At 61.7% G+C, this 175,301-nt stretch carries 171 protein-coding genes, 1 tRNA gene and 7 pseudogenes (1 of these 179 cut by a window edge); 89 read left to right on the top strand and 90 right to left on the bottom strand.

Annotated elements, in window-relative coordinates:
- Window positions 1-192, top strand: a pseudogene (locus tag EV286_RS15620) (glutathione ABC transporter ATP-binding protein GsiA); the annotation flags it as partial.
- Between the two features lie 4 nt (window positions 193-196).
- On the opposite strand, the gene EV286_RS15615 reads toward EV286_RS15620, so the two are convergent.
- Window positions 197-1,432 (bottom strand): LysR family transcriptional regulator, encoded by a 1,236-nt coding sequence (locus EV286_RS15615; RefSeq protein ID WP_132958045.1) that lies wholly within the window; start codon window positions 1,430-1,432, stop codon window positions 197-199.
- 434 nt (window positions 1,433-1,866) lie between these two features.
- On the opposite strand from EV286_RS15615, the gene EV286_RS15610 reads away from it, so the two are divergent.
- From EV286_RS15610 to EV286_RS15585, 6 genes are all read left to right on the top strand, one after another.
- On the top strand, window positions 1,867-2,775 hold the full coding sequence (locus tag EV286_RS15610) for an ABC transporter substrate-binding protein (protein ID WP_132958044.1): 909 nt from the start codon (window positions 1,867-1,869) through the stop codon (window positions 2,773-2,775).
- A gap of 63 nt (window positions 2,776-2,838) precedes the next feature.
- Window positions 2,839-4,005 carry an ABC transporter permease gene (locus EV286_RS15605; RefSeq protein WP_132958043.1) on the top strand — a complete coding sequence of 389 codons (1,167 nt, stop codon included), beginning with the start codon at window positions 2,839-2,841 and terminating at the stop codon, window positions 4,003-4,005.
- On the top strand, window positions 4,002-4,946 hold the full coding sequence (locus EV286_RS15600) for an ABC transporter ATP-binding protein (RefSeq protein ID WP_132958042.1): 945 nt from the start codon (window positions 4,002-4,004) through the stop codon (window positions 4,944-4,946). The genes EV286_RS15605 and EV286_RS15600 overlap by 4 nt, the downstream gene beginning before the upstream one ends.
- Window positions 4,943-5,692, top strand: a complete 750-nt coding sequence (locus EV286_RS15595; protein WP_132958041.1) for an ABC transporter permease — start codon at window positions 4,943-4,945, stop codon at window positions 5,690-5,692. The genes EV286_RS15600 and EV286_RS15595 overlap by 4 nt, the downstream gene beginning before the upstream one ends.
- Before the next feature lie 56 nt (window positions 5,693-5,748).
- On the top strand, window positions 5,749-6,144 hold the full coding sequence (locus EV286_RS15590; protein ID WP_132958040.1) for a VOC family protein: 396 nt from the start codon (window positions 5,749-5,751) through the stop codon (window positions 6,142-6,144).
- Between the two features lie 15 nt (window positions 6,145-6,159).
- Window positions 6,160-8,622, top strand: coding sequence for a glycoside hydrolase family 2 protein (locus EV286_RS15585; protein ID WP_132958039.1), 2,463 nt, complete (start codon window positions 6,160-6,162; stop codon window positions 8,620-8,622).
- Window positions 8,623-8,663: 41 nt separating this feature from the next.
- Here EV286_RS15585 and EV286_RS15580 read toward each other — a convergent pair whose 3' ends face one another.
- Window positions 8,664-9,056 carry a PRC-barrel domain-containing protein gene (locus EV286_RS15580; RefSeq protein WP_132958038.1) on the bottom strand — a complete coding sequence of 131 codons (393 nt, stop codon included), beginning with the start codon at window positions 9,054-9,056 and terminating at the stop codon, window positions 8,664-8,666.
- Window positions 9,057-9,320: 264 nt separating this feature from the next.
- Here EV286_RS15580 and EV286_RS15575 point away from each other — a divergent pair, with 264 nt between their 5' ends.
- The 4 genes from EV286_RS15575 to EV286_RS15560 all read left to right on the top strand — a co-directional run bounded on the left by EV286_RS15575 (window position 9,321) and on the right by EV286_RS15560 (window position 14,304).
- Window positions 9,321-11,018, top strand: coding sequence for a long-chain-fatty-acid--CoA ligase (locus EV286_RS15575; RefSeq protein WP_132958037.1), 1,698 nt, complete (start codon window positions 9,321-9,323; stop codon window positions 11,016-11,018).
- 140 nt (window positions 11,019-11,158) lie between these two features.
- The gene (pgi, locus tag EV286_RS15570) at window positions 11,159-12,784 is read left to right on the top strand and encodes a glucose-6-phosphate isomerase (protein WP_132958036.1); all 1,626 of its coding nucleotides are present in this window, start codon (window positions 11,159-11,161) and stop codon (window positions 12,782-12,784) included.
- A 253-nt stretch (window positions 12,785-13,037) separates the two neighbouring features.
- Window positions 13,038-13,388: a GNAT family N-acetyltransferase gene (locus tag EV286_RS15565; RefSeq protein WP_165932856.1), complete on the top strand. Its 351-nt coding sequence runs from the start codon at window positions 13,038-13,040 to the stop codon at window positions 13,386-13,388.
- 112 nt (window positions 13,389-13,500) lie between these two features.
- Window positions 13,501-14,304: an alpha/beta hydrolase gene (locus EV286_RS15560; RefSeq protein ID WP_132958034.1), complete on the top strand. Its 804-nt coding sequence runs from the start codon at window positions 13,501-13,503 to the stop codon at window positions 14,302-14,304.
- A gap of 3 nt (window positions 14,305-14,307) precedes the next feature.
- On the opposite strand, the gene EV286_RS15555 is transcribed toward EV286_RS15560, so the two are convergent.
- Window positions 14,308-15,234 carry a carbohydrate kinase gene (locus EV286_RS15555; RefSeq protein WP_132958033.1) on the bottom strand — a complete coding sequence of 309 codons (927 nt, stop codon included), beginning with the start codon at window positions 15,232-15,234 and terminating at the stop codon, window positions 14,308-14,310.
- 60 nt (window positions 15,235-15,294) lie between these two features.
- A complete protein-coding gene (locus tag EV286_RS15550; RefSeq protein WP_132958032.1) occupies window positions 15,295-15,990 on the bottom strand; it encodes an orotate phosphoribosyltransferase in 696 nt (231 codons plus the stop codon).
- Window positions 15,991-16,187: 197 nt separating this feature from the next.
- Here EV286_RS15550 and EV286_RS15545 point away from each other — a divergent pair, with 197 nt between their 5' ends.
- A complete protein-coding gene (locus EV286_RS15545) occupies window positions 16,188-17,456 on the top strand; it encodes an MgtC/SapB family protein (RefSeq protein ID WP_132958031.1) in 1,269 nt (422 codons plus the stop codon).
- A 51-nt stretch (window positions 17,457-17,507) separates the two neighbouring features.
- On the opposite strand, the gene EV286_RS15540 is transcribed toward EV286_RS15545, so the two are convergent.
- Entirely contained in the window at window positions 17,508-18,164 is a 657-nt protein-coding gene (locus tag EV286_RS15540; RefSeq protein WP_132958030.1) for a TetR/AcrR family transcriptional regulator, read from the bottom strand.
- A 223-nt stretch (window positions 18,165-18,387) separates the two neighbouring features.
- On the opposite strand from EV286_RS15540, the gene EV286_RS15535 reads away from it, so the two are divergent.
- Window positions 18,388-18,870, top strand: coding sequence for an anthrone oxygenase family protein (locus tag EV286_RS15535; RefSeq protein ID WP_132958029.1), 483 nt, complete (start codon window positions 18,388-18,390; stop codon window positions 18,868-18,870).
- Between the two features lie 33 nt (window positions 18,871-18,903).
- Here EV286_RS15535 and EV286_RS15530 read toward each other — a convergent pair whose 3' ends face one another.
- The 8 genes from EV286_RS15530 to EV286_RS15495 all read right to left on the bottom strand — a co-directional run bounded on the left by EV286_RS15530 (window position 18,904) and on the right by EV286_RS15495 (window position 26,228).
- Window positions 18,904-19,449, bottom strand: a complete 546-nt coding sequence (locus EV286_RS15530; RefSeq protein ID WP_132958028.1) for a glyoxalase superfamily protein — start codon at window positions 19,447-19,449, stop codon at window positions 18,904-18,906.
- 189 nt (window positions 19,450-19,638) lie between these two features.
- Window positions 19,639-20,820 carry a GGDEF domain-containing protein gene (locus EV286_RS15525; RefSeq protein ID WP_132958027.1) on the bottom strand — a complete coding sequence of 394 codons (1,182 nt, stop codon included), beginning with the start codon at window positions 20,818-20,820 and terminating at the stop codon, window positions 19,639-19,641.
- 120 nt (window positions 20,821-20,940) lie between these two features.
- Window positions 20,941-21,981 (bottom strand): dihydroorotase, encoded by a 1,041-nt coding sequence (pyrC, locus tag EV286_RS15520; RefSeq protein ID WP_132958026.1) that lies wholly within the window; start codon window positions 21,979-21,981, stop codon window positions 20,941-20,943.
- A 106-nt stretch (window positions 21,982-22,087) separates the two neighbouring features.
- Complete coding sequence (locus EV286_RS15515) at window positions 22,088-22,435, bottom strand: DUF805 domain-containing protein (protein ID WP_132958025.1); 348 nt, start codon at window positions 22,433-22,435, stop codon at window positions 22,088-22,090.
- Window positions 22,436-22,548: 113 nt separating this feature from the next.
- A complete protein-coding gene (locus EV286_RS15510; RefSeq protein WP_132958024.1) occupies window positions 22,549-23,175 on the bottom strand; it encodes a nucleoside triphosphate hydrolase in 627 nt (208 codons plus the stop codon).
- Window positions 23,172-23,954 (bottom strand): ATP-binding cassette domain-containing protein, encoded by a 783-nt coding sequence (locus EV286_RS15505; protein ID WP_132958023.1) that lies wholly within the window; start codon window positions 23,952-23,954, stop codon window positions 23,172-23,174. The genes EV286_RS15510 and EV286_RS15505 overlap by 4 nt, the downstream gene beginning before the upstream one ends.
- A complete protein-coding gene (locus EV286_RS15500) occupies window positions 23,954-25,036 on the bottom strand; it encodes an ABC transporter permease (RefSeq protein WP_132958022.1) in 1,083 nt (360 codons plus the stop codon). The genes EV286_RS15505 and EV286_RS15500 overlap by 1 nt, the downstream gene beginning before the upstream one ends.
- A gap of 166 nt (window positions 25,037-25,202) precedes the next feature.
- The gene (locus tag EV286_RS15495) at window positions 25,203-26,228 is read right to left on the bottom strand and encodes a sugar ABC transporter substrate-binding protein (protein ID WP_132958021.1); all 1,026 of its coding nucleotides are present in this window, start codon (window positions 26,226-26,228) and stop codon (window positions 25,203-25,205) included.
- Window positions 26,229-26,458: 230 nt separating this feature from the next.
- Between EV286_RS15495 and EV286_RS15490 the strand changes: the two genes are divergently transcribed.
- Together EV286_RS15490 and EV286_RS15485 are read left to right on the top strand one after the other, a co-directional pair.
- Entirely contained in the window at window positions 26,459-27,703 is a 1,245-nt protein-coding gene (locus EV286_RS15490; protein ID WP_132958020.1) for an ROK family transcriptional regulator, read from the top strand.
- On the top strand, window positions 27,687-28,163 hold the full coding sequence (locus EV286_RS15485) for an RbsD/FucU domain-containing protein (protein WP_132958019.1): 477 nt from the start codon (window positions 27,687-27,689) through the stop codon (window positions 28,161-28,163). The genes EV286_RS15490 and EV286_RS15485 overlap by 17 nt, the downstream gene beginning before the upstream one ends.
- 28 nt (window positions 28,164-28,191) lie before the next feature.
- Here the strand turns inward: EV286_RS15485 and EV286_RS15480 are convergent, their stop codons facing one another.
- From EV286_RS15480 to EV286_RS15470, 3 genes are read right to left on the bottom strand one after another with little or no spacing between them, the layout of a single operon-like run.
- Window positions 28,192-29,244, bottom strand: a complete 1,053-nt coding sequence (locus EV286_RS15480) for a 4-hydroxyproline epimerase (protein ID WP_132958018.1) — start codon at window positions 29,242-29,244, stop codon at window positions 28,192-28,194.
- A gap of 14 nt (window positions 29,245-29,258) precedes the next feature.
- Complete coding sequence (locus tag EV286_RS15475; protein WP_132958017.1) at window positions 29,259-29,969, bottom strand: SDR family oxidoreductase; 711 nt, start codon at window positions 29,967-29,969, stop codon at window positions 29,259-29,261.
- 10 nt (window positions 29,970-29,979) lie between these two features.
- Window positions 29,980-31,230 (bottom strand): FAD-dependent oxidoreductase, encoded by a 1,251-nt coding sequence (locus EV286_RS15470; RefSeq protein ID WP_132958016.1) that lies wholly within the window; start codon window positions 31,228-31,230, stop codon window positions 29,980-29,982.
- 472 nt (window positions 31,231-31,702) lie between these two features.
- On the opposite strand from EV286_RS15470, the gene EV286_RS15465 reads away from it, so the two are divergent.
- From EV286_RS15465 to cydX, 6 genes are all read left to right on the top strand, one after another.
- The gene (locus tag EV286_RS15465) at window positions 31,703-32,278 is read left to right on the top strand and encodes a GbsR/MarR family transcriptional regulator (RefSeq protein WP_132958015.1); all 576 of its coding nucleotides are present in this window, start codon (window positions 31,703-31,705) and stop codon (window positions 32,276-32,278) included.
- Window positions 32,279-32,283: 5 nt separating this feature from the next.
- Window positions 32,284-34,074, top strand: coding sequence for a thiol reductant ABC exporter subunit CydD (cydD, locus tag EV286_RS15460; RefSeq protein ID WP_132958014.1), 1,791 nt, complete (start codon window positions 32,284-32,286; stop codon window positions 34,072-34,074).
- On the top strand, window positions 34,071-35,762 hold the full coding sequence (locus EV286_RS15455; RefSeq protein WP_132958013.1) for an ATP-binding cassette domain-containing protein: 1,692 nt from the start codon (window positions 34,071-34,073) through the stop codon (window positions 35,760-35,762). Before cydD ends, EV286_RS15455 begins: the two co-directional genes overlap by 4 nt.
- A gap of 82 nt (window positions 35,763-35,844) precedes the next feature.
- Window positions 35,845-37,428, top strand: a complete 1,584-nt coding sequence (locus EV286_RS15450; protein ID WP_132958012.1) for a cytochrome ubiquinol oxidase subunit I — start codon at window positions 35,845-35,847, stop codon at window positions 37,426-37,428.
- Between the two features lie 6 nt (window positions 37,429-37,434).
- Entirely contained in the window at window positions 37,435-38,592 is a 1,158-nt protein-coding gene (gene cydB, locus EV286_RS15445) for a cytochrome d ubiquinol oxidase subunit II (RefSeq protein WP_132958011.1), read from the top strand.
- Window positions 38,593-38,606: 14 nt separating this feature from the next.
- Window positions 38,607-38,729 (top strand): cytochrome bd-I oxidase subunit CydX, encoded by a 123-nt coding sequence (gene cydX, locus EV286_RS15440; protein ID WP_132958010.1) that lies wholly within the window; start codon window positions 38,607-38,609, stop codon window positions 38,727-38,729.
- A gap of 381 nt (window positions 38,730-39,110) precedes the next feature.
- Here cydX and EV286_RS15435 read toward each other — a convergent pair whose 3' ends face one another.
- The 3 genes from EV286_RS15435 to EV286_RS15425 all read right to left on the bottom strand — a co-directional run bounded on the left by EV286_RS15435 (window position 39,111) and on the right by EV286_RS15425 (window position 41,646).
- Window positions 39,111-39,989, bottom strand: a complete 879-nt coding sequence (locus tag EV286_RS15435) for an aldo/keto reductase (protein ID WP_132958009.1) — start codon at window positions 39,987-39,989, stop codon at window positions 39,111-39,113.
- Window positions 39,990-40,304: 315 nt separating this feature from the next.
- The gene (locus tag EV286_RS15430) at window positions 40,305-40,940 is read right to left on the bottom strand and encodes a TetR family transcriptional regulator (RefSeq protein ID WP_132958008.1); all 636 of its coding nucleotides are present in this window, start codon (window positions 40,938-40,940) and stop codon (window positions 40,305-40,307) included.
- A 37-nt stretch (window positions 40,941-40,977) separates the two neighbouring features.
- A complete protein-coding gene (locus EV286_RS15425) occupies window positions 40,978-41,646 on the bottom strand; it encodes a methyltransferase domain-containing protein (RefSeq protein WP_132958007.1) in 669 nt (222 codons plus the stop codon).
- Between the two features lie 295 nt (window positions 41,647-41,941).
- Between EV286_RS15425 and EV286_RS15420 the strand changes: the two genes are divergently transcribed.
- Together EV286_RS15420 and EV286_RS15415 are read left to right on the top strand one after the other, a co-directional pair.
- Entirely contained in the window at window positions 41,942-42,847 is a 906-nt protein-coding gene (locus EV286_RS15420; RefSeq protein ID WP_165932855.1) for an SDR family NAD(P)-dependent oxidoreductase, read from the top strand.
- 13 nt (window positions 42,848-42,860) lie between these two features.
- Window positions 42,861-43,630, top strand: a pseudogene (locus EV286_RS15415) (SDR family NAD(P)-dependent oxidoreductase).
- Here the strand turns inward: EV286_RS15415 and EV286_RS15410 are convergent.
- On the bottom strand, window positions 43,627-44,556 hold the full coding sequence (locus EV286_RS15410) for a LysR family transcriptional regulator (RefSeq protein WP_132958005.1): 930 nt from the start codon (window positions 44,554-44,556) through the stop codon (window positions 43,627-43,629). The pseudogene EV286_RS15415 and the gene EV286_RS15410 sit on opposite strands and share 4 nt — an antisense overlap.
- A gap of 124 nt (window positions 44,557-44,680) precedes the next feature.
- Here EV286_RS15410 and EV286_RS15405 point away from each other — a divergent pair, with 124 nt between their 5' ends.
- The 3 genes from EV286_RS15405 to EV286_RS15395 are packed head-to-tail and all read left to right on the top strand — an operon-like array spanning window position 44,681 to window position 46,602.
- Window positions 44,681-45,472 carry an SDR family oxidoreductase gene (locus EV286_RS15405; protein ID WP_132958004.1) on the top strand — a complete coding sequence of 264 codons (792 nt, stop codon included), beginning with the start codon at window positions 44,681-44,683 and terminating at the stop codon, window positions 45,470-45,472.
- 23 nt (window positions 45,473-45,495) lie between these two features.
- Window positions 45,496-46,218, top strand: coding sequence for an SDR family oxidoreductase (locus tag EV286_RS15400; RefSeq protein ID WP_281041089.1), 723 nt, complete (start codon window positions 45,496-45,498; stop codon window positions 46,216-46,218).
- A 6-nt stretch (window positions 46,219-46,224) separates the two neighbouring features.
- Window positions 46,225-46,602 carry a glyoxalase gene (locus tag EV286_RS15395; protein ID WP_132958002.1) on the top strand — a complete coding sequence of 126 codons (378 nt, stop codon included), beginning with the start codon at window positions 46,225-46,227 and terminating at the stop codon, window positions 46,600-46,602.
- Window positions 46,603-46,630: 28 nt separating this feature from the next.
- Here the strand turns inward: EV286_RS15395 and EV286_RS15390 are convergent, their stop codons facing one another.
- From EV286_RS15390 to EV286_RS31980, 7 genes and pseudogenes are all read right to left on the bottom strand, one after another.
- Window positions 46,631-47,320 carry a nuclear transport factor 2 family protein gene (locus EV286_RS15390; protein ID WP_132958001.1) on the bottom strand — a complete coding sequence of 230 codons (690 nt, stop codon included), beginning with the start codon at window positions 47,318-47,320 and terminating at the stop codon, window positions 46,631-46,633.
- Window positions 47,321-47,463: 143 nt separating this feature from the next.
- Window positions 47,464-50,316, bottom strand: a complete 2,853-nt coding sequence (locus tag EV286_RS15385; RefSeq protein WP_132958000.1) for a winged helix-turn-helix domain-containing protein — start codon at window positions 50,314-50,316, stop codon at window positions 47,464-47,466.
- A 322-nt stretch (window positions 50,317-50,638) separates the two neighbouring features.
- The gene (locus EV286_RS32495) at window positions 50,639-51,043 is read right to left on the bottom strand and encodes a DUF1214 domain-containing protein (RefSeq protein WP_245500718.1); all 405 of its coding nucleotides are present in this window, start codon (window positions 51,041-51,043) and stop codon (window positions 50,639-50,641) included.
- Window positions 50,950-52,095, bottom strand: coding sequence for a DUF1254 domain-containing protein (locus EV286_RS15380; RefSeq protein ID WP_245500711.1), 1,146 nt, complete (start codon window positions 52,093-52,095; stop codon window positions 50,950-50,952). Before EV286_RS15380 ends, EV286_RS32495 begins: the two co-directional genes overlap by 94 nt.
- A gap of 50 nt (window positions 52,096-52,145) precedes the next feature.
- A pseudogene (locus tag EV286_RS15375) lies at window positions 52,146-52,328 on the bottom strand (DUF1214 domain-containing protein); the annotation flags it as partial.
- 314 nt (window positions 52,329-52,642) lie between these two features.
- On the bottom strand, window positions 52,643-53,026 hold the full coding sequence (locus EV286_RS15370; RefSeq protein ID WP_132957999.1) for a hypothetical protein: 384 nt from the start codon (window positions 53,024-53,026) through the stop codon (window positions 52,643-52,645).
- A gap of 81 nt (window positions 53,027-53,107) precedes the next feature.
- Window positions 53,108-53,266, bottom strand: coding sequence for a hypothetical protein (locus EV286_RS31980; RefSeq protein WP_165932854.1), 159 nt, complete (start codon window positions 53,264-53,266; stop codon window positions 53,108-53,110).
- A gap of 339 nt (window positions 53,267-53,605) precedes the next feature.
- Here EV286_RS31980 and EV286_RS15365 point away from each other — a divergent pair, with 339 nt between their 5' ends.
- A complete protein-coding gene (locus EV286_RS15365; RefSeq protein ID WP_132957998.1) occupies window positions 53,606-53,818 on the top strand; it encodes a hypothetical protein in 213 nt (70 codons plus the stop codon).
- 129 nt (window positions 53,819-53,947) lie between these two features.
- Here EV286_RS15365 and EV286_RS15360 read toward each other — a convergent pair.
- The 3 genes from EV286_RS15360 to EV286_RS15350 form a co-directional block, all read right to left on the bottom strand.
- Window positions 53,948-54,024: transfer RNA gene (locus EV286_RS15360), tRNA-Arg, on the bottom strand.
- A 225-nt stretch (window positions 54,025-54,249) separates the two neighbouring features.
- On the bottom strand, window positions 54,250-55,746 hold the full coding sequence (locus EV286_RS15355) for a HAMP domain-containing sensor histidine kinase (RefSeq protein WP_132957997.1): 1,497 nt from the start codon (window positions 55,744-55,746) through the stop codon (window positions 54,250-54,252).
- A 424-nt stretch (window positions 55,747-56,170) separates the two neighbouring features.
- Window positions 56,171-58,165: a methyl-accepting chemotaxis protein gene (locus EV286_RS15350; RefSeq protein WP_165932853.1), complete on the bottom strand. Its 1,995-nt coding sequence runs from the start codon at window positions 58,163-58,165 to the stop codon at window positions 56,171-56,173.
- Between the two features lie 397 nt (window positions 58,166-58,562).
- Here EV286_RS15350 and rpmH point away from each other — a divergent pair, with 397 nt between their 5' ends.
- From rpmH to yihA, 4 genes are all read left to right on the top strand, one after another.
- The gene (gene rpmH, locus EV286_RS15345) at window positions 58,563-58,697 is read left to right on the top strand and encodes a 50S ribosomal protein L34 (RefSeq protein ID WP_016552555.1); all 135 of its coding nucleotides are present in this window, start codon (window positions 58,563-58,565) and stop codon (window positions 58,695-58,697) included.
- A gap of 33 nt (window positions 58,698-58,730) precedes the next feature.
- Window positions 58,731-59,120, top strand: a complete 390-nt coding sequence (gene rnpA / locus EV286_RS15340; RefSeq protein WP_132957996.1) for a ribonuclease P protein component — start codon at window positions 58,731-58,733, stop codon at window positions 59,118-59,120.
- Window positions 59,120-60,913: a membrane protein insertase YidC gene (yidC, locus tag EV286_RS15335; RefSeq protein WP_132957995.1), complete on the top strand. Its 1,794-nt coding sequence runs from the start codon at window positions 59,120-59,122 to the stop codon at window positions 60,911-60,913. Before rnpA ends, yidC begins: the two co-directional genes overlap by 1 nt.
- 177 nt (window positions 60,914-61,090) lie before the next feature.
- On the top strand, window positions 61,091-61,747 hold the full coding sequence (gene yihA / locus EV286_RS15330; protein WP_132957994.1) for a ribosome biogenesis GTP-binding protein YihA/YsxC: 657 nt from the start codon (window positions 61,091-61,093) through the stop codon (window positions 61,745-61,747).
- A 13-nt stretch (window positions 61,748-61,760) separates the two neighbouring features.
- Here yihA and EV286_RS15325 read toward each other — a convergent pair whose 3' ends face one another.
- Window positions 61,761-62,477, bottom strand: a complete 717-nt coding sequence (locus EV286_RS15325; RefSeq protein WP_132957993.1) for an anti-sigma factor — start codon at window positions 62,475-62,477, stop codon at window positions 61,761-61,763.
- Window positions 62,474-62,663 (bottom strand): annotated as a pseudogene (locus tag EV286_RS15320) (RNA polymerase subunit sigma); the annotation flags it as partial. The gene EV286_RS15325 and the pseudogene EV286_RS15320, both read right to left, overlap by 4 nt.
- Before the next feature lie 185 nt (window positions 62,664-62,848).
- Here EV286_RS15320 and argB point away from each other — a divergent pair.
- On the top strand, window positions 62,849-63,736 hold the full coding sequence (gene argB / locus EV286_RS15315) for an acetylglutamate kinase (protein WP_132957992.1): 888 nt from the start codon (window positions 62,849-62,851) through the stop codon (window positions 63,734-63,736).
- Between the two features lie 6 nt (window positions 63,737-63,742).
- Here argB and EV286_RS15310 read toward each other — a convergent pair whose 3' ends face one another.
- A complete protein-coding gene (locus EV286_RS15310; protein ID WP_132957991.1) occupies window positions 63,743-64,516 on the bottom strand; it encodes an isocitrate lyase/phosphoenolpyruvate mutase family protein in 774 nt (257 codons plus the stop codon).
- 123 nt (window positions 64,517-64,639) lie between these two features.
- Between EV286_RS15310 and EV286_RS15305 the strand changes: the two genes are divergently transcribed.
- Complete coding sequence (locus tag EV286_RS15305; protein ID WP_132957990.1) at window positions 64,640-65,347, top strand: pyrimidine 5'-nucleotidase; 708 nt, start codon at window positions 64,640-64,642, stop codon at window positions 65,345-65,347.
- A 112-nt stretch (window positions 65,348-65,459) separates the two neighbouring features.
- Entirely contained in the window at window positions 65,460-66,059 is a 600-nt protein-coding gene (locus EV286_RS15300) for an EF-hand domain-containing protein (RefSeq protein WP_132958075.1), read from the top strand.
- A 111-nt stretch (window positions 66,060-66,170) separates the two neighbouring features.
- On the opposite strand, the gene EV286_RS15295 is transcribed toward EV286_RS15300, so the two are convergent.
- Window positions 66,171-67,031, bottom strand: coding sequence for an LOG family protein (locus tag EV286_RS15295; RefSeq protein ID WP_132957989.1), 861 nt, complete (start codon window positions 67,029-67,031; stop codon window positions 66,171-66,173).
- 224 nt (window positions 67,032-67,255) lie between these two features.
- On the opposite strand from EV286_RS15295, the gene dapD reads away from it, so the two are divergent.
- The 3 genes from dapD (at window position 67,256) to EV286_RS15280 (ending at window position 70,168) form a co-directional block, all read left to right on the top strand.
- On the top strand, window positions 67,256-68,116 hold the full coding sequence (gene dapD, locus EV286_RS15290; protein ID WP_132957988.1) for a 2,3,4,5-tetrahydropyridine-2,6-dicarboxylate N-succinyltransferase: 861 nt from the start codon (window positions 67,256-67,258) through the stop codon (window positions 68,114-68,116).
- 275 nt (window positions 68,117-68,391) lie between these two features.
- Complete coding sequence (dapE, locus tag EV286_RS15285; protein ID WP_132957987.1) at window positions 68,392-69,585, top strand: succinyl-diaminopimelate desuccinylase; 1,194 nt, start codon at window positions 68,392-68,394, stop codon at window positions 69,583-69,585.
- Entirely contained in the window at window positions 69,572-70,168 is a 597-nt protein-coding gene (locus tag EV286_RS15280; RefSeq protein ID WP_132957986.1) for a hypothetical protein, read from the top strand. The genes dapE and EV286_RS15280 overlap by 14 nt, the downstream gene beginning before the upstream one ends.
- A gap of 25 nt (window positions 70,169-70,193) precedes the next feature.
- Here EV286_RS15280 and truA read toward each other — a convergent pair whose 3' ends face one another.
- The 4 genes from truA to EV286_RS15260 all read right to left on the bottom strand — a co-directional run bounded on the left by truA (window position 70,194) and on the right by EV286_RS15260 (window position 74,145).
- On the bottom strand, window positions 70,194-70,997 hold the full coding sequence (gene truA / locus EV286_RS15275; protein WP_132957985.1) for a tRNA pseudouridine(38-40) synthase TruA: 804 nt from the start codon (window positions 70,995-70,997) through the stop codon (window positions 70,194-70,196).
- Window positions 70,997-71,932 (bottom strand): methionyl-tRNA formyltransferase, encoded by a 936-nt coding sequence (fmt, locus tag EV286_RS15270; RefSeq protein ID WP_132957984.1) that lies wholly within the window; start codon window positions 71,930-71,932, stop codon window positions 70,997-70,999. The genes truA and fmt overlap by 1 nt, the downstream gene beginning before the upstream one ends.
- A 111-nt stretch (window positions 71,933-72,043) precedes the next feature.
- Window positions 72,044-72,559, bottom strand: a complete 516-nt coding sequence (gene def / locus EV286_RS15265) for a peptide deformylase (protein ID WP_132957983.1) — start codon at window positions 72,557-72,559, stop codon at window positions 72,044-72,046.
- An 80-nt stretch (window positions 72,560-72,639) separates the two neighbouring features.
- Window positions 72,640-74,145 carry a globin-coupled sensor protein gene (locus EV286_RS15260; protein ID WP_132957982.1) on the bottom strand — a complete coding sequence of 502 codons (1,506 nt, stop codon included), beginning with the start codon at window positions 74,143-74,145 and terminating at the stop codon, window positions 72,640-72,642.
- A 231-nt stretch (window positions 74,146-74,376) separates the two neighbouring features.
- Here EV286_RS15260 and EV286_RS15255 point away from each other — a divergent pair, with 231 nt between their 5' ends.
- The 3 genes from EV286_RS15255 (at window position 74,377) to EV286_RS15245 (ending at window position 79,123) form a co-directional block, all read left to right on the top strand.
- On the top strand, window positions 74,377-75,603 hold the full coding sequence (locus tag EV286_RS15255; protein ID WP_132957981.1) for a DNA recombination protein RmuC: 1,227 nt from the start codon (window positions 74,377-74,379) through the stop codon (window positions 75,601-75,603).
- Between the two features lie 52 nt (window positions 75,604-75,655).
- Entirely contained in the window at window positions 75,656-76,555 is a 900-nt protein-coding gene (locus EV286_RS15250; RefSeq protein ID WP_132957980.1) for a ribokinase, read from the top strand.
- A gap of 243 nt (window positions 76,556-76,798) precedes the next feature.
- A complete protein-coding gene (locus EV286_RS15245; RefSeq protein WP_132957979.1) occupies window positions 76,799-79,123 on the top strand; it encodes a methyl-accepting chemotaxis protein in 2,325 nt (774 codons plus the stop codon).
- 80 nt (window positions 79,124-79,203) lie between these two features.
- On the opposite strand, the gene EV286_RS15240 is transcribed toward EV286_RS15245, so the two are convergent.
- Window positions 79,204-80,148, bottom strand: coding sequence for a nucleoside hydrolase (locus EV286_RS15240; RefSeq protein ID WP_132957978.1), 945 nt, complete (start codon window positions 80,146-80,148; stop codon window positions 79,204-79,206).
- 231 nt (window positions 80,149-80,379) lie between these two features.
- Between EV286_RS15240 and EV286_RS15235 the strand changes: the two genes are divergently transcribed.
- Entirely contained in the window at window positions 80,380-80,811 is a 432-nt protein-coding gene (locus EV286_RS15235) for an Hsp20 family protein (protein WP_132958074.1), read from the top strand.
- 46 nt (window positions 80,812-80,857) lie between these two features.
- Window positions 80,858-81,115, top strand: a complete 258-nt coding sequence (locus tag EV286_RS15230) for a DUF1150 family protein (protein ID WP_132957977.1) — start codon at window positions 80,858-80,860, stop codon at window positions 81,113-81,115.
- Between the two features lie 22 nt (window positions 81,116-81,137).
- On the opposite strand, the gene EV286_RS15225 is transcribed toward EV286_RS15230, so the two are convergent.
- From EV286_RS15225 to EV286_RS15150, 16 genes are all read right to left on the bottom strand, one after another.
- Window positions 81,138-81,839: a tRNA (guanosine(46)-N(7))-methyltransferase TrmB gene (locus EV286_RS15225; protein ID WP_132957976.1), complete on the bottom strand. Its 702-nt coding sequence runs from the start codon at window positions 81,837-81,839 to the stop codon at window positions 81,138-81,140.
- A complete protein-coding gene (gene metK / locus EV286_RS15220) occupies window positions 81,836-83,089 on the bottom strand; it encodes a methionine adenosyltransferase (RefSeq protein WP_132957975.1) in 1,254 nt (417 codons plus the stop codon). Before metK ends, EV286_RS15225 begins: the two co-directional genes overlap by 4 nt.
- A gap of 176 nt (window positions 83,090-83,265) precedes the next feature.
- Entirely contained in the window at window positions 83,266-83,685 is a 420-nt protein-coding gene (locus tag EV286_RS15215) for a helix-turn-helix domain-containing protein (protein ID WP_132957974.1), read from the bottom strand.
- A gap of 159 nt (window positions 83,686-83,844) precedes the next feature.
- On the bottom strand, window positions 83,845-85,434 hold the full coding sequence (lnt, locus tag EV286_RS15210) for an apolipoprotein N-acyltransferase (protein WP_132957973.1): 1,590 nt from the start codon (window positions 85,432-85,434) through the stop codon (window positions 83,845-83,847).
- A 133-nt stretch (window positions 85,435-85,567) separates the two neighbouring features.
- Window positions 85,568-86,743: a hemolysin family protein gene (locus EV286_RS15205; protein ID WP_132957972.1), complete on the bottom strand. Its 1,176-nt coding sequence runs from the start codon at window positions 86,741-86,743 to the stop codon at window positions 85,568-85,570.
- Window positions 86,744-86,756: 13 nt separating this feature from the next.
- A complete protein-coding gene (gene ybeY / locus EV286_RS15200; RefSeq protein ID WP_132958073.1) occupies window positions 86,757-87,263 on the bottom strand; it encodes an rRNA maturation RNase YbeY in 507 nt (168 codons plus the stop codon).
- Between the two features lie 17 nt (window positions 87,264-87,280).
- Entirely contained in the window at window positions 87,281-88,342 is a 1,062-nt protein-coding gene (locus EV286_RS15195) for a PhoH family protein (protein ID WP_132957971.1), read from the bottom strand.
- A 24-nt stretch (window positions 88,343-88,366) separates the two neighbouring features.
- On the bottom strand, window positions 88,367-89,770 hold the full coding sequence (gene miaB, locus EV286_RS15190) for a tRNA (N6-isopentenyl adenosine(37)-C2)-methylthiotransferase MiaB (RefSeq protein ID WP_132957970.1): 1,404 nt from the start codon (window positions 89,768-89,770) through the stop codon (window positions 88,367-88,369).
- A gap of 58 nt (window positions 89,771-89,828) precedes the next feature.
- Complete coding sequence (locus EV286_RS15185; protein WP_132957969.1) at window positions 89,829-90,626, bottom strand: lysophospholipid acyltransferase family protein; 798 nt, start codon at window positions 90,624-90,626, stop codon at window positions 89,829-89,831.
- Between the two features lie 30 nt (window positions 90,627-90,656).
- Complete coding sequence (locus EV286_RS15180) at window positions 90,657-91,085, bottom strand: Fur family transcriptional regulator (protein ID WP_132957968.1); 429 nt, start codon at window positions 91,083-91,085, stop codon at window positions 90,657-90,659.
- 43 nt (window positions 91,086-91,128) lie between these two features.
- Window positions 91,129-91,623 (bottom strand): N-acetyltransferase, encoded by a 495-nt coding sequence (locus EV286_RS15175; RefSeq protein WP_132957967.1) that lies wholly within the window; start codon window positions 91,621-91,623, stop codon window positions 91,129-91,131.
- A gap of 5 nt (window positions 91,624-91,628) precedes the next feature.
- On the bottom strand, window positions 91,629-92,291 hold the full coding sequence (gene tsaB / locus EV286_RS15170; RefSeq protein WP_132957966.1) for a tRNA (adenosine(37)-N6)-threonylcarbamoyltransferase complex dimerization subunit type 1 TsaB: 663 nt from the start codon (window positions 92,289-92,291) through the stop codon (window positions 91,629-91,631).
- 29 nt (window positions 92,292-92,320) lie between these two features.
- Window positions 92,321-92,887: a NifU family protein gene (locus EV286_RS15165; RefSeq protein WP_132957965.1), complete on the bottom strand. Its 567-nt coding sequence runs from the start codon at window positions 92,885-92,887 to the stop codon at window positions 92,321-92,323.
- 115 nt (window positions 92,888-93,002) lie between these two features.
- Complete coding sequence (locus tag EV286_RS15160) at window positions 93,003-93,494, bottom strand: universal stress protein (RefSeq protein ID WP_132957964.1); 492 nt, start codon at window positions 93,492-93,494, stop codon at window positions 93,003-93,005.
- A gap of 64 nt (window positions 93,495-93,558) precedes the next feature.
- Window positions 93,559-94,623: a tryptophan--tRNA ligase gene (gene trpS / locus EV286_RS15155; protein WP_132957963.1), complete on the bottom strand. Its 1,065-nt coding sequence runs from the start codon at window positions 94,621-94,623 to the stop codon at window positions 93,559-93,561.
- A gap of 144 nt (window positions 94,624-94,767) precedes the next feature.
- Entirely contained in the window at window positions 94,768-95,181 is a 414-nt protein-coding gene (locus EV286_RS15150; protein ID WP_132957962.1) for a VOC family protein, read from the bottom strand.
- A 210-nt stretch (window positions 95,182-95,391) separates the two neighbouring features.
- Between EV286_RS15150 and EV286_RS15145 the strand changes: the two genes are divergently transcribed.
- Window positions 95,392-95,814: a DUF882 domain-containing protein gene (locus EV286_RS15145; protein ID WP_132957961.1), complete on the top strand. Its 423-nt coding sequence runs from the start codon at window positions 95,392-95,394 to the stop codon at window positions 95,812-95,814.
- A 23-nt stretch (window positions 95,815-95,837) separates the two neighbouring features.
- Here the strand turns inward: EV286_RS15145 and murJ are convergent, their stop codons facing one another.
- The 4 genes from murJ to mutS all read right to left on the bottom strand — a co-directional run bounded on the left by murJ (window position 95,838) and on the right by mutS (window position 103,452).
- Window positions 95,838-97,436, bottom strand: a complete 1,599-nt coding sequence (murJ, locus tag EV286_RS15140) for a murein biosynthesis integral membrane protein MurJ (RefSeq protein WP_132957960.1) — start codon at window positions 97,434-97,436, stop codon at window positions 95,838-95,840.
- A complete protein-coding gene (locus tag EV286_RS15135) occupies window positions 97,433-100,336 on the bottom strand; it encodes a [protein-PII] uridylyltransferase (RefSeq protein WP_132957959.1) in 2,904 nt (967 codons plus the stop codon). The genes murJ and EV286_RS15135 overlap by 4 nt, the downstream gene beginning before the upstream one ends.
- A 139-nt stretch (window positions 100,337-100,475) precedes the next feature.
- Window positions 100,476-100,769: a hypothetical protein gene (locus EV286_RS15130; protein ID WP_132957958.1), complete on the bottom strand. Its 294-nt coding sequence runs from the start codon at window positions 100,767-100,769 to the stop codon at window positions 100,476-100,478.
- A gap of 34 nt (window positions 100,770-100,803) precedes the next feature.
- The gene (mutS, locus tag EV286_RS15125; protein ID WP_132958072.1) at window positions 100,804-103,452 is read right to left on the bottom strand and encodes a DNA mismatch repair protein MutS; all 2,649 of its coding nucleotides are present in this window, start codon (window positions 103,450-103,452) and stop codon (window positions 100,804-100,806) included.
- A gap of 195 nt (window positions 103,453-103,647) precedes the next feature.
- Here mutS and EV286_RS15120 point away from each other — a divergent pair, with 195 nt between their 5' ends.
- Window positions 103,648-105,936 (top strand): NADP-dependent malic enzyme, encoded by a 2,289-nt coding sequence (locus EV286_RS15120; RefSeq protein WP_132957957.1) that lies wholly within the window; start codon window positions 103,648-103,650, stop codon window positions 105,934-105,936.
- Window positions 105,937-106,034: 98 nt separating this feature from the next.
- Here the strand turns inward: EV286_RS15120 and EV286_RS15115 are convergent, their stop codons facing one another.
- From EV286_RS15115 to EV286_RS15095, 5 genes are all read right to left on the bottom strand, one after another.
- Complete coding sequence (locus EV286_RS15115; protein ID WP_132957956.1) at window positions 106,035-106,910, bottom strand: GNAT family N-acetyltransferase; 876 nt, start codon at window positions 106,908-106,910, stop codon at window positions 106,035-106,037.
- A 113-nt stretch (window positions 106,911-107,023) separates the two neighbouring features.
- Window positions 107,024-109,339 carry an ATP-binding protein gene (locus EV286_RS15110; RefSeq protein WP_132957955.1) on the bottom strand — a complete coding sequence of 772 codons (2,316 nt, stop codon included), beginning with the start codon at window positions 109,337-109,339 and terminating at the stop codon, window positions 107,024-107,026.
- A gap of 55 nt (window positions 109,340-109,394) precedes the next feature.
- Complete coding sequence (lspA, locus tag EV286_RS15105) at window positions 109,395-109,898, bottom strand: signal peptidase II (protein ID WP_132957954.1); 504 nt, start codon at window positions 109,896-109,898, stop codon at window positions 109,395-109,397.
- Entirely contained in the window at window positions 109,895-110,755 is an 861-nt protein-coding gene (locus tag EV286_RS15100) for an RNA methyltransferase (RefSeq protein WP_132957953.1), read from the bottom strand. The genes lspA and EV286_RS15100 overlap by 4 nt, the downstream gene beginning before the upstream one ends.
- Window positions 110,752-111,891 (bottom strand): class I SAM-dependent rRNA methyltransferase, encoded by a 1,140-nt coding sequence (locus EV286_RS15095; protein WP_132957952.1) that lies wholly within the window; start codon window positions 111,889-111,891, stop codon window positions 110,752-110,754. The genes EV286_RS15100 and EV286_RS15095 overlap by 4 nt, the downstream gene beginning before the upstream one ends.
- Window positions 111,892-112,007: 116 nt before the next feature.
- On the opposite strand from EV286_RS15095, the gene EV286_RS15090 reads away from it, so the two are divergent.
- Both EV286_RS15090 and EV286_RS15085 read left to right on the top strand, forming a co-directional pair.
- Window positions 112,008-112,460, top strand: coding sequence for a carbon monoxide dehydrogenase subunit G (locus EV286_RS15090; RefSeq protein ID WP_132957951.1), 453 nt, complete (start codon window positions 112,008-112,010; stop codon window positions 112,458-112,460).
- Between the two features lie 46 nt (window positions 112,461-112,506).
- Window positions 112,507-112,944: a GNAT family N-acetyltransferase gene (locus EV286_RS15085; protein WP_132957950.1), complete on the top strand. Its 438-nt coding sequence runs from the start codon at window positions 112,507-112,509 to the stop codon at window positions 112,942-112,944.
- A gap of 15 nt (window positions 112,945-112,959) precedes the next feature.
- Here EV286_RS15085 and EV286_RS15080 read toward each other — a convergent pair whose 3' ends face one another.
- From EV286_RS15080 to sppA, 3 genes are all read right to left on the bottom strand, one after another.
- A complete protein-coding gene (locus EV286_RS15080; protein ID WP_132957949.1) occupies window positions 112,960-113,292 on the bottom strand; it encodes a LapA family protein in 333 nt (110 codons plus the stop codon).
- A gap of 117 nt (window positions 113,293-113,409) precedes the next feature.
- A complete protein-coding gene (locus tag EV286_RS15075) occupies window positions 113,410-113,709 on the bottom strand; it encodes an integration host factor subunit beta (protein ID WP_132957948.1) in 300 nt (99 codons plus the stop codon).
- A gap of 27 nt (window positions 113,710-113,736) precedes the next feature.
- Window positions 113,737-114,690 carry a signal peptide peptidase SppA gene (sppA, locus tag EV286_RS15070; RefSeq protein ID WP_132957947.1) on the bottom strand — a complete coding sequence of 318 codons (954 nt, stop codon included), beginning with the start codon at window positions 114,688-114,690 and terminating at the stop codon, window positions 113,737-113,739.
- Window positions 114,691-114,908: 218 nt separating this feature from the next.
- Here sppA and lptC point away from each other — a divergent pair, with 218 nt between their 5' ends.
- The 6 genes from lptC (at window position 114,909) to ptsN (ending at window position 120,074) form a co-directional block, all read left to right on the top strand.
- Window positions 114,909-115,574 carry an LPS export ABC transporter periplasmic protein LptC gene (lptC, locus tag EV286_RS15065; RefSeq protein WP_132957946.1) on the top strand — a complete coding sequence of 222 codons (666 nt, stop codon included), beginning with the start codon at window positions 114,909-114,911 and terminating at the stop codon, window positions 115,572-115,574.
- 14 nt (window positions 115,575-115,588) lie between these two features.
- Window positions 115,589-116,170, top strand: coding sequence for an LptA/OstA family protein (locus tag EV286_RS15060; RefSeq protein ID WP_132957945.1), 582 nt, complete (start codon window positions 115,589-115,591; stop codon window positions 116,168-116,170).
- A 39-nt stretch (window positions 116,171-116,209) separates the two neighbouring features.
- The gene (gene lptB / locus EV286_RS15055; RefSeq protein WP_132957944.1) at window positions 116,210-116,998 is read left to right on the top strand and encodes an LPS export ABC transporter ATP-binding protein; all 789 of its coding nucleotides are present in this window, start codon (window positions 116,210-116,212) and stop codon (window positions 116,996-116,998) included.
- Window positions 116,999-117,155: 157 nt separating this feature from the next.
- Window positions 117,156-118,718: an RNA polymerase factor sigma-54 gene (gene rpoN / locus EV286_RS15050; protein ID WP_132957943.1), complete on the top strand. Its 1,563-nt coding sequence runs from the start codon at window positions 117,156-117,158 to the stop codon at window positions 118,716-118,718.
- A 243-nt stretch (window positions 118,719-118,961) separates the two neighbouring features.
- Window positions 118,962-119,537: a ribosome-associated translation inhibitor RaiA gene (gene raiA, locus EV286_RS15045; RefSeq protein ID WP_132957942.1), complete on the top strand. Its 576-nt coding sequence runs from the start codon at window positions 118,962-118,964 to the stop codon at window positions 119,535-119,537.
- Between the two features lie 72 nt (window positions 119,538-119,609).
- On the top strand, window positions 119,610-120,074 hold the full coding sequence (gene ptsN / locus EV286_RS15040; RefSeq protein ID WP_132957941.1) for a PTS IIA-like nitrogen regulatory protein PtsN: 465 nt from the start codon (window positions 119,610-119,612) through the stop codon (window positions 120,072-120,074).
- Between the two features lie 75 nt (window positions 120,075-120,149).
- On the opposite strand, the gene grpE is transcribed toward ptsN, so the two are convergent.
- Together grpE and hrcA are read right to left on the bottom strand one after the other, a co-directional pair.
- Window positions 120,150-120,788 (bottom strand): nucleotide exchange factor GrpE, encoded by a 639-nt coding sequence (grpE, locus tag EV286_RS15035; RefSeq protein ID WP_132957940.1) that lies wholly within the window; start codon window positions 120,786-120,788, stop codon window positions 120,150-120,152.
- A 150-nt stretch (window positions 120,789-120,938) separates the two neighbouring features.
- Window positions 120,939-122,024 (bottom strand): heat-inducible transcriptional repressor HrcA, encoded by a 1,086-nt coding sequence (gene hrcA, locus EV286_RS15030; protein WP_132957939.1) that lies wholly within the window; start codon window positions 122,022-122,024, stop codon window positions 120,939-120,941.
- 161 nt (window positions 122,025-122,185) lie between these two features.
- Between hrcA and rph the strand changes: the two genes are divergently transcribed.
- Genes rph through hemW form a run of 4 tightly spaced genes read left to right on the top strand, consistent with a single transcriptional unit; the run spans window position 122,186 to window position 125,199 of the window.
- Complete coding sequence (rph, locus tag EV286_RS15025) at window positions 122,186-122,902, top strand: ribonuclease PH (protein WP_132957938.1); 717 nt, start codon at window positions 122,186-122,188, stop codon at window positions 122,900-122,902.
- A 14-nt stretch (window positions 122,903-122,916) separates the two neighbouring features.
- Window positions 122,917-123,357 (top strand): VOC family protein, encoded by a 441-nt coding sequence (locus EV286_RS15020; protein WP_132957937.1) that lies wholly within the window; start codon window positions 122,917-122,919, stop codon window positions 123,355-123,357.
- Window positions 123,344-123,988, top strand: a complete 645-nt coding sequence (rdgB, locus tag EV286_RS15015; protein WP_132957936.1) for an RdgB/HAM1 family non-canonical purine NTP pyrophosphatase — start codon at window positions 123,344-123,346, stop codon at window positions 123,986-123,988. The genes EV286_RS15020 and rdgB overlap by 14 nt, the downstream gene beginning before the upstream one ends.
- Window positions 123,989-124,005: 17 nt before the next feature.
- Entirely contained in the window at window positions 124,006-125,199 is a 1,194-nt protein-coding gene (gene hemW, locus EV286_RS15010; RefSeq protein WP_207909843.1) for a radical SAM family heme chaperone HemW, read from the top strand.
- A gap of 92 nt (window positions 125,200-125,291) precedes the next feature.
- Here hemW and EV286_RS15005 read toward each other — a convergent pair whose 3' ends face one another.
- The 5 genes from EV286_RS15005 to mutM form a co-directional block, all read right to left on the bottom strand.
- Window positions 125,292-126,377 (bottom strand): saccharopine dehydrogenase C-terminal domain-containing protein, encoded by a 1,086-nt coding sequence (locus EV286_RS15005; RefSeq protein WP_132957934.1) that lies wholly within the window; start codon window positions 126,375-126,377, stop codon window positions 125,292-125,294.
- A gap of 134 nt (window positions 126,378-126,511) precedes the next feature.
- On the bottom strand, window positions 126,512-128,056 hold the full coding sequence (gene dnaA / locus EV286_RS15000; protein WP_132957933.1) for a chromosomal replication initiator protein DnaA: 1,545 nt from the start codon (window positions 128,054-128,056) through the stop codon (window positions 126,512-126,514).
- 867 nt (window positions 128,057-128,923) lie between these two features.
- The gene (gene rpsT, locus EV286_RS14995; protein ID WP_132957932.1) at window positions 128,924-129,202 is read right to left on the bottom strand and encodes a 30S ribosomal protein S20; all 279 of its coding nucleotides are present in this window, start codon (window positions 129,200-129,202) and stop codon (window positions 128,924-128,926) included.
- A gap of 200 nt (window positions 129,203-129,402) precedes the next feature.
- Window positions 129,403-130,176 (bottom strand): enoyl-CoA hydratase, encoded by a 774-nt coding sequence (locus tag EV286_RS14990; protein ID WP_132957931.1) that lies wholly within the window; start codon window positions 130,174-130,176, stop codon window positions 129,403-129,405.
- Between the two features lie 28 nt (window positions 130,177-130,204).
- Window positions 130,205-131,095: a bifunctional DNA-formamidopyrimidine glycosylase/DNA-(apurinic or apyrimidinic site) lyase gene (gene mutM / locus EV286_RS14985; protein WP_132957930.1), complete on the bottom strand. Its 891-nt coding sequence runs from the start codon at window positions 131,093-131,095 to the stop codon at window positions 130,205-130,207.
- 181 nt (window positions 131,096-131,276) lie between these two features.
- On the opposite strand from mutM, the gene ubiE reads away from it, so the two are divergent.
- From ubiE to EV286_RS14945, 8 genes and pseudogenes are all read left to right on the top strand, one after another.
- Window positions 131,277-132,053 carry a bifunctional demethylmenaquinone methyltransferase/2-methoxy-6-polyprenyl-1,4-benzoquinol methylase UbiE gene (gene ubiE, locus EV286_RS14980; RefSeq protein ID WP_132957929.1) on the top strand — a complete coding sequence of 259 codons (777 nt, stop codon included), beginning with the start codon at window positions 131,277-131,279 and terminating at the stop codon, window positions 132,051-132,053.
- Window positions 132,054-132,057: 4 nt separating this feature from the next.
- Window positions 132,058-133,632, top strand: coding sequence for a 2-polyprenylphenol 6-hydroxylase (gene ubiB, locus EV286_RS14975; RefSeq protein WP_132957928.1), 1,575 nt, complete (start codon window positions 132,058-132,060; stop codon window positions 133,630-133,632).
- A 130-nt stretch (window positions 133,633-133,762) separates the two neighbouring features.
- Window positions 133,763-135,346: an aromatic amino acid lyase gene (locus EV286_RS14970; RefSeq protein WP_132957927.1), complete on the top strand. Its 1,584-nt coding sequence runs from the start codon at window positions 133,763-133,765 to the stop codon at window positions 135,344-135,346.
- A 33-nt stretch (window positions 135,347-135,379) separates the two neighbouring features.
- Window positions 135,380-136,762, top strand: coding sequence for an amidohydrolase family protein (locus tag EV286_RS14965; protein ID WP_132957926.1), 1,383 nt, complete (start codon window positions 135,380-135,382; stop codon window positions 136,760-136,762).
- Window positions 136,759-138,040, top strand: a pseudogene (locus EV286_RS14960) (Zn-dependent hydrolase). Before EV286_RS14965 ends, EV286_RS14960 begins: the two are co-directional and overlap by 4 nt.
- Complete coding sequence (locus tag EV286_RS14955; RefSeq protein WP_132957924.1) at window positions 138,021-139,118, top strand: DUF917 domain-containing protein; 1,098 nt, start codon at window positions 138,021-138,023, stop codon at window positions 139,116-139,118. Before EV286_RS14960 ends, EV286_RS14955 begins: the two are co-directional and overlap by 20 nt.
- 4 nt (window positions 139,119-139,122) lie before the next feature.
- Window positions 139,123-139,450, top strand: a pseudogene (locus EV286_RS14950) (TfoX/Sxy family protein).
- A gap of 51 nt (window positions 139,451-139,501) precedes the next feature.
- Window positions 139,502-141,163, top strand: coding sequence for a urocanate hydratase (locus EV286_RS14945; protein WP_132957923.1), 1,662 nt, complete (start codon window positions 139,502-139,504; stop codon window positions 141,161-141,163).
- A 13-nt stretch (window positions 141,164-141,176) separates the two neighbouring features.
- Here EV286_RS14945 and EV286_RS14940 read toward each other — a convergent pair whose 3' ends face one another.
- The 3 genes from EV286_RS14940 to EV286_RS14930 are packed head-to-tail and all read right to left on the bottom strand — an operon-like array spanning window position 141,177 to window position 142,391.
- Window positions 141,177-141,578, bottom strand: a complete 402-nt coding sequence (locus EV286_RS14940) for a GFA family protein (protein ID WP_132957922.1) — start codon at window positions 141,576-141,578, stop codon at window positions 141,177-141,179.
- Window positions 141,575-142,057 carry an SRPBCC domain-containing protein gene (locus tag EV286_RS14935; RefSeq protein ID WP_132957921.1) on the bottom strand — a complete coding sequence of 161 codons (483 nt, stop codon included), beginning with the start codon at window positions 142,055-142,057 and terminating at the stop codon, window positions 141,575-141,577. Before EV286_RS14935 ends, EV286_RS14940 begins: the two co-directional genes overlap by 4 nt.
- Entirely contained in the window at window positions 142,047-142,391 is a 345-nt protein-coding gene (locus tag EV286_RS14930; protein ID WP_132957920.1) for a metalloregulator ArsR/SmtB family transcription factor, read from the bottom strand. The genes EV286_RS14935 and EV286_RS14930 overlap by 11 nt, the downstream gene beginning before the upstream one ends.
- 327 nt (window positions 142,392-142,718) lie before the next feature.
- On the opposite strand from EV286_RS14930, the gene EV286_RS14925 reads away from it, so the two are divergent.
- A complete protein-coding gene (locus tag EV286_RS14925; RefSeq protein ID WP_132957919.1) occupies window positions 142,719-143,597 on the top strand; it encodes a DMT family transporter in 879 nt (292 codons plus the stop codon).
- Window positions 143,598-143,646: 49 nt separating this feature from the next.
- Here the strand turns inward: EV286_RS14925 and EV286_RS14920 are convergent, their stop codons facing one another.
- Window positions 143,647-144,546, bottom strand: a complete 900-nt coding sequence (locus EV286_RS14920; RefSeq protein WP_132957918.1) for a LysR family transcriptional regulator — start codon at window positions 144,544-144,546, stop codon at window positions 143,647-143,649.
- Window positions 144,547-144,672: 126 nt separating this feature from the next.
- Here EV286_RS14920 and EV286_RS14915 point away from each other — a divergent pair, with 126 nt between their 5' ends.
- The 3 genes from EV286_RS14915 to coaBC all read left to right on the top strand — a co-directional run bounded on the left by EV286_RS14915 (window position 144,673) and on the right by coaBC (window position 147,677).
- Window positions 144,673-145,437: an SDR family oxidoreductase gene (locus EV286_RS14915; RefSeq protein WP_132957917.1), complete on the top strand. Its 765-nt coding sequence runs from the start codon at window positions 144,673-144,675 to the stop codon at window positions 145,435-145,437.
- Window positions 145,438-145,571: 134 nt separating this feature from the next.
- The gene (locus EV286_RS14910; RefSeq protein ID WP_132957916.1) at window positions 145,572-146,321 is read left to right on the top strand and encodes an SDR family oxidoreductase; all 750 of its coding nucleotides are present in this window, start codon (window positions 145,572-145,574) and stop codon (window positions 146,319-146,321) included.
- A 144-nt stretch (window positions 146,322-146,465) separates the two neighbouring features.
- Entirely contained in the window at window positions 146,466-147,677 is a 1,212-nt protein-coding gene (coaBC, locus tag EV286_RS14905) for a bifunctional phosphopantothenoylcysteine decarboxylase/phosphopantothenate--cysteine ligase CoaBC (protein ID WP_132958071.1), read from the top strand.
- On the opposite strand, the gene EV286_RS14900 is transcribed toward coaBC, so the two are convergent.
- Complete coding sequence (locus EV286_RS14900) at window positions 147,664-148,485, bottom strand: class II glutamine amidotransferase (protein WP_132958070.1); 822 nt, start codon at window positions 148,483-148,485, stop codon at window positions 147,664-147,666. The two genes, coaBC and EV286_RS14900, sit on opposite strands and share 14 nt — an antisense overlap.
- A gap of 59 nt (window positions 148,486-148,544) precedes the next feature.
- On the bottom strand, window positions 148,545-148,727 hold the full coding sequence (locus tag EV286_RS14895) for a hypothetical protein (protein ID WP_132957915.1): 183 nt from the start codon (window positions 148,725-148,727) through the stop codon (window positions 148,545-148,547).
- Window positions 148,728-148,739: 12 nt separating this feature from the next.
- Between EV286_RS14895 and otsB the strand changes: the two genes are divergently transcribed.
- A complete protein-coding gene (otsB, locus tag EV286_RS14890; protein ID WP_132957914.1) occupies window positions 148,740-149,537 on the top strand; it encodes a trehalose-phosphatase in 798 nt (265 codons plus the stop codon).
- Window positions 149,538-149,579: 42 nt separating this feature from the next.
- Complete coding sequence (otsA, locus tag EV286_RS14885; RefSeq protein ID WP_132957913.1) at window positions 149,580-150,956, top strand: alpha,alpha-trehalose-phosphate synthase (UDP-forming); 1,377 nt, start codon at window positions 149,580-149,582, stop codon at window positions 150,954-150,956.
- A gap of 12 nt (window positions 150,957-150,968) precedes the next feature.
- On the opposite strand, the gene EV286_RS14880 is transcribed toward otsA, so the two are convergent.
- On the bottom strand, window positions 150,969-151,469 hold the full coding sequence (locus EV286_RS14880) for a DUF2721 domain-containing protein (protein ID WP_132957912.1): 501 nt from the start codon (window positions 151,467-151,469) through the stop codon (window positions 150,969-150,971).
- A gap of 160 nt (window positions 151,470-151,629) precedes the next feature.
- Window positions 151,630-153,213, bottom strand: coding sequence for a peptide chain release factor 3 (locus EV286_RS14875; RefSeq protein ID WP_132957911.1), 1,584 nt, complete (start codon window positions 153,211-153,213; stop codon window positions 151,630-151,632).
- Between the two features lie 89 nt (window positions 153,214-153,302).
- On the opposite strand from EV286_RS14875, the gene dut reads away from it, so the two are divergent.
- Together dut and EV286_RS14865 are read left to right on the top strand one after the other, a co-directional pair.
- Window positions 153,303-153,773: a dUTP diphosphatase gene (gene dut, locus EV286_RS14870; protein WP_132957910.1), complete on the top strand. Its 471-nt coding sequence runs from the start codon at window positions 153,303-153,305 to the stop codon at window positions 153,771-153,773.
- Window positions 153,770-154,663, top strand: a complete 894-nt coding sequence (locus EV286_RS14865; RefSeq protein WP_132957909.1) for a GNAT family N-acetyltransferase — start codon at window positions 153,770-153,772, stop codon at window positions 154,661-154,663. The genes dut and EV286_RS14865 overlap by 4 nt, the downstream gene beginning before the upstream one ends.
- Before the next feature lie 4 nt (window positions 154,664-154,667).
- On the opposite strand, the gene EV286_RS14860 is transcribed toward EV286_RS14865, so the two are convergent.
- On the bottom strand, window positions 154,668-155,132 hold the full coding sequence (locus EV286_RS14860) for an Lrp/AsnC family transcriptional regulator (protein WP_132957908.1): 465 nt from the start codon (window positions 155,130-155,132) through the stop codon (window positions 154,668-154,670).
- 112 nt (window positions 155,133-155,244) lie between these two features.
- Here EV286_RS14860 and EV286_RS14855 point away from each other — a divergent pair, with 112 nt between their 5' ends.
- The 4 genes from EV286_RS14855 (at window position 155,245) to EV286_RS14840 (ending at window position 158,460) form a co-directional block, all read left to right on the top strand.
- Window positions 155,245-156,147: a DMT family transporter gene (locus EV286_RS14855; protein ID WP_132957907.1), complete on the top strand. Its 903-nt coding sequence runs from the start codon at window positions 155,245-155,247 to the stop codon at window positions 156,145-156,147.
- A gap of 106 nt (window positions 156,148-156,253) precedes the next feature.
- On the top strand, window positions 156,254-156,871 hold the full coding sequence (locus EV286_RS14850; RefSeq protein ID WP_132957906.1) for a LysE family translocator: 618 nt from the start codon (window positions 156,254-156,256) through the stop codon (window positions 156,869-156,871).
- 129 nt (window positions 156,872-157,000) lie between these two features.
- Window positions 157,001-157,969 (top strand): cysteine synthase A, encoded by a 969-nt coding sequence (cysK, locus tag EV286_RS14845; protein WP_132957905.1) that lies wholly within the window; start codon window positions 157,001-157,003, stop codon window positions 157,967-157,969.
- A gap of 74 nt (window positions 157,970-158,043) precedes the next feature.
- Window positions 158,044-158,460, top strand: coding sequence for a VOC family protein (locus EV286_RS14840; RefSeq protein ID WP_132957904.1), 417 nt, complete (start codon window positions 158,044-158,046; stop codon window positions 158,458-158,460).
- Between the two features lie 4 nt (window positions 158,461-158,464).
- Here EV286_RS14840 and EV286_RS14835 read toward each other — a convergent pair.
- Window positions 158,465-159,367 (bottom strand): annotated as a pseudogene (locus EV286_RS14835) (ATP-binding protein); the annotation flags it as partial.
- Between the two features lie 37 nt (window positions 159,368-159,404).
- Between EV286_RS14835 and EV286_RS14830 the strand changes: the two are divergent.
- The 9 genes from EV286_RS14830 (at window position 159,405) to EV286_RS14795 (ending at window position 165,790) form a co-directional block, all read left to right on the top strand.
- Window positions 159,405-161,084, top strand: coding sequence for a recombinase family protein (locus EV286_RS14830; protein ID WP_165932852.1), 1,680 nt, complete (start codon window positions 159,405-159,407; stop codon window positions 161,082-161,084).
- Between the two features lie 412 nt (window positions 161,085-161,496).
- Window positions 161,497-163,221: a hypothetical protein gene (locus EV286_RS14825; protein ID WP_132957902.1), complete on the top strand. Its 1,725-nt coding sequence runs from the start codon at window positions 161,497-161,499 to the stop codon at window positions 163,219-163,221.
- A 429-nt stretch (window positions 163,222-163,650) separates the two neighbouring features.
- Window positions 163,651-163,893: a hypothetical protein gene (locus EV286_RS14820; protein WP_132957901.1), complete on the top strand. Its 243-nt coding sequence runs from the start codon at window positions 163,651-163,653 to the stop codon at window positions 163,891-163,893.
- A 14-nt stretch (window positions 163,894-163,907) separates the two neighbouring features.
- Window positions 163,908-164,075: a hypothetical protein gene (locus EV286_RS31975; RefSeq protein WP_165932851.1), complete on the top strand. Its 168-nt coding sequence runs from the start codon at window positions 163,908-163,910 to the stop codon at window positions 164,073-164,075.
- A 249-nt stretch (window positions 164,076-164,324) separates the two neighbouring features.
- On the top strand, window positions 164,325-164,570 hold the full coding sequence (locus EV286_RS14815) for a hypothetical protein (RefSeq protein ID WP_132957900.1): 246 nt from the start codon (window positions 164,325-164,327) through the stop codon (window positions 164,568-164,570).
- Between the two features lie 58 nt (window positions 164,571-164,628).
- Window positions 164,629-164,853, top strand: coding sequence for a hypothetical protein (locus tag EV286_RS14810; RefSeq protein WP_165932850.1), 225 nt, complete (start codon window positions 164,629-164,631; stop codon window positions 164,851-164,853).
- Between the two features lie 85 nt (window positions 164,854-164,938).
- Window positions 164,939-165,268, top strand: coding sequence for a hypothetical protein (locus EV286_RS14805; protein ID WP_132957898.1), 330 nt, complete (start codon window positions 164,939-164,941; stop codon window positions 165,266-165,268).
- A gap of 4 nt (window positions 165,269-165,272) precedes the next feature.
- Window positions 165,273-165,590 (top strand): hypothetical protein, encoded by a 318-nt coding sequence (locus EV286_RS14800; RefSeq protein ID WP_132957897.1) that lies wholly within the window; start codon window positions 165,273-165,275, stop codon window positions 165,588-165,590.
- Window positions 165,587-165,790 (top strand): hypothetical protein, encoded by a 204-nt coding sequence (locus tag EV286_RS14795; protein ID WP_132957896.1) that lies wholly within the window; start codon window positions 165,587-165,589, stop codon window positions 165,788-165,790. Before EV286_RS14800 ends, EV286_RS14795 begins: the two co-directional genes overlap by 4 nt.
- 9 nt (window positions 165,791-165,799) lie before the next feature.
- Here the strand turns inward: EV286_RS14795 and EV286_RS14790 are convergent, their stop codons facing one another.
- Genes EV286_RS14790 through EV286_RS14770 form a run of 6 tightly spaced genes read right to left on the bottom strand, consistent with a single transcriptional unit; the run spans window position 165,800 to window position 170,492 of the window.
- Window positions 165,800-166,165, bottom strand: a complete 366-nt coding sequence (locus EV286_RS14790) for a putative Ig domain-containing protein (RefSeq protein ID WP_132957895.1) — start codon at window positions 166,163-166,165, stop codon at window positions 165,800-165,802.
- Window positions 166,162-166,539, bottom strand: a complete 378-nt coding sequence (locus EV286_RS14785) for a hypothetical protein (protein WP_132957894.1) — start codon at window positions 166,537-166,539, stop codon at window positions 166,162-166,164. Before EV286_RS14785 ends, EV286_RS14790 begins: the two co-directional genes overlap by 4 nt.
- Entirely contained in the window at window positions 166,536-166,709 is a 174-nt protein-coding gene (locus EV286_RS31970) for a hypothetical protein (RefSeq protein ID WP_165932849.1), read from the bottom strand. Before EV286_RS31970 ends, EV286_RS14785 begins: the two co-directional genes overlap by 4 nt.
- Window positions 166,706-168,676: a DotA/TraY family protein gene (locus EV286_RS14780; RefSeq protein ID WP_132957893.1), complete on the bottom strand. Its 1,971-nt coding sequence runs from the start codon at window positions 168,674-168,676 to the stop codon at window positions 166,706-166,708. Before EV286_RS14780 ends, EV286_RS31970 begins: the two co-directional genes overlap by 4 nt.
- Window positions 168,673-169,338, bottom strand: a complete 666-nt coding sequence (locus EV286_RS14775) for a hypothetical protein (protein ID WP_132957892.1) — start codon at window positions 169,336-169,338, stop codon at window positions 168,673-168,675. Before EV286_RS14775 ends, EV286_RS14780 begins: the two co-directional genes overlap by 4 nt.
- Entirely contained in the window at window positions 169,335-170,492 is a 1,158-nt protein-coding gene (locus EV286_RS14770; RefSeq protein WP_132957891.1) for a plasmid recombination protein, read from the bottom strand. Before EV286_RS14770 ends, EV286_RS14775 begins: the two co-directional genes overlap by 4 nt.
- A gap of 440 nt (window positions 170,493-170,932) precedes the next feature.
- On the opposite strand from EV286_RS14770, the gene EV286_RS14765 reads away from it, so the two are divergent.
- The 4 genes from EV286_RS14765 to EV286_RS14750 all read left to right on the top strand — a co-directional run.
- Window positions 170,933-172,597 carry a class I SAM-dependent DNA methyltransferase gene (locus tag EV286_RS14765; protein WP_245500710.1) on the top strand — a complete coding sequence of 555 codons (1,665 nt, stop codon included), beginning with the start codon at window positions 170,933-170,935 and terminating at the stop codon, window positions 172,595-172,597.
- 226 nt (window positions 172,598-172,823) lie between these two features.
- A complete protein-coding gene (locus tag EV286_RS14760) occupies window positions 172,824-173,870 on the top strand; it encodes a restriction endonuclease subunit S (RefSeq protein ID WP_132957890.1) in 1,047 nt (348 codons plus the stop codon).
- Window positions 173,870-174,565 carry an abortive infection family protein gene (locus tag EV286_RS14755; protein WP_132957889.1) on the top strand — a complete coding sequence of 232 codons (696 nt, stop codon included), beginning with the start codon at window positions 173,870-173,872 and terminating at the stop codon, window positions 174,563-174,565. Before EV286_RS14760 ends, EV286_RS14755 begins: the two co-directional genes overlap by 1 nt.
- A gap of 179 nt (window positions 174,566-174,744) precedes the next feature.
- Window positions 174,745-175,301, top strand: the beginning of a protein-coding gene (locus EV286_RS14750) for a type I restriction endonuclease subunit R (protein ID WP_132957888.1). 2,548 nt of this gene lie beyond the right edge of the window; 557 of the gene's 3,105 nt are visible here — the first part of the coding sequence; the start codon lies at window positions 174,745-174,747; its stop codon lies beyond the right edge, outside the window.

Below are 175,301 nucleotides of genomic sequence, written 5' to 3'. Positions count from 1 at the left end.
GTCTTCGAAAATCCCCAGCATCCCTATACCAAGAAGCTGATGGCCGCCGTCCCCGTCCCCGATCCCGCTCGCCGCGGCATCCGCAGAAACCTCACCGCCGACGAACTCAAGAGCCCCGTCCGGCCCGCAGGCTTCGTCCCAGAGAAACGATCATACCGGCAGATCGAAAACGGCCACTTCGTCATGGCGTGATGGACTAGGGCTGCGCCCCGGCAAGCTTGGGCGATTCTTGCGTCGCCTCATCGCTACCGACAATTTCCCGTACCGCCCTGACGATCAGCTCGCAGGCATCTGCCGACGCCTGGCGGTGATTGTAGGCGACGTGATAGGACATCGCGACAATCTCGCCGAGTTCGACGATCCGGACCCTGCCGGCGATGGGAAGTGCGCTTGCCCGCCCGAGAAACGAGACGTAGCCGTGGTTGGCCACGAGATCGACGATCACGGGCAGGGAATCGGCGGCGGTGATATCGCGGCTTGCGCGCCGCCGGTCCTCGCCGCGTTCGTCGCTATAGGCCATGGCGGCATGGCCGAGCCCGGTCCGTGAGCTTGGCGTGCAGAGCGGATGACTGGCGACGAGGTCCGCAACCGTTTCCTCCCTGCTCGACATGGGCGCAATCGCGACCATGTCGGTGGCAATCAGCTCGCGATGGCGGAAATTGTCGAGGCCAAAGATCGAATCGAGAATGGCGACATCGATGCGGCCGGAAATCAGTGCCTCGCGTAGGTCGTCGGCCGTCATCAGCACCAGCGAGATGGCGTTTCGGTCACCACCGGCATTCCACTGGGCGACGAGCGAGCCGAGACACCGCGCAACCCAGCTTTCCGAGCCGGTGGGGATGATCGAACCTATGCGCAGCGCGCGCGCCGAGCGGCGATAGCGATCGTCCGCCGACGACTTGAGCTCGCGCCATGCCTCGGCGATCGAGGCGAAGATTGCATAGACACGCCTGCCCTCGTCCGTCAGCACCGAGCCTTGCGAGAGGCGCTCGAACAGCTTGCGACCGAGGAAATCCTCCAGGTTGGCAATCTGCAGCGAAAGCTGGGGCTGGCCAAGACGCAGGCGCCTCGCCGCGCGATTGATGCTGCCCTGATCGGCCGTTTCGAGAAACCGCTCGATCGTCGCGATCTTCAAGGGGAAGCGCGCCGCCCAACGGCTGTAGCTTTCGCCATCCATTTCCCCTTCCACCAGCCGTGCCAGTTCCCGCACCGCCTGCAGAATGGGTGCAAGACCCTTTCGAACCTTCGTGCTCGCAAGCAACGTCACCAGTTCGCCCGAGGAGCGCTCGGTCAACTTCACCGCAAGCTCCGATTCGATCCGGCGCATGGCAGCGGAAACGGTCGATGCGGAGAATGAAAGTCGCCGGGCCGTTTCCCGCACCGAACCGAGCGCCATGACCTGATCGGCAATAAACAGAGCCCCAAGCTGCACTTGGCAATTCCCCTTCCCCGTGTCGCCTTCTCAAGCCGCCCACCATATGGCGTGTTCGCCGGAAAAGATATCCCGCGCCACCGCAGGGCATACTACCGTCGCGTCGAATTCGAGAACCGATCGACACGCAGGCCAGAACCCGAAATCAGTATCGGAACAGCTCAAATCATTGAAAGGGAACAAAAACAAACCACGCCGGCCTCTCAAAAGGAAAATTGCTTTCGAGCCTGAGAGGCTCTTTGCGACCATAATCGCGACGCGTCGGGAGATATCGGGAGCCTGCATCGATTTTCGGGCAGCCTACCCTATTTCCGACAGAACGATTGCGGGCGGCCGCTGGTAACAGCGGCATCGCCAGCACGAAGTGCTCCGTTGAGCGGCAGGCAGAGACGGCGCACTCGAAGAGATCAAATGGGGTAATGAAGGGAAGCACCATGTTCAAGCAACTCGCACTCGCCGTTTCAATTGTGGCCTTCGCCGTTGGCGCCGCCAGCGCCAAGGATGTCGTCGTCTCATCGAAGATCGACACGGAAGGCACGCTGCTCGGCAACATCATCCTGCTGGCGTTGGAAGCCAACGGCATCAAGGCGCAGGATCGCGTCGCTCTCGGCGCGACGCCGGTTGTCCGCAAGGCGATCACCGCCGGCGAGATCGACATCTACCCGGAATACACCGGCAATGCCGGCTTCTTCTTCAACAAGGCTGACGACGCGGCTTGGAAGAAGCTCGATGAAGGCCACGCGCTGGCAAAGAAGCTCGACTATGACGCCAACAAGATCGTCTGGCTGGAGGCGGCACCCGCCAACAACACATGGGCACTTGCCGTGCGCCGCGACGTCGCCGAGCCGAACAATCTGAAGACCATGTCCGATTTCGGCAAGTGGGTCGCAGGCGGCGGTCAGGCGAAGCTTGCTGCTTCCTCCGAATTCGTCAATTCCGCCGGTGCGCTGCCCGCCTTCCAGACGACATACGGTTTCCAGCTAAAGCCCGACCAGATGGTCGTGCTTTCCGGCGGCGACACCGCAGCGACGATCAAAGCCGCCGCGGACCAGACGAACGGCGTCAATACCGCGATGGTCTACGGCACGGACGGCGCCATCGACGCGGCTGAACTGGTCGTGATGGAGGACGACAAGGGCGTGCAGCAAGTCTATGCTCCGACGCCGATCGTCCGCGAGGAGATCCTGACGGCCAATCCCAAGATCGAGGAAGTCCTGGCGCCGATCTTCAAGGGATTGACAGCCGACGAGTTGCGCAAGCTCAATGCCCGCATCCAGGTGGATGGTGAGCCGGCAAAGACCGTCGCCCAGTCCTACCTCAAGGAAAAGGGCTTTCTGAAGTAGGGCGACACGGCTCGGCCCTTCGGCGGGCCGGGCCATCCTCTCAGGCAGGAAGGGGAGCAACTGATGGAAGGCGCGCTTGCGATCCGCGTACTGGATCGCCTCGGTATCGTGCTCGTCGTCGCCGGCGCGCTGGCAGCAGGTTTCCTGCCCTTCGTGATCGTCAAGGCAAATCGCATTGCCTCCGGCAAGCCGGCTTTCCTCGTCCAACTCATACATGAGCCGGCCGCCATACTGCTTGCGGTGCTCCTTGTCATTACCGCCGCTGCGGCGCTCCTCGTCAACAGCGCCGGCATTCGGCTCGTCGTCGCAACGATCTGCCTGACGGCGCTGATCGTCGCACTCGGCATCATCTCGACCAATGTCACGCCACCCGGCAGCGCTTCGGCGCGGATCACGCCGGGCGGCGCCTTCTGGGTGCTGCTCTCCGTGCTCGGCCTTCTCATTTCCGATGCACTGGTGAAGCTCAGGCTGACGCCCTGGATGCGGATTGCAGCACTTGCCGCTTACTCGGCACTTCTGGGCGCCTGTCTTTCATCGGGTCTTCTCGACAGCCTCTCGATCATGAAGGAGTTCGAGACGCGTGCCGTGCAATTTCGCACCGAACTCGTCAGCCATCTCATGCTCGCCTTCGGATCGCTCCTCATCGCGATCGTCATCGGCCTGCCCCTCGGCATTTTCTGCTTCCGCGTTCCGCGAATGCGCGGGTTCGTGCTCAAGGGACTGAGCCTCGTCCAGACGATCCCGAGCCTTGCGCTGTTCGGCATCCTGATGCTGCCGCTCGGCTACCTCGCGACCCATGTGCCGCTTGCCGCACAGCTCGGCATCCGCGGCATAGGGGCCGCTCCTGCGCTCATCGCGCTCGTGCTTTACTCACTGCTGCCGATCGTCGCCAACACGGTCGTCGGCCTGCAGGGTGTCGATCCGGCCGTTCGCGATGCCGCCGCGGGCATGGGCCTCACCGATCGCCAGGTCCTCACCGGCATCGATCTGCCGCTTGCCTTTCCGGTGATCCTTACCGGGATTCGGATCGTGCTCGTGCAGGCGATCGGCCTGGTGACGGTCGCTGCCCTCATCGGCGGCGGCGGATTCGGCATCTTCATCTTCCAGGGCCTCGGCCAGACGGCGATGGACCTCGTCCTGCTCGGCGCCGTGCCGACGGTTTTCCTTGCCTTTTCATCGGCCGTCATCCTCGATGCGATCATCGAGAGCATCCAGGGCGAACGCGCATGAACATGATCGAGATCAGGAATGTCACGAAGCGCTACGGGCCTGCGACGGTCGTGGACAGGGTCTCCATGGATGTCGAGAAGGGGACGATCACGGTCATCGTCGGCACTTCCGGTTCGGGTAAATCGACGCTGATGAGGATGATCAACCGGCTGGTCCAGATCACCGAGGGCGAGATTTTCGTGGGCGGGCAGAACATCATGGCCGTTCCCGCCACCGATCTGCGCCGCCGCATCGGCTATGCAATCCAGGGCCACGGCCTCTTTCCGCACCGGTCGGTCGCCCAGAACATCGCGACGGTGCCGCAGCTCCTCGGATGGGATCAGCCTCGGATCAACCGGCGCGTGGAGGAGCTTCTCGGGCTCTTCGAGCTCGATCCTGCAACATTTGCCGGCAAGTATCCGCATCAGCTCTCGGGAGGACAGCAACAGCGCGTCGGGGTGGCGCGGGCGCTCGCCGCCGAGCCCGAGGTGCTGCTAATGGACGAACCCTTCGGGGCGCTCGATCCCGTCATCCGCGGCAAGGCGCAGGACGACCTTCTCGCGATCCAGCGGCAGTTCGGCACGACCATCATCCTCGTCACGCACGACATGGACGAGGCCTTCCATCTCGGTCACCAGATCGCGGTCATGAGCGAGGGACGCGTGCTGCAATGCTCATCGCCCGAAAAGATCCTCACGGAGCCCGCCGACCCCTTCGTCCAGCAGCTGACCGGAACGTCCGACCGTGCGCTGAAGCTGATGTCGTTGTTGCCGCTGAAGGGAAGCATGGAACCGCCGCGGTCGGGTCTCGGCCATTCGCTGGCACAGTCGCTCAATCTCCGCGACGCGCTTGCAGAGATGATCTGGCAGGGGGTGGAGGAGGCAGCCGTCCGCGATGACGGCGGCGCCGAAGTCGGTTCGATCTCCGTGAACCACCTGCTGCAGCTGGGCAGGAGGTCATGAAGCTCCTCGCCGCGAATGGCTTCCGGCTCGCCGCGCTGGCTCTTCTCCTCATCCTGCTCTTCAGGACGGAGTGGCTGGCGCCGCTCTTCATTCCGCTGACCAACAACAACGCGCCACCGATCTACACGCAGAACAGTCTTGCCTCGCTCGCCGCGGGTCATCTCGAGCTCGTTCTCATCTCCATCGCGGCGAGCAGCGTGCTTGCCGTACTGGGAGGCATCTTCGTGACGCGCAGCAGTGGTGCGGAATTCCTTCCGCTGTCGCGCGCCATCGCCAATGCCGGCCAGACCTTCCCACCGGTGGCCGTGCTCGCAATTGCCGTGCCCGCCACCGGCTTCGGCATGGCGCCGACACTGATTGCGCTCTTTCTCTACGGCCTGCTTCCGATATTCGAGAATACCGTCTCCGGCCTGAAGCAGGTGCCGCCGGCCGTGCTCGATGCGGCAGACGGCATGGGCATGAACACACGGCAGCGCCTCATCTCGGTCGAGCTGCCGCTTGCCATGCCGCTCATCCTCGAAGGGTTGAAGGTAGCGACCGTCATCAATATCGGCACTGCGACCATCGGGTCCACAGTGGCGGCGAAGGGGCTTGGCGAGGTCATCATCGCAGGATTGATCTCCGACAACACGGCCTTCATCCTGCAGGGCGGCCTTATCGTCGGGCTGATGGCAGTACTGATCTACGACGTCATGGGCCTGGCCGAAAGCGCGATCACGCGGAAAATGGGCTTGCGCGCCGACTGATTTCGCCTGTAACCAGAACGCGATGATTTCGTCGCGCGGCACGGGAGGAGGCAGCCTTGGCCAAGATGATCCACTCCATGATCCGCGTCCTCGACGAGGGTCGCTCGGTCGAGTTCTATGGCAAGGCATTCGGGCTGGCGATCGCCGATCGCATCGAGTTCGAGACCTTCACTCTCGTCTATCTCAGCAATCCGGAAACCGATTTCGAACTGGAACTGACGGTCAACCAGGGCCGCATCGAGCCCTATGCGCTGGGAAACGCCTACGGCCACCTCGCATTCTCGGTCGATGAACTCGCCACGGAGCACGAGCGCCTCTCTGCCCTTGGACTGTCGCCCGGCGAGATCGGCGAGCTCAATCGCGACGGCAAGCTCTTCGCCCTCTTCTTCTTCCTCACCGATCCAGACGGCTACAAGATCGAAGTGATCCAGCGCCACGGCCGCTTCCAGTAATCGAGACAGTTTCCCATGATCGAAAGAATGCCGCTCAAGAACGGATGGTCACTCATCTGCAACGATACAGCTCGCGTGAAATCCGGATTCCCTGCCGATATCCCCGCGCAGGTGCCGGGCTGCGTGCATCTCGATTTGCTGGAAAACCGCCTGATCCCCGACCCCTATATCGACGTCAACGAGATCACGAGCGATTGGATCGGTCGCACCGACTGGACGTACCGCTGCAGCTTCGAGGCGGCGCCGGATGCCGGCAAAGTTCACGAACTCGTTTTCGACGGCCTCGATACGGTCGCGACGATCGAGCTCAACGGCGAGGAACTCGGGCGCACTTACAACATGCACCGGACGTATCGCTTCGACGTTTCGCAGCGGCTGAGGGCGGGTGCAAACGAACTGGTGGTCCGCTTTCGCTCCGTCTACGAGTACGGCGCGGAGATGGAAGCGCATTACGGCTATCGGCCCAACAACTATCCGGGGCCGGGAAACCTGGTGCGCAAGATGGCCTGCAACTTCGGCTGGGACTGGGGTCCGACGCTGGTGACGGCCGGGATCTGGAAGCCGGCGCGGCTCGAGGTCTGGGATCGTGCCCGGCTTGCCGAGACGCGCGTTTCGGCAACGCTTGCCGGCGGCGATGGCCTCGTCAAGGTCAATGCGCGGCTTGCCCGGGCGGTGACCGGCAGCGCCTGCAGGCTGACGGCCGAGATCGGCGGAGTGACCCGGGCGATCGATATCGCACCGCGTGCGGAGAGTGCCGTCTTCGAGATCCGCGTACCTTCGCCGCAACTGTGGTGGCCGCATCATCTCGGTGCTCAGTCGCTCTATCCCTTGGAAATTCGGCTCACCGACAGCGAGACCGGCGACCTGCTGGACTCGTATTCCAAGGAGATCGGATTTCGTTCGATCAGGCTCGACACTTCGCCGGATTCGCATGGCTCCGCCTTTACCTTCATCGTGAACGAGGTGCCGCTTTTCATCTGCGGTGCGAACTGGATTCCGGACGACTGCTTTCCCTCCCGCGTGACCGCCGAGCGCTACCGGCAGCGTATCGAACAGGCGAAGGACGCCAACATTCACCTGCTGCGCGTCTGGGGCGGCGGGATCTTCGAGCGCGATGAGTTCTACGAGGAATGCGACCGCGCCGGAATGCTTGTCTGGCAGGATTTCCTCTTTGCCTGTGCCGCCTATCCGGAAGAGGAGCCGCTGCGCAGCGAAGTCGAAGCAGAGGTCCGCGACAATGTCGTGCGGCTGATGTCGCATCCTTCGCTCATGGTCTGGAACGGCAACAACGAGAATATCTGGGGCTTCGACGAGTGGGGCTGGAGGCCGATCATCAAGGAAGGCGAGACATGGGGGCTCGGCTACTACCTTGATCTCCTGCCGAAGCTCTGCGCCGAGTTGGACCCGGATCGCCCCTACTATCCCGGCAGCCCCTATTCCGGCTCGATGGACATTGCGCCCAATGCCGACGAGCACGGTTGCAAGCATATCTGGGACGTCTGGAACGATGTCGGCTACGAAGTCTATCGCAACTATATCCCGCGTTTCTGCTCGGAGTTCGGCTGGCAGGCGCCACCGAACTGGGCGACTCTGGAAGAGAGCGTGCACGACGCGCCACTATCGCCGGAGTCGAACGGCGTCTTCCATCACCAGAAGGCGACGCAGGGCAACGAAAAGCTTATCCGAGGCCTTGCCGGGCATTTGCCCGAGCCGGAAACCATGGAGGATTGGCATTTCGCGACGCAGCTCAACCAGGCGCGCGCCATCCGCTTCGGCGTCGAGCACCTGCGCTCGCACCGCGATATCTGCAAGGGCGCCGTCATATGGCAGCTCAACGATTGCTGGCCCGTGACATCCTGGGCCGCGATCGATTCCACCGGCCGGCGAAAGCTGCTCTGGTATGCGCTGAAGGGTGCCTATGATCCGCGACTGCTGACAATCCAGCCGAGAGGAGACGGGCTGGCGGCCGTCGCCGTCAATGAACGGACCCTTTTCTGGCGATCGAAGATCAGCGGCACGCGCATGCGCCTTGATGGAACGGTGCTTGCCGAATTCGAGTTCTGGCGCTTCCACTGCGACCGCCTCGAGGCCCGGGAATTCCCACTCCCCGAAGACATCGCCACGCCCGGCAACGCCGAGGATGAAGTGATCGTCGTCTCAATGCTCGACAAGCGGGCCTTCCACTATTTCGTCGAAGACATCGCGCTGGCGTTGCCGGAATCGCGGTTGTCGATCAAGGTCGAGAGGACCGAGGCCGGATATGCGGTGCACGTGACCGCCGAAGCTTTCCTGAAAGATCTCTGCCTGCTGGCGGATCGGATAAGTCCCGAAGCGGTCGTTGATACTGCGCTGGTAACGCTGCTGCCTGGCGAAAGCCATGTCTTCCTTGTGGAGGCGGCCTCGGTGCCCGACCAGTCGGCAGTACTTGCGGCGTTGTGCTCGGCCAACGATCTCGTCAGCAGAGCGCGCAAAAAATAGAGGCCCCGCAAATGCGGGGCCTCGCCTGCCTCCCTTGAAACTTACATCCAGTAGGGCGGAACGCCGTAGTAGTCGTAGACGCGACGACCATTGTCGTTGAACCAGGTGTCGTCGTCGTCGGCGTAACTTGGCGCGCCCTCGATCTGCTCCTTGGTCAGATCGATGCGATAGCCGTCGAGCTGAGTGTCGTAGTTCAGCTTTTCCCAGGGAAGCGGATAGTGGTCATGACCCATTCCGAGGAATCCGCCGAAGCTCAGCACTGCATAGGCCACCCGGCCGTCGCGCTTTCCGAGGATGAGGCGCTCGATGGAGCCAATATGCTTCGCGTCGGCGCCATAGACCCGCGTACCTTCAACCCGGTCGCTGGCGATCAGAGTCGGCGTATCCTTCACATTCGGGTCGCGGCGAGATAGGTCGGAATCTTCATGCAGCATGGTGCACCTCCTAGGTTTTTTCGTTGGTTTTTTCGTTTTCTTACGCTTTGGAAACGTGCCGCCTCCGCGAATGTTCCCGCTTACTCGCGATTGCGTTTCTCAAGAAGGTCAGCCGGAATCATTGACGTTTACGTCAAAGTTATCTTACTTCCATTCTCGGCTTGAACCATTCGGGCAATGGCCTAAGCTGCCTTGAGAATCGGAAAGCGGAGGACTTTCCGTCGCCGAATGGCGTCAGCATGCGGCACATGGGAGAGAGACTGCATGAACAATGGTTCCGCTTCGCCGGGGGCGCCGGCACGCGAGAAAATCTGGCTTGCCTCCTATCCGGACATTGTCCCGGCCGAGATCCCACCACTGGAATACCGCTCTCTCGTAGAACTCTTCGAGAAGAGCTGCGCGAAATTTGCTGATCGGCTCGCCTTTTCCAGCATGGGCAAGACGATGACCTATCGCGACCTCGAGGAGCAATCCTTCAAGATTGCCGCCTACTTGCAGGGTCTCGGCCTCCAGAAGGGCGATCGTGTTGCGGTGATGATGCCCAACGTCCTGCAGAACCCGATCATCGTCTACGGCATCCTTCGGGCTGGGCTCGTCGTCGTCAACGTCAATCCACTCTACACGCCGCGGGAACTGCTCTTCCAGCTCAACGATTCCGGCGCCAAGACCATCTTCGTCCTGGAGAACTTCGCCCGCACGGTCGAGCAGGTACTTCCGAAAAGCGAGCTCCAGCACGTCGTCGTCACCTCGCTCGGCGAGATGCTGGGACTGAAGGGGCAGGTGGTCAACTTCGTCGTTCGTCGAGTCAAGAAACTGGTGCCGCCATGGTCGATCCCCGGCTACAGGAGCTTCGGACAGGTGCTCAGGGAGGGAAGCCGTGCCCTGTTGCGACCGGTCGCGGTCGAGCTCAACGATATCGCCTTCCTGCAGTATACCGGTGGTACGACTGGCACGGCGAAGGGCGCGATGCTCACGCACTACAACCTCTTGGCAAACCAGCTTCAACTTTCGCTCTGGCTTGCTGCTGCCTATCAGACGAAGAAGCGCCCGGACGTGCTCACCTTCGTCTGCGCCCTGCCGCTCTACCATATCTTCGCCCTCACCGTGAATTCGCTGATGGGCATGTCGCTCGGAGCGCATAACGTCCTGATCGCCAATCCGCGCGACATACCGGGCTTCATCAAGGAACTCGGCCGGCACCCCTTCGACATCTTCCCGGGGCTCAATACGCTCTTCAACGCGCTGATGAACAATCCGGGCCTTGCCAAGCTCGACCTCCACCGCGTTTCGACCCTTGCGGGCGGCATGGCAGTCCAGCGGCCTGTGGCGGAGCGCTGGCAGAAGATGACAGGCACATCGATCACCGAGGGCTACGGCCTTTCCGAGACCTCGCCGGTTGCCAGCGCCAATCGCTTCGACTCGCCGGACTTCACCGGCACGATAGGCCTGCCGATGCCCTCGACCGATTTCGACATCCGCGACGAGGCGGGCAACTCGCTGCCCCTCGGCCAGATCGGTGAAATCTGCATCCGCGGGCCCCAGGTCATGGCCGGCTACTGGCGGAGGCCGGAAGAGACCGCGCAGGTCATGACCCATGACGGCTATTTCCGCTCCGGCGACATGGGCTTCATGGACGAACGAGGATATACGAAGATCGTCGACCGCAAGAAGGACATGATCCTCGTCTCCGGCTTCAACGTCTATCCGAACGAAATCGAGGAAGTGGCGGCGATGCATCCGGGCGTCTTGGAGGCTGCAGCCATCGGCGTTCCCGACGAGTATTCGGGAGAGGCGGTCAAGCTCTTCGTGGTCAAGCGCGACGAAGCCCTGACGGAAGCGGACGTGCGACTGCACTGCGCTACCAACCTTACCAACTACAAGCGACCCAAATTCGTCGAGTTCCGCAACGAATTGCCGAAATCGAACGTCGGCAAGATCCTGCGCCGGGAGCTTCGCGCCTAGGATTTGCGGCCATTGTCGGCACGCAAGTCACGCGGCGTCCGCCGCGTGACATTTCTGTTTTTCACGATGCCGCAACTTGATTTAGGCCACACAAAGCGAATAGTTTCGCCAACCCTCCCCGTCTCCGAAGGAGCCATCTCATGCAAGCCATCGTCGATAAGTTGAAGGCCTCCGCCGCAGCCACGAACGCGACCGATATCCGCGCCGCATTCGCCGCCGACCCCCAACGTTTCTCGCGGTACCACGCGTCACTTGACGATCTGCTGATGGACTATTCCAAGATCGCAGTGAACGATGAGATCCTGGGACTGCTCGCCAAGCTCGCCGAGGAAGCTGGCGTCGAAGCCAAGCGCGAGGAGATGTTCTCGGGCAAGGCGATCAACTTCACGGAAAATCGTGCCGTGCTCCACACCGCGCTGCGCAACCGGTCGAACACGCCGGTCCTGGTCGACGGCAAGGATGTGATGCCCGATGTGAATGCCGTCCTTGCGGCAATGGGCAAGTTTGCGGACGGAATCCGTTCCGGAACGCTGAAGGGCGCGACCGGCAAGAAGATCACCGACGTCGTCAATATCGGGATCGGCGGCTCGGACCTCGGACCGGTGATGGCGACGCTTGCGCTCGCGCCGTTCCATGACGGCCCGCGTGCCCACTTCGTCTCCAACATCGACGGCGCCCATATTGCCGACACGCTGAAGCTGCTGCAGGCTGAAACGACGCTCTTCATCATCGCCTCGAAAACCTTCACGACGGTCGAGACGATGACCAACGCCCAGACGGCACGCGGCTTTATCGCCAAGGCGCTTGGCGAAAACGCCGTGCAGCATCATTTCGCAGCGGTCTCTACCGCGCTCGACAAGGTCGCCGCATTCGGTATCGACAGCGCACGCGTCTTCGGATTCTGGGATTGGGTCGGCGGCCGCTACTCGATCTGGTCGGCGATCGGCCTGCCGCTCATGATGGCGATCGGCCCCGACAACTTTGCCAAGTTCCTCGAGGGCGCCCACGCGATGGACAACCATTTCCGTCAGGCTCCGGTTGCGAAGAACCTGCCCATGCTGCTCGGCCTGATCGGCTTCTATCACCGCAACGTGCTCGGCTATCCGACCCGCGCCATCCTGCCTTACGACCAGCGCCTGTCGCGCTTCCCGGCGTACCTGCAGCAGCTCGACATGGAATCGAACGGCAAGGGTGTGACCGTCGATGGCACGCCGGTCGTCGGCAATTCCGGACCCGTCGTGTGGGGCGAGCCGGGCACCAACGGCCAGCACGCCTTCTACCAGCTCATCCACCAGGGCACGAGCATCATTCCGGCCGAGTTCATGATCGCCGCCAATGCCTTCGAGCCGGAACTGCGCCACCAGCACCAGCTCCTCATGGCGAACGTGCTTGCCCAGTCGGAGGCACTGATGAAGGGCCGCACCTTTGCGGAGGCAAAGAAGCAGCTGACCGACAAGGGCATGGACGAGAAGAAGGCGGACTTCATTGCCCCGCACCGCGTCTTCACCGGCAACCGCCCCTCCATCACCTTCGTCTATGACAAGCTGACGCCTTACGCGCTCGGCCGGCTGATTGCGCTTTACGAGCATCGCGTCTTTGTCGAAGGCGTGCTCTTCCGCATCAACTCCTTCGACCAGTGGGGCGTCGAGCTCGGCAAAGAACTGGCGACAGGCCTGCTGCCGGTCGTCGAAGGCAAGGAGAGCGCTGCGGGCCACGATTCCTCGACGCAGGGGCTGGTTGCCGCGCTGGCCAAGCTGGCGAAGTAGGATCGACCGGGATCAGGAACGCTCCCGTGGCAGCCGCTGCGGGAGTTTCTGTGGCATTCGGTGGCTCCGGAGGAGCCTTGGCCACCAACTGCACCGGTAGTTGAGGCTGGCTTGCTGGCGTCCCGGCATTTGATGGAACATGAAGGTAACAATCCCGAGCTATCACCTCCGGCCATCCGTTGAGGCCGACCATGACGCGATTGCCGAGGTTTGGCACAGCAGCGCCAGCCTGCCGGATGTCGGGCCTCCTGTCATGCCGACGATGAACGAGCTGCGGGAGCGCGTTGATCTCGCGTTTGCCGCGGGGTGGGAGGTGACGGTTGTCGCTCGCGAAAGTCGTGTCATCGGGTTTGTCGCGATCAAGCCGCGCGAAGCCATTCTCGACCAATTATTTATTCGACCCGGGTTCCTCGGCTACGGCATCGGTCAAGCGCTTCTTGGCCACGCCATGAAGGCAATGCCGGAGGGCATCACGCTGTTCACTGCGTCAAGCAACGCAAGGGCTCGTGCCTTTTATGAGAAGGCGGGCCTGATTTTTCTGCGCGACGCTCCACATCCCCGAACAGGCCACCCGGTTACCCACTATGGCTGGGGCGGCCGCTAAAGGGTCAAAGCGGCTTCTGTCGGCGGTTTCTGCCGCATGGTGTTTTTCAGAATCGATGTCGAAAGGCGATGCGGCCGGTCGTCCTTAGGTGGATCGTTTCAGGAGAGGTCGAATGAATGTGGCAGACGACGAACTTGTGGATTTCGAGGCGTACGGAGCAGCGCCCTTGCCGGACGCCGAACGCGAGGGCTTCGTCGATCACGACGGCGCCCGGATCTGGCATGCGAGCTACGGGTCAGGCCCGGCGGTGATCCTGCTGCACGGGGGTCTCGGGAACGCAGGAAACTGGGGCTTTCAGGTGCCGGCACTTGTCGAAGAGGGCTATCAGGTGGTGGTGATCGACAGTCGCGGACACGGCCGCAGCACGCGCGATTCCCGCCCCTTCAAATACCAGCTCTTGGCCTCCGACGTGCTCGCCGTGATGGATCATCTTGGCCTTGCGGAGGCCGCTCTCGTCGGCTGGAGCGACGGCGCCTGCACCGCGCTGATCCTCGCTGACCAGGTGCCGGAGCGCATCTGCGGCGTCTTCTTCTTTGCCTGCAACACGGATCCGAGTGGCGTCCATGAGTTCAAGCCGACGCCGGTGATCGACCGCTGCTTCAGCCGCCACAGGAAGGACTATCAGGCGCTCTCGGCCACACCGGGCGAGTTCGAGGCGTTCGTCGCGGCCGTGACCGTGATGATGCAGAGTGAGCCGAACTACGGCGCCAACGACCTTGCGCGCATCGCGGTGCCGGTTACGGTGGCCATCGGCGAGAACGACGAATTCATCAAGCCGGAGCACGCCGATTATCTGGCACGCACCATTCCCGATGCGGAACTGATCGTGCTGCCGCGTGTCAGCCATTTCGCGCCGCTGCAGCGGCCCGAGCTCTTCAATCGCGAAGTGCTCGGCTTTCTGGATAGGATCGCCTGAGCCTCAAAGACCGATCTCGCGCGCCCAGGGAGGATTTGCGCCGGCGCGGGAAACGGTAACGGCAGCGGCCTTGGCGCCGAGCGTCAGCGCGTTGCGCAGCGCCTTCTCATCGAGCGTGGCTACCTGCGCCTTGGTCAACAGGCCGTCCATCTTCAACGACGCAAGCACGCCCGCGTCGAAGGTATCGCCCGCACCGACCGTGTCGACAACCGTCACGCGCTCGCTCGGAACCGTGACCTTACGCTCCCTCGTATAGCCCTCGGCGCCTTCCGCGCCCTTGGTGATGACGACGAGCTTGGCGCCGTGCTTCAGCCAGTGGGCAGCAAGATCATCATGATTGCCCTCCAGGCCGAACCAGGCCAGGTCTTCGTCCGAGAATTTGAGGATATCCGACTTGGCCGCCATGCGGCTGATGCGGGCCATATGGGCCTGCTTATTCTTGATGAAGCCGGGGCGGATATTCGGATCGAGCGAGATGACGCGCTTCTCATGCTCGCGCAGAAGCAAGGCTTCGTAAGTCTCTCCACAAGGACTGGGAATAAGGCTGATCGCGCCAAAATGCAGTGCCTCGCAATCGTCGCCGAGCGCCGGCAGGTCATCGGTCGTAATCATGCGGCCAGCCGTGCCTTCGTCATAGAAGGCATAGGTCGCCTGGCCGTTGACGAGCTTGACGAAGGCGATCGTCGACGGACGCGCGGTAATGGCGCAGGGGCCATAATCGACATTGCTGGCCTTCAGAGTGTCGAGAAGGATTTCGCCCATCATGTCGTCGGCGATGCCGGTGAAAAAGGCCGTCGGAACACCGAGGCGCCCGAGCGCGATCGCGGTGTTGAAGATCGCGCCGCCGGCATAGGGCGCAAAGCCCTTTTCGCCGAGAGTCGTCTCCCGCGGCAGCATGTCGATCAAGGCCTCGCCACAGCACAGAATCATGAAAACTCCTCCCGATTGCCTATCTTTCATCAACGGATTAAGCGAGCTTTTGTCAAAACGCTAGAGCGAAAGCTCACTCACGCCGCCGTTGCGACCCGACCAGGCGAGCGGCGCATCCAGAAAGGCTTCGACTTCGGCAAGGGTCGTCTCGTCGAAGAGCTTCTGTTCCCTTGCGACTGCAAGAACGTTCCGCCAGGTGGCGATATAATGCAGCTTCACCTTGCCGTTTGCAAAGCGGAGGGCGCCTTCGTCGAAGATGTCGTAGTAGAAGAGCGCAATGCCGTGATCGACGACGCCGCCGGCGGCTCGCACCGCATCGATGAACTGGAACATGCTGCCGCCGGCCGTCGTCAGATCCTCGATGACGAGCACGCGTGAACCCTCCGGCATGTTGCCTTCGATCTGTGCATTGCGGCCGTGGCCCTTCGGCTTCTTGCGAACATAGACCATCGGCAGGCTGAGCCTGTCTGCGAGCAGTGCCGCAAACGGAATGCCGGCCGTCTCTCCGCCGGCAATGCAATCGAACTGTTCGAAGCCGGCATCGCGCATCACAACGCTGGCGGCGAAGTCCATGACCGTAGAGCGGATGCGCGGGAAGGAAAGCAGCTTGCGGCAATCGATATAGACCGGGCTCGCCATGCCCGAGGAGAGTTTATAGGGCTGTGCAGCATTGAAATGCACCGCCTTGATCTCCCAGAGCATCCTCGCCACGAGCTCCGCCATGACGGTGCGGTCGGTGAATGTCGTCTGGATCATCGCTCTCTCCTTTGGCCAAATTTATCGGCCAATAGCAGCAAGTGCGGCAAGTTTCCAGAACACGAGGCGTCCAAAGATCGAGAATGCCCGCAAAAGCGCCGGAGCCGTTTTGCGGGCAACTTCCCCCAAGCCGGATAGGCCTGTTTCTTCAACGATTTCGCCTTGCGCGCCATCCCCACGTGAATATCGTTGCGGACATGGAACATCTCGAAGCCTTCCAGCGTCTTGCTGTCGCACTCGCCATCGGCCTGCTCGTCGGTGTCGAGCGAGGCTGGCGCGAACGCGAGGTGCGGCCCGGCGGCAGGACCGCAGGCTTGCGCACGTTCGGCCTAACGGGCTTTCTCGGCGGCATTGCGGGAACGCTTCATTCCGCGACCGGCCCGTTCCTTCCGGCGACCATCGCCTTCCTGCTCGGCCTCGTCTACATCGCCGGCAAGTGGCAGGAGGCGGAGGAGGACGATGATTACAGCATCACGACCGTGGTAGCAGCACTTGTCGTTTTCTGTCTCGGCGTTCTTGCCGCGGTCGGGGATGTCGTCACCGCGGCGGCGGGCGGGGTCGTGACCACGGCGGTGCTTGCGGCGCGCGACAGGCTGCACGGCTTCCTGAAGGGACTGACCTGGATCGAGTTACGCTCTGCCCTCGTGCTCCTCGCCATGACGGTCATTGCACTTCCCCTTCTGCCCGACAGGGCGCTCGATCCATGGGGCGCGCTTAATCCCTATTCCCTCTGGCTGCTGACGATCACGATCGCAGCGCTTTCCTTTGCCGGCTACATTGCCATCAAGACGTTGGGCACAAGCCACGGCGTGCTCCTGGCAGGCGCGGCCGGAGGGCTGGTATCGTCCACGGCGCTGACGCTGTCCTTTGCACGATATTCGAAGGATGCGCCGCAAGGATCGACCTATCTTGCTGCGGGTGCGGCGATTGCCGGCGCGCTATCCTGCGGCCGCGTCCTCGTCATCGGCACAGCCTTGTCCCCGAGCATGCTTCTGCCGCTCGCGGCGGGGCTGATCCCGGCGATCGTCGGATTTGTGGCCGCAGCGATCCTGTGGGCCCGGCGTGGGGGCTCGGCACAGAATGTTCCTCACGTCCAACTCAAGAATCCGTTCGAGCTGAGCACGGTGATCTCCTTCGCGCTGCTGCTCGGATTGATCAGCCTCATATCCAAGATCGCCATCGACCATGTCGGCGCGTCGGCGCTCTATGCAGTTGCAGCCATTTCAGGCCTTGTCGACGTGGACGCCATCACTCTTTCCACCGCCCGGCTTGCAGGCTCGACGGTCACGATAGCCACTGCGGCGGAGGTCATTCTCATAGCGGTTGCGGTCAATGTGGCGACAAAGGTCGCGCTTGCCTTCACTGCCGGCAGCCGCCCCTATGCCAGTGCCCTCGCAGCTGCGTCCGGCATCGCGATAGGCCTTGGGGCAATCGGCCACTTTGCGCTTCTGAGCATTCTGCCCTGATAATCGCCACCCGCAGTCTCCGCCGCGCTCGGATGCAGGGGCGAGACGTGATCACATGCCCGACAGCCGTTCGATATCCGCGGGCAACATTTTCTTGTAAAGCGCGATTGCGGCCTCGCCCTCTTTCTCATCCAGCGAGATCGCATACCGCACCGCTGCCGCGAGCAACTGCATCACCAGCCGCGAAACCATGACAAGTTCAGCATCCTGCCGATCCGGCGAGAGCCGCTTGAGCGCCGCAAGCAGGGCCTGGGCGTGAAACTCCATATCCTCGGCATCCACCTCGCGCAGAAGCTTGTCCGCCTGCGTGGCGAACCAGATGTCGCGCATGACCGGCTCGCGGCGGAAAAACTCGTAATACTGATCGGCGATGTCGCACAGCGCCTGCCGCAGTCCAGCGGCGTCGGTCACCTTGGCGAGTTCTGCCTGGACGCATGCCCTACCCTGCTCGTTGAAGCGCTCCGCAAGCGTCCGGATGATCGAGGTCTTGTCAGGGAAGTACTGATAGAGCGCACCGAAAGACAGGTCGGCCTTTTCGACTATCTCGCTCATCTTCAGGGCATCACTGCCATTTCTTTCGATAAGCTCCATGGCCACGGCGAGAATTTTCTCGAAGCGGTCGCGGCCCCGTTTCTGGCTGGGAATGCGACGGAGCTGCCCGCCGTTGTCTGCCCGCCGCCTGCGCCGGGGTGACGACTCTCCATCCATGCCAAACCTCCTGCTGTTGACAAACAAAATAAGAGAGTTTATCTCATTTTGCAAATGAGAGAGTTTCTCCTTTTTGATCAGGGAGTTTCGACATGCAAATTCCGGAAATCATTCTCATTGGCGGAGTTGGGACGCGGGGCGCCTCGGACAGGGATGGGCAGTCTGTGCCCGATCGCAGTCGCAACAGCCGCGTAGCGACAGTGAAACTATGGAGGAAATGACCATGGCCTTCGCTCTTCCCGTCATTCTTATCGCGGCTGCCATCGGTAGCGGCTTGATCGCCGGCATGTTCTTTGCCTTCTCGACCTTCGTCATGACGGCATTTGCAAGGATCCCGGCCGAGCAGGGCATCGCCGCGATGAACTCCATCAATGTGACGATCGTCCGCTCGCCCTTCATGCTGCTCTTCGTTCCGACGGCGCTTCTGTGCATCGCCATTTCGGTGATCGCCATAATGGGCTGGCGCGGCAGCGCCAGCGTGTGGATGCTGGCGGGGGCCGCGTCCTACCTGTTCGCCTCGTTCATTTCGACGATCGTCTTCAACGTCCCCTTGAACGATGCGCTGGCGAAGGTCGGCGGCAGCGATCCTGCCGCCGCGCAGCTATGGGCGACCTACCTTAAAGACTGGACCTGGTGGAACCATGTCCGGACCATCGCTTCGCTGATTTCAGCCATCGCCTTCGTGCGGGCACTGATGATCATCTGAGGAAAAGCTGGAGGGTGCACCTCCCGCGTCAGGTCACTTCCGTTCGCAGAAGGCGATGCGGTTGCTGAAGGGATCGATTACCGTCATCTCGAAACCCCAGGGCGCCTCTTCGACGCCCGGCTTCATGTAGCGATAGTCCTTGGCCGCGAGTTCCGCCTGGTAGGCGCGTACGCCCGTCACCCAGACGAAAGCCTTCGCACCGGGGCTTGCGTCGCCAGAGTGCTCGCTGAGATGCATGATCATGCGATCACGCGATACCTGGCAATAGAGGGGAAAGTTGTCTCCGAAGCGATGCTCCCAATCGAGCGTGAAGCCGAGAAAGCCGCAATAGAACTCCATGGCCTTTTCCACGGAGAAGATGCGGAAGATCGGGATCGGCGGCTCGATACTGGGGCGATTGGTGCTGCCGGCTGCGGCCGAGGCCGCCTCGATCCTGGCAGACAGGATATTCCATTCGTCGAAGCCGAACTGGGCGGCGACGATCTCCAGCGCTTCGCTGTGGGAAATAGGCGTATTGCGATCGGCGAAGGCCTGTCTGAGGGCCTTGGCCATAAGCTTCGCGTCGCGAAAATCGCGCATTGGTTCATCCTTCCTCTGGCGACGAACGGCAAGATCAGTGCCCGCTCTGCTGATCCGTTCGCCATCAAAGCCAAGCGGCAAGGATGTGAGGGATGTCGTGTGGATGCATTCACCATTGCGCCCGAGGGCGCCGCGGGTCGGCTGGCCGCATCCGGCCGCCTGCCACATTATGGCAGAGGTCGATGCCGATCAAGATGCGCTTCGCGACGCATCCGAAGCGACGGCATGGAGATAGCTGCCGACTTCGATGCGGTTGCGACCGCCCCTCTTGGCCGCGTAAAGTGCGTTGTCGGCACCGCTCAACATGGCGTCGAAGCTGAGCGGCTGGCCGGACGCGGTGACGACACCAACGCTGACGGTGCATTTCACCACCTTGCCGTCGCAATTCATCTCGCGCGCCTCGAACGAGCTTCGCACGCGTTCGGCGATGATCTCGGCCCTGCCGGGCAGCACGCCGCGCAGGACGAGGGCGAACTCTTCGCCACCGAGGCGGGCAGCAGTATCCACCGTCCTGCAGTTGGCCGAGAGCACGTCGGCGAAGGCCTTCAGCACGCGGTCGCCAACCGCATGACCATATTGGTCGTTGACGGTCTTGAACCGGTCGACGTCGAAGAGGATCACAGCGGTCGAAGCATCGACCGGCCGTTCGCCGTGAAGGTCGAAAAGTGCCCGCCGGTTCAGGAGACCGGTCAGGGGATCGGTTATCGCATCGAGGCGATGGCGCGCAGCCAGCCGCCATTGGTGCAGCGCAAGCGAGAGGGCGCCGATACCGGTCATGCCGGCGATGCAAATGGCGAGGCTCAGATCCTCGGCCCAGTTGTTCGGCGCCGCGCCAAGAACGCGCTTGCCGTTCCAGATGAGGACTGCAGCGCAGATCATGAAGGAAATCGATGTCAGGGTATAAAGCGCGGTGATGCCCATGACCGGCACCGGCGCCTCCTGACGTCCGCGCCAGTATTCACGGGCCGTCTCCAGCAGGAGAATAGCTATCACGAGATTCTCGAAGATGAAGGCAAGCCCGTCAAAGCCAACCAGCATGGGCGGAATCACGATGGCCATTGCCGCAACCATGCGCAGCCCGACCAGCCCACGCGGCAGCCGCCCCGTCCGAAACTGGTACGCCGCACCCCAGATGACCGAAAAGCCGGAGAGGAGCAGCGCAAAATTTGCAAGGCCAATGCCGAGGCCGGGCTCCCCTACATAGAGGCTGTAGACAAAGATGCCGGCGACAACGAGGACGAGACCGAAGGTGCAGGTGAGAAGGAAAGTTTCCGTTCGGCGGGCGAGCCAGCTACCCATGAGCGTGATCGCCAGGCAGGTGGCGGACACACCAAGCGCCAGGAGAAGGGAACTATAATCAAGCGTCTGCATCCATTCTCCACGGCATGAACCGCTCCGCAACGACCTCAAAGGGAGGCTAGCGCGGCAGTCGTATCGAATGTGTTACGTTCCCCGTAAAAATTTATGGAAATTCCAAGCCATTAGCGGCGATCAAATCTCCACGTCCCAATGAAGCGGGAACATCGGATCGAAGACCGTCACGGTCCCCGCCCCTGTCTCGATCTTCGGCGGAAAGGCAACGGCCTCATCCCGCCGCATGAGCGTGATCTTCTCCTCGTTCGGAGCAAGGCCGTACCAGGCCGGGCCGTTCAGCGAGGCGAAGGCCTCCAGGCGATCAAGGCTGCTCTCCTGCTCGAAGACATGGGCAAGGCAACTCATCGTGTTGATCGAGGTGTAGATGCCGGCGCAGCCGCAGGCGCACTCCTTGAGCGGGTCGACGTGCGGCGCCGAATCTGTGCCGAGGAAGAAGCGTGCGTCGCCACTCGTTGCCGCTGCACGCAAGGCGAGGCGATGGTTCTCCCGCTTGGCGACCGGCAGGCAATAGTAATGCGGCCTGATACCGCCTACCAGAATGGCGTTGCGATTAATGATCAGGTGATGCGTGGTGATCGACCCGGCAAGGTTGGCCCTGGCGGACTTGATGTAGTTGACACCGTCTTCGGTCGTCACATGCTCCATCGTCACCTTGAGCTCCGGCAGGCGGCGGCGCAGCGGATCGAGCACGGTCTCGATGAAGACCGCCTCCCGGTCGAAAATATCGACCTCGGGCGTCGTGACCTCGCCATGCACACAAAGCGGCAAGCCGATTTTCGCCATCCGCTCGAGGACGGGCATCGCCTTTTCGATATCGCGGACACCGCCATGCGAATTGGTGGTGGCGCCAGCGGGATAGAGCTTGACGGCCGTGATGAGACCGCTTCGCTTGCCTTCCTCCACATCATCAGGGCTGGTGTGCTCCGTCAGATAGAGCGTCATCAGCGGCTCGAAGCGATCGCCCTTCGGCAGGGCCTTCATGATGCGCTCGCGATAGCCCATCGCGTCCGCCGTCGTGACGACCGGCGGCACAAGATTTGGCATGATGATGGCGCGGGCGAAATGGCGGCTGGTATCGCCGATCACACCTTCGAGCATGGCGCCGTCGCGCAGATGAAGGTGCCAGTCATCGGGGCGACGGATGGTGAGCCTTTGCATCGAAAAATCTCCACTGCGAACGTCATTGCGATCGGCCGGGTGGGATTAGCACTCGAACTCAGGTCATGACAACCGCCCAGGCATCGCCAAGCGCATCATTATAGCGTCAAACCGCGGGACCGAATTGATTTGCTCCGAGCGTCCCCTCCTGGATGTACCAGTAGATCAGGATGACCCAGCCGGCGAGCGGAATGAACCCGATCAGCAGCCACCAGCCGGAGCGATCGATATCGTGAAGCCGGCGGACGGCGACGGCGAGGCCCGGCAGGAAGACGGCCAGTGAATAGACAATCGCCAGCACATCACCATTCGTGAAAGCAGCGTCGATCAAGCCGGCGACGAAAGAAAGAACTATATTGAAAAGCGCGAACCACCAGAATTCGGATCGGGGTGCGCGCCCGCGGAACACGGCATATTTCGAGAAGACGGAGCCAACGGCCTCGGTGAACGTCATGAAATCCCCCCATGAGCGAGTGGCATCACTCGACACATGAGAGTTGCAGCGATTCCCACTCAACCGCAATAGTGGCAGCAAGCCATTCGCTAGCGGCTCGATGACGCCGGGCGTCAGGCAATCTCCAAGGTCACGTCCGCCGGCCGGCGATTGGCCAGGATCAGGCGACCGTTCGGCAGATCGTTGCCATATACCTTGGCGCTCGCTTCGTCTTCGCTGAGCTTGTAGCCGCGCCAGCGCGCCCAGAGCCGCTCCTCGAGCACCTCGATCGGCGGGGCAAGCATGACCGAGTAGTCGAACACGCCTTCCAGCTCCGCCCACTTGCCGAGGCTGAAGAGGAGATAGTTGCCCTCGACGATGATGAAGCGGTGCTCCGGCGAAACGATGCGGGCCGACGCGATCGCAAGCTCCCGAGAACGGTCGAAAACCGGAACCAGGACCTCCTCATTGGCCGCCCGCACGGCTTTTATGATATCGAGGAAAGCACGGACATCGAAGCTTTCCGGAACGCCCTTGCGGGCCAGGAGGCCCTTCTCCACAAGGACGGCGTTGTCCATATGGAAGCCGTCCATCGGAAGGACTTCAGCACTCTCGCCGCAGTCGCGCAGCAGCGCGGCGAGAGCATCGGCCATGGTCGACTTGCCGGAACCGGGTGGCCCCGCGATGGCGATGAGGAAACGCCGCGCATCGCTCGCCCTTCCGATGATCTCGTCGGCTATCTCCCCCAGCGCCGGACTCATGCAGCAACCGGCTCCGAAGGTGCCGCCTTTGCGCCCGTCATGAAGGCGACGGCGTCCGACATCGTATATTCCTTCGGATTGATGACGGTTAGCCGGCGGCCCAGGCGGTGGATGTGGATACGGTCAGCCACCTCGAAGACATGCGGCATATTATGCGAGATCAGCACGATCGGCAGGCCACGTGCCCGCACGTCCAGGATCAGTTCGAGCACGCGTCGGCTTTCCTTGACGCCGAGAGCGGCCGTTGGCTCGTCGAGAATGACAACCTTGGAGCCGAAGGCGGCCGCGCGTGCCACAGCCACGCCTTGGCGCTGGCCACCCGAGAGTGTTTCAACCGCCTGGTTGATATTCTGGATGGTCATCAGCCCCAGTTCGGAGAGTTTCGTGCGGGCGAATTTCTCCATGGCCGTGCGATCGAGGCTGCGGAAGACCGATCCCAAGATGCCAGGCTTGCGAAGCTCTCGACCAAGGAACAGGTTGTCCGCGATCGACAGCGCCGGCGAAAGCGCAAGGTTCTGGTAGACCGTTTCGATGCCGGCCTTGCGCGCCTCAATCGGCGAGCGGAAGTGAATCGGCTGTCCATCGAGGCGGATCTCGCCCTCATCCGGCCTGACGGCACCCGAGAGTGCCTTGATCAGGGATGACTTGCCTGCGCCGTTGTCGCCTATGACCGCCAGGATTTCTCCGGGGTAGAGATCGAAATCGGCGTTGTCCAGGGCCGTGACACGACCGTAGCGCTTAACCAGACCACGCGCCGTGAGAATGGGTTCTTGAGCCATCAGCCTGCTACCTTTCTGATCCACTGGTCGATCGCAACAGCGATGATGATGAGCATGCCGATCAGCAGGTAGGTCCATTGCGGATCGGTGCCGATGAGCCTGAGGCCCAGCGAGAACACGCCGACGATAAGGGCGCCGAAAAGCATGCCGAGAATGGATCCTCGCCCGCCGAAGAGCGAGATGCCGCCGATCACCACTGCGGTGATGGATTCGATGTTTGCAAACTGGCCCGCCGTCGGGGAAACCGAACCGATGCGTCCGATCAGCGCCCAGCCACCGAGCGCGCAGATGAGACCGGAGAGCACATAGACCGCCACGAGCATCCGCTTGACATTGACACCGGCAAGTTCCGCAGCGTCGGGGTCATCACCAACCGCATAGACGTGCCGTCCCCAGGCCGTGCGGTTCAGCACGTACCAGAGCACTGCGACGAGAAGGACCATGGCGATGACGCCGTAGGTGAACACCGCGCCGCCGACGCGGAAAGTCGCACCGAAGAACTGCAGGATGGGGGCGTTCGTCTCGATGTCCTGCGCCCTTATGGTTTCGTTGGCAGAATAGAGGAAATTCCCCGCCAGCACGATTTGCCACATACCGAGCGTTACGATGAACGGCGGCAGCTTCATGCGGGCAACGAGAAACCCGTTGATGTAGCCGCACAGGGCACCAACCGCGAACCCGCAAAGGATCGCCAGCGAGGGTGGCAGGCCATAACGGAACGTGAATTGCCCCATGACAACCGACGACAGCACCATGATGGCGCCAACCGAAAGGTCGATGCCGGCCGTCAGGATGACCAGCGTCTGGGCCGCGCCGATGATACCGGTAATCGCGACCTGCTGGAGAATGAGGGTCAGCGTGAATGCCGAGAAGAACTTGCCTCCGAGAATGAGCCCAAAGACTATCAGCGACATCACCAGAACGATAAGCGGCACCGCGGCAGGGCTCGAATGCAGGAAGTGCTGCAGCTTCTGCAGTGGCGTCTTTTCATGGGTGTCGAACGACGCAACTTGCGTCGAACTGTTTGCCAGGCTCTTCTCGAAATCCTGCCCTGCTTGCGTGGCCGTATTTGGCTCGACCATGGAAACCTCCCGCTTGGCTTTGCTCCAGGGATCGCGCGTCCGTCGCCGACAGGCGCCATCGTTCCCGGAGGCTGAATGTTTGCCGCCCGTTCGAATGCGGGGCGTTTTTAATGAAGGGCGGCCGGGGCCGCCCTTGCTTGCGATTCTTCAAGTCATGCGCGGGACATCAGCCCCAGCACTTGTCCGCGCCGGCTTTCGTATCGATCGACTCGATGCCTGCCGCCGGCTTGTCCGTCACGAGAGAGACGCCCGTGTCGAAGAAGTTCTTGCCTTCGGTCGGCTTCGGCTTCTCGCCCGTGTCGGCAAACTTCTTGATGGCCTCGATGCCGAGGGCAGCCATCTGCAGCGGATACTGCTGCGACGTTGCGCCGATCACACCTTCGGCTACGTTCTTGACACCTGGGCAACCGCCGTCAACCGAGACGATCAGGACGTCCTTTTCGCGGCCGACTGCCTTCAGCGACTCGAAGGCGCCAGCGGCTGCCGGCTCATTGATCGTATAGACGACGTTGAGGGTCGGATCCTTCTGGAGAAGATTCTCCATCGCGGTGCGCCCGCCTTCTTCATTGCCGTTGGTCACATCAAAGCCAACGATGCGCGCATCGTCTTCGTCACCGATCTTGTTGACATCCTTGGTGTCGATGCCAAAGCCGGTCATGAAGCCCTGATTACGCAGGACGCCAACGGTCGGCTGGGACGGGGTCAGGTCAAGGAAGGCAACCTTGGCATCCTTGGCAGCGTCGCCGAGGGTGGCGGCGGCCCACTGGCCGATAAGCTTGCCAGCGAGAAAATTGTCGGTGGCAAAGGTCGAGTCGGCTGCATCGACCGGGTCGAGCGGCGTATCGAGAGCGATGACCAGAATGCCGGCGTCACGCGCCTTCTTGACCACGGGCACGATGCCCTTGGTGTCGGATGCCGTCAAAAGGATGCCCTTGGCACCATCGGCAATGCAGGTTTCGATTGCCGCGACCTGGCTTTCGCTGTCACCGTCAATCTTGCCGGCATAGGACTTCAGCGTCACGCCGAGTTCCTTGGCCTTGGCAGTCGCACCCTCTTTCATCTTGACGAAGAAGGGGTTGGTGTCAGTCTTCGTGATGAGGCATGCCGAGACATCGGCTGCCTGCGCGGGAACGGCGAATACCACGCCAAGCGCAAGCGCGGCGAAAGCCGCCGAGACCACAGATTTCTTCATCTAATCCTCCCAAATATGGATCTGTCCGTTCAATGTCGAGGAAGAGGGAAAGCCGATCCACTCAGTACAGCCTTATGACCCCCCAAAGGTCCGGCCTCGTCCTCCACGAGGTCAATTAAGAGCGGAAACGAATTCCCTTGTCAATAAATAAATCCAATTGAATTATTAATTGGATGTGGCATGCTGCCCAAATATAAGGCATAGGCCAATGTAGAGGGAGGAATCGGCCGATGTCGTCTTCGAGCGATTCGGTTCGCGCCACCGCGCAACCGCAAATTACGGATCCCAGCGGATCCAACCAGATTCGCGTGCGTGCCTATAACGAACGGCTCGTGCTGTCGCTCGTGCGCCGTCATAGTGCCCTTTCCAAGGCGGACATTGCACGACGCACCGGTCTTTCGGCACAGACCGTCTCCGTCATCATGCGGGCATTGGAAAAGGAGGGCCTGCTCTCCCGTGGTGATCCCGTCCGCGGCCGGGTCGGCCAGCCTTCGACGCCGATGCGCCTCAATCCCGACGCGGTCTATTCCTTCGGCGTGAAGATCGGCCGGCGCAGTGCCGACCTGGTGCTCATGGATTTCGTGGGCCGCATCCGCCTGCAGTTGCACCAGACCTATGCCTATCCGCTGCCACAGGAGATCATGGCGTTCATTACCTCGGGGATAAAAAAGATCGAGGCACGCATCGACGAAGAGCAGCTGCGACGCATCGCCGGCATCGGCATCGCCGCACCCTTCGAATTGTGGAACTGGGCCGAGGAGGTCGGCGCACCGCAAGGCGCGATGGACGTATGGCGCGGCTTCGACCTGCAGGCGGAAGTGGCGCTCAGGGTTTCCTATCCGGTCTTTCTGCAGAACGACGCCACGAGCGCCTGCGGCGCCGAACTTGTGTTCGGGGTCGGCCACGGCTACCAGGATTTCGTCTATTTCTTCATCGGCTCGTTCATCGGTGGCGGTATCGTCATCAACGGCTCGATCTTCGTTGGTCGGTCGGGCACGGCTGGCGCCGTCGGCCCCCTCCCGGTGCGCGACAAGGACGGCGAGACGCGCCAGCTCCTGGAGATCGCCTCGATATTCGTGCTCGAGAACATCCTGCGGGAACACGGGTTGGACCCGCAGCCACTGTGGTACTCCGCCGATGACTGGATCGACTTTGGCCCGCCCTTGGAAAAGTGGATCCACGACACCGCAAAGGCCCTGGCGCAGGCCATCGTTGCGGCGGCGTCAATCATCGACTTCTCGGCCGCGGTCATCGACGGCGGCTTTCCGCCCTGGATACGCGAACGGATCGTTACCGCCACGATCAAGGAGGTCTCCGAGCTCGACCTTCAGGGCGTCCTGATGCCGGATATCATCGAGGGAGCAGTCGGCGCCCAGGCCCGGGCGATCGGCGGCGCAAGCCTGCCGATCTTCGCCCGCTATCTCATCGACCAGAATGTACTCTTCAAGGAGATCGAAAATGTTGAAGGGGCTTGATCCGCTGCTCAGTCCCGAGCTCCTGGCAACTCTCAGGGCAATGGGGCACGGCGACGAGATCGCCATCGTCGACGGCAATTATCCCGGCGCCGAGCATGCGCGCCGCCTCATCCGGCTCGACGGCCACCCGCTCATACCGGTTCTCGATGCAGTGCTCAGCGTGCTGCCGATCGACGACTTCGTCCCGGAAGCGATCTTCCGGGCAACAGTCGGGGCAGATCGCGACACGCTCGATGCAGTCCACGAGGAAATGGTCGCCTGCTGCGCCAGGCACGAGCCGGACCAGCGGGTCGTTCCGCTCGTCGGCCAGGATTTTTATGGTCGGGTCAGAGCCGCCTACGCCGTCATCCAGACGAGCGAGCCGCGCCTCTACGCCAACATCATCCTGCGCAAGGGCGTGATCCGCGGGGGCGAGACGATAACGCCCGCCAGCACCGACATCGACCCTTTCCTGATGTGACCGGCCGGCCGCCAGTCCGGATTGCGAGCTAGCGACGCGGCGCGCCGATGTCGCCTGCTGAGGGTCCCCAGACGTCGGTCAGCGCAAATCCGTCCGCCATGGGATCGAAGGGATCGAGCGCAACCTGCGAGAGGCCGAAGGTGAAGCCTCGCCCGGCAATCGTGGGTATGATTGCAGGACGGCCGGCAACCTCGGTCACGGCTTGCAGACCGACCTCGAATTCCGATCCGATGATCGACTTCGACTTGAAGATATCGCCGACCTTGGCAGTGCCGCGCGCATGGCGCGTTGCCAGATTGGCTGAATTGCCGGTGCCGCAGGGCGAGCGATCGACGCGTCCCGGCCACATCGTGGTGCAGGTCCTGACCGTGCCATCGGCTTCGATATCGCGGAACATGACATAGGCGACACCGGAGATTTCCGGGATCTCCGGATGGACGACCGAGATGCTGCGGTTGATCATGTCCTTGAGGACCATGCCGGCCTGCACCAGCGCAGCCGCATTCGCCTTTTCGATCTTCATGCCGATCTGGCCGACATCGACCAGCGCATAGAAGATGCCGCCATAGCAGAGATCGACGCTGATCCTGCCCCAGTCTGGCGTGTCGATCGCCACGTCGAGCTCATGCACGAAGGCCGGAACCATTGTGAGCTTCACCTTCTCGCAGCGCCCGTCGCGGCAGGTCGCAGTCGCCTTGACCAGACCGGCGGCCGTTTCGAGCGTTACGATCGTTTCCGGCTCCTTCATCTCGACGATGCCGGATTCGAGGAGCGCCGTCGTGACACAGATGGAATTCGAGCCGGAGCTTGCATGCGCCTGATCAGGCTGCAGGATGATGAACGCGGCATCGGCATCCGGATGCTTCGGCGGCAGCAGCAGATTGACGGAGCCGATCGGCGCGCCGCGCGGCTCGAGGCACAGGAAGCGACGAAGCTCGTCACCCTTTGGATCGGTGTTCAGCCAGCGAAGTTGGGCCGCGATCGTGTCACCCGGAATTTTCGGCACGCCGCCAATCGCGACGCGGCCGATCTCACCCTCGGCATGGACGTCCAGCAGCTGGATCGTGCGCTTCCATCTCATCTCTCAAACTCCAATCAGACGTGGCGGGTGACGCCGCCATCAACGCGGATGTTCTGCCCGGTAATGTAGCCGGCACCGTCCGATAGCAGGAAGGCCGCGGTCTTGGCGATCTCCTGCATGTGGCCGATGCGCTTCATCGGGATCTTGTCGGCGGTTTCCGGCTTGTGGTTCAGGCTGTCGATATAGCCCGGCAGGATGCAGTTCATGCGGATATTGTCAGCCGCATAGCGATCCGAATAAAGCTTGGTGAAGGCGCCCGCCGCCGCCCGATAGGCGCAGGAAACCGGGAAGACAAGCGACGGCTCATACGCGGCGAAGGTGGTGATATTGACGAAGGCGCCCTTGCCCTGCTTCAGCATGACCGGCGTCACCAGTCGCGCCATGCGGACCACGCTCAGCACCATCATATCGGAACCAAGGGTCCACATCTCGTCGGTGATGTCCAGCAGGTCACCCTTCGGGGGATGACCGGTGTGATTGACGACCGCATCGATGCGGCCATAGGTCTTCATCGTCAGGTCGAAGATCGCCTGGATATCCTCCGCCTTTTCCGCAACACCGCGGGAAGCTACGCCGTCCAGTTCGGCGGCAAGCTTTTCGCAACTTTCCGAAGGCGACATCAGCGCCAGCCGATAGCCCCCCGAGTGAAGTTCACGGGCAATCGCCTCGCCCATGCCGCGGCCGCCGCCGGTGATCAATGCAACGGGTCTGTCGGTGTTGGGCATGGCTTTCCTCCTAGAAGCGGTTGATGCGGAACGGCGTCATGTCGATCGCCGACGTTTCACCCGTCACCATATCGGCGACAAGCTGCGCTGTCGTGGCCGAATAGGTGAGGCCGAGATGGCCGTGGCCGGTCGCGTAGAAGACGCCGGGCACACGGGAAGATGGCGATATCACGGGGATCGTATCCGGAAGAGCCGGCCGATGGCCCATCCAGTCGCTTGCCTCCTCTACCTTGAGGTCGGGCAAAATGCGTTGGGCATGGCGCACGAGCACGCGCGGACGGCGGTAATCAGGCGGAGCGTCCAGACCGGCGAGCTCGACATTGCCGCCAACGCGGATGCCGCCCGCGGTCGGCGTCACCATGAAGGCGCGATGCGGCCAGATGATCGAATAGCCCATCGAAATGCCGGGCCTCATGATCTGCGTGTGATAGCCGCGTTCGGTTTCGAGCGGTATCGGTTCGCCCAGCCTTTCGGCAACGAAACGCGTGCGAACGCCCGCAGCGAGGACTACCGAAGCAGCTTCCAGATGCCGCCCGTCCTCCAGAGCCACGGCAATGCGACCATCGGCCTTGCGTTCGATAGTCCGCACCGAAGCGGAGACGACGTCGGCGCCAAGCGCCTTGGCCGTATCGACCACCTTGAGGACAAGGCGATAAGGATCGCGGATCGACTTGTTGTCGGGCAGCAGGACCGCCTTGGCCACGACCGGCGAAAGCGCCGGTTCAAGATGGCGGGCGGCGGCGCCGCTCAGGACCTGATGCTCGAAGCCATAGCGCCGCATCATCTCGAGATGGCCGCGGTCGCCGGCAAACTCCGCCTCGGTTTCATAGATCGCGAGGCACCCCTCCTCGGTCATCAATTCCGGCGCGCCGATCGTCTGCAGCATGGCCCGGAAATCGACGAGCGCCCGGCCCGAAAGAGCCATGCCGGCATCCTCGATCTCGCGCAGCCGCGACGGGCGCCCGGCCGCGACGAAGCGGAGGAACCAAGGGAGCATCCTTAGCGCATAAGACGGGCGTAGCCAGACCGGGCCTTCCGGATCAAGCAGCCAGCGCGGGATCTTCCGCCAGGTCGAAGGCCCCGACCCCGCCGCGAAATCGAGCGCGATGCTCGCCATGTTGCCGAAGGAGGCGCCCTTGCCCGGCTCGTCCCTGTCGATCAGCGTTACCTGCCGCCCGCGCCGCTGCAACTCGAGGGCAATCGCTGCACCGATGATGCCCGCGCCGACCACGATAGCCGTCTGCCCTGCTTCTTCCCTCATTGCCTTCACCCGTATGCAGCAGAATAGAGCCGAATGCCCGTGCGTCTGTGATATATCAGGCGACATTGGTACGGTAAATCGGTGATGTGTGCAACGGTCGCATCATCGGCCGGCACCGACATCTCGCACGTCGATGGTGACCGATGGGATTTTCTTCCCGAGGTTTGCGGGGTGGCCATCCCTGCCACTTCGCCGCCAACCTTTGCGCCTGGAGTCAGACGACAGGGATGTGTCGACAGCGTCTATCGCCTGCACGTCCTCTTCTCGCCCAAGAAAAGCATTGCCCGGCGCTCGACCTCAACTGCGCTTGATCTGGATCAATGACGTTCGGGTCCGTTCGGCAGACCTTACCAGCAGGTTTCGGCCACGACGCGCGCGAATTGCCGCAGCGGAAGGGCCAACCATTGTCAAAAAGCCGACGGTCGATATTCTGATTTCAGAAATTATTGAAATTACTGAATAGAGAAAAGAGATGAACCTGCCACCTCTCGTCCAAGCCTTCGTGCTGCATTTCGGCGAAATGGGATCCCGTTGGGGTATCAACCGCACCGTCGGCCAGATCTACGCGCTGCTCTATATTTCCGAATCCTCGCTCTGTGCGGAAGAGATAGCCGACTCGCTCGGAATCTCACGCTCTAACGTCTCCATGAGTCTTCGTGAATTGCAGGCCTGGAACCTCGTCATCCTCAAGCACAAGCCAGATGATCGGCGCGACTTCTTCACCACGCCTGATGACGTATGGCAGATCCTGCGGACACTCGCAGAAGAGCGGAAGAAGCGGGAAGTGGATCCAACGCTCTCCGTGCTGAGGGAGATCCTCATGCAGCAGCCGGCAAGCGATGCTGAGCGTCATGCGCAGGCACGCATGGGGGAAATGCACGCGCTGATCGAAAAGCTTACTCACTGGTATGACGACGTAAAACAACTTGAAACAGACCGACTGGCCGCGTTACTCTCGCTCGGCGCGAAAGTAACCAAGCTTCTGGAAGTCAAAGACCGTGTGGTTTCGCTCGGACGAAACCGCTCAGCCCCGGCTAGCAAGAGGTAGCGGCAATGACGGATGCCACTCTCGACGCAGGCGCCGTCCCACGGGACGCTTCCGGTCCTTCGCCGGAATCAGACAGCTATCAACGTACAAAAGCAGAAATTGCCGAGCGGCTGTCGGCAGAGCGCACGTCGCGGCAGCGCGTCAAGAACCCGGCGCTCAGGCGGGCCAGCCTTGTGCAGGCTGCGGCCGCGCTCATCTGGATCCCGCAGGCAGCGCTGCTTGCCCACGCCGTCGGCCTGATTGCCGATGGACAGGGTGCGTCGGCGGTCATTCCGTCAGCCACGGCTGTCCTTCTTCTCGGGCTTGTTCGGGTCTGCACCGACGGCATCGGCGCGCGGATGGCGTTTCGTGCTGCCCGCAGCGAACTTACAAGCTTCCGTCAGAAAGCAGCTCTCGCCCTTGCCGGACGCTCGCCGATCGATGGTAAGCGGCCAGCTTCCGGCCTTGCCGCCAGCGTGATCGCAGAACAGGCAGAGGCGATCGTTCCCTATCTCGCGCGCTTCGAGCCGGCACGGATGAAGTCGACCATCGTGCCTCTCGTGATGCTCTTCTGTATCTTCCCTCTCTCCTGGGTCGCAGCCATCATCCTGCTCGTCGCGGCCCCGCTCATCCCCGTTTTCATGGCGCTGATCGGCTGGCACGCCAAGGCAGCGAGCGAAAAACAGCTCGTCGCCACCGGCAATCTGAATGCCTTCCTTCTCGATCGCCTGCGTGGCCTTGCGACCATTCGCTCGCTGGGTGCGGTCGACCTCACCGCTGCGCGGCTGCGAGCCGATGCAGAATCGTTGCGCGAACGCACGATGACCGTCCTGAAGATCGCCTTCCTGTCCTCGGCGGTGCTCGAGCTCTTTGCCGCGCTCGGCGTTGCTATGATCGCCGTCTATGTCGGCTTCAGCCTGCTCGGTCAGATCGGCATCGGCGCCTGGGGCAGTAAGCTTTCGCTAACGGAAGGACTGTTCATCCTTCTTCTGGCCCCGGCCTTCTTCGAGCCGCTGCGGGAACTGTCGGCCGTCTGGCACGACCGCGCAGCGGGTGTCGCGGCCCTCGAGGAGATCGAGCGGCTTTCCGCGGAAGGCTTGCCATTGCCGGGTGCGGAGATCGAGGCTGCCCCGGCCGCGGCCACAAAGGCCGTCGCACCGTCCGTGCGCATCAACAATCTGCACTTTGCCCATCCTGGGAAGAAGACGCGTCCCGTGTTCGATGGCTTCAGCCTTCACGTGCAGCCAGGCGAGCATATCGCACTTCTTGGCGCGAGCGGTTGCGGCAAGACCACGCTGCTTTCGCTGATTGCCGGGCTTGCTCCGGCCGGCCCTGGGCACATCGCGATAGGCGATTGCGTGCTCACAGAAAGGAATGCAGCAACACTGCGCAGCAAGATGGCCTGGATCGGCCAGCACCCGCATATCTTTGGCGGTTCCATATCCGCAAACATCCGGCTCGGTCGCGTCGACATCGGGGGCACCGAGATTGTCGATGCGCTGAAGCTGGCACGGCTTGAGCATGTTGCCGAAACCTATGGCGCGATGCCCATCGGTGAAGGCGGGAAAGGAATTTCGGGCGGCGAAGCACTGCGGCTTGCGATTGCGCGGGCCGCCGCCGGTGGGACGCCGGGCGTCATCCTCGCAGATGAGCCGACGGCGCATCTGGACGCGCAGACAGCCGAGGACATCACCGAGAGCCTGCTTGCGCTTGCGCATGGGCGCACGCTGATCGTCGCCACACATGATCCACGGCTTGCAGCCCGGATGCAGCGTGTCATCCGGCTCGACGACATACGGATGGAGGCTGCAGAATGAGGCGCCTTGCAAAAGACCTTGGTTCCATCTGTCGCCTGTTCTGGGCGGAAAGCCGCCGCGCGTTGGTGATGGGCGCCTGTCTTTCGGTCGCAACGGTGATCGCAGGCATCGCACTTCTCGGCCTCTCGGGCTGGTTCATCACAGCCACCGCCATTGCCGGGCTCTCATTGGCCACAGCCGCAGTCTTCGACGTCTTCGCGCCATCTGCCGGCATCCGCTTCTTGGCAATCCTGCGGACGGCCGCGCGCTATGGCGAGCGGCTGACGACGCATGATGCAACGCTCCAGGTGCTCGCCGCGCTGCGCGAGCGACTGTTTCGCGGCTGGGCGGAACCTGCCGCCGCACGGAGCCTGCTGCGCCGCCCGGCCAAGCTGCTTTTCCGGCTGACGGCCGACATAGACGCACTCGATTCACTCTATCTGCGTGTCCTCGTTCCCTGCGTGGCCGCCTTGCTTGCCGCCCTCTGTACCAGCCTTGCGCTGGGCCTCATGCATCCGCTGCTCGGAGCGGCGATCGGCGGCATTCTCGTTCTGGCGGGGATCGGCATCCCGCTCGCCGCTGCACGATATGCGGAACGGCCGGCCCGCCGCCGTGCCCATGCCATTGAGGCATTGCGAGCCCGCACTATCGATCTCGTCTCGGGCCAGACCGAGCTTGCCATGACCGGCAGGCTGCACGCGCAGCGCGTCTCCATCGGCACGGCCGATCGCTGCCTTGCCGAGGCGGACGATGCGCTGAACCGCATCGAGGTCGGCGTGAATGCTGCCTTCGCACTTGTGACCGTCCTGCTGCTCACCGCAGCGCTGATCGCGCTTGCGGCACTCAGCGAGGCCGGGACCATCACCGCACCGGTCGCGGCACTCGGCCTGCTCGTTACCTTTGCGGCCGTGGAACCCTTTGCTGCACTGCGCCGCGGCGCGCTGGAACTCGGTCGCACCGCGTTGGCCGCACGGCGCGTCGGTCCGCGGTTGCGGCAGAGCCAACCCGCGCCGGCACCGGCACTGCCGCCCAAGGCGCTCGCTTTTGATCTTGTTCGTGTCGATGCACGCCATGAAGGCGCGGCGCACTGTTGCCTGAGGGACATATCGCTCTCGCTCGCCAAGGGCGAAATCCTTGCCCTCGCCGGCCCGAGCGGCACCGGCAAATCGAGCCTTCTCGCACTCCTCGCCGGCGAGATTTCTCACGAGGCGGGCATGATCGAGACCGTGCCCGCAACGCTTCTGACCCAGAGAACCGAGCTCTTCCAGGACAGCGTGCGCGACAATCTGAGGCTTGCCGATCCGCTCGCCGGCGATGGCCGGCTCCGGGAGGCGCTCGCGGCTGCCGGCCTGCTTGCCGACATTGAAGCACTTCCCCTCGGGTTGGATAGCCGCCTTGGCGAAGGCGGACTCGGGCTTTCCGGAGGGCAGGCACGCCGGCTCGCGCTGGCCCGGTTGCTACTCAGCAATTCGGGGCTCTGGCTTCTCGACGAGCCGACCGACGGCCTAGACGGGACGACCGCGCGTGACGTGGTGAACCGCCTGCTTGCCCAGGCCGAGGGCCGCACGCTCGTCATCGCCACGCACACCCGTCGCGAGGCGGCGATCGCCGACCATCTCGCCATCATGAGCCAGGGCCGCATCATTGCGACGCTCGACCGTGGCGATCCGAAATTCGAAGAGGCGCTCGCCGGCTTGCGGCCGGACTGAGGCAGCGACGAACATGACCGCGGCCGCCCGCAAGGCTGCCCCGGAAGACAGAAAACCCCCGTGGGACCGTGGGAGACTAACTATGGAACTGGATATCGTAGCACTATCGCGCTTCCAATTCGCACTGACTGCACTCTATCACTTTCTATTCGTACCGCTGACGCTCGGCCTTTCCATGTTGCTCGCCATCATGGAAACGACCTATGTCATGACCGGCCGCCAGATCTGGCGGCAGATGACGAAGTTCTGGGGCGTGCTCTTCGGCATCAACTTCGCGATTGGCGTCGCCACCGGCATCGTCATGGAATTCCAGTTCGGCATGAACTGGAGCTACTACAGCTACTATGTCGGCGACATCTTCGGGGCGCCGCTGGCCATCGAGGGGTTGATGGCCTTTTTCCTGGAGGCGACGTTCGTCGGCCTGTTCTTCTTCGGCTGGGACAAGATGTCGAAGGTCGGGCATCTCGTGGCAACATGGTGCGTGGCGCTCGGCTCCAACTTCTCGGCGCTCTGGATCCTGGTCGCGAACGGCTGGATGCAGAACCCGGTCGGCTCGGCGCTCAATCCACAGACGATGCGCATGGAGATCACAAGCTTCTACGATGTGGTCTTCAATCCGGTCGCCCAGGCGAAGTTCGTCCACACGGTCTCGGCCGGCTATGTCTGCGCCTCGATCTTCGTGCTCGGTGTTTCGGCCTGGTACATGCTGAAGGGCCGCCATCTCGAAATCGCCAAGCGCTCCATGACGGTTGCGGCCTCCTTCGGCCTCGCCGCATCGCTGTCCGTCGTCGTGCTGGGTGACGAAAGCGGCTATCTCGCCACCGAAAACCAGAAGATGAAGCTCGCCGCGATCGAGGCGATGTGGAACACCGAGCCGGCGCCAGCCTCCTTCACTGCTTTCGGCTTCCCCGATCAAGAGGCGCGCGAGACGCATTTCGCCGTACACATTCCCTGGGTCATGGGCCTGATCGGCACACGCTCCCTGACGACCCAAATTCCCGGCATCGACCAGCTGGAGCAGCAGGCGGAAACGCGCATCCGCGATGGCATCAAGGCTTACGATGCGTTGATGACGATCCGCGCAGCCCCGACGCCGGATGGAATTGCACCGGCCGTTCGCAGCTCGTTCGAAGACCGCGGCCACCAGCTCGGCTACGCCCTGCTTCTGAAGCGCTACGTCGACGATCCGCGCCAGGCCACCGACGAGCAGATCGCGCAGGCGGCCCGCGACACCATTCCTCATGTACCGACGCTGTTCTGGTCGTTCCGCATCATGGTGGGTCTCGGGATGCTCTTCATCCTCCTGACCGCAACATTCTTCTGGCTCTCGGCACGCCGGCAGCTGGACAGGTACCCTCTCCTTCTCAAGCTTGCCGTCCTTGCCATACCGCTTCCGTGGATTGCCATCGAGGCGGGCTGGATCGTCGCGGAAATCGGCCGCCAGCCCTGGGTCATCGAAGGCGTGCTTCCGACGGCATTGGCGGTGTCGAGCCTCGGTGCAAGCACGGTCCTGCTGACCATCATCGGCTTTGCCGTGCTCTACACGGTACTGATCATCATCGAGATGACGCTGATGATAAGGGCGATCCGCAAGGGGCCGGAGCCTGACGACCATCCCGAGGCCAAGCTCATTTCCGAAACCATCGTTCCCGTCGCAGCGGAGTAATCCATCATGATCCTGCACCAACTCATAGACTACGACATCCTCCGCATGATCTGGTGGCTGCTTCTCGGCGTGCTGCTAATCGGCTTTGCCGTCACCGACGGCTTCGACCTTGGCGTCGGAACGCTGCTTCCCTTCGTCGCCAAGACGGATACGGAACGGCGCGTCGCCATCAACACGATCGGCCCTGTCTGGGAAGGAAACCAGGTCTGGCTTATCCTCGGCGGCGGCGCCATCTTCGCCGCCTGGCCGCCGCTCTATGCGGTTTCCTTCTCGGGCTTCTATCTTGCGATGTTTGCCGTCCTTCTGGGGCTCATTCTTCGGCCGGTGGCATTCAAGTACCGGTCAAAGCGTGACAGCGCGCGCTGGCGCGGCAATTGGGACATTGCGCTGTTCATCGGCAGTTTCGTGCCGTCGCTGATCTTCGGCGTTGCCGTCGGCAATGTGCTGCAGGGCGTGCCCTTCCGCTTCGACCCGGCCGACATGCGCATCTTCTACGAAGGTACGTTCTTCGGCCTGCTCAATCCCTATGCGCTGCTCTGCGGCCTGCTTTCGGTCGCAATGCTGGTCATGCACGGTGCTTCCTGGCTGATTGTGAAGGCAAGCGGCCCGGTTGCTGAACGCGCGAGAAGCTATGGCAGCGTTGCAGCGCTGGCGGTAGTCGTCCTCTTCGCACTCGGCGGGCTCTGGCTCTATTTCGGCGTCGATGGCTACCGCATCACGAGCGAGGTAGCGAAGGGCGGCCCATCCAACCCGCTGCTCAAGACCGTCGACCGCGGAGCCGGCATCTGGTTCGCCAACTACGGCACGCATAGCTGGATGATGATTGCGCCGATCCTCGGCCTTCTCGCACCGGCGGCAGCATTCGTTGCCATGCGGGCAAGGCGCGAGATTGCCACGCTTCTTTTCAGCGAACTGTCGGTCCTCGGTATCATCTCCACAGTCGGGCTCTCGATGTTCCCGTTCATCCTGCCGTCCTCGTTCGATGCACGGTCGAGCCTCACCGTCTGGGACGCATCATCGAGCCATGCCACGCTGTTCATCATGCTGGTGGCGACGGCGATCTTCCTGCCGATCATCCTCGTCTACACGGCCTGGGTCTACAAGGTCCTCTGGGGCAAGGTCGACGATGCGGCAGTCAACGACAAGAGCGGCCACGCCTACTGAGAAAGGAAGCTACGATGTGGTACTTCGCCTGGATCCTCGGCCTGCCGCTGGCAGCTGCCTTCGCCGTCCTCAACGCCATGTGGTATGAGCTGATGGACGACGCCGCCAAGAAGAAGGCTGCGGAAAAACGCCTCTGAGACGGTTGCCCGGTATGCCACACGGCATGCCGGGCATAATTCTGTCCGCACCCAGAAAAGCGCACATACGAAAAGAGCCCGGTGCGGGAGGAGGTGCACCGGGCTCTTAAGCCTGACTGACAACTGGGAGGAGGAGTGTTGCCAGTCCGATGAAAGAGCGCTGGGAGGAGGAGTGCGCTGCTTTCGAGATAATAGATACATAAGGATGCGCCGCCTGAACAGACTCACAGCCGCAATGCAGCAATGCATTGTGCGCAATGCTTCCATTCGACTTGCCTTAAATAGATGAAATTTGAGGCAATTTGCCTATTGCGGAGTCGATCACACCCGTAAGAACGAGCCGCACCTTGGCGGTGCGGCCCGGCAACCTATGTTGAATGGTCATGCACTCCTGAACAGAGCCTTGCCTTCCTTGTCGAGCGCGACGAATTCCTCGTCTGTCAACGCGATGTCGACGGCCGCGACATTTTCCTCGAGATGCTTGACCTTCGAGGTGCCCGGGATCGGAAGCATGACCGGGCTGCGCTTCAGCACCCAGGCAAGTGCGACCTGGCTCGGCGCGGCATCGTACTTCCTGGCAATCGTATCGAGCAGGGAGCCCGGCTTGGCTAGATCGCCGGCGGCAAGCGGGTACCACGGGATGAAACCGATGCCCTTCTCGGTGCAATAGTCGAGGACGTCCTCGCTCGTGCGATCGACGAGATTGTAGCGGTTCTGCACCGTCGCCACCTTGAAGACCTTTGACGCTGCTTCGATATCCGAGACAGAGACCTCGCTCAGACCGGCATGGCGTACGACGCCGTTGTCCTGCAGCCATTTGATGGCATCGAACTGCTCCTTGGCCGGCACCTTGGGATCGATGCGGTGCAACTGCCAGAGATCGATCCTTTCGACGCCGAGGCGCCGCGCGCTCTTCTGCGCCTGCTGGATGAGGTATTCCGCACGGCCGAGGGCAATCCAGCGATCCGGGCCGGTGCGCGTAAAGCCGCCTTTGGTGGCGATTATCGTGTCACCGTATGGATGGAGCGCCTCACGGATGAGTTCCTCGGAGACATCAGGTCCGTAGGAATCGGCCGTATCGACGAAGTTGATGCCGAGCTCGGGCAGGCGCTTCAAGGTCCGAATCGACTCGGCGCGGTCTGCGGGGTCGCCCCATATGCCTGGGCCTGTGATGCGCATCGCGCCGAAACCAAGGCGATGCACGGGAATATCGCCGCCGATCTTGAACGTGCCGGACTTGGATGCATTGTGGGTAGACATGGTCTCTATCTCCATCTTTGGCCCATGAAAAATGACTTGAATTTATGGTGCGCCCTTCGCCGGGCGCGAACTTGGACATATCCATCGCGCAGAGGCTGCTCGGCGCATTATTGCCGCCGCGTAATCCGCGGCTCGTGCCGCTTGGGCCGGAAGCGCCCCTCCCAGGCGCATTGCAGCAGCACAGCTTCGTTAAACCTCCTGACCGGTCAGGATAGCGCCGGTCGGGTGGCTTTATAATCGCGATAATCGTCAATGGGCTTGTTAGCGGAACTGATGAATCGAGCCGATCGCCCATGCGACGCGAGTCTTGAAGCGCTATCTAGGGCTCTTCTGGCCGAAGTCAGCAAGAATACTCCAAAGTTCCTGAAAGATGTCCCTGGCGAAGGCGTCGAGCGGCACGGACGGCTCCTCTTGCCATCGCTCACCGGCGGCACGCATGGCGGCGATGACGACCGCCGCGAGAAGACCCATGCGAAACCTTTCCGCCTCGCCCTCTCCCACGCGCTCCCAAAGCGCCTCCGTCAGCCTGCGTTCGAGCTTGGTGTATTTGAGCTGGTCACGTGCACGCAGCGCCGGAGTCTGGCGAATGAGCTGCCCAAGCGCGAGGTTCTGCGGATCGGCGGCACCCGACACGACCGACGAGATCAGGGCTTCTTCGATCACTTTCGTGATCGGCTCGCCGGCCGGGCGCGCGGCAACGGCCTCGACGAGTTCGTCGGCAAACGAATCCTGCCAGGCGGCCACGACTTCCTCCTTGCTGGGGAAGTAGTCGAAGAAGCTGCGCTTTGAAACATCTGCGGCCTCGGTGATGTCCTCGATCGTGGTACCGTCGAACCCGCGTTCGAGGAACAGCGAGATGGCCGCTTCCTGAATGCGTTCGCGCGTTTGCCGCCGCTTGCGCTCGCGGCGGCCTTCCGTCGGCTTCGGTTGCGTTTCCAGCTTCTCAATCATGATTTTCCGAGATCCGCGGCCGGCCGAAGCTCCGCTCTCACCCTCCCCTGTCGCCGGCAAGCGCGCTGACGTCGATCACCGGCTGCGTGTTACGATATTTCAGGCGATCCGGCGAGAGCACAAGCGACTTGCGTCGCGAAATCCGGTAGACGGCCGCTGGCGGAAGATTGCGCACGGTGCCGCCCACATGAACCGCCTTCAGCCCCAGCCTGTCGAGAATCGGACGCGGCACGGGGCACCGGGGACCATAGGTAAACTGATAGAAAGCGCCGCCCGGCCTCAGATAGGTGAAGGCGCCGGACATGATTCCCGCGACCTTGCGCGGCGACATGGACAGGAGGGGAAGCCCGCTGACGACGGCGCCAACCTCCCGGTCGGCGAACAGCTCTGCCTGGACGAGATGGGCGGCGTCCATCTGAACGACGCGCGCGGTGGGAAAGCGGCTGCGCAAGGCCTCGACAAATTCGGAGCCGAACTCGACGAGCGTGAGGTCGCATTCGCGAACACCCCGGGCAAGCAGGGCCCTCGTGAAGACGCCGGTACCGGGGCCAAGCTCGATGACGGGTCCATGGAGGGCGTCGATATCTTGCGTCATCAGGCGCGCGAGAGAGTCGCTCGACGGCGCGATCGCGGCCACTCGCATCGGGTGGCTGACCCAGGAACGGAAGAACTGCACGAAATCTGAACATGAATTGCTTGCTGTCATCTTCGTAATCCAATCTGGCTGAAATGCGGTTGAATATATGCGCCTAGGAACCCGCTCCAGCATGGCATTTCGAGGGCATATGCCAAGATGTCTGCGCCCATGAAGGCCGGCTCTTCATTCAAGCGACGCCAGCTGTCTCCGTCTTGCAACATCCGTCCGATTCCCATAGCACAAATTCATCGCACGCAAACTCCATTAATTGCATTTTTATTGTTATTGCAAAAATGCATTTAGTGCAATATATGGTTTCGCGACGGCACCGAGCCGTGGATGCGCGGGCAGAGGAATGATTGCGATGTGGACCGAAGCAGATTTGGCCCGACAGGATGGGCGACGGGTTATCGTCACCGGCGGCGTCTCGGGAATCGGCTATCAGGTGGCCCGTGCCATGGGTGCGAAAGGTGCGCAGGTCCTGATCGCCGGCCGTGACCGCGAAAAGGGCGGTGCTACGCTCGCCGATCTGAGGCGCACTGTTCCCAACGGAGACTTCGCCTTTCGCCGGCTCGACCTCGCAGACCTTGCCTCGATCGCAGCGTTTTCGGACAGCGTCTTGCAGGACGGCCACCAGATCAACCTGCTGCTCAACATCGCGGGCGTGATGGCCGTCCGCACGAGGACGCTCACGACCGATGGCTTCGAAATGCACATGGGCACGAATTTCCTCGGCCATTTCGCGCTCACGGGCCGACTCCTGCCTGCCCTCAAGGCTGCCGCAGGCGCTCGCGTCGTCATGGTGAGCGCGCGAGCGGCAAGCTGGTACAAGATCGATCTCTCGGACCTCCAGTGCGCGAGATCCTATGGACCGATGCGCGCCTATGGATTGTCCAAGCTTGCCGGCGTCATGTTCGCCGTCGAGCTCAATCAGCGTACGGCAAGGGCCGGCATCACCAGCATCGCGGTCGATCCCGGCACCGCCAACACCTCCATCCAGCGGCACACGCCCGGCGTGCTTCGATGGTTCGCCAACCGATTGATCGATATCGTCGGCTATCCGCTCGACCGAGTCGCCGACCCGGTGCTCTTTGCCGCCACTGCCGCCGAAGCCCGGCCCGACGCCTATATCGGCCCGACAAGGCTCATCCAGGCGAGCGGTCCGCCCGGCTACATCAAGCTGCCCGAGGCAGCCCGCAACCACGAACTACGCGAAAAGCTCTGGCAGCAGGCCGAAGCCCTGACCGGAGTGCGCTTCAGCTTTTCCTGAAAGGACCAAAAGAATGCCTGGTTGGACACTCAAGGATATACCGTCCCAATCCGAACGCACCGCCGTCATCACGGGTGCCACGAGCGGGATCGGCTACGAAACCGCGCTGGCGCTCGCGGGCGCCGGGGCACGCGTCATCATCGCCTCGCGCAACGAAAGGAAAGGCGCGGAAGTGCTTGCGAGGATCGCGGCGGCGCATCCAACTATCTCGGGCATTTCGCCTTCACCCTGCATCTCTTGCCGAGGGTTCGTGCCGGACGGCTGCCGCGCGTTGTCACCGTCAGCAGCCTCGCCCATCGCTCCGGCCACATCAACTTTGCCGACCTGCAATCGCAGGACCGCTACCGAAGCTGGGGTGCCTACAGCCAATCCAAGCTGGCAACGCTGATGTTCAGCCTCGAGCTCGAACGCCGGGCGCGTTCCGAAGGCTGGAACCTGATGAGCACAGCGGCTCATCCGGGCTATGCCGTCACTGGACTTCAGAGCACCGGTCCTCGAATGGGCCGCCAGGGGCCATCGCTCACGGAACGTTTCGGCAAGCTGTTGCAACCGTTCCTCTCCCATTCGGCTGCGGCTGGCGCGCTGCCGACGCTCTATGCCGCGACTTCGCCGGAGGCTCAGGGCGGAGATCTTTATGGTCCGGATGGCTTCTACGAGCTGAAGGGACCGCCGGCACGCGCCAAGATCGCGCATCGTGCGCTTGACGAGACGGTCTGGCGGCAGCTCTGGGATGTCTCCGAACGACTGACGGGCGTCTCGCTCGCGGCAAGGGCATACGCCTAGTCGCCTTCCGGAAGATGCTGAAGGCGCACGGGCGTTGCAATGGACGTTGCCTGAGCCTTGAGGCGCGCCGCCAGAAAGTCTACGCAGAGCCTGACCCGGGCCGCCGCATGGCGGCTGTGCGGATAGACGGCATGGATGGGCGACGCAGGCAGCGGCAAGGTGGGAAGCACGATCTCCAACCAGCCAGCATCGACATCGTCCTTCACGTCCCAGATCGACTTCATGACCAGGCCGGCGCCCTGCAACGCCCAGGCATGTGCCAGTTCGCCATTTCCCGTCGACAGCGAGCCGCCAATGTGCACCATCGCACCGTCTGCGAAAGTCCAGTGATCGAGGGGCGGATCGCCGAAGACAATGCAGTCATGCTCCAAAAGGTCGGCGACGGTCTGCGGCCTTCCACGCCGATCGAGATAGGCGGGAGCCCCGCAGATGACGCGGACATTCGGTGCGAGCTGGCGCGCGATCAGGCTGGAATCGGCCATCGCTCCGAAACGGATCGCAAGGTCGTAGCCTTCTTCCACGATGTTCACGAGCGTATCGGACGTATCGAGATGGACGTGGAGGGCGGGATGCTGGGTCTGGAACTCCTGCAACAGCGGCGCAAGCCGCCTCCGTCCGAAGGCGAAGGTCGAGGTGACGCGCAGCAGGCCCGCAGCGGCGTGACGCGCGCGCGTCGCCTCCATTTCTGCCTCCTCGATTTCCGCCAGGATGCGGACGCAGCGTGCGTGAAACGCTGCCCCTTCCTCCGTCAAGGAAAGCGTGCGTGTGGTCCGGTTTGCAAGTCTGACGCCCAGGCGCTCCTCGAGCCGCGCAAGCTTGCGGCTCACGACGGCCAGGGAAAGGCGAAGGTTGCGCGCCGCGCCGGACAGGCTGCCGGCCTCGACAACGCGCACAAAGATCAGCATCTCGAAAAGGTTATCGGCCATATTCTTGCTGATATAGCAAGAAACTCTTTTCGTTGAAACCTATTCTCTCTTTCGTCGCGACGACTAAATTTTTCTCCAGAAGGCGATGCGAAGGTCGCAAGCCCCTTTCAAAGGAGTTCGACGCATGGAGCTGCAGCTAAAGGAAAAGATCGCACTTATTACCGGATCGACGGCCGGCATCGGCCTGGAGATCGCGCGCCGGCTCGCCGCCGAAAACGCGTCCGTTTTCATCACGGGTCGCCACCAGGCCAAGCTCGACCGGGCAGTGGAAGATATCCGCCACACGACGGGTGGCAAAGTTCGCGGCATCCTTGCCGATCCTGCAACGGCAGAAGGTGCAGCAGCCCTCGTGAAGGCCGTGCCTTCGGTAGACATTCTCGTCAACAACCTCGGCATCTACGAGATCAAGCAGTTCGTGGACATCAGCGACGATGACTGGATGCGCTATTTCGAAATCAATGTCCTCAGCGGCGTGCGCCTGGCACGCGCCTATCTCCCGGGCATGCTGGAACGGGATGCCGGTCGCATCATCTTCATCTCCAGCGAATCCGCCATCAACACACCAAGCGACATGATCCAATACGGCATGACGAAGACGGCCCAGCTTGCCATCTCGCGAGGTCTTGCCGATCTCACAAAGGGCAGCAGGGTGACGGTCAACACTGTTCTGCCTGGCCCGACACGTTCCGAGGGCATCGTTGATTTCCTGAAAAGCACCTCCAGCGACCCCTCCGCCACACCGGCGGAACTGGAGGCCGAGTTCTTCGCCAAGCACCGTTCCTCCTCGCTGCTGCAGCGGCTGATTTCGCCGGACGAGATCGCCGACCTCGTGGCCTTCGTGGCGAGCCCACTGTCTTCCGCCACGAACGGAGCCGCCTTGCGGGTGGATGGCGGCGTCATACCAACCATCGCCTGAGCGCAACGCGACAATCACAAAGGATCATCAGTATGCAATCACTTGCCAACAAGCGCGTTCTGGTCGTCGGCGGCAGCTCCGGCATAGGGCTGGCAACTGCGATCGCCGCCAGCGAGGCCGGTGCAGCGGTCACCATCGCCTCCCGATCGAGCGAGAAGCTCGAAGCGGCTCGCGCGAAGCTCGGTGCAAATGCCGCTACTGCCGTTCTCGATACGGGTGACGACGCGGCCGTCAGCAGCTTCTTCTCCGGCAACGAGCCGTGGGACCACATCTTGGTCTCGGCATCCCAGACCGCCTCGGGGCCGGTGCGTGCGCTGGCGCTCGCCGACGCCAAGGCCTCGATGGAAAGCAAGTTCTGGGGCGCCTACCGCATCGCCCGGCACGCAAAGTTCGAGGAACGTGGTTCGCTGACCTTCATCTCGGGCTTCCTCGCCGTGCGTCCGTCAGCAAGCTCGGTGCTCCAGGGCGCGATCAACGCAGCGGTCGAAAGTCTTGCGCGCGGCCTTGCGCTGGAACTCGCTCCCGTGCGCGTCAACACGGTCTCGCCGGGGCTGATCGACACGCCGCTTTGGGGCAAGATGTCCGAGGATGCGCGCTCGGCGATGTTTACCCGTGCGAGCGCAAGCCTTCCGGCCCGCACCGTCGGCACACCCGACGACGTGGCCAACGCCGTCATGTTTTTGATGACCACCTCGTTCGCGACCGGCTCCACCGTCAGGGTCGATGGCGGCGGCGCGATAGGCTAGGCCGTTATGCTCGACCATGTCACACTGCGAACGGCAGATCTCGAGGGAACACGCATCTTCCTCGAGACTGTGCTCGACCTGAAGCCCGGCAACCGGCCGGACTTCCCCTTTCCCGGATATTGGCTCTACGCGAATGGCGAGCCCATCGTACACCTTATCCCCGGCGAAGGCGGAGCGGTCGACCGCCGCGGCGAGACGATCGATCACGTTGGCTTCCGCCTTGCGGGCTATCTGCAATACCGGCAGAAGCTCGAAACACTCGGCGTCGCCTATTCCACGATGGACCTGCCCGAGCTCGGGGAGCGCCGCCTCTTTGTGCGGACGCCTACCGGCATTCTCCTCGAGCTGGTCTTCCGCGAGGGCGCCGCGCCGCAGCCCCAATAGCTGTGGCTGCGGCTCTCGCCGGACGAGATCAGACCTGATTGCGCAAGATAAGAAGCTGGACGATCTCGTTGTCGGTCGAGGAAAAATAGAAGGCGAGAACGAAGGGCTCCGGCAGGCCTCGCGCATCGAAATTCCCCTCGACATTGGCGGTCACGACTGTGTGGCCATGATGCTGAACGACATTCGTGACGAACATGGTGAGTTCCGCGCCGATGATGTCCCTTGCGGACCATTCCCCGATCGCCTGCTTGCCCCAATAGTCCCGGAATTGATCGTTGACCATCGAATCTTCGGCAAAGCTCGCCACCAGCGCCTCCAGGTCTGACGAGTTGGTAGCACAGATATAGGCCTCGACACATGCGGGCATCGCCGGCAGGTTGCGACGCTCGACGTGAAGTGAAGCGACTTTTCCTCCGGTCAGGAGGAAGCGACATTCCATTTCAACGGCGCGATTCAGTTCGTTCGATCTGCCGACATCGTGAAAGACAGCGGTCAGCGTCGCGCCATTGTTCTTCTTCGAAACGTCCAGTGGGCGGAGACTGGTTCTCCCGCCCTGCGCGCAGCCCTCAAACCACGACCTGAGATTGTCGCGCACGATCTCCTTGCCTTCGTGCACAACGACGGCATCATCGGCCAGAATTGCCTCTAGCGCGGCAAAATCAGTGCGCTCGACCGCCTGATGGAAAACGGAAATGATGGAAGGTAACTTGACGGCCATGCAATTCTACCCATGAAGAGCGCCATTGCGCGCGACAGTGGTTACTACTATGGCGATTTCTGTCGAGGACGTATGTTATGTGTTGCAAAGAGGTGTTAAGCACCTTGCCTATCTGACCATAGGTTGTCGTTTTCAGATTTTTTTCAGGTTTCGATTGAACCCAAGAGTTGCGCCGCATCCACGAGATCGCGCCTCTCGAAGCCCTCCGTGAAGCGGTCATAGGCGCTTCGAAGGGGAAGGAAAGCGTCAGATGGACCGCCGCGCCGCAGTTGCAGCCGGGCAAGGCTCATTGCCACGCGCAATTCCCAGCCAAGGGCCGATTGCTGGCGTGCGACGGCTAGGGCGTGTTCCAGGATAGAGAGAGCCTCTTCTTCGGCACCCGGACCCAGCGCCTGCAGAAACTCGGCCTTGAGGCGCAGCATTTCCGGCATGTCGACGGATTGCTCCGTCTCGCCGACGATCGCGATCGTCCGGTCGATGACCTCAAGTGCCTGGCGATGCTCGCCCGACTGCGCAAAGCCCTCGGCAAGCGCTATCATCGCCGCCGTCTTGAGCACGTGGTGCCGCTCGGTTTCCATGGCTGTGAGCGCGGTTTTCAGGAGCACCTTCCCGGCCGCGCATTCGCCGCGCCTGACGGCAAGCTCTCCCTTCAATCCAAGCCCGACCGCATGGTATGGGTCGAGGAAATGCCTTTGAGCGTGGGTGATCAACTGCTCGATAACATCCTCGGCAGTCTCCCAATCCGCGTTCCAGAGGAAGACGGCAGCGGTATAGATGTAGCCGATGCAGACCGAGACCGGGTTCTCGAGCGTCGCGGCTTCCTTGATGGTGAAATGTGCCACCTCGGAGGCCCTCTCCGGGAAGCCGCGCAACCAGAGTGTCCGTCCCAGAGCGACGAGCGCACGGATCCGATGATCGAAGCCCAGATGAATGGTATTGATGCGCTGCGACAGGGTGTGCTGGCCGAGCACGCTTTCGCAATGGGCGTGGGCAGCGACCTGATCGCCAAGCAGGTGATAGGCGGTTCCGAGCATCCAGTCGACGATCGTGCCGGCCGCAGGATCGCTGACTCTCAGCGAGACCTCCTTCGCCTGCTTTGCGATCACAAGTGCTTCCCTGAAGTCGCCAAGGCGGATCTGGAATATGTTGAGGCCGCCGAGAAGTCGCAGTTCCTGGTAGGGGTCGTCGAGCGCCTGCGCAAGGGCGAGGCTCTTCGTGAGCGCCGCCTGCGCATTCACGATGTTGCCCTTGGTGAACATGAGCGACACGCCAAAGGAAGCCCGCAGCTCCATCTCGGTTCGCGAGCCGATCTGGGCGGGGCTCAGCGCCGCCAGTGCGCGCTCGGTCCACAAGCTGCACTCGGCCAGCAACGACAGTTCAAGAAAGAGCGCCGCCGCGCCGGCCGCAAGGCGTGCGCCGTTTTCGAGGTCAGCCCCACTCTCGAGGCTCCATCTCAGCGCCGAGCGGATATTGCCGAGATGCTCGGAAAGTGCCGCAAGTGCACCGGAACCCGCAGGCAACAGGGAGGCGGCCACCGCCGCGTCGAGAACATCGCGGAAATAGGCGCAGTGCACGGCCTGGGTGACGGCGGCCTCTTCTGCCTCCACAAGCTTGGCAAAGGCATAGGCGCGCGTCGTGTCCAGCAGCCGGAACCGGGTCGCCGCATCGGAAATCTTCGTCGAGACAAGGGATTTGCTGACGAGGTTGAGAACAATGTCGGTAGTCCGATGCTCATCGATCGCATCGTCGCGGGCGATCGCCTGAGCGGCCTCGAGCGTGAAGGTGCCGACAAACACGGAAAGACGCCTGAGGATCAGCCGCTCCTCCTGCGGAAGAAGGTTGTAGCTCCAATCGAGCATCGCACTCAGGGTCTGGTGGCGCGGCAGCGCGGTGCGGCGTCCCTGAAGCAGCAACCTGAATCTGTTGTCGAGAAGAGAGGCTACGCCCTGCAGGCCGAAGGTTCCCATGCTGCCGGCAGCAAGCTCTATGGCGAGCGCAATGCCATCCAGCTTCTGACAGATGTCGGCAATGACGGGCGCGTTCGCATCCGTCATCTCGAAACGGTTTCCGCTGGCGCTTGCGCGTTCGAGGAGGAGTTGCACGGCGGGAAATGTCATCGCGTGCGCCGCGCTCAGCGTCTCTCCGCGCGGGGGCGCGTCGAGCGGGCCGAGCAGATGAACCTGCTCTCCGTCAACGCGGAGCGCCTCGCGGCTGGTGGCAAGTATATGGATGTCGGAGCAGCCTGCGAACAGCCTCTCGGCCAGCGCCGCAGCCGCTTCGATGACATGCTCGCAACAATCGAGAATGACGAGAATGCGCCGCCCGCGAAGGGCCGTGACGATCGCGAAGACGGGATCTCCGGCATGAACCACAATGCCGAGTGCGGCTGCAACGGAGCTCGCAACGAGATCCGGATCGCTCACCTGGCCGATGTCGACGAAATAGACCTCATCGGCGAAGGCACTCCGAAGCTTGTTGCCGACAGCAATCGCAACCGACGTCTTGCCCATGCCGCCCGGCCCGACGATCGTCACGAAGCGCATTTGATGGACAAGCTCTACGATTTCGGCAACCGTCTTGTCGCGGCCAATCATCCTGGCGAGCACAGGCGGTAAGGTGGAGGCACGGGGCACTTCGGGCGGTGCCGCGGCCGTCGGAGGGGCAGAGGCGGCGCCGGATTTGCCGATCGGAGCCACAAAGCAATAGCCGCGGCCGGGGATGTTCGCGATGAAGCGCTGACCATCTACACCGTCGCCCATCGCCTTGCGCAGGCCCGCGATATGGACGCGAAGCGCGCCCTCATCGACCGTGGTGTCGGGCCAGATCTGATCCACGAGCTCCCTCTTGCTGACGATCTCGCCCGCCTGCCCCACGAGTGCGATCAGGATATCCAGCGCTCGGCTGCCGACGGCGACAGGCACGCCGTCACGTTCAAGGAGACGTTCCGAGATGAAGAGAGTGAACGGGCCGAAGGTCGTTCCGGCAGTCGTGTGCATCGCTACTGGCGCCAGGGCTTCATTGCCGACAGCCGTTCATTCGCTAGGCGGAGGGGTGTCGGCACGACGGAAAACTCAAACCACTTCCATGGAATTCACCCTAAGACAATACGATGCCAGCCGCACAAAGCAAGGAAGACACTCGCTTTAGGGGATTTGTTTTGCCCGGCGCCGTGATTTTCTATCGCAAGGCGCGAAGGCGCCAATTTGTCTGACAATTACGGTTGCATGTGAGTTCACGAGCGATGGAGCATTGGCCCGCAATCGACCCTTGGGATCGGTCCCAAGCACGAAAGGAATTCGCCAGAGCGGATATTGCAGCTCAGTCCATGCGCTGCACCGCGGGCGGCGTCCATGAGCCGTCGATGATCGCGGTCTTCGGCCAGTAGGCGCGCATATAGAGCGAGAAGTCGGCTCCCTTCGGCGCCGGCAGCCAGTTCGCACGCTGCGCCTCCGGCGGCGGATCGGCCTGCACGTAGATCGTAAGCGAGCCGTCGGCGTTGGCGAGGAGCGTCTTGCTCTTGGTGCCGACCGAATATCGATTGAGATCGTTCGGCGCGAAGAAGTGCTCGACGTCATAGAGCGTGAGCGACCAGAAACCGTTCACCGGTGGGGTTTGGTCCTTGGCGAAGGTCACTGTATAGCGGTTGGCGCTGTTGAGCCGCGCGCCCGCAGCGTCGAGGTCCTGATAGAAATACTTGGTTTCGAGCGGCGCGTTGACGAGGATGTTGGACTTGGCGACCGCAGTGCGGGTGAACGTGTCGGTCCCGAAGGCGGCGTTGTTGGAGGTGGTGCTCCAATTATGCGGCAGCCGCAGTCCCCAGTTGCGGAACTGAAGCAGGGGCGCGACCTCGTCGCCTCGTCAATAACGGCCTTCTTGAGCGCCGGATCCATTTTCGTCGCCTCGACGACGGCCAGCATTTGCGCGTAACGCGCTTCTTCGCCGGGCAGCGGCTGCGCATCGGCGAGGACGAGAGGCAGTTGATCTATGAACTTGTCGGGAAACACCCATTTGGTTTCCGCGCCGCCACCCGAGCCTGGCGACGGGAACTTTGGCAGCTTGCTCCAGTCGTGGCGCTTCATCGTTCCGTCAAACTCGGCGAGCGGATACATGTCGATGCCACTGATCGCGCCCTGGGCCGCGCGCTTGTCGTCTGGAGTGTCATCGACGAAGACGCGCGGCGCGACGAAGCCTGTATTGGTCGTCGAGCGAAACACCCGGGTGATGCCCTTTGGGACATTGCCATGCCAGTTTGGTCCGACGAGCAGATAGAAGCCGGGCGTCGTGCCATACATCTTGCCGAGTGAAGCGAAGCTGTCGGTGCGCAGATCAACAATCTGATAGACCCAGAAGCGATCGCCAAAATCCGGAACCTGGATGACGACGGGACTCACATCGAGCCCAAGCGGGCCGCCGCCATAGGCGACGTCCTGGTTCGGGCAAGCGACCGCGCGTTCCGCCGGATCGATATAGTCCGTGAGCATCGCAAGCCGATTGACGGGCGCGAAAGGCAAGATACCGTCCAGTAAGCCCGGCTCCGGCGCCTGACCGAAACCGAGCCGCTTGTTATAGATATTGAGCATCGGCCAAGCCCAGAAATAGGCGTCGCGCGCGACCATGCGGGCGTAAGGCTCGGTGATCTTGACCCGTGCGTCGGGACCAGGCGGCATCGCGCGGCCCCATAGGAGAGAGGGAGAAAGATCCTCAGCATTCGCTGGAAGCCCGGCAGTGGCGCCAAGCACGGCGCCCAGAACAATCGCGATCAGAGTCTTCCGCATCGGTTGGTCCTCCCTGTTGTCTTTTGGCGCAACGATTTTTCACGCACTGCCTAAACGGGCGTCTTCGCGACCTCCAGCAACCTCCACACCCCCGCCCTGGCCGGCGCAACGAACCGGAACATGAGGTCGAAGCGGCGATCGGGGTCGGTCGGAACCCAGTTTGCCTCCTTGCCTTCCGGTGCCTTCGGTCCGAACCAGACGCTGACCGAGCCGTCAGCGTTCCTCTCAAGATCGGCGGCGCTAAAGCCGCCAGCCTGCGTGGGTGTCCGACGATCGGCGAATTCCTACCACGGGGAGTTGCAAGCCGATTAAGCTCCCAAAAAGATCAGTAGGCAATGGGGTGTATCCGCGTATGTCGACGTCGCGTGGAGGGGGTTTCGGTGCCCAGTTTTGTCCCGCAATCGTCGAAGAATGGCGCGCTGGACGAGATGAAACTCGGCGCTCCTATGTGATTGCCATTTCTACCTAGCTTGGCAGGAACCAAATCTGACTGTCGAAATTTCTGCTGTGTAGCGAGTTGGAGCCTTCGAAATCCGCCCGGCCGCGTTCAATCGGGCGGCAGCCATCGGGCGGCGGCGTCGGCGCTGTCGTCGGGCCGTGTGTTAAAAGCGATTGTGGCGCCCGGAGCCGCGCGATGCACCGCGTTGACGACCGCCTCGAACAGCGCAAGTCCTTTGGGAGGCAGACGAACCCCGGCGCCGATGACGACGCACGCATAGTCTGCGGAAGCCAGGTGATGCTCCACGGTCTGCCCGGCCGTTTCGTCGGGACGGATCGGGCAGAAATCACCTTCCCATCCCCGTTCCTTCATCTGCTCCAGTGCCAACGCGATGCCGGCATTTATCTTTTCTGCGTTCATTCCCGGCGGGAAAGCCGGATCTGAAAAATCGACTGTCTGCGGGTCAAACCCGACCAGTGTTACGCGTGGCATCTTTGCCTCCTGACGCTTCGAAACTTGCTCAACACCTCGTCGCACAACGGACAATCAGCCGCTTGCGACCCATGGTCGTGCTCACCGCGCGGCCTGAGATAGCGCAACAGCCGGTATCAGACCGTGCACACGCATGATCGCCACCAGCTTTGTCGCATCAGGTGGGCCATCGGCCGCCGCATTAATCACCTCGGCGGCTTCGCGGAAAAACGGCGGACCGATCACGGCGGGTGTGACCATGCCTGCCCCGGACCGATATCGAACAGCTTGCCGTCGACCGTCCAGGTCAGAACTCCGGGGCGCTTGCTGCGGAGTATGGCGGATGCGCACCGGAATTACCATCGCCGCTACGCCCGCCGAACCGCGCCGCCTTCTGGTTTGGCATGGCGATGAGGGTTCATCCCGGCTGGATTCGCTCAGCGTCCGCTCGGGCGAATGGCGGCTCTGAGCCCAGCCTCGTTCTGGATTGGTGGAATTTTGGCGCGCCGGACGAGATGAATCTGCGAACTGCTATGTTACCGTAGCATCCACCCATCTTGGGGTGGGTATCAGGCGGCGCATTTGCAACGGAGCTTCAAAATGACAGTCATTCAGGAGGAGTCTCCGACCGCAGTCCCCTCACACCCAGAGGAAATCAAATCCACTTTCGATCTGCGCGTGGGAAAACACATTACCTTGCAAGGCAGTGCCAGAATAACGCCGGCGGGTGTGATCAGCACCGGAATAGCAGTCGCCGCCATGACGCTTGCATTGGGCTATCTCATATCATCAATGCGGCGCCGCGGAAGCTAGGCGAAGGTGAGTTGGTCGCGTCGCAACGAGTGCAGCGGTGCAGCACCGGAGATGATCGACGATGCGTCCTCTATGGCCGGCATCGTACAAGAAGCGGCCGCCGCAAGCTCAGAAGAGTTTTAGGAAGAATGGCGCACCCGAAGAGATTCGAACTCCTGACCCCCAGATTCGTAGTCTGGTGCTCTATCCAGCTGAGCTACGGGTGCGTATCGTCAAGCGGTTCCAGACCGTTTGCGTGGGCGATCCTCTAAAGCGTCCGTCCGGGGAATGCAAGAGCCTTTCGGAAAAAAGAGCAATTTTCCTCCGCCGCCATGAGTGCGCCGGCAACGGGCATCGACCGCGGAGCAGATCAGCCGAAGATTCAAGGCGTTGCGCCCTGTTGAAGCTGTTCATCGTGGCTTGCAATGGATCGGCGAGAACGCGGTTTCGCGTTATTTTTCGTGGCGCGTACGGCTGCGATAATCATTGAGCGAGACAGGCCGGTCGGGAATTTCGATCCTGAACTGCGTGCCTGCCGCGGGCTTTTCCACGAGCGCGATGGTGCCGCCGTGGGCGAGCACGAGTTCGCGGGCAATGGCAAGGCCAAGGCCCGTACCGCCGGAGCGGGCAGCCCCCCTGAAGGCAGTGAAAAGGTTCTGCTTCGCCTTCTGCGGCATGCCCGGACCCGTATCGTCGACGGTGATACTGACCACGCTTCCCATCCGATTGGCAGAGACGGTGATGCGACGAAGCGGATCTTCGCCATCCGAGGCGGCCATGGCCTGGTAGGCATTGCGGCAGAGATTGTAGATGATGCGGAAAAGCTGCTCGCCATCCGCATCCACCTCGAGATCATTCGGGATCTGCTCCAGAAACTCGATGTCGCTTTCCGGATCGATCGCAAGGATATCCTTGACCTCCTGCATCAGATCGCCAAGCAGGAGCCGCCGCCGGCGGGGTGCGGATTCCGTAGCCTTGCCGAAGGAAAGGACCTCGTTGGTATATCCCACGGCGCGGTCGATCGTGCGCAGGAGCTTCGGGGCGAAGCTCTTCACCATCGGGTCGTCGACGCGAACGAGGCGATCGGACATCAGCTGCGCCGAGGCGAGGATATTGCGCATGTCATGATTGATCTTGGAGACCGCGAGCCCGAGAGCGGCAAGGTTTTTCTGCTGCTTCAAGGTCTTCTGCAGCTGCGCCTGCATCGCGGAAAGATGGCGTCCGGCGACAGAAAGTTCGTCCCGCCCGCTATCCGCCTTGAAGACGCGCTCGGGATCGTCCGGATCGCTCGAAAACTCCTGCATGCTTCCGGTCAGCCGGCGGATCGGCACGATCATCATGCGGTTGATCGCAAAGAAGATCAGCGTCGCGGTGAAGAGTGAGATGAGAATGGAAAGGAAGAAGACATTGCGCGCATAGGCGAACATCGCCTTGCGGAGGTTGTTGTCCTTGAGCACGACCTCCACGCCGGTGTTCGTGTCGCCGACAGGCCCGAAGACGCGGATGATGCGGCCGCCACCGAAGATCAACGTGTCCAGTGCATCGCGGATTGCCGTCAGAGGCGTGACGGACGTCAGATCATACTGCTCGTCGACCGAAGTCGGCATGCTGGACATTGCGAGCAGACGGGAGGTTCCGTCCTTGCGCAGGACGATGGCCTTGGTCCCCGTCGCCTCCAGCGTCTCCTTCTGCAAGGCGCGCGGAAGCTCGATCGGCTGCAGGCCATCGATGACGATCGCGGCCGCTGCCGCCGTGTTGAGGCGGTCCTCCAGCCAGCGCAGCCGCATGTTGGCAACCGACGGAACGAAAATCAGTACCTCGGCGAACATGATGAAGACGACAGTCAGCCAGAGAAGCTTGCCCGATAATCCCGTGAACATACCGGCAGCCCGCTCTGTCGTGGCTTCGCCTGTCTCCTTCGTGCTGTTCTGCTCGTCAACCGGGTCCATACTTCAATCACCTTCATCCCGGATTGCCCGACCATCCGTGCCCCGCCGTCCAACCGGACGGGCGAGTACCTGGCGAAGCGAATCCATGATCCGCGCGCCAGTGGGTATCATAAGAGATCGCGACACGCTTTCCAATCTCCGAACCTGCGGGGCAAGGCTGCCGAAGCGGATAATGCTTTTCCAGCATTTCCGGCGCCTTGGTTGCAGTCGGGCTCTTCATGCCGGCGACTTCACCAACAATTGATGCGGATGGCATCCTCTCTCGCGGGCCGGTGATTATCTTGGCAATTCCCACTCTTTTGCTGGCATCCCCGGTCTTGGACGCTTCCCGCGAGCAGCGACCGATCGACGCCAGGGTGCATTCCCGGAAACGAAAAGGCGCCGTTCCCGGCGCCTTTCGCGATAACCTCGGACAAGCCGACGATCAGAACTCTTCCCAGGCCTGCGCCTGGGCATTTCCGCCGGAGAAGGCGCGGGCGACACTTCCCATCATGCGGCGTGCGGGAGAGGCGACCGGGGCATGCTCCTGGTGGCGCGCGACAGCGGCCACGGGTGCCCCACCGGCCGCCACCTTGAAGCGGGAGACAAGGCTCAGCAGGCCATCTGCCTCGGCGGAGAGCTTGTGCGTCGCCGCCGAGGTCTCTTCCACCATCGCCGCATTCTGCTGGGTGACCTGGTCCATCTGGTTGACGGCGGTGTTCACTTCCTGCAGGCCGGTCGACTGTTCGCGTGCTGCCGTTGCGATCGAATGGATGTGGTCGTTGATCTTGAGGACGCGGGCTTCGATCTCGCTAAGAGCCTCGCCGGTGGCCTGCACGAGCTTCACGCCCACCTGGACCTCGCCGCCCGATTTGGTGATGAGAGCCTTGATGTCCTTGGCGGCGGTCGCGGAGCGCTGCGCCAGTTCGCGGACTTCCTGGGCAACGACCGCGAAGCCCTTGCCGGCCTCCCCGGCACGGGCCGCCTCGACGCCTGCATTCAATGCGAGGAGGTTCGTCTGGAAGGCGATCTCATCGATCACGTTGATGATCTGGCTGATTTCCTGCGACGCCTGCTCTATGCGACCCATGGCATCGACCGCGTTGCGGACGACCACGCCGGACCGCTCGGCATTCTCCTTCGCCTCGGAGACCATGACGCTTGCTTCCTGCGCACGTCCGCTGGAGTTCTGCACCACTGCCGTGATCTCGTCGAGAGCGGCCGAGGTTTCCTCGAGGGCCGCGGCCTGCTGCTCGGTCCGCTTCGAGAGGTCGTCGCTTGCCGAACGGAGTTCCGCCGAATTGGCGTTGATGCCCTCCGTGGTGTCTCGGACCTGGCGCATGGTGTCCTGGAGGGTCGAGAGCGTACTGTTGACATTGCTCTGAAGCTCCGCGAACGAGCCCCGGAAGCTGCCACGCATCGACTGCGTGAGGTCGCCGTCCGCAAGGCTTGCGATGACACGCTTGACTTCGGTGATGCCGACATCGACGGCCGAGAGCAGCTCGTTGATGTTGCTGGCGAAACGGTCGAGATTTTCGTCGTTGTAGTGCTTTTCGATGCGGCGGCCGAAATCACCTGCCGCAGCTGCCGCGACGACGAGGGACATGCTGGACTGGAGATCGTCGCTCTTGGCGCGCATCGCCGCTTCCTGCTCGTTCATGCGGCGGATTGCCAGGCCATTTTCCTTGAAGACGGCAACGGCGGCAGCCATGTCGCCGATCTCGTCGCTCCGGCCCGCATAAGGCACATCCACGTCGAAATTGCCCTCGGCGACTTCCTTGATGGTGTGCGTCACCTTCTTGATCGGCCGGCTGAGATGGATCGTGCCCACGTAGAAGCCCATGCCGACGCCGGCCGCGATACCGATCCCTGTAATGCTCAGAACCAGCCAGAAGATCGAGTTCCGGAAGCGTTCGATTTCCGCGTCCACGACCTGCAGCTCGGCCTTGTCGGCCGTCACGATGGCATCGATTTCGGCCTGGAAGGCCTTGCGGTTGGCACGGTTGGCATCGTTGTTGCCCTGCTCGTTGGCCGCCGCCGGGCCGACTTCGGTGCCGAGACGCGCCGTCTCCGTACGGAAAGTTCGGAATTCCTTGGCGCGATCGACCATTTTGCCGAAGGTGCCTTTCTGGCTTTCCGGCACGAGCGGCGCCCAATCGGCAATGATCTGGTCGATCTGGTCGAGATCGGTCATCAGGCCCTTGGCGAAGGCGCCGGTGTCCTTGATCTCCTTTGCGGCATAGATTCCGCGCGCTTCCATGACCGTTGCAGTCACGAACCGATTGAGCCGTTCCCCGGCATAGGCCCGGGCTGCGGTCTGCTCATAGGCGACCAGCTTGGCATCATATTGCTTCATTGCATAAAGCGCCGTTCCGCCAATGAGCAGCGCAGCGCCGCCCATGACCGAAACAAGCAGATTGATCTTACCGCGGATTTTCAAAGGAGTGCCTCCCTTAGGTTCGAACAAGAGCCCGGAAAGCAAATTCCCAGCCGACTGGCTAAACCTCGGCCAAAATTATTAATGTTGTATTTCTTATGTTCGCATTCATTACTATAAGAAATTACCTGTAGTTACTGCGGCATAGCCACATTCCTTGGGGAAAAATCAACCGTTGATAGGCACCAATAAAAATTAACACCGATGTGCGATATTTTGCCTTGTGCGCCGGCAAATCGGTGAATCGCGCCGGTATAATTGACTTCTGAGGGCTTGATACGTATAAGCCGCCGCACGTCCGGCCATAAAGCCAGTTTCGACAGGCCGACCGGTGCGAAAAACAAACGCTCCTTGCACAGCGCAAACTTAAGAAGGGCCGCACTCCGCGGTGTTTAAATAAATGAAGCGTACCTATCAACCATCCAAGCTTGTTCGCAAGCGCCGTCACGGTTTCCGTGCACGTATGGCCACCAAGGGCGGCCGCAAGGTCATCGTGGCCCGCCGCGCTCGTGGCCGCAAGCGTCTCTCGGCCTGACGCCGGATTTGCCCGATATGCGATGGCGGGCGAATGGCACAGAATGATCTGAAAAAGACTGTCGGGCGGCTGAAAGGCCGGCCGCAGTTTCTTGCCGTGCGGAACGGCGAGAAACGCAGGGGAAATTTCTTCCTGCTGGAAGTGCTTGACCGGCACGAACCCGAAGGCGAAGCCCGGATCGGCTTCACTGTTACCAAGAAACACGGGAATGCAGTGGAGCGCAACCGCATGCGGCGCAGGCTGAAAGAAGCGGTGCGGCTTCACGGCGGGTTTGCAATGCAGCCCGGACACGACTATGTGGTTGTCGCGCGAAGGGACGTTCTGACGGCACCCTTCAAGGAGTTGGCCGACCAGCTTTCCACCCGCATAAAGGCACGGCCGAAACACACGCGCTCCAAGGACGAGCGCCCCAGGAACGTATGATGCAAAACAACCGCAATTATTTCATTGCGATCGCTCTCTCGGTGCTGATCGTCCTCGCATGGCAATTCCTCTACATGAATCCTCGCATCGAAGCGCAGCGGAAAATCGATGAGGCCCGCAAGGCGCAGCAGCAGACCATTGAGCAGGTCAAGACGCCTGCAGCCGACGGACAGGCGGCACAGCCAGGCGCCACGGCCCCGTCAGGCCAGGCAGCTGCGACCGAAACGCGCGAACAGGCACTCGCCAAGACGCCGCGCGTCATCATCGATACGCCCGCCCTTTCCGGCTCGATCAACCTCGCCGGCGCTCGCCTGGACGACCTGAGGCTCAAGGACTACCACGAGACCGTCGACAAGAGCAGCCCGATCATCACGCTATTCAGCCCCGCCGATACCGCGGACGGCTACTTCACCGAACTCGGCTATGTCGGCACCGATGCGACCGGCAGCGTTCCCGGTCCATCGACCCTCTGGACAGCCCCGGAGGGTGCCAAGCTCACCGACAAGACGCCGGTTACGCTGACCTATACGAATGAAAAGGGACTGACCTTCACCCGCACGATCTCTGTCGACGATCATTTCATGTTCACGGTCGCCGACAGGATCGAGAATACCGGGCAGGCACCGGTTTCACTTTCGTCCTATGGCCGGGTGACGCGCTTCAACAAGCCGACGACGCCCTCCGTCTACGTGCTGCATGAAGGCTTCATCGGCGTTATCGGCGAAGACGGCCTGATCGAAACCAAGTATTCCGCCGCTGAGAAGGAAGCCGTCACGCCGCCGAAGGCAACGGGCGGATGGCTCGGCATCACCGACAAGTACTGGGCAGCGACGATCATCCCGCCGCAGCAGTCGGCCTATGAGGCGCGCTTCTCGCACTTCACTGACGGCCAGCCGCGCTACCAGGCCGACTACAAGGACGACGCCTTCACGCTTGCGCCCGGACAGTCGGTCGAACTCAAGAATCTCGTCTTTGCCGGCGCCAAGGTCGTTCCGGTCATCGACGGCTACGAGGCCTCGTACAACATCCCGCGCTTCGACCGGCTGATCGACTGGGGCTGGTTCTATTTCATCACCAAGCCGATGTTCAAGCTGATGGACTTCTTCTTCCATTACTTCGGCAATTTCGGCGTCGCGATCCTCTGCACGACCATCGTCGTCAAGGCACTCTTCTTCCCTCTGGCCAGCAAACAGTACGCCTCGATGGCGAACATGAAGCGCATGCAGCCGAAGATGGAGGAGCTGAAGGCCAAGTTCGGCGACGACCGCATGGGCCTGCAGCAGGCAACGATGCAGCTCTACAAGGAAGAGAAGATCAATCCGATCGCCGGATGCTGGCCGGTGCTGCTGCAGATCCCGATCTTCTTCTCGCTCTACAAGGTGATCTACATCACCATCGAGATGCGCCACGCGCCGTTCTTCGGCTGGATCCGGGACCTTTCGGCTCCCGATCCGACGACGATCGTCAACCTGTTCGGCCTGCTGCCCTTCACCGCGCCGACCTTCCTGCACCTCGGCGTCTGGCCGATCATCATGGGTTTCACGATGTTCCTGCAGATGCGCATGAACCCGACGCCGCCCGATCCGACGCAGGCAATGATCTTCAACTGGATGCCGCTGGTTTTCACCTTCATGCTGGCGAGCTTCCCGGCGGGTCTCGTGATCTACTGGGCGTGGAACAACACGCTTTCCGTCATCCAGCAGGCCGTGATCATGAAGCGCCATGGCGTGAAGGTCGAACTCTTCGACAATATGAAGGGCCTCTTCCGACGAAAGCCGGCGCCTTCGAAATAGCGGAACAGGGCCCTGGAGCGAGAGTTTCCGGGGCCTTTTCTTTACGGAGCATCGCAAATTCGCCGAGGAACGTCTCTGCCGCCGGTCATGGCCCCGCGGGACGGCCGGTTGACAAGCTTGCCTGAAACCTGAAATGCCATGGGCGCAACGGACCACAAAAGCGCTGGAAGAGGCGGAATGACGAAAAAGACCGACAAGCCACTTTTCGAACAGCCATGGATCTTCATCCGGGGCGTGCCTTCGCTGAAGTTCCTGCCGCCGGAGGGACCTCCGGAAGTGGCGTTTGCGGGCCGGTCCAATGTCGGCAAGTCATCGCTGATCAATGCGCTTGTCGGCAAGAAGGGGCTCGCGCGGACGTCGAACACGCCGGGGCGGACGCAGGAACTCAATTATTTCGTTCCCGACGGCTATTCCGGCGAGGCAGGCGACCTGCCGCCGATGGCGCTCGTCGACATGCCGGGCTACGGCTACGCGCAGGCACCCAAGGAGCAGGTCGACGCCTGGACGAAGCTGGTCTTCGACTATCTGCGCGGCAGGGCCACGCTCAAGCGCGTCTACGTGCTGATCGACTCGCGCCACGGCATCAAGAAGAACGACGAGGAGGTTTTGTCGCTGCTGGACAAGGCAGCCGTTTCCTACCAGATCGTCCTGACGAAGACCGACAAGATCAAGGAAGCGGGCCTTCCACGGCTCCTCGCCGAGACGTCGGAGAAGATCCGCAAGCGCCCCGCCGCCTACCCTGCCGTTCTTGCAACCTCGTCGGAAAAATTCGATGGGCTGGACGAATTGCGTGACGCGATCGTCGAAACGATCGCCGGTCGCCAGCCGACTTGAAAGGGGTGCCGGACTACGGCCGGTGTGCCGTTCCGGTGGCAATCATGAGGCCGGTCGCCTGACCTGTCGGCGAGCCGCCAAGCGGTTCGACACTGACGGCAAGCGTCGCGCCGTCCGACACGCTGCTGCGCATCGAAGATGGAACGACCAGCTGTCCGCTTCGATCGGGTTCGAAGACGCCAAGCGACTTCGGTGGACCGCTGCCGGGTACGAGCCAGAGCTGCAGGGATTTCTCGCCCTGTGCGCCGATGGCGACCGGGACGATCCTCAGCCTGCCGCTTTGCGAATCGTAGGAGGCAAGGAGACTTATCTGACTGTTCTGCCCCGCTAGTTCGGCGATGAGAGCGGGCGCCTGCGGCGAGCGGAAGCTACCCGAGGCCGCAACGATGGCAACGGCCGCGACCGCTGCGGAAAGAAATGTGAGGGACCGCCAGAAAATAACGGACCTCCAAAGCCCTGGCGGGCGACGCGGGATCGCCTCAGGCTGGATAAAGAGACGGGACTCGACCTGCTTGAACGTCTCGCGGGCCGGTGCAACGATCTCGTAGTCGTCATTGAAGGCAGAGAGATTTTCTTCCCACCGGCTCACGATCGCAGCAAATTGCCGATCACGCCGCATTCTCTCTTCAACGATGCGTCGGTCCTGCAGGGAAAGGACACCAAGCACATACTCGCCCGCAAGCACCTCGTCGCCGGACCGGCCTCCCTTGCTCTGATCGGACGATGTCATCGTTCCATACACTCTCTCGACTTCAGAAGGCTGCAGCGCAGCCAGATGCCCATCCTATTCAGCGGAACAGCAAACCGGTCAGCCAGTTCCTGGTGGCTCAATTCCTCGACGCGAGCTCCCTCGAACTGCCCTCGCACGATCAGCTTCCAACTCTTCCATGCGGCTGTCAATCCGCCTTCCCTCATCGCCCGGCACCGCGTGGCTCTTCCGCATCAAGTTCGCGGCCGGCAAGGCCGCCGTCGGTGTCGATCCCGTCGGCGACTGCCTCATATCAAGGTTTCGTCCAACGACCCCTGCAAATCGGCGCGGCTTATTCCATCTGTCAAAAACTTGAGATAAAAGGCCGCAACCAGATTCCCGCGGGGTATCCCATGATCGAGACCGAAAGCGAAACTCAGGCACGGCTGCTTGCGCAGGCCCTGCCCTTCATGCAGCGTTACGAGAACAAGACGATCGTCGTGAAATACGGCGGCCACGCCATGGGCAATCCTGAGCTCGGCAGGGCGTTTGCGAGCGATATCGCGCTTCTCAAGCAATCGGGCGTCAACCCGATTGTCGTGCACGGCGGCGGACCGCAGATCGGCGCGATGCTGACCAAGATGGGCATCGAATCAAAGTTCGAGGGCGGTCTGCGCGTTACCGACCAGAAGACCGTCGAGATCGTCGAAATGGTTCTTGCCGGCTCGATCAACAAGGAGATCGTCGCCCTCATCAACCAGACCGGCGAATGGGCGATCGGCCTGTGCGGCAAGGACGGCAACATGGTCTTCGCCGAAAAGGCCCACAAGACCGTCAAGGACCCCGACTCCAATATCGAGCGCGTGCTGGATCTCGGCTTCGTCGGCGAAGTCGTTGAGGTCGACCGCACACTCATCGACCTTTTGGCCCGCTCGGAGATGATCCCAGTTATCGCACCGGTCGCTCCCGGCCGTGACGGTGCTACATACAATATCAACGCCGATACGTTTGCCGGCGCCATCGCCGGTGCGCTCAACGCAACGCGCCTGCTCTTCCTTACGGATGTTCCGGGCGTGCTCGACAGACAGGGCGAACTCATCAAGGAACTTTCCGTCGCCCAGGCCCGCGCGCTGATCGCCGACGGCACGATTTCCGGCGGCATGATCCCGAAGGTCGAGACCTGCATCGACGCCATCAAGGCGGGCGTCCAGGGTGTCGTCATCCTGAACGGCAAGACGGCGCATTCCGTACTGCTCGAAATCTTCACGGAGCACGGCGCGGGAACGCTGATCGTTCCCTGACACCCTTCAGCCCGCGGCGGCGAAGACCGCCGCGGCTGCCTCCTTCAATTTCTCGATCATCACCCGGTACGGCCCAGGTCCGTAGCTCACGCGGCGCACGCCCAGGCCTGCAAGCGTCTTGATGTCCGGAGCACCGGGCCTCATCATGACGTTGACCGGCAGTGAAGATGCCGCGCAGATCTTTTCGATGAGAGCAGGGTCGATCACCCAGGGAACGAAGAAGCCGCTGGCCCCGGCCGCGGCATAGGCCCTGCCGCGCTCGATTGCCGCGTCGACAAGGCCGGCATGCTTCGAATCGTCTCCCTCCCGGAGGAAGAGGTCGGTCCGGGCATTGATGAAGAAGGGGATGCCGCGTCCGTCCGCCATGTCGCGGATTGCCCGGATGCGGGCCGCCTGAGCCTCAGTCGAATGAAGGCCGTCGCCGCCAACCACCTGATCCTCGAAATTGATGCCGATGGCGCCGGCATCGATGAGCCTGGCGACATTCTCGGCCGCATGCTTCGGCTCGACGGCATAGGCACCCTCGAAATCGACCGACAACGGCAGGTCCGTCACGGCCGTGATTTCCTTCACCGCTGCAAGCAGGGCTTCGAGCGGCAGCTTCTCGCCATCCCCGAAGCCGTGGGCGGCAGCGACCGACCAGCTGCCGGTTGCAAGCGCCTTGGCGCCGGCATCGGCAACGGCCTTGGCCGTTCCCGCGTCCCAGATATTGTAAAGCACGACCGGGCTGCCCTGCCGGTGTAGCTCGTCGAAAGCCCTGGCTCTGTCTTGCTGGTTCATCGCGGCACCTCCACATCTCTCGGTGCCAAGGTTTAAACGCCGGCGACCAGCGCATCAATAAAGCAACGGGAATGTTTGCATTCCAGATTTTCATCGGATACGGCGCGTGCGATAAAGGCAGCCATGACACAGTTGAACCGCACGCCGACCAAGGCCGACTTCGAGAACGTGACCGAATGGGTCTTCGATCTCGACAACACCCTCTATCCGCATCGCATCAACCTCTTTGCGCAGATCGACAAAAACATGACGTCCTATGTCTCGACGCTGCTGCAGCTCGAGAAGGAAGAGGCGCGCAAGCTGCAGAAGCAGTACTATCTCGATCACGGGACGACGCTGCAGGGCCTGATGATCCATCACAAGGTCGATCCGAACGACTTCCTCGAAAAAGCGCACGCCATCGACTACTCGGCGCTCATGCCGCAGCCGGATCTCGGTGCCGCGATCAAATCGCTGCCGGGGCGCAAGTTCATCTTCACGAACGGGAGCGTACGGCATGCCGAGATGACGGCGCGCGCACTCGGCATTCTCGATCATTTCGACGACATCTTCGATATCGTCGCGGCCGATTTCGTTCCGAAGCCGGCGGCCGCCACCTACGACAAGTTCACCGCCCTCAACCGCCTCGATACCGCGAAGGCAGCGATGTTCGAGGACCTGCCTCGCAACCTCAAGGTACCAAAGCTTCTCGGCATGCGCACGGTGCTGCTCGTTCCGCAGAATCTCGAGGACACAGTTGCAGAATGGTGGGAACGGGTGGGTGACGACGACGACCACATCGACTTCATCAGTGACGATCTGACGAGCTTCCTGAGCGGCCTGACCGCCTGACGGAAGGCAGCAGATTACCAAAGTTTCATTCTTCTCCCGGATGTTTAATTGGCCGTTTCGTCCGAGCAGGCGTAACTTTCGTTTCGTGACGCCGGAAACGAAAGGTAACATGATGAACCGCAACAAAGTCCTCCTGGCCACAGTTTCCGCCGCCCTGCTTCTCGGCGCGTCATATGAGACGGGCTTTGCCGCCCCCGGTCACTGGCACGACAACCACGGACGCCGCGCCGAATTCGTCCGCGAGATCATTTTCGTGCGAATGCTGAAACAATTCGACACGGATCACGATTCCAAGATCACGAGAGACGAAGCGAAAGCGGGTATCGACAAGGTGTTCGACGTTGTCGACACCAACAAGGATGGCTCAGTCACTCCCGGTGAACTGCGAAACTACCTGGAAGCGCAGATGCAGATGCGCCGTGAGCAGCATGAAAACATGGCGCAATCCGACAACGGAGCGCAGCCGGGCGCAAATGGCGACACCGCGTCGGGCAACGCCCAGCCGGCACGGGCCGAAGCCCGCGAGCGCTGGATGCAGCGTGCCGTCGCAATGCGCGTCAGCATGATTATCCGCAGGGCGGACACCGACGAGAACGGTCAGGTCAGCAAGCAGGAGGCGGAAGCGGCGATGAACAAGCTCTTCGACCGCATGGACACGAACAAGGACGGCGTCATCTCGATCGACGACATGCCCGATCACCCCTTCCTGTAAGTCTAGCCTTACGAAACGGAAACCGCCGCAGGATGCGGCGGATTTCTGTCTGTCTATTTCCTCAATGATGCAATACGGCACGGTTTCCCGGTCCGCTCTTCACGGGATTGCCTAGAGCTCATAGAAATCGGCGATGATCTTCCACGCCTCGTCTGCCGTATCGACGAAGCTGAACAGGTCGATATCTTCGGGCGCAATCGTGCCGAACTCCGCAAGCGCGGGGAAATTGATGATGCCGCGCCAGAACTTCTCGCCGAAGAGAATGAGCGGCAGTCGCTCCATGCGGCCGGTCTGGATCAGTGTCAGGCATTCGAAGAATTCGTCGAGCGTGCCGAAACCGCCGGGGAATACCGCGATCGCTTTCGCGCGGACCATGAAATGCATCTTGCGGATCGCAAAATAATGGAAATTGAAGCTCAGCTCCGGGGTGACATAGGCATTGGGCGCCTGCTCGTGCGGCAGGACAATGTTGAGGCCGATCGAGGGCGCACCCTCCTCGGCCGCGCCGCGATTGCCTGCCTCCATGACGCCGGGCCCACCGCCCGTGACGACGACATATTCATGAAAGTTGAACCCGGCGGAGTGTTTCGAGCAGAGGCGCGCAAATTTACGAGCCTCCTCGTAATAGACTGACGCGGCCTCCAGGTTCACGCGCTGCACGTCGTTGCGGGCGGCCCAGGCGCTGGCACCGGGAGCGGGAATGCGCGCGCCGCCGAACATCACGACCGTGGACTTGATGCCCCTCTCCGTGAGTATCATCTCGGGCTTCAGGAGTTCGAGCTGGAGGCGGATCGGCCGCAGTTCCTCGCGGCAAAGGAACTCCTCGTCCGCATAGGCAAGGCGATAGGAAGGGGAGAGCGATTGCGGCGTCTTCGGCACGGCCTCTGCGCGCTGCTTGTCCGCAGAACTGCTCTTCAGCGGGTCCCAGACTCCATCCTTGCGCCGCAGCCTGCCATTCCTCGCCTTCGTCATTTCCATGCCTTTCAGTCGTGAGCCCCGTTGCATCGCCGATTGCCGTGATGCAACGTCAGGCAAGCGGATATGGATCATTGGGGCCGTGAATCCAAGCCCTCACCATATCCGAAAATCATTCCATTTTCCGGGCTGTTGCTGTAGAGCAGAACACCATCCGGACCCTTCGCAATTCCGGTATCTCCGCCCGCTCCACGATAAAGATCGAAGTTTAAGGAATTCTCATGAGCGTCACCGACCTCGCCTCTCTCGAAAAGATCATCGAAGCTGCGTTCGAGGATCGTGACAATGTGAACACCGCGACGCGCGGAGAGATCCGCGATGCGGTCGAGGCTTCGCTTCTCCTTCTCGACAGCGGCAAGGCGCGGGTTGCGACGCGTGGCGCCGACGGCGCCTGGACCGTCCACCAGTGGCTGAAGAAGGCAGTTCTTCTTTCCTTCCGGCTCAATCCGATGGAGGCCATCAAGGGCGGCCCGGGCGAATCCTCCTGGTGGGACAAGGTGCCTTCCAAGTTTGACGGCTGGGGTCCGGCCGAATTCGAGAAGGCTGCCTTCCGCTCCGTGCCGAACTGCATCGTGCGCCGTTCGGCCTATATTGCGCCCGGCGCAATCCTGATGCCCTCCTTCGTCAATCTCGGCGCCTATGTGGGCGAAGGCACGATGGTGGACACCTGGGCAACGGTCGGCTCCTGTGCACAGATCGGCAGGAACGTGCATCTTTCGGGCGGGGTCGGGATTGGCGGCGTGCTCGAGCCCATGCAGGCCGGTCCGACCATCATCGAGGACAATTGCTTCATCGGTGCACGCTCCGAGGTCGTCGAGGGCTGCATCGTCCGTGAAGGCTCGGTGCTCGGCATGGGCGTCTTTATCGGCAAGTCGACGAAGATCGTCGACCGCGCGACCGGGGAAGTGACATATGGCGAAGTACCCCCCTATTCCGTGGTCGTCGCCGGTTCCATGCCGAGCGGCAACGCTACGATGGCCAACGGCCAGCCGGCACCGAATCTCTATTGCGCGGTCATCGTCAAGCGGGTCGACGAAAAGACCCGCTCCAAGACGGGCATCAACGAACTCCTGCGCGACTGAGCACACCCATCCCGGAGGGACGCTCCGCGCTGCGGAGCGTCCGATCCCAAGCCATTGATGGGTGACAGCATCCGCCCGATCGGCTAAACCAGCGGCGAGCCTTTCTGGCTCTGCAGCGCCGCGCGCCGAATATGACGCGCAAAGGATGCTGTAGAACCTTGAATCTGCCGCGTGATTTTAACCTCAGGTCGGAATCGAACTAAGGCTGGAATTATGCAGCGAGAGTTCTCTGTGTTGCCATTCCTTTGCCATCGCCGCCGGATAATTCGATCGCCATGACCGCCACCGATCCCGTTGCCAATCTTCAGACGCTGATTCGCTGCCCGTCCGTGACGCCCGCGGAGGGCGGAGCACTTGTGGCGCTCGAAGCAATGCTTGCGCCTCTCGGCTTCGAAGTGCACCGGATGACGGCGACCGAGCCGGGTACGCCGGACGTCGAGAACCTCTACGCGCGGCTCGGCGACGATGGCCCCCACCTGATGTTTGCCGGCCACACCGACGTCGTGCCCGCCGGCGACGAAGCCTCGTGGCGCCATCCGCCCTTTGCAGCGGTGATCGAGGACGGCGAGCTTTTCGGACGCGGCGCCGTCGACATGAAAGGCGGCATCGCCTGCTTCGTCGCGGCGATCGCACGCCATGTCGCCCGGCATGGAGCGCCCAAAGGGTCGGTCTCCTTCCTCATAACCGGCGACGAGGAAGGCCCGTCGATCAACGGCACGTCCAAGCTGCTGCAGTGGGCAGCGGAGCGGGGCGAGCGTTGGGACGCCTGCCTCGTCGGCGAGCCAACCAACCCCGACCAACTTGGCGACATGATCAAGAACGGCCGGCGCGGGTCGCTTTCCGGCACGATCACCGTTCAGGGCGTGCAGGGCCATGCGGCCTACCCGCACCTCGCCGACAATCCGGTCCGCGGCGTCCTGCAACTGACGCAGGCGCTGATGGACCCGCCTTTCGACCACGGTACCGACAGTTTCCAGCCATCGAACCTCGAGGTCACGACCATCGATGTCGGCAACAAGGCCGTGAACGTCATCCCGGAAAAGGCGACGGCCAGCTTCAATATCCGCTTCAACGACACGTGGACGGAAGAGACGCTGAAGGCCGAGATATTGCGCCGCCTCGACCAGGCTGCCACCGCAGGCGCCCTGCGGCCCGGCCGCCAGCCAGTGCGCTATCAGGTTGCCTGGGGAGCGCGGGCAAGCCATGTCTTCCTGACACGCAACAACGCGCTCATCGCCTCACTTTCCGCGGCCGTCGAGAGCGTGACGACGCGCGCGCCCACGCTCTCCACCACGGGCGGGACGTCCGATGCCCGCTTCATCAAGGACTACTGCCCCGTCGTCGAATTCGGCCTCGTGGGCCAGACGATGCACATGGTCAACGAGCGCGTGGCCCTCGCCGATCTGGAAACGTTGACGGCGATCTACGAGGCCTTCATCGAACGCTGGTTTGCGAATGCCGAGCTTTAAGGAGGTTCAGTATTACCTGGCGGGCCTCTGGCTGCTGATCCGACTGGATGCCCGCGGCTTCAGCTATCTCGACATTTCCGATCGCGGCCTCATGCGCTCCTTCTGGGCGATCGTGTGGTGCCTGCCGCCGATCGGCATCTCCTGGCTCTGGTGGCGCCAGGCCTATCTACAGGTTATGCCGCCGCACACGACCATCGGCTTTGCCTTCTTCTTCCGGCTCGCGCTCGTGGAAGCCGCAAACTGGCTCGTGCCGCTCATCTTCACCGGCTTCCTGCTTCTCGCTTTCCGGATCGGGGAGCGTTTTGCGCCGATCGTGGTCGCGGTGAACTGGCTCGGCGTCCCGCTTGCCTATATCAACGCGCTGCTGATCGCGCTCGTCGCCTTTGCGCCCGGCGCGACAGGATTGGTTTCAATCCTCTGGCTTGCAGTGATGATGGCGCTCATCTTCGCGCTCGCCCGCATTCTTCGCATGATCTGCGGCACGCAGCCTCTCATGATCGGGGCGATCACGCTGGTGCTGATCGTGCCCTCGATGCTGCTTTCTGACTTGCTGCAGCGCTTCCTCGGCCTCTCACCGCTCTGATCGCGAGCGCGACAGGTGACAGCGGTCACGAGAGATCGCCGTCATCCTCCGTGACGTTGTCGACGCGGCGCGGGGTGATTACCGCCGGATAGTCCACGCGCATGAAATAGAGACCCTCCGGCGGCGCGACCGGTCCGCAGGCCTTCCTGTCCCTCGCCTCGAGTGCGGCCTTCACATCATCGACGGTCCACTTGCCCTCGCCCGCAAGCTTCAGCGTGCCGGCGAAGGAACGTATCTGATTGTGAAGGAAGCTTTGCGCCGAGGCACGAATTTCGATCAGTTCGCCGCTGCGCGTAACGTCGAGGCGGTCGAGCGTCCTGACGGGGCTGTTTGCCTGGCAGTGGGCGGAGCGGAAGGTCGAGAAGTCGTGCCTGCCGACGAGCGCCTGAGCTGCCTCATGCATCACCTCATGATCGAGCGCCTTGGCCACCCACCAGGCGCGGCCGGCCTCCAGCGCCAACGGCGCGCGGCGCGATATGATGCGGTAGAGGTAGTGCCGTCTCAACGCCGAGAAGCGCGCATCGAAATGCTCGCTCGCCGTCTCGGTCTCGATGATCGCCACCTGCTGGCCAGCGAGCCTCAGATGCGCGTTCAGCGCATTCTGCAGCTTGAACGGCGACCATTCCTTCGAAAGATCGGCATGGATCACCTGCCCCAGCGCATGAACGCCGGAATCGGTGCGCCCGGCGCCGCGGATGGAGACTGTTTCGCCCGTCAATGACAGAACCGCAGCTTCGATGGCGCCCTGTACCGAGGGACCGTTTTCCTGCCGCTGCCAGCCGACATAGGACGTGCCGTCATATTCGACGGTCATGCGGTAACGCGGCATTAGGCGAGCCTCGAGCCGCGCGCAACCGGAACGCCGCGCAGGAAATCAGCGACCGCGAGAGGCTTGCCGCCCGCCTTCTGCAGCCTCGTCAGCCGCACGGCGCCCGTGCCGCAGGCGACAGTGAGCATGTCGTCCAGGACCTCGCCGACCGAACCCGAGCCGTCCGCAGCCTCCGAGCCCAGAACCTTCACGCGCTCGGGCCTGCCGGCAATCTCCATCTCGAACCATGCACCCGGAAAGGGCGACAGGCCGCAGATATGGTTGTGAACCTCGACCGCGGGCCTGGCAAAATCGATGCGCGTCTCTGCCTTGTCGATCTTCGTTGCGTAGACGACGCCCTCGTCCGACTGCGGGGTAAGGGGCAAATCGTCCATCTCGAGCTTGACCATGGCTTCGGCCATCGCCTTGGCGCCGACGTGCATGAGCTTGTCGTGCAGCTCTCCGGCCGTCATCGTCTCGCCGATTTCGACCTCGCGCGTCAGCGCTACCGGGCCAGTGTCGAGACCCTTGTCCATCTTCATGACCATCATGCCGGTCTTCCTGTCGCCGGCCATGATCGCCCGCTGGATGGGAGCCGCTCCGCGCCAGCGCGGCAGTAGCGACGCATGACCGTTGTAGCAGCCGTAGCGCGTACCGGTCAGGATTTCCTCGGGCAGGAGGAGGCCATAGGCAACGACCACCGCGACATCCGCCCCGAGCTCCCGGAAGCGCCGGCGCTCTTCCGGATCCTTGAAGTTGACGGGCGTGAAGACCGGCAGCCCCAGAAGCTCTGCCGCCTGGTGCACAGGCGATTTCTGCAGGTCAAGACCGCGCCGGCCGCCGGGACGGGGCGGCTGCGTATAGGCTGCGAGGATGGTGTGGTCGGCATCGACGAGCAAGCGAAGCGTCGGGACGGAGAATTCCGGGGTACCCATGAAAATGATGCGAAGGGACATTTCATCTCGCCGTCTGGGGCCTGGGTTTGCAAGCAATGCCTGCGGCCCCGACCTCCGTTGGACATCGACGCCATGATAACGGCTCGGAACCGGCCGTACAAACCGGCTTGTTCAGAGCACCTTGGCCTTGGCCGCCTTCGTGAATTTCTTGATCACCATCTCACGCTTCAGCCGAGAAATATGATCGATGAAGAGCACGCCGTTCAGGTGATCGATCTCGTGCTGCAGGCACGTGGCGAGCAATCCGTCGGCTTCGACGGTCTGTTCCTTGCCATCGCGATCGAGATATTTCACGCTCACGGCGGCCGGGCGCTCGACCTCGGCATAATAGTCCGGGATCGAAAGGCAGCCTTCCTCGTAGACCGAGCGTTCGTCGGAAGAAGAGACGATTTCTGGATTGATGAAGACGAGAGGCTTCTTTTCCTCTCCCTCTTTGGAAACGTCGATTACCAGCATGCGGCGCGGAACGCCGATCTGAATGGCGGCGAGCCCGATGCCCGGCGCGTCATACATCGTTTCGAGCATGTCGTCGGCAAGGCGCCGGATATCGGCATCGACCCGCTCGACCGGCTTGGAAAGCTGGCGCAGGAGCGGATCGGGCAAAATGATGAGAGGCTTGATGGTCATGCGATTTCCCATAACGCATCTTGATGTGTGATGGAAATATCAGAAGGTCGCATGATCGATTTTTTTCGCGCGATGACGGCTCAGGCGGCCCGTCGCTTGGGCTGTACAGCGTTTCTGGCGCCGGGCTCCATGCCCATCCTGAACTTGCGCAGCAGGTCGACGAGATTCTCCGCCTCGTCTCGCAGCCGGCGCGTCTCGGCCGACGACCGCTCGACCATGCCGGAATTCTGCTGCGTGATCGTATCCATGTTGCGGATTGCGACGCTCACCTCGTTGACGCCGACCGCCTGGTCCTTGGCGGCAAGCGCGATGTCGGCCACGAAGCTGTTGATCACGTCGATACGGCGGATCATGTCGCCCAAGGCCTCGCCGGTGTTGCTGACGACGCTGACGCCTTCATTGACCTGGGTCGAGCTGCGCGAGATGTGGGTCTTGATCTCCTTGGCTGCGTCGGCGCTACGCTGCGCAAGCTGGCGAACCTCCTGGGCAACCACCGCGAAGCCCTTGCCGGCCTCGCCGGCGCGAGCTGCCTCGACACCCGCATTCAGCGCCAGCAGGTTCGTCTGGAAGGCAATCTCGTCGATGACACCAATGATCTTGTAGATCTCGGTCGACGACTTCTCGATCTCGGCCATCGCCGATACGGCACTGGTGACCAGCGCGCCGGAGCTTTGCGCCTTCTGTTGCGTTTCGCGAACTGCCTGCGAGGCCTTTTCGGCATTGGCCGCCGTCTGGCCGACGCTGACCGAAAGTTGCTGGAGCGCGGCCGAACTCTGCTCGACGCCTGCGGCCTGCTGCGCGGTGCGCATCGCAAGCTCGTCGGTCGCCTGCGAAATTGCCTCGGTGCCGCCCATGATCTCGCCAGAGCTCTTGCTTACCGAGCCGAAGGAACTGCGGAGAGCGCCTATCGCCCGGTTGTAGTCGTCTGACATCTGGCGGAAATTGCCCGGCAGGTCAGACGGCAGGGTCGATTCAAGATCGCCCCTCGACAGCCCCTCCAGCGCCTGCCGCAGGTGTTCGAGCGCCGTCGCCTGGTCCGCCTCCGCGCGTGCACGCTCTTCTTCGAGCTTGCGACGCTCGCCCTCAAGGGCATCCAGATAGACGGAAATGGAATAATCCATGTCCAGCATGGCAGCCTTGACGATCGCCGTCAGTTTCACGGAGAGCGCCTTCGCATGCTGCCGGCCGAAAACGAACGGCCAATGCTTTTCCAGTATACCGGCGATCAGCTCCGACATCAGCAGCGCATATCCGCCGATATACCAGCGCGGCTCCAGGCCGATGCGCGCATGGGCCTTGCCGACCGCGGTCACGCCGGCGACATAGGAACTGTCGAAATTGCCGCTCGCCAGGTTGCTCCAGTGCTGCTCCTGGCGCGACTTGGCGCCGCCCATGTGCGTCTTGTCGCGGAAGAAGGAAGCAACCGACGACGTCTTCGAAATCTTGGCATAGAACTTGTCCAACGCACCGCCAATGAGCCCGGTCAGCGTGGGGCGCATCTCGCGAAGAGTACGGCGGGCCTCATCATCGATTTCAATGAAATCCAGACGTTCCTTGAGAGCATTGTCGAAATTCTCAGACTTCATATCGATTTGTCCTGACGGTCATCGGGCGGTGGGAAGATGGCTGGGCCGGAACGGCTCGCCCTGCTGTGGGATGGCCCAGCTTTCAGCGAATATGATTGATCATTGGTTAATCGCCCGGCGCTAATTCTCGTTTAGATACCGCTGCTTCACCGATGAGCAGGCCACCCGCGGCCGCATGCTTGTTCTCGTTTTGATCTGGATATCGCGCGAAGTTCTGTTATGTTCGGCGGCATGGCTGCTGCGAATCCCTATGCATCGTTTCTTTCCCTCACCCAGACCTTTCCCGGCGGCGCGCCGGGCCTCGCCGCTATCGGCATCGTCGTCGTCTTCATCTTGATTGCCGCCCTACGCAGCCGTGCACTTCAACGCCGGGCGTTGGCCGAAGCAGCGCTGCAGACCATGGAGACGGAAAAGCGCATGGCAGAGCTCCTGCGCCTCCAGGCGGAAATGCAGGGGAGACTCGCGACAATCGCCGAGGTTTTCGGATCGAGGCAGGCCGAATTCAACCATGCCGTCAACCAGCGGCTGGACGGAATGTCGCAGCGCGTCGCCAGCACGATCAACGACCAGACGAAGTCGACACACGAGAACCTGCGAAAGCTGCAGGAAAGGCTGGCGGTGATCGACGCCGCGCAAAACAACATCCAGTCACTGGCAAAAGATGTCGTCGGCCTGCAGGCCATCCTTTCCAACAAGCAGACGCGCGGCGCTTTCGGCCAGGCACGCATGGAGACGATCGTTGCCGACGGCCTGCCGCACGGAGCCTACGCGTTTCAGCCGGTCCTTTCGAACGGGATGCGGCCCGATTGCACGATCCGGATGCCGAACGGCGCACCTCCCCTCGTGATCGATGCGAAATTTCCGCTCGAGGCGTGGAATGCGATCCGCGCCGCGCCGAGCCCGGAGGCGGCAAAAGCCGCGCAGCAGCAGTTCCGGCGGGACATGGACGTGCATATACGCGACATCGCCGAGAAATACCTTCTCCAGGGAGAGACGCAGGATACGGCCTTTCTCTTCGTTCCCTCCGAGTCGGTCTTTGCAGAAATCCATGAGAATTTCGAAGCAGTCGTCCAGAGGGGCCATCGCTCGCGGGTCGTCATCGTTTCGCCTTCGCTGCTGATGCTCTCCATCCAGGTCATGCAGGCCGTGCTGAAGGACCAGCGGATGCGCGAGCAGGCGCACCTCATCCAGGGAGAGGTCGCACATCTGATGGATGACCTCGCGAGGCTCGACGAGCGGGTGCGCAAGCTGCAGGGCCACTTCGCCATGGCGCAGAAGGATGTCGACATGATCGTCACGTCGGCAGATAAGCTGACGCGGCGCGGCGCGCGGATAGAGGCGCTTGAGTTCGATGGCAAGGGCGAGAGCGCGGCTGCCGCGGAAAGCGAGGCACCGGCCACAAAGTCGGTTGAAAGCCGCACGGGCATGCTCAAGCTGAGAGTGGTTGACGAGGACTGAGCGCTTCGGGCAGTGTCCGTCAAAACGAAGCAAAAAGGGACGGGACCGCCAGATGATTACAGTTTTCGGCTCCATCAACATGGATCTCATCGCGACGGCCGAGCGGCTGCCGGAACCGGGGGAAACGATCGCCGGAAACAATTTTTCGACCGCGGCTGGTGGCAAGGGCGCAAACCAGGCGCTTGCGGCACGTCGAGCCGGCTCGAAAGTGGCCATGACCGGCGCATTCGGCAATGATGGCTTTGCCGAGCCGGCGGTCGCGCTTCTCGGCGAGGCCGGCACCGATCTTTCCGGCGTCAAGCGCGTCGAGGCAGCGACCGGGACCGCCCTTATTCTTGTCGGTGGCGACGGCGAGAACATGATCGTCGTCGTTCCGGGCGCCAATGGCGAGGTGACGGCCGAAGATGCCGAAGACGCCGTGCGGACGATGCGCGCCGGCGACATCATGATGCTGCAGCTGGAAATCCCTGCCGTCGCCGTCGAGGCAGCGCTGTCTGCCGCCCGCGCCAAGGGGGTCACGACCATCCTCAACCTCGCGCCGCTCATCCCCGATGCTCCGCGACTTGGCCGGCTCGCCGACATCGTCATCGCGAACGAAACGGAATTCGAGCGGCTTGCCGGGCGCAACAGCATGAACGCGAAGGAGCGGGAAAATTCACTGCTGCGCCTCCATTCGGAAACCGGCCAGATACTGATCGTCACCCTCGGCGCCGACGGCGTGATCGCGATCCGCGACGGCGAGCTTTTTCGCGCCAAGGGCCTGGTCATCGAGCCGGTCGACACGGTGGGTGCGGGCGACACTTTCTGCGGCTATTTCGCTGCGAGCCTGGACCAGGGCCTGGACTTCGAGGAGGCTCTGCGCAGGGCGGCCGTCGCAGGCTCCCTCGCCTGCCTCACCCCGGGCGCCCAGCCCGCGATTCCGTGGGGCAACGACGTCGCAAAATCGTTATAATTTGTCGTGACTTAGCGCCTTCGGCAAAGCTGGCGACCGATGCTGCGGGCGGCGGCGATTTTGACTGTTTTCGCACATGCGCCTTTAGTCAAATTTAAAAGATTTGTCGCCATTCTGCGGCCGTCCATCGGGCCGCTTTCCTTGCGCCCCATGCAACGCCCCGGCGGCTCCATGAGGGGGTGCCCGTCCATTGCCCTGCGGTCGGATAATGTCCATCCGATGCATTCCTTTTCCGAGGAATTCATGTCCATTTTTCGAATGAAGTCGTTGGCGGCCAAGCTGATCGTCGTGACGGGGCTTGCCATTGCGCTCGTCCTGCTCGTGTCGAACGCGCTTCTGATCTCCGAAACAAGAAATCGCGTGCAGACCCTGACCATGGATCAGGCGGACATAGAAGCCAAGGCGATCGCAAACGAGATCGCTGCCAACATCGGCGAGCTCGCGAGCGCGGCCCGCTCCATGTCAGGCATCCTTGGGCGCGGCCACGAAGGCGCTACCTTCGACCGCAAGGGCATGATCAATATCCTCAAGGCGAACGTCGAGAAGAACGCTTTCGCGTTCGGCAGCTGGTTCTGCGAGCAACTCGGCGCACTTGATGGCAAGACCACCGAGCTTGCCGGCAACAAGGACGAGGGCGTCAACGACAAGGGCGCCTTCACGCCTTACTGGTCCAAGACCAAGGATGGCGGCATTCAGTTCTCGACCTTCGACAACGACTATGCGGCCGAGTGGTGGAAGCTTGCCGCAGATAGCCGCAAGGGTGCGATCACGGCCCCCTACATGGCGGAAGGCACCGACATTCCGACAACGATGAGCTCGATTGCCTATCCGGTAATGTCGGGCGACAAGTTCATCGGCGTGACGGGCGTCGACATCTCCCTCGCCTCGCTCTCCGATCGCCTGCAGAAGCTTCGCCCCTTCGGGACAGGACGCGTCATGCTGCTGTCCCAGGGCGGCAAATGGCTGGTTGCGCCGACCCCCGACATGCTGATGAAGGACTATGAAGGAGCAGGCCTCGACACGGTGAAGGCAGGTCTTTCTTCGGCAACGCCGGGCATCATCCAGGACCTGGGTGCGGACACCGACGAACCCTTCGACCGGGTCGTCTATCCTTTCGCCGTGCCGGACCTGAACGCCACCTGGGTCGTGCTCGTCGACGTGCCGCACAGCGCGATCAGTGCACCCGTCCGCGAACAGACCTTCATGATGATCATCGACGGCTTGATCGTTCTCGGCGCCGTCATGCTGGCGCTCTATTTCGCAGTGCGCTACTTCGTCCAAAAGCCGCTCGGCGGGCTCATCGCCAGCGTGAATACTTTGAGTGCCGGCAACTATTCCGAACCGGTCGACGGCCAGAGCCGCGCCGACGAGATCGGTTCGGTCGCCAAGGCCCTGGAAGGGTTCCGCTTCGGACTTGCCGATGCACGTCGCCTCGAAACGGAGGCCACCGAGCAGCGTCATGCCGCCGAATCCGAGCGAAGCCGCTCCGAGGTGGAGCGCCAGGAATCGGTCAGCCTGCAGCGCCACATCGTCTCGATCGTAGGAAACGGGCTCTCCGCGCTTTCGCAGGGCAATCTCAGCCACCGCATCGTCGAGGAATTCCCCGGCGAATACGCCAAGCTGAAGCAGGACTTCAACGCGGCGCTTTCGAGCCTCGAGGAAACGATCAGCACGATCAACATGAACATCACCAACATCGGCAACGGCACCGGTGAGATCAGCAACGGCGCCTCGGATCTCGCGCGTCGTACCGAGCAGCAGGCTGCGAGCCTCGAAGAAACCGCCGCGGCGCTGAACGAACTCACGGCCCAGGTGAATTCCAGTGCCGACAATGCCCGCACAGCCGCCGACAGCGTCAACCTCGCCTGCGAGGATGCCGAACGATCCGGCGAGGTCGTGCAGAAGGCTATCACCTCCATGCACGGCATCGAGCAGTCTTCGCGCGAGATCTCCCGCATCATCGGCGTCATCGATGAGATCGCCTTCCAGACGAACCTTCTGGCGCTCAATGCCGGCGTCGAAGCCGCCCGTGCCGGCGAGGCCGGCAAGGGGTTCGCCGTGGTCGCCCAGGAAGTCCGCGAGCTGGCGCAGCGTTCGGCCAATGCCGCAAAGGAGATCAAGACGCTGATCAACACGTCGGCCGGACAGGTGAAGGAAGGTGTCGATCTCGTTGGTCGTGCCGGCGGCACGCTGCACAAGATCGCCGAACAGGTGATGGGCATCAACGGCCTGATCCGCCAGATCTCCGCATCTGCCAGCGAGCAGGCCATCGGGCTCAAGGAGATCAACTCCGCCATGAACCAGATGGACCAGGTGACGCAGCAGAACGCCGCCATGGTTGAGGAAACGACGGCGGCGAGCGTGGCGTTGAACGACGAAGCGCTGGCGCTGAAGGCTCTCGTCGCAAGGTTCCGTGTCTCCGGCCAGGACAATGCCGCGGCGCTAAGAGCAACCGCGCAGCAGATGCGCGCGCCGCAAAAGGCACCGGCAACAGCCCGCCCGGCGGTACGTCGTCCGCAGACGCACGGTGCCGCCGCGATCGCCCAGGAAAACTGGGAGGAGTTCTAAGCCTCCGGAAGCCGCAGACAGACGAACAGAAAGAGCCGCCGGCGATCACACCGGCGGCTCTTTTCATTTTCGTGCCAGCTTCAGATTCGCGCGAAGCGCTCAATCAGCAGATCGAAGAAGCCATCGGCATCGACGAAGCGCATGACGGTCGCATTGCGCTTGCGGCTCGTCACATGCCACCAGTCGACGACTGTCATACCAACTGTAAGTTCCGATTTCGTCTCGATCTCGACGTTGCAATGGCGGCCCTGAAAGAGCTCCGGCTTCAGCAGGTAGGCAACAACCGTGGGATCGTGCAGCGGGCCGCCATCGGACCCATATTTTTCCACGTCGAAACGCTCGAAGAACTCCAACATCTCGACCATCGCCTTTGCGGGCGCCGTTCCGATCGCGGCCATGCGCCGGAGACGATCCTTGCTCGCAAGCAATCGATGGGTCACGTCGAGCGGCATCATGACGATCGGAACGCCGGAACCGAAGATCACCTCGGCCGCTTCCGGATCCACATAGATGTTGAACTCCGCAGCCGGCGTGATGTTGCCGCCCTCGAAGAAACCACCACCCATCATGACGAGTTCGGCAACGCGCGGAATGATGTCGGGAGCCTTCTGGAAGGCCAGGGCGACGTTTGTCAGCGGTCCGAGCGTGCAGAGAGTGACGGTGCCCGCTGCCTCGGAGCGCAGGGTATCTATGATGAAATCCACGGCGTGCTGAGTTTGCAGCGGCATCACCGGCTCGTCCAGCGTCGGGCCGTCGAGCCCGGTCTTGCCGTGCACGTGCTCGGCGGTCACGAGCTTGCGGGCGACCGGCTTGTCGGCGCCCGCGAACACCCTTACGTCCCGTCGGTCGCACAGCTCGCAGATGATGCGCGCATTGCGGCTGGTCAGGGTCAGCGGCACGTTGCCTGCAACGGTCGTGATGCCGAGAAGCTCGAGCTCGGCAGGGCTGCCGAAGGCGAGCATGATCGCGGCCGCATCATCCTGTCCGGGGTCGGTGTCGATTATTATCTTTCTAGGCGCGGTCATCTCGGTTCGTCTCATGCTCCCACTGGTTCGCGACGAACTGATAAGGGCGGGGCGGTCTTTGTCAAGCAATCGCTGGGTGCTTGCCGGGCGGCAGCGTACCCCTTCTCCGAGCCTGGGCCGAAGCGCCGGCGTCCCCGTCCTTGCACTGGATGGCAGCACATCCCATATTACGCATATCCGGATGCTGAACGTCAGGTCCGGGAGGGTCGCTTGGATCAAGGACTTGATGACATGAGCCGGATTACGCCTTTCGCCAGCCCACTACTTCTGGGCTTCGACGCAATGGAAAAGACGCTTGAGCGCATTTCCAAGGCGAGCGACGGATATCCCCCCTACAATATCGAACGCATTGCCGCCGACCGCACCTCGAATGCCCCGGAGCGTCTACGCATCACGTTGGCCGTGGCGGGCTTTTCCGAGGACGAGCTTGATGTCTCGACCGAGGAGAACCAACTCGTTATCCGGGGCCGGCAGGTGGACCAGGGCCAGCGCGACTACCTCTATCGCGGCATCGCCGCGCGCCAATTCCAACGAATGTTCGTCCTTGCCGAGGGAATCCAGGTTCTCGGCGCGAGTCTCAAGAATGGGCTTCTTTCCGTGGATCTTGTCAGGCCCGAACCTGACCGCATGGTGAAGAAAATTAACATTTCGGTCTCACAGTAGGACAGCGGCGCATGCGTCGTTGGTCCCCCATGCTGGAGGAACGGGAATGCTAATGAAAGAAGCCACTGCGCGCCTCAGCGAATCCGAGCTTGCTCATCTCGGCAATGGTGAGGTCGCCTATATCCGTAAAATTAGGTCGGACGAGGTCTCCAGGTGTTTTCCGGAGGCACCGGACATCGATCCCAATGTCGACCTCTGGGCACTCTTCGGCGCCGATGGCACGCCGATCCTGTTGACGGACAATCGCTCGAGCACCTTCTACAAGGCTGCCGAAGACGAGCTGAAGACCGTCAGCCTGCACTGACCCGTGGAAGATGTACCGGCGGCTAGACCCGCCGGAAGGTGAGATAGGCGGAGGACCGGCCCTCCCGCTTCGCCTTGGCCTCGTAGCGCGTGCTCGGCCAACCTGCGAAGGGCTGGATCCAGTCAGCCGCATTCTCTGCCGTCCATTCGAAGCCACCGTGGTCGCGGCAGGCGATCAGCGTCCAATCCACGTAGGTATCGATGTCGGAGGCGAAGCAGAAAAGGCCCTCCGGCTTCAACACCCTGTGGAACCGGTCAAGATTGACCTTCGACACGAAGCGGCGCTTCCAGTGCTTCCGCTTCGGCCAGGGATCGGGATAGAGCAGGTCGATCTGGTCGAGACAGCTATTCGGCAACCAGTCAAGCAATTGCGTCGCATCGTCGTTATAGACGCGCACATTATGGGCGCCCGTCTCGTCGACGCGCGCCAGAAGCTTCTGCATGGAATTGATGAAGGGCTCGACGCCGATGAAGCCGGTCGTCGGATCTTCCAGAGCTCGACTGATCAGATGCTCACCGCCCCCGAAACCGATTTCCAGGCGCAAACGCCTAACCGGAACCGGAAAGAGAACATCCAGAGGCTGCGGTGACGGCGTCGTCAGATCGATCAGAAACGCCGGCAGAAGCGTCTTCAGCTTTTCCGCTTGCTGGGTCCGCAAGGCTTTTCCCTTGCGGCGACCGAAGAATGCCTCGGTCGCCCGGCTGCGGCGTTCCGCCTCGATCATGCGGCTTCCCGGGTCTTCACTGCTTCCCTGAGGGCCTTCACGAGGTCCGTCCGCTCCCAGGAGAACGACCCGTCACGGCCGGCCTTGCGGCCGAAGTGGCCATAGGCGGAGGTCTTGGCGTAGATCGGCTTGTTCAGGTCGAGGTGGCGGCGAATGCCGGTCGGCGAAAGATCCATGTTCTTACGGATCGCCGCTTCGACTTCGTCCTCGCTCACGCCCTTGCCGGTGCCATGCAGGTCGACATAGATCGAAAGCGGCTGTGCGACGCCGATGGCGTAGGAGAGCTGGATCGTGCAACGGTCGGCAAGGCTGGCGGCAACAACGTTCTTTGCAAGGTAACGCGCGGCGTAGGCAGCCGAACGGTCGACCTTGGTCGTGTCCTTGCCGGAGAATGCACCGCCGCCGTGCGGAGCCGCACCACCGTAGGTGTCGACGATGATCTTGCGGCCGGTCAGGCCCGCATCACCATCCGGACCGCCGATGACGAACTTGCCGGTGGGGTTGATGTACCACTTGCAATCGCTGGCGACCTTGAGATCGCCCAGCGCTTCGAGGATATAGGGTTCTACGACGGCGCGAACCTTCGCAGAGTCCCAGCTGTCGTCGAGGTGCTGAGTGGAAAGAACGATCGAGGTGACTTCCGACGGCTTGCCGTCGACATAGCGTACCGTCACCTGGCTCTTGGCATCGGGGCCGAGCTTTGCGACATCGCCATCGCCCTTCTTACGGGCAGCAGCCAGAAGCTGCAGGATCTTGTGGGAGTAGTAGATCGGTGCCGGCATGAGATCCGGCGTCTCGCGGCAAGCATAGCCGAACATGATGCCCTGGTCGCCCGCACCCTCGTCACCCTGCTGGTCGGCGGCGCTGTCGACGCCCTGCGCGATATCGGCCGACTGCGAATGCAGGAGAACGTCGATCTTCGCCTTCTTCCAGTGGAAGCCGTCCTGCTCGTAGCCGATGTCCTTGATGGCGCGGCGGGCCGCAGCCTTGAACTTCGACGGGTTGATGACGTCGTTTCCGTCCTTGTCCTTCTTCATGAGGCTCGGCGGCAGGCGAACCTCACCCGCGATGACGACGCGGTTCGTGGTCGCCAGCGTTTCGCAGGCGATGCGTACACCCCAGGGATTGATGCCGTTCTTGGCGGCTTCCCGGTAGACCAGATCAACGATTTCATCGGAAATTCGGTCACAGACTTTATCCGGGTGACCTTCGGCAACGGACTCACTGGTGAAGAGATAATTGGCACGCATCGGGATTCCCCTCAAAGAATGACTGCTCTTAAGTTGGTACTCAGTTCCCGGCAAAAAAACAAGCCGCAGAAGGATATAAATATATCTTTATATCTTGCGGTTCAAAGTATTTTTTTGCGCTAGACACAAAAAAGCGGCCATTTTGGCCGCTTTTTGGCAAGATGCGTTCAAAAGGCTTAGTCTGCGTCTGCCTCTGCTGCGAGAGCCTTCACGAGCTCAACAACTTTACGACGCACCTTCGCGTCGGCAATCTTGACGAAGGCACGGTTCAGCTGAAGCCCTTCGGAGGACGACAGGAAGTCGACCACGTAGTTGGAACTTGAAGCTTCGGCCATGCCCGTCATACCAGCGGAATGATCGCCGGGGGCATCCTCGAAGAAAAACGATACGGGCACATTGAGAATGCTCGATATGTTCTGGAGGCGGCTTGCGCCGACGCGGTTGGTCCCCTTTTCGTACTTCTGAATCTGCTGGAAGGTGATGCCGAGGCTCTCACCCAGCTTTTCCTGGCTCATGCCTAACATTGTCCGGCGAAGGCGGATGCGGCTGCCGACGTGGATGTCGATGGGGTTCGGCTTCTTTTTGTTTTCAATCATGGTCGTGCCCTAGTTAATTTTCGGTCCTTGTGCAGCCGGCATGCCCGTGATCCGTCCGTAACGCCACGTTGTAGGTGGCGTTTACCCAAGTACAGCATACGTGAAGAACTGCGAACAGGACCACTATGCATTTTTAGGGGTTTTTGGTCAATTCGCCCGTCAAATAAAACCCATGCGTGAAAACAATGCAACGAATGCCAGCAGACCCAGCAACAATCCAGAGTACATCTGCCGCATCCAGCTGCCTGCTGGCCGTGCAGAGACACCCCCGAAAGGTGCATCGATGAAGCCCTGATCGTTGAGACCAAGGCCCGTGACAACGCGTCCGTGCGAATCAACCACGGCCGAAATTCCGCTGTTGGCACTCCTGATCAGGGGCAGCCCGGTCTCGACCGCCCTCACCCGCGCCTGCTGAAAATGCTGGAACGGGCCGGGAGTGGAGCCGAACCAGGCATCGTTTGTAAGGTTGAGTATGGCATTGGCGTTGCCGATGTCCCCAGTCATCTCATCGGGGAATATGATCTCATAACAGATGAGCGGGTAGAGCTTCAGCCCATCCGGAAGGTTGAGGAGAGACCGGCTTGCCGCCGCCGAAAAACCGCCCGGCATCTCCACGACGTTCTGGACGCCGAATTGCATGAGGAGGTCCTCGAAGGGCACATATTCGCCGAAGGGCACGAGGTGCACCTTGTCGGAGGCTGCGACAATCTGTCCTCGCCCGTCGATGACATAAACGGAGTTGTAGTAGCGCGGCGGGTTGCCCGGACCCATGTCCTCGGCGCGCACCGCGCCAGTAATCAGGATCTGGTCGTCATCCAGCGTCTCAGCGATTCGCGCGAGCGCATCGCGATTTTCGGTGAGGATGAAAGGCAGGGAGGTTTCCGGCCAGACAATGATGTCCGGTCTCTTGGCTCCGTTCGCGGGCGGCTCCTTGCTGAGCTGAAGATGCCGCTCGAAGATCGCCGCGCGATCTGCATCGCTGTCCATCTTCTCCATCTGGTCGATCGACGGCTGCACAAGCCTCACGACCGGCGCTTTGGCCGATGCAGGTTGTGGTGCGGGTGTCAGATAGAGGGCGTAGGCGCCATAGCCGAGATGCGCCAGAAAGAGCAGCGCAGCCACGCTCACGCCAAGCTTCGCCCCCTGTTTCGTTCCGAGGAGCGCCGGAGCGGCGAAGACAAAGACCGCTAGTGTCGTCACCCCCGCCAGGCCGATCACATGGGCCGACTGCATCATGAGCGGCACCGGCATGGCGCCGTAGCCCACCGCATTCCATGGAAAGCCGGTCAGCACGACGCTGCGCAACCACTCCAGCGCGCCAAAGCCGACCGCGAGCGCGGCAATGCGGCCAAGGCCGTCCGACCACAGCAGCCGCGCGACGACGCATGCAAGGCCGTAGAATATGGCGAGGAATGCGGGAAGGCCGAAGATCGCGAAAGGTAGCGCCCAGGCGAACTCCTCCGCGTCGATCATGAGAGCATGGCCGAGCCACCAGAGCCCCGCGACGAAATAGCCGAAGCCGAACAACCAGCCCGTCAGGAAGGCGGGCCACAGGCGTCTAAAGAGGCCGCTTCCCGGCGAGGCCGCAGCACCGTCCAGCAGCCACACGAGCAGCGTGAAGGAAACGAACATCGCGGCAAAGAAGCCGAACGGCGGCAGGGCCAGAACCCCAATGGCCCCAGCCAGTATTGCCAACGCGACGCGCCTCAAACCCCAGACGAGGATGACCCTGTCCGCAAGCCATTCCATGCGCGCGCTCCCTTCCGCTGAACCGCTTCGGTTGCAGCGCCCCTGCCGCGCCGCGAATCAACCATATGCAGTCTTTCAAAAAAGGCGCACTTTGTCCTGCGCCTCCAGCCGTTGGGGAAGCATCGAAAGATGATCAGTTGGCCGCCGGGCGACCTGCCCCGCCATCGTCGGCGGGAATGTCCTGCAGCGACACCTCGCGATCGGGGAGCAGGCCCTCGCCATCGCTTCGCGTCGGCCTGCGGCGGAGGGGGTGACGTTTGCGGGTGATGCGCACCCGCTTGATGCGGCGGGGATCGGCATCCAGAATCTGGAACTCGAAGCCGGGCAATGCCTGCACGAGCTCGCCGCGCACCGGTATGCGTCCAAGCGCCGAGAAGATCAGGCCGCCGAGCGTATCGACATCGTCAATCTGCTCGCTGACGTCGAAGTCCGGCCCGATGGCCTCGGCAATTTCTTCGAGTTCAACGCGAGCATCGGCGACGAAGACGTCCTCGGACACCTGCTTGAACATGGCCTCTTCGTCGTCGTGTTCGTCATCGATTTCACCGACAACCATTTCGACGATATCCTCATGCGAGGCCAGGCCGTCGGTTCCACCGTATTCGTCGATGACAAGAGCCATCTGGGTGCGGTTCACCTGCATGCGACGCAGGAGATCCGAAGCGAGCATGGAAGGCGGCACGAACAGGATCTTGCGGATGATGCCGGCCTCCACGACGGTCTTCTGCAGGTCGACGCGCGAGAGATCGAAATTCGATTTCAGCACGCGCGGAGCCTTCTCGGGCCTCTCCCCCGACGCCTGCTCGGCCGGCGGCGGCGCGGCCTTGACGCTGCTGCGTCGCTTGTTGCGGGCCTGCTTGGCAATATAGGAAAGCAGGTCGCGGATATGGACCATCCCTCGCGGGTCGTCGAGCGTGTCGCAATAGACAGGCATGCGCGAGCGGCCGGATTCCTCGAAGAGGATCATCAGTTCGCCTATCGTCAGGTTCTGGTCGATCGCCTCTATGTCTGCGCGGGGCACCATCACGTCCTCGACGCGCACCTCGCGGAAGCGGAGGATATTATTGAGCATCGCCCTCTCATCCGGCGAAAACGCATCGTCCTCGGCCGAATTGGTCATCAGCGCGTCGGCGAGATCCTCTCTCAGCCGCGCACCCTGAGAGGGTCGCAGAATCCGGGCGGCACGCGCCCAGAAGGATGTAAGGGATTTGCCAGAACTTCTGGTGCTACTACTGCCACCCTCGTCGGACGAAGCCGATTCAGTGGCATCCTTGGCCTCAGCGGCCGGTCGTGATGAAAAGTCGTTCATGGTTCCAGTCTGGTTATACCGGGTCTTGACCCGCATAGGGGTCAGATAGGCCGAGAACCGCCAAAATGCGAGTCTCCAACCCCTCCATAATTTCGGCTTCCGATATATTCATATGGTCATAGCCAAAAAGATGCAAGAAACCGTGGACCATGAGATGGGTAAGATGGGCCTCGAAAGGCTTCTCCAGTTCTACGGCCTCTCGTTCGACGGTCTCCTTGGCGATCACGATATCGCCGAGCATCGGACCAGGCATCTTTCCCGGCTGCAGCGGGAATGCGGGAAAGGAAAGCACGTTGGTCGGTTTGTCGAGATTGCGCCATTCGGCGTTGATCTCGCGGATCGAGGCGTCGTCCGTGAACACCAAGGACAATTCCGACGGCGTCTTCTGGAAAGGCTGGCCCTGTTTGTCGTGCAGGTAACGCGCCGCCGCGCCGAGCACACGCTCGGCCAGAGGCTGCAACGTCTCCTCGGAGGGCCAGTCGCCCTCCTCCACGGCGATCTGAATATCGATCTCGGGCATTTCGTGCTGCGCCGGCATCAGTCTTGCCGGCCATCCTCTGAGGCGCCGTCGCCGGACGATGTGTAAGTTGCGTCATAGGCCCGGACGATACGCGCGACGAGCGGATGGCGAACGACGTCCGTATCCTTGAAACGCACGATCGAGATACCTTCGACACTGTTCAGCAGCTGCAGGGCCTCCACGAGGCCCGACTTGACGCCGCGCGGCAGGTCGATCTGGCTCGGGTCGCCGGTGACGATCATCCGCGAATTCTCGCCGAGACGTGTCAGGAACATCTTCATCTGCATCGAAGTGGTGTTCTGGGCCTCGTCAAGGATGACCGCCGCATTGGCCAGCGTTCGGCCGCGCATGAAGGCGAGCGGCGCGATTTCGATGACGCCCGCGGTGATTGCGCGCTCCACCTTGTCGCCCGGCATCATGTCATAGAGAGCGTCGTAGAGCGGGCGCAGATAGGGATCGACCTTCTCCTTCATGTCGCCGGGCAGGAAGCCCAGGCGCTCGCCCGCTTCGACCGCCGGACGAGAGAGGATGATCTTGTCCACGGCCCCGCGTTCCAGAAGCTGGGCGGCATGGGCAACCGCGAGATAGGTCTTGCCGGTGCCGGCGGGACCCACGCCCAGAACGAGCTCGGAACGCTCCAGCGCGCGCATATAGGCGTCCTGGGTCGGCGTGCGGGCAATGATCGTCTTCTTGCGGGTCGAAATCTGCGCCATCGTCAGCTTAGCCTTCCTTTCCATGGTCGGCAGGGTCAGCTGGTCATCAGCGGCTACCGCCATCCGGATCGCGCCTTCTACGTCGGAACGCTCTACCGTTCCGCCTTTCTGGAGCTTGTCATAGAGGTAGTCCAGCGTACGCCGCGCCTGATTGGTTGCGAGAACGTCGCCGCTGATCACCACGGAATTGCCCCTGGCGCGCGCGTCGATACCGAGCCGCTCTTCCAGAAGCTTCAGATTCTGATCGAATTGTCCGAAGAGTTCGCTGGCGAACCTGTTGTTCTCGAAGGTCAAGACGAAGTGATTGGCGTCGCTCGCGGTGCGTGGCTGGCGCGATGATGAAGAAACCAATTCTTGTCCGTTCAAGCGGTCAGGCTCCCTGTTTTCCAATCAGTTGCTCACCACCTCGGCGAACAGACTGTTGGTGCTTATTCCCGTGATTCGCACACGAATAATGTCACCGATTTGCGATGCTTTTGCATCAACATTCACCGACTGAAGCCAAGGAGAACGACCTATCAACTGGCCGGGCATCCGACCCGGCTTTTCAAGCAGAAGATCTATGACCTTGCCGACGCAGGATTCCGCGAATTCCTGCTGCTGCTTCAAGAGAAGCGCCTGCAGTTTCTCCAGCCGTCTGGCCTTGACCTCTTCCGGCACCTGATCCTTCAGTTCAGCACCGGGCGTTCCCGGGCGCGTCGAGTATTTGAACGAGAAGGCCTGCGCATAGCGCACCTCCTCAACCAGCCTAAGTGTATCCTCAAAATCCGCGTCTGTCTCGCCCGGAAAACCGACGATGAAATCGCCGGATATCGCGATATCCGGCCGCGCTGCGCGGATGCGCTCTATCAGGGCGACATATTCCGATGCGGTATGACGCCGGTTCATGGCCTTCAGAATCCGATTCGAGCCAGCCTGGACCGGCAGATGCAGGTAAGGCATCAGCATGCGCAGGTTGCGGTGGGCATCGATCAGCCGATCGTCCATGTCGCGCGGATGGCTGGTGGTGTAGCGCAGGCGCGCCAGGCCGGGGATTTCCGCGAGCCTGTAGAGCAGGTCGCCGAGGCTCCACTCTTCGCCACGCGGGCCTTCGCCGTGCCAGGCGTTGACATTCTGGCCGAGGAGGGTGATCTCGCGAACCCCGCCGTCGACCAGTTTCTCGGCCTCTTCGACGATCTGATGCACCGGCCGCGAGACCTCGGATCCGCGGGTATAGGGAACGACGCAGAAGGTGCAGAACTTGTCGCAGCCCTCCTGCACGGTCAGGAAAGCCGTAACCCCGCGTTTGCGGATCTTCGCCTTCTCGGCAAGCGGCAAGTGCTCGAACTTGTCCTCGATTGCGTATTCCGTATCGACGACCCGCTCACCACCCTTGGCGCGGCGCAGCGCCTCCGGCAGGCGATGGTAGGTCTGGGGACCGATCACGACATCGACGGCCGGCGCACGGCGAAGAATCTCCTCGCCCTCGGCCTGAGCGACGCAGCCCGTGACCCCGATCATCATGTCGCGGCCCTCGCCGGCACGCTGCTTCTTCATGTCCCTGAGGCGGCCAAGAGCGGAATATACCTTCTCTGCGGCCTTCTCGCGGATATGACAGGTATTGAGGAGCACGAGATCGGCCTCCTCCATATCCTCGGTCGGCTCATACCCATCCTTCGCCAGCGCATCGGACATGCGGACGGAATCGTAGACGTTCATCTGGCAGCCATAGGTCTTGATGAAGACCTTGCGGCTGTTGGAGCCCTTGCGGATATTTGTATCCTGGGCCTGAAGGAGTGCGGTATCCTGGGTCATGGCCGCTATTTAGTGGTTTTTGGTCCTGGAGAAAATCAAAAAAGTAAATGCCGGACGCTCATGCGATCTCACGGCCGCGCAGCTTGCTTGCCAGCAGGTTGCGGATGCGCCTGGCGATGGCCGCACTCGCCTCCTTGCGGTTGGTCTCCGCATCGTATTCGACGGCCTCGCCGAAGCAGACATCCACATCGATGGCGCCGCATTGGAGGATGCCCTTCAGGTGTGGCAGGAGTTCGATGTCGCCCGGCCAGGCGGCAATCGGGCGATGGTAGCGACCCATCGCGATGCCGTGGATGCCGGAGTAGGCGATCGCAACCGGCTGGACATAGACAGTGCCAGTCGGCGAATGGGGCACCGCAGCAGTCGCGGCCCCGAAGAGCGAAGACTTCACTTCGAGCAGCCTGTTTCCGTCGGAGGTCGTGCCTTCGGGAAACAGCACCATGATCTCGCCGCCAGCGAGGCGCTCGGCGATCTCGTTCACCTGGCTGCCAGTCTTGCGCTTCTGCTCCCGGGCGATGAAAACGCTCTTCTGAAGGCGCGCCAGCGTGCCGAATATCGGCCAAGTCCGAACTTCCGACTTGGCGATGAAAGCCACGTCGGCAACCGCGGACAGCACCATGATGTCCAGCCATGAGGCGTGATTGGAAGCAAGCATCAACGGGCGGCGTGACTCGAGGCGCCCGGCGATGCGAATGCGGATGCCGAACAGGAAGCAGATGGTGCGATGCCACAGCCGCGGAAGGTAGCGACGCGGTTTCCAGTCGAAATAGAGGCAGATGCACTGCAACGGCAGGAGGACGATACTGACGGCGACAATGGCAACGGCAATGAAGCCGATGCGCAGCCAGACGATCAAATCACGCTCTCCCAGGCCCTGGCCATCGCCTCACCGCTCGTCCTTCTTCAGCGGGACGCCGTAAAGTTCGAGCCGGTGGTCGACCAGCTTAAAGCCGTGTTCGCGCGCAATGCGCTCCTGCAGGGCCTCAATTTCCGACGAATGGAACTCGATGACCGAACCCGTCTTGAGGTCGATCAGATGGTCGTGGTGCTCCTCGGGCACGGTCTCATAGCGCGAGCGACCGTCGCGGAAATCATGGCGTTCGATAATGCCCGCATCCTCGAAGAGCTTGACCGTGCGATAGACCGTGGAGATGGAGATCTTGGCGTCAACCTTGACCGAGCGGCGATAAAGCTCCTCGACATCCGGATGGTCTTCCGAATCCTCGAGGATGCGCGCGATGACGCGGCGCTGCTCGGTCATACGCATGCCGCGCTCGACGCAAAGCTCCTCCAAAGATTTGGCGACTTCTGTCATCCGATCTGGCCTTCAAAAAGATTTCACGTTCGAAACTAGGCAACTAGCGAAGAACGCGCTTCATGACAAGCGCCGTCGACTTTGCCCCGCTTTCGTCCACGTAGTAGGCGCGGCGTTCACCGACCTTCTCGAACCCGAGCTTCCGGTAGAGCCCGATTGCGGGGACATTGGCGCCGTCCACCTCGAGGAACATGCTCTCGCCGCCCCGATTGCGAACCTCGCGCATCGCAGCCTGCATCAGCCGCCAGCCGAGACCGCTGCGGGCGAGCTTTGGCTGGACCGCGATCGTCAGGATTTCGCCTTCGCCGGCGGCTTCCCTTGCGAGGACGAAGCCGGCGAGCGGCTTCTTCAGGATCGCATTCGTCTGCCTGGCGACAAATCCGAAGACCGTGTCCTGGCTGAGGAGGCTATGAAATTCGCCATCGCCCCACGGCCGCGGAAAGCGCTCGCCATGAAGGATGGAAACGGCAACGCAATCGTCAGACCCCATGGCGACGATCTCGAATTCCCGTTTCAGTGTAAGGTAGGATTCCAGCATCGTTTTCACACCCGGGCCACCGCAAATCCCGACTGCGGCTTCGCATCCGGTCCACGCAGGTAAATCGGCTTCGGCCTGCCCTGATCCGCGCGCGCCATCGCGCCGAGCCTCGCCACGATCGAGATTGGAAAATGGTCTGGCTCACCGTTGCCAGCAGCCTCTCCACGCATCAAAGGTACCGCGGATCCGGCGAGCTCGCCGTCGAAGACAGCGGCTGCGGCACGGGCGTCTTCGATGGTGACGGCCTGCGGCTCGGCAAGTGCCGCACCAGTGGCATCGAACGGCTGCAGGTAGACTTCGCCGCGCTTGGCGTCCATGCCGGCGAGCACCGGGCGACCCGGCATGCGTTCAAGCTCGGCTGCGGCTAGGACCTCCAGGGTGGAAACGCCGACGGCAGGCACGGCGAGCGAGAGCGCAAAACCGCGGGCAGCGGCGACACCGACGCGAATGCCGGTGAATGAGCCCGGACCAACCGTCACGGCAACACGCTCCACCGCCTTCAGGGTAATCCCCGCCTGCGCCAGAGCCTTGTCGATGATGCCCATGAGATGTTCGGCGTGACCGCGACCTATCGGGTCCGTCACTTCGGCCAATACAGTACCGCTGCCGCTGTCATAGATCGCGGCAGCGCAATCCGTACCGGCCGTATCCAGCGCCATCACGATCATGCGCCAACCTCCCCGATGGCGACTTCAGATCAGACGGCTTCGACTTCCTGCACTTCCGGAACGAAATGGCGAAGCAGGTTCTGCACGCCATGCTTCAGGGTAGCTGTCGATGACGGGCAACCCGAGCAGGAGCCCTTCATGTTGAGGTAGACCTTGCCGTCTCGGAAGCCGCGGAAGGTTATGTCGCCGCCATCCTGCGCCACTGCAGGGCGCACACGGGTTTCCAGCAATTCCTTGATCGTCAGGACGATCGACTCGTCGCCCGCATCGAAGAATTCGACGTCAGAATCGAGCTCGTCGGTCATCGAGGGTCCACTCATGACCGGCTTGCCGGACATGAAGTGTTCCATGATCGAACCGAGAATGGCGGGCTTCAGATGCTGCCACTCCTGGTTTTCCTTGGAAACCGTGATGAAATCATATCCGAAATAGACACCCGTCACGCCGGAGATCTCGAAAAGGCGAGCGGCGAGCGGAGAAATGGTCTCGGCATCGGCGGCATCGCGGAAATCCGCAGTTCCGCTTTCCATGACCACGCGGCCGGGCAGGAACTTCAGCGTCGCCGGGTTCGGCGTGGCTTCGGTCTGTATGAACATCTCGTTCTCCATGCGACGCGTGGTCTCGCCACCGTCTTTAGAATGCTTCAAAAGAAAATAAGCGCTTTGCGCAGGCCAATCAAGAGCCCGCCACTCAAGAATCGCCTGCGCTAGATCAGCACAGCGCGTCGATTTCCTCGTTTGTCAGCGTATCCGGCAGGATGGTGACAGGAATTGGGAAGGCAGCACCGCGACCAGCGACAGAGGAAACCAGCGGGCCTGGCCCTTCCTTGGCCGAGCCTGCGGCGAGGACGAGGATCGCCACATCCCTGTCTTCTTCGATGACAAGGTTGATCTGCTCCGCCGCACCACCCTCACGGATGACGACCTCGGGTTCGATGCCGATCGTCTCGCGGACGACCTGCGCCGCCTTGGCGACAACGGCCTCAGCCTCCTCACGCGCTTCAGCGCGCATGATCTCCTCGACCCCCAGCCATTGCTGAAAGTCGCCTTCCGGAATGACATAGAGAAGGACAAGGCCGCCATTGGAGTTCTTGGCGCGCCGCCCTGCATAGTGGACGGCACGCTGGCATTCTGGTGTACCGTCGATCACCGCCATGAATTTGCGGCGATGACCTTCGAGCCGGGATAGACGCTTCGATACCATAACGCTGAGTCTGCCACCGGAATCATCGGCATTGCAAGCCCCGTTTTTAGCCGGGGCGCTGGCCTCAATGGAGGAAGCCGACGATGTCGCGAACTTCCTTCATGACGACTTCGGCGCGCGCCCTCGCCCGTTCGCCGCCCTTGCGCAGGATCGCGTCGATATGGCTCGTGTCGTCCATGAGGCGGCGCATTTCGCCTGTGATCGGAGCCATGACATGGATCGCAAGATCCACAAGCGCCGGCTTGAAGACGGAGAATTGCCGGCCGCCGAATTCGCTCAGCACCTGGTCCTTGGACTTGTCCGCAAGCGCCGCATAGATGCTGACGAGGTTCTCGGCCTCCGGGCGATTGGCGAGACCGGCCGCTTCGCTCGGCAAACCCTCCGGATCGGTCTTCGCCTTGCGGATTTTCTTCGAGATCGCGTCCTCATCATCCATCAGGTTTATGCGCGAAAGGTCGGACGGATCGGATTTCGACATCTTCTTCGTGCCGTCGCGCAAGCTCATGACGCGCGGCGCCGGCCCGCCGATCAGCGGTTCGACCATCGGGAAATAGGCGTGCACCGGCTCGTCGCCGACGGTGATGTCGATGCCGTATCCCGTCTTGCGGATGTGATCCGCAAAATCGAGATTGAACTTCATGGCGATGTCGCGCGTCAGTTCCAGATGCTGCTTCTGGTCCTCACCGACCGGCACGTGCGTGGCGCGATAGACCAGGATGTCCGCAGCCATGAGGCTCGGATAGGCGTAGAGGCCGAGCGAGGCCTGCTCGCGGTCCTTGCCAGCCTTGTCCTTGAACTGCGTCATGCGGTTCATCCAGCCGATGCGAGCGACGCAATTGAAGATCCAGGCGAGTTCCGCATGCTGCGGCACGGCCGACTGGTTGAAGACGATATGCTTCTCCGGATCAATGCCGGCGGCGATGAAGGCGGCCGCGATCGACCGGATCTGGTTCGGCATATCCTCGTGGACGAGCTGAGCAGTGAGCGCGTGCATGTCGACGACGCAATAGATGCAGTCGTTACCTTCCTGCAGCTGAACGAAGCGGCGGATGGCGCCGAGATAATTGCCGAGATGGAGATTTCCGGTCGGCTGAACGCCGGAGAAGATGAGTTTCTTGAATTCGCTCATGTCGTCCTCGATTAGGCTGGTGGAGGGCCTTTACTGCGCCGCGCGTCCCCCGAAGGCGCGCAACGGATGCAGTAACATTCTGGAATTTGCGCACATCGCCTATGTTGCCAGTGCCGCGGCTTATGCACGGCAGGACAGCTGCAATCAAGGGGTTACCGGTGCGGCATGCTGGATCAGGTCCCAGGTGTTGCCGTAAGGATCCGAAAAGACGGCGACAGTCCCATAGACCTCGTGGCGCGGCGCCTCGAGGAAGCGCACGCCCGCGGCGAGCATGGCGGCATGGTCGCGAGCGAAATCGTCGGTCTTGAGGAAAAAGCCCACCCGGCCGCCGGTCTGATGGCCGATCGCTGCGCGCTGCCTCTCGTCGGCGGCTTCCGCCAGCAGGAGCGCCGCGCCATCCGCTCCTTTCGGCCGGACGACGACCCAACGCTTGCCTTCCGGCTGGAGTTCATCCTGCAGGCAGTCGAACCCGAGTGCGTCACAGTAAAAGCCCTTCGCCCTGTCGTAGGAATCGACAACGAGGGTGACGAGAAAGAGGGATTGTTCGATCGAAGCCATGACGTACTTGATTTCTCCTGCAGGAACTACAGCTTACCCGTGAGGGAAGCACTCGCGCAACCATCTGCCATTTCCAAGAAAATCCGGGTATTTCTAATCACGTTGACGTATTTTTTTCCACTAAATAGCTATATTTGAAATTTGAATCTCTCCCCTAAGTAAGCGAGCACCTATGCACAGATTTGTTGCAAGGTTACAAAGGGGGGACGCATGCAAAATGCTTTGTCCATCGCGCTCGCGAGCCTTTTTGCGTTGTCATCATGCACAACCGCTGACGCCCAGACCGACAAGACCACTGTATCGAGCATCGGTAAACAAGAGGCTCCAAGCTTTACACTGCAAACCGTCAGTGTGCGAGCCAGCTGCTTTCCGGAAAAGCTCCGGGCCATCCTCGCGCACATCGCCGCCAAGACCCGGCGGCGTCCGCTTATAACGTCCGGCTACCGGCATGCGCACCGGCGAGGTTCGATGCACAACCGCTGTATGGCCGCTGATTTCCGGATGCCGGGGGTCTCGGAAAGAACGGTCGTCGAGGCGGCGCGCAGCGCGCCTGGTATCGGCGGCATCGGGCGCTACTGCAACGGCATCATTCACGTCGACATCGGCCCGCGAAGAACGTGGGTGGATTGCTGAGGCGGCCGCCGGCGAGCGGCCTCTCACCCTTCGCCGTTCAGCGTCTCCGGAGCTGCGGCAGCAGGCTTGCGGTTGAGGTTGCGGCGTATCATGCCGAGATTGGCACCACCGATGAGAAAGGCGGTGCCAAAATAGACGACCATGGCGATGGCGATCAACAAGCCGAGCGTACCGACCTTGGCAAACAGGTTGGCACTGGAGGCAAGCCAGGGTTCCCAGCGGTGCTGCAGGTAGATGATGACGGCTGCCATGACGCAGGACGACACGATCAGCAACGCCGCACGGCGCGCCAGCGCCCATTCCCAGACAAGATGACCGCGCCGAAGAAGCGTCGTGAAGAGCAAGATCGTGCTCGCCCAGCCGGCTACCGCCTCGGCAACCGCGATGCCGGGAGCGCCCATGTAGGGAAAGAGCGTAAAGGCAAGGGCGCAGTTGGCGGCAACCGAGATCGCCGAATAGCGCATCGGCGTCTTGGTGTCCTCGCGCGCATAAAAGCCGGGTTGAAGCGCCTTGATGAGCACGAATGCCGGAAGACCCAGGCCGTAAATCGCCAGGATCGACGCGACAAGAACAGTGTTTTCCTGGTGGAAGGCCCCGCGCTCGTAGAGCACTCGAATGATTTCGCTCGACAGGATCCACAAGGCAAAGGCGGCCGGGATCGTCAGGAAGAGGACAAATTCGATCGAGCGGTTCTGCAGGTTGGCAGCCTCGCGCAGATGGCCACCCTTCAGCGCGCGGGCGAGCTCCGGCAAAAGGACCACGCCGACAGCGATGCCGACGACGCCGAGCGGCAGCTGGTAAATGCGGTCGGCATACTGAAGTGCTGATATTGCACCATCACGGCTCGAGGCAATGGCCTGACCGACCAGCTGGTTGATCTGGGTGATGCCTCCGGTGACAGCGGCAGGCACGGCAAGGACGAGCAGGCGCTTGACGTTCGGCGTGATGCGCGGGAAGCGAAAGCCGATACTCATGCCTGCATGCAGCACCCCGAAATAGACGACTACGAGCTGCAATATGCCCGCGACGAGCACGCCCCAGGAGAGATACCATCCGGTCGCAAGCGGATCGGCCCCGGTATAGATCGAATAGAACAGCGCGCCGATCATCACCACGTTCAGGAAAATGGGCGCCACGGCAGCGGCAAAGAAATGATGCAGGGAATTCAGCATGCCGCTCATCATCGCGGTCAGCGACATGCACATGAGATAGGGGAACATCACCGCAGCCATGCGGATCGTCAGCGAAAATTTCTCCGGATCATCTGCAAAGCCCGGCGCGATGATGAAGCGCACCAGTAGCGGCATGGAGAGCTCCATCACGATCGTGATGAGGAGCAGCACGGAAAAGAGAACGCCGAAGACCTCTTCCGAGAAGCGCTTGGCGCCAGCGACGCCATGGGCCTCGATCTCCTTGGCAAAGAGCGGCACGAAGGCGGCGTTGAATGCGCCTTCTGCGAAGAGGCGGCGGAACAGATTTGGAAAGCGGAACGCCGCATAGAAGACGTCCGCCATCGGGCCTGTTCCCAGCGCCGCCGCCATCAGCGTTTCGCGAGCGAAACCGAAGATGCGGCTGCCGAGCGTGGCGCCGCCGACGGTGGCGAATTTCCTTACAAGGCTCATGCGGGGGAACCGGCTTTCTTTTCGGCTGCTGCTGCGGGACGCGCGGTAGCGACAGGCTGCGCGGCGGCAGCGGCGCGTTCGCGCGGCTCCTCCTCACCCGCGGTCATCACGGCCTTCAGCCGCGAAGTGACGCTTGCCCGCCTGCTGTCGCTGACGATCTTCTGCCCGACGAGATCGGTGACATAGAAGGTGTCGATTACCTTCTCGCCGAAGGTGGTGATGCGCGCCGAATGGATGTCGAGGGACAGGTCGGAGAGCGCAGCCGTAATCTCCGACAGAAGGCCCGTACGGTCAAGGCATTCGACCTCGATGACCGTGAACTTGTTCGACAGAGTGTTCGAGAGGGTCACCGACGGCGGAATGACGAAGGCCTTGTTTTTCCGGCGGCTCTTCGAGCGGGTCGCGATAACCTCGGGCAAGCGCTTGCGGCCTGAAAGTACGTCCTCGATCATCTTGCCGATCGTGGCGGCCCTGCGCATCTCGTCCTCATCGGCCGTGAACTCGCGGTTGACGTGGATCGTGTCGAGCGCGCGACCGTCGGAGGTCGTGAAAATCTGGGCGTTCGCGATGTTCGCGCCCGCCGCAGCACATGCCCCCGCGATAACCGCCAGCAGGCGCGGATGGTCGGGCGCGAGAACAGTGATCTCCGTGATCGCATGGAAGGAATCGGTCCGCACCATCGTGGCGAGAGCGCGGCGGTTCTTGTCGGCCTGGCGGATGAAATGCGCATGCCGCACCTGGTCTTCGAGCGGAACCGACAGCAGATAGGGCTGGTAGTGCAGCCCCGCATAAGTGCGGCGATCCTTCTCGCTCCAGTCCGACAGCGCGGCGAAGAGCGCCTCGGATGCATACTTGGCGCGCTCGTTACGCGAGACCTCGGAAAAACCACCGGCGAGCAGAAGCTCGGTTTCATAATAGAGAGTGCGCAGGAGCTGGCCCTTCCAGCCGTTCCAGACGCCGGGGCCGACCGCGCGTATGTCGCAGACGGTCAGGATCAGCAGCATCTTCAAGCGCTCCAGCGACTGCACGCGATCGGCGAAGTCGGTGATCGTCTTGCGGTCGTTGAGGTCGCGCGTCTGGGCGACCATGGACATGATCAGGTGTTCCTCGATCAGCCAGACGACGAGTTCCGTCTGCTTCGGGGAAAGGCCGAAACGCGGGCAAAGCTTGCGTGCCACCTTGGCGCCGGCGACGGAGTGATCTTCCTGGCGACCCTTGGCGATATCGTGCAGCAGCACGGCGACATAGAGCGCATCACGATCCTCCACGCCCGGCATCAGCTTGACGGTGAGCGGATGGATATCGGTCGCCTTGCCCTTGTCGATCTCGGACAGGACTTCGATGGCGCGCAGGAGGTGTTCGTCGACAGTATAGTGATGATACATGTTGAACTGCATCATCGAGACGATCTTGCCGAACTCGGGAATGAAGCGGCCGAGAACGCCCGCCTCGTTCATGCGTCGCAGGATGAGCGCCGGATCGCGCTTGGACGTCAGGATCGAGAGGAAAAGCCGGTTGGCCTCCTCGTTTTCCCTTAGATCGTTGTCGATCAGCGAAAGCGAGCGTGTAACCCGCTTCAGCGCATCAGGATGGAACTCGAGCCCGGTGATATCGGCCACATGGAAGAGGCGGATGATGCTGATGGGATCGCGCTTCAGGACATCCGGGTTCGCAAATGTGATGCGCCCCCTGTCCTCGACGAACTCGATCGTACCCGGGATCTTGCGCACGCGATGGGTGAAGCGGCTGATGACGCCGCTGAGGCCGGGCGTATCCTTGGCCTGCTGGTCCTCGAGCGCGGCGCAGAGAATGCGCGTCAGGTCACCGACATCCTTGGCGACCAGGAAATAGTGCTTCATGAAGCGCTCGACGGCCGAAAGGCCGGGACGAGCGTGGTAGCCGAGCGCCTGCGCGATGTCGGGCTGGATGTCGAAGGACAGGCGTTCTTCCGCCTTCCCCGTCAGGAAGTGCATGTGACAGCGGACCGCCCAGAGGAAGTCCTCCGCCTTCTGGAAGAGCCGATACTCCTGCTTCGACAGGACGCCGAGCTTGACGAGTTCGGCCGGATCGCGGACGTGATAATAATATTTGGAAATCCAGAACAGCGTGTGCAGGTCGCGCAGGCCGCCCTTGCCTTCCTTGACGTTCGGCTCGACGAGGTAGCGCGTGTCGCCCGCCTTGCGATGACGGTCGTCGCGCTCGGCGAGCTTGGCGGCGATGAATTCCGGTCCCGTGCCGAGGATGATTTCCTTCTCGAAACGGTCTTCGAGTTCATGCTCGAGGGCCTGCTTCCCGCAAATGTAGCGCGCCTCGAGGATGGCCGTGCGGATCGTCATGTCGGACCTGGAGAGCGCGATGCATTCCTCGACGGTGCGCGTCGCATGCCCGACCTTGAAGCCCATGTCCCAGAGCACGTAGAGAATGTACTCCACGGCCTTGTGCACTTCCTCCGGGCTCCTTGCCGGAAGCAGGAAGAGCAGGTCGATGTCGGAACCGGGTGCCAGCGTGCTGCGGCCATAGCCGCCGACGGCAGAGATCGCGAACCTGTCCTTCTGGCGCGGATAGACGTGCGTGACGGCGACGTCATAGAGAACGGTGATGATCTGGTCCTGAAGCCAGGAGATGCGATAGGCGCAGTTCAGGCCACCGCCATCCATGGAGAGCAGATCCCTCGCCCGCTGGCGCCCCTCCAGGCTTGCCTTCTTCAGGATTGCGAGGAGTGTCGACTTCAGTCGGTCGGGATTGCCGGAGCATTCACGTGCAAGCGCCTCGCATTCGGCGCGCAGTGCAGCCACGTCGAGAATTTCAGAAAAGTCGATCTCTGTCGTCGCCATGCGCCGGCGGGATTCCTGTTCATTGCCCGCGGCCGATTGCTGGCGCGCGTGTCGATCCATCTGCATGCGCTATAGCCTTTTTGCCTGGTGATTGACACCAGCTTTGTTAATGCAAGAGCCTTTAAATTTGGCGAAACCGTGAAGGCGCACCGAGAAAGGTGCAGGTGCCTCCCTCGTTCTCCAGCGGATCGGCAGCACGCATCTTTCAGGTGTCGGAAACGGCCTCGTTCCGGGCCGCAGCCACGCCATTGATAAAATATAGGATCTGTCTTGCCTCTGTCATGATGCTGGCAAGAACGTCCTTCTCGCATTCGCGGTATCCGGCATTTGCGATGCGATCACCCATCGCCCCGATCGCCATGCAGGAGCCGGCGACACGCAGCCTGCCGCACGGCGTATTCCAGCCGACCTGCACAAGGCCAGCTTTGGTCTTCTGCGGCATGTCGGCGACCGAAAGCATGTCGGCCAGCCTTCGCACTTCCTCCAGAAGTCTTTCCATTGTCATTTCAAGAGACCTGTGGATTGCGCGGCAATTAAGCGAGTTTCTTTTTCAGTTCGTAGAGCGCATCGAGCGCTTCGCGGGGCGTCATCTCGTCCGGATTGAAGCCCTTCAGCGTCTCCTCCACCTTCGAGGGGCCGCGCTTGCCGGCCGCCTCCTCCCGCCTTACCGCCACCTGGAAGAGCGGCAGGTCGTCGATCAGCTGGCTTGCCGGGTTCTTGCGATCGGCATCCTCGAGCCTTGCAAGCACGTCTCGCGCGCGGGCGACCACCGCAGCCGGAAGGCCCGCGAGCCTTGCCACCTGAATGCCATAGGAGCGATCGGCCGCACCCGGCCCGACCTCATGCAGGAAGATCACGTCGCCGTCCCACTCCTTGACGCGCATGGTGGCGTTGGAGAGGCGATCAAGCTTTTCGGAAAGAACCGTCAGCTCGTGGAAATGGGTGGCGAAGAGACCACGGCAGCGATTTGCCTCATGCAGGTGTTCCACGGCAGCCCAGGCGATGGAGAGACCGTCGAAAGTCGCCGTGCCACGGCCGATCTCATCGAGAATGACAAGCGAACGGTCCGTCGCCTGATTGAGGATCGCTGCCGTTTCCACCATTTCCACCATGAAGGTCGACCTGCCGCGGGCAAGATCGTCCGACGCACCGACGCGCGAGAAAAGCCGATCGACGACGCCGATATGGGCATGGGCGGCGGGCACGAAGGACCCCGTCTGCGCCAGGATGGCGATCAGCGCATTCTGGCGCAGGAACGTCGATTTACCGCCCATGTTCGGACCGGTGAGCAGCCAGATGGCGCCGTCCTTGCCCTCGGCGACGGGCGAAAGATCGCAATTGTTGGCGACGAACGGACCGCCCGCCTGACGTCGCAGCGCCTGCTCGACGACCGGGTGGCGCCCGCCCGAGATCGCAAACATCTTGCTGTCGTCGACATGCGGCCGGCAATAGGCCTGCTCCTCGGCAAGCTGCGCAAGGCCGGCTGCGACATCGATGACGGCGAGAGCTCGCGCGCCGGCCTTGATCGGTTCCGCCTCGGCGACGATCGCCGCGACCATCCGGTCAAAGGCCGCGAGCTCGATCGACAGCGCACGGTCGGCGGCATTGGCGATGCGGCTTTCCAGATCGGCAAGCTCCGTCGTCGTGAAGCGCATGGCATTCGCCATTGTCTGGCGGTGGATGAAGCGCGCCTTGCCTTCGACGGTATCCGTCATCGAGCCCGCATTGCCTGCGGTCACCTCGATGAAATAGCCGAGCACATTGTTGTGCTTGATCTTGAGCGACTTGATGCCAGTCTCTTCGGCATACTGAAGCTGCAGACCGGCAATGACCCGCCGCGACTGATCCCGCAAGGCCCGCACCTCGTCGAGCTCGGCATCAGCACCTTCGCGCAGGAAGCCTCCGTCCCGCTTCAGGAGCGGCAGATCCTCGGCCAGCATGTTCGCCAGCATGGATTCCAGTGCCGGCGGGAGCGCCTGAAGTCCGGCCAGCGCCAGTTCCAGTTCCTGCGGCAGGAGGGCACCCGAGAAGCGGGCTGCGACCGCAACAGCAGAAGCAAGACCCTGCTTGATCGCCCAGAGATCACGCGGGCCACCACGATCGAGCGCGAGGCGTGAAAGGGCGCGCGGCATGTCCGGCACATGCTTCAGCGCATCGCGGAGGTCGCGGCACAGCGAGGGTTCCTCGATCAGGAAGCCGATCGAATCGAGCCGATCGTTGATGCGTTGAGGATCGGTGAGCGGCGACATCAACCGCTCCGCAAGAAGGCGTGCGCCGCCTCCCGTCACGGTACGGTCGATCGCCTTCAGAAGCGAGCCGTTGCGATCGCCGGAAAGGGTCCGCACGAGCTCCAGGTTGGCGCGGGTCGCCGGGTCGATGAAGAGCGTCGTCGCGCCGCTTTCGCGTTCGGGTCGGCCGAGCGGCGGACGCTCGGCGATCTGCGTCTTCTCGACATAGGCGATTGCCGCTGCCGCTGCCGCAAGCTCCGCCCGCGAAAAAGAACCGAAACCATCTAGCGTCGAGACGCCGAAATAGCGGGCCATGCGGCCTTCGGCCGTCGCGCTGTCAAAGAGCACAGCAGGCTGGGGCACGGCGGTGCGGCCAAGGACATCGAGAGCCGGCTTCAGTTCCGGATCGTAAAACATCGCGTCAGGCAGGATGAGTTCGCGCGGATCGACGCGCAGGATGTCAGCGAGCAGCCGCGAAGTCTCCGTCTCGGCAAGACGGAAGACACCCGTCGAAATGTCGATCCAGGCGAGCGCCATTGCCGGTTCGGCCCCACCGCGAATGCGGGCCAGCGCCATCAGATAGTTGGATTCCGATGGAGACAACAGCCTGTCTTCAGTGATCGTACCGGGAGTGACGAGGCGCACGACATCGCGCCTGACGACAGATTTTGCGCCGCGCTTCTTTGCCTCCGCCGGATCCTCTACCTGCTCGCAAACAGCGACGCGGAAACCGAGCGATATGAGCTTCTGCAGATAGTCGTCGGCCGCATGCACCGGCACGCCGCACATCGGTATGTCGTGACCCATGTGCTGGCCGCGCCTGGTCAGCGTAATCCCAAGTGCGCGGGAGGCATCCACGGCATCCTCGAAGAAGAGTTCGTAGAAATCGCCCATGCGGTAGAACAGCAGAGAATCAGGGTTGTTCGCCTTGATCTCGATGTACTGTTCCATCATCGGCGTCGCGGACGCGCGGCTTTCATCCGAGGCGAGCCCGGCCACCGAAAGGACGTCGATGCTGGCGACAATTCGTTCGTTCACGGATGTGCAGTTTTTCCCAAAAAAGAGGTGTCACCCTATCCGTGCGCCGCTATAGAAGACAACAGCAAATGGAGACGAGGGAAGCGTCGCCCACAGGACGTTGGAGGAGATATGTCTGTGAAGGAAAGTCACGAACGTCCGGCGACCACAGTCACCGATCAGGAAGCACTCGATTTCCACGCCCAGGGTCGTCCCGGCAAGCTGGAGATCAACCCGACGAAGCCGATGGCTACCCAGCGCGACCTCTCGCTTGCCTATTCGCCGGGCGTCGCCGTTCCCGTGAAGGCAATCGCCGCCGATCCCGGCACCGCCTATGACTACACCGCACGCGGAAACATGGTGGCCGTCATATCGAATGGTACCGCCATCCTCGGCCTTGGCAATCTCGGCGCACTGGCCTCCAAGCCGGTGATGGAGGGTAAGGCGGTGCTCTTCAAGCGCTTCGCCGACGTCGATTCCATCGACCTCGAGATCGACACCGAAAATGTCGACGAATTCATCAATTGCGTGCGCTTCCTCGGGCCGTCGTTCGGCGGCATCAATCTCGAGGACATCAAGGCGCCAGACTGTTTCATCATCGAGCAGCGCCTGCGCGAGCTGATGGACATCCCCGTCTTCCACGATGACCAGCACGGTACCGCGATCATCGCCGCCGCCGGACTGCTGAACGCGCTGGAGCTCACCGGCCGCGACCTGAAGACCACGAAGCTCGTCTGCAACGGGGCGGGTGCGGCGGCGATCGCCTGCGTCGAGCTCATCAAGGCCATGGGCTTCAATCCGGACAACATCGTGCTCTGCGACACGAAAGGCGTCATCTACCAGGGACGCACCGAGGGCATGAACCAGTGGAAGTCCGCGCATGCGGCAAAGACGAAGAGCCGCACGCTGGAAGAGGCGATGAAGGGCGCCGACGTGGTTTTCGGCCTTTCGCAGCAAGGCGCCTTCTCCGCCGACATGATCCGCTCGATGGCGGAGCGGCCGATCATATTTGCGATGGCGAACCCAGACCCGGAGATCACCCCGGAAGAGGTTGCCCGCATCCGGGACGACGCGATCATGGCGACGGGGCGATCGGACTATCCGAACCAGGTCAACAACGTCCTCGGCTTTCCCTATATCTTCCGCGGGGCGCTGGACGTACGCGCCTCCACCATCAACGACGAGATGAAGATCGCGGCCGTCCAGGCGCTTGCAAGCCTTGCCCGCGAGGACGTGCCTGATGATGTCGTTGCCGCCTACCAGGGCAACCGCCCGCGCTTCGGTCCGCAGTATATCATTCCCGTTCCGTTCGACCCGCGTCTGATCTCGGCGATTCCGGTGGCGGTCGCCAAGGCTGCGATCGCTTCCGGCGTGGCTCGCAAGACGATCACCAACTTGGAAGCCTATTCCAAGGAGCTTTCGGCACGGCGCGATCCCATCGCCTCGACGCTGCAGCGGCTTTACGACCGCGTCCGCCGGCATCCCAAGCGCGTGGTCTTCGCGGAGGCCGAGGAAGAGCAGGTCATGCGGGCCGCAATGTCCTATGCCAACCAGCAGCTCGGCACGGCAATCCTGCTCGGGCGTGAGGATCTCATCCGCGCCACGGCAGAGCGCGCCGGCATCGACCTCAACCGTCCGGGCCTCGAAATCGTCAACGCCCGTATTTCGACCCGTGTCGAAACCTATATCGACTACCTGTATGCGCGCCTTCAGCGGAAGGGCTACCTGCACCGCGACGTAGCGCGGCTCATCCATAACGACCGCAACCATTTTGCGGCTTGCATGGTAGCGCTCGGCGATGCCGACGGCATGGTAACGGGCACCACTCGCAACTACTCAACTGCGCTTGATGACGTCCGTCGCTGCATCGATGCCAAGCCGGGACATCGTGTCATCGGCGTTTCGCTTGTGCTGGCGCGTGGCCGTACGGTGTTCGTTGCCGATACGGCGGTTCACGACATGCCGACTGCGGAAGAGCTCGCGGATATTGCCGAGGAAGCAGCCGGCCTTGCCCGCCGCATGGGTTACGATCCACGTGTCGCGATGCTCGCCTATTCCACATTCGGCCATCCGTCAGGCGAACGCTCGGAGCGCGTGCGCGAGGCTGTCGCTATCCTCGACAGGCGCCGCGTCGATTTCGAATATGATGGCGAGATGGCCGCCGACGTTGCGCTCAACCGCAAGGTCATGGAGCAACAGTATCCGTTCTGCCGCCTGTCCGGACCCGCCAATGTGCTGGTCATGCCGGCGTTCCACTCCGCCTCGATATCCACGAAGATGCTGCAGGAGCTTGGCGGTTCCACGGTGATCGGCCCACTTCTTGTCGGGCTCGACAAGCCAGTGCAGATCACCTCCATGGGCGCCAAGGACTCCGACATCGTCAACATGGCGGCGATCGCGGCCTACGGCGCCGGGACCTGATTTCCGGCATCAGGGGTGAGTCAAAAATGCCTCCGACACTGAGCGCGGAGGCATTTTAAGGATCGACGATCGCGTTCTTCCCTCTTGGGGAAAGGACCTCAGCTCGAGAAGCGGCCGGCGTCGGCGCCGTAGTAGTTCACGTAGCGATCCGAGATGCTCGCGATCGGCAGTACGATCAGGACGTCGGTCGTGTTGAAAGCGTGGTCAACCACAGCACCGGAGCCCACCATTGCGCCGAGGCGCAGGTAACCCTTTATGAGCGGAGGCAGGGCCGCCAGGGCCTTGCGCGGATTGACGGCCTCAACCGGCATGAGGTCCATATCGCGCCCGAGCTCCGGCAGGGCCCCGACGCTCCACTCGTCCTTCGCCAGCACCGTGTGATGGAGGAAAGAAAGAGCAAGCGCGTGGCTTTCTGGATGAATTCCGGGAAAGGAAGCGCAGCCGAACATGGCGCTCATTCCGTGCTTCAGCGCATAGGCCCAGTTGCCCTGCCACAGAAGCTCTACGGTACGCTTGGTACGGTATTCCGGCAGGACGCAGGAACGGCCAAGCTCCATGAAGCGCTTCTCAGGATGGCGCGACACCAGCTGATCGATCGCATATTCGGAGGCAGAATAGAAACCGCCATTGGCCATCGCCACCTCCTGCCGCAGCAGACGGTAAGTGCCGACGATCTGATCCTCGGCATCACCCTCGATCGAACGGTCGAGAACAAGCAAGTGGTCGCAAATGGCATCCCAGCTATCGACGTCGCGCTCCCGACGCATCGCGTCCGGAGGGAGCTGTGCCTTCATTTCGTCGACGAACACGCGATAGCGAACGGCCTGCGCGGCATCGATCTCGCGCTCGCTGCGTGCGAGGCGGGTTTCCAGGTTGCCGATTCGGCCAAGTATATCGCCGGAGGGCGCCTGGAGCGCGGCGGCGGGCCGCCCGGCTTCAACGGCAGCCTTGTGATTCAAGATGTCGATAGACATGGCGATCCTCCGCTACCGGGTCGATACAGCGCCATTAAGCATTTCTATACGACAGGAAAGTGACATGCCCGGAGGAAGAAGGCAAGAAGCATGCCGAACGCCTAAGGTCGCAGTTAGCGTACCGAGGCGCGACGTTGCGAAAGTGCCGCAAGGGTTTGTACATCCGTGAGTAATCGCTCCGGATCGACTGGTTTTGCCATGACGCTATTGGCACCGTTCAACAGGGCGCTGCGCCTCGTTTCGTCACGGCCGTCCGCCGTCAGCACGATGACCGGAACGGCCATGAGGTCATGGCGGCGTTCATGCCCCCTGATCCGGCCCAACATCTCCAGACCATCGCCTCCCGGCATCGAAAGATCGCTGATGACGACGTCCGGGCGGGAGGCCGCCTGTGCAGTCAGGCGATCATAGAGCGCCTCGAAATCCGTGACGACCTGCACGGCGTGGCCCGCCTTTTCCAGCATGGCGCGCACGAGCATCGCGTTTACGGGGTCGTCTTCGGCAAGCACGATCTCTATTGCATGCGGGATCGTGACCTCCGGAAGAGCGGGACCAATCCCCGGCTGATTGTCGTTAAGGGCGTCACGCCGCTCCATGCCGCGCATCCGGCCGCGAAGCACATCGATGAGGGATTGCTCGCGCAACGGCCGAATCAGCCATGCATCGAAGAGATCGAGCGTATGGGCGCTGCGCTCCTCCGGGTTCACAAGGAATATCTTGCGCAGGCCCGGCACGGCTGCCTTCAGGCGGTCGACGATATCCGGAGAGAAATGGGGTGCTACCCGGTGGTCGACAATGATGTCCGTCGGCGGAAGGCCCTCGTCGATCATTTCCGACACGACGGTGGCGACCTCCTCGCCTTCGCGCGCCATATGGCAGACGCCACCGAGCGCGGTGATGGTCTCCTTGATCGCACCACTCGCTACGCCGCTTGGGGCGAGCAGAATGACGCGGCTGCCTTTCAGCAGCGTTTCACGGCCGCCACTCTCCCGGCTATCGGCCGGGATGCCCGCCGGGAACCGGATCGTGAAGGTGCTGCCGATACCCTTCTCGCTGTCAACGCTCAACGAGCCGCCGAACTCGCGCATAATGCGAGCCGAGATGGTAAGGCCGAGCCCGGTGCCGCCGCTCCTCTGCTGCGAACTGCCCGCCTGTTCGAATTCCGCGAAGATGCGCGCCTGTTCTTCGGCGCTCATGCCGGGGCCGGTGTCCCTGACCCGGATGACCAGATCGCCACCCTCGCGCAGGACGCAGACAAAGACGCCACCCACCTGCGTGAACTTGACGGCGTTGCCGATGACGTTGAACAGCACCTGGCGAAGGCGAGCGGGGTCGAAACTCATCATTTCCGGCACAGCAGGGGAAACCGCCGCGCCGATCTCGATGTTCTTTTCGTGGGCGCGGTGGGCGAGCATCTCCACGACGCTTTCCAGGAGCTGGCGGAGCGACTCGGAGCGTGGGCGCAATTCAAAGCGGCCCGCCTCGATCGTCGAGAAGTCGAGGAGATCGTCGACGAGTTGAACGAGCGCGTTCCCGGACTGGCGAATGCTCGCAAGATAGTTCGCCTGCTCCGCCGTCATCGCGGTCTGCGTGAGCAGATGGCTCATGCCGAGGATGCCGGAAAGCGGCGTGCGGATCTCATGGCTCACGGTCGCGAGAAGACGCGACTTGGCGGCATTGTTGTATTCGGCCTTTTGTCTCGCTTCCTCGCGAGCGCGGGACGAGAGCCAATCATCCGTGACATCGCGGGCGATGCTTTGCAGCATGAGGCGACCGCTGCGGGCGTCACGCGTGACGATATCATGCCAGACGAACATGCGCTGCCCGTTCGGCGTCGAGATCTCGACGTCGTAGCGATGCGGCTGCGCGCCCGGACGGAACGCAAGGCCAAGCTCCTCACAAGTCATCCCTTCCGGGCTTTCCTTGCCGGTAACACGGCGGAAGGTGGTGTTGGCGTGAACGATGCGTCTGTCCATGCTGCGCGTAACGGCAATGTCGCCAAGCGCGTCGTGGATGACGGCGAAGAAGCGCGTGGGATCATCGCGGTCGGAGCCACGCTCGCCGCGATCGCCGGAAGGACTGGCGGTCGACTGCGTCGATGCGTCGATGACCTCGCGGCTGTGGAGAGGCCGCCTCCAAGCCGCAATGGACAGGAGGGCCACACCCGCGACAGCGACCACAACCTGATAGGCGAGCGTCGCGTCGAGCGCATAGCCGATGGCGAGCAGAAGCGCCGAGGCAAGAATTCCGGCACCACCAAGCCAGAAACGCGGCAGGCGCTCACCGCGGGAAACGGCAAGGGGATCATCGGGGCGAACGGGTGGAACAACGTCAAGCGGATCCTTCTCGGCCTGCTCCTTCTCGAGCTCAGCCGGGCCAGCCCCGAAAGCGGCGGCAAGACGTTCCTGCAAATATGCCAGATTGCCCATGGCGTCTTGCTAGCACGGGCATCGTTCCAATTGCCTTCAGGAAATCGATCGAATTTTAGCTTGCAGCTTTTTTCGGACCGAAGAATTCGTCCAGAATGACGCAGCCTGCACCAATTGTGATGAAACTGTCCGCCAGATTGAACACGGCAAAGGACCATGTCTCCGTGTGGAACAGGATATAGTCGATCACGTGGCCATAAAGGAAACGGTCTACCAGGTTTCCGAGCGCACCCGCGATGATGAGTGCGAAGCCAAGATGGGCAAGCCAGCGGTCGTTCGCCGTCCGCCGCCAGAGCCAGATCACGAAGGCGACGATGACCAGCCGCATGCCGACGATGAACCAGCCATCCATGCCGGAGAGCATGGAGAAGGCAACGCCCAGATTGTAGGTACGATAGAGAGCAAGCATCGGAACGACGGGCACGACCTCCTGCAACGGCAGGAAGTTGTCGACGGCGATCTTGATCACCTGGTCGATGATGACGGCAATCACAATGAAGACGATGATCGGCAGCGGCCTGGAAAAAAGCGCCGGTCTGGCGGCTGTCGTCGTGATCATTTGGCTTTGTCCAGTATCAGGAGATGACGGCGCGCCTCGAACAGCATCACGGCCGTCGCCACCGCCAGATTGAGGGAATCGGCACGGCCGGCCTGCGGAATGCGGGCGAGCGCATCGGCCTCGCCCGCAAGGGTGTCCGGCAAGCCCGACTGCTCGTTGCCCATCAACAGCACCACGGGCTTTTTCTTGTAGTCGATCGTCCGGTAGTCGACCGCCCCGGCAAGGTGCGTCGCGACGAGTGAAATGCCGACATGCTTCTTCCAGGCCAGAAACTCCTCAGGCGTGGCCTTCGCGACGGGCACCGCGAAGACTGAGCCCATCGTCGCCCTCACCGTCTCCAGCGAGAACGGATCCGTCGATTCGCCGACCAGGATGATGCCGGAGGCGCCCGCAGCATCGGCCGTGCGGATGATCGTGCCCAGATTGCCGGGGTCGCGCACCCGGTCGAGTGCAATCCACGTTTCGCCGTCCGTCGGGCGAATGTCCCTCAGAGGCTTCCATTTCTGGTCGAAGATGCCGACCACCATCTGCGGATTATCCCGTCGGGCGATCGCGGAAATGACCTTTTCGTTGACCTCGAGGACGAGACCGCCATTGGCAACGGTTTTCGCCGCGACCTGCTCGACAAGGGGCTTTCCCTTCGCGGCCTTCGAATAGACAAGTGTCCGGATCGTCCAGCCAAGTTCCAGCGCGTCGATGACGAGCTTCAGGCCTTCGGCCATGAAGGTGCCGCTCTCATCGCGCGCCTTCTTCTGGCTCAGCGCCTTGATATCCTTGACGATCGGATTGGCAAGCGAGGTGACCTCCTTCACATGCCCTACGCGGCGCGGCCCGCCTTCGCGGAAATCACTGTTCATTTCGGCACCCAACGGCTGAAGAGAGAGGTGGAGAGCGCCTTGCCCGGCGTCGTTCCGTCGAGGCCCGCTTCGCGAATGACCAGTTCGCCCGACTCGACGACACCGCCGCGGCCGCGCATCGTTTCGCGCATCAGCTCGTGGATCGAATAGAAGCTGGCCCGGATCGAATAGGCCGTCAGCACAAGGCCGAGCGCCTTCGGCGCCAGGATCTCTCGGCAGATATCCAACATCAAAGGCAAGTGCTCGAACAGGTGCCAAACCTCGCCATTCGGCCCGCGGCCGAACTTCGGCGGATCGGTAAGGATGATGTCGTATTGGTTGCCGCGGCGCTCCTCGCGAAGGATGAACTTCATAGCATCCTCGCATATCCAGCGGATCGGCAGCTTTTCCATGCCGGAGAGCGCCTGGTTCTCACGTGCCCAGCCGATCGCCCTCTTGGAAGCGTCGACATGGGTTACTTCCGCTCCGGCGGAGGCGGCGACGAGTGAAGCGACACCCGTATAGCCGAAGAGGTTCAGCACCTTCAGCGGCCGCTTGTCCGCCTCGATGCGCTCCTTCAACCAGTTCCAGTGGACGATCTGCTCCGGGAAGACGCCAACATGCCGGAAGGATGTGAACCGGCCGAGGAAATCGACACCGAGCAGCTTGAGCGGCCAGGTTTCGCCCAGCGCATCCTTCGGAAAGCGCCAGCGCCCCGTGCCTTCCTCATCGGTGTCGCCGGTAAAGACGGCATCGACGTTTTCCCAGGCATGGGCGGGCAAGGATGGCTGCCACAGCGCTTGCGCCTCGGGGCGAACAATTCGGTATGGGCCGTACTGCTCCAGCTTCAGGCCGTTGCCGGTATCGATCAGGTGAAAGTCGCCGGCGCCAAGCGACTCCAGGATGACCGGCACGCGTTCGGCAGATTTCTCGCCGCCTCGCGCAATCAGCGGGCGCTGATCGACGACTGGGGCGGAGGTCGGAGCCGCAACCTTCTTGCCCGCGCGTCCATCAGCCTCGCCGAGGCCTGCCGAGGCTGCGCCGCGACCAGGCTTGAAAGCCAACGCTGCGGGCTTCGACGCCTTGTCCGCCGGGCGGGGCTTGCCTTTTGCGACCGCAGTTGCTGGCCGGCCCGGCCGGCGTTCTTTCTGCTTCAAGGTGTTCTTCCGGTACTGGATATTTCTTCAGGCGAGCAAATAGCATTCCGACGCACCTTGGCAAAGCGGTTTCCGGTCTGCGATATTCCGGTGGTGCATATGGGAGGTACTATCAAATGGATCTGACCGGCGAAGAACGCATCATGGCACCAAGGGACATCGTCTGGGCGGCACTAAACGATCCCGAGATCCTCAAGCAATGTATCCCGGGTTGCCAGACGCTTGAAATGAAGACTCCGAATGAGCTTGCCGCCACCGTAAAGCTCAAGATCGGTCCCGTCTCGGCAACCTTCAACGGCGACGTCACGCTTTCCAATATCCAGGCGCCCGAAAGCTACACGATCGCCGGCGAAGGCAAGGGCGGTATCGCCGGTTTCGCAAAGGGCGGCGCCGACGTCGTACTCAAGGAGGACGGAAACGAGACGATCCTTCAATATGACGTCAAGGCGCAGGTGGGCGGCAAGATCGCCCAGCTCGGCGCGCGGCTGATCGATTCCACCTCGAAGAAGCTCGCGCAGCAGTTCTTCGCCGATTTCAATGCCGCGGTCAGCGCCAAGGCAGGCGGCTGAAGGCTTCGCCGTGGCTCGCCGACTTTTACCGATCGAGGTCTGAAGCATGACATGGACGGTGAGGCCGTCACGGCCCGGGGACGAAGACGCGCTGGCGGATATCTATCTTGCGATGCGCCGGGCGACCTTCCTCTGGGTCGATCCGGGCAGTTTCCACTGGGAGGATTTTGCCGTTCATACGAAGGGCGAACGCATATTCGTCTGCAGCGGCACGGACGGGACGATTGCCGGCTTCCTTTCGCTCTGGGAGCCGGAGGATTTCATTCATATGCTCTACGTCCGCCACGACAATCAGAGGCAAGGCGTGGGAACGGCGCTGTTGCAGGCGCTGCCGGGCTGGCCCGAACGACGATATCGCCTGAAGTGCCTCGTCAAAAATGTCCGGGCCAAGAATTTCTACATGTCGCTGGGATTCCAGGCAACCGGCAACGGCTCTTCGTCGGAGGGCGAGTACGAGGATCTGAGCCTCGCAGCAGCGCCCTAGACGGCGGCTCTTCCGTCAATTCGACGGCAAGCGGCCGGCAATTTCCTCGGCGCGGGTCTTGTGGCGGTCAGCCTCCTCATGCCAGCGAACGGCTTCCCGCGCCTCCTGGCGGGCGCGCTTGCGATGCTTGCCCTGGGTAAACCAGGTGACGGCCGCGCCTAACACCATGCCGATCATCAGCGCAACGAAGAGGAAGACGAAGAGCGGCGCGCTCATCGACAGAAACTGATCCTCAGGACGGAACGGGTTGAACGCAAGCGTCACGACGTGTCGGTTGGCGACGCAGAAGACGATCAGGATAATGCCCAGCGGCAACAGCACCAAAAGGTTGACGATTTTTCGTGTCATTCTCAAGTCTCCGAGCCCCTTCCGGCGCCCTCAACCGAACTGCTTTCCGTTTGAAATCATGCGAACGACGAAAGGCGTGCGGACATTATCCGCCGACGTCCGTGCAACGCGAAAATCCTAGTCTTCTTCGTCGGCACCGTCGGGATTGAGCCGTTCGCGAAGCTCCTTGCCCGTCTTGAAGAACGGCACCCACTTCTCTTCAACGAAGACGGTATCGCCCGTGCGAGGATTGCGCCCCGAACGCGAAGGACGGTTCTTGACCGAAAAGGCGCCGAAGCCGCGAAGCTCCACGCGATTGCCTGCCGCGAGCGCGTCGGTGATCTCGTCGAGGACCGCGTTGACGATGTTCTCGACGTCGCGGTGATAGAGATGAGGGTTGCGCGCAGCAACAATCTGCACCAATTCGGATTTGATCACGATCGCCCCCTGTAAATCATTGATTTATCAATTGCCGTCAACCTGCCAAACTGAGAGCAGCCCGTCAAGAAACAACTTCTCGGTAACCAGGCCGCGCAGGTTTTCGCCTTTCACAAAATCATCATAACCGAGCAGATTTATCAATTGCGAAAGCGCGCCGGCCAATAGGAACGGTGTCGAGCTCGATCGATCCCAATCGACGAACGGCAGGTCACTCTTGATGTTGCGGGTCGCAAGATAGGCCCTGATCTCGGTCTCGCCGCCGAGAGTGTCGATCAGTTTCGCCTTCAACGCCTGGCGACCGGTGAAGATGCTGCCGTCGGCCAGGCGCAGGACATCGGCACGCGGCAGCTTGCGACGATCGGCCACGAGATCGACGAACCAGTCATAGCTGTCGAGGACCATGCTGCGGATCATCGCCTTGGCGTCTTCGCTGGGGCTATGGAACGGCGATGGCTCTGCCTTGAGCGGCGCCGATTTGATCTCCTCCAGTGAAACGCCGAGCTTTTGCATCAAATCCTGCAACTGCGGATACTGGAAGATCACGCCGATCGAGCCCGTGATCGACGTCTCGCCGGCGACGATCGTGTCGCCCGCGGTCGCAATCATGTAGCCGGCGGAAGCCGCGACTGTGCGAACGTCGGAAACGACCGGTTTTTTCGCGGCGATCGCACGAATCGCCTTGAAGATGCGCTCGCCGCCATAGGTGGTGCCGCCCGTGGAGGAAATCGAGATGACGACAGCCTTTACCTGATTGTCCTCGCCGACCTTCTTCAGACGCTCGAGGAGCTCCTCGTCGTCGCGGATCAGCCCTGATATGGTAACGTGCGCGATCTGCGCACGCTGAATGCCGGGCCGCCCCCCGAACCCGAAGTAGTAGAATGCGAAGCCGAAGGCGACGAGAAGCAAGACGGCAACGATCCGCCAGAAGCCGAGCTTGCGGCGTAAGCGGCGACGATCGGCGATGACCGAACTGTCCATGTGGCGACCTCCAGTAGCTGCCAGGCAGATGGCGACATGCCGCCCGGGGTATGGCGCGAGAGGAGGCGGGGCCCCTTTTTGCGCGTTTTATGCATAGGTTGCTTGTTGCAGAAAAAAATCCATATTGGCAAGGCAGTGTAATAATGCGAAACGAACTGTGATCGGATGGCGCGTCCACGGCGCAAGAGCCCTCGATCGATCGGACACGGACGAAGTGTATGCTCAATACCTTGAAGGATAGCGCAAAGGCGCCTTTTGAAGCGCCTATGGGGAGTGCGTATAAAGACGCGCTCTTTCATTCTGCGCGCGTCAGGAAATTGAAGATACTTCTGCCGGTCGCCGCAGTCGTAGTTTCCCTCATCTTCATTGCGGTTTCTTTTCTGCGCACATTCCTGCCGGAAAACCTGACGATCGAGGCCGCCAGAATCGAGAACGGCAAGGTCGTCATGGAAAAGCCGGCGATCGCCGGACGCAATTCCGACGGAATCAGCTATTCAATGACCGCGGACCGCGCTCTGCAGGATATCAAGAATCCGAACATGATCACGTTGGAGAAGATCAAGGCGGCCGTCCCGGTCAACGAAGATCTGATCGCACGCGTCGAGGCCGCCAGCGGCGACTTCGACCGTTCAAGCGACAATCTCGATCTTACGGCACCCTTCACGATCATCCTCAGCAACGGTATCAATGCGCATTTTCAATCCGCTAAGCTCGAGACCAAGGCCGGCAGCATGATAACCACCGATCCGGTTTCCATCTCGAAGGGCAACGCGTCGATTGTTGCACAGTCGCTCAATATGACGGATAACGGCCGTGTGATCACATTCGAGGGGCAGGTTCGCATGAATGTCGACCCGTCCGCCATCCGTAAACAAGGCAGCTAACAGCCGGGCCAACCATGACAAAAGATTGTCGCATACTCATTCGCAAGTCTGGTGCAGCGCTCGCCGCAAGCGGCATTGCCGTGTGCCTGCTGGCCTTCAGCGCCGTGGCACAGACCCAAAGCAGCACGATGGATGGCCTCAAGCTCTCCAACGACAAGCCGATCCAGATCGAGAGCGACAAGCTTGAGATCCACGACCAGGAGAAGACTGCCGTCTTCACGGGCAAGGTGAAGGTCGTCCAGGGCACGACCACGCTGGAGGCTGGGACGATGACGGTTTTCTACGTGGACAAGCCCGGAGCGGGCGGCGCGACGCCGTCCATTTCATCTGGTGACGCCGATATCGATCACATTCTCGTGAGCGACAAGGTGTTTCTCTCCTCGGGAACGCAGACGGCAACGGCGGACGACGGTGAGTTCGACATGGCCGCCCAGACGTTCATCCTCAAGGGCGACAAGGTCGTGCTTTCGGACGGGCCAAACGTCTTCACGGGTTGCCAGTTGACGGTATTCATGAACACCGGACAGGCAAAGCTGGAAAGCTGCGGGGGCCGCGTCCAGATCCAGCTCGATCCCAAATCCCAGAAGAAAAACTGAGACCGGCCTCCCATCGTGAAATTGTCGTTGATATCGAGCATGTTCGGCCGGACAGAACCGCAGGCTGCGGTTTCCGAGCAGAGCACCGGCGAAAAGACCCGTTACCAGGGAACGTTGATCGCGCGCGGTCTGACGAAGACCTACAGGACGCGGCGCGTCGTCAACGGCGTGTCGCTCGTGGTGCGCCGCGGCGAAGCTGTCGGCCTGCTGGGCCCGAACGGCGCCGGCAAGACGACCTGTTTCTACATGATCACCGGGCTTGTGCCGGTCGATGAAGGAACGATCGAGATCGACGGCAACAACGTCACGACGATGCCGATGTATCGTCGTTCGCGGCTCGGTGTCGGCTATCTGCCACAGGAAGCTTCGATCTTCCGCGGGCTGACGGTTGAACAAAATATCCGCGCCGTCCTCGAACTGCACGAGCCGGAAAAGGCCAAGCGCGAAAAGAAGCTCGACGAGCTTCTCGAGGAGTTCCATATCCAGAAGCTACGCTCGACGCCTGCGCTTGCCCTCTCCGGCGGCGAACGGCGACGTCTCGAAATCGCGCGAGCGCTAGCGACCGATCCGACGTTCATGCTCCTTGACGAGCCCTTTGCCGGTGTCGATCCGATCTCGGTCGCCGACATCCAGAACCTCGTGCATCACCTGACGGCGCGCGGCATCGGCGTGCTCATCACCGACCACAACGTGCGTGAGACGCTCGGCCTCATCGACCGTGCCTACATCATCCACGCTGGTGAGGTCCTTACCCACGGTCGAGCCAACGACATCGTCAACAATCCGGAAGTGCGCAGGCTCTATCTCGGCGACAATTTCAGCCTCTGAAGAGGCGTGCGCAGGCGACAAATTCACCTTTTCGTCATACGCCGGCTTGACCAAATCTTTTAAAAAAGCAATTTTTGGGCCAGTTGGAACCTCGTGGCCGGCCCGTACGGACAGGTGCGATTTCCTGTAGGAATTGTAGGGGAGTTTCGCGTCCACCATGGCCTTGTCTGCCAACCTTTTCCTGCGCCAGAACCAGTCGCTGGTGATGACTCCGCAGCTGATGCAATCCATTCAGCTGCTGCAGATGACGCATTTCGAACTCACCCAATTCATTGCGCAGGAAGTCGAGAAGAACCCGCTGCTGGAATTTCCATCAGGTGACGGCGAGTTGGGCAGCGAGGGCGCCGAAGCCGAAGTCGAATCCTACGCCACACCCTCCGAGGAAGCCTATGACGGCGAGGCGCCCGAGAGCCGCGCCGGCAGTCTGGCGAGCGACTGGTACGAGAGCGAGAACACCGGCCATGCCGGGCGGCTCAACGATGAACTGGACGCAAACTTCGCCGGCATTTTCCCCGACGATGGCGCGCCGCAGCGCCTTGATGCTCCGGAGCTGATCAGCCAGTGGAAATCCATGCCGGGAAACGTGGATGCCGGCGACAACTACGACCTCGACGATTTCGTCGCCGGTCAGATTTCGCTGCGCGACCACCTCAACCAGCAGATACCCTTTGCACTTTCCGGGATCGCGGATCGATTGATCGCTCAGCACCTGGTCGACCAGCTCGACGACACGGGTTACCTGCAGGCCGACCTCGATGAGGTCAGTGCCCGCCTGGGCGCCGAAAAGGACGAGGTCCTGCGTGTTCTCGGTGAACTGCAACTCCTCGACCCCCCGGGCGTCTTCGCCCGCTCGCTCAGCGAATGTCTTGCGATCCAGCTGCGGCAGAAGGATCGCTTCGATCCTGCCATGGAACTGCTGATCAGCAATCTGGAGCTTCTGGCGCGGCGCGACTTCGTGGCGCTCAAGCGGCTTTGCGGAGTCGATGAAGAAGACCTTCTCGACATGATGGCGGAGATCCGCCAGTTGAACCCAAAGCCGGGCAGCGGCTTCGAGACCGGCATTTCGGAGGCGATCACGCCGGATATCGTCGTACGCGGGAATTCCAGTGGCGAGTGGCTGGTCGAACTCAATCCCGATACGCTGCCGCGCGTCCTGGTGAACCAGTCCTACTTCTCTTCCGTTTCGAGACACGGAGCCGATCACGCCTTTCTTTCGGAATGCCTGCAGAACGCCAACTGGCTGACGCGCAGCCTCGACCAGCGCGCCAAGACGATCATGAAAGTCGCCGGCGAGATCGTGCGCCAGCAGGATGCCTTCCTGATGCACGGCGTCGATCATCTGCGGCCGCTTAACCTGAAGACGGTGGCGGACGCGATCAAGATGCATGAATCGACGGTGAGCCGCGTCACCTCGAACAAGTATATGCTGACGCCGCGCGGCCTGTTCGAACTCAAATATTTCTTCACTGTCTCGATCAGCGCGGTCGAAGGCGGCGACAGCCATTCGGCCGAGGCAGTCCGGCATCGGATCCGCGCGTTGATCCTGCAGGAACTGCCTGATGCGGTGCTTTCCGACGACGACATCGTCGATATTCTGAAGAAGGGCGGCATCGAGCTGGCACGGCGCACGGTAGCAAAATACCGTGAAGCGATGAACATTCCCTCCTCCGTGCAGAGGCGCCGCGAGAAGCGAGCGCTCGCCAAAGTGGCGGGATTCTAGGCGTCGGATCGACGGCGCCATGTTAGCGTTTATTTAAAAAGTCTTAAGAACCCGTTGACTTTTCGACCGCTCAAGTCTAGAAGCCCGCCGCAATCGGAGCGTGACGCCGATGCGTGAACTTATCCCCATCATCCTGGCAGGCACCGGCAAACGCAATTTGCCTTGGATTGCGTGAAATGCTTGGATGAGCCTGAGGCTTGGCGTAAACTGGTACCCGCAAACCACTACAAGAAGGAAAACTCCATGAGTGTGCGTGTATCCGGTAAACATATGGAAATTGGTGAATCTTTCCGGCAGCGGATCGAGGACCAAATCGGAGAGGCGGTCACAAAGTACTTCGATGGGGGTTATTCAAGTCAGGTTACGGTGGAGAAATCCAGCTCTCGCTTCGCGGCCGACTGCAAGATTCATCTCGACAGCGGTGTCGTCCTGCATGCGGCGGGCGAAGCCGCCGATCCGCAGCTGGCGTTTGACGCCGCTTCGATACGCATCGAGAAGCGCCTGCGTCGGTACAAGAGGAAGCTCAAGGATCATCATGCCGGCAACCACCTGAACGGCTCAGCCGAAGTAGCCTACACAGTCATGGATGGGATGCCGGACGAGGACGACGAACTCCCTGATGATTTCGCACCCGCCATCGTTGCGGAAAGCACGAAGCAGTTGAAGACGATGTCGGTCGCCACCGCCGTGATGGCGCTCGACATGACCGACGAGCCACTGCTTCTTTTCCGCAGCCCTGGCAAGGAACATTTGAACATCGTTTACCGTCGGCAGGACGGCAATATTGGCTGGATCGACGCGGCCAATATAAAGAGCTGAGAACGAGGAGAAGGGCGGCGGTTTATCCGCCGCTTCCTCAAACTCCCGTCTCGGCGACAGAAGGAAGAAGAAATGGCATTGGCAGATTTGCTGCATCAGGATGCGATTATTCCCGCCTTGAAGGCAAATTCCAAAAAACAGCTGCTTCAGGAACTCGCGGTGAAGGCTTCCAAGCTCACGGGCCTGTCCGAGCGGGAAATCTTTGACGTCATCCTGCAACGGGAACGCCTGGGCTCGACCGGGGTCGGAAATGGCATCGCCATTCCGCACGGCAAGCTCAACACAATCCACTCCATTGTGGGTATCTTTGCGCGGCTGGAAACGCCCGTGGATTTCGAGGCGCTGGATGACCAGCCCGTCGATCTCGTGTTTCTGCTGCTGGCGCCGGAAGGTGCAGGCGCGGATCACCTGAAGGCGCTTTCCCGGATCGCCCGCGTGCTGAGGGATCACGATCTGGTGACCAAGCTGCGCGCGACCGAGTCCGCATCTGCAATCTACGCCTTCCTCAACGAGGAGCAGGCTTCAAACGCTGCCTAGCGAGGCACGCTTCCTGCACGTCGCTAGCGACGTGCAAACCCTCAAGAGATTTGGCAGATAGAGACGCCTGAGAAATCAGGCGTCTTTTTCGTCAAGCGGGCTGACGCCCGGCTCAGCGGCTTCAGGCACTTTCGGTCCGCCCTTTGCGACACCGACCATGGCCGGACGCAAGACGCGGTCGCCGATCGAGAAGCCCGCCTGCACGACCTGGACGACCGTGTTGTTCGGCACTTCGGAATTCGGCACTTCGAACATCGCCTGATGGAAATTCGGATCGAACTTCTGGCCAACCGGGTCGAGCTTGCGCACGCCGTGGCGTTCAAGTGTTGAAAGCATGGACCGCTCGGTCAATTCCACACCTTCTACAAGTGTGTGAAGCCCACCCTCACCCGCTGCACGCTCCTCGGCAGGGATCGCCTCGAGTGCTCGGCGCAGATTGTCCGAGACTGCCAGCATATCGCGGGCAAAGCCTGCGACCGCATAGGACTTTGCGTCCTTCACCTCGCGCTCCGTCCGGCGACGCAAGTTGTCCATCTCGGCGGCGAGGCGGAGGTAGCGGTCGCGCAACTCCCCGTTTTCCGCCTTCAGCAGTTCGATGGGATCGGGCTGCTGCTGCGACCCGTTCTTGGCGGACGCTTCGCCGCCCGTCGCAAAATCTGCGGAATCCTCAGTCGCAGTTGCGTCAGGTCCGTTGTTGTTTGTTTCGTCGGTCATGACGGTCTCCGATTGATGTCAAGTCTTAGGATGAGCCCGATATCGATGCTTGGTCGAAAAAAATCAAGGCTTCTGATGAAGAACTAGGTGATCGATTTCCCCCTCGGCAGACCATATTGGCCGCATTGAGAGGCATGTCGCCACGCTCAGTCATGGCGTACGCGACAGTCGCGAGATGAGCTGCGCTGTATAGTCGACCATAGGGACGATCCGAGAATAGTTGAGCCGGGTGGGGCCGATAACGCCGACAGCTCCAACGATGCGATCGTCCTCATCACGGTAAGGGGCAACGATCAGCGACGAACCTGAAAGCGAAAACAGCTTGTTCTCGGAGCCTATGAAGATGCGAACGCCCGGTCCGCTCTCGGCGAGATTGAGAATTTCGATCAGGCTGTCCTTCTTCTCGAGATCGTCGAAAAGCATGCGCAGCCGGTCCATATCCTCCCCGCCGGCGAGGCCCTCCAGCAGATTGGCGCGTCCCCGGATGACGAGCCGCGTCGGCTTGCCGTCGTCGTCGTCGCCGGACCATAAGGCAACACCACGTTCGACGAGGTCCCGGGAAAGCGTGTCAAGCTCATGGCGCACGTCTTCCTTCAGCCTCTGTAGCTGCCTGCGCAACTCCGGCAAAGTCTGGCCAGCCATGTGGGCATTCAGGAAGTTGGCAGCCTCGCGCAACTGCGAGGAGGTGACGCCGGCGGGAAGCTCGATGATGCGGTTCTCGATCTGATCGTGCTCGCCAACAAGCACCGCCAGGGCCTTGGTCGGCTCCAGGCGAATGAACTCGACGTGCTTCAGGATCGGGTCGCTTTTTGCCGTGATGACAAGGCCGGCACCGCGCGAGATGCCTGAAAGCATGCGGCTCGCCTCGTTCATCACCGTTTCCATCGGCTGGTCCCGATCGGAAGCACGCACCTGCCGGTCGATATTGGCGCGCTCTTCAGCGGAGAGATTTCCGACTTGCATGAAGGCATCCACGAAGAAGCGCAGCCCGGCCTGGGTCGGCAGGCGCCCGGCACTGACATGCGGCGAGTAGATGAGACCGAGTTCTTCCAGGTCGCTCATTACATTGCGCACCGATGCCGGGGAAAGCGACATCGGCAGCAGGCGCGACAGATTGCGCGATCCCAATGGCTCGCCGTATTCCAGATAGCTTTCGACGATCCGCCTGAAAATTTCCTTCGAACGCTCGTCCAACGCCGCTACGGCATCGAGAACAGACGTTGTCGTGAAGCCCATGTTGCCTACAAATCCATTAAATTGATCCTTGCCAAATATAGCGGTTCGACCGGCCATGGCAAAAGGGAAAATGCCCTGCGGGCTTTGGCGCCGAGTTTGCTTTTCCTTTGCAAAAAGCAGTCGCGAATCGTAGAAGCGGTCATCAAACCTAGGAGAAGAGCATGCGGCCGTCAGGCAGAAAAACCGACCAGATGCGCAAGGTGTCATTCGAGCGCAACTTTTCCAAACATGCAGAAGGCTCCTGTCTCGTGAAATTTGGCGACACGCATGTGCTCTGCACGGCGAGCCTGGAAGAGCGAGTGCCGCAATGGCTGCGCAACGGCGGCAAGGGCTGGGTCACCGCGGAATACGGCATGCTGCCGCGCGCAACCGGCGAACGCATGAAGCGGGAAGCAGCCGCCGGCAAGCAGGGCGGACGCACGCAGGAGATCCAGCGGCTGATCGGTCGCTCGCTGCGCGCCGTGGTCGACCTGCAGGCACTCGGCGAGCGGCAGATCACCATCGATTGCGACGTCATCCAGGCCGATGGCGGCACGCGCACCGCCTCCATTACCGGTGCCTGGATCGCGCTTCATGACTGCCTGAAATGGATGGAGGGCCGGAACATGCTGAAGGTCGAACGCGTCCTGAAGGATCATGTCGCGGCCATCTCCTGCGGCGTCTTTGCCGACCAGCCGGTCATCGACCTTGACTATCTCGAGGATTCATCGGCCGAGACGGACGCCAATTTCGTGATGACCGGTGCCGGCGGCATCGTCGAGATCCAGGGCACGGCCGAGGGCTCGCCCTTCAGCGAGGAACAATTCACCACGCTCATGCATCTTGCCAAGAACGGTATTGCAGAACTGGTGGAACTGCAGAAACAGGCGATTGCCTGAGAAGAGCGGCACCGATGAACCCCATGCTGGAAGGCATTCTGGAGACGGCACTCTATGCGGAGGATATCGACAAGGCCGAAGCCTTCTATGGCGACGTTCTCGGCCTTGAGAAGATCACGCGGGCCGGCGACCGGCATGTCTTCTTCCGATGCGGTCCCGGCGTGCTCTTGATCTTCAATCCTGCGGAAACGAGAAAGGCGCCGGCAATCGGCGCCTTGCCTGTGCCGCCGCACGGAACTACCGGCGATGGCCATGCCTGCTTCAGGGTTTCGGGAAGAAACCTTGACGCGATGGCAACGAGGCTGAAAGACGCCGGCATTGCCATAGAATCCGATTTTCACTGGCCGAAAGGCGGCCGCTCAATCTATTTCCGCGACCCCGCCGGCAACAGCCTTGAATGCGCAGAAGCTGTCATCTGGGGTTTCGATCAAGGGATTTCCGATGCGCAAGCTTGATACCAAGACCATTGTCGTTGCCAGCCACAATGCCGGCAAGATCCGCGAGATCCAGGACCTGATCGGCCCCCTGGGCTTCACGGCACGGTCGGCCGCGGAGCTCAATTTCGTCGAGCCCGACGAGACCGGCACGACTTTCGAGGAAAACGCCGCCATCAAGGCGATCGCATCGGCAAGCGCGTCGGGAATGCCGGCGCTGTCGGACGATTCCGGCATCGTGATCGACGCGCTCGGCGGCGCGCCCGGCGTCTACACCGCCAATTGGGCAGAGACCGAAGACGGAACGCGCGATTTCGCAATGGCCATGGAAAAGGTCGAGACCGCGCTGGAAAAGGCGGGAGCAAGCAAGCCGGAGAGCCGGACGGCACGCTTCGTCAGCGTGCTGTGCCTCGCCTGGCCGGACGGGCATGTCGAGTTCTTCCGCGGCGAGGTGGAAGGCACAGTGGCATGGCCGCCGCGCGGCACCCAGGGCTTTGGCTACGACCCGATCTTCCAGCCGCAGGGCTACGAGCAGACGTTCGGCGAGATGAGCGCAGAAGAGAAGCACGGCTGGAACATCGGCAAGCCGCAGGCACTGTCGCACCGGGCGCGCGCCTTCAAGCTCTTCGTCGAAACCTGTCTGGAGGCATAGAAAGCACCTTGGACAGCATCGACAATAAAGACGCCAAACCGGATGCGGATCTGTTGCCCGATACGGGCGAGCCCGGTTTCGGTGTCTATGTGCATTGGCCATTCTGCGCGGCCAAGTGCCCCTATTGCGATTTCAACAGCCATGTCCGTCACCAGCCCGTGGATCAAGCGCGCTTCGCCGCTGCCCTTCTGAGGGAAGTGGAGACGATGCGCCAGATCAGCGGGCCGAAGACGGTCACCAGCATCTTTCTCGGCGGCGGCACGCCTTCGCTGATGGATCCCCGGACGGTCGACGCGATCCTCAGCGGCATCGCCCGGTCCTGGCACGTGCCGAACGGCATCGAGATCACCATGGAGGCCAATCCTTCAAGCGTCGAGGCGGAACGCTTCCGCGGCTACCGCGCGGCCGGCGTCAACCGCGTTTCGCTCGGCGTCCAGGCGCTGAACGACCGCGACCTGAAGTTCCTCGGCCGGCTGCACAATGTCGAAGACGCGCTGAAGGCGATCAGGCTCGCACGCGAGATCTTTCCGCGTATGTCCTTCGATCTCATCTACGCTCGACCGAACCAGACGGTCGAGGAATGGGAGGCCGAGCTCAAGGCGGCAATCTCCCATGCCGTGGACCACCTCTCTCTCTACCAGCTGACCATTGAGGAGGGCACGCCCTTCTTCGGCCTGCACAAGGCCGGCAAGCTGGTCGTGCCCGATGGTGATCAATCCGCGCTGCTCTACGAAGCAACGCAGGAGATCACCGCGCGCGAGGGACTGCCCGCCTACGAGGTCTCCAACCATGCCCGACCGGGCGCCGAAAGCCGGCACAACCTTACCTATTGGCGCTACGGCGACTATGCCGGCATCGGCCCAGGCGCACACGGGCGCCTGTCACGCGGACGTGAGAAGCTGGCCACATCGACAGAGCGCAGGCCGGAGAGCTGGCTTGAGATGGTCGAGCGGGGCGGCAACGGCATGGTCGAACAGGAAGCCCTAGGCTATGAGGAGCAGGCCGACGAACTGCTGCTGATGGGACTGCGCCTCAAGGAGGGCGTCGATCTTGCCCGCTGGCAGGAGCTCTCGGGCCGCGGCCCCGATCCGAAGCGCGAAGCGTTCCTGCTCGACCACGGCTTCATCGAGCGCCTTGGCAATTCGAGACTGCGCTGCACCCCTGAGGGCATGCTCATCCTCGATTCCGTCGTGGCCGACCTCGCCTGCTGAACAGGGCTTCGCTGCCCGCAAGGCGGCTTTGCACACCGCCTGCGAGCGAGCTTTTTAGCCAAGCCGTTCTAACCGTCTGTACGGACGCTCTTCTAGATCCGATGCGACTGCCCGCCGGCCTTGAACAGGCTGCCGGTTGGCGTCTTCAGGAACATGTCCAGGGGAATATGCTCCTGATGCAGGAAGCCGCTCGCCGGCAGGAGGCCGTCGCGCACCATTTCGATGACCGCCACGACCGATGCCGATGTCGTCCAGGCAATGGCGGTGCGGTGGGCGCCGGCGATTTCGATCGGATAGTAGGCGCGCACGAACTCCCGCCGATGAAGCCGGCCGCCCTGCGTTCCCTCGGCCGCCACATGGACATAAACCACGTCGTCATCGACCGGCGGCTTGGCATTCGTGAGGATCTCGCCGGCGAGTGCGCGGCGCTCGCGCATCAGGAGCTCATGGAAGAAGAAATTCATCAGCTCCATATGGCCGGGATAGCGCATGGTCTTGTAATCGAGGTTCTCCACCTTGCCCAGCATCGTCTCGCACATGGTGCCAAGCCCGCCGGATGTGGTGAAGGCCTCAAGCTTGACGCCGTCCACATAGATCGTCTCGTGCCATTCCATCGGCGAGACCAGCTTGCGCACGCCGTCCTCGATCACCTCGCAATCATTGAGATATTCGTTGACGACGCCCTCGGGCGACCAATTGAAAGCGTAGCCCAGAAGACCCGAGGGATTCTGCGGCAATGCGCCAACGCGCATGCGGATCGACCGGCAGCGATCGAAACCGTCCGCGAGGCTTGATCCAACGATGCCGATGAAACCGGGCGCCAGGCCGCATTGCGGCGCCATGAGCCCTCGTGCCGTTTTCGAAAGCTCCAGGATCGCCTGGGTTGTCGGCACGTCCTCCGTCAGGTCGAAATAGTGGATGCCGGCAAGGTGGGCGGCGCGAGCAACGCCGACGTTCAGGTGATAGGGGAGGCACGAAAGAACCGCCTCGACGCCGGAGAAGAGTTCGCCGATCACCACCGGATCGGAAACATCCCCGCGACGGCACGCAAAGGGGACTTCGACCACCGGCGCATGGGCATCCAGCGCGACCACCTCGAAACCACTCTCATGCAAAAGCGTGGCGGCGAGCCGTCCGACCTTGCCCAGGCCGAGAACGGCAATTCTTTCAAAGCTCATGTAAACCCTCCCATGGCACCGTCGGCTTGCCGACAATGCGCGTCTGCTTGTGAGCGGGTTCTATAAAGTAAAAATCTTATAAAGAAAAACGGCCGGCAATGATGCCGGCCGTTTATATCCACCGTTTTGATCTACTACTCGTTGATCAAACGCTTCAGGAGTTCGATCTCATGGGAGAGTTTGGTGTCTCCTGAGATCAATTCCTCGATCTTGCGGACCGCGTGCAGAACGGTCGTGTGATCCCGGCCTCCGAAGCGGCGGCCGATCTCCGGGAACGACCGTGGCGTCAGGGTCTTTGAGAGATACATCGCAATCTGGCGCGGCTTCACGATAACCCGGGTGCGCCGGTTGGACACGAGTTCCTGACGCGAGACGTTATAGTGACGGGCAACGATACGCTGGATGTCCTCGATGCGTACGCGGCGCGGCTCGCCGGAACCGACGAGATGGGCCAACAGTTCGTCCACACGTTCCATCGTGAGGTTCGGCTCGAAGGAGCGGCGGAAGATCAGCTGGTTGAAAGCCCCTTCGAGTTCGCGACCGCTTGCCGTGATGTTGCGAGCGACGTGGTTGATGATCTCCGCCGGAATATCGAGCGAAGGATCCTCCTGCCGGGCGACGGCAAGCCGACGCTTCAATATCTCGAGACGCATTTCGTAGTCCGGTGCCTCGAGTTCGATGGCAACGCCGCCCTGCAGGCGGGAACGGACACGCGGATCAAGCGATTCCAGCTCCCAGGGCGCGCGATCGGCCGCCACCACAACCTGCTTGGCGCTGTCGAGCAGCATGTTGAGCAGGTGGCAGAACTCGTGCTGGATCATCTTGCCCTGCAAGAACTGCATGTCATCGATGATCAGCAGGTCGATGTGACGCAGAGAGTCCTTCAGGGTCAGCGCGTCGTTGTCGCGGATTGCGGTGGCAAAGCGCCACATGAAGTATTCTGCGGTCAGGTAAACGACGCGCAGGCCGCGCGGATTCTGAACGGCAGCGTTGGCAATCGCCTGCAGAAGGTGAGTCTTGCCAAGGCCAACGGTCGCATGAACGAAGAGCGGATTGAACCGCACGGCACCGGAACCGGCTTCCGCGATCGTCCTCGCGGCAGCCAGAGCGACCCGGTTCGAGCCGCCCTCGACGAAGGTGTCGAAGGTGAAGCGCGAGTCGAGCGGCGATCCGAAAAGCGGCGAGCCGGACGGAGCCGGACGCGCCTGAGCTATGGTACTGACTGCCTGAGCCACGGCCTGACCCGCAGGCTGCGGCGCCGGACGGCGGATCTGCGAAACGGTCGCTGGTTCGGCCGCAACTGTGTCGTCAGCGGACTTGCCGCTACGCGTTGCGGTGCGAACCAGAACTTCGACCTTGAGTATTTCAGGATCTTCCGCCTGGAACAGGCTGGTGATGAGTTCAAGATATCGGTTGTTGATCCAAGACTTCAAAAAGGTGGTTGGAACCGACAGACGTACGACGCTTTTCGACACCGAGTGCAGCTTGAGCCGCGCAAACCAGCTTGCGTAGACGTCCGGACCTACCTGGGCCTTTAAGCGCGTGCTGACACGCTCAAAGAGTACGCCATGTTTCATATCTCCTTTTTCCCCCGATGCACCTGAGCAGCCTTTGTCGAACGTCTGCGGTGCTTTGTCCCCATTTTCCAACGCACCCGTCGTTACCGTATTCATCTGCATAATGCCGCCTTCCAAGTTTCATAATAGTCGGCCGGTAACTCCATAAGAACCGCCCGAGCATTCTCTTCGCCATGGCCGACGAACCACCCCCTCATGAGCGTTCGCCTGCCGGTTCACGCAGACACGATCCCAGCCAACAGGACCTATGCAAACAGCGCTGGCGGACCCTGCCCTCATGCAGCATCCGCCCCGTGCTTCCGCCCGATCGATCGTCCGGTCCTCGTTCCGGTCGATCCCTCAAAGCGACTGACGACGTCCCCCAATCTCCTTCGGCCTCGTACAAAACACCCGGGCCGCAGCAGACAAAAAAACTCCTTACACCGAGACGATGACCGTCCCGGGGCAACTTCTTTAACTGTTTGAAAAAACGGTAGCATTGCGCTTCCGTCACAAGGGACAGCAACCACCAGCCTGCCGACGTGGCAGTTTAGACTGAACAGTTACAGGTAATGTCCGCGCCCCTTGTTGGGAGCCATTTAGGCAGGATCAAAAGGCAAGATCAACGATGAATTTTACGCAAAATTAAGAAGCGGCCATTGACTCCCGAGGCACTCTTCAACTGTCACACTTGGGTCAAAAAAGAATCGCTGTTGAATCAAGGAGATTCATCGATGGAGGGGCTGCGGTGGGGAGAAAAAGAAAAAAAATAAAAATTCGCTTGACTCATCACCCGTCCAACCTGCCGTAGGGAGAGTCGTTACGCTAACAAAACATCCTAGCGCAAGTAGTTGTTTTTATTTCATTTTTTCTGTCACGTCAGTGACATGAAAGTTCGAAGGGATTAACCATATCGGGTGTAATCCCCGGAATCAAAAAGCCCGGTAAAGTTACCGGGCTAAATAAGCGCGAAAATTGTTAAATAATTCCTTAAGCGGTCGGAGCCGCCGACAGAGCCTTCACACGCTGGGCAAGTCGGGAGACCTTGCGGGAGGCTGTATTGCGATGAAGAACACCCTTCGTCGCGGCACGCTGCAGCTCCGGCTGAACAGCGCGAAGCGCTTCCTGGGCGCGGGTCAGATCGCCCGATGCAATGGCTTCCTCTACCTGGCGGACGAAAGTACGAACGCGCGAGCGACGAGCCTTGTTGATTTCGGTACGGCGGGCGATCTTGCGGGTCGCTTTTTTCGCCGAAGTTGTATTGGCCATGGATGCCTCTCTTAGAATTCGAACAAACTCCGCCACTGCCGCGGGCCCTGCGGCCACTTTATCCAGCAATACGGGAGCAATCGCGGAAAACCGTGTCGGCTCTCCAAACTGTGGCGGGCATATAACTGGAAAGCGCGCCCGCGTCAACGCGCATTTTCAGCAAAGCGTAGAGTCTGCGGCCAGCTGCGGGCATGACGCCCTCAACGGTTCGTGAAGGATGGCTTGCGCTTCTCGACGAAGGCGGCCATCCCCTCCTTCTGGTCCTTGGTGGCAAACAGGCTGTGGAACAGGCGGCGTTCGAAGCGCAACCCCTCCTCGAGTGTCACTTCCTCGGCGCGATTGACGGCTTCCTTTGCCATCAGGACGGAAGGCCGTGAAAGCGTCGCGATCCGTGTCGCCGCCTCCAGCGCCTCGTCCAGCAGACGTTCGGCAGGCACGACGCGCGCCACGAGCCCCGCACGCTCGGCCTCTGCTGCATCCATCATCCGGCCGGTCAGCACGAGATCCATCGCCTTGGCCTTGCCGACCGCCCGCGTCAGCCGCTGCGAGCCGCCCATGCCTGGAATGATGCCGAGCGTGATCTCCGGCTGGCCGAACTTGGCGGTCTCGGACGCGATGATGAAATCGCACATCATCGCCAGCTCGCAGCCACCTCCGAGAGCAAAGCCGCTGACCGCCGCGATGACAGGCTTGCGGGCCTTGGCAATCTCGTCCCAGCCGCTGATGAAATCGCGGCTGTAGACGTCGACGAAGTCGAGCGATTGCATCTCCTTGATGTCGGCGCCGGCGGCAAAGGCCTTCTGCGAGCCGGTGAGCACGATTGCGCCGATCGCCTCGTCCGCATGGAACGCCGCATAGGCGACCTTCAATTCGGCGAGGACGGTCGAATTCAGCGCATTCAGGGCCTGCGGGCGGTTGAGGGTGATCAAGCCCACGGGCCCTCGCGTTTCGACGATCAGGGTTTCGTAGGTCATTGCCTCCTCCTTCTGCCGCTCTCGGCGGCTATTTCTGGCAGGAGGCGCAATAGAAGGACGAGCGCCCGGCCTGCACGATGCGTGCGACCGTACCGCCGCAGCCCGGCGTGCCGCAAGCTAGACTTTCGCGGTCATAGACGGAAAAGGAGTGCTGGAAATAGCCGAGCGAGCCGTCGGTCTGGATATGGTCGCGGAGCGAGGAGCCACCCGCGGCAATCGCATCGTCGATCACGTCTCTTATCGAGCGCACCAGCAGTTCCAGCTCCGGTTTTGCCGCGCCCTTCTTCGTCACCAGGGATCCGGCCGCGCGCAGCGGAGAGATATGCGAACGCCAGAGCGCTTCGCAGACATAGATATTGCCGAGGCCGGCGATGTTCCTCTGGTCCAGCAGCGCGCCCTTCAGAGGCTGCGTCTTGCCTGCGAAGCGGTCGGCCAGATAGGCCGCGCTCAGCGAATTGCCGGTCGGTTCCGGCCCAAGGTCGCGAAAGGAGGGATGGCTCGAGAGCTCGGCGCGCCGCGCGATGTCCATGAACCCGAAGCGGCGCGGATCGTTGTAGATCACGCGGCTCCGCCCGGCGCCTCCCTGAAGATGGAAGATCACATGGTCATGCTTCTCGTCCTTGGTGCGCGGATGATGAAACTCGCCGGGCAAATGCTCGTCCGCGCCTTCCGCGATACGGAAGGAGCCCGACATGCCGAGATGCGCGATCAGGGTCATTCCGTCGTCGAGATCTATCAGCAGATATTTCGCGCGGCGGGAGAGCGAGACGATCCGGCGACCGCGGACAAGCGCCTGCAGATCCGCAGGAAACGGGAAGCGCAGGTCCCCTCGGCGCAGTTCGAGTTCGGCGAGCGTCGCCCCCTCCATGGTGGGCGCGAGGCCCCGCCGCACCGTTTCCACCTCCGGCAATTCGGGCATGATATTCCATCTTGTTGATGACCGCCTGACGAGCCGGTGATCAAGATGAGCTTTAATTTAACCTCGTCATGATCTAAACCAGCGCCCATATATGTTGCGGTCGTTGATCGTGGCTCACAGATAGCGTGGCAGGGGCGATTTCGCCATGGTCGGCGCATGATTTAGGTAACGGAGTAGGTTGATGCCGGAAAGCCGCACCTCCGCCGATGGCGGCATGGAAACGTCCTACGGCTTCCGCGATGTTGCGGAAGGCGAAAAGCAGGGGCTCGTCAACGAGGTCTTCCACAAGGTCGCCAAACGCTATGACGTCATGAACGACGTCATGTCCATGGGTTTGCACCGGGCATGGAAAGACGCAATGATCTCGGCACTCAACCCGCGGAAAGAGGCGGGCTACAAGACGCTGGACGTCGCGGGGGGTACGGGCGACATCGCTTTCCGGATCGTCGAGGCCTCGCATCGCATGGCGCACGTCACCGTGCTCGACATCAATGGCTCGATGCTCGCTGTCGGCGCCGAGCGTGCCGAAAAGAAGAAGCTTTCGGAAAACCTCGACTTTGTGGAAGCCAACGCCGAGGAGCTGCCTTTCAAGGCGAATTCGTTCGATGCCTACACGATCGCCTTCGGCATCCGCAATGTGCCACGCATCGATGTCGCGCTCAAGGAAGCCTATCGCGTGCTGAAGCGCGGCGGCCGGCTGCTCGTGCTCGAGTTCTCCGAGGTCGACATGCCACTTCTCGACCGAGTCTACGAGGCCTGGTCGTTCAACGCGATTCCGCGTTTCGGCAAGGCGATTACAGGTGAAAGTGAGCCTTATCAGTATCTTGTCGAATCGATCCGCAAGTTTCCCAACCAGCAGGATTTCGCGGCGATGATTCGTACCGCTGGCTTCTCGCGGGTGACCTTCACCAACTATACGGGCGGCATCGCGGCGCTGCATTCCGGCTGGAAGCTCTGACCTTATGAGCACATTCGGGGCATATTTTCGCCTGGTGAGGGTCGGCTGGATTCTGGTGCGCGAGGGCGTCGTCTCGGCGCTGCCTTCCGAGGGCCTGCCGCCCGCGATAAGCTTTGCCAAGTCATTTGTCGGTCTTTTCGCTCGTCGCCGCAGCAAGTCGCAGAAGCGCAGCGACCGCCTGGCCCGGGCCGTCGAGCGCCTCGGCCCCTCCTATGTCAAGATCGGCCAGTTTCTGGCGACCCGCCCCGACGTCGTGGGCGTCGATTTCGCGGACGACCTCTCGCAGCTTCAAGACCGCATGGCCTTCTTTCCGACAGCTGCAGCAAAAGGTCTCATCGAGGCGTCGCTCGGCCGGACGGTCGACGAGCTCTATGCAAGCTTCGGCGAACCGATCGCCGCCGCCTCCATCGCGCAGGTGCATCTCGGCGAGGTAAAGACGCCGAAGGGATTTCAGAGGGTGGCGATCAAGGTCATCCGCCCGGGCGTGCGCCACCGCTTCGCCAACGACATCGAAGCGATGTACCTCGTCTCACACCTGCAAGAGCGCTTCATGCCCTCCAGCCGGCGACTACGGCCGGTGGAGGTAACGAAGACGCTGGAGCAGACCACGAAAGTGGAGATGGACCTGCGCCTCGAGGCGGCGGCACTTTCCGAGATCGCCGAAAACACGGAGAAGGACCCCGGTTTCCGCGTTCCCAAGGTCGATTGGGAGCGCACCGGCCGCGACGTCATCACCATGGAATGGATCGACGGCGTCAAGATGTCCGACGTCGAGGGCCTGCGGGCCGCCGGCCACGATCTCAACGCACTTGCCGATACGCTGATCCAGTCATTCCTGCGCCATACGCTGCGCGACGGCTTCTTCCATGCCGACATGCACCCCGGCAATCTCTTCGTCGACGACCACGGGCTGATCGTCGCGGTCGACATGGGCATCGTTGGGCGCCTCGGAAAGAAGGAGCGGCGTTTCCTCGCCGAAATCCTCTACGGCTTCATCACGCGCGACTATATCCGCGTCGCCGAAGTACATTTCGAGGCAGGCTATGTGCCGGCGCACCACAATGTCGAAAGCTTTGCCCAGGCAATCCGGGCCATCGGCGAACCCATCCACGGCCAACCGGCCGAGACAATCTCGATGGGCAAGCTCCTGACCCTGCTCTTCGAGGTGACCGAGCTGTTCGACATGGAGACGCGGCCGGAACTCGTCATGCTGCAGAAGACGATGGTGGTGGTCGAGGGCGTGTCACGCATGCTCAACCCCCGCTTCAACATGTGGAAGGCCTCCGAACCGGTCGTCGGCGAATGGATCCGTAACAATCTCGGGCCAAAACGCATCGTCACCGACCTGCGAGACGGGTTGAAGGCTGCCGTCAAGCTTGCCGAGGCGGTACCGGAAATCGCGGCCAAGACCGAGAAGTTCCACCACGAACTCATGCAGATGAGCGAAGCGGGCTTGCGCTTCGATGCGCAGACCGCAGAGGCGATCGGCAAGGCCGAGGCGCGCCACAATCGCTCCGGACGGATTGCGCTCTGGATCATTGCGCTTACGCTCCTCTACCTCGCCTGGTTGCTTAGCTGAGGGTCGACCGCCCTTCCAAGCGGGCGTCGCAATCTCCATAATGGCGCGCAAAGACATTCCCTGTTCGGTATTTGGGATATCCCTCTGAGCAGAAGGGCCGCATAATCTTGCGCCAAAGGAGAATGACACGATGGATCGTCGCGCTATGGGGATCGAACTGGGCGGACAGCCCCTGAGCTTTGCGGACATGGTTCGCATCGGTTCGGGCAACGTTGGATTGTCCATCGATCCCGCCGGCATGACGCGTATTGCAGCGGCACGCAGGGTGGTCGACCAGGCGATTGCCTCGGGAATGCCCGTCTACGGCGCCACGACCGGCGTTGGCGCGATGAAGGACGTCGAGTGGTCTCCGGAAGACCTCGACGCCTTCAATCTGGGTCTTGTGCGCGCGCATCATTTCGGCACCGGATCGCCCTTTTCGATGGCTGTCGTTCGCAACGCGATGGCGATCCGCATCAATACGGCGCTCACCGGCCAGGTCGGCTGCTCGCCTGAATTGGTGACGTCCTATCTGCAACTTCTCGAAGCCGACGTGGTGCCTGTCGTGAGGCGTACGGGTTCGATCGGCTGCGCCGACATAGGCCTCATGGGCCAGATCGGCGCCGTGCTGACAGGTGTCGGCGAAGCGGTCTACAAGGGTCGGCGGATGCAGGCGGCTGATGCCTTTGCCGCTGCGGGCATCGCGCCGGTAAGGATGCTGCCGCGCGACAGCCTCGCCTCGCTTAGCGTCAATGCCGTGAGTTTTGCCGCCGCTGCCGAGGCGACCCGCAACGCTGCTGCCTCCATCCGCATCCTGCTTGCCACCGGAATGATGGCGTCAGGCGCGCTCGGCGGCTCCCGCGACCCGTGGCGCGCCGTCCGTCACGTCGGCACGTCGAGCGAGGCCCTGATAGGCTCCTGGCTCTGCCACGCGTCCGACGACTGGAAATGGCCGGTCTCCACCCATGTCCAGGATCCGCTCAGCCTGCGCATGATCGCCCAGGTCTTCGGCGCCGTCATCGAAAACCTGCTGGCGACCGGCCACAAGATCCTGGCAGCGACCGGCCGCTCCGACGACAATCCCGTCGTGGTCGAGGGAAGGGTGATGACCTCGGGCGGATCGCTGCCGCTCGACGTGACCATACTTCTCGAATCTGCCGCGCTCTGCATGGCGCATGCGGCCCGCAACGCGTTCAACCGCTGCGTGCTTCTCGGCAACGGCCAGCGGCGGGATCTGCCGGTAAACCTCGTCCCCAAGGGACGCATCGCCACCGGCTTCGGCCCGATCATAAAGCTTGCCGGCGAGATCTTCTCCCGCGTTCTTTCGATGTCGAACCCGGTTTCGGCCCAGTCGCTCGTGGTGGCAGCGGGCATGGAGGACGAGGCTGCCTTCCTGCCGCTCGTCATAGAGCGCCTGGACCGGCAAATGCGCGCGCTGAAGCGCCTTGCGGCGCTGGAGGCACTGCTTGCCGCGCAAGCCATTGATATCGTCGGGGACGAGCCGAGAGGCGTGGCGCGCAAGCTCTACGACGTCGTGCGAAAGCACGCTGAATTCTACGTGGTCGACCGGCCTCTTTCGGCCGAAGTCGAGGCGATCGAGGAAGATTTCGGCTCCGATACGTTCGTTTCGGAGCTGATCTCCCAGGTGCCGATCCTCGCATTTGACGATTTCTTTGCCCTTGGTTCTCTGGAGCGCGTCACGGAGCGCCTCTCCGCGGTGCCGGTTCCGGCCTGAGCGCGATCTACACATTATAGAGGGAGGACAGACATGGCCGATTTCGATCTCGTTCTGCAGGGCGATGTCGTGCTGGTCGATCGCATCGTCAGCAGCGGTTATGTGGCAGCCCGGGATGGCAAGGTCGTCGAGATCGGTGTCGGGGAGCCGCCGGCCGCGCGGGAGCGTCATCTCCTTGGCAATGCATTGATTTTGCCCGGAGCGATCGACGCGCAGGTCCACTCACTGTCCCAGAAGAACCAGGAGGATTTCATCTGGTCGACGCGTTCTGCGGCTGCCGGCGGCGTTACCACGATCGTCGACATGCCCTATGACGAAGGCGATCTCGTCTGCTCGGCAGCAGCCGTGAAAAGGAAGATCGAGCATGCGGGGTCACAGGCCCGTGTCGACTTTGCTCTCTATGGCACGGTGGATCCCGAAGAGGGCCCGAAACGAATCCGCGAAATGGTCGAGGCAGGCGCGGCAGCCTTCAAGTTTTCGACCTTCGGTACGGATCCGAAACGCTTCCCCCGCATCCCACCTGCCCTGCTTGAAGCCTGTTTTGCGGCGATCGCGCCGACGGGACTGACGGCCGGCGTCCACAACGAGGACGACGAGGCGGTTCGCACCTATATGGAGATGGTGAAGGCAAGCGGCGTCGCCGACTGGCGCGCCCACGGTCTATCGCGTCCGCCGATCACCGAACTGCTTGCCATGCACACGATCTTCGAGACCGGAGCCGACACCGGCTGCCCGGCCCATGTGGTGCACTGCTCGCTCGGCCGGGGCTACGATATTGCGAACGCCTATCGTCGCGATGGCTTCGAGGCGACCGTCGAATGCTGCATCCATTACCTGACGCTCGACGAGGAAAACGACGTGCGGCGCCTCGGCGGGAAGGCCAAGATCAATCCGCCGATCCGGCCACGCGCGGAAGTGGAAACGCTGTGGCGCAAGGTCAGTGAAGGCAAGGTCTGGCTGGTCTCGACCGATCATGTCAGCTGGTCCGAGAACCGCAAGACCAATCCGGACATGCTGGCCAATGCTTCCGGGGTGCCGGGGCTGGAAGTCATGGTTCCGCTCTTCGTCAAGGGTGCGCTCGAACGTGGCATTCCGCTCACCTGGGCGGCTCGGTTGATGGCCGCTAACCCGGCTAAGCATTTCCGACTGGAGCACTCGAAAGGCGCTCTCGAACCCGGCAAGGACGCCGATATCGTCGTGCTGACGCCGGAGGAAACCGTCTATGATGCCGCTGCAAGCGGCAACAACGTCGTTAGCTGGAGCCCTTACAACGGGATCAAATTGCCGTGGAAGGTGGCTGCTACCTATCTCCGCGGCGAACTCGTCTTTGACGGGTCGAAGGTGCTCGCCGAACCGGGCACCGGTCGCTTCCAGCGTCCGCTGCCGCGGCAGGTCATTGCCGGAGAACGCGCATGAGCCGCAACCTCCCGGTCAAGGCCGACAGGATCGCCGAGGATATCGATGCACTCGCCCGCATCACCGAGCCGGACCATCCCTGGACGCGGCGCGCCTTCTCGCCGCTCTTCCTTGCAGGCAGGGCCTATATCGAGAGCCGCATGAAGGCAGCCGGACTCGAAACGCGCATCGACGCCGGTGGCAACCTGATCGGGCTTCGCAAGGGTCGGAGACCGGATGCGGGAACGATCATGGTCGGCTCGCACTCCGACACCGTTCCCGACGGCGGACGCTTCGATGGCATTGCCGGCGTGATTTCAGCGCTGGAAGTGGCGCGTGCGCTGAAAGACCAGAATATAGAGCTCGACCATGATCTTGAGATCGTCGATTTCCTCGCAGAGGAGGTCAGCATCTTCGGCGTTTCCTGCATCGGCAGCCGCGGCATGACCGGACAATTGCCGGAAGCCTGGCTCACCCGCCTCAGCGGCGAGCGCAGTCTTGCCCAGGGCATTGCCGAGGTCGGCGGCGACCCGGCAACACTGCTTGCGCAGAAGCGGCCGGACATAAAAGGCTTTCTCGAACTGCATATCGAGCAGGGGCCGGTCCTTGAGGCCAACAAGGAGGATGTCGGCGTCGTGACCGCGATCGCAGGCATCACGCGCGTCGAGATCACCGTCGAAGGCCGTGCCGATCATGCCGGTACAACGCCGATGGAGAGCCGATCGGACGCCTTGGTCGCCGCGTCCCAGCTGGTACTCGATATCCGCAATGCCGCGGCGGAGCTGGCGCGCACGCCCGGCCATTTCGCCGCGACCGTCGGCGAATTCCGCATGGAGCCCAATGCCGCCAACGTCGTGCCCTCGAAAGTCGTGCTTTTGATCGACGGACGGGCGGAGATACGGGCCGACATGGAAGCCTTTTGCCGATGGCTCGACGGCCATGTTGAAAAGTTGGCAGCCGCTTACGATGTGGTGATCGCCCCGCCCAATCGCGTCTCCGACAATCACCCGACGCCGGGCGATCCGAGGCTGCTGACAATCCTGGAGCATGCAGCCGATCGCGTGGGCGCCAAGCATCGCCGCATGGCCTCCGGCGCCGGCCACGACACGGCCTGGATCGCCAAGGTCGCACCTGCCGCCATGATTTTTGTGCCCTGCAAGGATGGCCGCAGCCACTCCGCCGACGAATGGGCCGAGAATGACGACATCGCGCTCGGCGCCGCCGTGCTGTTCGAGGCGGTTTGCGAGATGGACAAGGGATTGAACGAGGAGAAGGCTTGATGGGACGCATACTCGTTGAGAAGGACGTCGAAGCCGCGGTGAAGGGCGGCTCGGTCTATGCCGCCGGCGGCGGTGGCTGGGCCGATCATGGCCGCATGCTCGGCTATGCAGCGGTCGGCATCGGCAAGCCCGAGCTTGTCTCAATCGACGAGCTCGATGACCAGGACTGGATCGCGACGGCGGCGGCGATCGGCGCGCCGGCTTCCACGACGCCCTGGGAAATGCAGGGCATCGACTACGTCAAGTCCGTACAATTGCTGCAGGAAGCGCTTGGCGAAAAACTCACCGGCCTGATCATCGGCCAGAATGGAAGATCGTCCACGCTGAATGGCTGGCTTCCCTCCGCCATCCTCGGCACGAAGGTTGTCGATGCCGTCGGCGACATCCGCGCGCATCCGACCGGCGACATGGGCTCGATCGGCATGGCCGGCTCGCCTGACCAGATGATCCAGACGGCGGTCGGCGGCAATCGCGCCGAAAACCGCTATATCGAGCTGGTCGTGAAGGGCGCGACCGCAAAGGTTTCTCCGATTCTTCGCGCTGCGGCCGACCAGTCTGGCGGCTTCATCGCGAGCTGCCGCAACCCGCTGCGCGCCTCCTATGTCCGCCGCAATGCCGCGCTCGGCGGTATCTCGCTCGCGCTCGATCTCGGCGAGGCCATCATCGCCGCCGAGAAGAAGGGCGGTTCCGCGGTGATCGATGCGATCTGCAAGGCGACTGGCGGCCACATCCTCTCCGAAGGCACTATCAGCAGGAAGGACGTGGTCTATACCAAGGAAGCCTTCGACATCGGCAGCCTCACGGTCGGCAAGGGCGAGAAGGCAGTGATGCTGCATGTCATGAACGAATACATGGCAGTCGACGATGCGGATGGTAAGCGCGTGGCGACATTTCCTTCGGTCATCACCACGCTCTCGCCGGAGGGTGAGCCGCTGAGCGTCGGGCAATTGCAGGAGGGTATGCACGTCTTCATCCTGCATGTGCCGAAGGAGATCATTCCCCTCTCGGCAAGCGTTCTCGACCCCACCGTCTATCCGTCCGTCGAGAAGGCTATGGGCATAGAGATCATGCGTTACGCTCTGGAGGCGAAGGCCTGAGGCCATGGCGCGCGACACCGGACTTGAAGAACTCCTGCGTGACGAACTCGGCGCTAGACCGGGCCTCGCGGAGAAATCCATGTTCGGTGGCCTCGCTCATGCTGAACGGCAACCTGCTTTGCGGAGCCCGCGAGGACGGCATGCTGGTCCGGCTCGGCAAGGGCAATGATGGCTGGGCGCTGGCGCTTTCCGGCGTGAGCCAGATGCTTGCCGGCGAGCGCGCCATGCCGGGCTGGGTGCGCGCCAATGCCGACGTCTATGGCGATGATGCCCTGCGGCGCCGGCTGTTGGATGCCGCGCTCGCCTTTGTAGAGTCGCTGCCGTCGAAGTGAATGAAGCGGCGCCACACAGGCGCCGAAAGCGAAACGATGAGGAAATCCGAGATGCCGAAGCCCAATCCACGCCATCCGAAATTCCCGATTCCCGGCGGGCCCGAATTGCGCGCCAAGGGCTGGCGTCAGGAAGCGTTGCTGAGGCTTCTCGAAAACGTGCTGTCAGTCGGAGAGGATCCCGACAATCTCATCGTCTACGCTGCGCTCGGCAAGGCGGCGCGAAATTGGGCGGCGCATAAGGGCATCGTCAAGGCGCTGACCGAGATGGACGAGGACCAGACCTTGCTCATCCAGTCCGGCAAGCCGATCGGCCTTGTGAGGACGCATGCGAAAGCGCCGCTGGTCATCATGGCGAACTGCAACATCGTCGGCCAATGGGCAAAGGCCGAGGTCTTCTACGAGCTGCAGCGCAAGGGGCTCATCTGCTGGGGCGGGCTGACGGCCGGCGCCTGGCAATATATCGGCAGCCAGGGCGTCATCCAGGGTACCTACGAGATCTTCATGCGGATCGCGGAGCGACGCTTCGGCGGCGACCTCGCCGGCCGTTTCGTGCTGACCGCCGGGCTGGGCGGCATGGGCGGGTCGCAGCCGCTTGCCGGCCGCATGGCGGGTGCCGCCATCCTCTGCATCGACATCGATCCCGAACGCGCGCGCAAGCGCCAGGAGATCGGCTATCTGCAGGAGATTGCGCCCAATCTCGATGCCGCACTCGCGATGATCGATGTGGCGGTAAAGGCGAGACGCGCACTTTCCGTCGGCCTCGTCGGCAATGCGGCTGAGATCTATCCGGAAATTGCCCGTCGCGGCATCGTGCCGGATATCGTCACAGACCAGACTTCGGCCCATGATCTGGTCTACGGCTACGTGCCGAAGGGAATGAGCCTCACCGAGGTGAAGAGCCTGCGCGAGGACGGACAGGGGCAGTTGATGGCCGCAAGCCGCGCCTCGATCGTCGAGCATGTCAGGGCGATGCTGGAATTCCAGAAAAAGGGTTCCGAAGTCTTCGACAACGGCAACCTGATCCGCACGCAGGCGAAGGAGGGCGGCGTCGCCAATGCCTTCGACATCCCGATCTTCACCGAGGCTTACCTGAGGCCGCTCTTTGCGCGCGCAATCGGCCCGTTCCGCTGGATGGCGCTCTCCGGCGAGGAAAGCGACATTGCGCGCATCGACGATCTGCTTCTCGAGATGTTCCCGGAAAACAAGATCATCACCAACTGGGTCCGCCTCGCCCGCGAGTACGTCCCCTTCGAGGGGCTGCCCGCGCGTATCGCCTGGCTCGGCCATGGCGAGCGCACCGCACTTGCCCGCCGGGTCAACGAAATGGTCGCCAGCGGCGAGCTCAAGGGTCCAGTCGCCTTCTCCCGCGACCATCTCGATGCCGGCGCCATGGCGCATCCGAATATCATGACCGAGCGCATGAAGGACGGTTCCGACGCGATCGCCGATTGGCCGCTCATCGATGCGATGATGCTCTGCTCCTCGATGGCCGACCTCGTTGTCGTCCATTCCGGCGGGGGCGGTTATTCGGGCTACATGACGAGCTGCGGCGTGACGGTCGTCGCCGACGGCACGCCGGCGGCCGACGAGCGCCTCGACCACGCGCTCACCAACGACACCGCGCTCGGCGTCATGCGCTATGCGGATGCCGGATACGACGAAGCCCTGGACGAGGTGGAGAAAAAGGCCGTGCCCTATATCCGGCTCGGTTGAAAGGAGGCGCACATCAGAGATGCCGCGTTTCCTCCGGCGCGGTATCGTAGCTGTCGTGGAGACCGTCGATGAAGGCGATTGGTGACGCGATCAGTTCCTGGGGCGTCGCATTGTCGAGGCAATTGACGGCGACGGCATAGAATGTGCCGATTGCCTCGTTCTCTCCCCATGCGTAGGAATTGACGCCGCATTGCCTGCAGAAGAGGTGATGCAGCTTGTGCGAGGCGAACTGATATTCGCCGAGCATGTCTTTCCCCGAAATGAGGCGGAAGTCCTCCGGTGCTGCAACTGCGAGCCAGTTCCGCTTCTTCCTGCAGATCGAGCAGTTGCAGCGGAACGTGCCTGCCGACAGGTCGAGCTCGGTTTCGTAGGCAACGGCGCCGCAATGGCAGCTTCCGTGATAGGTCTTCTTCATGCGTTCCTCCCCTTTGCCGCTGCTGCGGCATAGGCTGCGACCTTGTCGAGCGCCTCGGCCCAGCCTCCGGCTTGCAGCTTGAGCTCCTTATCATCAGGCAGTTCGCGCTTGCGGAACGTCAGAAGGGTGCGGCCATTCTTGTCCTCGAGCTCCACTGTCGCCAGCATCTCATGCTCGGGCTCGCCAGCCTCGTTCTCCCAAGCGAAAGTAAAGACCAGGCGCCTTGGCGGCTCGATCTCGATGTACCGGCCGTGGCTCCAGTATTCCTTGCCGTCGGGTGCGAGGATGCAGTTCCTCCAAGCGCCGCCTTCCTGCAGATCGACGGAAACGGACGGCGCTGAACAATCGTGAGGTCCCCACCACTTCAGGAGATGCTCGGGCTCCGTCCAGAGACTGAAAACCAGTTCTCGCGGTGCATCGATCTCGCGCGTCAGGACGATTTCGCGGTTGCCTGCGGCCACGCTCATTTCACTTGGCATCTTTCTCTTCCTTCCTCTTGAGGCTTGCGGCGTAGGCCTCGAGCTTGTCGAGGCTCTCGCTCCAGAAGCGGCGATAGGTCTCGAGCCAGTCGTCGACGCCCCGAAGGGGAGCCGTTTCCAAGCGGCAGGGCCGCCATTGCGCTTCCCTGCTCTTCGAGATGAGGCCGGCAGTTTCGAGCACCTTCAGATGCTTCGACACGGCCACCAGCGACATCTCGAAGGGCCCCGCCAGTTCGGAAACCGAGGCCTCGCCGAGAGTGAGCCGGGCGAGAATTGCCCGCCGCGTCGGATCGGCCAGGGCCGCGAAAGTGGCACTCAAGGTATCGCCGTGCATAATAAACTCATTAGTTAATTAACTTATACGTTAAGTAACTGAAGCGAGCCTGCCTGTCAAGTGAGTGGTCACCTTCCGTGCGTCGACGAGCGCAAGGAGATGTTGCCTGAGCCGCGCGGGGCTGACACACCGCGTGGCCGCAATGCTCTGGGCGTGGCCATGAAATTGGGGATGCGCCGTTCCCTACGCGGGGAACAATGCGTCCGCGTAACGGACCTGCCCGTCGGTTTACGCTATAGCGTGGCGCAACGAACCAATCGCGAGTCGCTGCAATCTGATAGGCATCGACTCTCAAGGCCGAACGCACCCGCAAACAACGGATCCTCCATGCAGCCCCGCACCTACGGTATGGTACTTGTCGGCATCGCCACGCTCATCTGGAGCACGGCCGGGCTCTTCGTCCGCGCGCTCGATCTCGACGTCTGGACCGTGCTCGGATGGCGTTCGCTCTTCGGCGGGTTGACGCTCGCGATCATCATTCTCGCAAAGCAGAGAATCAGCGCAGTGCCGGGCAAGGTGCCGCTTTATTTCTATCCCCTCTTCGGCCTCATGGCCGCCATTTCCATGTACGGCTACATCGGTGCGTTGAAGTTGACGACGGTGGCGAACGTGCTTGCGATCTATGCCACCGTGCCATTCGTCGCAGCCGTCATCTCCTATCTCTGGCTGAAAGAGAAAATCAGCAAGCGCGTTCTCATCGCGAGCCTCATCGCCTTCGTCGGTGTCCTGGTTGTCGCCGGTTTCGGGGCGAAACTGGACGATCTCGCCGGCAATGGCCTAGCCTTCCTGATGACGCTCACCTTCAGCATTCTCCTGGTTGCGGCCCGGCGCTACCCCGCCCTGCGTCTCGCGCCGGTCAATGCGCTCGGCTCCGGCTTTTGCGTGCTCCTCTGCCTTCCGCTGATGTCGCATGAACTGCCCAGCATGACGGAGCTTCTTGTCCTTGCCGTCTTCGGCGCGACGACATCAGGTATCGCCTACCTGCTCTTCATGACCGGTGGTCGCTATATTCCATCGAGCGAGGCAGGGCTGATCGGCCTGCTCGATGTCGTCCTCGGGCCCTTGTGGGTCTGGCTCGCCTTCTCCGAAACGCCGCCGACCTCGACCGTCGTCGGCGCCGTCATCATCCTGCTCGCAGTCTTCTGGTACCTCTGGAGCGGCATCGGCGAACCGCGCAAGCCGGCACGCACGCTGAAGAACGTCTAGCCAGGTCTGCATGACGCATTGCGAACGGACGCTCTGCCGCCCTGGTCGATCACGGATCCCAATAGGGCGGATCGCCGAATGCTTTCTTCAGGTGATCGGCCATGGCACGCAGCTTTGTGGAAGGCTTCCGGCCTTCCGGGTGGGCAACATAGATGAATTCCGGCTGCGGCAGGTATCCGACATTGATCTCCACCAGCGATCCCGCCTGCACTGCGGGACCGGCGATGAAAGCGGGAAGCAGAGCAATCCCAAGACCGGCAATGGCGGCATCATGGATCATGTCGCCATTGTTCATGCGTAGCGCAAGGCGCGCGCGGATGACGACTGCGCCTTCCGGCCCCTCGAAACGCCAGTCGGCGTTCCCCCGGTTGGTGTAGAAGATGCCGCGGTGACCATCGAGCTCGGCGAGCGATGTGGGCGTGCCGCTGCGCGCAAGATGATCCGGCGAGGCCACGAGGAGGCGACGGCTGGGCGCGAGCTTCCAGGCAACAAGGCGGGAATCGGCGATCGTTCCGTGCCGGACGACCGCGTCATAGCCATCGGCGGCGGCATCCACGCGCCTGTCGTCGAGGTCGAGCGTGAGCTCGATATCAGGATGGGCGGCGAGGAAGGGATAAAGCGCCGGGCCGAGATGCAGGCGACCGAACGTGACCGGCGCAGCGATGCGAAGCGGGCCGGCTAGTGCCCCGCGCCGTTCGGCCATGTCGGCACTTGCTTCCTCCACTTCATGGACGATCCGCGTGGCGCGCTCCAGGAAGGCCGTTCCATCTTCCGTCAGCGTCAACTTACGCGTCGTGCGATGCAGCAGCATCCCGCCCAGTGACTTTTCCAGTTCCGCCAGCCTTTCGCTGACAACGGACTTGGAGATACGCAGGCGTCGCGCCGCTTCGCTTATCGAACCAGCTTCGGCAACGGCCACGAAGGCCACTATTCCTTCGATCTTTATCATCGTTCGGCATTCCCGAATTCGAGTTCCCCCATTCGGAGACTAATCCGAACGAGGAAAAGACGCCATTCTCCATTCAACGGAAGGGGCAAGCGAAACGAACGCTCCCCGCACACAGGAGATCGAAACATGTCACGTCTGAATGGAAAAGTCGCAATCGTCACCGGCGCCAGCTCCGGCATCGGCCGCGCCACCGCAAAACTCTTCGCAGTCGAAGGCGCCAAGGTGGTGGTCGGCGCACGCCGCAAGGCCGAGCTCGAGAGCCTAGTTGCGGAGATCGCCGCTGCCGGCGGGCAGGCCGTCGCCCTTGCCGGCGACGTCCGCTCGGAAGACTATCACCGGGCCCTGGTCGCACTCGCGGTGGAGCAGTTCGGTGGCCTCGACATTGCGTTCAACAATGCCGGCATCCTCGGCGAGGCCGGACCCACAACTGGGGTTTCGGAGGCCGGCTTTGCCGAGGCGCTGACGATCAATCTGACTGCCTCGTTCCTGGCTGCCAAGCACCAGATCGGCGAGATGGTGAAGCGCGGCGGCGGTTCGGTGATCTTCACCTCGACCTTCGTCGGGTTCAGCTTCGCGTTCCCCGGCGTTGCCGCTTACGCAGCCAGCAAGTCGGGCCTCATCGGCCTCACCCAGGCGCTTGCCGCCGAATTCGGCCAACAGAATGTCCGCGTCAACGCGATCCTGCCCGGCGCCGTCGACACCGACATGTATCGCGAGATGAACGACACCTCCGACAAGCAGAGCTTCATCACCAACCTGCATGCGCTGAAGCGCGTCGCAGCCCCTGAAGAGCTCGCACGCTCGGTAGTCTACCTCGCCTCCGATGACGCGAGCTTCGTGACCGGCACGGCATCGCTCGTCGATGGCGGCGCATCGATCACCCGCACCTGAGGGCGCACGGCGCGATTATCCGCCCCTGATTGAAAATCCTCTCTCAGTTCTGCGGATTATCGCGTAAGCCAACATGCACCATTATCCACTTAACGGGCAAAGCCCAAACGAACTGATCGAAACGGATAACCATCATGTCACGCCTTGAAAACAAGACAGCACTCATCACCGGTGGCACCAGCGGCATCGGCCTCGATACCGCCCGTCAATTCATCGCGGAAGGCGCTCGCGTCATCGTCACGGGAAGCAGCCTCGCAAGCATCACGGCCGCCCGCACCGAACTGGGCGACAAGGCCATCGTCGTTCAGGCCGATGCGGGCAACGCCGCCGGCCAGAAGGCCGTAGCCGATACCGTGAAGGAAGTGTTCGGCAAGCTCGACATTCTCTTCATCAATGCAGGCGTCGCCGAATTCGGACCCCTCGAAGGCTGGAGCGAAGCCGCCTTTGACAGGTCGCTCGCAATCAACGTCAAAGGCCCGTTCTTCCTGATCCAGGCGCTGCTGCCTGTCTTCTCCAACAAGGCCTCAATCGTGCTCAACACCTCGATCAACGCCCATATCGGCATGCCGAATTCCAGCGTCTATGCGCTGACGAAGGGCGCGCTCCTGACGCTCGCAAAGACGCTCTCCGGCGAGTTGATCGGTCGCGGCATCCGCGTCAACGCCGTCAGCCCCGGCCCGATCACGACCCCTCTCTACGACAAGCTCGGCCTCGCCGAAGCCGATGCCAAGGCCATGGCCGCCCAGATACAAAGCCAGATTCCGGTCGGCCGTTTTGGAGACCCGAGCGAGGTATCGAAGGCCGTCGTCTTCCTCGCCTCGGACGAGTCGGCCTATACGGTCGGCAGCGAACTTGTGATCGATGGCGGCATGAGCAATCTCTGACCCCTTCGGTCGCGACAACGCACGAAAGGCTGTGGCAAAGCTTTCTGTCGCGGCCTTTCTTTTTGTCCGGCGCCCGGGCCGATTGCATGTTATCCGCCAAAGGCTTACGTTCAGTGCAGCTCCATCAGGCGACGGGTTTTGGCAATGGTCCTTTCGGGAAAGCGCATCCTGCTTATCATCTCCGGCGGTATCGCGGCCTATAAGAGCCTCGATCTCATCCGGCGGCTGCGCGAGCGCGGGGCTTCGGTGCGCCCGATCATGACCGCAGGTGCGCAGCAATTCATAACGCCGCTCGCCGTCGGCGCCGTTGCCGCCGATCACGTTTTCACCGACCTTTTCTCCCGCGAGGACGAGCAGGATGTCGGGCATATCCGCCTGGCGCGCGACTGCGACCTCGTCCTGATCGCGCCGGCGACCGCCGACCTTCTTGCCAAGATGGCAAACGGGCTTGCCGACGACCTCGCTTCGACCGCGCTCCTAGCGACGGACCGACCGGTGCTCGTCGCGCCGGCCATGAACCCGAAGATGTGGGCGCATCCGGCGACGCGGCGGAATGTCGAAACCCTGCGCAAGGACGGTATCCGTTTCGTCGGCCCGATGGCGGGCGAGATGGCGGAGAGCGGCGAAGCCGGCCTTGGCCGCATGGCGGAGCCGCTCGATATCGTCGCTGCTGCCGAAGCTGTGCTCGATTCAGGCCTCAAGCCGCTTCTCGGCCGCAAGGCTGTCGTCACCTCCGGGCCGACACATGAGCCGATCGACCCGGTGCGCTACATTGCCAACCGCTCTTCCGGACGCCAGGGGCACGCGATCGCCGCAGCACTCTCGACGCTTGGGGCGGAGGTCACGCTCGTGAGCGGCCCGGTCTCTATCCCCGATCCGCCCGGCGTCGCGGTCGTCCATGTGGAGCGGGCCGAGGAGATGCGCGATGCGGTGCTTGCCGCCCTTCCCTGCGACATTGCCGTGATGGTCGCAGCAGTCGCCGACTGGCGCGTCGCCTCCGCCGCAGACCAGAAGATCAAGAAGCATCCGGGGGAATCGATCCCGACGCTGGCGCTCACCGAAAACCCGGACATCCTGAAGACCGTCGGCCACCACAGCCTGCGACCGAAGCTGGTCGTCGGCTTTGCCGCCGAGACCCAGGACGTGGAGGCGAATGCCAAGCTGAAGCTGGAGCGGAAAGGCGCCGATATCATCGTCGCCAACGACGTCTCTGCGGAAACCGGCATCATGGGTGGCGCACGCAACAGCGTGAAGGTCATCAGCCACGAGGGCACGGAACAGTGGCCCGACCTCGCCAAGGAAGAGGTCGCGGTACGGCTCGCCGCGCTGATCGCAGATAGATTCAGTTCGCCATGAGCGGCATCAGCAGCGGGGAATCGACGGCCTCACGCTGCGGCTGAAATGCCGTTACGTCCAGTCCCGTTTCGCTGATCGTCACGGCGCTGCCGTCCGGAATTTCGGCCCAGGCATCGATATCGTCGTTAAGCGGCTCCGAAACCAGACAATAGCCGCCATGCTCACCGATCGGCGAAGCATAAAGCGTGGGCGCCTTGCGGTCCGTGGCATATCGGACGGCATAGAGTGACCTGCCGTTCGAAAAGGCGGCGGTAAAGCGGACAAGCGTCGATCCGGTCAGGTTCTCCGCGAGAGCCTCAACGAAGCCGATCGTGTCGGCAATGGCCGCGAGCGGGCTGACGGCGAGGCCGAATTGCAGCGCAAGCAGGAAGAGCAGTTCGGAATCCGTCGTGCCGGCGCGTGCGTGGAAAAGATCGTCGTCGAGCATCGCCTCCATCGGCCGGCGAAGCTTGTCGAAATCGGCGATCTGTCCGTTGTGCATGAAGCACCAGTTGTCGTGCACGAAGGGATGGCAGTTGTCGCGACGCGTGCCGCCGCCCGTTGCTGCGCGTACGTGAGCCAGAAACAGCGGTGAGCGGATCTGGCGCGCGATGCTTTTCAGATTGCAGTCCGACCAGGCCGGAAGAATATCGCGGTAGCGCCCTGGCTCGGGGTGGTCGCCATACCAGGCGATGCCGAAACCGTCACCGTTCGTCGCCGTCTTGGCGCGCGTCGCGCAGTGGGATTGCTCGATCAACGAATGCGCAGGCGAAGACACCAGCTCCTCGAGATAGAGAGGCTCTCCACGATAGGCTGCCCAGCGACACATCTTTTCCAACTCCGGTTCCCGGCCCCATAAGCCCGCCGGGATATGCTGAAACGCGAATTTCAATTGTTGAGCGGGATGGCTAATGAATCCTTAATCTGTGCCGGGCCGCCCTGCAAAATGACAGATTTGCGTTCGGATTTTCGATCAAATTTCAGCATGGCGGGCTGCTCTTTCGTGAACGCAGCGCTTGCCTCGGGCCGTCGCCTTCCCCTTTGCGGGTTGCCGCAGCGCGTCATCGCCATAGATATTCCCTCATGTCGCATGAAGAACAGCCCCAGGACGCCGAGGCGCAGGCACAGGCGCACCGGCAGGATTCCACGCTTGCCACGCTATCATCGCATCCACAGGACTGGGCGCTTTTCCTCGATATCGACGGCACACTGATCGACCTTGCCGAAACTCCGGACGCGGTTGTCGTGCCGCCTTCCCTCCCGCCTGCCCTTCACAGTCTCGCCAGCCGGCTCGGCGGGGCGCTCTCTCTCGTGACCGGGCGCTCGATCACCTATGCCGATACACTGTTTTCGCCGTTCCGGTTTCCGGTGGCCGGTCTCCACGGCGCCGAATGGCGCGGTCCCGATGGCGATGTCCACCGTGCAGAGATCACACCGGCCCTGTCGGCGGCTAAGGAAGCCCTCATTCACGAGACGGCCGGATGGCCGGGCGTCATCATCGAGGACAAGGGAGCGGCCGTTGCCGCGCACTATCGGCTCGCACCGGACCGGAGGACCGCGGTGGAGCGCCTCATGCAACGTCACCTCGACGCCGTCGGCCCGGCGTGGACCTTGCAGCACGGCAAGATGGTGGTCGAGATCCGCCCGGCTTCGGCCGATAAGGGTCAAGCCGTCGAGGCGTTCCTCGCCACGGCACTCTTCAGCGGGCGGCGCCCGATCGCGATTGGCGACGACATCACCGACGAGGCGATGTTCCGGGTGGCGAATGCCGCAGGCGGCCAGTCGCTGCGCATTGGGCCACCAGGCGCCGACACCCAGGCACAGGCATCGCTGCCCTCGGCGGCGGCCCTGCGGGAGATGATCAGGAGATTGAGCACATAGCGATTTTCAGCACCTGCGCGTTTTACATGAAAGGAAAGCCCGATGAGCCGTCTTGTCGTTGTTTCGAACCGGGTGCCCGCGCCTGAAAAGGGTGGCATCGTTCCGGCTGGAGGCCTGGCCGTGGCGCTGAAGGCGGCACTTGAGGAGCGCGGCGGCATCTGGATGGGCTGGTCGGGCAAGTCGAGCGGCGAACGGGAGCCGGAGCCGCTGAACCTCCAGCAGCAGGGCAACATCACCTACGCCCTGACCGACCTTACCGACACGGATGTCGAAGAGTATTATCACGGCTTCGCAAACCGGGTGCTCTGGCCGATCTGCCACTATCGCCTGGATCTCGCCGAATACGGCCGCAAGGAGATGGCGGGGTATTTTCGCGTCAATCGCTTCTTCGCGCATCGTCTTGCACCACTCATCCAGCCCGACGACGTGATCTGGGTGCACGATTATCACCTCATCCCGCTTGCCGCGGAGCTGCGACAGATGGGGCTCCGCAACAGGATCGGCTTCTTCCTCCACATTCCCTGGCCGCCGGCGGACGTGCTCTTCGCCATGCCGGTCCATGAGGAGATCATGCGTGGCCTCTCGCACTACGATCTCGTCGGTTTCCAGACCGACCACGATCTCGAGAACTTCGCCGGCTGCCTGCGCCGCGAGGGTATCGGCGGCGAACTCGGCGACGGCCGCTTCAGCGCACTGGGACGCGTGTTCAAGGGAGGCGCCTATTCGATCGGCATCGAGACGGCGGCCTTTGCCGAGTTCGCCAGATCGGCCGAGCGCCACAGCGCCGTGCGAAAGGCTCGCAAGAGCATCGAGGGCCGTCAGCTCATCATCGGCGTCGATCGCCTCGACTATTCCAAGGGGATCACGCAGCGCATCGATGCATTCGAGCGATTCATCCTCGCCAACCCGGGCCAGACCGGGCAGGTCACCTACCTGCAGATCACGCCGAAGTCGCGATCGGAAGTGCCGGAATACGAGGCCATGCAGAAGATGGTAGCCGAGCAGGCCGGTCGCGTGAACGGTGCGCTCGGGGCAATCGACTGGGTGCCCATACGCTATATCAACCGCTCCATCGGCCGGCATGTGCTCGCCGGGCTCTATCGTCTCGCGAAGGTCGGGCTCGTGACGCCGCTGCGTGACGGCATGAATCTCGTAGCGAAGGAATATGTCGCAGCGCAGGATCCCGAGGATCCGGGCGTCCTCGTCCTCTCCCGCTTCGCGGGCGCGGCCCGCGAGCTCAAGGGTGCGCTCCTGGTCAATCCCTATGACGTTGAGTCGACGGCGAATGCCCTGGCGCGCTCGCTTTCGATGCCGGTGGAAGATCGCCGCGAGCGCTGGAAGCAGATGATGGACCATCTTCTGGATCATGACGTATCCCGGTGGTGCGAAGACTTCCTCCGAGACCTCGCTGCAAAATAGCCGAATGCATCGCTATCCCCCGTCAGGGCCTGCAGACGAGGGATAGGTCCGGTGATGCCGGCGCTCGAGGTGGGCGCGATCGTTAGCGATCTGGCGCAGCATGCTGCGTCCGGCAACGATCATCTCGACGAGGAAGGCCCCGAGAGCACCGATGAGGGATGCAACGGCGATGCCGAAGAATCCAACCAGCAGGAAATCGCGATAGGCGTGCCGAATGGCTCCAGTCAGCAAGCCGAGCGTGGCAAGGCAGGTGCAGACGCCGGAGAATGTGGCGAGCACGACTGCGAGTTCCAGCGCGAGCGTCCGCTTGCGCAGATAGTAGAGGTGGAGGATGCGCGCCGCATCGGGATTGTCGACGCCTGCCATCGTCTCGAACAGGCTGTTCACCCGATCGGAAACCCGCGCGAGCCGAGTCGCGAAGACATTGAGAAACGCCGCCGTCCCCGCAAGCAGGAACACCGGCGTCAATGCCAGCTGAATGATGCCGGCAGCGTCCGGAACTGCAAAGTCCATGGGCCCTCCTCCTGCCGCGCCTATCCTCCAGCGGCGCGGCAAGTATCCGCGCCAAAGGCAGGAGAGGCAACATGCGGCAGGCAGCGGGTTACGACCCGCGAGCGGGCATACCGCCCCTAAACCGGGGGCGCTTGCCCGATAGTGCGAGAGGGAGGCTCGGTCAGGCAGCCTTTGCGGCGTGATATTCCTTGATCGCCGCCATCTTGATCGCTGGATAGCGTTCCGCCTCATAGCGCAGCGAGAAGGCGTCCTGGGCGAGAAACACCGGATCGCCGTCGAGATCGCGGGCAATATCGCCGCGCTTGACCGTCAGGAACTTGTCGAGGTCAGCCGCCTGATCGGCCGAAACCCAGCGGCAAACCGAGAAGCGCGACATTTCGAAGGAGACCGGCAGGCCGTATTCGGCCATCAGCCGCTCCTTCAGCACGTCGAGCTGCAGCGCGCCGACGACGCCGACGATAGCGGGCGAGCCGTCTTCCGGCGAGAAGAGCTGGACGACGCCCTCTTCCGCCATCTGCTGCAAGGCTTCCTTGAGCTTCTTCGCCTTCATCGCGTCCTCGAGGCGCACGCGGCGGAGGATTTCCGGCGAGAAGTTCGGAACGCCCTGGAAGACGAGGGATTCACCCTCCGTGAGCGTATCTCCGATCCTCAGCGTGCCGTGGTTGGGAATACCCACTACGTCGCCGGCATAGGCCGTATCGGCAAGCTGGCGCTGCGAGGCGAAGAAGAATTGTGGCGCCGTCAGCCCCAGCTGCTTGCCGGTGCGCGCCAGCCTTGCCTTCATGCCGCGCTCCAGCTTCCCGGAGCAGATACGGGCGAAGGCGATGCGGTCGCGGTGGTTTGGGTCCATGTTCGCCTGGATCTTGAAGACGAAGGCCGTCATCTTGTCCTCGGCGGCATGAACCGTGCGGATATCGGCAACCTGGTCGCGCGGCGGCGGCGCGAACTCGCCGAGCGCGTTGATGAGGTCGCGAACGCCGAAGTTGCGAAGCGCGGAGCCGAAGAAGACCGGGGTCATGTGGCCTTCAAGGAAGGATTGCCGGTCGAACGGGCGGCATGCCTCGATCGCCAGCTCTGTCTCGTCAACGAAGGCCTCGCGTTCGTTTTCCGGCAGCCGGTCGGCGACACTGCGCGGGCCGTTCACCGGTGTTGCCTCGATCTCGGTATCGGAGCCCCGGACGGTGCTGCTTGCCAGATGATACGAGCCGCAGAACGTCTTGGAGCGGCCGATCGGCCAGGTAATCGGCGCGGTATCCAGCGCCAGCTTCTCTTCCACCTCATCGAGGATCGCGAAGGGATCGCGGCTCTCGCGGTCCATCTTGTTGATGAAGGTGATGATCGGGATGTCGCGCATGCGGCAGACTTCAAAGAGCTTCAGCGTGCGCGGCTCGATGCCCTTTGCAGCGTCGATGACCATCACGGCCGCATCCACCGCCGTCAGCGTGCGATAGGTATCGTCGGCGAAGTCCTCGTGGCCGGGCGTATCGAGAATGTTGAAGACATTGTCGTCATATTCGAAGGTCATGACTGACGTCACGACCGAGATGCCGCGCTCGCGCTCGATCTTCATCCAGTCGGAGCGCGTCTGCATGCGATCCTTCTTCGCCTTCACTTCGCCGGCGAGCTGGATCGCGCCGCCGAAAAGCAGCAGCTTTTCGGTGAGCGTGGTCTTGCCCGCATCCGGATGGGCAATAATAGCGAATGTGCGGCGGCGGGAGACCGCCTCGGCGAGACTTTCGGCCATGGTGTGAATCCTGTGAGTTGCGGCGTATCTAGCGACTCAGGCCGCATTTTGCAATTGACCTGCAGCCATGCGCGGCAAAGTAATGCGCCATGACCATTCACACAGACACCCGCCTGACCGTCAACCTTGTCCGCCTGCCGCATGGTGACGGCCTCGATCTTCCCGCCTACGAGACCAAGGGCGCAGCCGGCATGGACCTTCGCGCCGCGATCCCCGCCGGCGAGACACTGGCCATCTTTCCGGGCAAGCGGACGCTTGTGCCGACCGGCTTCGTCTTCGAGATACCCGAAGGCTTCGAGGGCCAGGTGCGTCCCCGCTCCGGTCTCGCCTTCAAGCATGGGATCACCTGTCTCAACACCCCCGGGACGGTCGACAGCGACTATCGGGGCGAGGTCAAGGTTCTGCTCATCAATCTCGGCGAAGATGTCTTCGAGATCACGCGCGGCATGCGCATCGCCCAGATGGTGATAGCGCCCGCGCTGCAGGCGCGGGTGGTGGAAGTTTCCGAAGCTGATGATACCGCGCGGGGCGCCGGCGGCTTCGGCTCCACCGGCGTATGAAGGCCATCGACGCGACAGGCCTTACCTTCCGCCAGGACTATTTCGACGACCCGGGCGCATGGGCGGCCCTTGTCTCCCTCCTCGACGATACGTTCGGGATCGACATCGATCCGCTGCAGCAGCTCGGCGGGCCGGACCCGACCAGCATGCCTTTCGGCTGGTTCACCGACGATGGCGTGCTTGCCGCCAACCTCTCCGCCTTCGCCCTGCCCTTCGTGATCAACGGCCGGACGGTCAATGCCGCGGGTCTGCAATCCGGCGCCGTACGGCCACCCTGGCGTGGCCGCGGCCTCTATCGCGACGTAACGCGGAGGGCACTTGCCTGGTGCGAGAGCGAGGGTTTCGAGGCGATCATCCTCTACACGGACAAGCCGGCACTCTACGAGCCGTATGGGTTCCGCGTGCTGCCGCTGCATCGCTACCAAGGCAAGGCGCCCGAACCGGTGGAAACCGTTGCGGCGCGGTCGTTGTCGCCGCGGGACGCTGCCGATCTTGCCCTGTTGCAGGATCTGCTGAGAAGCCGGATGCCGGTTTCCGAAACGCTTGCCGTTACCGGCAATGCGGCAATGTTCCTGATCAACACGGAGCTCGATAGAGAAGTCCGCGTCAGCTACCTGCCGGCTCATCGGGCGGTCGTCGCCTGGAAGATGCCGGCGCCGGATCACTTCTGCCTCGTCGATATTGTGGCGAAGGAAATCCCCTCGCTTGCCGTGATACTAGGTGGGCTTGGCATCCGTCCGGCAACCGTCGAGACCCTTTTCCGGCCGGACAGGCTCGCCTGGTCCGGCGAGGCGGTGCCGCTTGAAGGCGGAACGCGGCTGATGCTGCGCGGGCTCGAGGGTACCAGCCTGGATGAACCGGCCATGCTCTCGCCCATGGCCGATTTCTGAGGCGTTACGATCTGCTGCCGAGTGGCGGCAGGCGTCGCCTAACAGGCGACGACTTTATCATCGACGTATTGGTCTCCGCCCTTTCGGCAACCCTGTCCAGGATCCCGTCGAGCTCGCCCATCGAGCGCACGACGAGGCGCGCGATGAAGCAATCATCGCCAGTCACCTTGTCGCATTCGATGAATTCGGGGATCTCCTGGATGATGCGCTCGACGATGTGCAACTGGCCGGGCAGCGGCCGCACACGCACGATCGCCTGCAACGGATAGCCCATCGCGGCCGGATCGAGATCGATCGTGAAGCCTGTGACAACACCGCGCTCCTCCAGTCTGCGCAGGCGTTCGGCGGCACTTGGCGAAGACAGGCCAACCATCTGCGCCAGTTCCTTGAGCGAGATTCGGGCGTTTGCCGCCAATGCCTCCAGCATCGCCTGGTCTATTCCGTCAAGCTTTGCAGCACCGTTAGCCATTACTCTCCCGCAGCCTCAGAAAATTAGGCGTTTAAGCCGATCTTTCTTTCACAGAATATATAAATCGGCAGCATCCCGCAATATTCTTGCTTCAACGCAATGGAGCACGCGCATGTCGAATGACATCAGAAGAGGCACGGCTGAGATGACCGCCGCGATGCTGATTTCAGGGACGATCGGCTGGTTCGTCCTCAGATCCGGCCAGCCGGTGAGCGGCGTCGTCTTCTGGCGTTGCCTGTTTGGTGCGGTGGCGCTGCTTGTCGTCTGCGCAGCACTCGGCCTTCTGAGACCGGGCATCATCACATGGCGGGCCTTCGTGGTGGCCGTCCTCGGCGGCGTTGCCATCGTGCTCAACTGGCTGCTGCTTTTCGCTTCCTACGCGCACGCCTCCATCTCGATCTCCACGACAGTCTACAACACGCAGCCCTTCATGCTGCTCGCACTCGGCGCGCTGTTTCTCGGCGAGAAGATCACGGCGACCAAGCTCTTCTGGCTGCTGCTCGCCTTTGCCGGCATGGCCGCGATCGTCGAGGGCAAGCCGGACGCGGGCGGCGCCGCGGGCAGTTACGGAATAGGCATCATGATGGCGCTGGGAGCAGCCTTTTTCTATGCGCTCGCCGCGCTTGCCGCCAAATGGCTGAAAGGCACGCCGCCGCATCTGATCGCCCTGATCCAGGTCGCGACGGGCATCCTCATGCTGGCGCCGGTAACGAGTTTCACCGACCTGCCCGTGGATGCCGGCTCCTGGGCCATCCTCGCTGCCCTCGGCTTCATCCATACCGGCTTGATGTATGCGCTGCTCTACGGCGCAATCCAGAAGCTGCCGACGCACCTGACCGGCGCGCTCTCCTTCATATATCCGGTCGCAGCGATCCTCGTCGACCGGATCGCGCTGGGGCATGTTCTGCAGCCGATCCAGATCTTCGGCTGCCTGGTCATCCTCCTTGCTGCGGCCGGCATGAACCTCGGCTGGACCCCGCGACGGCTGCTGCGTGTCGGTTCCGTGCGTGGATAAGCAAAGTCGGAAACATTCCTTATCGTGATGGAACCATCACCGCCGCTCGATTGAAGCGAAGGCTGGCAGCGCGTAATAGAACGGGCTGTCAATCACAGGATTCAAGATGACGCTTGCAGCCCTCATAGCCTATAGCGGCGCCCTTTTCGTTGCCGCCGCGATCCCGGGACCCGGAATCACGGCAATCGTCGCCCGCGCGCTCGGCTCCGGCTTCCGCGAGACGTTCTTTATGGGCCTCGGCCTGGTGCTCGGCGACATGATGTACCTGACGGCCGTCATCCTGGGGCTCGCCTATGTCGCGCAGACCTTCACCGAAGTGTTCCTGATCATCAAGATCGCAGGCGCGCTCTATCTGGGCTATATCGCCTGGAAGCTCTGGACGGCCGGACTGATTTCGACCGACGTCGCCGCACGTCCGTCGACGAGCATAGGCATGTCGTTCCTCTCCGGCCTGCTCGTCACGCTCGGCAATCCGAAGACCATGCTTTTCTACGTGGCACTCGTGCCGACGCTGCTCGATATCCGGGCGATCGGCGTGCATGACTATGCGCTCCTGCTCGCCGCGACCTTCATCGTGCTGCTCGTCGTGCTGGTTCCATACATGCTGCTTGCTGTCCGGGCACGGACGCTGCTTCGCCGTCCTCGCGCTCTGCAGGCTCTCAATCGTGTGGCGGCGAGCATCCTCGCTGGCACCGCAGCCTTCATCGCTACCCGCGCGGCCTGAAAAAACTTTCCCCGCGCGCCATCGCCGAGAGGCTTTTTTGTGCGGGGAGAGGCTGCCGTGACCAATCGTGCTCTGGAAGGCGGCAGGCTTTGACCCTATTCTCTCGTCGACAATCGAAGGGAGAACACCATGTCCGAAACCCACAAGCCGGGCCGCGGCCGCGTCTATTCGTCCATCACCGAAACGATCGGCGACACACCGATCGTCCGGCTCGACAAGCTGGCGAAGGAGAAGGGCGTCAAGGCCAACCTCTTGGCCAAGCTTGAATTCTTCAATCCGATCGGTTCGGTAAAGGACCGCATCGGCGTCGCGATGATCGAGAGCCTGGAGGCGCAGGGCAGGATCACGCCCGGCAAATCGACGCTGATCGAGCCGACATCCGGCAACACGGGCATCGCACTTGCCTTCGCTGCGGCCGCCAAGGGCTACAAGCTCATTCTCACCATGCCGGAGACCATGTCGCTGGAGCGGCGCAAGATGCTGCTGCTGCTTGGCGCGGAACTCGTGCTTACCGAAGGGCCGAAGGGCATGAAGGGTGCGATTGCCAGGGCCGAGGAACTCGCCGCCAGCATTCCCGATGCGATCATTCCGCAGCAATTCGAAAACCCGGCCAATCCGGAAATCCACCGCAAGACCACCGCCGAGGAGATCTGGAACGACACCGAAGGTACGGTCGATATCCTCGTCTCCGGTATCGGCACCGGTGGTACGATCACGGGCGCCGGCCAGGTGCTGAAGAGCCGCAAGCCGGAAATCAAGGTGGTCGCAGTAGAACCCGCCGATTCACCGGTGCTCTCCGGCGGTAGTCCCGGGCCGCACAAGATCCAGGGCATCGGCGCCGGCTTCGCCCCGAAGATCCTCGATACCAGCATCTATGACGAGGTGGTGACCATCACCAATGACGAGGCATTCGAGAATGCGCGCCTCATCGCCCGCCTCGAAGGCGTTCCTGTCGGCATATCCTCCGGTGCAGCCATTGCCGCCGCGGTCAAGGTGGGCAGCCGCCCGGAGAATGCCGGAAAGAACATCGTCATCATCATCCCCTCCTTTGCAGAACGCTATCTATCGACGGCGCTCTTCGAGGGCCTGGGCTCTTAACGCGCTAGCCGATCGGAATCACGATCCGGGTCTCGGGCGGCCGATGCTGCCCGAGACCCGGAGGGGATAGAACCATGCTCCACCATCTCTCGCTCGGCGTCTCCGACCTACAACGGGCAGCCGCTTTTTACGATGCGGCACTCGCGCCGCTTGGCTATGTCAGGGTTTGGGAGGACATACGCCCGGATGAAGCAGGGCAGGCGATCGGCTATGGCCCGCCGGGTGGCGGCGATAAGCTCGCGCTCAAGCATCAGGGCGACGTCGCACGCGCGCCCGGACCCGGCTTCCATCTCGCCTTCGCCGCACCGGATCGCGGGGCCGTGACGGCCTTTCACGACGCGGCATTGGCAGCAGGCGGCACGGACAACGGCAAGCCGGGCATTCGCCTCGACTATGGCCCGACCTACTACGCGGCTTTTGTAATAGATCCCGACGGACACCGGATCGAGGCGGTCTTCAATGGTCAGGTTGAGGCGTCTCACATCGCGTAAGGGCTCACGCGGCCGCCGTCAGTCTTTCACCCGCAATGCGATAGGAAATGGCTTCGGCAAGATGGATCCGCCCGACAATTGCGCTTTCATCGAGATCGGCAAGGGTGCGGGCGACCTTCAGGACGCGGTGATAGCCTCGCGCCGAGAATTTCATCTTCTCCGCCGCGTCCCGCACGAGCTGCAGGCCACCGGCGTCCGGCTCGGCCAGCTTTTCTATAAGTGCCGTTGAGCACCTCGCATTGGTCCCGACTTGCGGCAAGCCTGCGGCAGCGAAACGCTCGCGCTGCATGCTGCGCGCCCGCGCAACGCGTTCGGCAACGGCGCTGCTCGTCTCGGCCGCTCGCGGGCGGATCAGGTCTGCCGCCGAAACTGCCGGGACATCGATGCGGATATCGATGCGGTCCATCAGCGGGCCGGAGATACGTGCCTGATAGTCGGACTGGCAGCGCGGCCCGCGGGCGCAACTATGACCCGGCTCTCCCGCCATGCCGCAGCGGCAGGGGTTCATGGCCGCAACAAGCTGGATGGCGGCCGGATAGGAAACGCGATGATTGGCCCGCGCGATAATGCACTCCGCGGTCTCCAGCGGTTGGCGCAATGCATCGAGCACCTGCGGCGCGAATTCCGGAAACTCGTCCAGGAAGAGCACGCCGTGATGGGCAAGCGACGCCTCACCCGGGCGCGCCCTCAATCCGCCGCCGACGAGCGCCGCCATGGTGGCGGAGTGATGCGGCGTGCGATAGGGCCTGCGGTCAGAGAGCCTGCCGCCGGAGAGCTGCCCCGCGATCGAGTGGATCATCGAGACCTCAAGCAGTTCCGCTGCCGAGAGCGGCGGCAGGATGGACGGCAGCCGTGCCGCGAGCATCGACTTGCCGGAGCCCGGAGGACCGACCATCAGAAGATTATGCTACATTAATGAGAATCAAAACTGTTCGGTGAGACCTATGCGCGTCGCCTATTCCTATATGAGATTTTCCACCCCTGACCAAATCGACGGTGACTCACTCCGCCGCCAATCGTCGAAGACGACAAATTGGTGTGAACGGAAAGGCGTGCATCTCGATACGACGCTGAGCTTCGAGGATTTGGGCCGATCTGCATTTACCGGCAGCCACTTTAACGAAGGTGCGCTCGGGGTCTTCTTCGCATTGGTCAACGATGGAACAATCAAGCCAGGATCGTATCTGGTAATCGAATCGCTCGACCGATTTTCCCGTGAAAATCCCATGATAGCCGCCGGTCGATTGTTCGAGCTTGTTAAGGCCGGTATCACGGTTGTTACCGTGGATGATGACCGTGAGTACTCGCCCGAGAGCTTGGGGGGAACCGACAACACGGCGATGCTTATCCTTGTAATCAAGCTAAGCCAGTCTCATGCGGAGTCCGTCCGCAAATCTCAGCTTATTGGACCAGCATGGGAGAAAAAGAAGGCACTCGCTCGGACGGATCGCACTCCGTTGACGTCAAGGGGCCCCCAATGGCTGACACTAAAAGACGGAGTATTCGATGAGCGCGAAGATCGCGTTCGAATTGTTCGACGAATTTTCCGGGAGACCATAGAGGGTTTCGGACGACGCGAAATCGTGCGGCGTCTGAACGCCGATAAAATCGATCCGTTCCGCGCCGATGAAAAGAAGCGAACGAAGCGGTCAACGGGCTGGCACACCTCCAGCGTCGCCAAAATCATTCAAAACAGGATGGTTCTGGGTGAGTATCAGCCTCATGTGGGAAGCCACAGAAATAAGAACCGCCGGCCGGATGGCGAACCAATCAAGGACTATTATCCGCGCATCATTGACGACGAAACCTTTTGGCGTGCCCAAAATGCCACCGAGGGACGGCGGCAATCAGCGGGAGGAAGGAAGGGCCAGAAAGGGGCTCACATCCTCCAAGGTCTTGCCCGCTGCGCTTCCTGCGATGGCCCCATGCATATCCAGAATAAGGGGGCATTGCCGAAAGGCGGCATCTGGCTTGCCTGTTCGAGCAACATTCGGAAAGCGGGTTGTGACAATAACCGGCGCATTCGAGTTGACCGCCTGGAGAGGGACTTGTTGACGGCGCTGCTCCACGTCGACGTTGCTGCTCTCGCCTCTCTGGATGATGAGACCCCTCAGATGCTCCGACAGATCGAAGCACTGAAGGCAAAACTCGCCGACGCGAAGGTTCGGCGCACCCGCTTGCTATCGGTTCTCGTGACCGAAGATGAGGAGGTTCAGGAGCAGTTTGTCCAAGTGGCCGCTGAGGTGAAGGAACTTACGAAACAACTGAAAGAGCAGGAAGAGGCAGCAGCCAGCAGGCAAGCCGATCCAGGCACCATCGCACGTTTGGCTACGGCAAATGAACTATCCGGCCAGATAGAAGAAGCAGACTTAGAGAAGCGTCGGGAACTACGGATCAAGTTGACGTCCCTTTTGCGCGGACTGGTGGAGCGCGTCGAATGCCGCCCCATCGGACCAGTCATGATCCTCAAGCCTCGTCTGGAAGTGCGGATGACGGCAGAACCCATGCCCTTCGCATTTCGGATGGATTATGGCGTTGTCTCAATGCTCCTTGAATCTCCCGCCAACAATGACGCCTTGAATCAGTTCTTCCTCGGTCTGGGAGGCGCATCCGGAATGGAGTAACGGCATCGCCCGAGCGCTTGCGCGAGGGCGATGAAACCCAGTCGCCCCGCGAGGGGCGTGAGGCCCTTCCCCCGGGGGGAGGGCCGCAGCACCGCCCTTGGGCGGGGTGGGGGGCATGGAAAGCATCACGTATTTGTACGTGACGGCAGCGCCAGATCATTTCGGATGCGGAACGTATTTTCGGCGCTTGACCTGTGCACGGTCGCACGTGACCATAAAAAAACACCACGTCACAGGGCGGGAACCCTCAGTGGTGCTTTTTCAAGGACAGGTTCATGATTGCCAACGGCGCGATTGTTGTAAAGACCCCCATTTTTGAAGGTTGAGTCCGAGGCTGGGACATATCCCAGCCGACACCGAGGACCTTCACAACCTACCGCGTCAACAAATTTGGCCCGACCACTCGAACGCCATGGTCGGGTTCGAGACCCGCTATGCCGAAGCCCAACGCCAGGCCAGCCGAAAGCCTACGCGTCAGACGAAGGCCCCGACCAATGAATTCAGCATTCGAAACGCCAGTCAGAAAGACCTTGTCCGGAAGCGTATCACCGAGGGCTACGAACTACCGTTCGGCAGAAACGTGGGCGGACGCTATCGGGAACCATTCCGCGAGGACGGTTTGCGCTCGGAGGAGAATGTCGTTCTCAAATACTTCGTATCACTCGTACCCCGCCGTGGTCGTGCCCGTGCGTCCTGGGACAAAGCCACTCTTGACGTCCAGTGTCGCGAGAAGGTCCTGACGCTCGACTATCCCTATATTGAGCTCAATAAAGACTTCATGGCCGCGCTTCGCGTGGATTGCGACGGGATTTTCCCGACCGCCGACGCATGCATCTTCGATCTTCTCGAACACGTTCGGGATGGCCGGATTCCCTGTCTTCCACACATCGTCGTCGGGGACCGACTGAACGATGACCGGTTCATCAGACCACACTTCATCTGGCTGCTCCCCTACGGAGCCGCGGTGTGGAATTCGAAAGACGAACGGTGCCGCAAGGAACCGATCCGCCTCTTTGATGCCGTGTGCCGTGGCCTGGCGGCGGCGTTGCTCGACATCGGCGCGGACCCCGCCGCACCGACGATGACAATGCGGATGAAATGCCCGACGTCCCCGATCTGGCACACGATCACCCCGAACGCCGACGTCTGGCCCACGCTCTCCGAATACGCCGACTACGTCGATACGGGCATAAGCCGGCCAGTGCTCGCCCGTCGCGCCGCTGCCATTCAATCCGGCCTCGGGCTGATGGCGTCGAATGCCATTTTTGACACCCTCCGGACGGAAGGGCAGCGCCTCCTTGCCGAATGGCACTTCGCCGCAGACAGCCGTATGCGCGGGTCGCGAGAGACCCTTGCCGATCATCTCCATCAGGCGCTCGCCATGTTCGCTGAGAAAACCGGGCTTTCCGAAACGCAGGTCGGCTACGTCACTGGCAAGGTCGCCGACTACCTCGCGGCCCATTTCGATCCGGCAAAGCTGGACAACCCACGCGTAAATCGCGGTCGCCTGCTGGACGTCGTGGACGGGATGACATCCGTGGCGGCCCGTCAGGCAGCAGGAGGCCGACACGCCGCGAAGTCGAACGCGGATCGCACCCTTTCCAAGCTCGCCGAAGCCTACCGGTCGCTTTCCACGACGGGCGGCGACGTCACGAAATCAGCACTGGCCGAGGCCGCCAAGGTTTCCCGGCGCACCGTCATCAATCGTTGGAATGATCTGATCTCGGCGATCGAGCAAGGGTGTGAAAAACAGTGTATAGATAAAAAGGCTCCCGCAGGTCCGTGCGATCGTTCAAACACCCTGACGTCTGGCGCAGTCGCGAGCTATACGGCCCTACCCGACAACAGCGACGAGGACACCAAGGCTCTAGCCAGTCACGAAGTCTGGATCGGCTTGCAGGAAGGCCGCGTTCCACGTCTGGAGATACTGAATGCGGTTTCGGCGTCAGTCGGTCCCGCGCCACCCGTTCCGGGTCGCTATGCTGGCGCTCCTACGGCAGACGTCGATTCCGAAACCACATGCGCGAATTACCGCGTCATCCCCTGTGCCGGGGACCGCTATACTTGTCGCTCCGATGCGCCCATCTCCGTCTCAGATGCGGTTCCCGCATTCGGGTGGCCCACGGGTCCATTTTGAAGTCAAACGTGCTGTACGGGCGCGTACAGAGCCTCGTACAGCACGTTTGACCGTTCAAATGGGTCCAGACACCCCTGAATCCATTTCCCCACCCTCACCGCCGAGCCTGCCAGCATGCTCGCTATGTCAACGGCGCTGCCGTCCTCCGCGGTGCTGCGACCCTCCGGGTGACTGCCGCTGTGCGTGCCGGCCGCATTGGAGGCATCGGGACGGGGAACGCTAAGACTTCCGCCCTGCGGGCGGGTTCGACCTCGCCTCCGGCAGGATCGAACAGGGAACAGGCCCTTCACTCCAGAACCCTTAAAATCCTACCGATCCCGTTAACGCCGTCTCCGGCACGGTGCAACTATGCCGCGTTATTTCCTGGGCTCGTTTCTCATGCTGTGATAAAAAGAAAGGGTAGTGAAAACAGAGGCAAAAGGCGCTCCGATGGAGATCAAGAGAACAACCATTCCGGGTTTAACCTTCAGCGTCGTAGTCGAAGAGGTTAACCACAGGGACGCCCTCGGCGGCCTCATATGCTACCTCGCCTCGCTCTACAGGCTCGATCCCAAGACAAAGGCACGGCACCTTGTCCGGCGTTCCCGTATCCCCGGAGCCGCTGCCGAGATGCGCAACGAATTTCAACGTGATGGCATCCAGGCATTTCGCCGCCTCGAAGCCACGGTCTGAAAAAGGACACACCAATGCTCGCGCTTCGCATTCTCGGCCTCCCAATCGCCATGGCAGTCTTCACCGTCCTCTACGTTGCCGCCACCAAGGCCCCCGAGGCTGTCGAGATGGCGAACATCGTCCTCTGGCTCCTGCTGCCTACGGTACTCATCGCAAAGGTCGGGAGACGCATCTGGAAGTGAAATATTTTTCCAAGGCTTCGCCAACTCCGCACCAATTTCGCGTCCGCCTCGCCATAATAGAAGGACTCATAGGGCGGCGATGTCTTCGATTAGCTCGAAATCAAAGAACTCGATCCATTTTTGGCTGAACGAGTTCTTTAATAAATTATTTCAATAGGTTAGCTAGAAACCGTATTGGATATTTCCGATCATTATGTATGTTGGACCTCGTCACAGCGACAGACTTGATCACGAACGTGGAGAGAGAATGTGAGTAATACGAACATCACCGTAATCGATGAAGAGACGCGCAAGGAGCGGATTGCCCAAGCCTGGCGCTACATGGTGCCGATTAACCCTATGCCGTTGGAAGAGATGGAGGCGGCGCTCGGTATGGTCGCCTATTCTACCATCAACGCTATCTCGGTCGAGGAACTGGGTTTCCTTGGGCAGTCGATGCTTGTCTACGGTGACTCGCGAGCCCGCGAGGCAATGTCGCGGTTCGAGGAAGAGTGATCCACTAAGTCAAGCTCAAGATCAGCAAAAAGGAACAAAGTATATGGACCTGTATGTAATGCCTTGGAAAACCGACGCCGACGTGTGCGGCGAAGCCGCCGGAATGTCGTGCGACGGTCGCGTGCTCGACGTCGTCGTCACCTATTGCGGCGACGGGTCATTCTTCTGGGAAGTCGTAGACGGCTGCGACAGCATCGCCTCCGGCACCGCCGCAAGTGCTGCCGATGCCCGACGCGCAGCCGAGGCCGCCGGACGCCGTGCGTTCATCCGCGTTGCCGCCTGAAAATATCTCACAGCGTGATTTTTTATTTGCCGCCGATCTCATGCGGTGAGACCATCAACATAGATCGAAAACATGAGGTAACAGAATGGACTTCAACACTTGGAAAACCCTCGATCCCGTCGAGGACATCGCCCACAAGCTCGGGTTCGATGTCGGCCGATGCAGCGATTGGGACGACTATGGCAGCCAGTTCCGGGCGACGAACGACAAGGACGTCGGCCATCTGGTCACGCGGGCTGCCGAGATTGCTGATGACCTGACGGCCGGCGAACTCTCCGTGTTGGCGGCAATGCTCCATGCAGCGGACTTCTCGCGACAAGCCGACACCTTGTGTGACGGAGCGACGTGGAAGGGACTGGATCGCACTCACGGCGATGAGGCCACCGCGGTCGCCCTCGCCATCCTGCGGGGGTAGCACGATGGCCGACGTCGCACAGGACCACAGGAAGCGCCAGGCAGCGTATGCGGCGAGGAACAGGCGGAAGGCAAAGGCCCTCCGCCGCCCCGACGCCCGCGCGATCGCCGATGCCTATCTGGCCGCGGTCGAAGGTGGCGGCCTCGAACGGATGATGCGCGTCTACATCGGAAAGCTCGCGCCGGACGGCGACGTGGACGCCCGAACCCGGGATGCCGTGGAACTGGTGCGGCAGGTTGCTGTCTTGGTCCTTCTCGACAAGGGCTATGATCTTGCGCAGATCAGGGACAAATTTGCATCAATGAATGGAGAGGAAAAATGAGATATCTGGCCGAGGTCATATGTGTAGACAACGGCAACCGCATCGGTGTCGGAGTTGCACTGGAAATCCCGGACGCCGTGCGTAATGCGTTCAGCACTTCACTCGCCGAACGGTATTCTGCCGGAGAATACCTCGTAGAAGTCTGCCTCGCCGACGAGGAGGAAATAGAGGATTCCCTGCAGCGCTTTCGGCGAGATTAGCGAACACGATCACCTTGTATCGATGTTGAAGGACAAGATGCCCGTTGCCGACTGCCCCGTTCCGGCGTCTGTAACGCGTACCGAAAGCTCGTGCTCACCTGGTACAGGAACCCCTGAAAACTGACAGCTAGCGGCATCGTAGGTCATCCAATCCGGAGTTGACGTTGGCACGATCTGGACAGCCCCCGTCGACCTCGTGACGACGACGCCCACGGTCAGCGGCTGGCCGGCCTTGAGGCGTTCGGCGGGCGACGTGTCGGGGCTTGTGAACTCGACGCGCAGCGCGTCGGCAGGCGGCTGCAGGAGCGATCCGGCGTTAGCCGGCAGGGCGGCAACGGCGAGGAAAACGAGAGTGCGGAAAAGGTAACATGTCATCGGGGAACGAACCTATAGATTACATCAAGCGAGGGCTTATATACGCCGTCGTAGTAGCTCTTGACCCTGTACACTCCGGGCTGCGGTCGCCCGACGAGGTCGTATCCCGTGCTCGTCGGCACCTTCCGCATCCACGGTGGAAGGCCCTCCGCCACTTCGCCGCGGCAGCCATGGCACCCCCAGACAACGACGTCGCCCTGAATTGCCGCGTCGTCGTATCGGAAGATCAGGGATGGTGTTGAACAGAACGAGTTCGGGCCGCACATCGCCGCAGGATCAGCGGTCACGTTGACGCGGCGATCTACGGGGGCAGCGGTCACCACTCCCCCCATGAATACCGCCATTGCGGCGGCGGCAATCGCTATGCGTTTCATTGTGGCACCCTCCCACAAGGCAGTGCATCAAGCGCCACTACGAGGAGCGCCGGCACGGTACAAAACACCGTGAACGTGACGAGCGTGGCCGAAAGGTGCGGCAACCCCGCTAATCCGCAGACCGTCGCCAGTGCAAGCCCGCCCGCCGTCCCGATCATGAGTTTCTTCATTTCGATTTCCCTCCCTTGCCGAGCATCGTAAGACCAGTTTTCGGCAATTGTCCGCGTCCGGCAAGTGTGAGCATTCCGCCGACAGCGCCCGCCGCCAGGCTGGATTCGCCAGCCGTCCCCGGAAGTCCGATCCACGCCAAGATACGGTCGGGTAGCGCCCAGCTTTGCCCGTAGACTTTGAATCCGAGGTACCAGGTCAGATAGAGCAGGACGACTTGCATCACGAGGAAGCCGATGAGGCCGACGATCGCGCCGCCCGTCTGTCCCAAGAACGCCGTCGCCCACATGGAATCCAGCGTCCGCAGCACGACATCGAACACGGGATAGCTGCCACAGTAGGCGAGGATCGCGAGCGAAGGACGTAAGAAGATGTTGACGGTCATCATCAGACCCATCCGCACGGACTCGCCCGCGAAGTCCTGCCCGTTATCCATCCGCATCCACTTCATAGCCCATAGCGGCAGAGCGATCATCGCTTCGAGCAGCGCCGCAACCAGGGCGATCCCCGATATGAGAATGAAGATGAACGGCAACATCGGTATCAAGTAGGCCCTGATAGCGCCGATGAAAAACAGCCCGCCGATGACCCAGTTGCTCCAATCCAAGAGGTACATAACACCTTCCGAACCGAGCAGTTTCGCGATCTTGTTTCCGGCAAGGGCTGCGGCACCCGCCCCCACCGCCAGCGCCGTCCACGCGATAGAGATCATAGCGTGTCCGGAGGAGATCAGGTTTGACATGGCGTCACCAGATTTTGCCGACGACGTCGCGCCCCATTCGGCCAGACCGCGAGCGATCGGGGCGAGGAGCTTCGTCAGGAAGTTCGAGCTTTCATCGCCCGCCGCGGCAAAGTCGTTGGCCGACAGCTTGGCCCTGTCGGCCTCTCCGGATACCTGGAGGCGCAGGACGGCGAAGGCCCGATCCAGCGCGAGTCCGAAATCCCCATCCGTCCGAGGCGCAACGTCTTCCATGGTCTCGTTTGTCATCGCAGTGGTCAGTTCGCTGATCTGGCTCAGTGCCCGGAAATACGTTCCCGCGCTCAAGAAGCCTTCCAGCTTCGCGTTCTCGACAAGCTTTGACCTCGACTCCTTTTCGACCGTCGCAGCTTCCGTCTTCGCTGCCTCGGAAATCTTAGCATCGAAGGCTGCCCCACGGGCGCGGATATCCTGCACGATTGTCGCGGACAGACCCTTGCTGCCGAGCGCCCGCGTCATGGCGTCCGCGGATGAGAGGCCTGACGTCTCGGCGGCCAACTGGGCATAACGCTGCGCCTCGGTCCGATAAGCGGAAATGATTTCCTTGACCGCCTCGCGCCGTGCGTTCGAGAAGCCCTCTCGGTTGTCGGGGATGGTGTACGAGATATGCCCGCATGTCGGCCCGTAACTCCAAACGACCTTCCTGCCGTAGCCAGGGATACCGAGGCCAGCAACGTCGCCGGCCGGTTCGGGCAACGGTGCCTGCCAGCCCCACAGGGAACCCGCTTGATTGTAGACCGCAGCGCAAATTTCGTGTTGCAGGATCGCCATGGCTACCGTCGATCCCGAGGACGACGCCGGGAGGATTGTCGTCTTCCCCGAAGCCACCGTATCTACGAACACGGTCCACGAGGCGTCCGCCAAATTGATGCCGCCTCGGGCAACGACGTCGCGCAGCAGGTAGTGTGCAGGAGAAAACCCGGTCGACGGCGTCGGGATCAGGAGTCCCAAACCGACGATCACCCTCAACGGCGTCCATATCTGATGCCATCGGTCCCCAAGCGTTTTCCCGGTATACGCCGACTGTACGATACCGGAAACGACACTGTAACCGAGTATCACGGCACAGAACCCGAAGAGCGCCGACGTGAATATCTGCAACGTCTGTCCCCATGGCGACGTCGAATCCGTCGGCAAGACCGCCTTGACCAACTGCCATGCGAGATTCGAGTCAGGAGGCTCCGAAAACAGACTACCTATGTAACCGATCATTTCGGAACTCCTGGTTTGGGACCTGTTGGCCCGTCTGGACCATCAGGCGTGTCATCGTTCTTCGCGTTGGCGTCATTGGCGTCGTCGCCCAGATCGAGCACTTTCGTCTCGGTTTCGGTCAGCACCACAGCGACGACAGGCAAAGCCAGCCGCGACGGACGCGGCTTGGCCGCCGTCCCATTTGATCCGGTCTTGCCCGCGCTGCCCTTGTCGTCGCCGCCGTCGCCGGCCTTCGCGTCGGTATCGGTCGGCGCGACTTCGAAATCCGCCGCGCTCTTGAGTTCGTCCGCGCCGTCAAGGATCGTCTGGCCGATCCCCGCGAGTTCGGGCAGGCAATGCCAGATCGCGGCCAACTTGGGGCGGGCGCGAGGCTGTATGTCCTTCTCGTGGAGCAGTTCCGCATGATGCCGGATACGCTGCTCCAGCGTCCGCCAGCCCGCCGCGTCCCCCGACGTCGCCAGCGTTTCCAGGTACGCGAGGAGCGCCGGGGATTCGGCCTCCAGGAACGTCTGCCGATGGTGTGTTGGTCGTCCGCGTACCAACAGGCACCACCGCACTACGTCCACGGCTGCCCCGTGTGCCGGATCGAGGTGGGACATTCCGATATCGCGCAGGACCGCACAGGCGTTCCGCCAAAAAATCTCTTCGCCGACGTCCTTCATGGCGTCATCCCTCCCGGCGTTGGTGCAGGCTCATCCAGTGCAGCGGCAAGCGCATGCGACAAGGTCCGGATTTCCTGCTGTGCAGCGATGAGGCGTTGCCGCTGTTGGCGGAAGGCATAGCTCGCATCGGCAGCCTTTCGCTCAAACTCACGTCGTGAATTTCGTTCTCGACTAGCGGCGGCTCTAGCCTTCTCTACGGCAGCCTTCGCCGCGGCGATCTCGGCGGCATATTCCTGTCGGACACTCTCACGTAGAGAGGACTCCCGCGCCCCGTCGAGGACAGCGCGTACGGCCCCGCCGACGCCTTTCAGGCGATCCGCCGAAGCCTTCACCTTCGCGGCGTCCGCCCTGATCGCCGCAGCGCTCCGTTTCGTGTTTTCGATGTATGCGCGGCCCTTCGCTTCCACGACGGCAGCCCGCTCCACGGCCTGCTTGAGCGCCGCCGCCTGGGCCTTCTCCTGGTGCCATTGCGCCCGTGTCAGGCGGCGTTTCCCGGCACCGAGGCGAGTCAGACCAGCAGGAACGGCAACCCGCTGGTGGTAATCGTCCAACCACGCCCGCAGACCCCCGACGTATGCGCGGTTCGCCCGCTTATCCAAAGCCTTCTTATCCTCACCCGGAAGTATCCCCTCGGCGACGATGGCGTTCTTTTCGACATAACCGGGGTGCAGCCGTCCGGCCCGCATTTCGGTGTCGTCAGGGAGAAGGTAGGCATGGAGATGCGGATGGCTTTCGTCCGTGTGCCGGACGACGGACACGAGTTGGTCACCATACTGTTGCCTGAGCCAAGCGATCGAGGCCCGCTCCCATTTCTGGACGTCACGGCGGACGTCGGCGCTGGCACGGTATTCCTCCATGGTCGCGGGGTGGCTGAAGACGACGGCAGCCAGGGTGTTCTGATCCTTGCGGATCGCTTTGTGTGTCGTCTTGCCGTTCTTGTCCGTCCGCGGTGTTTTCGCCGTCGCCGCCCGTTCGTCGTGCAGCGTGCGCAGCGCGTCCACGTCGAGGCCGTATACGACTTCCGGGGGCTTCGGGGATTGGACATGCGCCGATGCCGAGGGAACCCGTGAGACCTCATCAAGAATGAAATCCGTGGTTCGCCCCGCCTTGTCGGAACGGGCAAAAATTTCGATGCGGGCAAACTGGTAGGCCATTGTAGGCGCTCGGAGAAATACCCAAAGCGTGCCTACCGGCGAAGCACAGGACAACAGAAAAGTGAGTTATATGGACCGAATATAGCTTATCACTGCGTTCTAAGCATCGGCCATTTCATGGGTTCCTGACGGGGCCCTGCCGTCGTCGTTTACGACGAGCTTACCGCTTAGTGTCCTTGATGACTTCTCCTCCCAACGCTGGAGGCTCAGGTGTTGGTCGGTTTGCGGAAAACCTTCGGCCAGACGGCGACCCTGTCGTCAGTGGCAGGTCACGCTATTTAATGCCCCGCAGAAGAATTGGCTGACCCCAGCCAATCTTGACATCGCAGGTAGCCGGGTTGCATAGCAGGCCGCCATTCAACGGACAAAGGGTGGCTTCCACCTCCTGTTAACCTATTGTTGACAATAACTAGCCCTCCTTCAAAGATCGGAGTTGAGTCGTGCCGCGCGGAAGAAAGCCCAAAGACAGTAACGCCGTCACCAAAAGCGCTAAGCCCGGCCCTTCTATTGCCGCGACGCTTTTTGCAGCTGCCGACAAGCTCCGTGGCAATATGGATGCTGCCGAGTATAAACATGTTGCACTCGGGCTGATTTTTCTAAAGTACATCTCGGATAGATTCGATGCACGCATCGAGGAGGTCAGAGCGAACCCGGAGGAAGCCTTTCTCCTTGACGATCCAGACGCAGCACGCGACCTCATCATCGGTGCCGACATTTTCTTCGTGCCCGAACGCGCGCGCTGGACCTTCCTAAAGGAGAACGCCACCAGTACCAAACCGACCATCGGCGAGCTGATCGATCAGGCCATGATCGCCATCGAGGCAGAGAACCCCACTCTCAAGGGCGTGCTGACCAAGAATTACGCCCGGCAGGAGCTAGATCAGACCAAGTTGGGCGAGGTGCTGAAGCTGTTCTCCGACATCCAGTTCGAGGATGCGCATCATGGGCAGGACGTTTTGGGCCGCGTTTATGAGTATTTCCTCGGCGAGTTCGCCAAGCTGGAGGGTAAGCGCGGTGGGCAGTACTACACCGCTGGAAGTGTGGTGAAGCTCCTGGTCGCTATGCTGGAACCCTTTAAAGGCCGCGTCTATGACCCATGCTGTGGGTCCGGAGGCATGTTCGTGCAGTCCGAACGCTTCGTCGAGGAGCACGCAGGCAAGCACGTCGACCCAAAAAAGGCGCGCGACCAGATCGCGGTGTATGGACAGGAGTCAAACGCCACCACGTGGCGGCTCGCCAAGATGAACCTCGCTATCCGGGGTATAGAAGCGAACCTGGGCTCTAAGTGGGCGGACACCTTCCACGAAGATATGCACAAGGGCCTCATGGCGAAATACGTGCTCGCCAACCCTCCATTCAATGACAGTGATTGGGGCGGCGAAAAGCTCAAGGGCGACGCCCGTTGGCGCTATGGCGTGCCGCCGGCAGGCAACGCCAATTTCGCGTGGTTGCAGCACATCATCTACCACCTCGCGCCCGATGGATACGCAGGCGTGGTATTGGCAAACGGCTCGCTCTCCAGCCAACAGTCGGGCGAGGGTGATATTCGGCGGGCTCTGATCGAAGGTATTGCAGTCAGCGAAGCAGGGAAGCAAGTCCACTACCCCGGTCTCGTCGATTGCATCGTTGCACTGCCAGGGCAGCTCTTCTCCACCACACAGATACCGGTCTGCCTGTGGTTCCTTACCCGCGATAAATCCAATGGCCTTTCGCGCGATAAGAAGTTGCGCGACCGGACGAATGAAATCCTGTTCATCGATGCACGCAATCTCGGCACCATGGTTTCCCGCACCATGAAAGAGCTGACCGACGACGACATCGTCAAGGTGGCCGACACCTACCATGCGTGGCGCGAAGCGGGCGAGAGCTATGAAGACGTGTCTGGCTTTGCCAAGTCCGCGACGCTCCAAGAAGTGGCGGAACAGGGTTTCGTGCTCACCCCGGGGCGTTACGTCGGCACTGAGGCCGCGGATGAGGACGAGGAGGGCTTGGACGCCAAGATGACCCGGTTGAGCAATGAGCTTATTGAACAGCAGTTGATGGCTGCAACACTGGATAACGCCATCATGGCCGACCTAAGGAAGCTTGGCTATGGTAAGCAGTGACGTTCGTAGAGTGGTCGGCGATTACGTTACTCTCGTTCGTGGTACGACCTATAAGGGCGCTCTAGTGGGCAAATCGGGTCCAGCTTTGCTTGGGCTTGGATCAATAGTGCCAGGCGGTGGCTTCCGAACCGACTTCCAAACCTATGGAGGCGACTGCCCTCCAGAACTCACCCTAATTCCCGGCGACCTCTACGTATCCCTCAAGGGAGCAACAAAGGACGGGAAGATGATCGGATCAATAGCGAGGGTACCATCTTTCGTTACGTCTGGCCGTATCACTCAAGACACCGTGAAATTGGTTTTCCGGGATGATCCGGCACCAGAAGATATCAGTTACATCCACTGGGTGCTCCGCACGCCACAATATCGCGCCTATTGTGCTGGGCATGCCATGGGAAGTGCGGTTGTCGCACTGAGCCGCAGCGACTTTCTCAAGTATCCGATTCCGCCAGCTTCGTCTGCGACACGAGTAGCAGTGTCCCTACTCGACTCAATTGATAATAAGATTGAGCTCAACCGCCGCATAGCTGCGACGCTTGAGGAGATGGGGCGGACGCTGTTCAAGAACTGGTTCATCGATTTCAATCCCGTCCGCGCCAAGGCCGAGGGACGCCCTTCGGGGCTGCCCGAAGTCACTGCCGCCCTATTCCCCGATAGGCTGGGTGAGGATGGTTTGCCAGAAGGGTGGAGTGCGACAGCAGACAGCATTGGGCTAAATATCCGACAACAAATACTCCCCACCGAGGTCGAGCCAGAAACGCCTTACGTTGGCCTTGAACACGTGGAGAGACGCAAGCTGGCTCTTGAAACAGTGGGGCGCGCCGAGGACGTTGAAAGCCACAAAGCCGTCTTCAAACGCCGCGACCTTTTATTTGGCAAACTCAGACCGTACTTCCATAAAGTCGCCATTGCCCCGGTCGATGGCATCTGCTCGACGGACATACTGGTATTCAGGCCCCAAGACGGTATCCCTCCAGCATATCTTTATTTTGCTTTCTCCGCAGATGGATTCGTAGCAAAAGCGTCGGGCGCACAAGAAGGTACAAGAATGCCACGCGCTGACTGGGGGTTCATGCGAAAGCAACCAATGGCGCGGCCAACCCCTCGTGTGCTGGCTGAGTTCGACAATGTCGTAGGACCCTTGATTGAGCGGATACTCGTCGCCATTGAGCAAATAAGGACGCTGACCTCAATTCGTGACACGCTGCTGCTGAATCTCATTTCCGGCGAACTTCGCGTTAAGAATCCAAGGAACGCGGTGGAGGCAGCCTGATGCGATATACGCTCCAAATGCTCCGCGAACTTATGGAAATCCATCCTGACCGAGCCGAGTCACTGCGTATTCATGTCGAGGCGTTGGAGCGGAGCATCGAAATTCAACCTGCCTTCTGCCTGCAAAGTGTGCGCACGCTGTTCGAGGCCGCGCATGCGACCATCGGACCGCGTCTTGGTGTCGTTTTTGGGAAAGACGATAATTTCCAACAGCGAACACGGGCGCTACTTAACGCTATGGACTTCTCCGTAGCGGATCACCCGGATACCGCTAAAATAAATGATACGATCACGAAATTGCTCGGCAGCATCAACGGCGCGGCACTGGCACTCGCTGAACTGAGCAACATTCCCAATATGCGGCACGGCGGGTCGCTCGATTGGGGCACCTTGCAGCGTCAACACGCCTTAATGCTAGGCGGTCTGTGCGACAGCCTGGTTGCTTTCCTCTTCAATGTCGCGTGGAGCCGGTCCACGGATGAAGACGCGGCAGACAATCAGCAAGACTACGACGACTATGAGGCGTTCAATGCCTTTCTCGATTCGGAGTGCGATCCGGTCGAGATCGCCAGTGCGATTTTCGACCCCAGCTACGTCCTGTTCCACCTCGATGAGACCGCCTACGACGCGGCGCGGATTGACTGGGAGGCTGAGAGCACGGTCGATGTTGCTAGCGACAGCGAGGCTGCGGCATGAGGCGAGCGTCGCGCATGCGCGCCCACTGGGTAACCTGCACCCGCACGTTCGGACGCGGCGTCTTTGTCTCGGTGAGTTGGAAGGACTGTAGCGATCTCTATCGAGTGGTACCTGCTTGATGACGATGCGGTGAGGTAGCAATGAGCGACACGTATTCTACTCCTCCCGGTAGTCCACGGATGGAACTCGCCGAGGAAGCCGTCGAATTGGCGGCGCTTTCCTGGTTTGAGTTGCTTGGGTGGCGGAGCGTGCCGGGTGACTATCTCGCACCGAATGGGCCCATTGGTGCGCGGGCCGATTATCGCGAGGCGATCCTTGAGCCTGAATTGCGCAGCGCAATCGCCTCGATGAATCCTGAGGCTACGGCCGAGATGGTCGATTCGGCCGTGCTCAAGATCAAAGCATCGCCGACCCAGGATGTCGTCGAGAACAACAGGCTTTTTCACGCGTTCCTCGTCACTGGTGTGCCTGTCGAGGTGAATGAGAAAGGTACCACACGTACCATTGGCATCAGGGTCATCGATCAGGAAAATCCATTATCCAACCGACTGCTAGTGTCCAACCAGTTCATCGTGAAGGGAGAAAAGGGCAACGTCCGCGCAGATATAGCGGTTTTCGTAAATGGCCTGCCGGTGGCAGTTTTGGAATTGAAAAGCCCCTCCGATGCTTCAGCAACGTTGGACAAGGCTCACAGCCAGCTGTCTACATACAAAACCAAAACTCCCGAGCTGATGCG

The organism is Rhizobium sp. BK251 (assembly GCF_004345245.1).
Classification (GTDB): Bacteria; Pseudomonadota; Alphaproteobacteria; order Rhizobiales; family Rhizobiaceae; genus Rhizobium.
Note: the sequence above shows the minus strand (reverse complement) of the source record. Positions and strands in the feature narration are given on the sequence as shown.

Coding starts and splice junctions, on each gene's coding strand:
- EV286_RS15135 (WP_132957959.1), bottom strand. CDS start 100,336: ATGCAGATGGATCGACACGCGCGCCAGCAATCGGCCGCGGGCAATGAA.
- EV286_RS14770 (WP_132957891.1), bottom strand. CDS start 170,492: ATGGCCTACCAGTTTGCCCGCATCGAAATTTTTGCCCGTTCCGACAAG.
- EV286_RS15305 (WP_132957990.1), top strand. CDS start 64,640: ATGACACAGTTGAACCGCACGCCGACCAAGGCCGACTTCGAGAACGTG.
- EV286_RS15540 (WP_132958030.1), bottom strand. CDS start 18,164: ATGGATGGAGAGTCGTCACCCCGGCGCAGGCGGCGGGCAGACAACGGC.
- yihA (WP_132957994.1), top strand. CDS start 61,091: ATGACGAAAAAGACCGACAAGCCACTTTTCGAACAGCCATGGATCTTC.
- hrcA (WP_132957939.1), bottom strand. CDS start 122,024: ATGGGCTTCACGACAACGTCTGTTCTCGATGCCGTAGCGGCGTTGGAC.
- EV286_RS15490 (WP_132958020.1), top strand. CDS start 26,459: ATGTCGTCTTCGAGCGATTCGGTTCGCGCCACCGCGCAACCGCAAATT.
- EV286_RS15230 (WP_132957977.1), top strand. CDS start 80,858: ATGCTAATGAAAGAAGCCACTGCGCGCCTCAGCGAATCCGAGCTTGCT.
- EV286_RS15510 (WP_132958024.1), bottom strand. CDS start 23,175: ATGAGTCCGGCGCTGGGGGAGATAGCCGACGAGATCATCGGAAGGGCG.
- EV286_RS15370 (WP_132957999.1), bottom strand. CDS start 53,026: ATGCCACGCGTAACACTGGTCGGGTTTGACCCGCAGACAGTCGATTTT.
- EV286_RS15090 (WP_132957951.1), top strand. CDS start 112,008: ATGGATCTGACCGGCGAAGAACGCATCATGGCACCAAGGGACATCGTC.
- EV286_RS15465 (WP_132958015.1), top strand. CDS start 31,703: ATGAACCTGCCACCTCTCGTCCAAGCCTTCGTGCTGCATTTCGGCGAA.
- EV286_RS15485 (WP_132958019.1), top strand. CDS start 27,687: ATGTTGAAGGGGCTTGATCCGCTGCTCAGTCCCGAGCTCCTGGCAACT.
- EV286_RS15110 (WP_132957955.1), bottom strand. CDS start 109,339: ATGGGCAATCTGGCATATTTGCAGGAACGTCTTGCCGCCGCTTTCGGG.
- EV286_RS15525 (WP_132958027.1), bottom strand. CDS start 20,820: ATGCAGACGCTTGATTATAGTTCCCTTCTCCTGGCGCTTGGTGTGTCC.
- EV286_RS31980 (WP_165932854.1), bottom strand. CDS start 53,266: ATGGTCACACCCGCCGTGATCGGTCCGCCGTTTTTCCGCGAAGCCGCC.
- EV286_RS15235 (WP_132958074.1), top strand. CDS start 80,380: ATGAGCCGGATTACGCCTTTCGCCAGCCCACTACTTCTGGGCTTCGAC.
- rpsT (WP_132957932.1), bottom strand. CDS start 129,202: ATGGCCAATACAACTTCGGCGAAAAAAGCGACCCGCAAGATCGCCCGC.
- mutS (WP_132958072.1), bottom strand. CDS start 103,452: ATGATGGAACAGTACATCGAGATCAAGGCGAACAACCCTGATTCTCTG.
- lnt (WP_132957973.1), bottom strand. CDS start 85,434: ATGGAATGGCTTGCGGACAGGGTCATCCTCGTCTGGGGTTTGAGGCGC.
- EV286_RS15255 (WP_132957981.1), top strand. CDS start 74,377: ATGGCTGCTGCGAATCCCTATGCATCGTTTCTTTCCCTCACCCAGACC.
- EV286_RS14945 (WP_132957923.1), top strand. CDS start 139,502: ATGCCGAAGCCCAATCCACGCCATCCGAAATTCCCGATTCCCGGCGGG.
- EV286_RS14760 (WP_132957890.1), top strand. CDS start 172,824: ATGATCGGATCAATAGCGAGGGTACCATCTTTCGTTACGTCTGGCCGT.
- EV286_RS15560 (WP_132958034.1), top strand. CDS start 13,501: ATGAATGTGGCAGACGACGAACTTGTGGATTTCGAGGCGTACGGAGCA.
- EV286_RS14785 (WP_132957894.1), bottom strand. CDS start 166,539: ATGAAACGCATAGCGATTGCCGCCGCCGCAATGGCGGTATTCATGGGG.
- EV286_RS15435 (WP_132958009.1), bottom strand. CDS start 39,989: ATGTCTACCCACAATGCATCCAAGTCCGGCACGTTCAAGATCGGCGGC.
- mutM (WP_132957930.1), bottom strand. CDS start 131,095: ATGCCCGAATTGCCGGAGGTGGAAACGGTGCGGCGGGGCCTCGCGCCC.
- EV286_RS15580 (WP_132958038.1), bottom strand. CDS start 9,056: ATGCTGCATGAAGATTCCGACCTATCTCGCCGCGACCCGAATGTGAAG.
- EV286_RS15610 (WP_132958044.1), top strand. CDS start 1,867: ATGTTCAAGCAACTCGCACTCGCCGTTTCAATTGTGGCCTTCGCCGTT.
- otsB (WP_132957914.1), top strand. CDS start 148,740: ATGTCGCATGAAGAACAGCCCCAGGACGCCGAGGCGCAGGCACAGGCG.
- argB (WP_132957992.1), top strand. CDS start 62,849: ATGATCGAGACCGAAAGCGAAACTCAGGCACGGCTGCTTGCGCAGGCC.
- ybeY (WP_132958073.1), bottom strand. CDS start 87,263: ATGCCCGAGATCGATATTCAGATCGCCGTGGAGGAGGGCGACTGGCCC.
- EV286_RS15595 (WP_132958041.1), top strand. CDS start 4,943: ATGAAGCTCCTCGCCGCGAATGGCTTCCGGCTCGCCGCGCTGGCTCTT.
- EV286_RS14990 (WP_132957931.1), bottom strand. CDS start 130,176: ATGACCTACGAAACCCTGATCGTCGAAACGCGAGGGCCCGTGGGCTTG.
- cysK (WP_132957905.1), top strand. CDS start 157,001: ATGTCCGAAACCCACAAGCCGGGCCGCGGCCGCGTCTATTCGTCCATC.
- trpS (WP_132957963.1), bottom strand. CDS start 94,623: ATGAGCGAATTCAAGAAACTCATCTTCTCCGGCGTTCAGCCGACCGGA.
- cydD (WP_132958014.1), top strand. CDS start 32,284: ATGACGGATGCCACTCTCGACGCAGGCGCCGTCCCACGGGACGCTTCC.
- EV286_RS14935 (WP_132957921.1), bottom strand. CDS start 142,057: ATGCCAAGTGAAATGAGCGTGGCCGCAGGCAACCGCGAAATCGTCCTG.
- ptsN (WP_132957941.1), top strand. CDS start 119,610: ATGGCATTGGCAGATTTGCTGCATCAGGATGCGATTATTCCCGCCTTG.
- EV286_RS15060 (WP_132957945.1), top strand. CDS start 115,589: ATGACAAAAGATTGTCGCATACTCATTCGCAAGTCTGGTGCAGCGCTC.
- EV286_RS15585 (WP_132958039.1), top strand. CDS start 6,160: ATGATCGAAAGAATGCCGCTCAAGAACGGATGGTCACTCATCTGCAAC.
- EV286_RS14795 (WP_132957896.1), top strand. CDS start 165,587: ATGAGATATCTGGCCGAGGTCATATGTGTAGACAACGGCAACCGCATC.
- EV286_RS15550 (WP_132958032.1), bottom strand. CDS start 15,990: ATGATCCAGACGACATTCACCGACCGCACCGTCATGGCGGAGCTCGTG.
- EV286_RS15420 (WP_165932855.1), top strand. CDS start 41,942: ATGTGGACCGAAGCAGATTTGGCCCGACAGGATGGGCGACGGGTTATC.
- EV286_RS15605 (WP_132958043.1), top strand. CDS start 2,839: ATGGAAGGCGCGCTTGCGATCCGCGTACTGGATCGCCTCGGTATCGTG.
- EV286_RS15545 (WP_132958031.1), top strand. CDS start 16,188: ATGGAACATCTCGAAGCCTTCCAGCGTCTTGCTGTCGCACTCGCCATC.
- EV286_RS14830 (WP_165932852.1), top strand. CDS start 159,405: ATGCGCGTCGCCTATTCCTATATGAGATTTTCCACCCCTGACCAAATC.
- EV286_RS15480 (WP_132958018.1), bottom strand. CDS start 29,244: ATGAGATGGAAGCGCACGATCCAGCTGCTGGACGTCCATGCCGAGGGT.
- EV286_RS15150 (WP_132957962.1), bottom strand. CDS start 95,181: ATGGCTTCGATCGAACAATCCCTCTTTCTCGTCACCCTCGTTGTCGAT.
- EV286_RS15145 (WP_132957961.1), top strand. CDS start 95,392: ATGCAAAATGCTTTGTCCATCGCGCTCGCGAGCCTTTTTGCGTTGTCA.
- dapE (WP_132957987.1), top strand. CDS start 68,392: ATGACCGCCACCGATCCCGTTGCCAATCTTCAGACGCTGATTCGCTGC.
- EV286_RS15295 (WP_132957989.1), bottom strand. CDS start 67,031: ATGACGAAGGCGAGGAATGGCAGGCTGCGGCGCAAGGATGGAGTCTGG.
- murJ (WP_132957960.1), bottom strand. CDS start 97,436: ATGAGCCTTGTAAGGAAATTCGCCACCGTCGGCGGCGCCACGCTCGGC.
- pgi (WP_132958036.1), top strand. CDS start 11,159: ATGCAAGCCATCGTCGATAAGTTGAAGGCCTCCGCCGCAGCCACGAAC.
- lptB (WP_132957944.1), top strand. CDS start 116,210: ATGTTCGGCCGGACAGAACCGCAGGCTGCGGTTTCCGAGCAGAGCACC.
- EV286_RS15260 (WP_132957982.1), bottom strand. CDS start 74,145: ATGAAGTCTGAGAATTTCGACAATGCTCTCAAGGAACGTCTGGATTTC.
- EV286_RS14865 (WP_132957909.1), top strand. CDS start 153,770: ATGAAGGCCATCGACGCGACAGGCCTTACCTTCCGCCAGGACTATTTC.
- EV286_RS15085 (WP_132957950.1), top strand. CDS start 112,507: ATGACATGGACGGTGAGGCCGTCACGGCCCGGGGACGAAGACGCGCTG.
- coaBC (WP_132958071.1), top strand. CDS start 146,466: ATGGTCCTTTCGGGAAAGCGCATCCTGCTTATCATCTCCGGCGGTATC.
- EV286_RS14895 (WP_132957915.1), bottom strand. CDS start 148,727: ATGGCGATGACGCGCTGCGGCAACCCGCAAAGGGGAAGGCGACGGCCC.
- truA (WP_132957985.1), bottom strand. CDS start 70,997: ATGCCGCGTTACCGCATGACCGTCGAATATGACGGCACGTCCTATGTC.
- EV286_RS15475 (WP_132958017.1), bottom strand. CDS start 29,969: ATGCCCAACACCGACAGACCCGTTGCATTGATCACCGGCGGCGGCCGC.
- EV286_RS14940 (WP_132957922.1), bottom strand. CDS start 141,578: ATGAAGAAGACCTATCACGGAAGCTGCCATTGCGGCGCCGTTGCCTAC.
- ubiB (WP_132957928.1), top strand. CDS start 132,058: ATGAGCACATTCGGGGCATATTTTCGCCTGGTGAGGGTCGGCTGGATT.
- rnpA (WP_132957996.1), top strand. CDS start 58,731: ATGGCACAGAATGATCTGAAAAAGACTGTCGGGCGGCTGAAAGGCCGG.
- dut (WP_132957910.1), top strand. CDS start 153,303: ATGACCATTCACACAGACACCCGCCTGACCGTCAACCTTGTCCGCCTG.
- yidC (WP_132957995.1), top strand. CDS start 59,120: ATGCAAAACAACCGCAATTATTTCATTGCGATCGCTCTCTCGGTGCTG.
- EV286_RS15535 (WP_132958029.1), top strand. CDS start 18,388: ATGGCCTTCGCTCTTCCCGTCATTCTTATCGCGGCTGCCATCGGTAGC.
- EV286_RS15390 (WP_132958001.1), bottom strand. CDS start 47,320: ATGGCCGTCAAGTTACCTTCCATCATTTCCGTTTTCCATCAGGCGGTC.
- lptC (WP_132957946.1), top strand. CDS start 114,909: ATGCTCAATACCTTGAAGGATAGCGCAAAGGCGCCTTTTGAAGCGCCT.
- rdgB (WP_132957936.1), top strand. CDS start 123,344: ATGCGCAAGCTTGATACCAAGACCATTGTCGTTGCCAGCCACAATGCC.
- EV286_RS15405 (WP_132958004.1), top strand. CDS start 44,681: ATGGAGCTGCAGCTAAAGGAAAAGATCGCACTTATTACCGGATCGACG.
- raiA (WP_132957942.1), top strand. CDS start 118,962: ATGAGTGTGCGTGTATCCGGTAAACATATGGAAATTGGTGAATCTTTC.
- EV286_RS14915 (WP_132957917.1), top strand. CDS start 144,673: ATGTCACGTCTGAATGGAAAAGTCGCAATCGTCACCGGCGCCAGCTCC.
- grpE (WP_132957940.1), bottom strand. CDS start 120,788: ATGACCGACGAAACAAACAACAACGGACCTGACGCAACTGCGACTGAG.
- EV286_RS14855 (WP_132957907.1), top strand. CDS start 155,245: ATGTCGAATGACATCAGAAGAGGCACGGCTGAGATGACCGCCGCGATG.
- EV286_RS15495 (WP_132958021.1), bottom strand. CDS start 26,228: ATGAAGAAATCTGTGGTCTCGGCGGCTTTCGCCGCGCTTGCGCTTGGC.
- EV286_RS15430 (WP_132958008.1), bottom strand. CDS start 40,940: ATGATTGAGAAGCTGGAAACGCAACCGAAGCCGACGGAAGGCCGCCGC.
- pyrC (WP_132958026.1), bottom strand. CDS start 21,981: ATGCAAAGGCTCACCATCCGTCGCCCCGATGACTGGCACCTTCATCTG.
- EV286_RS15020 (WP_132957937.1), top strand. CDS start 122,917: ATGAACCCCATGCTGGAAGGCATTCTGGAGACGGCACTCTATGCGGAG.
- rpoN (WP_132957943.1), top strand. CDS start 117,156: ATGGCCTTGTCTGCCAACCTTTTCCTGCGCCAGAACCAGTCGCTGGTG.
- EV286_RS15205 (WP_132957972.1), bottom strand. CDS start 86,743: ATGAACGACTTTTCATCACGACCGGCCGCTGAGGCCAAGGATGCCACT.
- EV286_RS31975 (WP_165932851.1), top strand. CDS start 163,908: ATGCTCGCGCTTCGCATTCTCGGCCTCCCAATCGCCATGGCAGTCTTC.
- EV286_RS15310 (WP_132957991.1), bottom strand. CDS start 64,516: ATGAACCAGCAAGACAGAGCCAGGGCTTTCGACGAGCTACACCGGCAG.
- EV286_RS14780 (WP_132957893.1), bottom strand. CDS start 168,676: ATGATCGGTTACATAGGTAGTCTGTTTTCGGAGCCTCCTGACTCGAAT.
- EV286_RS15100 (WP_132957953.1), bottom strand. CDS start 110,755: ATGAACAGTGATTTCCGCGAAGGCGGGCCGCGCCGCGTAGGGCATGTG.
- EV286_RS14840 (WP_132957904.1), top strand. CDS start 158,044: ATGCTCCACCATCTCTCGCTCGGCGTCTCCGACCTACAACGGGCAGCC.
- EV286_RS15380 (WP_245500711.1), bottom strand. CDS start 52,095: ATGCGGAAGACTCTGATCGCGATTGTTCTGGGCGCCGTGCTTGGCGCC.
- miaB (WP_132957970.1), bottom strand. CDS start 89,770: ATGACCCAGGATACCGCACTCCTTCAGGCCCAGGATACAAATATCCGC.
- EV286_RS14800 (WP_132957897.1), top strand. CDS start 165,273: ATGGCCGACGTCGCACAGGACCACAGGAAGCGCCAGGCAGCGTATGCG.
- otsA (WP_132957913.1), top strand. CDS start 149,580: ATGAGCCGTCTTGTCGTTGTTTCGAACCGGGTGCCCGCGCCTGAAAAG.
- rpmH (WP_016552555.1), top strand. CDS start 58,563: ATGAAGCGTACCTATCAACCATCCAAGCTTGTTCGCAAGCGCCGTCAC.
- cydB (WP_132958011.1), top strand. CDS start 37,435: ATGATCCTGCACCAACTCATAGACTACGACATCCTCCGCATGATCTGG.
- EV286_RS14790 (WP_132957895.1), bottom strand. CDS start 166,165: ATGACATGTTACCTTTTCCGCACTCTCGTTTTCCTCGCCGTTGCCGCC.
- EV286_RS15240 (WP_132957978.1), bottom strand. CDS start 80,148: ATGACCGCGCCTAGAAAGATAATAATCGACACCGACCCCGGACAGGAT.
- EV286_RS15280 (WP_132957986.1), top strand. CDS start 69,572: ATGCCGAGCTTTAAGGAGGTTCAGTATTACCTGGCGGGCCTCTGGCTG.
- EV286_RS14775 (WP_132957892.1), bottom strand. CDS start 169,338: ATGAAGGACGTCGGCGAAGAGATTTTTTGGCGGAACGCCTGTGCGGTC.
- EV286_RS15120 (WP_132957957.1), top strand. CDS start 103,648: ATGTCTGTGAAGGAAAGTCACGAACGTCCGGCGACCACAGTCACCGAT.
- EV286_RS14825 (WP_132957902.1), top strand. CDS start 161,497: ATGGTCGGGTTCGAGACCCGCTATGCCGAAGCCCAACGCCAGGCCAGC.
- lspA (WP_132957954.1), bottom strand. CDS start 109,898: ATGATCACGACGACAGCCGCCAGACCGGCGCTTTTTTCCAGGCCGCTG.
- EV286_RS14875 (WP_132957911.1), bottom strand. CDS start 153,213: ATGGCCGAAAGTCTCGCCGAGGCGGTCTCCCGCCGCCGCACATTCGCT.
- EV286_RS14820 (WP_132957901.1), top strand. CDS start 163,651: ATGGAGATCAAGAGAACAACCATTCCGGGTTTAACCTTCAGCGTCGTA.
- EV286_RS14970 (WP_132957927.1), top strand. CDS start 133,763: ATGGATCGTCGCGCTATGGGGATCGAACTGGGCGGACAGCCCCTGAGC.
- fmt (WP_132957984.1), bottom strand. CDS start 71,932: ATGTCCCTTCGCATCATTTTCATGGGTACCCCGGAATTCTCCGTCCCG.
- tsaB (WP_132957966.1), bottom strand. CDS start 92,291: ATGATCGTGATGGCGCTGGATACGGCCGGTACGGATTGCGCTGCCGCG.
- EV286_RS15530 (WP_132958028.1), bottom strand. CDS start 19,449: ATGCGCGATTTTCGCGACGCGAAGCTTATGGCCAAGGCCCTCAGACAG.
- EV286_RS15600 (WP_132958042.1), top strand. CDS start 4,002: ATGAACATGATCGAGATCAGGAATGTCACGAAGCGCTACGGGCCTGCG.
- EV286_RS15470 (WP_132958016.1), bottom strand. CDS start 31,230: ATGAGGGAAGAAGCAGGGCAGACGGCTATCGTGGTCGGCGCGGGCATC.
- EV286_RS15225 (WP_132957976.1), bottom strand. CDS start 81,839: ATGATCGAGGCGGAACGCCGCAGCCGGGCGACCGAGGCATTCTTCGGT.
- EV286_RS15115 (WP_132957956.1), bottom strand. CDS start 106,910: ATGTCTATCGACATCTTGAATCACAAGGCTGCCGTTGAAGCCGGGCGG.
- EV286_RS14860 (WP_132957908.1), bottom strand. CDS start 155,132: ATGGCTAACGGTGCTGCAAAGCTTGACGGAATAGACCAGGCGATGCTG.
- EV286_RS14920 (WP_132957918.1), bottom strand. CDS start 144,546: ATGATAAAGATCGAAGGAATAGTGGCCTTCGTGGCCGTTGCCGAAGCT.
- EV286_RS15575 (WP_132958037.1), top strand. CDS start 9,321: ATGAACAATGGTTCCGCTTCGCCGGGGGCGCCGGCACGCGAGAAAATC.
- EV286_RS15215 (WP_132957974.1), bottom strand. CDS start 83,685: ATGATTGAAAACAAAAAGAAGCCGAACCCCATCGACATCCACGTCGGC.
- EV286_RS14805 (WP_132957898.1), top strand. CDS start 164,939: ATGGACTTCAACACTTGGAAAACCCTCGATCCCGTCGAGGACATCGCC.
- EV286_RS15450 (WP_132958012.1), top strand. CDS start 35,845: ATGGAACTGGATATCGTAGCACTATCGCGCTTCCAATTCGCACTGACT.
- dapD (WP_132957988.1), top strand. CDS start 67,256: ATGAGCGTCACCGACCTCGCCTCTCTCGAAAAGATCATCGAAGCTGCG.
- EV286_RS15515 (WP_132958025.1), bottom strand. CDS start 22,435: ATGACGTTCACCGAGGCCGTTGGCTCCGTCTTCTCGAAATATGCCGTG.
- EV286_RS15365 (WP_132957998.1), top strand. CDS start 53,606: ATGACAGTCATTCAGGAGGAGTCTCCGACCGCAGTCCCCTCACACCCA.
- EV286_RS14755 (WP_132957889.1), top strand. CDS start 173,870: ATGCGATATACGCTCCAAATGCTCCGCGAACTTATGGAAATCCATCCT.
- EV286_RS15005 (WP_132957934.1), bottom strand. CDS start 126,377: ATGAGCTTTGAAAGAATTGCCGTTCTCGGCCTGGGCAAGGTCGGACGG.
- ubiE (WP_132957929.1), top strand. CDS start 131,277: ATGCCGGAAAGCCGCACCTCCGCCGATGGCGGCATGGAAACGTCCTAC.
- EV286_RS15455 (WP_132958013.1), top strand. CDS start 34,071: ATGAGGCGCCTTGCAAAAGACCTTGGTTCCATCTGTCGCCTGTTCTGG.
- EV286_RS15410 (WP_132958005.1), bottom strand. CDS start 44,556: ATGGCCGATAACCTTTTCGAGATGCTGATCTTTGTGCGCGTTGTCGAG.
- EV286_RS15160 (WP_132957964.1), bottom strand. CDS start 93,494: ATGGTATCGAAGCGTCTATCCCGGCTCGAAGGTCATCGCCGCAAATTC.
- EV286_RS14955 (WP_132957924.1), top strand. CDS start 138,021: ATGGGACGCATACTCGTTGAGAAGGACGTCGAAGCCGCGGTGAAGGGC.
- EV286_RS15130 (WP_132957958.1), bottom strand. CDS start 100,769: ATGGAAAGACTTCTGGAGGAAGTGCGAAGGCTGGCCGACATGCTTTCG.
- EV286_RS15245 (WP_132957979.1), top strand. CDS start 76,799: ATGTCCATTTTTCGAATGAAGTCGTTGGCGGCCAAGCTGATCGTCGTG.
- EV286_RS15385 (WP_132958000.1), bottom strand. CDS start 50,316: ATGCACACGACTGCCGGAACGACCTTCGGCCCGTTCACTCTCTTCATC.
- EV286_RS15395 (WP_132958002.1), top strand. CDS start 46,225: ATGCTCGACCATGTCACACTGCGAACGGCAGATCTCGAGGGAACACGC.
- rph (WP_132957938.1), top strand. CDS start 122,186: ATGCGGCCGTCAGGCAGAAAAACCGACCAGATGCGCAAGGTGTCATTC.
- EV286_RS15505 (WP_132958023.1), bottom strand. CDS start 23,954: ATGGCTCAAGAACCCATTCTCACGGCGCGTGGTCTGGTTAAGCGCTAC.
- metK (WP_132957975.1), bottom strand. CDS start 83,089: ATGCGTGCCAATTATCTCTTCACCAGTGAGTCCGTTGCCGAAGGTCAC.
- EV286_RS14880 (WP_132957912.1), bottom strand. CDS start 151,469: ATGGACTTTGCAGTTCCGGACGCTGCCGGCATCATTCAGCTGGCATTG.
- EV286_RS15300 (WP_132958075.1), top strand. CDS start 65,460: ATGAACCGCAACAAAGTCCTCCTGGCCACAGTTTCCGCCGCCCTGCTT.
- dnaA (WP_132957933.1), bottom strand. CDS start 128,056: ATGCAGATGAATACGGTAACGACGGGTGCGTTGGAAAATGGGGACAAA.
- EV286_RS15325 (WP_132957993.1), bottom strand. CDS start 62,477: ATGACATCGTCCGATCAGAGCAAGGGAGGCCGGTCCGGCGACGAGGTG.
- EV286_RS15555 (WP_132958033.1), bottom strand. CDS start 15,234: ATGATTCTGTGCTGTGGCGAGGCCTTGATCGACATGCTGCCGCGGGAG.
- EV286_RS15565 (WP_165932856.1), top strand. CDS start 13,038: ATGCCGACGATGAACGAGCTGCGGGAGCGCGTTGATCTCGCGTTTGCC.
- EV286_RS15500 (WP_132958022.1), bottom strand. CDS start 25,036: ATGGTCGAGCCAAATACGGCCACGCAAGCAGGGCAGGATTTCGAGAAG.
- EV286_RS14930 (WP_132957920.1), bottom strand. CDS start 142,391: ATGCACGGCGATACCTTGAGTGCCACTTTCGCGGCCCTGGCCGATCCG.
- sppA (WP_132957947.1), bottom strand. CDS start 114,690: ATGGACAGTTCGGTCATCGCCGATCGTCGCCGCTTACGCCGCAAGCTC.
- EV286_RS15080 (WP_132957949.1), bottom strand. CDS start 113,292: ATGACACGAAAAATCGTCAACCTTTTGGTGCTGTTGCCGCTGGGCATT.
- EV286_RS14850 (WP_132957906.1), top strand. CDS start 156,254: ATGACGCTTGCAGCCCTCATAGCCTATAGCGGCGCCCTTTTCGTTGCC.
- EV286_RS15175 (WP_132957967.1), bottom strand. CDS start 91,623: ATGCTGGAATCCTACCTTACACTGAAACGGGAATTCGAGATCGTCGCC.
- def (WP_132957983.1), bottom strand. CDS start 72,559: ATGACCATCAAGCCTCTCATCATTTTGCCCGATCCGCTCCTGCGCCAG.
- EV286_RS15250 (WP_132957980.1), top strand. CDS start 75,656: ATGATTACAGTTTTCGGCTCCATCAACATGGATCTCATCGCGACGGCC.
- EV286_RS31970 (WP_165932849.1), bottom strand. CDS start 166,709: ATGAAGAAACTCATGATCGGGACGGCGGGCGGGCTTGCACTGGCGACG.
- EV286_RS14925 (WP_132957919.1), top strand. CDS start 142,719: ATGCAGCCCCGCACCTACGGTATGGTACTTGTCGGCATCGCCACGCTC.
- EV286_RS15180 (WP_132957968.1), bottom strand. CDS start 91,085: ATGACAGAAGTCGCCAAATCTTTGGAGGAGCTTTGCGTCGAGCGCGGC.
- EV286_RS14965 (WP_132957926.1), top strand. CDS start 135,380: ATGGCCGATTTCGATCTCGTTCTGCAGGGCGATGTCGTGCTGGTCGAT.
- EV286_RS15355 (WP_132957997.1), bottom strand. CDS start 55,746: ATGGACCCGGTTGACGAGCAGAACAGCACGAAGGAGACAGGCGAAGCC.
- EV286_RS14910 (WP_132957916.1), top strand. CDS start 145,572: ATGTCACGCCTTGAAAACAAGACAGCACTCATCACCGGTGGCACCAGC.
- EV286_RS15425 (WP_132958007.1), bottom strand. CDS start 41,646: ATGACAGCAAGCAATTCATGTTCAGATTTCGTGCAGTTCTTCCGTTCC.
- EV286_RS15165 (WP_132957965.1), bottom strand. CDS start 92,887: ATGTTCATACAGACCGAAGCCACGCCGAACCCGGCGACGCTGAAGTTC.
- EV286_RS14810 (WP_165932850.1), top strand. CDS start 164,629: ATGCCTTGGAAAACCGACGCCGACGTGTGCGGCGAAGCCGCCGGAATG.
- cydX (WP_132958010.1), top strand. CDS start 38,607: ATGTGGTACTTCGCCTGGATCCTCGGCCTGCCGCTGGCAGCTGCCTTC.
- EV286_RS14900 (WP_132958070.1), bottom strand. CDS start 148,485: ATGTGTCGCTGGGCAGCCTATCGTGGAGAGCCTCTCTATCTCGAGGAG.